This is a genomic window from Yersinia sp. IP36721, from assembly GCF_003634395.1.
GTDB classification, from domain to species: domain Bacteria; phylum Pseudomonadota; class Gammaproteobacteria; order Enterobacterales; family Enterobacteriaceae; genus Yersinia; species Yersinia entomophaga.
The window spans coordinates 1-230686 of the sequence record NZ_QCZL01000004.1 but is presented as its reverse complement, the minus strand read 5'-3'; the positions used below and the strand labels follow the sequence as shown (position 1 = coordinate 230686).

The window sequence follows — 230686 nt, the reverse complement described above, 5'->3', positions numbered from 1 at the left end:
CGTCTCAGCCCTCATTAATAAATACGGCCTAGTTTAACATTCAATAATTAAGATTATTCCGAGAATAAACGACTTATTACCAGCGCATTGAGTAAAACAGCGCCTTCATTTGTGCAATACCGGTATTATCGTAGAGAAAATCGTCAGTTGGTGCGGGAAAGTTAACCGCATAACTTAACGACCTGTTAGCGGGGTGTTTGGGTCAGTTCATCCAAAGTCAGAGAGTTAAATAAATAACCCTGCATGGCATCAATATTACTGCCCTGCAATTGCTCGGATTCGATCTGATTTTCTACGCCAACAACGATAACGCCTTCGCAGTATTTTTTGACGTTATTAATCAGAATTGGGAAGGTGTGCTTATTATGCTGCCAGAAAAAGTGCTTATCAATTTTGACATATTCGAAGATATTGGCCGTCACCGCGTTCAGACTGGAATCTCCGCGTCCAAGATCGTCTAACCATAGTGGATAGAGTTTAACCAAGTCTCGCAGCAACGGATTGTTGTTACCATCGGATAAATTGGAGAAAGTCTCCATTAATTCCAGACGCAAAAACGGCATGGTATTTAGTAACGCCTGCAATTCGCTGTCTCTGACAATAATTCCTGCCGTATCAAAATCAATATTGATGGAAAGCAGTACCTGATTATCGATAAACCACTGGCTATACTTCTGCGCTGCCAACAGCTGATCGCGGAACAGTTTTCCTTTCCCCTCGCTGTCTAACTCGTTAAAAAAATCTTCCGGATTAATCGGTAAATCCAAAGGCTTTGTCGTAAAACGGCTGAGCAATTCAGCAGCGAGTAGGCTGCCATCCTTCCTGTATATCGGCTCACATACATAAGAGCAGTTAATCTCAATATTGAGTTTCATGTGTACTTAAGCTCCCTCGACACAGTGTTTCCACTCTAGCAGAAATCCTGCAAGCAAGTATAAATAAGGGGACTCGTCATATTTATGGCTAAATTGTGCCCCAGCGTTGAAGTGATTTTGATTCAGGTAACCTATCAAAGTCACACTGAATTCTCTTATTTACTGTAGATTTGTGGACAATACGTAGATCAATTTATCTTCACTTATTCACTCTCAGTTTGTTACCTTGTTTCCATGTGCCTGAGCCTGTTTTGGTGTTAAAAAACAAATGAAGTCGTTATTTCCCCCTGTCTGATGTCGCTTTGGAGAATGTTATGATCGATCTCTATTACGCCCCAACCCCTAACGGACACAAGATCACCCTGTTTTTAGAGGAAGCTGGACTACCTTATAATCTTCACCGGATAAATATTAGCGCCGGCGATCAGTTCAAACCGGATTTTCTCGCTATATCACCGAATAATAAGATCCCGGCAATTGTCGATCATCGTCCAGACGGCGGCGGCGATCCCATCAGTATTTTTGAATCCGGCGCAATCTTGCTGTATCTGGCTGAAAAGAGTGGTAAATTTCTGAGCGCTGAGCTACGTGAACACACGGCAACCTTGCAATGGCTGTTCTGGCAGGTCGGCGGTTTTGGCCCTATGCTCGGCCAAAATCATCACTTCAGCATTTATGCTTCCGAAAAAATACCTTACGCCATTGAACGCTATCAGAAAGAAACCCAGCGCTTGTACGGTGTGTTAGATACCCAACTGCAAAAACACGCCTACCTGGCCGGTGAAAATTACAGTATTGCCGATATCGCCACTTATCCTTGGGTTGTTTCCCATAAAAATCAGAATATCGATTTGGCCGACTATCCCGCCGTCGAACGCTGGTTCCAGAGCATTGCCAGCCGCCCGGCAACGCTACGCGCCTATGAGCTAGCCAAAGCCAGCTAAGTTGCCATCAATGCCCCGCAGTGGGGCATTTATACCTCATATCAGAAAATCCCCTACACAGACACCGGCAAGCTGATGACTTCGCAGACCGCGTTGCCTGCTCTATTTCGAACTCAGGCTCGCTATTTCACCGCGCTGGCAGCTCATCGCTTTCTCGCTCATACTCATTCGCCAATACCTATAAAGTGTTATCGGCAGCGAAAGTAAAGAGATAAGTCATTAATCGAATATTTTGAGCAATCCAGTGATTTTCTCTGGAATGCCTCGTTTTATCCGTTTCCTCGCGGTTTATTAATTGAAATATCATTTGGTTACTGGCCATTTATCGCCGCAGCCTGTTAGAAATAATTCACTCAGGATGTGCTCTCTATCGTGGGATAAATGCCCCGGATCGCCTATGCTAAAAGAGCGCGAAAAAGACTTTTTACTCAGATTTTCCGCAGACAAACTGATGTGATGATTAGATCATCAGGAACTGCGCCGAGGGTGAAACTGGGCCAGAGATAAACGGAGGTTTACCATGCGTATCTTGATAACCGGCGCAACAGGGCTGATCGGCCGCAGCCTGACCCAGCGACTGCTAAGCCTCTCGCACACCGTGACCGTGCTGAGCCGCGATCCCGAGCGCGCTAAACGGGTGTTAGGTCAACAGGTTACCTGCTGGTCTACGCTAGATGACCGACAGAACCTCGATGACTTTGATGCGGTAATTAACCTCGCCGGTGAACCTATTGCAGATAAGCACTGGACGGCGCAGCAAAAAGAACGTCTGTGCCAAAGCCGCTGGCAAATAACCGAGCGTATCGCCAATCTGATTAAAGCCGGTCAGCAACCGCCTAAAGTGCTAATTTCTGGCTCTGCCGTGGGTTTTTACGGCGATCAGGGCGACTCTTTTGTCACTGAGGAAGAAACTCCTCATGATGAATTTACCCATCAGCTTTGCCAACGTTGGGAAAATCTGGCGTTGGCGGCAGAAAGCCCGCAGACGCGCGTGTGTTTGTTGCGTACCGGCGTAGTGCTGGCTGCCGACGGAGGTGCCCTGGCAAAAATGTTGCCGATTTTCCGGCTGGGCTTGGGCGGACCTATCGGAGATGGACGCCAATATCTGCCATGGATTCATCTGGATGATATGGTCAATGGCATTCATTACCTGCTAACCAGCGACGAGCTGCACGGCCCGTTCAATATGGTTGCGCCTTATCCGGTACATAATGAGCAGTTCAGCGCCACGCTGGGGGACGTATTGAATCGCCCGGCCTTTATGCGCGTCCCTGCCACCGTTATCCGGCTACTGATGGGAGAATCCGCGGTATTGGTGTTAGGCAGCCAAAGAGCATTGCCGAAACGTATAGAAGAGGCTGGTTTCGGTTTCCGTTATTTTGATTTGGAAGAGGCGCTGCGAGATGTGCTGCAAAAGCCGCTTCCTCGTCCGCACCTCTAATTATCCATTTTTTGATTATTTCAATGCGCCTGAAAGAAACTGTTTCAGGCGCGCACTTTGCGGATTACCGAACAATTCGGCCGGTGGCCCTTCTTCCTCAATAACACCTTTATGCAGAAATATCACATGGTTGGAAACGTGGCGGGCAAACTCCATTTCATGAGTCACGACCACCATGGTTTTCCCTTCTTCCGCCAGTTTTTGCATAATTCGCAGCACTTCTCCTACTAACTCAGGATCCAGCGCCGAAGTCGGTTCGTCAAATAGCAAAACATCCGGCTCCATCGCCAGCGCCCGCGCAATGGAAACCCGCTGCTGCTGGCCGCCAGACAGATGAACCGGATACTTTTGCCGCGCCCGTTCATCAATGCCAACCTTATCCAGATAGCGAATCGCTCTCTCCTTCGCCACCGATTTGCTCAGGCCGAGCACCTGAATTGGCGCTTCCATAACGTTCTCCAGCACCGTCATATGGCTCCACAGATTAAAATGCTGGAATACCATCGTCAGGCGGGTACGCAACAGTTGCAGCTGTTTTTTATCGAATACTTTCAGTTGCCCGTCTTTATCACGAACTAACTTTATGTCTTGATTATTCACGCTAATCGAACCTTCACTGGGTTTTTCCAGAAAGTTGATACAGCGTAAAAAGGTGCTTTTCCCCGATCCTGATGATCCAATAATGGAAATCACGTCACCGGCTTTCGCCGATAGCGATACGCCTTTTAATACTTCATGCTCGCCATAGTGCTTATGCAGCTCGATCACGGCTAATTTGGTTTCGGATGTTGTTATCATCATTCTCTCCGTACTTGGCGCCAGCGGGGAGCCTGCGCATCCCTGATTTAAAATGCCCCATCCCGTAGCCCCGACGGGATAAACCTTTAATGCGTCGACTGCGGCTTAATATGTGCCAACCAACGCTTTTCCGCCTGACGAAACAGGCTGATCAAACCAAATGAAATTATCAGATACAGCGCCGCCGCGATGCCAAAAGCGTAAAAAGGTTGATAGGTCGCGGCGTTGATATCCCGCGCGATTTTCAGGATATCCGGTACGGTGGCGGTAAAAGCCAGCGCCGTGGAGTGCAGCATCAAAATGACTTCGTTACTGTAAGCCGGTAAGGCGATACGCAGCGCCGAAGGTAAAATAATGCAGCGGTAGAGCTTAAATCGGGAAAAACCATAGGCATTCGCCGCTTCAATTTCCCCCTGCGGCACCGCCCGGATGGCTCCGGCAAAGATTTCCGTGGTGTAGGCACAGGTATTCAGCGTCAGCGCCAGAATGGTGCAATTCAGCCCGCTGCGGAAAAAGGCGTTTAAAAACTCGCTGCCGCGCACAATTTCTAGGCTGTACATACCGGAGTAAAACACCAAAAGCTGTACGTAGAGAGGCGTACCGCGAAAGATATAGGTGAAGAACCATACCGGCAGGCTAATCGCGCGATTTGGTGAAACCCGCGCTACAGCCAGCGGAATCGCCAGCAGCCCGCCCATCACCACCGAAGAAATCAGCAGCCACAGCGTTATCGCCACGCCGGTAAAACGGTAGCCATCGCTCCAAAGCAGTGACTGCCAGTATTGATGCAGAATATCCATCATAGCTCAGCCCTCTTCACACCTTGAGAATAACGGCGTTCCAGCCACCACAGCACACCATTGGATAACGTGGTGAAGATCAGATAAACCGCACCGGCCACCATAGCAAAGAAGAACGGCTCGTAAGTCCCTTTACCCGCCAGTTGCGTGGCTTTAACCACATCGTTTAAACCCAGAATGGAGACCAAGGCCGTTGCTTTTAGGATCACCTGCCAGTTATTACCAATGCCGGGCAAGGCGTAGCGCATCATGGCGGGAAACATAATCCTACGGAATATCTTGCTGTGGGAAAAACCGAAAGCAGTCGCCGCCTCGATTTGCCCACGGGGAACGGCCATATAGGCACCGCGGAAGGTTTCGGTAAAATACGCGCCGTAAATAAAACCCAACGTGATAATACCGGCAGATAATGGATCAATATCGATCTGACTGAATCCCAGAGATTCAGTGATGGAATTTAAGATGATCTGCAAACCGTAAAAGATGAGCAGCATTAAGACCAAATCAGGCACCCCGCGAATCAGGGTGGTGTAACACTCAAATACGCCGGACAACAAGCGATTAGCGGATAATTTCCCCCCAGCGCCCACCATGCCTATCACCAAGGCCAGCAGCACCGAGCACAACGCTAATTCCAGCGTCACCAGCGCACCATCAAATATCAGTTTGGAATATCCATCCAGCATCGGTTTTTCCTGCTATCACTGAGTGTGGGTCTGGTTGGTTGTCAGAAATTGCCTCTGCCATTGCGGCAGAGGCTGAGCAACCTGTCGGTAAAACTAGTCGTAAACGTTAAAATCGAAGTATTTCTTCGCCAGCTTGTCGTAAGTGCCGTCTTTGCGCATTTCGGCAAAGGCTTTATCCAGCGCCGCTTTCAGTTCGGTATCATCTTTACGTAAGCCCATACCAGTACCCACGCCGAAGAATTTGTCATCTTTTACCGAAGGACCGGCAAAGGCATAATCTTTGCCGCCTTTTTGCTTCAGGAAGCCTTCGCTAGCTGCCACTTCATCCTGGAAGGCCGCGTCGATACGACCAGAAGCCAGATCGGCATAAATCAGATCCTGATTCTGATAAGCCACCACATCTACCCCTTTGGGCTGCCATAAAGCATTGGCAAACGCTTCCTGGGTTGAACCTTGCAATACCCCAATGCGCTTGCCTTTCAGAGATTCCAGCGTGGGTTGAATGGTCGAGCCTTTCTGGGCAATCAGGCGAGAGTTCGCCGCGTAGAGTTTGTCAGTGAAGGCAATTTCTTTCTGTCGTTTCTCAGTAATGGACAAGGATGCGATGATGGCATCGATTTTTTTCGCTTTCAGAGAGGGGATCAGCGCATCGAAATCGCTGTCGACAAAGGTGCATTTAGTATCAATGCGATTACAGAGTTCTTTCGCTAAATCAATATCGAAACCCACCAACTCACCGCTGGCATTTTTAGACGAGAATGGCGCATAAGTAGGATCGGTGCCTACTTTCAACGTCTTAGGTATGGCAGCAAAGGCGCTGCTGGCGGTTGCCAGAGCCAGTACCATAGAAATGGCCAATATCTGCTTTTTCATACATTACCCTCAAATTGATTTTCGATGCCACGGAGTACGTTGCTATTTTGTCGTCCCTGAGCTTTCGTAAATCAATTTGCAGTAATCGTGCCAGTAATGACGAATAATGAAAGGATTTCCATCAGTCCCATTATCAGCGCGATAACCACTAAAATCGACAGTTCGAAAGACGTCAGCGCCCGCAAACAGGACAAAATGCGAAATTCGTCCAACTACGCAGGAAACTAAGCAGGATCATTGTGGTGCATAATCTGTTTAATTTTAGTGCGATGTTGCACAAATGTATCAATTTGGGGAAATATTGTTAATTTGAGCCTTGCCAACGAACAAACAGATCCTGAGGCAATTCGATATCAAACTGATCTATTACCCGATTAACGGTTTGGTCGATAATATCCTGTACGCTGGTTGGCCGATGATAGAAAGCCGGCACCGGCGGCATAATAACCGCTCCTAATTCAGCAGCTTGTGTCATCAGGCGCAGGTGGCCTAAGTGCAGCGGCGTTTCACGCACGCACAGGACTAGCGGGCGGCGTTCTTTCAGCACAACGTCGGCAGCACGCGTGAGCAGTCCGTCGGTATAGCTATGTACAATGCCGGATAGGGTTTTGATCGAGCACGGTAGAATCACCATGCCTGTGGTTTTATAGGAACCGGAGGAAATAGTGGCAGCAATGTCTCGGGCATCGTGAACCACGTCGGCCAGCGCCTGTACATCTCGCAGGCTCAGATCCGTTTCCAGCGCCAAAGTTTGCCGGGCAGCATTACTGATAATCAGGTGGGTTTCCACATCAGCGACGCTTTGCAGCACCTGTAATAGCCGAACGCCGTAAATCGCCCCGCTAGCGCCGGAAATACCGATAATAAGTCGCCTCATGAAGAACTGCCTCAAACTGGCCGCGTATTCAAAGAAAAATGCGGAAAAATAATGGAATAGGGACAAACTGTGCCGTATCACAGAAATATTAGCAAGATATGACAAAAAAAGGTGCACCGCTTTGATTAGCCGGTTGCACCTTTTTAATACCCAGAAAGCCCCTTGGCACTTAACGCTGCAACGCTACTGAACCAGCGAAATAGCGTGCGGAGAATTACCCCTCGTTATGCATCTCAAGGTTTTCTGCTTCATTTTGACTACGCAACGCCTGAGCGTCATCGCTACGTAAAGACTCCAGATATTCCAGATAGCTCTGATCGACGTCTTTAGTGACGTAAATGCCGTTAAATACCGAGCATTCGAACTGAGTAATATCCGGATTGTCTTCACCTACCGCGTCAATCAAATCGCTTAAGTCCTGGAAAATCAGGGCATCGGCGCCGATCAGCTGTTTGATTTCGTCAACCTCACGTCCGTGAGCAATCAGCTCATTGGCACTCGGCATATCAATGCCATAAACGTTAGGGAAACGAATTTCTGGCGCAGCGGAAGCAAAGTAAACTTTCTTCGCTCCGGCTTCGCGAGCCATTTCCACGATCTGTTCGGACGTAGTGCCACGCACGATGGAATCATCCACCAGCAGCACGTTTTTATCCCGGAACTCGGCGCGGTTGGCGTTCAGTTTACGGCGCACAGACTTACGGCGTTCCTGCTGCCCCGGCATGATAAAGGTACGGCCCACATAGCGGTTTTTAACAAAACCCTGGCGATACGGTTTATCCAGAATACGGGCGATTTCTAACGCGATATCGCAGGAAGTTTCCGGAATCGGAATAACAACGTCGATATCCAGATCTTCCCATTCCTTGGCAATTTTAGCCCCTAACTTCTGACCCATGCGTACACGGGCGCTGTAGACCGAGATTTTATCGATAAAGGAATCAGGGCGAGCAAAATAGACATACTCGAACAAGCAAGGATTGTACTTAGGATTTTCTGCGCACTGGCGAGTAAACAACTGGCCTTTTTCGGTGATATACACCGCTTCGCCCGGAGCCACATCACGCAGAAATTCAAAGCCTAGCGTATCCAGCGCCACACTTTCAGAGGCAACCATATACTCATTACGGCCATCAACCAGGGTGCGTTTACCAATCACCAAAGGGCGAATACCGTTCGGATCGCGGAAAGCAACCATACCGTGGCCTATGATCATCGCTACGCAGGCATAAGCACCGCGAATAAGCTGATGCATGGCGGCAACGGCAGCAAAAATATTGTCTGTTTCCAACGGATAATGTTGGAAGCGATCCAGTTCGCTGGCGAAGATATTTAGCAGAATTTCTGAATCAGAAGTGGTATTCACATGACGGCGGGAGACTTCGAACAACTGCTTTCTCAGCTGGTGAGCGTTAGTCAGATTGCCGTTGTGAGCCAGCGTAATACCAAACGGTGAGTTAACGTAGAAAGGCTGGGCCTCAGAGGCGCTGGAGCTGCCGGCGGTTGGGTAGCGGACGTGACCAATACCCATATTTCCCTGCAGCCGGAGCATATGCCGGGTTTCAAAAACATCCTTCACCAAACCGTTCGCTTTACGCAGACGGAATCCATTATTGGCATCAATGGTGACGATGCCTGCGGCATCCTGACCTCGGTGCTGAAGCACCGTTAACGCATCATAAATCGACTGGTTTACCGGTGTAAAACCGGCGATACCGACAATACCGCACATGTGTCTTTCCTCATAAGCCGCTCCGAATCGGTAATTGATTCGGCAAGAAACTCGACGTGCTCTGCAGGTAGTCAAAGAACCACCTGATGATATAACTGAACTGCGGAATCAACTGCGACTGTTTCCAGTCTTCACTTTGTGAGAAGCCGGTAAAGGTATCCAGAAAGAACAGCATGGCGGCAACGATCAACACACCTCGCAGTGCGCCGAAACAGATCCCCAACACTCTGTCCGTTCCCGATAACCCGGTACGCTCAACCAGCGAGCCAATCACGTAGTTAACAATTGCTCCGACGATCAATGTCGCAATGAACAAGATGCCGATCGCGATGCCATTGCGTACGAGTTCGTCTTCAAAACGCGTGAAGTAAACGGCAAGATAAGCATAAAAATGGCTGGCAACAAAAAACGCACATCCCCATGTCACAAGTGACAATGCTTCACGGACAAAACCCCGGATCAAGCTGACTAAAGCAGAAAACCCGATAATTCCTATAATGACGTAATCAATCCAAACCATGACTATTCCAATGATGAAATCGCCCCTACATCCTGTTCGCGGCGAATTCTAACAGAAAAAGAAAACGTTTGCGTAGGGGAATTCCTGCGCTCCGATAAATAAAGTGCGGCGATTTTAAAAACAACAATCGCCGCACAAACTTAGCTATAACCCCTTGCCAGCCGTCGTTCTACCGCGGCGGGACAAGGGTAAATCACTTTAGCGGCCGGTATTGTATGCCTTAACCTGCCCGTTCAGGCCGCTTAGGGCATTCAGTTCAGGCAACGCCGATTGCAAATTCTGCTTTGAAGCATCCGGGCCAACGAATACGCGGGTAATTTCACCCTGAACCGGCGTAGCCGGCACGGTATAGGCGCGATGACCCGATAAGCGTAACTTCGCTACGATCTCATTCACTTTGGCCGCGTTTTTCAGCGCCCCCAGTTGAACCACATAGGCCTGTCCTGTCGGCGCTTTTTCTTCCACTTTCGCCTCAGGTTTGGTTTCTATCGGCTTAACTTCAGGCTTAGGTTTCACCTCAACCGGTTTAGGCGCGGCCTGTTTCTTCTCTATTGGTTTAACTTCTATCGGTTTAACTTCTATCGGCTTAACTTCTATCGGCTTAACCTCTACCGGTTTTGGCGGTACAGGCTTAGTTTCAATAGGCTTACTGACGACCAGTGGCGGAGTTGCAACGCTACCTGCATCGTTAGCTGCCTGAGAGGCTGATTCTTCACCTTTATTGGCTCCGAGGGCTTCCGCTGCACCTTCTGGCGGCTGCGTCGGTAAAGGCTGGTTCACCGGCGGCACCACGTCGATTTCTTCCGCATCGCCGGGCTTAGGTACTAATGGAATAGCGGCAAACTCATCCTCATAATGCTTTTTCTTACCATCCAGCAAACCGGGTAATAAAATGACGCCCAGCGCCACCAAAATGACGGTACCCACTAAACGGTTCTGGAATTTACTGGCCACTCACACTCCCCGTTTTCAATGCTTCCATCACATGAGCCACGGTAAGGAAAGACCCACACACGATAACCACGTCTTCCGCTGTCGCATCCTGCATGGCCTGACGCCACGCCGTTGCCACATCGGTAAATTGCCGCGATGCTTCAAGATGCTGCGCCAAAGCTGCCGCGCTGGCTCCCCGCGGCCCTTCCAGCGGCGCACAGTACCATTCATCAACCTGCGGGCTTAAACACGCCAGCGTACCTGGGATATCTTTATCCGCCAGCATCCCCACTACCGCGCGAACTTTACCCTGAGTCGCCGGTAATTGAGACAGGCGATCGGCGAGATAACCGGCGGCATGAGGATTGTGAGCAACGTCCAGAATCAGCATAGGTCGTTCACTGACAATTTGGAAACGCCCCGGTAACTGCGCCGCGATCAGCCCCTGACGGATAGCTTCCTCAGCGATCTGGAGCGGCGAATAGTGCAATACCGCCAACGCCGTGGCTGCATTAGCCAAGGGGACGTTTGGCAACGGCAGATCCTTTAGTTCAGAGGCTCCGCACTGCCAGTTCCAGCTAGAATCCTGTTGGCTAAATTTCCAGGCTTCATCGCGGCGATACAAATGCGCGCCCAACTCTTTAGCTACAGCGGCGATGGAGTTTGGCATATCCGGCTCGCCGACCACCGCAGGCTTACCGGCGCGGAATACGCCGGCTTTCTCGCGACCGATACTTTCGCGATCTGCACCCAGCCAGTCGGTATGATCCAACGCAATACTGGTTACGCCCGCGACGTCTGAATCCACAATATTGGTTGCATCCAGACGCCCACCCAACCCAACTTCCAGAATCACCACGTCCAGTTTTGCCTGTTTAAACAGATGCAAAGCGGATAGCGTGCTGAATTCAAAATAAGTCAGGGAAATGTCGCCGCGACCGGCTTCGATATAGGCAAAAGATTGGCTATGTTCAGATTCAGGCAACTCATGGCCTTGAATGCGAACCCGCTCGGTGTATTCCAGCAAATGTGGGGAACTGTAGACGCCCACTCGTAAACCGGCGGCGAGTAAAATCGCTTCCAGCGTACAGCAAGTGGTGCCTTTACCGTTGGTACCGGCGATGGTGAAAACGATAGGCGCCGGCTTTAGCAGTTCGAGCCGCTCGGCAACCTGTTTGATACGCTCCAGACCCATATCAATGGCCTGAAAATGTAAACGCTCAAGATAGTAAAGCCACGCGGCTAAAGGCGACGTGGCTTGGGGGATTTGATGATTATTCATGAGTCCCGTCACTGGCCTTGGATTCATTCCATGGTGTTCGCCAGGCAGAACGCCTGACAGACGCCGGTTAAATTACCCTGTGGTTAATCAACCTTTAGCTCGCAATTTCTGTCAGCGATAATCGGGCATCACTCGGTAAAAGTGATGCCCGCAGGCCGAATTAGCCTTCTACTGCATCGTCGTTTTCGACTACGACAGTTTTGGCTTCAGCCACGATAGGCTGCGGCTGGTTGGTCAGTTTAGACAGAATGCTGGCCAAGGTTTCACGCATGACCGGACGGCGAACGATCATATCAATCGCGCCTTTCTCGATCAGGAATTCACTGCGTTGGAAGCCCGGTGGCAGCTTCTCGCGCACGGTCTGCTCGATAACACGCGGGCCGGCAAAGCCGATCAGCGCTTTTGGCTCGGCTATATTAATATCACCCAGCATCGCCAGGCTGGCGGAAACGCCCCCCATGGTCGGATCGGTCAGAACAGAAATGTAAGGCAAGCCGCGCTCTTGCATTTTTGCCAACGCCGCACTGGTTTTTGCCATCTGCATCAATGACATCAACGCTTCCTGCATACGGGCGCCGCCGCTGGAGGAGAAGCAGACCAAAGGGCAATTGTCTTCCAATGCCTGTTCTACCGCGCGGACAAAACGTGCGCCCACTACGGAAGCCATTGAACCGCCCATAAAAGCGAATTCAAAGGAAGCCGCAACGATAGGCATACCGTACAAAGTGCCTTTCATTGCGACCAATGCGTCTTTTTCACCGGTTTCTTTCTGCGCTGCAGAAAGGCGATCTTTATACTTTTTGGAATCCTTAAACTTCAGGATATCCTTCGGCTCCAGTTCGCTGCCCAGTTCAACTTCACTGCCTGCATCCAACAATGTATGTAAACGCTGACGCGCCGACATACGCATGTGGTGATCACACTTAGGACAAACTTCCAGATTACGCTCTAGCTCGGCGCGGTACAGAACCTGCCCACAGCTATCGCATTTTGTCCACACCCCTTCAGGTATACTCGCTTTACGGGTTTGCGTGATGTTGCTTTTGTTAAGAATTCGTTCAATCCAGCTCATCGATGACCTTTCTGTTTGAACCTGGCCGATGCCAGTCCGCTGTTCATGCTGTAACCATCTCCCTGAAAACACTGCCAACAAAAAGTGCCCAAACACCACGCCAACGAAGCGTGATTAGGCACAGGTTCTCGGAGTGTCCGCAGGAACAGACCATTAATGTTACACATTAAACCATATTGGCCCGACACTGTGGATAAAAAACTGGTCGAACCCTTGGTTACTGCAACATTTTTACTTATTTTTCTGGCGGGTAGCCGCGCGGCGATGCCGCCAAACCTCAATAACACCCGGCAAAATGGAAACAACAATAATCACTACTATCAGTAATTTCAGATTGTTCTGCACAAAAGGCACGTTTCCGAAAATATAACCAGCATAGGTGAATAATAACACCCATACCAACGCCCCTATCACGTTATACGCCGCAAAGTGACGATAGGACATTTTACCCATACCGGCGACAAACGGCGCAAATGTGCGCACGATAGGAACAAATCGAGCCAAAATAATCGCTTTCCCGCCATGTTTCTCATAAAACTGGTGAGTTTTATCCAGATAGGCGCGTCGGAATATTTTCGAATCAGGATTGCTGAACAGCTTTTCACCAAATACGCGGCCAATAGTGTAGTTAACCGCATCACCGATAATTGCGGCGATCACCATTAAAACCACCATGGTATGTACATTGAGATCGTTGGTTGGCAATGCAGCCAGCGTGCCAGCGACGAACAGCAGGGAATCCCCTGGTAGGAACGGCGTCACAACCAGACCGGTTTCACAGAATAAAATCAGAAACAGGATGCCATAAACCCAAATACCGTACTGCGCTACCAACTCTGCCAGATGGACATCAATATGCAGAATAAAATCAATAACGAACCGTATGAATTCCATAAACACTCTCAATTAGCGAGCGCACCGCCGCCCACCTGAATCAGGTAGATGAGTTGCTCTAAATATATTGACTAGTCGCCCGGACACTATTCTCAACCCAAAGTCTTTCTTAGCCAAAAGTTATTCTCAGCTAAAAACCATGCTTAGCTAAAAGCTTTTCACAGCTAAGAACTCATCGTCAGCCAAAAACAACGGCCCCATAGGTACCTGAGGTAAATCAAAATGTTCCGGATAATCTACCGCCACTAAATATAACCCTTCGGCCTTCGCCGTTGCCGCCGCTTTGGTTCGATCTTTCAGCGCCAATAGCTCCGCAATCCAGTTTTCGTCTTGATTACCGCATCCAACCTCAATCAAGCTGCCAACGATATTTCGCACCATATGATGAACAAATGCGTTGGCCTTGATATCTACCACGATATAAGCGCCCTGTCGGGAAACTTTTACATGTTTTACATTTCGCCACGGCGTGCGGGACTGGCATTGCACCGCTCTGAACGAGGTAAAATCGTTTTCCCCCAACAGCGCCTGCGCCGCGCGCGCCATTTTTTCCGCATCCAACGGCATATAGCAGTGGGTCACGCCCTGCGCCAAAATAGCCGGACGATAGCGATGGTTATAAATCACATAACGATAGCGACGCGCGGTAGCGCTGAAACGCGCGTGGAAATCTTCACTGACGGTTTTTACCCAGCGCACCGCGATATCCGGTGGCAAATGGGTATTGACGCCCATGGTCCAGGCCGCATCTTTTCGCACCGCTGAGGTGACAAAATGTACTACCTGACCGGTTGCATGCACGCCTGCGTCAGTACGACCGGCGCACTGCACGGTGATAGGCTCGTTGGCCACTCGGGTCAACGCCGCTTCCAGACAGGCCTGCACGCTGGCCACTTCTTGCTGACGCTGCCAGCCAAAGTAGCGGCTGCCGTTGTATTCAATGCCCAGCGCGATCTTCAGACCCGCCGCCTGCTCCGGCTGCGGGGATAATTCAAGCTCAGACATTAGTACAGTTGCTCCTGCAACAGGCGCTCTGCGGTTTCGATTGCCATCAGCGCGCCGCCGAAGCGAATATTGTCGGCAACGGACCAGAATTGCAGAATCTCAGGAATACCGTAATCGTTACGCACACAACCAATACTCAGATAGTTGCTGCCAGAAGCATCGCTAACCTGCGTTGGGAAATCATCTTCTTCCGTCAACTGAATATCTTCACAGCTTTCCAGTTCACTGCGAGCTTCATCAGAAGCGATAGGACGCAAGGCTTCCAAATGAACCACTTGTGCATGACCGTAGAAAACCGGCGACTGAATGCAACTGACGGAAATCGGCAGGCCTTCGTCTTGCAGCACTTTGCGCACCTGATCGACCAAGCGGCGCTCTTCACGCACGCTGCCCTCTTCGTCCGCCAGCAGTGGCAAGACGTTAAACGCCAGCTGTTTCGGGAAGATAGCAGCTTCAGCCGGAATACCGTTCAGCAATTTGGCACTTTGACCGGCTAAATCATCCACGGCGGCTTTGCCGTGAGCAGAAGCCGAAATCAGGCTGGTAACGTGTAAACGGGACAAACCGGCCTGCTCGGTCAGCGGTTTGATTGCCGTCAGTAACTGGCTAGTGAGGCTATCGGCTACCGCTACGATATTACGGTTACGATAATCGGCCAGAACCTGCGGATTGACGCTTGGCACCACCAGCGGAACGTCGGGTTCCATGGCGAACAGGCCGCTGCTATCAATCACCAGACAACCGGAGTTACCGGCGTCCTCCGCATACAGCGCAGAGGCTTCGCTGCCTGCCACAAAGAAGGCCAACTGGGCCTGCGACCAGTCAAACTCTGCCACATTTTCCACCAGCAGGCTTTTGCCATTGAAACGCACCGTGGCTCCGGCGCTACGCTCGCTGGCCAGAGGATACAATTCACCAACCGGGAACTGGCGCTCTTGTAACAGCTCCAGTAAAGCTTCACCTACTGCGCCCGTCGCTCCTAACAGAGCAATATTCCAGCCGTCAGACATGTTGGTTTTCTCCACAATAATTCGTTCAAATACAAAGAGGCGGTCAATACCGCCTTGATAATCTAAATTCAGGTCATTTGCAGCGTTTAACTCGCTGACAAACTGAAATGCCTACAAAAGCTGAGTCGTGAAGCCCAGTTTTTGCAGTAATTCTGCGCTGGCCTCATCGTCGCACTGTACGCACAACGATGACCATTCACGACGTTCTTGATAATGCTTACGCAGCCGATCAAATTCGCCTTTAATACCGGCAACCTGTCGCAACGGCGCATCATCGCGGCGCACATCATACACCAAGTGCATTAATCGCTTTAATTTGCCTTCATCCAACCCGCCATTTAACCGAATATGGCTAAATTCCGGCTGAGGTAACAATGAGGACAATTCCACCGATTGCGGCTGACCAATATGCCGGCTGAAAGCTTCAAATACCTGCGTGGTGCCGCGCGCCTTGCCTTCCAGCGTATAACCGGCGATATGTGGCGTGCCAATATCCACCCGCGCCAATAGTGGCAGCGATAGCTCTGGCTCAGGTTCCCACACGTCCAATACCACGCTGAGTTTTTTACCTTTTTCCAACGCCTTCAGCAGCGCCGCGTTATCGACGACAGCACCACGACAGGCATTGATCAGAATACGGTTATCCGGCAGTGCGGCCAGCAGCTCGGCCTCCGCCATGTGCAGGCTTTGATAAGGGCCACTTTTGTTTAACGGCGTATGGAAAGTCAGCACATCCGCTTCCCGCACCAGTTTTTCCAACGGCCAGAATTCTTCTGAATCCCCCCGATCCGCACGCGGGGGATCGCACAATAACGTCCGAACGCCTAAGGCTTGCAAGCGCGCATTAAGCCGCGCCCCCACATTACCTACACCAATAATTCCGACGGTTTTATCACGCAGATGGAATCCATCGCGCTCCGCCATCATCATCAGGGCAGAAAAAACGTATTCCACCACCGCGAGAGCATTACAGCCGGGAGCCGCCGAAAAACCGATCCCCTGCTGACGTAGCCAGACCTCATCCACATGATCCGTGCCCGCGGTAGCGGTGCCAACAAAACCGATGCCAGTGCCTTCTAACAATTCCGCGTTGACTTTAGTGACAGAGCGCACCATCAGCGCGTCCGCGTGGGTCAAAGCCTCAAGGGGAATTGGTCGCCCCGGCACCGCCTGCACTTCACCTAAACGCTGGAACAGGTCCTTGGCGTAAGGCATATTTTCATCAACCAGAATTTTCACTTTGCTCTCCGACAGCGCGCTGCCATACCGATGAAAAAGATGGGCGCTATTTTGCCACTGAATGAACTCGAACCCAACGTTATAACTGAGGCTTTCTTCGGAAAATCTATTGTCCGCGCCGATAACGCTCCGGCGTGGTGCCTGAAATTTGCTGGAACATAACAATAAAGGCCGACGCCGAGCTGTATCCCACTTCCAACGCCACGCTATTTACGGTTTTTCCTTGTTCTAATAGAGAAATAGCATGTAAAAACCTCAGTCTTTGCCGCCACTCGCTAAAAGGCATGCCTAATTCCCTCTGGCAGCGGCGAGATAACGTGCGCTCGGTGCTGTAAACCCGTTTAGCCCATTGAGATAACGACGTATTGTCTGACGGACAGCGCTCCAACGCGGATAAAATGGGTGCCAGCAGTTTATCCTGCGAGGTGGGCAAATAAGTGCGTTGTATCGGTGATATTTTCAGTTGGTCGATCAACACCTGCACCAAACGGTGATCCTGCGGCGTCTGCGGCGCAGACATCCCGCGCGTAAAGCAATCTTCCAGAATGACATTAATGATCGGGCTAAAGTTAATCAGACAGGGAGAATCCGGCAGCTCTTTGCATAAATCCAACGCAATATCTATGGCCCGATATTGGGTTGGCCGCCGATTATAGCTAGAGTGCTCCATTCCGCTAGGTATCCATAGGCTGAACTCTGGCGGAGCAAGGAAGCGCTGCCCACCGACGCTCATGGCAACGACGCCAGATTTGACGCAAATTAACTGCCCATATTGATGAGAATGCGGCAAAAACTCCGTATCAGCATTGAGTTCCTCACAACGGAGCAACAGGGTTTTAGGTGGCGCAGCCAGCGCCTTGGGTAGCAAGGAAAAAGCCATCATTGAGACACCATGGTTAATCAGATTGTTGTGGCTAAGGCGTTCGCTACCGAGCAAATGTCTTAATTGCGCTGAATCTTGTCCGATTATCAGTATATATAATAAATCAGACAGGAGTAGACTAGCGTACAAGTTAGTTTAAATGAGAATAGTTATCATGAATGTGCTTTTCCCTCTGTTCGCGGTGATCATTTGGTCGGTCAATGCCGTGGTCAGTAAAATCTCTGCCACGGCTATCGACCCAGCGGCAATCTCTTTCTATCGCTGGTTACTGGCGTTTATCACCCTTACCCCTTTTTTACTCATGGGCGTGATTCGCAACTGGCCGGCGATTAAGGTTTACTGGTGGAAACTGTTCATTCTGGGCCTACTGGGAATGGTGTTGTATCAAAGCCTGGCTTATTATGCGGCACACAGCGTTAGCGCCCTGTTTATGGGGATTCTCAGCTCGCTTATTCCGTTGTTAACCGTATTAATCAGTATTGTCGTACTGCGGGTTGCTCCCACAGTAGGCATCGCTTTAGGCAGTATTTTATCGCTGGGTGGACTGGTGTGGCTGGTGAGCGCTGGCGATCCGGCGCAGTTGCTACAGCACGGTATTGGTCAAGGTGAGGCGATGATGCTGGCGGCCTCTACCTCTTACGCTCTGTACGGCGTACTCACCAAACGCTGGAATATTCAGCTACCTAACTGGCAATCTCTGTACATGCAGATTGTGTTTGGTGTGCTGTTGTTAATCCCTAATTTCCTGCTGGCAAGCGATGTGCAGCTTACCGCGCAAAATATTCCGTTGGTGCTGTTTGCCGGTATCCCTGCGTCAATTATCGCGCCTTACCTGTGGATTCACGGCGTGATGCGTTTAGGTGCCAATACCGCATCGATTTTTATGAATCTGACTCCGGTATTCACCGCCATTATCGCCGTAAGCTTCCTGCACGAACAATTACACAGCTATCACCTGATTGGCGGGGGAATTACACTGGCCGGTGTCATTCTAGCGCAACGTCTGCGGATTCCACTACGTAAAACCCCAGCGCCAATTATTGAAATCAAGGTTGAATCAACCACCAATCAGCAAACGAATAAAAGCTAGCTGATTGAAAAACCGGTGCATGCCTTCCAGCCTGGAGCGATTTTTGTTCTGGCTGGGACGGCATATTTTCATTCGCAATACCAATAAATGAAAACTGTTCCGCATTAGCGAAATGTCAGCAAATGAAATTCTCTGCAATACTATTATTTTCACTCTCAACCCTGAACATAGACATCTAATATACTAGTTAATTATCTAATAAAATAATCACTTCTTGAAAGCGTTGTTAATAATGTTTAGCAATAATATCATCTCCACTAATAAATATGAGATGATTACTATGCCAAAAGTGACAAACTTAACGAATAGTACACAACTGGTATTAAAGCCTCTCTCCGATGAAGTGCGTAGTGGATTTGGTTCAAAGCTCCAAAAAATCAATCAAACATCTACACCTTCCTTGTTAAGTAAAACCCAAAAGAATCAAAACAAGAACAAAGACAGTATATTTATAAAATCAATCAATGTATTTAATACATCAAAGAAAAACAAGCTTGGGAATATGAGTAAGTCAATTCATAACTACCATGCATTGGCCAAAAAACACAGAATTGAACAACCATCAACTTCATCAATAGATGACGCGTTGCCAACAAGAATAAAAATAAACGAAAAACTTGATGATGCAACCATCAGTGCTATAGGAAACGACATTAGAAACTGGTTGCAAGAGTATATTGACACCCCTAAAAATCAAGAATTACATATCGGTTATCTGTTAAGCGAAATTAATAATGAAAATAAAGATATTCATAAATATATAGAGCTACCTGAGATTTCAGGGAAAAACATAGTCAGAGTAAGGCATTTACCGACAGAACCGGAAAAAATAGCCGAACTAATTCAACAAATATTAAAAGGTCACGGTAGTGGAACTCTCTCTAATAAATTAGATGATATCTTAAACCAAAATGGCGCACTGAACAGAATATTCAAAATTACCAGAATAGCTAAAGCGTTTAATAGACTTCTGGGTGGAAATATTAAAATAGAAGTACGTAAGCATCCGTTACCAATATCAACCATTGAAGAACCGCAGTTAATTATTAAAGAATTTGTGCCAACTCAAGCTGACATTGAAAAATTGAAAAGTGATATTGAGAATAGTTATAAATTATACTTAACATGTTCTCAAATCAGTAAAATCTTTAAAACCTTATTAAACATAAGGCTTAATGGCAATTACCAATCAGATATAAAAAACACCAACACAATCAACCATACATTAGCCCTTTCTAAAGCAGATATGCTTGAAGGTGATTACCAAACACTAGAAAAAAACAAAAAAACCATTGACGAGTATACTAACGCTCACTTCAGCAAATTCGATGCTGATTCAGTAGCATTGCTAGAATTAAAAAACCAGCCACCACTATTACTGAGCAGTAAAACAGGATTGCAACCAATCATCAGAGATGCAGTAAACAACTTAAAAATACATAATTCCCCTAAAAGTTTTTGGTGGAAAGTCGCAAGTTTTATTTTCCCTAACAAACACGCTGCTCAGAATGAGAAATATCAAAACATAAGAGATTCATTGATTTATGTATATGAATCAATAAATAAGCTTAAAGATATACAGAAATTTGAAAATGTGGAAAATACGACCTGGCTTCAGGATCTGGTGTGTACCCTATTGCTTCAGGCTACGCCTGAAAGATATTCCATTGGTTTCTTCAAACTCCCCTCACCAGAATATACCGCATGGAATACAAAATTGGCTGAATGGGGGGCTGTTAATTAATGGCGGTTACCAAAGTCTATTCAGGCTACGCCAGTATTGGATAAAAAACTGCACCTTACTCAGTGGATATCCAACTGAATAAGATGCAGTCCAATGTACTATCGGATTTTTACTATCTTAATTTAATCAGAAACTGGCCCACCACAACCGCAGTTTCATACCCCACAAACTGGTCCAGCCGCTGGTGCTGCTGACCATTTCTCCGCGATATAAAATTGCGATGGTCGGAGTAACCCCTATCTGCCATTGGGCCGAGAGTTGCCCCGAAGGATCGTTTACCACCGGCAAACGCTGACCTTTCTTTGCCAGCCACTTTTCTACCTGCTGGTTATCTCCGGAGCGCAGCGCTACGGTCATCACATTTTCCCCTTGAGCAGCCAGGGTGTTCACGCTAGGCGTAGTAAATTTACATACGCCACACCAGCTGGCCCAGAAATATACCAACAGCGGTTTTTCCTCACTCAGCGCTTTCAGAGACACCGGCTGCCCATCCAGAGTGACCAGTGATTCCTCCGCCCAGCTCGGCGGCGCCTGCGGGCTGCGCAGCCAATCCATAGCAACGGTCAACGCCAGCACCACCGCCAGCAGGATTAGCAGCTCACGGCTCCAACGTTTCAGTCGGCTCATTTTTCCGCCTGCGCCAGTTGCGCTTTAACAATTTCTTCTAGTTGATCATAGGATATTGCCCCTGGCACCATTTGGTCGCCGATTAACGTGGCGGGAGTCCCTTGAATACCCAGTTGATCGGCCAGACGCAGGTTAGTCCGCAATACGTTCAGGCTCTGCTCCGTGGGTTCCACCGCAACTACGCCGGTTTTTTTCTCGGCAGCAGCGATGCTCGCTGCATCATGGAAACCTTTTTTCGCCATCAAACGCTGATGAAACGGTAAAAATTGCTCCGGATGCTGTTGCCACAGCGTCAGAGCCACCTGGGCGCTGCGTACTGAACTTTCGCCTTTAAATGGCAACGGCTTGATCACTAAAGCCACCTGAGGATAGGTTTTAACGATCTTTTCCAACAGTGGATCGAAGGTTTTGCAATACGGACAGTTGTAATCGGTAAAGGAAACTAGCGTTAACTTCGGATTTTCCGCTCCCAAACGCGGGCTAGCTGGGTCCTGATACAGATCTTTTTCATTGGCTTTAATCAAGGCGCTCAGTTGCTTACCTTGCTCATCGTTAGCCTTTTGCTGCCACGCATTAACCGATTTTTCCAGAATTTCCGGATTAGAAATCAGAGTTTCTCCGATCAATTCTTTAATACGCAGCTCTTGCTCTGGAGTAAAAGGTGCCGCGAATACCGGCGCAGTTATCAGGGAAAGTACCAACAGAGTGACGATTTTCATGATTTATTTCCTTTAGCGGTGGCTAAAACGTCTAGCAGAGATTCACGGCTTAGCAGAGGGGACAGCACCACGCCCTGCGGGCTATTTGGGCCGTAGATTTGATTGAAAGGCACGGCAACGCTGCCGCGTTTACGTAAGAACGCCGTCATCTCTGGCGAAGGGCGCGTCCAGTCACCGCGTAGAGCGACTACGTCATCCTCCATCAGAGCCTTTTGCACGTCATCGCGCATCAATACGTTGATTTTATTGACTTTGCAGGTCACACACCAGTCAGCGGTCACGTCGACGAAAACCCGCTTGTTTTCCTTCAGCGCCTGCTGAATCGCAGTTTCACTGAGCGGTTGCCATGGCACACGATCGTGCAGCGGTTTACGCCACAGATCCGCGGTTAACGCGCCGACCAGCAACGCCACGCCAATCACTAACAGGCTGATTAGACTGACAATAGCGGCAATACGCACACCATAATGACGCCCAATAGCCAGCAACAAAGCCAACAGGAAAATACCGGCAATAATCCCGGTCCACAGGATGCCGATATGGCTGCTCAACAGGCTGATTAACCACAAACAGGACGCCAGCATTAACAGTCCCAATATCCCCCGCAGATGGTTCATCCAGCGGCCAGGGCGCGGCAGGCACAACGCCAACTTCGGCCAGGCGGCGATCAACAACCAAGGCAGACTCATTCCAACCCCGAGCGCAGTAAAAATGCCCCAAAGTGCCGGAAGCGGAGCGGCGAGCGCAAAAGCCACGGCCGTGCCGAGGAAAGGCGCGGAGCAAGGCGTCGCCAGCAGTGTCGCCAATGCGCCTTGCCAGAAATGCCCACCCAAGCCGTTGCCACCCTGAGTCGCAATGCGGGTCGTCGCCGAGGAAGAAAGTCGCACTTCAAACAGACCAAACAGATTAGCGCTGAATAACGCCGTCACCAGCACCATAAAGCCGATAAACCACGGGCTTTGGAACTGAATCCCCCAGCCGAGGGCGTGGTTGCCAAGACGTAGCGCGGTCATCAGCAACGCCAATAGCCAGAACGAGAAAAGAATTCCCATCGACGAGGAAATAAACTGCAATCGCACGCTACCGCGGCTTTGGTTTTCAACCTGCAAAACCGAGCCTAACTTCATCGCCAGTACCGGGAGTACGCAAGGCATCAGGTTCAGAATCAACCCGCCGGCCAACGCCATCAAAATCCACTGCCAATAGGCGGTGGCGGTATTAGGCAGCGAAACGCTATTCCCCAGTTTAACGGTGGCTTCCTGCGCCACGCCGCCGTCGCTGATCACCAGCGTTAGATTTTTCCCACGCAGATCCGGCGCGCTGTCACCCCAGCCATCGCTAGCCGGAACCCGAACCACCAGTTGCTCACCAGAAATGGCAATCACCGGTTTGCCCAAATCAGCATCATCGAGAGTGTCAAAGAACAGTTCTGGCTGCTGCCAACCCGCACGGCGCTGAGCTAAAATCTGCACTTCACCGTTACCATAACCGGCGGAAATCTCATCGACCAGACCGCTGGTTATCGGCACCTGCCCTAAGGCTTGCGCGAAATCGTAGTCAAAACGCGGATTGGAGCCGGTTTTACTCAGATCCAAACGGAAAGGATAATCCGTCAAAATACAGACGTTGCTACAGGTTGATAGGGTCAGCGTTCCCGATAGCACTGAATCCGACGTACCCGAAATCACTATCGGCAAGGAGACATGCTGTTGATAGCCTTGCGTAGAGATTCCTGATACATCAAAGCGTTGCGGCGTTGGCCAGTGCCATGTCACTTGGGCTGGCGCATGATCCCAACGTATCGACGGTGCAATACCGCCTTCGCCCGGCGAACGCCAATAGGTTTTCCAACCCTTTTCCAACGCGACCGACAGCAATAGGCGCGTATCGCCTTCGGCGGTAGGTTCAGCGCGCAGCCGTACCTTGGCATGGTCATTGAGCGGACTGATGAGCCAACCGCTATCCGCAGCCCACAGACTGGGCAGCCATAGCAGCGAAAGACAGAACAAGGCTGTCTTGAAAATATTGCGCATTACTTTTCTCCAAAAATAGATTAATCACACCAAATCAACTGGCGGAGTCGCTATTCCCGGAAAATGCAAAATCGGAGGTGCACCCTTAATCGACTGGGTGAAATGGCGCGCCGCGGCGGAAACCGCATCACGCACGGAGAGATTGGAACCAATAACAGTAACAATAATCCCAAAGCAAAATACGTCAGCTCAAACAGCACCGTTGGCGCGGCCAAGAGAGATTTAGCACTTAGCTCACAAGGTGCCTGTGACGTTTGCTCGTCGTCAACCGTCTGGCTCAGGGAAGTCAGGCCGAAATTTTGTTCTAACGCGTGCATGCTAGCCATGCGCTGAGTCATACATACTAGTACGACCAGACAAGCCAGACAGAGGAACCATTTTGCAATGCGTTGTTGATGAACCATTTAAGCCCTATTTTTCGTTGTGTACTCATCTTAGCGACATAATTAAGATTATCAATGCCCACAACATAAACATTCATCTAATAAAACCCAAGCCGGACTGTATTGATTGGACAAATTTACAGGTATTATAGCCCCAGCCTGCGCCAATCGCCGGGTAACCATGATTTTATTCCTAGCGAAGGACGGGTGAAATGCAACCTTTAAACGGCTCCGGCGCCCCTATAGCCAGCGATCGCACCACAACCGCTGTGCCGAACAAAACCAGCCCGTTGAACAGCGGTGACGATCAGGCGTTAACTCCGGCTCAGCGTACTACGCTGGAAAAGCTGATCGTACGAATTATGGCGCTCACGCCGGTAAAGTCGGCGGAAATATGGGCTACCCTACGCCACGATTTATCATTAACTAATACCGCAGAGCTGCTGGCACGACATTTTCAGCCGGCGGAACAGTTGCTGCAAACCCGTTTGGGTCAGGCGCAGGAAAATCACGCTAATCACCAGTTACGCCAACAGTTGACCGAACTACTACCTCAAGGGAATAACCGTCAGGCAGTCAGCGACTTTATTCGGCAGAACTTTGGCCATACGGTGCTCAGCCAGCTAAGCCATCAGCAATTACAGCAAGTCTTCGTACTACTGCAATCCGGTACGCTGACCATCCCGCAGCCGCAGCTTGCCGCCGTAACCGATCGCCCGCTATTACCCGCCGAGCACCAAAGCCTGCAATCGCTGGTCACCAAACTCAGCGCTGCAACCGGTGAACAGCCAGCTAAAATCTGGCAAGGGCTATTTGAGATGATTGGTATTAAGCATACCGATCCGCTTCCCGCTCGTCATTTTCAGCTTATGAGCCAGTTCTTACAGACCAAAGTCGCCCTCAGTCAGCAGGCCGCGCCAACGCTAGTAAGCCTGCAAGCCGCATTGAAACAGCCGGTAGATAGCACTGAGCAGAAACTGTTAACCGATTATGCTCAGCATCGTTTTCAGGCCAGCCCAACCACGCCGTTGACTCAGGCTCAGCTTAACGATGTCATTAACGTGCTATTTTCCAACCGCTTGGATCGCGCAATAACGATACAGCGCAGCGACGAACAAGGCCCGATTCAGCCGATTTACAATCCGTTTATCGCCGCACTGCCTGCTCCGTTGCAACCACTGCTGAAAAAGCCCTCGTTGGCCTTTATCGCTTTGATTATCGCCTTCGTCGTATTATTTATACTGTTTATCTGATGATTGGTTGGCTCAGGATTACCCCTGAGTCAGCTACAGCAACACCCAGCCCACCAGCGCTCCCCATAGTAATAACGGCAGTGAAAATGCGTGAAACTTCAGCCAGATACTAGGCTCTTTGGCCATTCTTAAGGCAATAAGATTTGCCATGGAACCAATTGCTAATCCGAAGCCGCCAATATTGACCGCATAAGCCAGCAAAGCACTGGAAGGCACGTAATTTAATAACAGGATCGTCGCGGGCACATTGCTTATGATCTGCGAAGAACCGATTCCAAGCAGATAAATACCCGATGGTGGCAATGTACTGATACCACCAAACAGGCTTTGCAGCGCCGGTAATTCCGTCAATAGTCGAATATCGATAAACATGGCCATAAACACAAAAATCAGGCTCCAGTCGATATAAAGCAATACCCGTCTGGCCAGCAGTAATAGCCCGATTGATACCGCCATTAACCCATAAAGACCCCAGCCTAAATCGACGCTAACCACAAACAAAATATACAGCACCAGACAACTCAGTAATAAACCCGATTGATACGGATATTCTGGAGTATCACGACGCTTACTGATTTGACGAGCGGGGAAAAACAGCCAAGTCAGCCCAAATAACGTCATTAACATTGCCGCAGCTAAAGGCAGCATTTGCTGCGTAAAGGTTAAAAATGACAGCTCAGATTGACTCCACAGCAGGATATTTTGTGGATTTCCAATCGGCGTCAGCAACGAACCAGCATTGACCGCAATGGCTGAAAAAATAATTAACCGACTAACCGGCAGCGATGACATTTTTTTTAAGGTCAGAATCAGCGGCACCACGATAAACAGAGCGACATCATTGGTGAGAAATGAGGAAAGCAAAGCCGCTGATAATACCAAAAACAGCGCCATATGCCGTTCAGTGTGGAGTTTATTAATTATCTTACGGCCAATAAAATCAAAATAACCGCTCACCTCTACGCCCTTGGTCAACAGCATAAGTCCCAGCAAGGTAATGATGGTGGTCCAATCGATATAATCAGGGAAAGCGTGAATTTTCTCTGGCATCCAGAGACTCAGCCCAATCCCCACCAGCAGTAAAATATGCAGCAGACGATCGCGTAAAAAAGGTTTAAATAACGTATTCAGGCCGGTACGCAGAGAAATTGATCCAGTCATAGAAAGCGTTGACCATTGAGAAGAAATTAGCCTCAGCTTAACCGAGAGAGCCGGAGCAGTAAAATACGGCAGGAGTTACTCTCCTGCCGCGAATAGCCGTTTAGATATGAGTATTTTCCTTCATTGCCTGTCGGAAATCGTCCATAGAGCAAAAACCTTGGGCATCAATTGGGCAGCCTTCAATTTCCAACGTGACGCGCTCAGGCGGCGCTTGCAAACTCAGCGGCGTTTTATTGCGAATCTGTTCGGTTGAAAGATAGATATATTCAATCTTCATCAGATCTTTATTATTTTTTGTGTCTTTCCAGCGTTCAAATACTACTTTTCCGCTGATCGGCGTTTTCTCATACTGATTAGGTAATTGATAGTCTTTGGTTTTCATGGCGGCTAGCAAAGAGGCAATATTAGAATCATGCCCTACCAGCACCGCTAATTTAGCTTGCTGCGCCAATTGCTCATTTGGCGTTTTCTCTCCCACCGGATCTAAAGCAGCATGAATAAAATTAACCAGTTTCTCGGCGGCGTTATCCGCTATTGCCGGTGAACCAAATAAGGTTTCATGATATCGATTTTTTATTTCCTGCAATTGCTTCCACTCTTCCGGCGAAGCAATTCGCCCCCAAGCCACGTCTTTTAGCGGGAAACCCTCATAGTATTGCAGCATAAAGGCGTCAGACGCGCCGGTACCCAACTTCAACGGCCCGGTCATTCCCGGTTCCTTGTTTTGCACCAGTGAAATTACGTTGGGTTGCTCGCTCCAATCACATTTTTTATCCTGCAAACAGGACGGCGAGTTTTTAAAATCCAATATCCGCGACAGTATTTGATAATTTGGCTGCAAACGCTGATTGAGTCCTGCTATACCACCGGGGCCAGCGTGCTGATTAATTGATGCTAATGCCTGAGCTTTAAATTCGGGCGTCACATCCAAGGTAATTATGGGATTAAATACCGGATCCATTTTGCCAATGTCTTTTTGGTGATGCACCGGTACATTACAGCCGGGAAAAGCCCCAAATAGGAAATGCTGAGCCGTATCTATAGTACGTGGCAAACTATTGGCGTAGGTAAATACCTTGCCGTCTCCTGGGCAACCCTGCGCTGTCAGTAATTTATTTTGCACCAGCCACTCGCGGAAGTAACCGCCGAAAATAGCCTCAACTTCCGCGCCTTTTGGCGTTAACAATCCTCCGGGCGTTTCCCATTTCGGCCATTGAAATGGCGTCGCGCTAGACAAAATATCACCATAGTTAACCAACGGCGCACGAATACCGTGGCGGCTCATTACCAATACCTGCTCCAACTGATAACCGTTTTGTTCAGACCGAACATTATTGCCCCGATCCTGCGCTAAGGCCACTTCTGCAGCAGGTAATAACAGGGCAAGCAAAGTTAACGATGCGGCGGTTTTCACTTTTATCATCCCAGGCTCCGAGGTTTAATTTATATAGTTTTGATAATGCTATTTATTTATATATAAATATTACAACGACCATCATAGTTCGGCACTTGCGGCAAAGGTGGAGCCTAATCACAGTTTTACGAATTGCTCCGCGCTATCTGTCCACCTGGTTTTATTACGCCCGACTTTATCAAAAGATAAATTCGATCTGGCTGGCAACGGCTTCACTTTTACTACTGGCAGGAAAATAGATGAAAACTCTTGGTCTGATCGGGGGAATGAGTTGGGAATCCACTATTCCTTATTACCGGATGATTAATCAATATGTTAAGCAACATCTAGGTGGTCTTCATTCGGCAAAAATCGTGCTTTATAGCGTAGATTTTCATGAAGTTGAGCAAATGCAATCATCTGGCGATTGGCAGGCAGCGGCTCGCCTGCTGGCTAATGCTGCAGTGGCTTTAAAAAAAGCCGGTGCCGAAACTATCGTGGTATGTACCAATACCATGCACAAAGTGGCAGATGAGATTGAGGCGGCCAGCGGCTTGCCGTTATTGCACATTGCCGACGCTACTGCGGCGCAGATTAAGCAACAGGGGTTGAAAAAAATTGGGTTACTGGGTACCCGCTATACGATGGAACAGGATTTTTACCGTGGGCGCTTAACCGAAAGGCATAATATCGAGGTCGTGGTGCCTGACGATGCGGATCGGGAAATCGTCAATCGGATTATTTATCAGGAACTTTGTTTAGGTGAAATCAACGAAACATCCAGAGCAGAATACCGCCGGATTATTACCAAACTGGAACAACAAGGCGCCAAGGGTATTATTTTGGGCTGTACTGAGATCACTCTGCTGGTAAACGCTGAAGATGCCTCAGTACCGGTATTTGATACCACCGCCATTCATGCTCAAACCGCCGCTAAATATGCGTTAAGCTAATAACTGGCCGCGAAGATCCCTAAAAGCAAAAGATAATAGCGATGGGGCAACTGATTGCCCCAGCTTAGTTTTACTTTATTGGTCTATCATCACGAAAATCAGTTATAAAGAGAAGAAAATCAATCCTGCGATACCACCAAATAATACCCATTTAATCAGATAGTAAACTCGTCGATTCCAGGCTTTTAATCGTTTACCCACTTTACGTATCGCGTAAATATATTTAAATAACCGATTCACCCCACCAGTACGATCTTCATCACTGTTTGGCGCGGTTGCCGCACTCATTAAATTCCGACCAAACCAATGATTAACCCGCTGCGCCCAGCGATAACGCATCGGCCGCTCTATATCACAAAATAAAATCAGCCGGTTCTTGCCGCTTTTATTCTCGGCAAAATGCAGATAGGTTTCGTCGAACAATACCCCTTCCCCATCCCGCCAGCTATAGGGTTCGCCGTCCACTTCAATAAAACAGCGGTCGTCGTTGGGCGTAATCAAACCAAGGTGATAGCGCAAAGAACCAGCATAGGGATCGCGGTGGCGAGGCAAACGGCTGCCATCAGGTAATTCCGCAAACATGGCTGCTTTCACCGAAGGTAATCCACGCAGTAGTTCCGTCGTAAACGGACACAGACTCATCGCCGAAGGATGATTATCCTCATACCATTTTAAATAAAAACGTTTCCAGCCGGTTTTAAAGAACGAGTTAAAACCGGCATCATTATATTTATCCGAAGCCTTAATCTGCTGTATCGCCATCAAGGATTCACCTTCTTCGCGAATCTTTTGCCAGTTGGCCTGTAACTGCTGTAATTCGGGAAAGGTTTCGGGTTTTAAATATGGCGTGTTCGGTACTTTAGAAAAAAGGTACATAAACACATTGAGCGGTGCCACAAAGGTGGAGTGATCAGAAAGCTGTCGCCAAAAAGGATAGCGAGCTCGTCCGCGGTAATGAATGTAAAGCACGCAAAGTATAAATATCAATAAAAACAGATATTTCATTGTAATGCACCCGTTCGTTTGAGCTCTATAAAACCTAAGCTTCTCGCTTTAAGACGAAAAACCGCGAATCGCGTTGTGATAACGAAATAAAATGAATCCCTTCAAGCGCCGCAATTTTAACCAGAGCCTGACCCAAGAAATACTGATTAGATCTTAATTCCCTTGTTGAGCATCGAGTTTCATTAGCGGCAAATCAGCGGGGGTTTTCACCGGATACATCCTTGCAGTTAAGCCTACGGCAGGAATGTGAATACGGCGCTTATCGCTAAAAAAGCCCGATAGCAACGTACAAGGTCTTGATGGCACGTTGTAACATCAGCGGCGGCTTATTCCATTATCCGTAATGCAAATAATTAGAATGAAAAGACATTCCCGATCTAAAGCCTCAATAACTATAGATATGGATTAAGAAAATAACCAAAGAGATAAAGAGATAAAAAAAATCCCGAACTGCAATCAGTTCGGGATTCAATTTTAATCATTGTAAAAATGATGGCGTAATAAGTCTCGGGACGGCTTATTTCTGGTATTTACGCATCACCAGAGTGGCGTTAGTACCACCAAAACCGAAGCTGTTGGACATAACCGTCGTCAGTTCACGTTTGGTTGGCTCAGTGATGATGTTCATCCCTTCGGCTTTCTCGTCCAGATTTTCGATGTTGATGCTCGGCGCAATAAAACCGTGCTCAACCATCAGCAAGCTAAAGATAGCCTCATGAACGCCTGCAGCCCCCAGAGAGTGACCGGTCATCGCTTTGGTAGAAGAGATTGCCGGTGTATTGTCACCGAAGACTTCACGAATTGCGCCCAGTTCTTTCACATCGCCAACTGGCGTAGAAGTACCGTGCACGTTCATATAATCAATAGGAGTATCAACGCCCTGCATCGCCATTTGCATACAACGCACCGCGCCTTCGCCTGATGGAGCAACCATGTCTGCGCCATCTGAAGTTGCGCCGTAACCGACGATTTCAGCATAGATATGTGCGCCACGGGCTAATGCATGCTCGAGTTCTTCAACTACGACCATACCGCCGCCGCCTGCGATAACGAAACCGTCACGGTCTTTATCGTAGGTACGAGACGCTTTTTCTGGCGTTTCGTTGTACTTGGTGGACAGGGCGCCCATCGCATCAAACTCACAGGCCATTTCCCAGCACAGCTCTTCGCCGCCGCCAGCAAAAACTACGTCCTGCTTGCCGAGCTGAATCAGTTCAACCGCATGACCGATACAGTGAGCAGAGGTGGCACAGGCGGAGCTGATAGAGTAGTTAACGCCCTTGATTTTGAACGGCGTAGCCAGACATGCGGAAACGCCGGATGCCATAGCTTTGGTCACCATGTACGGGCCAACGCCTTTCAGGCCGCGCGGAGTACGCATGGCATCGGAACCAGCAACCTGGTTACGTGGCGAACCACCGCCAGAACCGACTACCAAGCCGCTGCGGAAGTTAGAAACCTGCTCTTCGGTCAGACCAGAGTCTGAAATTGCTTCCTGCATAGCCAAATAAGCGTAGATCGAGGCGTCGCTCATAAAACGCAGCACCTTGCGATCGATCAGATCTTTCGGCTCAGACTGGAGTTTTACATCGCCCCAAACATGGCTGCGCATACCTGCGTCTTTAAATTCCTGAGCGAAAGTAATACCAGAACGACCTTCCTGCAGAGATGCCAGGACCTCCTGCTGATTGTTACCAATGCTGGAGACGATACCCAGGCCAGTAATCACTGCACGCTTCATTTAATACCTCTTCCACTTTTAGCTTTCGGGATTTTGCAATGCACTTTAGCGTACAGTTGTACGCCGAACAAGTCCGATCAGCGTAATATCACCAGATTATCTTCCGATTTGCACCCAAGGTAACACCTCGTTAAAATCCCTCTACCCCTTGAGATACGAGTCTTCTTACATGAATAACACCCCCATCCAAACCGCCACACTCAGCTGGAACGATCAGGGTACACCTGTTTCGGAACAGTTTGATGACGTCTACTTTTCAAATCAGGATGGGCTGGAAGAAACCCGTTTTGTTTTTCTCAAGGGAAACGGTTTTCCACAGCGTTTTATCGAGCATTCGTCCACTCGCTGCGTGGTCGCGGAAACCGGTTTTGGCACTGGCCTAAACTTTTTAACACTGTGGCAAAGTTTCGCGCAGTTTCGTCAGCAACAACCTGATGCATCGCTTCAGCACCTGCACTATATAAGCTTCGAAAAATATCCGTTAAACCTGAAAGATCTCGCCGTCGCCCACAGCCGCTGGCCTGAGCTGGCTGCTTTTTCCGAACAGCTACGCGCCCAGTGGCCAATGCCCCTGGCGGGTTGTCACCGTATTTTGTTGGATCAGGGTCGTATTACGCTGGATTTATGGTTCGGGGACGTGAATACGCTGCTGCCTCAGTTAGACGCCAGCATGGATAATCAGGTTGATGCCTGGTTCCTGGACGGCTTCGCGCCTTCCAAAAACCCGGATATGTGGAACGAATTGCTGTTCAGCGCCATGGCGCGACTCGCTCGCCCAAGGGGGACTTTCGCGACCTTTACCGCCGCAGGCTTCGTGCGTAGAGGCTTGCTGCAGGCCGGTTTTGAGGTTGCTAAAGTCAAAGGTTTTGGGCAAAAAAGGGAAATGCTGACCGGGGTTTTGCCGGAAAATCACATGAATCCACATCCTGCGCCTTGGTATGCCCGCCCGGTCGCCAGCGACATTCAGGATATCGCCATTATCGGCGGCGGCATTGTCAGCGCCCTAACCGCGCTTTCTTTGCTGCGACGCGGAGCCAACGTCAGCCTGTACTGCGCCGATGAAAAACCGGCGCAAGGAGCTTCCGGCAATCGTCAGGGGGCGATTTATCCGTTACTGAACGGAAAAGGCGATGCGTTAGAGGATTTTTACACCAGCGCCTTTACCTTTGCCCGCCGCCAGTACGATGCATTGATCGAACAAGGCATGGCCTTCGACCATCAGTGGTGCGGCGTAAGCCAGCTGGCTTACGATGAAAAAAGCCGTAGCAAAATCGATAAGATTTTAGGCACGCAATGGCCGAAAGAATTTGCTGAATCCATGAGCCATGCCCAGCTAACTGAGCGAGCGGGTGTGAACAGTGGGCATGACGGCATTCATTATCCAAACGGCGGCTGGCTTTGCCCTTCAGAACTGACCACGGCGCTGATGGCTCTGGCACAACAACAAGGCATGAACTGCCACTATCAGCATGAAGTCACCGAGCTGACGCGGGTAGAAAATCGCTGGCAGCTGACTTTTGCCAATCAGCCAGATACCCGTCATCACACGGTGATTCTGGCGGCCGGCCATCGCTTACCCCAGTGGGAACAAACTCGTTTCTTACCGCTGACGGCGGTACGTGGTCAGGTTTCCCATATTCCCACCACGCCAACCCTCAGCAAATTGAAAAACGTACTCTGCTACGACGGTTATATGACACCGGTTAATCCGAATAATCAGCAGCATTGTATCGGAGCCAGTTATCAGCGCGGTGAAACCTCCACCCTTTTCAGTGCCTCTGAGCAACAAGAAAATCGCGATCGTCTGATGCGTTGTTTACCGCAGGTGGATTGGGTACAGCAGGTGAATGTTTCAGATAATCAGGCGCGCTGTGGCGTGCGCTGCGCCATTCGCGACCATTTACCGATGGTGGGTGCAGTGCCGGACTATCAGGCCACGCTGACTCAATACCAGAGGTTACAACAGCAGATCAAAAACGGCGATCCGATCGAAGCCGCGCCGGTATATCCGGATTTGTTTATGGCTGGAGCTTTAGGGTCGCGCGGATTATGCAGTGCGCCGCTGATAGCAGAGATTCTGGCTGGTCAAATGTTCGGCGAGCCGTTGCCGCTGAATAATTCAACGCTGTCCGCATTAAACCCGAATCGTTTTTGGATTAGAAAACTGCTGAAAGGCAGACCGGTACAAAATCCACCGCGCCCTGAATGAAAGGCAGCTGCCATGATGCCTTAAAGCGTCACGGCAGCGATAAAACTAGTGAGAAATCTGCGCGTTTGCTAATAGGCGATCCCACAGACCCAACACCAAAACCTGATCCGGCGGCGATAATTCGCCAGCTTTGATAGCTTTATCCAGACTGTGCTGAACGCGAGCGTGTAACTGCTCGGCAGAATGCTCGCCGTGCTCTTCCGATTCTGCCACTGCTAATGTTAGGTGACCGCGCAGGTAGCCGCCCGCAAACAGGTCATCATCGCTGGCGTGCTCTACCATGTCATCAATCTGCGCCAAAATGCGCGATTCAAATTCTGCGATCATTACTCTTCCTCAATAAACTTTCTGGTCAGTCTGGCAATCAGTCGAAATCTTCCGGATAAGGGAAGTGTTCCGCCGCCAGTGGGGGCGTATTGTAAAACGATTGCAACGCCCGAATAAAGCCCGCAGGTCGTGGGGATATTCCCTGTTCCAAATTCCGCAGCACCTGTTCACGAACTTTACGTTGAAAAGCAAGGCGATCGGGCTCGCAGTCACCTTCCAGATTGTCGCAACTCACGTTGAAAGGGAAACCCGCAGCGACGCAAAACATCCATTCTAGCGCCTGCGGTTTGATTTCTACCGCCTCAAACTGGCTTTGGGTGAGCGCATCGCGCCCGTCCGGGCAGTACCAGTAACCAAAATCTACCCGCTTGCGCCGTTCTTCGCCGGCAATGCACCAATGAGAAATTTCATGCATACCGCTGGCATAGTAACCGTGGGCGAACACAATGCGATTGTAATCCACCTGATCATCAGCCGGCAGATAAATAGGCTCGTCATCGCCTTTCACCAGCCGCGTGTTGAATTCTTCGCTGAAACAGCGATTGAAAATATCGATAAGTTCTTGATAGTGATGAGTATGGTTTTGAGTCGATAAACTTTCTGACATGATTACGCTGTGTATACCCGGTAAGCCGCAAATTACGCCTCCGCCAAGTTGGCGTCAGAGGCAATACAGTGAGCAATAATGCCCTTATGGAAAAAGAGGGATTATCCCATTAAGCCGCGTAACAAGCGAGCATTAGCCGATGCCCTGCAATGCCAGCCACGCCTGAATTTCTGAGCCGTGATTATCATAGAGTAGCTTGCAACTCATCACCAAAGACACGACAACGATCATCGGCCGGATAAGTTTCTGACCACGAGTTAGCACCATATGTGCGCCCAAACGCGCGCCCAGCACCTGCCCAACCAGCATCACCAAGCCGATGCCCCATAACACTTTTCCACCGAGAATAAAGAAGGTTAGACCACCTAAATTCGAGGTGAAGTTCAGTACCTTGGCGTGAGCAGTAGACTTAGCCAGATTAAAACCGCATAAAGTGACAAACGCCAACGCATAGAAGGAGCCGGCGCCGGGGCCAAAGAAACCATCGTAAAAACCTATGCCACCACCGGCGATTAATGCGAAAGGCAGCGCTGACAGTCGACGTTGTCGATCCAACTCTCCCAATCTCGGCGTCAGCAGGAAATACACCCCGATGCCGATGACCAGCAGAGGGAGAATCTGTCGCAAGATATCGGCCTGCATATGCTGAACCAGAATCGCCCCTAGCATTGAACCGGCCAAAGTCAGGGTAATAGTCAGCCTTTGCTCTTTGAGATTAACCGCTCCACAGCGAATAAAATACAGGCTGGCCGAGAAAGAACCGCCCACAGACTGGAGTTTATTCGTGGCCAACGCTTGGGTCGGAGGCACGCCTACCGCCAATAGCGCCGGAATGGTTAATAGCCCGCCGCCGCCGGCGATGGAATCAATAAATCCCGCCAGCAGCGCCACTAAAAACAAGACCCCGAGAACCTCAGGGCCAAGAGTGAACCAATCCAATGACTATCTCCCTGCGAAGTGGTTATCCAGCAACGCCTGACAGGATGGCGGTAATGGTGGCGGCGTAGTTTTACCCGGTTTGGCGCTTGGCTGATGAGGCTGGAACCAGCTTTGCAGCTCGGCACCACAGCCATCACCCGCTGGCGGTGAATCCTGATCTTCGCATTCCAAACTGTCCGCCGGGCAACGCAAACGCACGTGCATATGCGCCCGATGGCCGAACCAAGGCCGGACTTTATGCAACCAATCACGATCACTTCCGGCACTGATACATAACTGCTGCTTAATCGCCGGATTGACGAAAATCCGCGTGACTTCGCTGTCTTTCGCTGCCAGTTTTATCATGCTGGCAACCTGTGGCTGCCATAAACGCGGTACTACCTGTTTGCCATCCGAGGACACCAAATCGATCGGCTGAGGTTTCAGCAACTGCTGCGAAGTCCAGCGCTGGGTTGGCAACTGTAGCCAGATATCCACATCCAGACCAGACTGGTGGCTGGCATGGCCACTGCTAAAGCGTCCACCGGCAGGCATAGCCATATCGCCGATCAACACCAAACCCAACTGTTGCCGTTTGGCCTGCTCGCTGAATCGCTGGATAAAATTCAGCAAATCCGGATGACCAAAATAACGGCGTTGATCGGGACGCATTACCTGATAATTTGCCGATTCCAGCGGCAAAGGCTGCGCGCCTATGACGCAACCATTAGCGAAACCGCCAATGGCCTGCGAGGTACCGCTAACCGGATGATCGATTTGTTGCCACGGCGTCAAAGCCATGACTGAAGAGGACGCGAACCAGGCCGCAGCCCCCAACATCCCTATTTTCTTCATTGAGTTACCAGCGCGGAACGTCAGAGTTAACATCGCCACACTGCGCGCGTTGACGCAGCAGGTGGTCCATTAAAACAATCGCCATCATGGCTTCGGCAATAGGAACCGCACGGATACCGACGCACGGATCGTGACGACCGCGAGTCACCATTTCCACGGCTTCTCCCTGACGGTTGATAGTCTGCCCCGGCACCATAATGCTGGAAGTCGGTTTCAGCGCCAGGTGGGCAACCACCGGCTGACCACTGCTGATACCGCCGAGAATCCCGCCTGCGTGGTTGCTCTGAAAACCTTCCGGAGTGATTTCGTCGCGGTTTTCGCTGCCACGCTTAGTGACTACGGCAAAACCGTCGCCTATTTCCACGCCTTTCACCGCGTTGATGCTCATCAGCGCGTGAGCCAGATCGGCATCCAGACGATCAAATACCGGCTCGCCTAAACCAACCGGCACATGTTCCGCCACGACCGTCACTTTCGCGCCGATAGAATCACCGGCCTTTTTCAATTCGCGCATTAGCGCATCCAAAGGCTCCAGCTTGCTGGCATCCGGACAGAAGAACGGGTTTTGTTCAACCAAATCCCAATCCAGCAGATCGCAGCTGATATCACCAATTTGTGCAAGATAACCGCGCACCGTCACGCCGAATTTCTGATGCAGATATTTCTTCGCTATGGCACCTGCGGCGACGCGCATTGCGGTTTCCCGCGCCGATGAACGACCGCCGCCACGATAATCACGCACGCCGTATTTTTGCTCATAGGTATAGTCGGCGTGGCCAGGGCGGAACACGTCTTTGATCGCACTGTAATCCTGCGAGCGTTGATCGGTATTTTCGATCATCAGGCCAATACTGGTCCCTGTAGTTACCCCTTCAAACACCCCGGACAGAATACGAACCTGATCCGGCTCCCGGCGCTGAGTAGTGTAACGAGAAGTCCCCGGACGACGCCGGTCGAGATCCAGCTGAATATCCGCCTCGGTGATTGGAATACCCGGCGGAACACCGTCGATTATGCATCCCAACGCGATGCCGTGAGATTCACCAAAAGTGGTGACGCGGAAAAACTGCCCAATACTATTCCCAGCCATCACGGCTCCTTACCCATGAGTCAAAATCCGTCTGCCGGTCAGAGAGCGATCTCGCCGGCAAGTATTACAGCAGGCACAAACGTGTCTGCTGCTTAGTCACGATACATGCTGAAATGGTGATGACAATCAATGAGCTGCTGTTTTGTCAGCATAAACACACCGTCACCGCCGTTGTGGAACTCCAGCCAGGTAAAGGGCACGTCAGGATACTGATCCATCAAGTGCACCATGCTGTTACCCACTTCGCAAATCAGAACGCCATCATCCTGAAGAAAATCAGGGGCGCAGGCCAGAATCCGGCGCGCCAGCGTCAATCCGTCAAAGCCTGCCGCCAAGCCCAATTCCGGTTCAAAACGGAATTCCTGCGGCAAATCGGACATATCTTCTTCATCTACATACGGCGGATTTGTCACAATCAGATCGTATTTAATCGGTGGTAAATCGCGGAAAAGATCGGAACGGATCGGCGTAACCTGATGTTCAACGCCGTGCTGCTGAATATTGTGCTCAGTCACCGCCAGTACATCCGCTGAAATATCAACGGCATCCACTTCCGCTTCCGGGAAAGCGTAGGCGCAGGCGATAGCGATACAGCCGCTACCGGTGCACATATCCAGAATATGGTTTGGCTGATGTGAAATCAGCGCTTCAAAACGGTTTTCAATCAGTTCACCAATCGGTGAACGAGGCACCAGAACGCGCTCGTCTACGTAATATTCCTGCCCGCAGAACCAGGCTTTATTGGTCAGATAAGCGACCGGAATGCGCTCGTTAACCCGGCGGATAACCCGCTCAACAATACGATGGCGCTCGCTGTATGTCAGACGGGCGTTGCGCATATCTTCAGGAATATCAATAGGAAGATAGATAGTTGGAAAGACCAGTTGAACGGCTTCGTCCCACGGATTATCCGTGCCGTGGCCGTAAAAAATATTAGCCGCGTTAAAACGGCTGACAGCCCAGCGCAACATATCCTGAATGGTGTGCAGTTCTTTCACTGCTTCATCGACGAAAATTTTGTCCAATTTATTCTCCAACAGGTATGCGTAAAATCAAGGTTTATGCGCCTAGTTTGCCATGAAGCCCGCGACAAATCAGCAGCTATACACATGTGAATGATACGCAAGCGATGAAAATATGCCAAAAGGGTGCAAAACTTTGTCGACATTTATTTAGACAGATAACATCCAGCAGGTAAACTGAGAAAATTGATTAGGTACTAAGAATAAATAATGAAAAATAAATTTCACTTGAGCAATGAGGAGCTGCAACTTTTCAGGGAATCGATCGCGGGAGCCAAAAAACTCAAACAGGACACCATCCTGCATCGTCAGGCACCACAGAAAGCGCATAAAATTACGCCGGTACGCCTGCTACAAGAGCAGGTCGATGCCAGCTATTACTTCTCTGATGAATTCCAACCGCATATCGATAACGAAGGCCCCACACGCTATGTGCGTCCCGGAGTCGATCATTTTGAAGTAAAAAAGCTGCGACGCGGCGATTACTCACCGGAAATGTTTCTCGATCTGCATGGGCTCACGCAAAAGCAGGCCAAACAAGAGCTGGGTGCCTTGCTGGCAGCCTGTAAACGCGAACACGTACACTGCGCCTGCGTTATGCACGGACACGGTAAGCACGTTCTGAAACAACAGACACCGCTGTGGTTAGCGCAGCATCCGGACGTATTGGCGTTTCATCAGGCTCCGAAAGAATGGGGTGGCACCGCCGCCTTGCTGGTTTTGATCGAATTAGCCGAATAAGTTAACCCAATAATGAATTAGCCAAAAAAATAAAGGCGCGACAGCAAAACTGTTCACGCCTTTATTAATGATGCCGGTTAATCGTGCTTTTGGCCTTTTGGGGCAGAAGGCAGAAGTTTGTATCACACCGCAGCCGCTAACCTGTTTTCAGGTCATCCTCACAAGCCGTCAGACTTTGGCCATCAGCTGAGAGGGACTCACTTGCCAATCCAACTTGCCCATTCCGCTGTTCATGTCTAAATCGACACAGGCCATCGCGGAAGTCGCAAACATCGGCGCACATTGACCCGGACACAGCTCGGCAACCAAATAGCCCACCAGCGGAAGATGCGAAATCAGCAGCACTGAAGCGCAACCTTCTTTGGCCAGAGCCTGCAAATAGCAGGCCACCATCGCAGGATCCCCACCCGGCGTCAGTTCCGGCATCACTTCCTGCCCGTCAGGCAGAGTCAGCGCTTCTCTTACCACGCCAAGGGTTTGTTCCGCACGCAGATAAGGGCTGACCAGTATCTGCTCAATATCCACCGATTGGCTATTTAACCAGGCGGCTATCTGCCGTGATTCTTCACTGCCACATTGGGTCAGAGGCCTCTGTGCATCACTGGCTGCGTCAAGAGCCGCGTCGCCATGACGCATGATTAGAACTTGCATATTGCACCGCTTTTGTTAACAAAATAACGCTATACAGAAACGCAACGCGTGCTGTACCGCCGAGAACTTTGCCCTAAGACAAAGCAACTTCATCACGATAACGCGCCGTCTCTCTATGGCGGCCGGGCATTTTGCCTGAAACTCCACGTAAATAAAACGGCTGTTTTTACACCAACAAAACGCACCGCCAACCATTACTGTTTAATAAATAGCCTACTCAACAGTTTAATCCATTATTTATTCTCTACACAATGTAGAGCTACTAACTTAAAAGCTTATTAAATCTTAGCCAGTAAATTAAGGCTAAGGTAACGCGAGCACTGGCACCTGTACAGCAGGTAAAAACAGCAGAGTTACAGGCGGTGATCCCGCTCACATTCTAACCAAAAGGCATTCTGAACGCAGAATGCCTTCGGATTTACACTCATTCTGCTGCAGTAGACTCTTCCGCTGGCACCTCAGTTTCCGGGTAGAACACCGCCTTCTGCTCTGCCATCGCCACCAGACGCTCACAGGGGGCAAAACGCTCGCCGTATTGCTGTTCCAGTAGCTTCATGGTTCTGGCTGCAGTATCCAGACCCAGACGATCCAGATAACGGAACGGCCCACCTAAGAAAGGAGGAAAACCGATGCCGAAAACAGCGCCAATATCGCCATCACGCGGATTACGAATGATGCCTTCATCCAGGCAGCGTACCGCTTCGTTCAGCATCATCATCACGCAGCGCTGGGCAATAACTTCGCGCTGTATATGCGCTTTCGGCGTGACGCCTAATAGCCCATAAACGTTCGGATCGGCCTGTTTAGCGGGGCTTTTCCTCAGCTTAAAGCCCGAAGTTTTGGCCGGATAGAGATAGAAACCACGGCCATTTTTACGCCCTTTACGGCCATCTTTTAAAATTGCGTCCAGAGAAGCCGGAGCGGCAAAGCGCGAGCCGAGCTGTTCCACTAGAATCGGCATGATTTTGGTGCCCACATCGATCCCGACTTCATCCAGTAAATTCAGCGGCCCAACCGGGAAGCCAAAATCAACCAAAGCCTTATCGATTGACTCAATCGGCTCGCCGTCCAGCAAGCAGCGCGCCCCTTCGTTAATGTAGGGAGCAAGAATGCGGTTTACATAGAATCCGGCGCGATCGCCGACCACAATTGCCGTTTTCCCCTGTTTGCGGGCGAAGGCCACCGTGGTTGCAATAGTTTCTTCGCTGGTTCCAGCGTGAGGAATCACTTCCACCAGCGGCATTTTGTCCACCGGGCTAAAGTAATGCAAACCGATAACCTGTTCTGGACGTTTAGCCTCGGCGGCTATCTGGCTGATAGGCAAAGATGAAGTATTGGAGGCAAAAATAGTATGAGGCGCTCCGTGCGCCTCAATGTCGGCCTCCATCTGCTGCTTCAGCGACAGATCCTCAAACACCGCTTCAACAACGATATCCACATTGTCGAAGCCGCTGTAATCGGTAGTGCCGGAAATCAGCATCATTTGGCGCTGCCGTTCCGTTGGTCGCAGCCGTTTACTGCGTACCCGTTTGCCCAATGCGTCCCAGGTATATTTCAGCGCCTGATTAATACCTTGCGGATTAATATCTTTAATTCGCACCGGTAAACCGGCTCGGGTCGCAGTGACATTGGCGATACCGCCGCCCATTAAACCTCCGCCCAACACGCCAACCCGACTAATTTTGCGCGGTTGTGCCGTTGAGCCACTTTCTTTTTTCAATGACGTTGTCGCGAAAAATAAGCTGCGTAACGCCGCTGATTCCGCAGACATAGCCAGCTCGCCAAATGCCCGAGCTTCCGCTTCGTAGCCGCTCGGGCCGCCGTTATCCAGCCCCTGGCGAACGACATGAATAATGCGTTCTGCCGCCGGATAATGGCCTTGGGTTTTCGCCAACGTTTTCTTCCGCACGATATTGAATAATATAGATTTTCCTAGCGGCCCATTCAGCAAACGTTCCTGCCACGGCAGACTTGGCTTATCCACCCAACCAGCTTTGGCACGGCTAACGGCCACTTCCAGCAAGATATCCTGCGGAACGGCATCGTCCACCAGCCCTATTTTCAGCGCCTGCCTAGCGCGAATCTGGCGGCCAGTCAGCATCATATCCAGCGCTTTGCTCGCGCCGATCAATCGAGGTAATCGTTGCGTGCCACCGGAACCCGGCAATAGCCCTAATTGGACCTCAGGCAGCCCCAAAACGGTTTTATCATCCAATGAGCACACGCGGCCATGACAAGCCAGAGCCAGCTCCAGACCGCCGCCCAAGCAGGCTCCGTGGATAGCCGCCACAACGGGGATCGGGAACGCGGCAATTTGCGCTAACGTTGCCTGGCCTTTTTGCGCCAGAACCCTGGCATCCTGCGCGGTGCGACAGGCGGCGATCATGGTGATATCGGCTCCGGCAATAAATGAATCCGGTTTGCCCGAAACAATCACCAGCCCCTGTAATTGCGGCGAAGACTGCGCTTGTTGCAGCACTTGGGCAATTTGCTCTGCAAATTCAGCCTTTAAGGTGTTGACCTTTTCATTGGGGACATTGATGGTGATGACCCCGATGTTATCCGGCCGAATACTGAGCTGAAACACCGACTCGGTCGAAGGCATTGTGGCGTCTCCCCTGCCCTGTTCTACGCGATTTTCCATTATTCCACCTCTACAATCATGGCTGCACCCAGACCACCGGCGGCACAGGCGGTCGTTAAGCCCAATCCACCACCGCGACGACGCAGCTCATTCAACGTTTGCGTGATCATCCGCGCTCCGGTTGCCGCAAAAGGATGACCATAGGCGATAGAACCGCCCAAGACGTTGAATTTATCCATATCAACCTCGCCTATCGCCTGACTTCTCCCCAGATATTGTTGAGCAAAACTATCGCTGGCAAACATTTTCAGGTTAGCGAGCGTTTGCGCGGCAAAGGCTTCGTGCATATCGATTAACGTCAGATCCGCCAGCGTGATACCAGCGCGATCTAATGCCAACGGCGTGGCATAAGACGGCCCTAACAACATGTCCTGCCAGACGTCGATAGCGGAAAAAGCAAAACTGCGTAAATAGCCCAGAGGTTGCAGCCCCAATTCTTTGGCTCGCCCTTCGCTCATCATAATAACTGCTGCGGCACCATCAGTCAGCGGCGTGCTGTTTGCCGCCGTTACGCTGCCGTGCTTGCGATCGAATGCCGGGCGCAGCTTAGCGTATTGCGCCATGGTGGAATCTTTGCGCACATTATTATCTTCACTGATAGCCGCACGGTATGGTGGGATATAAGCGGTCATCACCTCATCCTGTAAATAGCCTTTTTGCCAGGCTTCCGCCGCCAGCTGGTGAGAACGCAGCGCCAACGCATCCTGATCTTCCCGGCTGATACCGTAGGTTTTAGCCATTTGCTCGGCGGTATCTCCCATACGCAAACCGGTGGAATACTCCGCCACTGCAGGTGCAACCGGCAATAAATCACGGAATTTCAAACGACTGAATAGTTTTAGACGCTGTGACAAAGTTCGGGCTTTATTGACGTCAACCAGCGTACGCGCCAGCGCTTTGCTGACGCCAATAGGTAAAACGGAGGAAGAATCTGCGCCGCCGGCGATGGCTATCCCCACCGACCCCGCAATAAGACTTTCGGCCACGTTCGCCACCGCCTGAAAACTGGTGGCACAGGCTCGGGAGACGCTATAGGCGTCAGTGTGTACGCTCATGCCGGTGCCCAATACGATTTCACGAGCAATATTCGGCGCTTCCGGCATCTGAACCACCTGCCCAAATACCAGTTGATCGATCAACTCAGGTGCAATTCCACTTTTTGCCAACAGCTCGCTGACAACAATCTTACCCAAATCAACAGCGGGAACCCCATGATAGGCGGTAGCTTGTTTAGCAAACGGGGTGCGCAGGCCGTTAACAATCGCAATGCGGTCGCCCTGACGCGTCACTAACGGAAGTGGCTTACTCATAAAGGCTCCTGAGAGATAAATTGGCATTTATTAGGATGCTAGGTTAACAGGTCTGACCTGATCCGATTATTGTTAACCAAACGTTTACATTTGGCAAACCTATTGAGGCCAAAAATGCGAGCAGGAGCAACTTTCAGAATAAAAAAGAGAGATAGGGAAAGAGGAAAACGAATAGACGGGAGAAAGAATAATAAGGAAATAGATTCAGTGATTAAATAGCGCGGAGCGAAAGCTCCGCGCTAAATACGGCCAGATTAACGCAGACCCAGCTGGAAAATCAGCATTTCTGCTTCACAGGCAAAGGTAAAATCAACGCTGAGTTGAACACCTTCTGCTACCGTCTCGATTCTTGGCTCAATCAGGCAAGGGTCGGATTCGACGGAACGCGCTTTTTCGATCAAGGTGTTTAGCATTGCTTCGGCTTCGCTCTGGCTGGCGAATACCTTGCTGTAGGACGCGGTACAATCGGTGTTATCCATCACAGTACCGACATCTACGCAGCAGCAGGCTGCGGTTTCTTCTGCATTACAGCGTTTAATTGCATCTGACATCTTCAATTCTCCTCAAGGGACATTTCAAATAGGTGCAAATTGCCATTTGTGATCTGGCTCAAAAATCGATATCTGCCGCTATTTTACTCCTGCAAACCCCGCATCACTAGAACTTACTGTTTATGTGCCTATTTAGTGACGAAAATCTCAGTTAAAGCATCGCAAAAATAATAAGTCATAGATTTATTGATATGGGCATGTAAGTTTTTTGTTAAGTGGATCTATTTTTTGCAATCAATTTCAATCAATTTCAAAAACATTCTTGCAACATTCCTACAGGTCAGACCTATACTTCAGCCACTGGTCTGATTTGTCAGATTGGTAACGGACCCTACAATCCCGCGCTCTCTTGTTACGCTATGTAACATAGTTTAAATAATAAACACATTAAAATGAGGTTTTGGTCATGAACCAGAAAAACCTGTTTACCCGATCAGCTCTGGCAGCTGCAGTGGCAATTATTTCTTCGAACGTTTCTGCGGCCGGTTTTCAGCTGAATGAATATTCAGCGGCTGCATTGGGCCGTTCTTTCTCTGGTGAAGGCGCCGTCGCCGACAACGCATCCGTAGGTAGCCGCAACCCAGCAGCTATGACGATGTTTGACCGTCCTTCATTCTCCGGCGGTTTTGTCTACGTTGACCCTAACGTAGATATCAGCGGTCAATCTCCGCTGACAGGCCGCAGCACCGACGCTAAAAATATCGCGCCATCTGAGTGGATTCCTAACATCCACTTCATTATGCCGCTGAATGAACAATGGGCTATCGGCGCATCCGGTACTTCCAACTACGGTTTAGCCACCGAATTTAATGAAGACTATATCGCCGGCTCACTAGGCGGTAAAACCGATCTGAAAACCGCTAACCTGAACCTGGCGGCTGCGTATCGTCTGAACCAAAACTTCAGCTTCGGTCTGGGCTTCAACGCCGTTTATGCCGATGCGAAAATTGTGCGTCACATTGGTGAAGCGGGTGGCCGTTTAGGTCTGCCAGCGCGTACCGAAGTTGCCAATATGGAAGGTAAAGAGTGGGGCTACGGCTGGAACGCCGGCGTGCTTTATGAAATCGATAAAGAAAATCGCTACAGCTTCACTTATCGTTCTAAAGTGAAAATCGACTTTGATGGCGATTACAGCAACCAGCGACCAGTAGCCTTTGGCGGAACTGGCGGTGCAATCGTTCCTGGTGCTCTGACACTGAACCTGCCAGAAGTCTGGGAAGTGTCCGGTTATAACAAAGTGGCACCGCAGTGGGCGATTCACTATAGCCTGGCCTACACCAGCTGGAGCCAATTCCAGGAGCTGAAAGCCACAGGTAACAACGGTAAGGTACTGTTCGAGAAGCACGAAGGCTTTAGAGACGCATACCGTATCGCGCTGGGTACAACCTATTACTACGACGATAACTGGACCTTCCGTACCGGTATCGCGTTCGATGATAGCCCGGTTCCAGCTCAAAACCGCTCCATTTCGATCCCCGATCAGGACCGTTTCTGGATCAGTGCCGGTACTACCTATGCGTTCAACAAAGACGCATCTGTTGACGTGGGTATCTCCTACATGCACGGCCAGAACGTGACCATCAACGAGAAAACGCCACCAGCATTGGGCGGCACGAACTACGAGTTCAACTCCAAAGGTACGGCAATGCTGTACGGCGTGAACTTTAACTACGCGTTCTAACCCCAAATCAGCCGGATAATGCGCCGTAGGGTGGATTATCCGACTGTGCGCCCTGAATCGGGAAGTTGACGAATTCGCGGCAACAAAAAAGCGCCTGAAGGCGCTTTTTTTATCTGTCACATATCAATCCGCTTTTATATATCAACCCGTTTTGATATATCAAACTGATTAGTTGGCTGAGTCGATGCTTTCCAGATCGCCCTGAATTGCCTGAGCATTTGGATTTGCTTCCGGTTTCAACACACCGCCGCTGGCGAGGAAATCGTTACGCTGGAAGTAAGCTTCACGCACCATCAGGTACGGATCGGAGGAATTACGCAACAGACCATCGGAATCCAACAATTGCGCACGAGTTTCAATCCCTTCAATCATCCATTTGCCCGCAGACATCCAGAATGTCAGATAGCTCAGCACCGGATAGACGTTATCAGCCCAGTCGCCGCCTTCCTGACGCACGGTAAAGCTGCCATAACCCGGCAACACCACATAAGGCCCGTAAGGCACATCGTAGTAGCCTAAGGTGCTACCGAAACGATGCGGTACTTCTTTTGCCAGTTTAGGGTTAGCCATACCCGCGACGTCAATCAGACCGCCCATACCCAATAAAGTGTTGAGGAAGAAACGGTTAAAGTGCTTCATCGCTTTGTACGGGTCACCGACCAGGAAGCTGTTCACCATGCTCGCCGGTTCTTCCAGGTTACCCATAAAGTTACTCACGCCGTTACGCGCAGGCTGCGGCACATAATCACGCCAGGCTACGGCAACGGGGCGAACTACATAAGGGTCAAGAACCTCATAGTTAAAGTTGAACATCGCCCGGTTAAAACCTTCCAACGGATCGGAGCGGCCTTGTTCCATCTGATCCGGTGAAGAACTGGCGCAACCCACCAATAATACGCTCGCGAAAGCCAGCCCTGTCAGGCGAAAATTCATATGTTTCTCCATGAAATTACGTTCAGCCCCTGCGCTTAGGGGATCTGTCTATTTATCTGGACGCTAATCTGCCCGTTACCGCTGAATTCCTGTACCACGCTTTCACCAAACCAGTCACCGCGCTGAGGATTTGCCGTACCGTCCAGCGATAAACGCACCCGAACTTTTACCTGATGCAAAGCAGAAAGCAACGATTCCGGCATCATCGCATTACTGTCATCCAGCGATAACGTCAGTGGGAATCGGCTCAGCGGCAGCTGTTTAACGGCCACAGGCACCGGACTCACTCCGTCAGTGACCGAAATAATCAGAGTCCCTTGCTGCGGTAATTTTTTAGCCGCATCGGGAGACAAAGAAACCGTCACTTCCAGTTTAGCTGTTTCCTGACCGGACTGTGCTTTTGCCTGCTGAATACTGCGTTTTATTACTTCAGCACGGGAATCGCCGGCAGGCAGCAATTTTAGCATAACTTCCCACGCGCCAATGGCTTGTTTGAAATCTCCCTGCTCAAAGGCATTAAATGCTAATAGACTCAACACTCGCGGGTTACCGTGATCCTGCGCCAACATGCTACGCAGCATTTGCGTGGCTTTCTGGTTATCTTGGGGATCGTTAGAACGGGTTAACACCTCGGCATAGCCTAGTTTCACGTCCATATTATCCGGCGCGAGCTGATAGGCTTTTTCAAACGCCTGCGTCGCGGTAGTCGCATTATTCAGCGCCATACCCACTCGGCCCAGCATCATCCAGTCGTTAACATTGTTATCGTCTTGCTGCAAAGCGGTGCGCAGCCCTAAACCCAAGCGCGCCACTTCTTCCATCGTCAGCGGCTCTGCTCGTTCATTGGCAACTCTGGCACGTAACTCCGGCATTTGCGCCTGTACTTCCCGCCACGCGTGCAACTGGGTTAAACCACCGGTTTTGACATAAAATCCTATGGCAACCAATACCAAAATCACCACGCCGGGCAACAAAGCCCAACGACTGATCGGGCTGGATTGTTCCGCCGGTTGCTCGGGAATATCTGTCAGTAGATTCTGCTGTAGCTCTTTGATCAGTTCCGGTCGCTCGGTGACCACGCCCTGCGCTTCGTCTTCTGCCAGTTCGTTTAATCTATCCTGATAAAAAGCTTTATTCAGATCATCCCGCGTAGTTTTGCGGTTATTATTGCTTTGTTTCATTGCAGGAACCACTAACAGGGCACCCGCTCCGGCCAGCGCAATGATTACTATTAGCCAAAAAGCCATTATGGTTGTTTCCCGTCAGTATTTGCCACATTCCGGTTTTCCGCTTCATTCTGCGCCAGTATGGCAGCCAGACGCTGCCGTTCCTGCTCCGGTAACTCGTCTTCAGCAAGCATCTGGTTACGGCGACGCCCGCGTAAAATGACGACCGCCCCGCCGATCAGCACAAACAGCGCTGGCCCCACCCACAAAATGAGCGTAGCGGCAGTCACCGGTGGTTCATAAGTGACAAAATTGCCGTAACGCGCCACCATATAATCGATAATTTCAGGTTTGGTTTTACCCTGTTGCATCAGTTCATACACTTTATTGCGCATATCTGCGGCAATAATGGCATTAGAATCCGCAATACTGTTGTTCTGGCATTTGGGGCAACGCAGCTGCTCGGTTAATTCCCGATACTGCTGCTCCTGTTGAACCGAACTGAACTGATAAGTATCAATGGCTGCGAACGCGCCCCAGCTCAGTAACATACCGAGGGCCAGACTGATTAGCCTCATGCGCCCTCCTGATACTTTTTATATAACGGTAGAATTTCCTGCTGCCAGACGCGATCGTTAAGATCCCCCGCATGGCGGTAACGAATGATACCTTGTCCGTCGATCAGAAAGGTTTCCGGAGCGCCGTAAACGCCTAAATCCAATCCCAGCATTCCATCACCGTCATATAAGCTCAGCGCGTAAGGATTCCCTAGTGTATTCAACCAGTTCACCGCTTTGGCACGGTCATCCTTATAATTCAGCCCGACCACGCGAATTCCCTGCGCCGCCAGTTTATTCAGATATTCATGCTCGGCGCGGCAGGTCGGGCACCAGGTAGCCCACACGTTAAGTAACATAGGTTTACCATCGTGCAGTACCGCCTGATCGTAGGTTTTTCCTGCCTGACCCAGAGATTCCAGCTTAAAGGTCGGAACGGGTTTACCAATCAGCGCCGATTCTAGCATCGTAGGATCTTCCCCTCCGGCATTGCGGCTCAGTTGCACTAAAAATGCCACCACCAGCAGCAGGAACAACACCAGCGGAATAAACAATAACTTAGACTTCATTACTGTACCTCCGGTGCGATACCGCGCGTTAATTTCTTACTCATCCGATAGCGCGGGTCCAACATACACAAAATACCGCCCACCGCCATAAATACTCCGCCGTACCAAATCCAGCGGACGAAAGGCTTGTAATATAACCTCACCGCCCAGGAACCATCCTCTAGCTCTTCCCCCAACGCCGCATACAAATCACGAGTCAGGCCACCGTCGATAGCCGCTTCGGTCATCATGGAGCGAGCTGTGCTGTAATAACGTTTCTCTGCGTGCAGCGTCGCTTCGGGTTTGCCGTTGCGGGTGACGTCGATGATACCTACGCCGCCGGTGTAGTTTGGTCCTTTAATGTCGTGAACATCGCGGAAAACAAAGTGATAATCGTGGATATCAATACCATCTCCCGATTTCATTCGGACATCGCGCTCAACACTATAATTCTGACTAAAGGCAATGCCAATTACCGTAACCGCCACGCCCAGATGCCCTAATACCATGCCCCAATGACTGCGGGAAAGGTGAGTCAGGCCGCGCCAGAAACCGTGGCGATGGGTTGCTCGCTCATGCAATTCCATTAGCGTCAGAATAATGACCCAGAAAGCCATCATCAAACCCACTACCGTCATTCCGGCGATACTGTCCTGCATTAACCAAGGCACTAAAATTGACAGTAACGTGGTTGCCACCAAGGCAACGCCCAAACGACGCCACAATTTGCTCGGTTCATCCCGACGCCAGCGTACCAACGGCCCTATCCCCAGCAACAGTGCCAACGGTGCCATCAGCCAAGTAAACATGGTATTAAAGAAGGGTTCACCGATGGAAATACTCCCCAACCCCAGTTGTTTATGTACCAGCGGCAGCAAAGTCCCCAGTAGTACAACTAGCATGGCTGCGATCAGCAATACGTTGTTTCCTAACAAAAATGTCTCTCTAGAGAACACTTCATGCTGAGTACGGCTGCGTACCTGCGCCCCTTTCACCGCGTACAACAGTAAGGAACCGCCGATCACAATCACCAGATAGGCCAGAATAAACATACCTCGCGCCGGATCGGAGGCAAAAGAATGCACCGAAACCAATACGCCGGAACGCACCAAGAAGGTTCCCATTAAGCACAGGGAGAAAGCCGTGATCGCCAGCAGCACCGTCCACGCTTTGAAAGTACCGCGTTTTTCCGTCACCGCCAGAGAGTGAATCAGCGCGGTTCCGGCCAGCCACGGCATAAATGACGCATTTTCTACCGGATCCCAGAACCACCAACCGCCCCAGCCCAATTCGTAATAAGCCCACGCAGAACCCAGCACGATCCCCAGAGTGAGGAATACCCAGGCCGCCTGGGTCCAGGGCCGTGACCATCGCGCCCATGCGGTATCCAAACGCCCCGCCATCAACGATGCGATGGCAAAAGCGAACGCCACGGAAAATCCGACGTATCCCATATATAACAACGGCGGATGGAAAATCAGCCCGACATCCTGTAGCAACGGATTCAAATCCTGGCCATCTATCGGGAAATTAGGCAAAGTTCGGGTGAAAGGGTTAGAAGTCATGATGATAAACAGCAGGAAACCGCCGGTAATCATGCCTAATACGGATAAAACTCGCGCCACGGCGTCCTGCGGCATTTGACGGCTGAATAATGCCACCGCCAGCGACCAACAACTTAACAACAACACCCAAAGTAATAGCGAGCCTTCATGCGCCCCCCAGGTAGCAGCGATTCGGTAATACACCGGCAACTGGCTATTGGAGTTAGCCGCAACATAGGAAACGGTAAAATCATTCACTACAAAGGCATAGACCAGACACATAAACGATAGCGCGACGGTCACAAACATGCCGTAGGTCAATGGTCGTGCTACAGCCATCATTCGCGCGTCCTGCCGCGCCGCTCCCCACTGGGGGTAAATGCTCAGCAGCAGCGATATCGCCAGCGCCAGACATAACAGGAAATTGCCGATTTCAGGCATCATGAAGCGTTCCCCTCGTTCTGACCGTTGGTATAAGCCGCCGCCGGACGAACGTGATTTTCTTTCATCGCTTCAGCAACTTCCGGTGGCGTATATTTTTCATCATGCTTAGCCAGCACTTCTTTAGCATCCACCCGATTCCCTTCAGCAAAAACGCCCTGAGCTACCACACCCTGCCCCTCGCGGAACAGATCCGGCAAAATACCGGTGTAAGTCACGTCGATCGCACCGCGCGCGTCATACACCTTAAAAGTAACCTGTAGGCTCTGCGGGTCGCGTTTTACTGAACCGGGCATCACCATTCCACCAATACGCAGACGCTGCCCAACCTCAGGTTTTTCGTGCTTAGGCCCCTTCCCCTGTAAAATCTCGCCTGGGGTATAAAACAAGTCAATATTGGCTCGCAAGGCATAAAGCACCAGCGTGGTGGTCAAACCTATGCCGATTAATACCACTAAGGCCAGATACAGACGGCTTTTTCGACGTGGGTTCATTATTTTCTCTCCCGCTGCTGCGCCTGACGAATTCGCTGATCGCGTCTACGTTGGCGGCGAATACTCTTCAATAACCCTTGTTTCATCCACAGGGTATGCGCCCATAAACCAAGCAACGACAGCAAGGTCACGGCCACCGCCAGCCAGACATAAAAGGCGTAACCACCCATCGCGAAAAAATCCGCCCAAGAGTTGAATGCCGGTGTCATAGCGAGCGCTCCTTACCTAACAATTCCGCCACCCAAGGGCGATGACGCTCCTGATGTAAAATAAGATTACGTAAACGCATTAACGTAAGAGTGGCAAAAAAGAAGAGATAGCCGAAGATTGCCCAACGCAGCGGAGTACGCATGGTCGGATAAATGGTTTGCTGCATATCGGTAGAGCCTTGATGCAAGGTATTCCACCACACCACGGAAAAATGGATGATAGGTATATTCACCACGCCAACCAATACTAAAATACCGGCGGCTCGACCGGCCAGTTTTCGATCGTCAAATGCGTGATACAGCGCAATCACGCCGATATACAGAAACAGCAGTACCAACTCGGATGTCAGGCGCGCGTCCCACAACCACCAGGTTCCCCACATAGGTTTTCCCCAGGCAGAACCGGTAGCCAGCGCAATAAAGGTAAATACCGCCCCCACAGGAGCCATCGCCGCCACGGCCAAATCCGCCATTTTCATCTGCCAGACCAGCCCGATAAAGGCGGCTATCGCCATAGACATATAAATGCCCATCGACCAAATCGCCGCGGGCACATGCAGGTACATTATCCTAAAACTGTTACCTTGCTGATAATCAGCCGGTGCGAAGCCAAAGCCTCCCCCCCAACCGATAGCCAGACAAATGATGGCCGCTGCGCCGAACCACGGAATAAAGCGACCGCAGACTCTGTACAGCCTTTCAGGCTGGGCAAATTGATGAAACCATTTCCACATGTTGGTCATTGCTCACTATAAAAATGACAGTAATCGTCTTGGTAATTATCCTGCTAACTAAGCCGATACGGGTTGCGGTGCGCAATCTGCTCTAAATGGCGTTGGCTACCACATTCAATAAAAAATATGTTATTTCAAGCTGATGCGTCACTGCATGGTCGCCAGATATCGCCCCAATTCATCAGACAAAATCTGTAAATTTAAATAGGATTAATGAATGCTTACTCTCAACGCAGCCGCCGTGGCAAAAGGAGCCAGCGTAGCGCTACCGGCCAGCATCGCGCCAAGAATCGCCAGATATCCATCAATCGCCATCCCCATTGAGGCGGCATCAATAGCTGCGGTGGCGAAGATAAGAACCGGTATATATAAAGGTAAAACCAGCAAACTTAATAATACTCCGCCTCTGCGCAATCCCACCGTAAGCGCGACGCCGATAGCCCCGATAAAACTCAGCGTCGGCGTCCCCAGCAGCAAAGTCAGCGCTACGGCGATGCCGGTATTCACATCCAGCGAAAGCAGCATGCCCACCAGCGGCGAGAGAATTAGCAACGGCAATCCGGTCACGACCCAGTGAGCACACACTTTGCCTAACATCGTGAGCGGCAGCGGCGAAGGTAATAAAAGCAGTTGCTCCAACGACCCATCGAGAAAATCATCCCGAAACAGCCGTTCCAGCGATAATAATGAAGCCAACAAAGCAGCGACCCAGACTATGCCTGGCGCAATACGCGCCAGCAACTGCGGCTCTGGACCAACGCCCAATGGAAACAGGGTAATGACGATAAGAAAAAACCACAGTGGGTTAACAATCTCCGCACCTTTTCTGAACGCAATCTTTAATTCTCGACGTAATACGCTGACAAACATCAGTTTTTCCCCGAGTCAATCAGGCTGATTTTTCTTACCCCCTGACGCACGCCGCCAAGCTCCTGATGGGTTGTCAACAACACCATTCCCCCTGCCGCAGCCTGTTGCTCAAATAAAGCGATCAACTCACTTACGCCCTGTTTATCAATCGCCGTCAGCGGCTCGTCCAAAATCCAGAGCGGGGCTTGACTCAACCATAAGCGAGCCAGCGCTACGCGGCGCTGCTGACCGGCAGAAAGCTGGGCAACCGGCAAATCTTCATAGCCGACCAACCCCACATTTTCTAACGCCTGCCAGATGGCATTTTCGTCAAAATCACCCTGAGCCGATTGATAAAAAGCCAGGTTTTCGAAAGGCGTGAGCACCGATTTTATTCCGGGCTGATGGCCCAGAAATAATAAATCCTGATGATAACCCGCGCGATCCCGCAGGATATTCGCTCCCTGCCAGTGAACTTCACCAGCATCGGCCTGCGCCAGACCGGCCAAAATCCGCAGCAGACTGGTTTTTCCTGCTCCGTTGGGGCCTTCCACCTGCACGATATCCCCCGCTTTGATACAGAAACTCAGTCCCTTAAATAAGGTTCGTTCGTCGCGTATGCAACTCAGATTTTTCGCTTCCAACATGGGATTCGTCTTTTAACCGCAAGATTTTCAACAACTGGGAACCGGAATAATAGCATAAGGCCTAACCCTTACGTAGCATGGGCCTATCCCGAAACCTAACCTTATAGAGTTAATATTCGGCATAAGATCAATATTCTGTAGAAAAAACAGCCAAAGCTGACTTTTGCTGACTGTTTCGGTTCCTTTCTCAATAATCGCTTCTTTCCCATCTCAATATTCGCCGTAAAAAAGCCACTATCCTTAATAATGGAATCGAGGACCTCCCGTCTATCAACTTTGAAAATTTAATCCGGTTTCCTCAGGAGAAAAACATGAATGACCATAAAAACAACGATGGCGATATTCAGGTAGAAAGCAATGAGAAAAAGCAGGGAAAAGAGATTGATGTTAATGAGAAAAATCTCCCTTCACGCGCGGCCGCAATACACGAGCAAATTCGCGTCGAAGGCGAAAAAGAACTGGAGCGCGACGGCTTGGCTCTATTGCTATCGGCCATTGCTGCGGGCTTATCTATGGGAGCATCTTTAATGGCGAAAGGCATTTTTCACGCCAGATTATCCGATGCGCCCGCTAGCTTTTTTATCGAGAATATCGGTTATACCTTCGGCTTTATTATTGTCATTATGGCTCGCCAGCAGTTGTTTACTGAAAACACCGTCACTGCGGTACTGCCAATTATGCAAAAACCCAGCATTAAGAATTTCAGTATTTTATTTCGCCTTTGGGGATTAGTGTTGCTGGGAAACTTAATTGGAACCGCCTTGGCCGCGGGATCATTTATCCATATTCCCTTGTTTGATGACGCGACGCACGCCGCTTTTATCAGCATTGCTCAGGATATTATGGAAAATACGCCAGCAGAAATGTTGACTAAAGGCATTCTCTCCGGTTGGATTATCGCCACCATGGTGTGGATGCTACCCTCTGCTGGCGCGGCTAAAATCTGGGTGATTTTCTTAATGACCTATCTGGTGGCTTTATGCGATCTCACTCATATCGTCGTCGGCTCCGCAGAGATCTTCTATCTGGTATTTAGCGGCAATCTTTCATGGCAGGAATTTATTTACCCCTTCGCTATCCCGACGCTTGCCGGCAATATCATCGGTGGTTCCTTTATATTTGCTCTGATAAGCCATGCCCAAATACGCAGCGATATGACGAGAAAACCCAAAAAATCTAAAGGAAATACCCAGAAAAAAACGGATTTGTACAAAAAGTAAATCTAACCGCCGATCGGAGCCAGCATTCTCTGGCGCATTGGGAGATAAGCATTTTTAAGCGATAACTGGCGACAATTTAAACAAACAAACCGCTAACTGCTTATTTTCAGAGTGAAAATAGGTATAATGACGCCCAGCTGCTTTTATCAACAGAAAAAATCATGGCATGTCCCCGTAGTTAAACGGATATAACAAGCCCCTCCTAAGGGCTAGTTACTGGTTCGATTCCAGTCGGGGACACCACGACACCTTCCCAATACATCCCAAAAAAATTTATTCAATTTAAAACAACAAGTTAAATTAAAACCACATCCCATAACAGACCTTTCAAACCCGCTACAGCCTAACGTTATCGGGGTACTAAACAGGGTATAATCGGTTCGAACAATAATGTACCCCTTCATTGTAAGGAACACTCATGCCGTTAACCAATACGGCTATCCGAGGCGCTAAATCAAAAGACAAACCCTACAAACTTAGCGACGCACAAAGTCCATACCTCTTGGTTCATTCCAGCGGCTCTAAATATTGGCGGTTCAGACGGGTAATACCGGCAACATCCGCGGCGATATTCTCGTAATCCCAAGAGTCATCCTTGGCGAAACAGGTACTGTGCGGCTCCAGTCGCCTCCTTCATCCGCTATGACATCATATGTTCCCCCCGCAATAGAAACGGTAATACGAATACCCGGCTCCATCTGACCAGAGAAAGTCGGCCGAACGTTACCGATAATATTTCCTACAAAAATGTCGTTGGACGAATAAATCTGCAACGTCAAGTGTGGACCGATTGCATCAATCGTGACTGAACCCTGAGCTGTGGCGGAGTTCCCTGCTTTATCCGTTGCGGTAAGCATATAGTCATGCGCTTAATTGAAATCTCTGCTTCCGTAAACACCCAATGGCAACTGATCGGCGGCTTCGACTCCCAACCTGACTGGCTGCCGTTCATTCCAAAAAGTGTGTATAAAGAAGTAGGCAAAAAGAGTATAACCGCAGTTTAAATTGATTATATACCGAACATATTATGAATTAACTTCTGCTGTATTCTTAGAAATTATAATCCGCTACTATCAATAGCGCTCATAATAATCTATTCATGTCCACCGTTGCTCTTTTCCGTGTAACAAACGGAAAATTTTACTGATAAAAAAATCGGTGAACATCGTTTTTACATGTAAAGTTTAAAATTAACGTTCCGTATAGATAACTTCAATAATAAATTTAAATAGCTTTTGTTGGTCACCCTCATTAAGCCTTTCAACAACACAGTTAATCGCCGTCAGCCACCTACCTTTCTCCATATATGTATCCGAGAATCAACATCAATAATAAACCTTCATTTTCTTTATAAAATCGCTCATATTTTTATAATAAAAATTAAATATTAACTGATATGACTTGGATCACCATTTTAAGAACACCTAAAGTATAAAATATTCCGTCAATATAACAATATGAATATTCACTATGCTAAAAAAAATAAATCAGATGTTATTCTCTACTAAGTCAAATTTACAGCATGATATTACCCCCTTAAATTCAACGGAGTCGAACACGGAGAGTATCTCTCAACGCACGCCCTACGAAAGGATTATTTGCCAGCAACTTTTAACCGGGGTTTCAACTCTAGAGATGGTTCGTGACTCGCTGCTCAATTCCAGCAACGACCTCAAACGCGAACAAAATGCAATAGACGAACTCAATCAAAGAAACGACGAGGCAAAGCAAGCGCTGGAAAAACTGGTCAACTTTATTGTTCATATTGAGACGAATGCTAACCATAGTACCGATTCATTAACTGAGTTTAGAAAATCAATCGACCAAATTAAAGGTTGCGTATCCGAAATAAACAAACTATCAAACCAGACTAATCTGATCGCAATAAACTCAGCAATTGAAGCTGCTCATGTAGGGAACAAAGGTCGCGGATTTAGCGTGATAGCAAAGGAAATAAAATCATTGTCTGGCGAAGTCAAAGAAAGTACCGATGATATATTTCAGTTAACAAAATCTATTGAAGATAATACAGTCAAAGTTTGTAGCATAGTATCAGAACAAAAACCATTAATTGAGCATATTAAGAAAGATATTTCTAATATCGTAGATTCAATCAATATCGTTATTACCCGTTCTTCTCATATGCAATCAATTATTGCATTCATTACCAACCTACAGTTTCTTAACATTGTTAAAATTGATCATGTCATATGGAAATTACAAATATATAAACTATTGCTAGATAATAACGATAGTGTTCAGGTGAATTCGCACACGGAATGCCGTTTAGGCAAATGGTATGCAGCAGGTGATGGCCGTAATCTTGCCCATTACTCTGCTTATCAACTGTTAGAAAAACCTCATGCGGCAGTTCATCATTCTGGCCGTTTAGCGCTTAGTGCTTTTTTTGACAGCGATATAGATGCAATGACGTCGGCTCTTGAACATATGGAGACGGCAAGTAATGAAGTCGTAGAGCTAATAGACCGTTTGGCATCGGATATTACGCCAAACCGCTAATCAAAAACCTATCATGCCTATGATAGATGATTGCAAAGTTTTTTCCCCAGAATGGAGTACGCGGCAGTATCTGGCTACGTACTCTATAATTACAGATATATTTATCTTCTTATTAACCTAACCAATTTTGAGTTGACTGCATCGCTAATTTTCGTCATCAAATTCGTATCTGATAATAATCTGATCGAGAACCAATATCATAGCAACCAACCAAAAAATCTTATTGAATAGTTAGTTAAAGCACCCGTTAACCACTAAGCCCTAAGAATACGAATATCCCCCCTATTCTTATAAACATACCCACCTTGATTATCCTGCGATTCAGTATTTACTTAGAGAGTGGCCCCTGCGGGTATGGCTAGTTATTGAGCCAGTTTTTATCCTCACTGCGGTCATCAGTTGCTACTCTCTCCGTGAAAACAGCGACACTCGATGTTGCCTCAAAACAGGACATCATGATGAAAAGCCATCCGGCTTCTAATACTATGAAAAAATTACCGTCGATATGTTTGCTCGCCAGTTTATTACTGGTCCCTACACTAACTCATGCAATGGGAGATGATTCGAATAAAACGCCGGATTGCCCAAAGGGCCAGGTTTATGACACCAAAACCAATAGTTGTGTAGTGGAAAAAACCAGCATGGTCAGCGACAGTGATAAAACACAGTATGCATATCATTTGGCAAAAACGGGCCGCTATCAGGAAGCTTTGGATCTATTGGATACGTTAAAACAACCAAATACCCGTGAAGCATGGAATTATCGTGGTTATGCCACCCGAAAATTAGGTCGTACAGACGAAGGAATTAGTTATTATCAACGCTCAATTGCCCTTGATCCTCATTATCCTAAAGTTCGCGAATATCTCGGTGAGGCTTATATGATTAAAGGTCGCCCCGATCTGGCTAAAGCCGAATTGGCGACAATTAAAGACCTATGCGGTACTGAATGTGAAGAATATCGAGATTTAGCCGCAGCTATAGACGGACATCCAGAAGCCTGATAACTCTGTGTGAAAATATATCGGTCAATGAAGATGCCGATGAATTGGCTAACACCATTAACAACAGGGGCCACCTAAAATAAGGTGGCCCTTGAATATCATTTATTCACGTCAACTGAGATTAAATGCAGCTAACCTAAATTTTCGCGGTAGCGAGATATTTACTCATTTCCGCTGCTGGCACCATACCCCCACCGGTCGCCCAGACCAAATGGATTGCATTTTTCATTTTCTCTGGGCTAAAACCATGCTTGCTAAGATAATCTGGAGAACTTGTTACCCGAGCCGCTCCTGGCATACCTGCGAGAGCAGAAGGCTCTAGCTGGATTCCCTCATCACGAGCTAGCAATCCGAGCAGGTCATACATTTCGCTATCGCTCAGGGTATAGAAGCCATCTAATAGATGCTCCATCGCTCTTCCAACGAAACCTGAGGCGCGACCCACGGCCAGACCATCTGCAGCAGTTATATTATCAATGCCGAGATCCTGCACTGAAATATTGTCATGTAGCTGGGTATACACGCCCAGTAACATACATGGAGAATGCGTTGGTTCGGCAAAAATACAGTGTACATTATCGCCGAAAGCTAATTTCAATCCGAAAGCTACGCCGCCGGGGCCACCGCCAACACCGCATGGCAGGTAAACAAACAGCGGGTGATCCTCATCAACCAGGATATTTTGCTCGGCAAATTGCTGCTTCAGACGATTTCCAGCCACTGAATATCCGAGGAATAAAGTTTGCGAATTCTCATCATCGATAAAGAAACAATCGGGATCGGATTCTGCCTGTTTACGCCCCTGCTCTACGGCAACGCCATAGTCTTGCTCATATTCCACTACGTTAACACCATGTTCTCGTAGTTTCTTTTTCTTCCATTCCCGAGCATCGGCGGACATATGCACACTGACACTAAATCCGAGCTTGGCACTCATAATGCCAATAGACATTCCCAAATTACCGGTTGAGCCGACCGCAATCCGATAGCGGCCAAAAAACTCGCGGAAAGGCTCGGAAAACAGTTTGGCATAATCATCAGTTTCAGATAGTAAACCAGCCTGGTTAGCTAATTTTTCCGCATGTGTTAATACTTCATAAATACCGCCGCGCGCCTTAATCGAACCGGAAATAGGCAAATGGCTATCTTTCTTTAGCAATAAACGGCCCGTAATTTCACAGTTATAGCGCTGTTGCAGAGTTTTCTGCATTTCTGGAATCGCAACGATCTCCGACTCAATAATACCCTGAGTCTTTTGCGTTTCAGGAAACGCCTGGCAAAAATAAGGCGCAAAGCGCTGTAAACGGGCTTCCGCCTCAGCCACATCTTCTTGCGTCAACCCTACATAGGGCAAGCCCTGTTCCAACGTGGTGGACAAAGGATTAAACCAAGTAACCTCTTCCAGATTGATAAGATTTTTGACTAAAGGGTAGTCGGTAATTAATTTATCAATTTCTGTCTTTTTCATGGAATATCTCTTTGTTGATCAAATAAGGTAAGAAAGTAAAAAAGTCGCCGCCAAGGCAATTAACGAAGCGATAAACGTTGCCGTGGTATAATATTTAAAGGTTTCACTCAACGTTGCACCACAATATTGTTTTACCAGCCAGAATAATGAGTCGGTCACGATAGTGCAGCCTATCGCTCCGGAACCAATCGCCAACGTAATGATTTCAGGGCTGACATTGGGATACATCGGCAATATTGGCGAAACAATCGCCGTCGCGCCCATCATCGCCACGGTGGCAGAACCTACCGCCGCGTGCAATATAATCGCTACCAGCCAGGCCAGTAAAATTGGATGCATATCCATATTAGATAAGATCACGGCCAGAGTATCCGCCAAGCCACTGGCTTTTAATATTCCATTAAATGCCCCACCGGCACCGATAATTAATAAAATATTCGCGATAGATGAAAAACTGTCTTCGGTTTTTTTCAGCAGGGTAGTCATACCCATATTTTGTCTGATACCTAGAGTGTAGTAGGCCACAAAAGCTGCAATAAACATCGCCGTTATTGGGTTACCAATAAACTCTAAAAATGAATATAACGAAGAACCTTTTTCCATATTCAGTTCTGCCGCAGTTTTCATCAACATCAGAATAATAGGCAGTAATACGGTAAATAATGTGGCGCTTAGCGAAGGCAGATCTTCTTCTCTACGTACCTGAAATTCAGAGAACTCAGCGGGTACTTGTTTAAACGGTAATCGATTACCCACGAACTTCAGGAATAATGGCCCACCAATTAATGAAGCTACCAATCCTACAAATAATCCGTAAACAATGACCGTTCCTACGTCTGCGCCCAATGCATTGGTCACATAAAGAGCTGCTGGATGTGGTGGAACCACACAGTGAACGGCCATTAATGCCGTACACAAAGGAATAGCTAATTTAAACAATGAGGTATTGGTTTTTCTGGCAATAGAGAATGCCAGCGGAATCAGTAATACCACCCCAACTTCAACAAACAGGGTAATACCGCACACCAACCCGACCAGAACCATAGTGACGTCTGGTGATAACCAACGGCATCGTTGCAGAGTTATGCCAATACGTTCAGCCGCACCGGAGACCTCCATCATCTTGCCTAAGATGGTGCCTAAACCAATAACAGCTGCTAAAAATCCTAGTGTGCCGCCGATTCCGCTTTCAATGGAGTTAACCATTTCCAGTGGGTTCATACCCATTAACAGGCCGACATAAAAACTGGCTAACAATAGCGCCAGAAAAGGGTGAATCTTTAGTTTTACTATGGCGAATATAATAATGATGATACTTGTTAATAACGTCCCCACTACCCATATTTGTGAGTCCATATCCAACCTCAACCAATAGTTTTCTTGTGGCTTTATTGAATAAGAGTTGATAGGGGCTGACAAACGATAAAAAAACGCTTTCAGATGAGCCATATTGGATCAAATATGCCAAATAGGTCATATTTTACGATATAAGTACGATTTGAATCACATTAACTAACCCTTATCATGTAGTGAAAATGTAAATCGGTATAATATTTAGACAAAATAAAGTGAGCAGATCCCCTATGTACCCGGAAAACGCCTATATCCACCGCAATCAACTTCTTAATGGCTATCAGCTATCAAAACTCTATACGTTTGAAGTTGCGGCTCGGCATAAATCTTTTGCCTTAGCGGCCAATGAGTTATCAATTAGTCCCAGCGCCGTAAGCCATCGTATAAATGGCCTCGAAGATGAATTGGGGTTTAAATTATTCCAGCGGTTTCACCGGAGAATTGAGTTAACCAGTGAAGGCGAACGGGTATTTTGGGCGCTGAAATCCTCCCTTGATTACCTTAATCAGGAAGTTCTAGAAATTAAAAATCAGGAGTTATCCGGCACTCTTACAGTCTATTCTCGCCCGTCGATTGCCCAATGCTGGCTGGTGCCTAAACTCGCTGATTTTGCTCATCATTATCCGGCCATCAACCTGAATATTATGACCGGAAATGACAACGTCAATTTTCTCGGCGGTGGCATAGATCTGGCCATTTACTACGATGATAAAACGCCGGAAAAGTTGTCGTATGAACACCTGATGGATGAGTCAATGGTGCCAGTGTGTAGCCCAGAATATGCGGAAAAACATCAGCTTTATGGAAATTTGATCAATCTACGCCAATGTACGCTTCTACACGATCGACAGGCATGGAGCCGGGACTCGGATATCAGTGAATGGCAGGATTGGAGCCGACGAACCGGAGTTACGCTGGATACCACACAGCGCAGTATGGGATTTGATCGTTCTGATTTAGCCATTCTCGCAGCAATCAACCACGTGGGTATCGCCATGGGGAGAAAAAAACTGGTAGCGCGTCGTCTGGCAAATCAGGAGTTGATTATGCCCTTCCCAGGGATGGAAGTGGTATGCGAACAGCGCTATTACATTTCGACGTTATCAGAACGCCAGTGGCCAAAAATTAACGTTTTTATCCAATGGTTAAAGAAAATGGCCGATAAATCATAAAAACTGCCCGTTATCAGCCGTATTACTCTAAATCTCTGTTAATCAGCTTTTTTTACGAACTCTGATTTCAACTTCATCGGACCAAAGCCATCGATTTTACAATCAATATTATGATCGCCTTCAACTAAACGGATGCTTTTTACTTTGGTACCGATTTTCAGAGTTGAAGAGCTGCCTTTCACTTTCAAATCTTTAATGACGGTTACCGCATCGCCATCTGCCAACAAATTACCGTTGGCATCGCGCACAACCAGGCCTTCTTCATCCTCAGCCACATTGCCATTTTCAGACCATTCATGGCCGCACTCAGGGCAGTTAAGCTGCTCACCGTTCTGCCAGGTAAATTCGGAACTACACTTTGGACAATTAGGTAATGCTGTCACGATAACCCCTTAATACTAAATAGAATAAATTTTAAAATACGTTAAATTAAAGGCTATGACCTTTGTAAGCCTGTATTTTACACTTTTTATCCTATCGGAGACCAGCAAACTCACGAATAAACATGAATAAGAGTACGGATATACATATTACCTTGGAGCTAAATAGATAAAAATGGGTCGCCGAAGCGACCCACAAATAGTCAATAAAACCTTCGTCAATACGTAATGAATAGCCCAATATTCAACGTGTTAACCGATAGCAATAAGCTTAATAGCCTTGGCGCGCGCGGCCAACCGCCTCGCCTAACTGCCAAACGGCCATCGCATAATGAGTGCTATGGTTATAACGAGTAATGGTGTAGAAATTGGGTAATCCATACCAGTATTGATAGCCGGTGCCAACATCAAGGCGCAGCAGGCTGGCCTCCTGATAGCCATCGAGAGAATCCCTTGGCTGTAGCCCCGCTGCGGCTAAAGTAGCAACGGAATATCGGGTTTTAAATCCATTATCTAGCCCAGGAGCCTGCCCGATAGCCTGAACGGCAACTTTGCCACCTTTCTGCCAGCCGTGGGCTTTAAAATAGTTGGCCACGCTACCGATGGCGTCAACGGGATCCCAAAGATTGGTATGGCCATTTTCATCAAAATCAACCGCATAGCTCTTGAAAGATGACGGCATAAACTGACCGTAACCCATGGCTCCGGCGTAAGACCCTTTCAGGGAAAGCGGATCGTTACCCTCTTTACGCGCCATTAGCAGGAAGGTTTCCAGCTCGCCGCTAAAGAATTCTGCGCGGCGCGGATAACTGAATGACAACGTAGCCAAAGCATCAATAATGCGGGTTTTACCCATTACGCGACCCCAGCGGGTTTCCACCCCGATAATGCCAACAATGATCTCTGGAGGAACGCCGTAAACTTCATAAGCTCGCTGCAACGCATCTTGATATTGATTCCAGAAAGCTATGCCATTTTGTAGGTTATCCGGTGTAATAAACTGGTTGCGATAGCGATTCCAAGCACCATTAGGGCCAGACGGTGGCCGGCTGGTGGGTGCCTGTTTATCCATCAAACGAATAACCCAATCCAATTGTTGAGCTTGAGCTAATACATCATGTAATTGCTGACGGTCAAAATCATGTTCTCGCACCATTTTATCGACAAAACGGTTTGCCGCCGGGTTAGTCGCGAAATCACCACTTAGCATATGACCTGTATGCGCTGGTTCCAGAAGAAAACCTTCCTTCTGAGATGCCGTGGCTAAAGGTGTCGGTTGATTGCTACAGGCGGTCAGCAAAGTAAGCATAGGTAAAATAGCAGCCCAATAACGCATCGGTTATCCACACAGTCATATAAGAAAAAGTGATCGCTATGGTAAGACATTGTTCGCCGCGAACAAACAGGAATCATATGGGTATCAGCCAATCATGAATGAAATTATGTTATCAGCTTCAGATAAACCTGACTAAGCCACAAAATATGAACATAACTGCCAAGATGCGGGCTAACGTGAAGATCAAAATATTCCGTTGAAAGAACTAAATTCTGAGCAGCGCCCGCAGAAGCGCTCTCTATTCATTAACTATACTTGTGTTATCTCTTGCTGCGACCAAAATATTATGCTGAAACCAAGCTTTTCTCCCGAGTCATCCAAACAGGTTTGGGAAATCGTATATGGTTATCAATTAGCCCACGTGCTCAGGTTACGGCCAAACTAAATGTTGCAGAATGACTCTTTTAATATCCTAAAAGCGTTGTCGAACCGGCAAAATAACCGGAGTGAAATCAGAATATTCATATCGATGATTAAGGCTGCTGGCTGCCGGAGGCATTTTCTGGGAAGTTAACGGGAATATGATGAGCGAGAAAATTTTTTAATTTATCCCAGCGGCGGATTTAGATAAAAATACTATTGGCAACATTAAACCTTTTCTGCTGGCAATGATGGGAGAATTATCCTTTGTTTTCTCTTCGTTTCAATAAGGTATAACCGAGAGAAAAGTAACCTGGAACCACATTATCAATTAGACATATGGTAACACTACGACCTGTATCCCGAGCAGGCAGAGAAATTTAATAATGATATGGCTGACCTGACCCAACATTTCGTTCAGAAAGTAACTCCAGTCTATAATTTTAACGATTACAATAGAATTATAGATAGCGGAGACGGCAATGGAGCATTAATGTTAACCATCCTGGCAACTAACATGAATCCCGTCGGGCTTATTTTTTTATAGTCCTTCTGTAGCTGAGAAAATCGCGAAAATCATCAGACACAAAAATATGGCTTCCCAATGCACGATTGGCGCTGGAAATTTCTTTGAGTCTATTCCATCAGGCCATGGCTTCTATTTGCTGAAATATATTCTGCACGATTGGAACGGTGAAGAATGCATACAGATTCTACGCAATTGCTCTAGTGCTATGGGGAAAGGGATTAAAAATCATATTTGTAGCAGCCATTTTTCCAGTAGGAAATATCTATCATGCTGGTAAACATAGCGATATCACCACGCTATCCTGTACCCAAGGGCGCGAACGCTCCAAAGCCGTGCTCTGAGTTATATTCCCCCCGGTAGGCTTAAAAATAAATATAGAAATTGAGTTACCGATACAGAAAACCAACCTGACCGAAGGGGGAAAACAACCTGCCTTAAAAAACAAAAAAACCATAATAATCATGCAATTGCAATATATCCCCGTATCTTAGAGAGCAGCAATTTTTCGGATAGAGAACAACCTGTAAAATCGGGCCACCATTTCTTTATTTCATTCATTCAGCATCAGCCATAAAATCTCATCTCAAGCTGCCCACCACAAACAAATCCTGCTTATCACATTGATAAATATAACTTTTTAAAGGCATTAATTTCAAGATTCTAATTGTCGTGATCAGAATAACTTCAACAATGACAACTTAATTGTTGCCTAATTATTATTAATTAAAATAAAAAATTATATAAAAATATTACTATATGACTTTTTAATATATTAGTGGGCAACATGGATTATATCTTATTATCTACATTACTAATTTTAATGTTCAAATCTCAGAATTTCATCGTAACGAAAGCTATAGCACTTTCGTTATGTGTAATAATATTCGGATTCTGGTTTGTTTGTGACCGATTTACTGGCAACGGTGTAACTGACTCCGTTTATTACCATTTGCTTAGCGGTGTAAAAGGAACATCTTTAAATGATATAAAGTCAAACATTGCCTTTGCTATTTTATTTTCTTTTACTCCTATAGCCATAATTACATTTGCAATAATTTCAAAGAAAAGAAAAATAACAAGACGTAGATTATTTGATGTCGCGTTTGCTTTTGGAACATTACTCTTTATCACAAACTCTACATCTGCGAAAAATGTAATATCCTCATTAAAAAACCTTAATTATGGGGATAGTGAATTCGCTACATCATATTATAAAAAGCCCAATGCAGAATTAAGAAATAAATACAACTTTGTATTTATTTACGCTGAAAGCTTAGAACATACATTTAGAAACCTTGATGGTATTAATTATCTACCTGAGATTACAAAAATAGCCAATGAATCGCTAGATTTCACCGATATCCGGCAACATGAAGGTAGCGGCTGGACAATGGCGGGTTTAGTAAATACTCAATGTGGCATCCCATTCACACTGCCTCAAGGTAATTCTGCTTCATCAATGTCAAAGTTTCTTAGCTCAGCAAGCTGCATAGGTGAATATCTTCAAAGCAAAGGATATACTAATGAGTTTATTCGCGGGAGTGATAAGGAATTCGCAGGTGGCGATAAATTCCTGAGTCAGCATGGTTGGAACAACATATTTGATAAAGAATATTTCGTAGAGAACGGGCTTGCAGACGAAACACTCATGAATGGCTGGGGAGTTCATGACGATATACTTATTGAACATGCTTACAATGAGTTTGAAAGGCTCTCAGCCGAAAAACAGAATTTCATGTTGTCATTCTTAACAGTAAATACCCATGCTCCGTCAGGGCAATTTTTGCCTGTATGTGATGGGAAAATCTCTGAAAATATAACTGAACCCATGTTAAAAGCAGTATCTTGCTCTGATTATTTACTAAGCCAATTTATAAAAAGAGTTATGTCATCCCAGTATGCCGACAAAACTATTATTGTTTTGGTTTCAGATCATTACATGATGGCTAATGATATTAGCCATATATTGAACAGACATGATAGCGATAGAAGAAATAATTTTATTATAATTAAAAAAGATATCTCTGGAAGAAAAATCACTAACCAGGGCACATTGCTAGATGTATGGCCAACTATCCTTGCCGTGTCTGGTGAAAAAAACACTGATGTAGGTTTTGGTCGGAACCTATTAAAAAAAGAACGAAGTGAGATTAATCAATATCATGATGAGAACAATAATATAAATCCATTTCTTGCATATTCAGCAAATATGTGGGCCTATCCTAATATAGATAGTAGTATTTCCTCTGATGGAAATGTGATTAATATATCAAACAGCTCATTCAAACTGCCAATGTTGGCTAGTCTGGATAATAAAAATAACATTAAAAGTGTTTATTTTAATACATTTGCTCTCGATGTAATCGATGCGGTAAAAGAAAATAGTAAACTTATGTATGTGACTCAATGTGAGGCAGTCAATAACATTAAAAATAAAGTATGTCTGTATACCCTATCAGATAAAAATATTAAGAAGAAAATCATTAGCTATGATGGCTCCATTAAGTTAGAAGAAAAACCGCAAAAGTCCATTATATTTAATAACGAATTCATTGGTGTTTCGGTCAGCTCATCGGGAGAATCCGGTATAAAATATGAAAAATTACCTACACCTATACTTCGTGGTGTTACATTCTTTGCTTACGACAAAAATTCAAAAAAAATAGTAGAAAATATAAATTATGATACATGTGAGAACGAATCACTTGATGATCAAAGAATAAATTTATTGCAAGAAAAGTACGATACTATTATTTATTCGTCAAATGACTCTGCATTTTGCAATAGCCGTATCCCGTTAAGTAAAATATCTGACATAACGAATAATCGCGATATAGAGAACGTAGGATTTAGGCAACAATTTGGCGGGGTTATGCATAATGGTAAAGCAAATACTGTGATAGCCAAACCCGGTGAGCGATTAGACTTTTTTATTAACAAAAAAACATCTGAACTCATCTCATTATGTGAGATATTTGATGATTGTAAGATATAATTCTAAATAGCATTTTTCCCATTACCGTAAGAAAGAAGTCTTTCTACTCTATGTTAGATAGACTTCTCTCTACAGGAGTACGCGCCGTGTTCAGTTATCCAGCCAGTTACCTTTTTGATGAAACCAGCGGCGAATATCAAATTCATTTTCGCGATTTTCCTGAAGTACAGTCCGTTACCTATTCTATTGAGGATGTAGAGCTAGAAGCTCAAGATAGTCTTAAAACCGCGATTGCGGTGGAAATGGAAGAAAGACGCTCTATTCCCGCGCCATCAATGCCAGAAGACAATGAATTTTCGGTACATTTACCGATATTGGTCACATTAAAAGCCGAGTTACATAACGGAATGATCGCCAGCGGCACTCGCAAAGCCGATCTAGCGCGGAAACTTGGCCTGAATGCTGCTCAGATGGAGCGTTTGTTAGACGTGGACTACGCATCTAAAGTCGAGGCACTGGAGCAGGCTTTGTATTTGCTGGGCTACGAAGCCCATGTGGTAGTCAGAAAAATTGAATCTATAGAGTGATTGAAAAGAAAGAAGGTAACAATTTGTTATTTATCTAAAATTTAAAAAATCGTTATTTCCATCACGTTTCAGATAAATAACCTTAATAAATTGTGTAAAAATCCTATAACTGTGATCGGGTGCATAAAAATACAGTATTGATATCTCCCTAGTTATGGGATTACATTAGCGCGATCCTGCCGTAGTCAAAGTGACAGACCGGCATTTTAGATAGATCCGAGCGAGTGAGCTGTCTTGGTAACCATACGGCTTCAACTAGGCTGGGGCGATACTTATCTACTTTTCAGACTCTGCACAACAAGTTGGATCATTGCTGGCGAGGTAGCTCCAAGGGGAGTTGTTCAGTGAAATATTTCTTTATGGGTATCTCTTTCATGTTGGTGGTTTGGATTGGCACCTTCATGTTAATGGTAGAGTAACCCCGCCGCCTTTTGCGGCATATAAGGGCGCATCCGCGCCCTTTGTCATTTTATTTTCCCGGCATCATTCTACGTAGCGTGTCATCACGCCGAATATAGTGATGATATAGCGCCGCCAGCGTATGCAGTCCGATAACAAAATATCCCAGAGTAGCAATAAGCTCATGGGCCTGTTTAATTAACGATCTGGCCTGAGAATTAGGCATAACCCACTGTGGCACTTGCCAGCCCAGTAAATACCAGGTTTTGCCGCCGTAGGCCTGAGCCAGCACGCCTAATATCGGTAACGACAAAAACATCAGGTATATCAGCCAATGTAATGCATGGGCGCTAACAGCCTGCCACTTTGGTAATGACGGAGTAACAACCGGAGAAGAGTTACGTTGGCGTAGCCAAAGCCGCAATAACATCAATACCCAGACACTAAGGCCAAAATTAAAGTGCAGATTCTTTACTAGCGTCCGATCTTCATCAGGAACGACGTCGCTGAGCAATATCGCTGAATAGGTCAAAATCACCATTAATAGCGTTAGCCAGTGCAGAGTAATTTGAGACAGAGAATAGCGATTCTTCATTGTGATGCTCCACAAAAGTCTTACGTCAAAAACTATTTAGCTAAGAGTATGGCGCAATTTTGATGAAGCTAACCTTAAGAGGCTCATTCAGCTTATTGAAAAAGCTATATTTGCAGCAAGAAACACTAACCGGGTAATAAAATCAGCCCGGCTAGTGAGTGGCTAATCTTATTCGCCGTTGGCCAGTTTAGTCGGTTTAATTAAGCCATCAACGCGAAACATACTTTTAATCCCGCGTACCGCCTGCCGGATGCGATCCTGATTCTCGATTAGCGCGAAACGCACGTGGGTATCGCCATAATCACCAAAGCCAATTCCCGGAGAAACGCAGACTTTCGCTTCCGACAACAAGCGCTTGGCAAACTCAAGCGAACCTAGATGCGCATAAGGCTCAGGAATTTTCGCCCAAACGTACATTGACGCTTTCGGATTTTCTACCATCCAGCCAGCTTCATGCAGGCCTTTTACCAATGCATTACGGCGCTGACGGTACTGTTCGGCAATGTCCTTCACACACTGCTGATCCCCTTCCAGGGCAGCAATGGCAGCTACCTGCAACGGAGTAAAAGTACCGTAATCGTGGTAACTTTTGATTCGCGCCAGCGCACTGACCAATTCGGGATTTCCGACCATAAAGCCAATGCGCCAACCGGCCATGTTATAGCTTTTCGATAGGGTGAAAAATTCTACCGCAATGTCTTTTGCACCCGGTACTTGCATGATCGAAGGGGCCTTCCAGCCGTCATAAACAATATCTGCATAGGCTAAATCATGCACCACCAGCACATCATACTGTTTGGCTAACCCAACCACTCGCTCAAAAAAGTCCAGTTCGACGCACTGTGCCGTGGGATTTGATGGGAAGCCTAAAATCATCATTTTAGGCTTAGGAATGGTTTCACGAATCGCCCTTTCTAATTCACCGAAGAAATCAATACCCTCTGTCAGTGGAACTGAGCGCACCTGCGCGCCCGCAATCACTGCGCCATAAATATGAATGGGATAGCTTGGATTCGGTACCAAAACGGTATCACCGTGATCCAACGTTGCCAGCATCAAATGCGCCAACCCTTCTTTAGAACCAATGGTCACGATAGCTTCACTTTCCGGATCGATATCAACCTGATAACGATCGGCGTACCAACGAGAAATGGCGCGACGCAAACGCGGAATACCGCGCGAAGTGGAATAGCCGTGAGTATCTTCACGTTGAGCAACGCTACACATTTTTTCTACAATATGCGGCGGCGTTGGCCCATCCGGATTACCCATACTGAAATCAATAATGTCTTCGCCACGGCGGCGCGCAGCCATCTTTAGCTCAGAAGTAATATTAAAAACATAGGGTGGGAGGCGATCAATGCGGGTAAAACGACGTTTGGATGGTAATTCAGCCATAATTTCCTCGAGGATACGTTAGCGCCCGGACCGTCCGAGCGACGCAGACCATCACGGGTCTTTTAAGAACATATCGCAGCGCTGAAATACTGTCGAGAGGCTAACGAAATTATTTTACCTCAAAGTAACAACGCATTTTTTCTCGCGGCAAACTCATCGGCCAGCAATCCCAGTACCCAGTCATCGCACCATTTCCCACTGAGGCTGAAATTGTCTCTTAAGGTTCCTTCCAGTTGAAAACCACAGCGCTCCAGCAAGGCGCGGGAAGGCTGATTACCTACCGTTACCGTCGCTTTCACTTTATGAAACTGACATTGCTGAAAAGCAAATTCCAGCACCGCCACCAGCGATTCCTGACCATAACCTTTGCCGGTAAATTCAGGTAATAAGCCATAGCCGACCTCCGCTTGCTGAAAAGGCTGCCATTCCGGTAAAAATCCCGTGATACCAACAGGTTGCCCCGATGCTTTTTCGCGAATAACCAAACACAGCCAATGGTCTGAAGTCCTGTCCCAAGGCTGCACGCGAACAGCAAAACGCGTCTGAATGGTGACGAGATCCTGCGGATCGGAAATATAGCGAATCACCTCCGGGTCCTGATATAGCCGTGAAAAAAGTGGCCAATCCTGTTCTGTCATCGTGCTCAACGTTAATCGTTCGGTAGCGATATGAATCATTATTTTCTCAACTGTTTGGTCGGGATAAATCACAAAATAAAGGGGAGATTTTTTCCTAACATCATCCCTTTATTCTTCTCTATTTTGCCGAAATAATAGCCACATGAATTTAACAAATGTAGAACATCTCGGTGGCTTTATTTTTCCCAGATTTACCTATTGCCCCGTTTCCCCTGTCTCAGTACGTCGGAGAGATAAAATATGTCTTCATTACAAATAGATGATATTCCAGCGGCAATCAAGCTAGTCAAACGTCAGCTACGCCAGGATTTACCTGATTATCAGCAAGTTTTTCTCGCCGTTGAGGAAAACATTCGTCAACAGGTAAACACTATTCGTCAAAGTTTAGCTGCGGGCGAAAACCCGGTGCCGCGCTTACACGCTGACGATATCATCCATAACCGCGTGACCGAGCAACAAAAAAAACTGATAAAACAGCGGGGAACCTGCGCCATTCACGGTGTATTCCCACGAGAAAAAGCCGAGAATTGGAATCGGGAAATCGGCCAGTATTTAGAGCGAAACAACTTTGTTGAGCGTTTGAAAAACGCCGCCGAAGACAATTATTTCGGCACTTTAGCGGCCAATAAGCCGCAGATTTATGGGATCTATTGGTCCAAACCTCAGGTGGAAGCCCGACAGGATCATCGGATGCAGGCGGTTCAGGTGTTTCTCAATAACCTATGGCACAGCGAAAGTAACGGCAAACATCACTTTGATCCTGACCGCGTAGTCACTTACGCCGACCGCACCCGCCGCCGGCCGCCGCATTCATCTTCACTGGGCTTATCGCCTCACGTTGACGGCGGCTCCATTGAGCGCTGGCTGGATGAAAATTTCCGCCACGTTTACCGCCACGTATTTTCCGGCGAATGGCAAAAATATGATCCTTTCGCCGCAGAAGGCAGACCGGAAGTACGTGAGCTTCCATCGCCGGCAGTGTGCTCTATGTTCCGAACCTTTCAGGGGTGGACGGCGTTAACCCCGCAGCGAACCCATGCAGGCACGCTGAATGTCATCCCGATTGCCAACGCCATGGCCTACATTCTGCTGCGCGCGTTACAAGATGATGTCGCAGAAGATGACTTATGCGGTGCAATGCCGGGTCGAGCGCTTTCAGCATCGGAACAATGGCATCCTCTTTTACTCGAAGCCATTTCCCCTATTCCCGATCTAGAGGCTGGTGATACGGTGTTCTGGCATTGCGACGTTATTCACTCAGTGGAAAATGAACACAACGGTGAATTTGACAGTAATGTGATGTATATCGCTGCGGCTCCCTGGTGTGAGAAAAATGCCACTTATTTACCGCGTCAACTGGCCAGCTTTATCGACGGTAAATCGCCACCGGATTTCGCCGCTGATGATTTTGAAGTCGATTTCATCGGCAGAGCCACGGTTGAAGATTTGACGCCATTAGGAAAACAACAGCTCTGCTTCGAACAATAATCCTCCCGCCAGATAATGATCAGTCGGAAGACTCGTTTTTCCGACTGAATTGCTTCAGTTCTGCTGCGGTAAAAAACACGGTTAAAGTAGCGATAAAAGCCGTTTTTCCTTATAGTGAGCCGATATTCACCCGCAAACGAGCCTGTTGTGCACCAAATATTTGAAATGTTGCTGGCGGTTTTTGATCGCGCCGCGCTAATGTTGATCTGCCTGTTTTTCCTGACCCGCACCCGCCTGTTCCGTCAGCTACTACAAAAAGAGAAACACACGCCGCTGGAACTGCTCGCGGTAACCGCTATTTTCTCTCTGTTCGCCATCTTTGGTACCTACTCAGGTATTAACGTCGAAGGATCGCTAGTTAACGTTCGGGTTATTGCCGTAATGTCTGGCGGTATTCTATTTGGCCCCTGGGTCGGGATCATCACCGGTATTATTGCCGGTAGCCATCGCTATTTAATTGATATCGATGGCATTACTTCTGTTCCCTGTCTTATCACCAGTATTATTGCCGGGTTAATGTCTGGTTATATCAATTTGAAGGTGAAAAAAGAACGCCAATGGAGCATCGGTATTCTCGGCGGCATGATCTGCGAATCGCTCACTATGCTTTTGGTTGTGGTATGGGCCAAACCGACGGCGCTGGGTATCGATATTGTATCGAAAATCGCGATTCCGATGATTTTAGGCGCAGTGTGTATCGGCCTGATTGTGTTGCTGGTACAAAGCGTTGAGGATGAAAAAGAGGTGATTGCCGCTCGGCAGGCGAAACTGGCTTTGGATATCGCCAATAAAACGCTGCCCTACTTCCGAAATATCAACGGAGAATCACTGAGCACCGTGTGTGAAATTATCCGCACCGATATAAAAGCAGATGCGGTAGCCATTACCAATACTCACAATATTCTGGCCTACGTTGGCGTCGGTGCCGAGACCTATGATATTGGACACGAAATTATCAGCGATATCACTAAGGAGAGCATTCAGCGTGGCAAAATTACTATTCGTAATAACGATGAGGTTCACCGTACGCCGCAAATTCATTCGCTGATTATCATCCCTCTGTGGGAAAAAGGCGAAGTAACCGGATCGCTAAAAATTTATTACTGCCATGCTCATAAAATTACCTATTCACTGAAAGTGATGGCGGTCGGCCTATCGCAAATTATCTCTACGCAAATGGAAGTCTCACGTATTGAACAGCTGAAGGAAATGGCAAATAAAGCAGAAATGCGCGCATTGCAAAGTAAAATCAATCCTCACTTCCTGTTTAATGCGCTGAATGCTATCTCCTCCTCGATTCGGATCAATCCAGATACCGCTCGACAGTTGATCATCAATCTGTCTCGTTATTTGCGTTATAACCTCGAACTGAATGACGAACAGATAGATATTCGCAAAGAGCTACATCAGATACAGGATTATATTGCTATTGAACAGGCTCGTTTCGGCAGCAAACTGACGGTTATTTATGATATCGACGATGATATTTCACTGCGAATTCCCAGCCTGTTAATTCAACCTCTGGTGGAAAACGCCATTGTGCATGGAATTCAGCCTTGCAAAGGCAAAGGCGTAGTCGTTATTGCAGTGAAAGATCATGGAGATCAAATTAAAATTTCAGTTAAAGACACCGGTAATGGCATTAATCAGGAGACCATAGACAGGGTGGCCAATAATGAAATGCCAGGTAACAAAATAGGCCTACTGAATGTGCATCACCGTGTGCAATTGTTATACGGTGCAGGCTTACAAATTCGACGTTTAGAGCCAGGCACCGAGATTTCATTCTTTATCAGCAAAAATGGCGGAAAAGTTCATGCATAATTCAACTTCACCGCCAGTCTACCCGGAGCAATATTCATGAAAGCCATTATTGTGGAAGATGAGTTTCTTGCTCAGGAAGAACTGAGCTATCTCATTCGCCAGCACAGTGGTATCACCATAGATGCAACCTTTGATGACGGATTAGATGTATTAAAATATCTCCAAAATCATCAGGTTGATGCTATTTTTCTGGACATAAATATTCCGTCGTTGGATGGCGTGCTGCTGGCACAAAATATCAGCAAATTTACCCATAAACCGCATATTATCTTTATCACTGCCTATAAAGAGCACGCGGTGGAAGCTTTTGAAATAGAAGCATTTGATTATATTCTCAAGCCATATCACGAATCCCGAATTGTCACCATGCTGCAAAAACTGGAAGCGCTGCATAAGCGTAACCGTCAGGAAAACGAGCAACCCACCGGTCTGGCACCGCGCAGCGCTCATACCATCAATCTGATGAAAGACGAACGCATCATAGTGACGGATATCAACGATATTTATTACGCCGCAGCGCAGGAAAAAGTGACTCTGGTTTACACCCGCCGGGAAGAGTTCATCATGCCGATGAATATCACTGAATTCTTCAGCCGACTGCCAGAGGAGTACTTCTTCCGCTGCCACCGTTCTTACTGCGTTAACCTGTCCAAAATTCGCGAAATCGTGCCCTGGTTTAACAATACTTACATCCTGCGTCTCAGTGATTTGGATTTTGAAGTGCCCGTCAGCCGCAGCAAGGTAAAAGAGTTCAGGCAGTTGATGCGCCTATAGATGCATTTCATTCCGTGCTGAATGCAGCTCATTCCTCATTTGATCTTTCATGGTAAACCCGCCCGTATACTGGCTTCATTGGGCGGGCTGATAGTGACTTAACATCCAAATCCTTCGTCAACCATCAGCTCGTAATTTTATGGCAGACCGAATTATTCGGGCCAGGTTGTATTGATGTTAAGGAGTCCGGCATGAGCAGCAAACCGGTAAATCGTTGGCTAATCGTTGTAGGTACTATCATTGTCCAAATGGGTTTGGGCACTATTTATACATGGAGCCTATTCAACCAGCCGCTGGGTGAAAAATTCAGTTGGTCACTCGGCGCAGTTGCCACCACCTTTTCAATCACCAGTTTCTCTTTGGCTATTGCCACGCTATTTGCAGGTCGCTTGCAGGAACGTTTCGGCATTCGCAATCTGACTTTGATATCCGGCCTGATTCTGGGTTTGGGGCTGATAGCCAGCTCCTTCGCCACTTCCCTTGGCATGATTTATCTTCTGGCTGGTGTCGTCGTCGGTTTTGCCGATGGCACCGCATATATCACAACACTTTCTAATCTAATTAAATGGTTCCCTGAGCGTAAGGGCCTGATAGCCGGTATTTCCGTTGGCGCATTCGGTACCGGTAGCCTGCTATTCAAATACGTCAATGCCAGCCTGATTGCCAATCAGGGCGTCTCTCTGGCCTTCTTCTACTGGGGTCTTATCGTGATGGCTCTGGTCGGCGTAGGCTCCCTGTTGCTGAAAGAAAAAGTCAGCGCTCCACAACCAACCAATATGCAGCAAGCCAGCCAGAATGGCCGTGATTTCAGCGTAAAAGAAATGCTGGCAGTGAAAGAATCTTATTTCCTGTTCATCATCTTCTTCACCGCATGTATGAGTGGATTGTATCTGATTGGTATCGTGAAGGATTTGGGCGTCGAATTAGCGGGAATGGATTTAGCCACCGCGGCTAATACCGTATCTGCCATCGCTATTTTCAACACCGCTGGCCGCATTATTCTGGGCGCGCTGTCTGATAAAGTCGGGCGTATGCGAGTGATTACCTTCACTTTGTTAGTCACTACGCTGGCAGTTTGTGTTCTAAGCTTCGTTCCTTTGACTCACGCCCTCTTCTTCCTGTGCGTAGGTGCCATTGCCTTCTGTTTCGGCGGCAACATCACCGTATTCCCGGCCATTGTCGGTGACTTCTTCGGACTGAAAAACCACAGTAAAAACTATGGCATTATCTACCAAGGCTTTGGTTTAGGGGCGCTGGCGGGTTCATTTATCGCCGCCCGTCTGGGTGGATTCCACGCCACCTTTATCGTGATTGCCGTGATGTCAGTGCTTTCCCTACTGTTAACTCTCATTATCAAACCACCGAAAGGTTCGGCAAAACAGATGGAAGAGCCAAAAGAAGAACCGACGGGTATTACCGCCAGCAGCCATGCTTAATAGGTTGATAAAAATTAAGTGAGACCAAATCAATGCCTACCAATACTTGGCGAAAAGCCTAAGAGTTGGTAGGCATTTGGGTTTATCAGAATCAGAGCGTTGATCAGTGACAAGCTTAGTAAGGTAATAATCTCGCTTTTTTATTTTGCTCAACTTCGCTAAGTTTAACGTGATAAGTACCCATATTATTTTGCGTAATAGACGTCACTTTGAAATTTGCTAATGGCGAATACAATACTTCGTGCTCGTTATTCTCGAATGCTAAACCACCGGATACAAAAATGCCCCTACCACTGTTGCCCTTAACTTCAAACATCACTCTTTCACTATCCTGGCTACGGTTGGCAAAATCTTGTGCGACCTTTTTATCACCGGAGGTAGAAAAGAACTGCCCTAGTGAATAAGTAGTGGTTTGATTTTGAGTTTTATCACTATTGAATTGGCTAATTAATTTATTAATCCCTGCGCTGGTTATTCCTTGTCCACGATGCGTAATAATATTTTTGCTAGTTGGCGTATACCACGCTTTGGCTCCAGTTTTGACTAATTGAGCCAAATCCGAACAATTAAATTTGAGTGTAGTTTTAAGATTTTTGTTGCCTCGGCCGAAGATATTATCACCATGCACTCTTTCATACTCGGCAATGACTTTACTACCGCTTAGACTACCGGGCGAGCGCCCTTGGCCGAACTGGTAGCGAGCCTCAACATTTAAAGCCTTACAGCCTGCATTACTTTGATAAACCATAGAAAAGTCATTACGGATTTTTTGATTAGCTTCATCGGCTTTTCTTACCTTAGCCTCAGCCGCAACAATTTGTTGTAATTGTTGATCTACCCGATGCTTCTTATCATTGACTCCTTCAAGTTTGGCCTCCTGTAATCCTTTATTCTCTTCCAGCCCAAGCAGCGCACTTTTTATAATATTAATTTTTTGGTTAAGCTTAGAGATACCATCAGCAGCAGAGACTTCGCATCCCTCCGCGCCAAAATATTTAGCGGCTTCTTGTCGCTCAGCTTGATAACGGCTACCAGAAACAAAGTTTTTCAAAAAATTGCTACCTTGGCCGAACTTTACACTGCCGTTTTTCAAGCGCACATTCACATCATCGCCATGCTTGTTTGAAATACCCGTGAGGCTTTTTAGCAGGATATTGTTACTCCTAATCGCCCTTTTCCCCTCATTAATCTGCACTTTAATAGTAGACAACTCATTTTTAATTTTCTTCACTTCCTGACCTAACGTTTCTATCCTTTTATATAAGTTATTTTTTGTCGGGAGATTCATTAGAGGGGAGGAGCTGCTGGTATTTATGTTACTTATTGTCATGGATAAAGTTCCTGTTATTAATGCCAGCAACTAGACCGGCAGCTGCAAAAAATTTTACAGTTACCGTCATTATCCAAAATATGGCTAAACAGAACTTTAAAAAAAACGCCTTATTAACCTTTCAAATAATAGGCGTTTGTTAATGTAACTACAGTTCCATACCTAATGTCTGGCGCAAATAGGCACCGGCGCCTAGCAAGCCCGGCTGTTGATGGGTGATCATATAAACCGGTATATCGACGAGAAAATCTTTAAAGCGCCCCTTATCTTCAAACGCTCCGCGGAATCCCGACGCTTTAAAGAACTCCATAAAACGTGGAACTATGCCTCCGGCAATATAAACGCCGCCAAAGGTGCTGAGATTCAGCGCCAGATTGCCGCCAAAACGTCCCATAATCACGCAAAATAGCGACAGCGCCCGGCGACAATCGGTACAGCTATCTGCCAGCGCTCGTTCGGTGACATCCTTCGGAGCCAGATTTTCCGGCACACGATGGTCAGAAATCACGATTCCGCGATATAAATTCACCAAACCCGGCCCGGAAAGCACGCGTTCAACGGAAACATGCCCTAATTCCTTCCGCAATACCGCCAAAATGCAATCTTCTTCTTCGCTGTTTGGCGCAAAATCCACATGGCCGCCTTCTCCCGGCAGGCTCAACCAACGGCGATCGACATGAACCAAATGAGCCACACCTAAGCCTGTTCCCGCGCCGTATACCGCTACCGGTTTGCCCGGCTGCTTATCTTTGCCACCGAACTGGATAACATCCTGCGGTGAAAGCATAGGTATCGCCATTGATACCGCAGTAAAATCATTGATAATTTCCAGCTTACTCAGATCAAGATTTCTTTGCATTTCGGCAATGGAAAACGCCCAGGTATGATTTGTCATGGCCACCCAATCACCGGTAATCGGGCAAGCAATGGCAAGACAGGCGTCTTCTACCGCAACATTATGCTCCGCCAGATACTGGCGGATAACTTCTTCGAGACTGTCAAATTCAAGCCCTGAATAGGTTTTCGCCTGAGATATTTCGCCCGTTGCTACAGCGCACAGCGCCAAACGGGCATTAGTCCCGCCAACATCACCCACCAAAGCATAGGTCGTCATCAAATACTTCTCCGTTAAATGGATATTTAACTAATTGAGTTAACTGCACCTACTGTAAAATCACGGCAGAAAAACAACAATCACCACGGGCTAAACACCGCGTCTTTAGCGATACGGATCACAAAAAAACGTTTCAGCATGGAGAAACACCGCATAATTTCGCATTTGCTTCCCGCATTTTACGCCCCTTAATCCTGACCGTTACTCTGACACGCAGCCGTTTTTTCTTTTGCCTGATGACGAGAAGCAATCACTCGCGCTCTCAGCGTGTCGTAAAGCCAGTTATATGCCATGGTGTAAGGTAGGAAAAACAGGAAGAAGCCGATCTCCAGCATAAAAGCCTGTCCCCAGGAAATCCCCAGCAGCCAGGCCGCAATAGGCACGCCGATCAATACAAACCCGGCCTCAAAACCAAAAGCGTGCCAGATACGCACCGCCAGCGTCTTTGCTACGCGGCTCACAGGCCAGATTCGGTCAAAGATACTGTTATAGATGATGTTCCACAGCATGGCGACCGTCGATAGCATTACCGCTAATGTCCCGATTTGCAGAACCGAACGGTTTAATAACCAAGCGCCCAGCGGCGCACAAATGCCGACGGCGATAACTTCGAACCCCACGGCGTGAATAATACGTTCAACGAATGATTTACGATTAGCTTGCATAAAATCGACCTGTTTTTTTGATGAATTAAAAACTACCGAGTGATTATCATCGCTTTTTGGGATAGATTAAAAATAGAAGCCATCGATTAAGTAGATAGATAATGCACTATTCACCGGAAGCGTTAATTGCATTCGTCGAAGCCGCATCTCAGGGATCTTTTTCTGCTGCCGCTCGTAAACTGCGTAAAAGTCAGTCCACCATCAGCACTGCAATTGCCAATTTGGAAGCAGATTTGGGGTTAGTCTTGTTCGATCGGCAAGCACGCCAGCCGGTGCTCACGGCTCACGGGCGTCGCGTTCTGGCGCAGGTTCAGGAAATTTTGGCTGCCAGCGAGCGTTTGGATCATCTTTCTATTCGCTTGGCGGATAAAGTAGAGCCTCGTCTTAGTTTTGTACTCTCAGATATATATCAACCCACTCACCACGAAGCTCTAATGCAACGTTTTGAGCAGCGCTATCCTGATATTGAATTCGAATGCATGATTGCTGAGGCCGATGATGTTATTGGGTTACTGCAAGATGGTCGCGCTCATTTGGGTATGGTTGAAGTCCAAAAAGATTACCCGCCAGATATTGGCGTCAGCCTTCTGCCAGAACAGTCCTGTATGGCGCTGTTTGTCCAACAGAATCATCCGCTAGCTCAGTGCCAACAAATCCAACCTGAACAACTGGCCACCGTGCGGCAACTGCGTCTGAACACCTATGCGCAAACAGATAAAAATACGGCTCAAGGGCCGGTTTGGTCAGCGCCAAGCTATTTAATGCTGTTAGAAATGGCGGAGCAGGGCTTTGGCTGGGCAATCCTGCCACGTTGGATGGTGAAACAATTCAGCCGTAATCAATTGGTTGAGCTCTCTGCGGTTGGTTGGCCAAAAATGATTTCTCTGGATGCGGTATGGTCGAAAAAAAACCCGCCGGGACCAGCCGGTTTCTGGCTGTTAGAACAGCTTACGGGCAGCCAATCACCACGGATATCAAGTTGAGGCGTTTCTGTTTCGCAGAGATTCCGTAACTTTCCTCAGCAGTGGTGATATATCCATCTGCGGTAGAACAACTTCGATAAATACTAGCTGCGAGTTTTGATCAGCCAATTGCAATGCTTTATGTAATTGCTCTGGCTCACTCACTTTCAGGGATATGACTTCGCTACCCGCCCCAAACGCCTGCGGTAACTGAGTCCAATTCCATGTAGATATATCGTTATAGGGTTGATTTTCGCCGTGAATAGCTCTTTCTACGGTGTAGCCATTGTTATTCAACAAGAGAATAATGGGTTTTAACCCATCCCGCAGCATTGATCCCAGTTCCTGAATGCTTAACTGAGCGGCACCGTCCCCAATCAGTAAAATGACTCGACGCTGCGGATTGCCGGTTTGCACGCCATAGGCCGCCGGCAAGCTAAATCCGATGGAGCCCCACAGCGATTGGGTAATAAATATCGCATCCTTGGGCAATCTCAGAGCTGCGGCACCAAAGCAAGCCGTACCCTGATCGGCCAGCACAATATCAAAGGGCCGCAAAAACGTCTGAATGTGATACCAAAATGTTTGCTGATCCAGATGTTGTGCTAAAGAAGGCGGCAACGGGCAATGGTAAACATCGGGCTGTATCCATTCATGCTGTAATTCCAGGCTCAGTTTTGCCAGCGCATCAATGGCTATAGTCATCGGGATTTGGCTAAATACACGCGAACCCACTTTGGCTTCGAAAGGGCAGATATCAATGCGTCTTTCCGTACAAATTTGCTGACTAAATCCGGCGGTTATGGTGTCGACAAACCATACGCCAACGGTAATAACTACATCCGCTCCTTCAATCGTTAATCTAATCCGCTCATCACTGGGTGCTGCGCTGTAAGTACCAATAAACTCTGCGCGAGATTCATCTACAATACCTTTCCCCATCAGTAATGTCGCATAGGGTAAATGAGTTTGGCTTAGCCAATTTCTTAATTGCTGGGTAGCGCCAAAGCGATCCACTAAAAAATCTGCCAATACAGCCACATGGCGAGCTGAAGCAAGTGACTCTCTCGCCGCGTCGATAAAATCCCGCAATGACTGAGATGAGTACGGCGCTTGTTGAAACGCCAGCGAATTGGGTTTGGCGTCGATCGGCATCTCTGCCACATCGGAAGGAAGTTGTAAATAAACCGGTTTGCGTTGAGCAAGCGCAGCTGCCACTACTCTATCTATTTCGCTGGCAGCGTTGGTCAACGTGAGATTGGCCTGAGCGCAGCTAACCATTTCAGCCATAGTCGAAAAGTGGCTAAAATCACCATCACCGAGAGAGTGGTGTATCAGCTCTTTCTTTTGCTGGGAGTGCTGTGCCGGCATCCCGACGATGTGGATCACCGGCAAGAATTCGGCAAAACTCCCCGCAATGCCGTTGATAGCGCTTAATTCGCCCACGCCCATGGTGGTGAGCAACGCGGCAGCAGGCTGAGTACGCGCATAACCATCTGCAGCATAGGCCGCATTGAGTTCGTTCGCACATCCCACCCAGTCAATCTGCGGGTGAGCGATGACATGATCCAAAAACTGGAGATTGTAATCCCCCGGTACGCCAAACAGGTGTTTGATTCCAATTTGCGCCAAGCGATCCAGCAAATAATCGGCAACTTTATAAACACTACTTTTCATAGCGCGCGTGATCCTTAGGAAAAAAACCAACATATAAAAAGTTCATAAGCAAAGTATTAGCTAATAATTAAATTTATCTAATGCGTTAGAATTAATAGCAATCCTGCACTGTAAATATTTCGTGACTTTATGGGCCTTGTGATCCCGCTGGCGAACCGAATGAGTGAAAAGGCTTACACTCATTTATCTGCCCTATTCCTCTTAAGGATTGTCATGGTTTACCAAGCTAACCCTATCCGCTATCAAGACATGGAGTATCGGCGCTGTGGTCACAGCGGTTTAAAACTATCGGCTATTTCTCTCGGCTTATGGCATAACTTCGGCGATGCAACACTGTTTGAAAACAGCCGAAATCTGATTCACTGTGCCTTCGATCATGGGATTACCCATTTCGATTTGGCGAATAATTACGGGCCGCCGCCAGGTTCAGCCGAAGAGAATTTTGGCCGAATCTTGCAGCAAGATCTGCAGCCTTATCGTGATGAGCTGATTATCTCCTCTAAAGCGGGTTACACCATGTGGCCCGGCCCTTATGGCGACTGGGGTTCGAAGAAGTATCTGGTGGCCAGCCTGAATCAGAGCTTGCGGCGCATGGGATTAGACTATGTGGATATTTTCTACCACCATCGACCCGATCCGCAGACGCCTTTAGAGGAGACAATGAAAGCGCTGGATTTGCTGGTACGACAGGGTAAGGCGCTGTATATCGGGCTATCCAACTACCCCGCAGAACAGGCGCAGCAGGCTTTGACTATTCTGCAAGCCCTTGGTACGCCTTGCCTGATTCATCAGCCAAAATATTCTATGTTCGAACGCTGGATCGAGGACGGTTTGCAGGATGTCCTGACAGAATTTGGCGTCGGCTCCATCGCCTTTTCACCGCTGGCGGGCGGGCTGCTGACAGATCGCTATCTCAACGGCATTCCTCAGGATTCCCGTGCTGCCAGCGGCAGTAAATTCCTTAATCCAGCGCAAATTACCGAGGAAAAACTGGCAAAAGTACGCCAACTAAACGATCTAGCAGCGGATCGCGGGCAAAAGTTATCGCAAATGGCGGTGGCTTGGGTGCTGCGTGAGGGCAAAGTGACCTCCGCGCTGATTGGCGCCAGTAAAACGGCACAAATTGAGGATGCGGTAACTGCCCTGACTAATACTCACTTTAGTGTTGAGGAGATAGCGCGTATAGAATCCATCCTGCTGTAATCGCTTTCCCACTTTACACATCACCAGAGGGCGAATTATCCGCCCTCCTTCATCTTTATGATGAACAGGCAGATAATTCCTAAAGCATTGTTTTCCAGTTTTATCTGAACGCTAGATTCTATTTATTTTATTAATATCTTAATATTGCGTGACTCACTGTCGGCTCAGTTTTTATCACAACCGACAGATAAAGAAGGAAATTATCGTGTTAAAACCCCTATTGCTGATTGTCGTGCTGGCTACATTACCTTTGGCACAGCAGGCGCAGGCCGTCAGTATCAATCTCCTTCCTGGCGTCTCTTTACAGATCGGCGAACAGGATAGAAATGGGAACTACTGGGATGGTTATGACTGGCGCGATCGTCAATGGTGGCAAGGGCATCAGGGGCAGGATGTAGGTGAACGCAGTCGACGCGGCCATTACTGGGACGGCCATCGCTGGCGAGATAAGGACTGGTGGAAGAAAAACTACTATTACCACGATGGGCGTTATTGGAAATACGATAAGCACGCGTATAAAAAGTACAAAAAACAACAGAATAAACATCATGGTCGCCACCATCATCACGACCACGATGATTAAAAACAATACCGGCGGTATTCACTAACAATCCGCCGGTTATCCGAATTTTATTAAGCCAGACTAATGAGTAAATATAGATTTAGCCCCACCACAACCACGACGATCAGTTTCCCAATGTTCTGAACCAAACGGGAATTAACCATTTCTCCCATTAATTCCCGATTGCCAGTAAAGGACAGCAGAGGCACTAGCGCCAACGCAATGCCAAAACTCAGCAAAACCTGGCTCATCACCAATATTCGGGTTGCATCCATTCCCATCATAATCACCACAAATGATGGCAACATAGTGATACAGCGGCGTATCCAAATCGGAATATAGAAACGGACGAAGCCTTGCATCACTACCTGTCCCGCCAACGTGCCTACCACGGTAGACGACAACCCGGCGGCAACCAGACTCAGACCGAAGATTGTCGCCGCCCCGTGACCCAATAAAGGTTGCAGCGTGAGATAAGCCTGTTCAATTTCGGCGATACTGCCATAACCGTTAAAATGAAAAGCGGCTGCCGCCGTTGCCATCATGGCTAAATTCACGAAGCCTGCGATCGTCATGGCGGTGGCTACGTCTAGTTTGGTCGAGGCATAACGATCGGCTTTTGATTCCTTTCCACCGGTTTGCGTCAGGGAGGAATGAAGATAAATAACGTGTGGCATAATCGTCGCCCCCAGGACTCCAGCGGCTAAAAATACGGCATCGCCGTTTGGTAAATCGGGAATCAGCATTCCCTTCGCCAAGGCGCTAACTTCAGGTTGGGAAAAGATCAGTTCGACAATATAAGCAGCGGCGACAAACACCAGCAGGCCACCAATGACCAGCTCCAAGGGTTTTTGTCCGCGATTTTGTAGCATCAGAATGAGGAAAGTGGCAATACCGGTGAGTATGGCGCCTTCTAATAACGTCACCCCGAGCAATAATTTAAATCCTATAGCCGCCCCAATAAATTCGGCTAAATCTGTTGCCATAGCGATAATTTCTGCCTGAACCCAATAAGCCCAGACAGCAGGACGCGGAAAACGATCTCGAATATGTTCCGCCAAATTTTTACCGGTAGCAATTCCGAGTTTTGCGGAGAGGAGTTGGATCAGCATTGCCATCAGATTGGCCCACACCACGACCCAAAGCAGGGTGTAACCGAATGAGGCTCCGGCCTGAATATTGGTAGCAAAATTACCGGGATCGATGTAACCGATAGCCGCGATAAATGCTGGCCCCATCAAGGAAAGCTTCACCTTCCTTGATGTACGACCCTCTGAAGCGGTAGCGCGGCTATTCATCATATCAATTTTGCCCTTAGAGATATTATGTCTATCTCATATTATCTAAATGATAATAATTATCAAGCGCATTTGCATTGGTAAAACTTATCTCTCTGATAGCCAATCTTTCTGAATAACCACCCGCCAAGATCGCTGTTTCAATAGCCGGGTTTTACTTTCTGGAAATCTGTGCTTGTATTCACTAAACCCTGCGGCTTTTTGCGCAAGAACTCTCAACAAATTAGCACCATCACGCTACAAATAAAGAAAATTTTTAACATGCGTCGTTTTGTGACGAAACCTATTAATTTAATTGCAAATATTCAGGTGACTTTTTATATTTGCAATCAATGTCTCGTTTTTAATGTTGGCGTTACATAAAATGACCTCCGAAATCTAGCCTGCCTCAAGTTTGGAGCACACATGTCCCATATTCTGCAGTTTGCGTTGGCCTTGGTCGTCGTAGCCATTTTGGCTCTGCTAATTTGTAAAGACCGCAAGAGCATCCGCATTCGGTTTGTCATTCAGTTATTGGTTATTGAAGTGCTATTGGCATACTTCTTCCTTCATTCGGAAGTGGGCCTGGGTTTTGTGAAAGGATTCGCCGCCTTCTTCGACAAATTACTCGGATTCGCCGCGACCGGTACCGATTTTGTTTTCGGCAATATGGGTGACAAAGGTCTGGCCTTCTTCTTCCTGAGAGTGCTTTGCCCTATCGTCTTCATTTCCGCGTTGATCGGTATTTTGCAACATATCAAAGTGTTGCCTGTGGTTATTCGTCTGATCGGTACCCTGCTTTCTAAAGTGAACGGCATGGGTAAGCTGGAATCTTTCAACGCCGTCAGCTCGCTGATCCTTGGTCAATCAGAAAACTTTATCGCCTATAAAGACATTTTAGGCAAGATGTCTGAAAAACGCATGTACACCATGGCTGCCACTGCGATGTCGACGGTTTCCATGTCGATCGTTGGTGCTTATATGTCGATGCTGGATGCTAAATTTGTTGTCGCCGCGCTGGTACTCAACATGTTCAGTACCTTTATCGTGCTGTCACTGATTAACCCATACAAAGTGGGCGAAGAAGAAGAGCTACAACTGGGTACGCTGCATGAAGGCCAAAGCTTCTTTGAAATGCTGGGTGAATACATCCTGGCCGGTTTCAAGGTTGCGATTATCGTTGCCGCTATGCTGATTGGTTTTATCGCGCTGATCGCTGCAGTTAACGCCCTGTTCACCTTCGCATTTGGTATTAGCTTCCAGGGTATTCTGGGTTACGTCTTCTTCCCGTTTGCCTGGGTTATGGGCGTCCCAACTCATGAAGCGCTGCAGGTCGGTAGTATCATGGCAACCAAATTGGTTTCTAACGAATTTGTTGCCATGATGGACTTACAAAAAGTGGCTTCCGAACTGTCTCCGCGCAGCGTCGGTATCCTGTCCGTATTCCTGGTTTCTTTCGCTAACTTTTCATCCATCGGTATTGTTGCCGGTGCGATTAAAGGGCTGAATGAGCATCAGGGCAACGTGGTTTCACGCTTCGGCTTGAAACTGCTGTACGGCTCAACGCTGGTTAGCGTGCTGTCCGCCTCTATTGCGGGTCTGGTGCTTTAATCTAAGTCGGTTGATGAAAAAGGCGCTGCGGCGCCTTTTTTTATGCCCACAGTTTCTTCAATCTTTCAGTCATCAGTAACATGTCACGCCGTTTTTCCCAGCCATCTTATCAGCCGCCCAGCAGCCGTAACATCCTACGCCACAGCACTTCCCCTAAATTGAATTAAGCGCCCTTACTGCTCCCTGCGCCTTATGAGAAAGCTCGGCTTATTTCCGTACTCCTCGTTAACCTACGCTGCGTCAGCCTCTCTACTGGCTTTATACGCATGAAATAATCTATTTACCCGTATAAGCGAGGTTTTTTCAGCAAGCTATTTAGAGGATACGAAGCGCAATAAGTGAACCTAGGCAAAAGCGTTATGGCTGAAAACCGCGGTTTTAGGGAAATTTGACGGAGATAAAATGGAAATAGGAATGGTGCGTGCTTTGCTTGGCTCGAGCCTGAACGCAGGTCTCACCCACACGAATCGTGCAGTATGTTATTTTTTTTGGGAGTTTACTGATGCGAGAAGGAGATGGTGGGTCGTGCGGGATTCGAACCTGCGACCAATTGATTAAAAGTCAACTGCTCTACCAACTGAGCTAACGACCCGAAGTCTTAAGAAGTGGTGGGCGATACCAGATTCGAACTGATGACCCCCTCCGTGTAAAGGAGATGCTCTACCAACTGAGCTAATCGCCCACTTCTTACTTACAACGGTACTGCTGAACAACTCAATGAGTGATGAGTGGTGGGCGATACCAGATTCGAACTGATGACCCCCTCCGTGTAAAGGAGATGCTCTACCAACTGAGCTAATCGCCCACTTCTTACTTACAACGGTACTGCTGAACAACTCAATGAGTGATGAGTGGTGGGCGATACCAGATTCGAACTGATGACCCCCTCCGTGTAAAGGAGATGCTCTACCAACTGAGCTAATCGCCCCGCCGTGTTGTTGGAGTCGCATTATAGGGATAGTTCGAAGTGAGTCAACGCTTTTTAGAACGAAAACAATCGTTCGCCGCAATTTTAAACAGGATGCGATATTTATCACCAAGGTTGACGTTTCTTTAGCCATAAACACCACGAATACTATCAGTCTACTCCGGAACGGCGTTGAGGAATTGGGGCAGAGTGATAGAATGTGGCCTACTTTTTTCAAATTCCGAGCAATCGTCGGCCTCTGCCGACAGGCGTAGCGTAATAAGGCACTTGATCCCAATGAAAATCAAAACCCGTTTTGCACCCAGTCCTACCGGCTACCTCCACGTAGGTGGCGCACGTACCGCCTTGTATTCCTGGTTATTCACTCGTCATTTAGGTGGTGAATTTGTATTGCGTATAGAAGACACCGATCTGGAGCGCTCTACTCAGGAAGCCATTGACGCCATTATGGACGGGATGAACTGGTTGAACCTGGATTGGGATGAAGGCCCATACTTCCAGACTAAACGTTTTGACCGCTACAACGCGGTAATCGATCAAATGCTGGAAAACGGCACCGCCTACCGCTGCTACTGCTCCAGAGAGCGTCTGGACGAACTGCGTGAAACCCAAATGGCTAACGGCGAAAAACCTCGCTACGACGGCCACTGCCGCGACAGCCATTGCACCCACAGCGCCGATGAGCCATGCGTGGTGCGTTTCCGTAACCCGCAGGAAGGTTCCGTTATCTTTGATGACAAAATCCGCGGGCCAATCGAATTCAGCAACCAGGAACTGGATGATCTAATCATTCGCCGTACCGATGGTTCTCCGACCTATAACTTCTGCGTTGTTATTGATGACTGGGATATGGAAATCACCCACGTTATCCGAGGTGAAGACCATATCAACAATACACCACGCCAGATCAACATTCTGAAAGCGCTGGGCGCTCCGGTTCCAGTTTATGCTCACGTTTCCATGATTCTGGGCGACGACGGTAAAAAACTGTCCAAACGCCACGGCGCGGTGGGCGTTATGCAGTACCGCGATGATGGCTATCTGCCAGAAGCCTTGCTGAACTATCTGGTTCGCTTGGGCTGGTCTCATGGCGATCAGGAAATTTTCTCCGTTGAAGAAATGAAAGAACTCTTCACTCTGGATGCCATCAGTAAGTCCGCCAGCGCCTTCAATACGGAAAAACTACAGTGGCTGAACCATCATTACATTAATACTCTGCCGCCGGAGCAGGTGGCAGTCCATCTGGCTTGGCATATCGAACAGCAAGGTTTTGATACCCGCAACGGCCCTGAGTTGGTTGAAATCGTTAAATTGCTGGGCGAACGCTGCAAGACACTGAAAGAAATGGCCGAATCCTGCCGCTATTTCTATGAAGAGTTTGACGAGTTTGACGCAGATGCGGCTAAAAAACACCTGCGTCCAGTTGCTCGTCAGCCATTGGAAGCGGTACGCGCTAAACTGGCTGCCATTACCGATTGGACAGCTGAAAACGTTCATCATGCGATTCAGAGCACCGCAGACGACCTCGGCGTAGGTATGGGCAAAGTCGGTATGCCACTGCGTGTAGCCGTGACTGGTGCAGGTCAGTCCCCAGGCATGGACGTCACCGTTTATGCTATCGGTCAGTCACGTTCGCTATCTCGTATCGATAAAGCGCTGGCATTTATCGCTCAACGCGAAGCGCAACAGTAAGACTTTCGTTTTTTCGAGTCTCACAGCGGCCTGAATTGGCCGCTTTTTTTCATCTTTATAAAAGTGAAAGCTGTGATACGTCATCCATTATTCTGTGCTTTTTATGCTGATTTGGCGGCTTTTTCAGCGCTTAAACACAGAAATGGAATTAGCCGTTGACACTGTTTCTGCGGTTTCATATCATGCGCCCCGTTCACACGATTTATTATGTGTACATTGGGGCTATAGCTCAGCTGGGAGAGCGCTTGCATGGCATGCAAGAGGTCGACGGTTCGATCCCGTCTAGCTCCACCAAACTTCGCTTGATTGAATGCAATTAAGGTTGATTGGCGGTACAAATAATTTTCAGTATAAATTCCAGTACTACACCACATTTGTGGGGCTATAGCTCAGCTGGGAGAGCGCTTGCATGGCATGCAAGAGGTCGACGGTTCGATCCCGTCTAGCTCCACCACCATTTAAAAGACCGGCCTATGGCCGGTCTTTTGCTTTCTGCTATTCAAAAAACAACTGATCCGGTCGCTACCTATTCGCCCTTCCGGGCTGGTATGCTATTTCTCGCTTATTCATCAGATAAATCAGTTTGGATTTCTATGCCTCAGCAACAGCAAATTATTGAGTGGATACAGTCCGATAGCCAACGCATGGAAGCCCTACGTCATGCCCGTCAATTAGGATTAAGCCAATGGTGTTTGGCTGCCGGTTTTGTGCGTAATCTGGTATGGGACCGGCTGCAGGATTATGCCGACAGCACTGCGCTGAATGATATCGATCTGGTCTACTTTGACCGCGATAACATTCACCCACAGCGCGATAAAGAGTTAGAAGCGCAGCTTCTGATGCAATCTCCGCTGCCGTGGTCGGTAAAAAATCAGGCGCGTATGCACTTGCGCAGCAACCGTCCCCCTTATTTGAACACCGCGGACGCAATCAGCTATTGGGTCGAGGTCGAAACCGCTATCGGAGTGCGGCTGGAAGCGGATGATAGCCTCACTTTGATTGCGCCTCTGGGTTTACAGGCTTTGTTTACCTCAACGATTACTTTCAATGATAAAAACGGCGATCTGGCGACCTTTCATCAGCGAGTAACCGATAAAGGTTGGCTAAGCCTCTGGCCTAAACTGCGTTTGGTCTACAGCGGCCAGTCTCAAGCTATATGAATATCCGACAACTGACTAAAGAATCAGCTGATTATGCCGATAAACCTCTTAATCCCCACATGATTATTAGGAGAAAAGGATGTCCAATACTATTACTACAGCAGCCCCGTTACCGCAAATAGCCCAACATAACAAGGCGAGCACCTCAGGTACCGGTAGCGACACCCAATCTCAGATCAAAGCGCTGCACCAGCAAATACAGGATCTGACGGAGAAATTGTCCGAGCTAAAAGACTCCGGCTTATCGAAAGAGGAAATACAAAAGCAACAGCAGTTGATTTCCAACCAGATCAAAGCCCTCTATGCAGAAATTGCCAGAATTCAGGCCAAAGAGGCAGAAAAGGGTAAGGACGATCTGCTCGCCATCAAAACAACCCATGCGCAGAGTAACAAACCCGCCCTGACCGCAGTAGATAGCGTCAACAAAACCCGCGTCGGCGCTGACGATGGGCAAAATCGCGCTGGCAATCAGATTAATATCTATGTCTAAGGCTTAATTCGACTGGCTGCCGTATTAGCCCGCTTCCACCCATTTACGCGTAAACCAGCTTATGGCTGGTTTTATTGCGTTTGGACTCTGCAGCTTTATGGGATTTTCCCCGCGCTCATCTACCCGCCCTTTTGCACGTTCAATTCTCTGGTATCAAATATAACCCAATAATACCGTGTGATAAGCCAGCGTTCAGTCAGTGAAAGGATTGTGTAAAAGCCGCGTCAACCGTTAAAGACAGAAACCCTAATAAGCCTTATTCCCTATCTGTTTTGAAGAATAGAAATGTCGAATACCATCTCAGCCGCCTCTGCCATCGCCAGTTCCAGCGATAACCGCAATACCTCACAGGCAAAAGCGCCAACTTAGCTAATTCGGACGTTAACGGAAAAGCTCAGTACCATTAAAGATTCGGATCTCAGCGCCGATGAAAAGTAAAAGCAGCAACAGCTGATTCCAAATAAAATTAAGACATTGCAGGCCGAAGTCGCCCGGATTCAGGCTAAAGAAGCGGAAAACACGCAGCAATCAGACAGCCCCGACAACAGCCCAACGGCTGGAGACGATATTAATCGCCCGACGGAGCAGAGTCAGATTAACGTTTATTTCTTAATGGGTTGGATAAGATAGATGAATTAATGATGGCGAGCACTGAAGCAAAAATAGTGTCGCCATCATGGTATGTCAGTCTTTTTTAAGAGGTTTAACCAGGCCTTCTAGCCCTTCCATTTTGATCGTCATCGTGAGCTCCATCAGCATGCCCAATTTACCCTGAGGAAACTCTCCTTTACGGGCAAACCACAATAGGTATTCTTCCGGTAAATCGATCAAAACTCGCCCTTGGTATTTGCCAAAAGGCATACGGGTATTGGCTATTTCAATCAGGTTTTCTTTTTCCACACCCTACTCCACACCTCTCAGCCATTCAGGCCAAACCCACCGCGGCAACGGCGGGTTTCAGGTTTATTCTGATTCGCCCAGCAAACGGATCATCTCGGCTTCATCGATCACCTTAATACCCAATTCCTGCGCTTTTGCCAGCTTTGAGCCCGCGGCTTCACCGGCTATCACCAAATCGGTTTTCTTCGACACGCTGCCGCTAACTTTCGCGCCTAACGCGGTAAGGCGATCCTTGGCTTCATCTCTGGAAAGAATATTCAGAGAGCCGGTCAATACCACGGTTTTTCCAGCAAAAGGACTGTCGATCTCTTCCGCAATAATCCGCTGTGGCTCCGGCCAGCGCACCACGTGTTCAAGCTGAAAGATAACCTGCTGGTTATGTTCTTCCGATAGGAAATTCAGCACGTGTTTAGCGACCACTTCACCCACGTCCGGTACGGCTTTCAGCGCTTCAACATCCGCTGAACGCAGATTATCCAACGTGCGGAAGTGCGCGGCCAGATTGGCAGCAGTTGCTTCACCAACCTCACGAATCCCTAATGCATAGAGGAAGCGGGCAAAGGTAGTTTCCTTGGCTTTTTCCAAGGCGGCGACCAGATTCTGTGCCGATTTTGGCCCCATACGATCCAAACCGGTCAGTTTTCCAGCCGTCAGCGTAAACAAATCGGCTGGATTGGTGACATATTCTTTCTCCACCAATTGTTCGATAATTTTATCGCCCATACCGTCTACGTCTAACGCGCGACGAGAAACGAAGTGCTTCAGCGCTTCTTTACGCTGCGCGGCGCAGAACAAACCGCCGGTGCAACGCGCCACGGCTTCACCTTCAACGCGTTCGACATCAGAGCCACATACCGGGCAACGATCGGGGAATATCACTTCCCGCGCATTGGCTGGCCGTTCATCCAGCACCACGCCGACTACCTGCGGAATAACATCACCGGCGCGACGCACAATAACGGTATCGCCAATACGCAGACCCAGACGCTCAATTTCATCTGCATTATGCAAGGTCGCATTGCTAACAATCACCCCCGCCACCTGCACCGGCTCCAGACGAGCTACCGGCGTGATAGCACCGGTGCGGCCAACCTGAAACTCCACTTCGCGGACCTGAGTAACTTGTTCCTGCGCCGGGAATTTAAACGCGGTTGCCCAGCGTGGCGCTCTGGCAACAAAGCCCAGTTGTTCCTGTAAATCCAGCGAGTCAACCTTGATCACTACGCCATCGATATCAAACCCCAGAGTGGCACGATCTTGCTCAACCTGATGATAAAAATCAATAACCTGTTCAGCCCCGGTACAAAGTTTGACGCGATCGCTGACCGGCAAACCCCAGGCTTTAAATTGCTGCAAGCGTGAAAAATGGCTACGAGGCAGTTCGCCGCCGTCCATCAAACCGACGCCATAACAGAAAAAGGTTAATGGCCGTTTGGCCGTAATTCGCGGATCGAGCTGCCGTAAAGAGCCAGCGGCGGCGTTACGCGGATTGGCAAAAATTTTGCCACCTTTACGTCGCGCCTCTTCGTTCAGTTGTTCAAAACCCGCCTGCGGCATAAAGACTTCGCCACGGACTTCCACGCGACGCGGAATATTGTCACCGTGCAAACGCAAAGGAATCGCGCGAATAGTGCGAACGTTGGCGGTAATATTCTCACCGGTCGTACCATCACCACGGGTAGCAGCGCGGACTAACTCGCCGTCCTCATACAGCAAACTGACCGCCAGACCGTCTAATTTTAGCTCACAGCAAAAGGTCAGCGGCTCTGCGATTTTCAGCCGGTCATTAACCCGTTTATTGAAAGCCAGATAGCTTTCTTCATCAAATACGTTATCCAGAGACAGCATAGGGACTTCGTGGCGTACCTGATCAAAGGCATCCAGAGGTGCAGCACCGACACGCTGGGTAGGAGAATCTGCGGTAATCAATTCGGGGTGTTGCGCTTCCAGCTCCCGCAGTTCGCCCATCAGACGGTCATATTCTGCATCGGGAATTTCTGGCGCATCCAGCACATGATATTGATGTTCGTGATGGCGCAGTGAGGCTCGCAGTTGATTAAGTTGTTGGATTATCGATTCCATGGCCCACCATCAAAGATAAAAAACCCCCGGCATGCGGGGGTTCGGGTTAATTCGTTTCGCTATCTAAGCTTACTATTCGGCAGTCGCATCCAGAACTTCACGGATACGGGCTTTATAGGTCTCCAGCTTCTGCGGCGTCATCATGCGACGCTCATCATCCAGCACCACACCACCGACGTCATCGGCAATACGCTGAGCCGATTGCAGCATCAACTTAAAGTTTTGATTCGCATCGCCATAAGACGGCACCATCATAAACATGGAGACGCCAGGCGTTGAGAAATCAGACATGGTGTCAGGATCGAAAGATCCCGGTTTGACCATGTTCGCCAAACTGAACAGAACTGGGCCACTGCCTGCCGGGCTGAGATGACGATGGAAAATGCCCATTTCGCCAAACTGGAAACCAGCCTGCAATACGCTTTGCAATAGCACTTCGCCGCCGATAGAACCACCGTGGTGGGCAGAAACATGCAGAACCAGTACCGTTTCTTTCAGTTTCGCAACTTGCTTCACTTCCGGAGCGGATGCAGCTACAGGTTCGTGCTGCGGTTCAGCCTGCTTAGGCTCAACGTGCTGTGGTTCTGGCGCTGGTTCCGGGGCTGAATAGGATTCAGTCGCCGACCCCAACAGCGGATCACCCGATGTGGCATGCGGTGGTTGTTCAGGCGAGAATCCGCCCAGCAACGGATCGTCATACTCTGGCTGCACGGGGGCTACCGGCGCTTGACGAGACGCTACGTTTACCGAAGCCGGTTTAGGCTCAGTATGTTGAATGATAGGCACCTCATCGTTGTCATCAACGTGACTTAACGAAGGCTTATCCTGTGGATGAGAAGTCCGTACCCGCACTTCTCCAACCCCTTCATCGAAGGTCTCGATCGGGGTTTCATCACGTTCTTGTTTCGGACGTTTAACTGGGCGATCGCGAAATAGGGAAGAGCGTTCTTTACGGCTGGTCCATAAACCATGCAATAACAACGCTATTATGGCGATCGCGCCAACAACGATTAATATCAGACGCAAATCCTGCATCATTACTATCTCTGTTGTTCCAATACATTGCCACCGCGGCAAACATTCACCCTTTAACTCTATTTCTCAACGTTCACAAGTGCAAGTCCGTGCTCGATTTTCTGTTAAGAAAGATGATTATGCTAGCTATTTCGTTCGTTTATTAACCAATATGGCACTAGGCAGAGAAAATTGATAGCAATATGATAGGCTGGACGATTCAGTTACAGAGAAATGGAAGGCATGTCACTCGTGCAAAAAGACACAAAAACCACCAGCGGGTTTCACTATTTTGTGGAAGGTTGGCGGTTAATTATTCGCCCAGGTATTAGACGCTTCGTTATTTTGCCACTATTGGTCAACATTTTACTGATGGGCGGCGCTTTTTGGTGGCTGTTTAATCGAATTAACGTTTGGGTGCCACAGTTAATGAGCTACGTGCCGGACTGGCTACAATGGCTCAGCTATCTATTGTGGCCAGTGATGGTTATTTCAGTGCTCTTGGTATTCAGCTATTTGTTCAGCACGGTAGCCAACTTTATTGCTGCACCGTTCAACGGCTTACTCGCTGAGCATTTAGAGGGCGAGCTAACCGGAAAACCGCTGCCAGACACTGGAATCCTCGGCATCGTTAAAGATATTCCGCGCATTATGTCGCGAGAGTGGCGCAAGCTGATGTATTACCTGCCCCGTGCCTTAGTGCTGTTGTCGCTGTATCTGGTGCCCGGCATAGGCCAGACTGCGGCGCCGGTGCTATGGTTCCTGTTCAGCGCCTGGATGCTGTCAATCCAGTACTGTGATTATCCTTTTGATAACCATAAAGTGAGCTTTCAGCACATGCGCAGCGCCCTACGGCAAAATAAAGTCGATAATTTGCAGTTTGGCGCATTGGTCAGCGTGTTCACCATGATTCCGTTTCTGAATCTGATGATTATGCCCGTTGCCGTGTGCGGAGCCACCGCGATGTGGGTGGATCGTTACCGTCACCAGTTTGTTCAGCCTAGTCGCTAAAGCCTGTCAGGGCGCGGTTTTCGCGCCCTTTTCATTGATGGAAAAACTTATTTCCTAATCACATATAGATATACCAATTCTTTACTTCCATAGCCGACCTGTTAGCGTATGCTTTGAACGTTTCCTACATTTTCATAGAGTTAAAGGACAGGCTATGAGCAAGATATATGAAGACAATTCTTTAACAATCGGCCATACGCCGTTAGTTAGACTGAACCGTATCGGCAACGGTCGTGTTCTGGCAAAAGTCGAATCGCGTAACCCAAGTTTTAGCGTCAAATGCCGCATCGGGGCAAACATGATTTGGGACGCAGAAAAACGTGGCGTGCTGAAGCCGGGTATCGAACTCGTTGAGCCAACCAGCGGTAACACCGGCGTGGCGCTAGCTTTCGTTGCCGCCGCTCGTGGTTACAAACTGACGCTAACCATGCCTGAAACCATGAGTATTGAACGCCGTAAACTGCTGAAAGCGCTAGGTGCCAATTTGGTACTGACCGAAGGCGCGAAAGGTATGAAAGGTGCGATTGCCAAGGCTGAAGAGATTCAGGCTACCGACCCGCAGCGTTATCTGATTCTGCAACAGTTCGATAATCCCGCTAACCCTGAAATCCATGAAAAAACTACCGGCCCGGAAATCTGGGAAGATACCGACGGCGGCGTAGACGTATTTATTGCTGGCGTGGGCACCGGCGGCACTTTGACCGGCGTTAGCCGTTATATCAAAAAAACCAAAGGCAAAGCCATCACCACGGTAGCGGTAGAACCAACGGATTCCCCGGTAATTACCCAAGCGCTGGCCGGTCAGGAAATCAAACCTGGGCCACACAAAATCCAAGGCATCGGCGCCGGTTTTATTCCAGGCAACCTGGATTTATCCTTAATCGACCGTGTTGCACTGATTACCAACGATGAAGCTATCGCCATGGCGCGCAGGCTGATGGAAGAAGAAGGCATTCTGGCCGGTATTTCTTCCGGTGCAGCCGTTGCTGCCGCAGTGAAGCTATCTGAAGAAGCTGGCTTTACTGACAAGGAAATTGTGGTTATTCTTCCTTCCTCGGGTGAACGCTATTTGAGCACCGCTTTGTTCGCAGATTTGTTCACGGAACAAGAACTGCAACAGTAAGGCTTACGGTCGCACTAAATGCTAAAAAAGCACCCTCGCGGTGCTTTTTTTTGTGGTGTACGTCAAATTTTTCACTACATAACGATTGATTTTACCCTCTGGGTTTAGTATTTAACCGGTCAATTATTTTGATGCGTGAAATTAATCCCACAACGTGTGTTACTTTAGCTGAATCGATTTAATCATTTTGCTGAAAAGAGTAATATGCGACATACATAATGTGGATTGGAGACACAACGCGAAGAGAAGGTTATCCTCCTTGGCGATGACTCTGGTTTCCTGTTGCATCAGAGCTTGTCTTTTTTGTTCCATAGTCTGGCGCTAGCCAATACAGGCTAAAGTTAGGAAATTACACTAGACTTTAGCTCCACAACATAAATCCAAAATAAGTTGGGGAAACACAATGTTCCAGCAAGAAGTTACTATTACCGCACCGAATGGCCTACACACCCGTCCTGCTGCACAGTTTGTTAAAGAAGCCAAAGCTTTTGCTTCTGAAATTACCGTTACTTCCAATGGCAAAAGCGCCAGCGCTAAGAGCCTGTTCAAACTACAAACTCTGGGTCTGACCCAAGGTACTGTAGTAACCATCTCTGCTGAAGGTGATGACGAACAGAAAGCCGTTGAACACCTGGTAAAACTGATGGCAGAGCTTGAGTAAAAGAAGCCCAGTCTTTTAAGTTAAAACCAGTCAAGAGTAAGGTAGGGTTATGATTTCAGGCATTTTAGTTTCACCGGGTATTGCTTTTGGTAAAGCACTTTTACTGAAAGAAGATGAGATTGTCATCAACCGGAAAAAAATCTCTGCTGACCAGGTAGAGCAGGAAGTCGAGCGTTTCAAATCTGGCCGGGCGAAAGCATCTGAACAGTTAGAAGCGATCAAGACCAAAGCTGGCGAGAGCCTAGGCGAAGAGAAAGCTGCCATCTTCGAAGGCCACATCATGCTGTTGGAAGACGAAGAGCTTGAGCAGGAAATCATAGCCCTAATCAAAGACGAACATGCTTCAGCCGACGCTGCCGCATATACCGTCATTGAAGGCCAGGCGAAAGCGCTGGAAGAACTGGATGACGAGTACCTGAAAGAACGTGCAGCTGACGTACGTGACATCGGTAAACGCCTGCTGAAAAACATTCTCGGCCTGACCATCGTCGATTTGGGGGCAATTTCAGAGGAAGTGATTCTGGTTGCAACGGATCTGACGCCGTCTGAAACCGCGCAGTTGAACCTGGATAAAGTTCTGGGCTTCATTACTGACCTCGGTGGCCGTACTTCCCACACCTCGATTATGGCGCGCTCCCTGGAATTGCCTGCAATTGTTGGCACCAGCGACGTAACCAAACAGGTGAAGAACGACGATTATCTGATCCTCGATGCGGTGAACAACAAGATTTACGTTAACCCAACCAGCGATGTGATCGACCAATTGAAAGCGGTGAATACTCAGTACATCACCGAGAAAAACGATCTGGCTAAACTGAAAGATCTGCCGGCTATCACTTTAGATGGTCATCAGGTTGAAGTGGTTGCCAACATCGGTACCGTTCGCGATATCGCCGGTGCTGAACGTAACGGCGCTGAAGGCGTTGGTCTGTATCGTACCGAATTCCTGTTTATGGACCGCGACTCTCTTCCTACGGAAGAAGAGCAGTTCCAGGCTTATAAAGCCGTTGCGGAAGCCATGGGCTCTCAGGCAGTTATCGTCCGTACCATGGACATCGGCGGCGATAAAGACCTGCCGTACATGAACCTGCCAAAAGAAGAAAACCCGTTCTTGGGCTGGCGTGCAATCCGTATTGCCATGGATCGTAAAGAAATCCTTCATGCGCAATTACGTGCCATTCTGCGTGCTTCTGCCTTCGGTAAGCTGCGCATCATGTACCCGATGATCATTTCTGTTGAAGAAGTGCGGGCACTGAAAGCAGAACTGGAGATGCTGAAAGCTCAACTGCGTGAAGAAAATAAAGCCTTTGATGAATCTATCGAAGTGGGTGTTATGGTGGAAACGCCAGCGGCGGCAACCATCGCGCACCATTTAGCAAAAGAAGTTGACTTCTTTAGTATTGGGACAAACGATCTAACTCAGTATACTCTGGCAGTAGATCGTGGCAATGAGCTGATTTCTCATCTCTATAATCCAATGTCGCCTGCGGTATTGGGCCTGATCAAACAGGTTATTGATGCATCTCACGCTGAAGGTAAGTGGACCGGTATGTGCGGTGAACTTGCTGGCGATGAACGTGCTACACTGTTGTTATTGGGCATGGGGCTGGATGAATTCAGCATGAGTGCAATCTCGATCCCGCGCATCAAGAAAATTATCCGTAACACGAATTTCGAAGATGTGAAGGCGTTGGCTGCTGAAGCGTTATCTAAACCAACGGCGCAAGAATTGATGGACTTGGTTAACACGTTCATCGAAGAGAAAACACTCTGCTAATTCCATGAGACTGGAACGCTGTCCAATATAAATACTTAGGAGAAGATCATGGGTTTGTTCGATAAACTGAAATCATTTGTTTCAGATGATAAGAAAGACAGCGGCACTATCGAAATCGTTGCGCCGTTGTCTGGCGAAATTGTCAACATCGAAGATGTGCCAGACGTTGTTTTTGCCGAAAAAATCGTTGGTGATGGCATTGCTATTAAACCATCAGGCAGCAAAATGGTTGCTCCGGTTGACGGAACCATCGGTAAAATTTTCGAAACCAACCATGCATTCTCTATCGAATCAGACAGCGGCATCGAGCTGTTTGTCCACTTCGGTATTGATACCGTTGAACTGAAAGGCGAAGGCTTCAAACGCATCGCTGAAGAAGGTCAACGAGTGAAGAAAGGTGATGTGGTTATCGAGTTCGATCTGGCCCTGCTGGAAGAGAAAGCCAAGTCTACCCTGACTCCGGTTGTTATCTCTAACATGGACGAGATCAAAGAACTGATTAAACTTTCCGGCAGCGTGACCGTCGGTGAAACACCGATTATCCGTATCAAGAAGTAATAATATTGCGGATGAGAAAACGGCGCTTAGGCGCCGTTTTTTATTGTCGGATGCTACGCTCTTAGTATTTTACCGCTAGTGCGTAGACCACTGCGGGACACGTAAACGAATCACCAAGCCGCCCTGCTCACCATTTTTAGCCTCTACCTGCCCACCGTGCGCCAGAATCACTTTTCGGGTTATCGCTAATCCCAGGCCATAACCTTTGCCTGACATAGCCGATTTCACACGTACGAAGGGATCAAAAATGCTGGATAAGCGGCTTTCCTCCACGCCCGGCCCCTGATCGACCACTTCGATTTGATACTGTTTTTCTATCTGTGAAAGCCTGACCGTTACTTGCTGGCCCTGGGTAGAAAAACGTAGCGCATTACGCACGATATTATCGACGGCGCGCCGCATCAGCTCGGCATTGCCTTTCACCGTATATTCCCTTTCAGGCTCCGCCTGTAACACAATCTCCACGCCCGGCACCTGCGCCTCATAGCGTGCGTCATTCACCACCGCTTCTACCAATCCGTACAGATCGAAATATTCTTCGTCATGGGTTAGCGTTTGATTCTCCGCGCGAGAAAGCGCCAGTAACTCACCAATCATTTTATCCAGACGTTCAGCTTCATGTTCAATGCGTTGCAATGAAGTATTCACGTTTCCTGGGTTTTGATGAGCCAATCCAATCGCCAGTTGCAAACGCGCCAAAGGCGAGCGTAATTCGTGAGAAACATCGTGCAGCAGTTGCTCTCTGGCGCTCACTAGCGCCTGTAAACGCTCAGCCATTGAGTCAAAGTCACGTGCCACTTCGGTCAATTCATCATGGCGGCGACGCATCATCGGTAATAAGCGAACCGCAAGATCGCCCTGCGCGACTCGCTCAAAGCCATCCCGCAGCTGGCGCATGGGACGGGTTAGATTCCATGCCAAAAAAGTGCTGAAAAATAGCCCGCCCAATGCGCCCATCCAGAATAAGGGTTTAGGAATGTTCAGAATCTGATCCCTTTTCCCTTTTGGATGATAAACCGCCCGCATACCGTCAAAATCATAACTTAGCTGATATTTATCGCCCTCAGGTGTTGTAGCCCACTTAACGAGGTGTGACGGTGAATCGGTGAGTGTTTTTGCAGCAGAAACCGGCGGAACCGCAGATTCAGGTCGCACTGAAAACAAGGTTTTTTCCGGTTCCGTCCAGCCGGACATCATCGTTTCCAGCGCGGACAAACCGCCGCTGCTCAGCACCGAGGCGGCGGATTTCATCTGCTGGGCCACAATCTGTCGCATCATGCCGTTTTCCGGCGGCTCGTGTCGGTTGCCATAGAAAGAAAAAATCACCCAAAGCAGTTGGGTCATCAAAATAAAGGTAAACCAGAAACCCAATAGGATTTTCCAAAACAGGCGTCCACGCATAATCATATCCTGAAAAACCGTTATTTAATGCGATAGCCAATGCTGCGAACGGTTTCAATATTGAGGTTATTATTCGGCAACTGGCTGAGTTTTTGCCGAATATTGCTGATATGCACATCTACACTGCGATCATAGGCTTCTCTCGGTCGCCCCAGACCTTTATCCGACAGTTCGTCTTTAGTCACTACCCGATCCGGCGAACGCAGCAATAATTCCAGCAGATTGAATTCAGAGGCGGTTAAATCAAAAGCTTTACCCTGCCACTGGCTGCTGCGGGTAGCGGGATTCAACGTCAGCGCTCCCAGCGTCAGCAGGGAGTCACCGCTGCTTTGCTCTGGCCGCTCATCGAAGCGACGTAATACCGCCCGCAGCCGCGCCACCAGCTCCCTTGGGTAGCAAGGTTTCGGCATATAATCATCTGCGCCCATTTCCAAACCGATCACCCGATCGATATTGTCCCCTTTGGCGGTGAGCATGATGATCGGCAATCGACTTTTCTGGCGCACCTGTCGTAAAACGTCAATTCCACTCATATCCGGCAGCATAATGTCGAGAATCAGCGCGGTATAATTGCCGGATAATGCGCCATCAATACCGGATTTACCGGTAACGGCCAAATCAGCCTGAAAACCCTCGCCGCTCAGGTACTCCTTCAGCATTGAGCCAAGCTCAATATCATCATCGACTAATAGAATTTTCATATATTTCTCCCTTAACTGATTTCACCTATTTTCCTGCCAATTTATCGCCAGCGCAGCCAGTTTTACTGAATCCTTACATATTCCTAAAATCCGCTTTACCCCTAACGGCGGTGCTTGGCGGTAAATTATGACTCAGTATTTCTCTGTAGATTTTGTCTTAGAATGACTCAAGGAAATTTGGTCAATTATGCAACAACTCATTGGTACCAAACGACGGGCGCTATGGCTGCTCGTGGCACTACTGGCGGCAGGTTTCGTTCTCTATTTTTTATTTTTCTCTACGCCAGAAAAGCCCGCTTACATCACCGCCACCGCTCAAATCGGCAATCTGGAGCAAACCGTTCTGGCTGATGGCACCATCAAAGCGAAAAAACAGGTTAGCGTGGGTGCGCAAGTTTCTGGGCAAATCAAAGCCCTACATGTCAGTCTTGGTCAACAAGTGCAAAAAGGCCAGTTGGTGGCCGAAATTGACGATCTGACTCAACAAAACGCTTTGAAAGACGCGGAAGCCGCTTTAAAAAACGTGCAGGCGCAGCGCGCCGCCAAACAGGCTACGCTGGAAAATAACCGCCAAACCTATCAGCGCCAACAGAAAATCCTCGGAATGGGGGTGGGCACTCAAGCCGATTATGACAGCGCCAAAGCCACTCTGACTGCCACTCAATCCGAAATTGAAGCGCTGGACGCTCAAATCGCTCAAGCCAAAATCGCCGTGAGCACCGCGCAGCTCAATCTGGGTTACACCAAAATCACCTCGCCAATTGAAGGCACCGTGGTAGCTATTCCCGTGGAAGAAGGCCAAACCGTTAACGCGGTACAAAGCGCACCGACCATCATTAAAGTTGCACGTCTGGATACCATGACCATTGAAGCGCAAATTTCCGAAGCCGACGTGATCAAAGTCAAAACCGGTATGCCAGTATATTTCACTATTCTCGGTCAGCCGCAGCAACGTTTCAGCGCCACGCTACGCGCCGTAGAACCGGCTCCCGACTCAATCAACGACGACGATACCAGCACCTCATCCAGCGCCAGCAGTACATCGTCCACCAACACAGCCATTTATTACAATGGCCTGTTTGACGTGGCCAATCCCAATGGCGAACTGCGGATTTCCATGACTGCACAGGTATATATTCTGTTGGACAAAGCAGAAAACGCCATTGTCATTCCTTCTACCGCCATTGAACATCGGGGCAATAAGAATCAGGTTCAAGTGGTTGATGAAAAAGGGAATATTAGTCTGCGTGATGTCACCATTGGATTGAATAACAATGTGGACGCACAGGTGATTTCCGGACTTCAGGCCGGCGAGAAGGTGATTATCAGCCAATCCAGCGGCACTGCAATGACCAGTAAGGTTCAGCGCATGGGCCTACCGATGGGGATGCGATAATGCATAGCGCCCAATCAAAAACGATCTTGCTGCATCTGGATAATGTTTGTCGTCAATTCATCAACGGCGAACAGCACGTTCAGGTACTGAAAAACATCAATCTGACAATTCATCAGGGCGAAATGGTCGCGATTGTCGGGGCTTCCGGCTCAGGAAAATCAACGCTGATGAATATTCTTGGCTGCTTGGATAAACCCAGTTCTGGCGAATATTGGGTGGCAGGACAAGCCCCGCAACTGATGAGTAATGACGAGCTGGCGAGGCTACGTCGAGAACACTTCGGCTTTATCTTCCAACGCTATCACTTACTGGGAGATTTAACCGCCCAGGGCAACGTTGAAATTCCAGCTATCTATGCCGGTAGTCAACGGGAAATACGACGTCGGCGAGCGGCGGCTTTGCTTGGCCGTTTGGGGTTAAACGAACGGTTGGATTACTATCCCAGCCAGCTTTCCGGTGGCCAGCAGCAACGAGTTAGCATTGCCCGCGCGCTGATGAACGGCGGCGAAGTCATTCTGGCAGACGAACCCACCGGCGCGCTGGATACCCACAGTGGTAATGAGGTTTTGAGTATTCTCAAAGGCCTACATGCTCAGGGACATACGGTGGTCATTGTTACCCACGATATGCGCATCGCCGAACATGCTCAGCGAATTATTGAGCTGCGTGATGGAGAAATCATCGCTGACCGCGACTCACAAAGTAGTCTGGAACCTGATACGCTAGAAAATCTGGAGAAAAACCTGCCAGCCACGATCGAAACATCGATTCAGCCCTCTCGCTGGCTGAGGCAACGCGATCGACTGCAAGAAGCCTTTAAAATGGCGCTGTTGTCGATGGCCGCCCAACGATTGCGCACGTTTCTCACCATGCTGGGTATTATTATCGGTATCGCATCGGTGGTTTCAGTGGTTGCTCTGGGGAAAGGCTCTCAGCAACAAGTGCTGGCTAATATCAGCGCGATGGGCACCAGTACGCTGGAGATTTTCCCTGGCAAGGATTTTGGCGATAGGCGTTCGGCAGCGATTCAAACGCTGCGCGCCACCGATGCTGATGCATTAGCCCAGCAAGGTTACGTTCACAGCGTTACGCCCACGCTGTCTACCAGCGTGATTTTCCGCTACGGCAACCAATCGGTATCCGGTACCGTCAACGGCGTGGGCGAGCAATACTTCACCGTGCGCGGCTACCAAATCGATCAGGGAATGGCCTTCACCCGCACCAGCGTGGACAACCTGTTGCAAGAAGTTGTCATCGACCAGAACACGCGTAACAAACTGTTCCCAAACGGAGAAAATCCATTGGGAAAGGTGATTTTACTCGGTTCCCTCCCCTGTCGGATTATCGGCGTGGCGGCTAAAAAACAGAGCGGTTTTGGCAGTGATGAAAATCTGAACGTCTGGATTCCCTATACCACGGCGATGAAGCGTATGCTCGGTCAGTCCTACTTAAAGAGCATCACCGTTCGGGTAAACGATGATATTGACTTAGCTAACGCTGAGCAGGGCGTCATAAAACTACTTACTCAGCGTCACGGCAATCAGGATTTTTTCGTGATGAATACCGATAGTATCCGTCAAACCATCGAGAAAACCACAGCAACCATGACGCTATTGGTATCTATGATTGCGGTAATTTCGCTCATTGTCGGAGGCATTGGCGTAATGAATATCATGCTGGTTTCCGTAAGTGAACGAACCAAAGAGATTGGCGTGCGCATGGCCGTTGGCGCCCGTTCCAGCGATATCATGCAGCAATTTCTCATTGAAGCGGTATTGGTCTGTCTTTTAGGCGGTTGCCTCGGCGTGTTGTTGTCGCTGGCGATCGGCGGGTTATTCAGTCAGTTCAGCACCAGTTTTACTATGGTGTACTCCGCGACCTCCATGATTAGCGCCTTTCTCTGTTCCAGCCTGATTGGCGTGGTTTTTGGCTTTTTCCCGGCGAAACGTGCCGCCGAAATGGATCCGATCCGTGCCCTTGAGCGAGAGTAATTTCGGTAAGCGGTCACAAAAATGCGCTTTCCCATTGCGATTTTATCGACGGACTGGGTATGTTATTGATAATAGTTTAACTCCGTTTTATTTTTGATAATGGAGTTAGACATTCTAATAATACTCAAACTCTGGATAAGGGAATGGCATCATGTTCAAGGCAACTCGAGGTTTTCTTTACGCTTTGCTGGCAATAGGCTCTGTTTCCCTTAGTCAGGCAGCGGCTTTACCTGATGTTCCTTTGTCATTCAAGAACGGTACTGGCGCCATAAATGGTTCGGTCATTTACGTGGGTTTAGGTAGCGCAGGTAAGAACTGGTTTCGGATAGATATTGCTCATACATCACCAATCTGGGAAAAAATAGCTGAATTCCCCGCTCAGCCGCGAGAACAGGCGGTTTCCGTTATGCTTGATGGCAAGCTTTATGTTTTCGGTGGCGTCGGTAAAGCCACGGAAAACGAGGCCAATCCACAAGCTTTAACCGAAGTTTATCGCTACGATCCATCGGACAATCGTTGGGAAAAAGTGCCAACCCGCGCACCTCAGGGATTGGTTGGCACCGCTATTGCTTCCCTTGATGGTCAACGGGCATGGGTTATAGGTGGGGTGAATAAGCAGGTATTTGACGGCTATTTTCAGGATTTAAGCGCAGCTCAAACGGCGCAACAAAAAGATGCCGTGGCTCAGACTTATTTCAATCAGGCACCGGAGAGCTATTTCTTCAATCGGGAAATCATGATTTATAACCCGACGAATAATCAATGGCGATCCGGCGGCCAGTTGCCTCAATTTGGCCGCGCAGGCTCTGCTATCGCGACTCGGCAAAACCGAGTCATTTTGATTAACGGAGAAGTCAAACCAGGATTACGAACCGCCGAAGCGCTAGAAGGGACATGGCAACAAGATCAGATGCACTGGAAGCGGTTGCCCGATCTGATTCCAGCCAGCGATAAAATGCAACAGGAAGGGTTGGCCGGAGCTTTTGCTGGTATTAGCCATCAGGCCATATTGGTAGCGGGCGGAGCCAACTTCCCCGGTGCCAGAGCACAATTTAACGCCGGTCAGCTTTATGCTCATCAAGGACTGAAAAAAAACTGGCGTGACGAAGTCTATGGATTGGTGAACGGGGAATGGAAAATCGTCGGGAAATTACCTCAACCTTTGGGTTACGGCGTTTCTATTCAGGATGGAGATAATATCTGGCTGATTGGCGGGGAAACCGATAACGGCGCGGCAGTGGCGTCCATTAGACAATTATCTTGGGATGGCAACCGGTTACGCCAGCAGTAGCTGAAACGCATCCGAAGTGTAGCGCTAACTTCGGATGCCATATTTAACGGTGTCACTAATCAAAAACGCCGGTAGAAAGATAGCGATCGCCACGATCGCAAATAATCGCCACGATCACCGCGCCCGGACGTTCTGCCGCAACGCGCAAAGCGCCAGCCACCGCACCGCCGGAACTGACACCGCAGAAAATCCCTTCCTGCTCCGCCAGAAGACGCATGGTTTTCTCCGCGTCAGTCTGCCCAATATCCAAAACCTGATCGACCAGTTCTGGACGAAAAATCCCCGGTAAATAAGCCGGAGACCAGCGACGAATACCGGGAATACTGCTGCCTTCCGCCGGCTGCAGACCGATAATTTCCACCTGCGGATTCTGGCTTTTCAAATAGCGACTTACACCGGTGATGGTGCCGGTGGTACCCATGCTGGAAACGAAATGGGTTATTTTTCCTGCCGTTTGCTGCCAGATTTCTGGCCCAGTGCCAGTAAAATGAGCCAGAGGATTATCCTGATTATTGAATTGATCCAATACCTTGCCCTGCCCTTGCCGCTCCATCTCCAGCGCCAGATCTCTCGCGCCTTCCATTCCCTGCTCACGGCTGACCAGAATCAATTCAGCGCCGTAGGCTCGCATCGCCGCCTGACGCTCCTGGCTCATATTTTCCGGCATGAGTAACTTCATTCGGTAGCCTTTCATCGCCGCAATCATAGCCAGAGCAATGCCGGTGTTACCACTGGTCGCCTCAATTAATACATCACCATCATGAATATCACCCCGTAATTCCGCTTGCTGAATCATGGACAGCGCTGCCCGATCTTTTACCGACCCGGCAGGATTATTCCCTTCCAGTTTGACCCACACATCGGCGTTCAGCCCTTGTGTCAGACGCTGCAATTTCACCAACGGGGTATTACCGATACACTGTTCCAGGGTTGTCACATTATTAACCTATTAAGCGAATAAAAGTGCCCGATGGCATGAGTTTTACGCCACGTTCGGACAAAGCAAAAAGGCGGCCAATAGGCCACCTGATTATATGCGGTGAGCAAAAACTATCAGGCGCTTTGCGCCATAGCAATGGGTTGCAGTAATTGATCGCCAGAATAAAGTCGCGCGTTCAATCCGCCAACGTAGTAGCGATTGCCTCGCACTGGCGCAGCTACGCCACCTTCTGGTAATACCACGCTGATAGGTTCCTGATGCCAGCCTATCGGTTGCACGGTTAACTGCCAGAAGTGGCCGCGCGGGCTGACCTCCAGTACCTGAACCGGCAGCGGACAGCGAGCGCCGGCCTGAGTACTGATTTCCATTTCCCACGGGCGCAGGAACAAATCGACGCGCCCCTGATGCATAGGAGCCAGATCCAGCGGCCAGTGGTGAGCGCCAACGTAAAGCTGCGAACCGCGGATCTCACCGCTTAATCGGTTAACCTCACCGAGGAATTCCAACACAAAACGCGTGGCCGGATCGCGCCATACCTCATCCGGCGTGCCCACCTGCTCAATATTGCCCTGACTCATCACCACAATCCGATCCGCCACTTCCATCGCTTCTTCCTGATCGTGGGTCACGAAAACGCTGGTGAATTTCAGCTCTTCATGCAGCTGACGCAGCCAGCGGCGTAATTCTTTACGTACCTGCGCGTCCAGCGCGCCAAAAGGTTCATCCAGCAACAGAATCTGCGGTTCTACCGCCAACGCGCGAGCCAAAGCGACTCGCTGCTTTTGACCGCCGGAAAGCTGGGAAGGAAAACGATTCGCCAAATGACCAAGCTGTACCATTTCCAGTAGCTGTTCGACTTTGTGCTTAATGGCCGTCGCATTTGGGCGCTCGCGGCGCGGTAATACCGTGAGGCCGAACGCAATATTGTCGAACACCGTCATATGGCGGAACAGCGCATAATGCTGGAACACAAAACCCACCCGGCGCTCCCGCGCGTGTAGCCGGCTAACGTCAGTACCGTGGAAACTCAGCCGTCCGGCATTTTGGTTTTCCAGACCGGCAATAATTCGCAGCAACGTCGTTTTACCCGACCCCGAAGGCCCCAGCAGTGCCACCATCTGACCAGAAGGAATATCCAGCGCGATGTCGTTCAATACCTTGGTACGACCAAAATATTTGCTGATATTGTTAATTTCAATGCTCATGCTTTTCCTCCTGTTCGAGGCGAACAACCTGACGCGCTAAGCGCCATTGCAGACCGCTCTTCAGAAATAGGGTAACTATCGCCATCAGGGTGAGTAACGCCGCTGCAGTGAAAGCACCGGCGGTGTTGTAATCCTGATGCAGCAATTCAACTTGCAGCGGTAAGGTGTAGGTTTCACCGCGAATTGAGCCGGATACCACGGAGACTGCGCCAAATTCACCAATGGCGCGGGCGTTGGTTAATACCACACCGTACAATAGCGCCCAGCGGATATTCGGCAAGGTGACGCGACGGAACATCTGCCAACCGGAAGCACCCAGCAATACTGCAGCCTCATCTTCCTGGCTGCCCTGACTCATCATCACCGGTACCAGTTCCCGCACCACAAATGGGCAGGTGACAAATACCGTCACCAACACCATTCCCGGCCATGAAAACATCAGTTGAATATCATGGGCATCCAGCCAGCCGCCAGCCACGCCGTTGGAACCGTAAAACAGCAAATACATCAGACCCGCTACCACTGGCGAGACAGCAAAGGGAATATCAATCAGCGTCATCAATAATTGGCGACCGGGGAACTGAAAACGCGTTACCAGCCAGGCCATCACGACGCCAAACACCAGATTCACCGGAACGGTAATCAGCGCGACTAACACCGTCAGCCAAATAGCATGCAGCATGTCTGGATCGGCTAAATTCTGCCCTACCACCTCTATTCCTTTGGAGAACGCGGTGATAAAAATCCAGGCGATTGGAATCACTAACAGCAAAATGGAAAACACCGCGCCGATGGCGATTAACGTCCATTTTCCCCAGTTGAAAGGCGGGCGAACAGCACCACCGTTAAATTCTGAAATATCCGCCATCAGTGCCCCCCAATCCGCTGACCAAAGCGGCTCTGTAAGGTATTGATGCTAAACAGCAACACCAATGACACGGCCAGAATCACCGAGGCAATGGCGCTAGCCGCCGGATAATCAAACTCTTGCAGGCGGATAAAAATCATCAGCGAGGTCACTTCGGTTTTCCACGCGATATTACCGGCGATAAAAATCACGGCGCCAAACTCCCCCAAACTGCGGGTAAATGATAGCGCAGTACCGGCCAGCAGCGCCGGAGCCAGCTCCGGCATGACCACCCGACGGAAACTCTGCCAACGAGTGGCACCCAGGGTTTCTGCCGCTTCTTCGTATTCCGGCCCTAACTCTTCCAACACCGGCTGCACGGTTCGCACCACAAATGGCAAACTGGTAAAAGCCATGGCTACTGCAATCCCCAGCCAGGTAAAAGAAACTTTGATATCAAACTGTGCCAGCCAACCACCGTACCAACCGGTAGTGGAGAACAGCGTGGCCAGCGTTAAACCAGCAACCGCCGTCGGCAAGGCAAAAGGCAAATCCATCAGACCGTCAAGAATACTGCGGCCGGGGAACTGATAGCGGGTCAAAATCCACGCCATTAGCATACCGAAAACGGCGTTGAACACGCTGGCAACGCCGGCGGCCAACAGCGTGACTTTGTAAGCCGCGACCACCTGCGGATTGGAAATCACTTCCCAGTATTGCGCCAGACTCATTTGAGCCAGTTGCATCACCAGAGCGCTCAAAGGTAACAGCAGGATAAGGCAGGTATAAAGCAGGCTGCTCCCGAGGCTAAGAGTGAATCCGGGCAGAACCCGCTTGCTGGACGCCGACAACATTACTGGTGCCCTTCCGCTAACAATTTATCCAATACGCCGCCGCTGGAAAAATGGGTGCTCATCACCTGCGGCCAACTGCCGAACTGTTCTTCCACGCGGAATAATTGGGTTTCCGGGAACTGCGATTTCGCCGCAGCCATGGCGGTTTTGTCATAAACGCGATAGTTAAAGCTGGTAATAACCTGCTGCGCTTCAGGGCTGTACAAGTAGGTCAGATAAGCTTTCGCGGCTTTTTCCGTGCCGTTTTTCACGACGTTTTTATCTACCCACGCCACTGGGAACTCCGCCAGGATATCCACCGGCGGGACGATGACTTCATATTTGTCGCTGCCGTATTCTTTCCGAATATTGTTCACTTCTGATTCGAAGCTAATCAGCACATCGCCCAGCCCGCGCTCCACAAAAGTCGTAGTTGCGCCACGGCCACCGGTATCAAATACCACCACGTTTTTCAGGAAACGTTTCATCCAGTCGCGGGTTTTAGCATCGTCACCGCCGTCGGCCTGACTGGTTGCGCCCCAAGCGGCCAAATAGGTATAACGGCCATTGCCCGAGGTTTTCGGATTTGGAAACACCAGCTTGACGTCTTCACGCACCAGATCATTCCAGCTGTGAATTCCTTTCGGATTATCTTTGCGAACCAGAAACGCCATAGTGGAATAGAAAGGTGAACTGTTATTCGGCAAGCGCGCTTGCCAATCGGCTGGAATCAAATTGCCGCGATCATGCAGGATTTGTACGTCTGTAACCTGATTGTAGGTGACTACGTCGGCTTTCAGACCTTGCAAAATAGCCAATGCCTGTTTGGATGAGCCGGCATGAGACTGTTTGATGGTCAGCTTATCGCCGGGATTCTGAGCTTCCCACTGTTTCTGGAAACCCGGATTCAGCGCGGAGAACAATTCGCGGGAAACATCATAAGAGCTGTTCAGTAACTCGGTGGCAGAAACCGTGGCGCTGCCCAATACCAAAGCGCTCAACAGAGCCGCTTTTGACCATCCGGCCAGCCTGCCATTTTTCATCAAGTTCTGTTTCATTCTGCACCTTAGTCACTGAGTTCGCCGGGCTGATAACGCCTTAATGATGATCAGTGTATTTATAACTAGGCATATAGCTGTAACGCTTTTATATACCGTTTAGTGATGTGCAAGTATGAAATGCTCTAAGGCAGCAAAACCGCCTCTTCCCCGCGACTGACAAAAATAAGAAAGTCTGGCTGATATCAGCCAGACTTTGTGAAAGCGCCGTGGTTAACCTCACGCGCGAGGGATTATTTCAGCGTGACTGGCTGCGCCGTGGCATTGCCCTTGGCTCCGCTGAAAGCTTTACCATCAATGGCGTCGACCATTCTCAATCCTTTCGGACGAATCCAGCGCTGAACGCGCGATGGCATATCAAAACCAATGAGCAGAATCACCACGAAAGTCAGGCTGAAGGATAGAGATCCCAGCGCAGTTCCCAGACTCAAGTGTTGAGCAATAGACGCGCCCAGAATCGGTGCCAGTGCACCGCCGAGCGCCCCCACGTTATAAGTAAAGCCTAAACCGGCTGCGCGTTGCTCGGTATCGAAATAGCCGCCCAATAATTTCGGTAACAGTCCCGCAATGCCCTGCCCCAGCATTTGCTGTAAAAACAGCACCGCGCCAAGCAGCATAATATTCCCGCCACCCATGGCAAACAGCGGGATAATCAGCAATTGGGAAACGAGTAAACTGGCTACATAGGCTTTACGCGTCCCCAGCCAATCGCCCAGAAAACCGCCGACGCAGCAACCAACCGCCGCGCCAAAGCCACTAAAGAACAACACATTACCTACAGTATGTGGATCATAACCCAGCTCCAATTTCAGGTAAGTTGGCAACAGCGCCTGAATCGGCCAGGAATAGAGGAAGGCGCAGAACACCACCACCATCAGCATCACGCCCGTCGGCCAGCGATCGCCACTGGTTTGCACCATAAAGTAGATAAATATTGCCGCGCATAAAATTCCCAGAGCCACCACAACGGGTGCCGAAACCATACCAGTGAAGCAGAAATATAGCGCTGCGGCGGCAAACACCGTCAGAATAATGTTCAGGTAACTGAGGTTACTGCGGTACAAGATATCCACCATATTTAGCGATTTAGCGGGTTTCTGTTTAGCCGATTGATTCTGCGCCTTTTCCCAATCCTCGGCCTCTGGCAGGTTTTTTCGTAGCCACAAAGCGAAAATAATCGGCAACAACCCAATATAAAACAGCATCCGCCAGCCAAAAGCAGGAACGATATAGCTATAGGCCTGAGCGGCTAATACGGCGCCAATGGAGAAACCGGAAATCAGGAAGCCGCTGGCTTTATTCCGCATGTGTTTCGGCCAGCTTTCCATGACATAAGTCGAGCTGGAGCCATATTCTCCCGCCATACCAATACCGATAATCAGTCGGGCAATAAATAAGGTGGTATAACCCGGAGCCAGACCACATGCCAGCGTACCAAAGGAAAAGAGGACGATGCTGGTAATCATGGCTAATTTACGACCATAACGATCGCCCATAGCACCCAGCACTAATCCGCCAAACCAACGGGAAATAAATGCCGCAGAGATTAAACTGGTGGCCTGAATAAGGGATAAACCAAACTCTTGCTTTATATCGGTCAGCACCAGCGTGATCAGTACGAAGTCAAAGCCATCCAGGGCATAACCGATCCATGCGGCAATAAATGCCTTCCATTGAGCAGGCGTCAGCTGTTTATACCAGCGCTGCTGTATTGAAGTATTCATATTAAGGCGTTCTCCCCCGTCATTGATAAGCCTCTGACGGAAATCTATTATCCCGGCCACGCGTTTAACAATCAGCATCTCATTGTTTTAACGCATATTTAAAGCAGCTAATTGCGCTGATAGCTACGCTTATGTTTTTTGCAGTTAAACCCCGAAATAAAACACAAAAAGGAGTAAAACTCCACTTGAGTGTATAAGATCACTCTCTCTTTTCAATCACAATGTGTAGAAAACGTGACAAAGATGGCGAAATGTTTGTATTACCGGGAAGAACCAAATAAGCCACCGTAGATATAACGTAGAGATGGCTTATTCACGGGAGAAGTGCGTTTTGCAAAGGAGATTATATTTTTTTGCAGCTTATCCGTTCTGGCTAACGGCGAGAGTGGTTTTACGCTTCGTACTCTCCGCCTGCTCAGGATCAGCTTTCACCAATAAGGCATAAATCAGATCCAACACAAATAACTGGGCAATTTTGGTGCCGATAGAGTCACCTTGTAATTGCCCCTGACGGTTGCCATTGATTAATACATAATCGGCCAGTTCGGTAATGCGCGACCCCATATTATGAGTTAAGGCAACGGTTGTCGCTCCGGCCTGTTTTGCCAGCCGCAATGCCTCTACGGTCTCTGTAGAAGTACCTGAATGGCTAATACCAATAGCGACATCACCGGCTTTCATTAATGAAGCCTGCATATACATAAAATGATTATTGGTTGCGGCATCGACTCGCAGGCCGATACGCATTAATTTTGCCTTGGCGTCTTCGGCAGTAATACCGGAAGACCCTACGCCAAAAATACAGATTCTGTCTGCCGGACGCAGCAAGCTAACCACTTTTTCAACACATTCCAGCGACAGCAAATTCAGGGTTTCTGATAACACATTATTAATTGCCACCTGCAATTTACTACCAATAGTCAGGGTATTATCGCTATCCTGAACATCCGCGTCTAACAGGCTATTTTCATTATTTGACGCATTGCTGGTTGCAACTTCGATGGCCAAATCCATTTTGAAATCATGGAATCCCTTATAGCCCAGCGTGCGGCAGAAACGAATAATGGTGGCTTCGCCGGTTTGAGTTAATGAGGATAATTCAGCAATAGAAACCTGAGTCACTTTAGCCGGCTCCGTCAGAATATAGGCCGCAATACGCTGAGCAGAACGAGTCAGGCTATTTTGCATCGCCCCCAAGGCATCAAGAATTTTTCCAGGCTGGAAACGTGGAGTACCCGTTTTCATCACAAACACCTCAGGGTGAGTTTAAATTTGGTGGGCATGATTACATAGTTGGCAGGCTTCGTGAAGACAAATGAGGCCGGAGAGCGGCGGTAGAAACAATAAAAAACCCCGGGGGGCCGGGGAAAATGTCAAAGATAACTAAGGTTCTTATTATAGGGAAATCAGGATAATAGAGTGTCGTCCAGCAGGCGGCGATGCACCTTCACCACCAGTTTTTTAATCGTACCAGAACCGATAATTTGACAGCCCGGCTTATGAGGCTCACCCGGTAGGAATACCGCAAACATACCGGGGAGCATACGTAATTGGCTTTTATCCGGAATTTCGGCAATAAGCTGATAATCATCCTCAGCCTGATAAGGCTCCAGATGTTCTGATGGCGTTTGGGTTGAATATTCAATCCCTTCCACACCGCGAATGAGCAGCTGTACATCGGCATAGACAAGATGCATTTCTGCTTTTTTACTTTCCGCTGGCTGAGTGTCAAATTCCATCACATTCATAAAAATATCCTCGCCGTTAATATCATGACGACCGCAGGACAATTCGTTAACCGGTATTTCCGACAAATACGCCAGTATCATTTGAATACTTTCCGGATAGCCGCCAAAAAATTCGGGCTGATTTAAGTTACCGTGAATCATTTTTATGCCTTATATCCCAACGGATAATCTTAATTATTCGTCACTAGGTTGCACTATTGATTACAGCGTGGCTGTGGCCCACAGCGCTGCACCCGATAAACCGCTATCTTGGCGGTAATGAGCCGCCTGCAAAGGCGCACGATAGATGGCCGGTAACGTTTTCTGCGCCAGCCTCACTCTATCGAGATAGCCTTCGGCTAACCCCACGCTACCGCCGATCACCACCATTTCCAGATCCAGAGCCATGGTCATATCCGCCACCATTTGGGCAATGGCTGCCGCTGAATCGTCAATAATCTGTTCTGCCTGCCGCTGGCCATTTTTTGCCATGCGAAATACCTCAACGGCAGTGACCGGCTCAGCCCAGGCAGCAGTGGCTGCGCCAATGGCCGTACCGGACGCAACGCTTTCTACGCAGCCGCGTCGACCACAGCCGCACATCGGCCCGTGAGGATCGGCCAAGGTGTGACCAATATGGCCGGCCAATCCTTGATTACCGGTATGTAACTTATTATTCAGGACAATACCGCCACCCACGCCGGTTGAAACCGTCACGAACATCATATTATTCACGGCAATAGACAAAGTCTGATATTCCGCCCACGCCGCGGCCTGACCATCGTTTAGCAGCACACAAGGCACATTCGCGATGCCTTCAATACAAGCTTGCAGTGGAAAATGAGCTAAGCCACCGAGGTTGGCAGGATTTAGCGCCGTGAGATAACCATTACTAACAATCCCCGTTGAAGCCACACCAACAAAATCAACATGTTGTCGATGGGGTTCAATCAATTGTTCCAGCGTTCTTTGCAACCGTTCTGCGTCTCCTCGCGGAGTGGCAATTTGCTGCCGTTGACTCAGTTCGCCTTTGTGATTCACTCGCGCGGCGGCGATTTTAGTGCCACCAATATCCAGTACCAAGCCCTGCTTCATACCGCTGCCTCTCTGTGCCTCAGCCTCTACGCCCACCGATCACACTCCGAAAAATAAAATAAAATGGAGTTTTACTTCGAATGAAACTATCTCAACTCACTCTAATAGGCAAACAGAAAATGCGGCCAAAGGAAAAGGGACTGGCACCCTTTCCTACGGGTTCACATTTTGCTCGTTCAGTCGTTGCGCCCGTCGAATAAAAGATCTAACATGACGGAGTAAAACTTCATTTAAGATAAAATACCGGAGTTAAAAACCGTGAGCAATCCAATCCACCTCCGCCATCAGCTCCAGAACGGATTAATCGTTTCATGCCAACCGGTTCCCAACGGCGCCATGGATCGCCCCGAAATGATTGCCGCCATGGCGCAAGCCGCGCTGGACGGCGGTGCCGTAGGCCTGCGTATTGAAGGTGCCGCCAACGTGAAAGCGGTGCGTGAAGTGACCGATGCGCCCATTATTGGCATTGTTAAGCGAGATCTGCCGGGCTGCGCAGTCAGAATAACCCCATGGCTGGAAGATGTGGATGCATTGGTTGCCGCCGGAGCCGACATTATCGCTTTTGATGTAACCCACCGAGAGCGCCCCGTTTCGGTGGAAATGCTGTTTGAACGAATTAAAGCTTCTGGTCGTTTATCCATGGCCGACGCTTCTGACTATACCGACGGTATCAGCGCTCACCGCTTGGGCGTCGATTTTATCGGCACCACGTTATCCGGCTATACCTCGAAAAATACGCCGTCTGAGCCGGATTTAGCGCTGGTAAACCAACTGGCTCAGGTCGGTTGCCGGGTGATAGCCGAAGGTCGCTATAATTCACCGGCGCTCGCCGCCGCCGCGATTAAGGCGGGAGCCTATGCCGTTACCGTCGGCTCCGCCATCACCCGCATTGAACATATCTGCGGCTGGTTCACCGATGCCATCAAGCAGCGTTAGTCTTCCTGACGTGCTTAATTTTAACGGCGGAGTTATCCTCCATAAACAAACTCCCCCCCCTGCTATCTCTTCGAGTTTAAGGATAAGTATGAAAAAGTTAACCGGCCTTATCGCTGCACCGCACACTCCGTTTGATGAGCACGGTGAAGTCAATTACCCGGTCATTGACCAGATTGCAGAGCATCTGATTAATGATGGCGTAAAAGGTGTTTACGTTTGCGGCACCACGGGAGAAGGTATTCATTGCTCCGTTGAAGAACGTAAAAAAATTGCCGAGCGCTGGGTTGCTGCCGCACAGGGACAATTGAGCATTACGCTGCACACAGGCGCTCTCAGTATTAAAGATGCGGTGGATTTGTCTCGCCATGCGGAAGAACTGGATATTTTCGCGACCTCAGCCATTGGCCCCTGTTTCTTCAAGCCAGGTAATCTGGATGATTTAATTGCCTATTGTCAGACAATTGCAGCGGCGGCTCCGTCAAAAGGCTTTTACTATTATCATTCCGGGATGTCTGGCGTGAATTTGGATATGGAACAGTTCTTAATTAAAGCCGAGTCTAAAATTCCTAACCTGTCCGGCATTAAATTCAATAATGCTGATCTGTATGAATTCCAACGCTGCCTACGGGTTAGCGGTGGCAAGTTTGATATTCCGTTTGGCGTGGATGAACATCTGCCGGGCGGATTGGCTGTTGGCGCTATTAGTGCCGTTGGCAGCACTTATAATTACGCGGCTCCACTGTTCCATAAAATCATTGCGGACTTCAACGCTGGTAACCATGCTGCGGTGCAAAGAAGTATGGATCAGGTCATTGCGCTAATTCGTGTACTAGTAGAGTTGGGTGGCGTAGCCGCAGGTAAAGCTGCGATGCAATTACACGGTATTGATGCTGGTAATCCGCGGTTGCCGTTACGTGCTCTAACTAAAGAACAAAAACAAACTGTGCTGAACAGAATGCGTGACGCAGTGGCGCTGTAATCTTCCCAAGAAATATGTAGACCACTGCCATTGAGCTATAAAAAAAGCCGGTGCTAAATAGCAATCCGGCTTTTTTATACGTTTTTTTGCAGAAAATACTATAACTATAGCGACAGCAGTTTAGTCAGCGACGGCGCGAAATAATAGCTGCCGGTAACGGCCTTACTAAAACGCAGCAACTGGTCGTGCTTGCCATCCAGATCGCCGAACATGCTTAGCAATTGCTGTTCGATATTGTGTAAACGTGCGCAATAAGCGATGAAATACAGACCGTGTTTCCCACTGGCAGTACCATAAGGCAGGCTCTGACGCAGAATTTTCAGCCCCTTACCGTTTTCTTTTAAATCAACCCGGCTAACGTGCGAGGTATCAGGACGCTGATCCGGTGGCAGTTCCTGGCTATCCGACTTGGTGCGGCCAATGATTTGCTCTTGTTTTTCCTGCGGTTGGCGCTGCCAGGTGCTCAGGTTGTGCTCATAGCGCTGAACCAAAACGTAGCTACCGCCAGCGTCTTCCTCACCTTCGGCAATGACCGCGACTTGAGGCCGGTTATCACCCTGCGGGTTTTCAGTACCGTCAATAAAGCCGGTAAGGTCTCGTTCATCAACCCAACGGAAACCATGGGTTTCCTCTTCAATAGCAATAGTTTTACCGAATGCGGCCAGTGCAGCCTGAGCCAGAGAGAAGTTCACATCATGGCGCAGAGACTGAATGTGGATCAGCATGTCACGCTGGGTCGCCGGTGCCAAACCTCGTCCCAACGGCACAAAAGGCTTCAGTTCAGCAGCGCCCTGCCCGCCGGAGAGGTCATGCCATACGTCAGAACCGAAGGCAATAACCGCGCCTAAATGTGCATCAGGGTATTGTTGTTGTAACTCCACCAACGATTGGCAGAATATTTTAGAACCGCTACGGATGTCATCCAGTTCACCCTGAATTTTTGCTTCCAAAAAAATAGCAAAACGGCAATGTTCCAACAAAATACCGCTCTGAACCTGAGACATGATTTCTTCCTCAATAAAAACTGGGAGTTGGGGTTCTTCCCCCAACTTTATATTCTGTTCGACATCATACGCGACGCCTTAATTATTACATTGCGTCAGCGCAAAATAAAACAGGAATAGCCCCAATGCTAGCAGGCGGCTACCACCGTGATTTTTCCCCAGAAATAATAAAGGCTCCGACAGAGGAGCCTTTACGACGTTAAAATAATCCCATTACGGCTAAGATTAATGAGCCTGAGCACGCCAGATTATTTTACTCACTTTCCAGTTTTTCAGTGCGTCGTTTGATGGCATTAATCCTTCCGGACCATGCCAAATGCCGGTAAACAGGTAACTAACATGTTTACTTTCTGGAGCCACGCACTCTACGCTTTCGGCATCATCACCGGTAGCTTTCTGGCAGGCACCATAAGCCTGCTCAAAGATATCGCTAAATGGTGTATCCAGTTTTACGCCCCACTGGCTGGAAATATTTTTGTCCATAACGTCAATGCGTTCGACAGTGCCTTTAGGCTGGCCTGAAATAATCAGTTTAACCTGAGCGTCCTTCATCGCCTGATAAAAAGAAATTAATCTATCGCCATTGCCAGCCATGCCGCTGCGTAAGCGGTAATCGCCGTTCAGACCTTCGTTAATCGCATCCTGATTCATCGCCGTGGCGGCAGTAATACTCCCTACGCCTTCCTCGGTCACCCGCAGGCTACTACCAAACCAATTCGTGGGAGACAGGCTCGACCAAGAAAAATTTGAGAGCGCAGAACACCCCGTCAGCAATATTGGCAACCCAAGCAATAACGGGCGTAAATTCATGGTATAGCTCCTTAAAATTAACTGACAAAAACGGTGATACCGATAATCACTTGCTTTCGGCCCACAGACAAAGCCCGTTTCAGTAGAACAGCGCTCAATGATTCACTGGTTGGAGTTCAGTTTGCTAAAAAAGTGCCGTAGTCACAGCCCCTCGGTATGACAGTCGCACCAAAGAAGCTCATATTTTCGTAATCCCGCCATATTAATCGGCCACTTATCTTCACAGATGCTCTTCATTTTGCAGCCATCGGATTATTGCCAACCTATATTCCTAAACTATAATGACCGCTCAGGTCGCGATATTTAAGCATTTTTTGCGGTCTGGTTATTATCGGCGACTCAAAGGACGAGATTTCCCCGGCTATCGGACATAATCATTTATTGATTGAAGGAGCGATAACGTGAAGAAGTTCATCACAGCAGCAACATTTCTGGCTTTATGTAGCACTCCGGCATTAGCACAAACCACCACTACTCCAACTACCGGTGGCTTTGAGGGCCCGTCAACAACCCAAACTCAGCCCGCAACCCAAGGCGGTTTCCAAGGCCCAAGCGCGGCAATCACAACCGTAGATAAAGTCAAATCCATGCGTGACGACACTCGCGTCACTTTACAAGGTTATATCGAAGAGCGTTTGAGCCACGATAACTACACTTTCCGCGACAATACCGGCACGATCACCGTAGATATTGACGCCAAACGTTGGAAAGGCCAGACCATCACGCCGAAAGATAAAGTACAAATCGAAGGAAAGGTGGATAAAGACTGGAATTCAGTAGAAGTTGATGTGAGAAATATTACCAAATTGCCATAATTGAACGCCCTATCCCTCAGATCAATTCAGCGGGATAGGGTATTTTTAAGCTTCCGACTTACTCACCGCTAATACTCTTGATCGACGATCAGCCGTTTGCCAAGGCTAATACTGTCCTGAATCTCATAATCCAACTTTTCATACATACCCAGCACCGCATCATTATCGTCGCGGACCATGATATTTATTTTTGGGCAGCCGCGGGCAATGAGCTTTTTCTCAAGGCGACTGATCAGCGCATTGGCAATGCCGCGGCCACGGAAGTCCGGATGAACGCCAAGGTAATATGCGGAACCTCGATGGCCGTCATAACCCCCCATCACCGAGCCCACGACAGCGCCATTCACTTCTGCCACTAGGAATAAATCCGGATCGTGGTTCAGTTTGCGCTCAATATCCATCTCTGGGTCGTTCCACGGCCGTAATAAATCACAGCGCTCCCACAGAGTTATTACCTCTTCAAAATCATCTTGTCGAAATACGCGAATTTCCATCAGTGTTCGCCGCTGTTAATTAAAGTTGATGTTCTGATTATCGCGGGATTATCTACACGCGCAATAATAAATTGATACGGATACACATAATTAAGAGAGTTGGCTCAGGCTGACGCACCTATTATCCGAGGTCGATACCGACGATAATAACGGATTCAGGCAGAATTTTCGTAGTAGGCAACGATATTCGGTTTCCTTAGCAGTCATAAACCGAACCCACACTGACGGTACAACTATAGGCTGGAATCAGGGTATACTTAGCGGCCTAAAACACTCCCAAGCCAGTGAATATAACTCTGATGAATACACCAGACATAAACATTATCAAAACCTTTCTCTTATCACTACAGGATGACATTTGCGCCAAACTCGCGCAGGCAGACGGTCAGGCCAGTTTTACCGAACAACAGTGGGAACGAGAGGAAGGTGGCGGCGGACGCAGCCGGGTAATGGTTAATGGCACAGTATTCGAACAGGCCGGCGTGAATTTCTCTCATGTGTCTGGTGCCACCTTACCCGCCTCCGCTACCGCGCACCGCCCAGAGTTGGCGGGCCGTAGCTTTCAGGCGCTCGGTGTTTCGCTGGTCATTCATCCCCTCAATCCTTACATCCCAACCAGTCATGCCAACGTTCGCTTCTTTATTGCCGAAAAACCCGGTGAACAGCCAGTTTGGTGGTTCGGCGGCGGTTTCGATTTAACCCCCTACTACGGCTTTGAAGAAGACGCGGTGCATTGGCATCAAACGGCTAAAGCGTTATGCCAGCCTTTTGGGGAAGATCTGTACGGCAAGTATAAAAAATGGTGCGACGACTATTTCTATATCAAACATCGGAACGAAGCTCGTGGCATCGGCGGGCTGTTCTTTGATGACTTGAACACTCCAGATTTTTCGACCTGTTTTGCCTTTACTCAGGCCGTTGGCAAAGGTTTTACCGATGCTTACCTGCCGATTGTCGAACGTCGTAAAACCCTGCCTTGGGGTGAGCGTGAGCGTCAGTTCCAACTTTATCGTCGTGGTCGTTACGTCGAATTCAATCTGGTGTGGGATCGTGGCACGCTGTTTGGGCTGCAAACCGGCGGACGGACCGAATCTATTTTAATGTCGCTGCCGCCTTTGGTGCGTTGGGAATATAATTATCAACCGGAGCCTGATAGCCCGGAAGCCGTGCTTTACCGCGATTTTCTGCCGGTCAGAGAATGGGCAAATGAAACAAACGGAGAAACCTGCTGATGCAAATTTGGGTCGATGCAGATGCCTGTCCGAACGTTATCAAAGAAGTACTCTTCCGCGCGGCAGATCGCGTTGGCATGATGGTAACTTTGGTCGCAAATCAGCCGTTGAAAACACCGCCGTCAAAATTTATCCGTACCCTACAGGTTGCATCAGGATTTGACGTAGCTGATAACGAAATCGTACAACGAGTTGAAATTGGTGATTTAGTGATTACCGCCGATATTCCGTTAGCCGCAGAGGTCATTGAAAAAGGGGGAATAGCCTTAAATCCACGCGGTGAGCGTTATACGCCGGATACTATTCGTGAACGGCTAAATATGCGCGATTTTATGGATACCATGCGCGCCAGCGGTATTCAAACCGGCGGGCCTAATACTTTAAATCAACGGGATCGCCAGCAGTTTGCCAATGAACTGGATAAGTGGCTACAGCAGGCAAAGAAAAAAAACGGCTAGGCGTTTGAATAATCGCCCTGCGCTCGGTGCCAACCGCAGGGCTAATTATGTTAGAAGCGTATCTCGCCGCCAAACAAATAGGTTCTTCCTCTGGCAGTATTATTTGGGTTTTCTTCCCGTTGCTGCATCGGCATCGCGTTCAGTTTATTTAGCGAATCCGAATAGCTTTTGTTCATCAAATTCTGCACCGAAACTTTCAGCATCACATTTTTATTTAATTGATAATTGCTGTAAATATCCACAATGGTTGGAATATTCGACATTTCTTCTTTCATCAATCTTCCGTCATATTCGTCGTAATCTAACGCGGGGCTCATCCTGCGGGTCTTGCCGGTATATTTAACAATGGTGCCAACCGTTAATTTTTCATCCAAGAAGCGCAGTCCGGTATCCAGCGTCAAGAATTTATCCGGCATTTCAGCGTTGTCGCCTGCGCCGAAAACACCGCTGGCGATAGACGTCGGCTGGTCGGTATTCTCTTTGCTGAAGGACAGACGACTAAATAAGAATCCGGCGTCATAATTAGCTTCCAGCTCAAAACCGTGAGTTCTGACCGGCGTGAGTGAGTTGGTGTAGATGTAAAGATTAAAGTTACCGTCGGTTGTACTCCAATCCTCGCTAGTCATTTGATCCAACGTACAAACGCGGCCCGTCCCACACAGCATATAAGATTGGCTGGAAATATAGTTTTTAATCTTGCTGCGATAGTAAACCGCTTTAAAACGCAGCGAGTCATCTTTAAATATCAGCCCCTGGCTGGCGGAGTTAAAACCTAGCTGATAAGTTTCTGCCTCTTCACCTTTCAGGAATGGGTTCATCGAAGCCCCTCCCTCATTGGAATAAAACACTTCCTGCACGTTTGGCGCACGCATTGATTGGGTATAGCTGACAAAAGGCTGGAACCAATTCACAATATCCGCCGACAGCAGCACGCTCGGATTAAAGCCATGTTCACTTAAATTAATGTTCGCGCTGCCCTGCGGGAAACAGCGGATGCGATCGTCGCAGGCGGGTTTGAAACCTTTAAGCTTAGCTTCAGTGTAATTGAGATCAAAATTAGCCTGATAAATACCGCGATTTATTTGCAGTCCGGTATACAGACTAGAGATATCCTGTCTGCCGCCCGGTGCGAACACGTTGTTCTCCAGTATTTCTCCTGCTGTTTTATTATCCGGCTCAGTAGTTTCAATATGCTTGTAATACTCAGTATTCATCAATTTACCGCCGATTTTGACGGCAAAATCCGTATCAGCGTAGCTGAATTTGCTGACATTATTAATATCAATCGCGTCTGAACTGTTTTTAGCACTTGAGTTGGTAAATTTGTTCAATGCGTCGGAGTCATATTTTTGATTCCCGCGGCTGACGCTGGCCAATACGCTCAAATCAATCAGCTCGGAGAACGGTGTATAGTTGTATTTAATATAAAAGTCATCGCTGTTAATGTGGCGGCGGCTGATTTTATTGTTATAAGCTCGGCCAGATAGCTCGATGTCATTAAACTCATTCGGTTTGATATTCAGCTTAATTAACTGAGACTGCGGATTTTGTTTAAAGGTTTCGTCACTACCAAATTCCTGACTCATCACCCCATCGCCATTTTTATAACTGGCGTCAATACTGCTGCCGCTCACTGCTAACATCGCGCCAATACTGCCGGTATCGGTAAAAGCATCTGTTTTACCCGCAATAGCAATCATTCCGCTGCGACCAATACCGTTATTACCCAACGAGAATTTGCTTCTGATGCCAAAGGGATTACCAGAGAAAATAACGTCATCCACGCCGATAGTTCGGAAATTGGCGCTACCAGCTAGCGCATTCACGCCGTCAGCGCCGATGGCATTGCCTCTAACCACATCAACGCCCACGATAAAGTTAGGGTCGATAAGTGCACCGAATTGGGTGGTCGGGGACTGTCCATGGTTATAGGGGTTAGGCGCACTGCCATAAAAGCTCTGCGTTACACCATCCACCATCGTATTCACCCGACCAAAGCCGGTCATACCACGGATATTCACACTAACGGTTCCCTGACCGGGATCCATTTGCGTTGAGGTGCCCGGCATGCTTCTAATCACCGAATCTATTGATTGCAGGTCTTTGCTTTCTCCGCGAGAACTGAATGCGCCTGGCTTTTCCAACGCACTGTTTTCAGGCGATGTTTTTGCTCCTGACACCGTTAACGGGCTGAATACCATTCTTTCCTTGGTATTGGCCGATTCAGTTTCAGCCTGAGTTATTGCTGACAATCCGATAAAAACCAATCCGGCTCCCATTATTTTTACCACTAGATTAACTCTCATAAATCCCTCAAGAAATTAATTTAAAATTCCGTATTAAAAACTTGCTCGTGTTATAGCGTTCAAATAGCCGTGCAGCATTCATACCCAATATGAATACTCTGGATTTTATTCTTATTATTTTCTTACTTGTTTACCCCACATTTTTATGTGGAATTATTTTACTTTTTCGTCCATTGCTAAAATAAAGGCGTATTCCTGGGCACTATTTTTCAACCTACTGAGACGACCAGATTTACCACCGTGCCCGGCACTCATATCCGTGGTTAATAAAATAATATTATCTCCCCGATTAAACTCTCGTAATTTAGCCACCCATTTGGCTGGCTCCCAATATTGCACCTGCGAATCATGTAATCCGCTAGTGACTAATAAATTAGGATAATTTTTAGGAGAGATATTGTCGTAAGGGCTATAGGCTCGTATGACCTTATAATCAGATAACTTTTCAGGATTCCCCCATTCCCCGTATTCATTGGTGGTTAACGGTATCGAGGAATCTGACATAGTCGTCACAACATCAACAAAAGGCACCTGCGCCACTACTGCGTTAAATAAAGTGGGTTCCTGATTAATGACCGCCCCAACCAGCAGCCCCCCGGCGCTACCGCCCATGGCATACAACCGCTCCGGCTGGCCAAAGCCTTGCTGTACCAAACCTTGAGTAACATCGATGAAGTCATTGAAACTGTTTTCTTTTTTCGCCAGTTTACCTTGTTTATACCACCCCTGCCCCAGCTCCCCGCCGCCGCGCACATGAATCAAAGTAAAGATAAAACCGCGATCCAATAAACTCAGCCGGTTCGCGCTAAACGAAGGGTCCATACTCATGCCGTAGGCCCCATAGGCGTAAGCCAGTAGTGGATTATGGCCTTTTTTAAATAATGATTTACGGTAAACCAGCGACGCCGGAACCAACACCCCATCGCGGGCCGTAACCCAGATACGCTGGCTTTGGTATTCATCGCGATTAAAATTTTTTACTTCCTGTTGTTTCAGCAGAGTTTTCTCTCCGCTAATCATATCCCATTGATAAGTTGAGGTCGGCGTGGTCATTGAGGAATAGCGATAGCGCAGAACGTGGCTATCTGGCTCCGGGTTATAGGCCAGCCACGCCATATAAGTCGGGTCTTCTAAGGTCAACGGCTGCTGTTGCTGACTCTGCCAATTGATTTTACGAATATGAGTTAAGCCCTGCTCCCGTTCAGCGACCACCAGCCAATCGCGGAATAACACAAAATTCTCTACGTCTTTAGAATCTTCCGGTGCAATCAGCGTTGTCCAAGAGGCTTCCCCGGATACAGTCTGATACAAGCCAAAATTAGGATGCTGATGATTAGAGCGAATATAAAATTGGTCGTTAAAATGATCGATGTAGTATTCACGTCCCGTTTGGCGGGCGGAGAAAACCGTTGGTGCCTGCTGTGGCTGATTGGCATCCAGTAACCGGGTTTCCGAAGTCGCGGTGCTGCTGATATTTATCAAAATATACTGGCGAGAAGTGCTGGGCGATAAACTGAGGTAATAGCTATCGTCATTCTCCTGGTAAACCAAGACATCATTTTCTGCTGGCGTACCGTATTGATGGCGAAAAACCTGATACGGCAATAAAGTTTGCGGATGATTACGTACGTAAAACAGAGTGTTATTATCGTTTGCCCACACCATATTGCCCGAAGTGTCATGAATCACTTCATCAGACCATTGTTTGTCGGCAATCTGTTTTAAATGGATGCTGTATTGCCGACGAGACAGCGTATCTTCCGCCACAGCCATACGCTGATTATCACGGCTGACGCTCAGCCCACCCAGCTTATAGTAATCATGCCCCTGCGCACGCTGATTGGCATCTAGCAACACTTCCCATTCAGCATCAGGCACTTCCCTCTGCCGTTGGTACTGCGCATACTCTTTACCCGGTTGATAGATTTCCTGGTAACGATATCCATTAAGACTATAAGGTACCGATTGATCCTGCTGATTTACTCGCTTCAGCATTTCTTGATATAGCGTATCTTGCAAGGTAGTGGTTGTTTTAAGTATAGATTCAGCGTAGCTATTTTCAGCCTTCAGATAATCAATAACCTTTTTATTCTTGCGGTCGTCATCTCGCAGCCAATAGTAATTATCGACGCGAGTTTCTGAATGTAGAGTTAATTGATGTGGATGTTTTTCCGCAATAGGTGGCGTTGGCTCAGTCATCTCAGCCGCACCTGCAAATAAGGAGAAACTGAATAAACCGAGATAAATAATCGAAGGTATTAAGCAATTACCCGCATTAATCTTAGGTGATATAAAATATCTCATAGTCCCTCTGATATAATTAAATACTGTCTATTTTATTTACTACAAATTCTGTAGCTAACCGGGTCATCAAAAGACAAATGACCTCACCTAGGGTTATTTAACAATTAGAATCAGTGATATTACTGTTGATTAATTAAACTAAAATCAATAGGAAGCGTGACGGTAAGTCTCCCCTGATACAATATTGATTCTGGCGGTATCGGCAGTGGCTGCGCTTTTTCCAGCATTCTCATCGCCTCACGATCGAGGGATTGTGTACCAGATGAGTTTATTTTTTTGCTGCTAAGAATATTGCCACGATAATCAAGAGTAAATTCAACCAAGACGGTTCCAGTTCGGTTACGTACCTGCGCTTCGGCAGGATAACGTTTAAAACGATTAAGATGCCCTCTTACCAAACTTTCCCAGGAAATTTTGGCTTCCACTTTTGCGTTGGCATCGCTATTTATCGGCGCGGCAACGCGTTCAGAAGGCTGACTTTGTGCCACTGGGGCAGCACTGCTGGCAGCAGACGCCAACGCAGCTGGGCTGGTAATAGCCTGAGGTTTCTCCGGCTTGGGCTGTTTTTGCCGCACTCTAGGCTCAGGCTTATTTTCAGCCACGATAATTTTGGCTTTTTCAACTCTGGCCAGCTTCGGTAACTCCGGCTGCTTCTCTACGCTTTTCTGGGGTTCAGAAGCCGCCGATGAGACTGTCTGCTGCTCACCGATTGGCAAAGGTTTCGGCGTAGCTGGCGCTTCAATGTGCGCCGACCATTGCATCATCACTGCGGGAGGCGGCAAAGGTAACGGAGGCAAGGTTTCAGCAACGCCAAAGATCAACCACGACACTGCGAGATGAGCAGCGATAGCCAGAACAAAACCTTGGCCAACTTTCGGCTTTGGTAAAGGTTGATCGTATAAATACAGTGAATGCATGGAATAATTAGAATGCAAATGATTATCAATTATATTTGACAATGATAATCATTTGTAAATGAAATTAACAGTCTCTTTTCAGATTCAGTGCAAATAAATGAATAATGCGACATAAAATGTCGCATTTGTTGCGCTGGGATAAGGAAAAATTCTTGACGTGGCGATGTTTTTTCGCTCGGCGACATTCTTAGCGCGGTAAAGTCTTTACCGGTACAGACCACAGATAATCTGCATTTTCTGGCCCTACGTTAGCGCCCTCTTCAGCCAGCATTAGCACCAACGGGTGTGAAGCCGCTTTAAGATCCTGCATATGCAAAGGCACCCCAATATTTTTCGCCGCATGATAACCGCCGGCAATTAATAGTGTTGGAGTGGGCGCGGCCAGCAAACGTTCAGCCATACGGCGGTCGCGCTGCTGCTGAATGGCCACCATTGAAGCTAATTGCGAAGCATCAATTTTATTATCGTGAGACGCACGAATTAGCTTTTCCAGCGCCGCGCGCACTTCTGGCGTGGTAGAAAGTTTGCCCTCTAACGGCGGTTTTTCCTTATAGATCGCCATGATTTCATCTCGATCCAAATTCGCCGACCACACGGGATAAGGCGCACGCATCACCGTCATTGCCAGATCGCCGTACAGCGCCCAACTCCAGCCCGGCTGCCAAGCCAGCAGCTCCACAATTCGACTTTCCCTAACACGAGGCTCTTGCTGTAGCCAGGACTTAACCTTATCCACCTTGATCTGTTGGTTCGGATTCAACATTTCCAGCAATACACTGCCCTGTGGCCGTTTCTGTGCCAGATTTTCTATCAACCACCGCTCGATTTGATGGTGATAAAGATTATCGTGTTTCTCACCCACGATCACTTGAGGAGCACCCGCCAGCTCATCCACTAACTGGGAGGCCGTCAGGACTTTTCCGGTATGAAGATCGGTAATAGTTCCGAAGGCGGTAATATCGGATTTATCGCTCGGAATATTTTTAGGAGGCGTAGAAGTACAGCTAATCATTAAAAACATACTGAATAATAATAAGATTCTCATTAGCAGGCGTTATCCATTTAGCGGTTTAATCGTCCGCATAATATAGATAATGATAATCATTTACAATTTGTTGCGTACCAATAATAGAACAAGAATGTTTCATTGATGTGGAAAAATAAAATCGATAAAAAAGCCTCTGTCTCGATAGACAAAGGCTCTGATTTTCAACAACGTGATTAAGTATTACAGCAACTCAGTTTGTGCCTCGACGACCGCCAGTGCCACCATGTTCACAATACGACGTACTGACGCGATCGGCGTTAAAATATGCACCGGTTTCGCCACGCCCATCAATACCGGACCAACGGTTACGCCCTCAGATGAGGTCACGCGCAATAGGTTGTAGCTGATACGCGCTGCTTCCATATTCGGCATAATCAACACATTAGCCGCACCTTTCAACGGACTGTCCGGCATCAGGTCATGGCGAATACTTTCCACCAAAGCCGCATCGCCGTGCATTTCGCCGTCAATTTCCAACTGCGGTGCCATTTGGTTGACCAATTCCAGAGTACGACGCATTTTACGGGCTGATGGGCAATCCGCAGTACCGAAACTAGAATGAGAAACCAGCGCTACTTTTGGCTCAATACCGAAACGACGCACGGTTTCTGCCGCCATCAAAGTAATTTCAGCCAGTTCTTCCGGGGTTGGATCGTCATTAACATAGGTATCAGCGATAAAAGTATTACCGGTTGGCAACAACAAGGCGTTCATCGCGCCAGCCACGTGTACGCCATCACGGAAACCGAAGACTTTCTCCACCACCGAATAGTGCTCATGATAATTGCCGATGGTGCCGCAAATCATGGCATCGGCTTCGCCGCGGTGCAGCATAATAGAACCGATCACCGTCGTATTGCTAATCACGGCACGACGCGCCTGCTCCTGAGAAACACCCCGGCGTTTCATGATCTGGTAGTACTCTTGCCAGTATTCATTAAAGCGAGGATCGGATTCGTTATTCACCACTTCAAAGTCTTTACCCGCAACGATTTGCAGCCCCAGTTTCTTCAGTCGCATATCAATAACGCTTGGCCGACCAATCAGAATAGGGAATGCGAGCCCTTGAGAAACAAGCTCTTGAGTCGCATGCAATACTCTTTCTTCTTCCCCTTCTGTCAGGACTACTCGTTTCAGCTCTTTTCTAGCCTGAGAGAAGATCGGCTTCATAAACAGGTTGGTTTTGTAGACGAATTCTGAAAGTTTCTCGACGTAAGCATCGAAATTTTCGATTGGACGCGTGGCTACGCCAGAGTCCATGGCCGCTTTGGCTACCGCAGGGGCGATTTTGACGATCAGGCGTGGGTCAAAGGGCTTAGGAATAATGTATTCAGGGCCGAAGGACAGGTCTTGTTCGCCGTAGGCTGAAGCCACTATGTCGTTTTGTTCCGCCAGAGCCAGATCGGCAATAGCGTGAACGCAGGCCAGCTTCATCTCTTCGTTAATGGCTGTGGCACCCACATCCAGTGCGCCGCGGAAGATGAACGGGAAACACAGAACGTTATTCACCTGATTCGGATAATCCGAACGGCCGGTACAGATTATCGCATCAGGACGCACGGCTTTCGCCAGCGGCGGTAAAATTTCCGGCTCTGGATTCGCGAGCGCCATAATCAACGGATTAGGGGCCATGGTTTTGACCATGTCCTGCGTCAATACGCCGGGGCCGGAGCAGCCAAGGAAAATATCGGCGTTTGGAATGGCATCTCCCAAAGTACGCTGGCCGTTATCCGTAATGGCATACGCGGCTTTGGTCGCCTCCATATTGGGTTCGCGACCTTGATAAATAACGCCTTTTGAGTCGCAAACCGTAATATTGTGACGTTTCAGCCCCAGTGCAACCAGCAGATTCAGACAGGCAATGGATGCAGCCCCTGCCCCGGAAACCACCAGCCTAACATCAGAAATATCTTTCTCAACTACGCGCAGACCGTTCAGAACAGCTGCAGTACAAATAATCGCAGTGCCGTGCTGATCGTCGTGGAATACCGGAATGTTCATCCGTTCGCGCAGTTTTTGTTCAATATAGAAGCACTCTGGCGCTTTAATATCTTCCAGATTAATACCGCCGAAGGTCGGTTCCAGTGAGGCGATAATGTCGATCAACTTATCGGGATTATGCTCGTCAACTTCAATATCAAAAACATCAATACCTGAGAATTTTTTAAACAGAACGCCCTTGCCTTCCATAACCGGTTTTCCGGCTAAAGCGCCAATATTACCTAGCCCCAGCACCGCAGTGCCGTTAGAAATCACCGCAACCAAATTGCCGCGCGCAGTATATTTATAGGCAGCCAAAGGGTCGGCCGCAATCTCCAGACAAGGTGCCGCTACGCCAGGAGAATACGCCAGCGCCAGATCTCGTTGCGTGGCCAGCGGCTTGGTTGGCGAGACCTGGATTTTACCCGGAGTGGGATATTGGTGAAAATCCAGGGCACTTTGTTTCAACTGTTCGTCCATTATAGGATCCCTTTTGCTTTTATATGTTGAGAGGTAAAATCAGGAACAGAACCAGTATAGTGAGTCAATAGGCCTAAACCATGAAGCAGCCCAAACTCTTCGCAACATTTTACGCTTTAGTTACTTACATAAGATGAATTTGTTGAAAAGTGCCTCGGTCATTCAAACCAGCCCTTAATCTGCGCATGCTGTAGCAGCATGATGGTTTTGCCGTCTTTGATGCGACCATCGGCAATCATCGCCAGCGCTTCTTTGAAGGGAATTTCCAGAACCTCTATATCTTCGTCATCAATACCGCCACCGGCATAAATACGCTGTTCCGGCAGATATTCCGCAGCAAAGAAATGCACCAGTTCGGTGACGCCGCCGGGTGACATATACGCAGCAAATAGTTTTTCCACTTCGCCAATTTCAAAACCGGTTTCTTCTATCGCTTCCCTGCGAATACAGTCTTCCGGAGTATCCGCATCCAACAGACCAGCGCAGGCTTCTAATAACATGCCGCTTTCATTGCCGTTAACATATGTAGGCATACGAAATTGGTTGATTAATATTACGGTTCCTTTGGCGCGGTTATATAACAAGATAGTGGCACCGTTGCCTCGGTCGTAGACTTCACGCTCCTGATGGACTAACTCACCGTTTTTTCTTTTTAAGTCGTAAGAATATTTATTCAGCACATACCAATTATCAGATAATAACGTGCGTTGGATATTCTCGATTTTTGCTGACATATATTCAGTCCGTATCATGTAATTGAAGTTTTTTTTCCTGGCGCTAGCTAACGCTAGTGGAGATAACTTTGCAATAAAAAAACACCTCGTCAGCAAAAGCCAGCGAGGTGTTGAAAAATACAGCACTCAGATACGAGGAGGGAATTAAAAGCCGTTAGGAATTTCCCGCATATCCGGTAGTTTATGGGCAATACCTTTATGGCAATCTACGCAGGTTTTGCCTTCGGTAATCGCGCTATTATGCATTTTGGCCGCCACGGTTTTCTGCGCGGTGAAATCCATATTGTCGAAGTTATGACAGTTTCGACATTCTTGCGAATTATTGGCTTTCATACGCGCCCATTCACTCTGCGCCATCGTCAGCCGGTGCGCCTCAAATTTCTGCGGCGTATCAATCAAACCAAAGGTTTTCGCGTACAGTTCTTTACTGGCTTTGATTTTACGCAACATTTTCGGGCCCCATTCGTGCGGAACGTGGCAATCCGGACAAGTGGCTCTGACGCCGCTGCGGTTACTGTAGTGAATAGTGCCCAAATATTCCTGGTACACGTTGTCTTTCATTTCATGACAACTGATACAGAACTTTTCGGTGTTAGCCATTTCCATTCCGGTGTTGAAACCACCCCAGAAAATAATCCCAGCAACAAAACCGATCAGCAGTAACGTCCCTAGCGCCAATCGGCTCGGCCTGCGCCACCACTGCCATAACCGCCGGATCACACCCGGTTTTTTTTCCTCTGTCATAACTACCTCGGTTATTTACCAAAGCCCGGTGCAGGCTGGAAGGTGTTTTCTACAATGGGCGCCGCGTCCGTTTGCGGCACATGGCATTGCAGGCAGAAATATCGACGCGGCGAAACTTCGCTCGATACTTTTCCATCACGATCGATAAAGTGGGTCGGACTGACGCGCGGTGCACCGGTGGTGCGATAATGTTCCACGCCGTGACATTGTAAGCAGCGATTGGTGTTTTTGCTGACCTGATAACCCTCCACGCTGTGAGGAATCATCGGTGGTTGGTTAACATAGTTCAGCGCCATACGCTGTTGTTGTTTAGGCATTTTTACCTTGCCTTCCTGAGTTCCGGACACCTCCGGCGATTGGCTCAAATCCATTTCGACATTGCTGGCGGCATAAGCCGCTCCGCCCAAAATCAGTGCCACTAGCACCAACCAGCGGCTAAACGACTTAAACATTTTGTTGTTCATTATTTGGCTCCCGAAAGACACTTCATCTTTCCCTAAATCGGCCTGCGTGCCTTAAAACGGCTCCGACAGCAGGCTGGGTATCAGGGTTAAACCTTTTCCAATTTCACCGCGCATTTTTTAAAGTCGGTTTCTTTGGATAACGGATCGGTGGCATCCAAGGTCAGGTTATTGACCAACTGCGCCGCATCGAAGAACGGCATAAACACCAATCCTTGCGGCGGACGGTTACGGCCACGGGTTTCCACCAGAGAAATCACTTCACCACGTCGGGAAATGACTTTCACTTTGTCCCCTCGGCGTAGATCCCGCGCTCGCGCATCCAGCGGGTGAATAAACAGCACCGCTTCAGGGAAAGCACGATGCAGCTCCGGAACCCGACGCGTCATAGAACCGGTGTGCCAGTGCTCCAGCACGCGACCCGTTGACAGCCACAGGTTATATTCTTCATCAGGACTTTCTGCCGCTGGCTCATAAGGCAGCGCAAAAATCACCGCTTTGCCATCAGGTTTACCGTAGAAGCGCACGCTTTCTCCGGCTTTTACGAAAGGATCGAAACCTTCCCGGTAGCGCCACAGGGTTTCCTTGCCGTCCACCACCGGCCAGCGCAGACCTCGCTCCTGATGATAGCGATCGAAAGGTGCCAAATCGTGACCGTGGCCGCGACCAAAATCGGCATACTCTTCGAACAGCCCTTTCTGGATATAGAAACCAAAATCACGCGCTTCATCGTTCAACTGATCAGCCGGAATTTCGCTTAATGGGAATTTATTCACCACGTTGTTGGCGTACAGCACGTCAAACAGCGTTTTACCGCGATACTCCGGTTTCTGATCCAACAATTGAGCAGGCCATACTTCTTCCACTTTGAAACGTTTGGAAAACTCAACCATTTGCCACAGGTCGGATTTGGCCTCACCCGGTGATGGCACCTGCTGGCGCCAGAACTGGGTACGACGCTCAGCGTTACCGTATGCGCCCTCTTTTTCTACCCACATTGACGTCGGCAAAATCAGGTCTGCGGCCAGCGCGCTGATGGTCGGATAAGGATCGGAAACCACGATAAAGTTACGTGGATCACGCCAGCCCGGCATACGTTCTTCGTTGATATTCGGCCCGGCCTGCATATTGTTATTACACATCACCCAATACGCATTAAGAGTGCCGTCTTTCAGCGCGCGATCCTGAGCCACGGCGTGCAAACCGACTTTCTCTGGGATCGTACCGGCTGGCAGTTGCCACTTGGTTTCAGCAATTTGGCGATGTTTCTCGTTGGTCACCACCATGTCGGCCGGTAAACGGTGAGAGAAAGTGCCCACTTCACGAGCAGTGCCGCAGGCGGAAGGCTGGCCGGTGAGAGAGAACGGCCCGCAGCCCGGCTTGGAGATTTTCCCGGTTAACAGGTGCAGGTTGTAGCACATGTTATTCGCCCACACGCCACGGGTATGCTGGTTAAAGCCCATGGTCCAGTAGGAAACCACTTTCACTTTTGGACTGGCATACAGCTGCGCCAGCGCTTCCAGTTGATCTTCCGGCACGCCGCTCATTTTAGAGGTTTTTTCCAGCGTATATTCCGCCACGAAGGCTTTGAAGTCTTCAAAACTCATCGGCTCCGACGCGTCGCTGCCTGGATTTTTCGCCGCTTTTTCCAGTGGATGAGTCGGACGTAAACCGTAGCCGATATCGGTGGCACCGCGACGGAAATTAACGTGACGATCGAGGAAATCCTGATCTACCGCGTTATTTTGAATAATATAATTGGCAATGTAATTCATCATCACCAGATCGGTTTGAGGCGTGAAGACAATCGGATTGTCAGCCAGCTCAAAGCTACGATGTTCGAAGGTCGAAAGGACGGCAATTTTAACATTAGGATCGGTTAAACGACGGCTAGTCATCCGCGACCACAGAATGGGGTGCATTTCCGCCATATTCGAGCCCCACAGCACGAATGCATCGGCCTGCTCAATGTCGTCATAGCACCCCATTGGCTCATCCATACCAAAAGTACGCATAAAACCCACTACGGACGATGCCATGCAGTGACGAGCGTTAGGATCGAGGTTATTCGAGCGGAAACCGGCTTTCATTAACTTAGACGCGGCGTAGCCTTCCCAGATTGTCCACTGGCCGGAGCCGAACATTCCCACGGCGGTAGGGCCTTTTTCTTTCAGCGCATTTTTAAATTTTAGCTCCATGATATCGAAGGCTTTTTCCCAGCTTACCGGAGTAAACTCGCCTTCTTTATCGTACTGGCCATCTTTCATACGCAGCAGCGGCTGGGTCAAACGGTCTTTGCCGTACATGATTTTCGGCAGGAAATACCCTTTAATACAGTTCAGCCCACGGTTGACGGGTGAATCCGGATCGCCCTGCGACGCCACGATACGGCCATTTTGCGTCCCCACCAGTACACCGCAGCCGGTACCACAGAATCGGCAAGGTGCTTTGTCCCATTTAATCGTATCTGCACCACCCACCACGGCTTTGGCCACGGTGGGTATGGTCATCCCCGCAGCGGCGGCGGCGGCCACTGCGGCATTGGCTTTCATGAAGTCCCGACGACTGAGTTTCATGGTTGTTCCTCACCTTGCTCATCCTGCTGGTGATATACCAGCGACACAACCAGCACGCCGGTCAAATTACGCGCTGACTCAATTTGTCTCAGGAGCACGTCTGAGCGCGCTGCCTGCATAACCACCACCAGTTTTCCCTGTTGGGCGTCACTGGTGGGTATTTCTGTTCCCGGAATCGCGAGTAACTCGTCGATTAACCGGGGAATGCGTTCCGGTTTGGCTTGCACCACCAGACCGCAAACATGCCATTCTTTATCTTCCATCTTCGCTCCGGGTAAGAGTCACGGCCTGTACCGGACATCCGGGCACACAGGCTCCGCATCCGTTGCAGGCGTCGATCTCTAATTCTGGTTGGGCAATGCCGTTTAAACGCGGGCGGAATCCGATCGCCCGGCTTTCGCAGCTATCCTGACAGCTACGGCATTCGATGCCTTTAAAAGGCAGACAACTTGCCGAGAATGTGGCTTTCAACTGCCACGGTTCGCGATCCGGCGAGGTAAAAACCGGTGCCTCGCAGGCGGTTACGCAATGAGTACAAAAAGTACATTCGGCACGTTGGAAATCTATCTCGGGGAACCCCCCGCGGCCGGCAATAAGCACTCCGGTTTCGCAGGCGTGGATACAAGCGTGGCAGCGCGTGCAGCCAGCCGTGAACTCAGCTTCGGCAACCGACCAGGGCGGCCGGATAACGGAAGACGAATGGTCAGCATTGCGCCGCCAATGCCCTGAAAGCAATCGGCGTCGGGACAAATCGGCCATACTGATACCCTTGACATTGCTGGCAACACTGCTTGCCATTTATTTAAATACCTAATTGCTTCCAGATTATTATGTGGTTTAGCAAATAGGACCCGGCTGCTCTGGCCGGAAAATCAAAATGGTGATAATTATTATTATTCGTATTACCACTAAATGGTTTCCCTAGTTTGGTAACAGTAGATACCCAATTATTGGTAAAAACATAATTACCCTTTAGAGTTAATCAGAGGGAAAGATTGCGCCAGATCAATTATTTCCAGCGTTATTTGTCCTTTCCCTCCTGCTTTAACCGATTTGCGTTATTTATATTTTTACATAACGATTTAACTAACGGCTGAATCAAGATTAAGCCAAGATGAGCACGATCAGTATTTTCATGATTATTTTATTTATCAAATAGAATAATCAAGGTGATCTTATTTATTAAATAATTCGCATAACTGTATGCATATAAAATTAATCACCTAATAACCGTTTTACCGTGTTATATAGACAGAAATCATGAATTAAAGCAGAACAGGTTTATAATATTCAGGGCGGTTGCGGTACAATAAATAGCGGATCGTACCGTTTTAACGGAGCGTAATGGGTTCCAGGTTACGCAATAAAAAGAATCCACTTTAGGTTGGCTAAAGGTTTTTCGGCTATCACCACGTAATTCCACCATAATCTTGCTACCGGAATCGGCATAACCTTGCCTGTTGCGGTACGTTTTACTGGCTACAGGGAGCATTACCTATCATGACGACAAATCACACCATTATGATTGTTGACGACCATCCGTTAATGCGTCGCGGCATCAGGCAGCTGTTAGAACTGGAAACGGCATTTACCGTAGTCGCCGAAGCCAATAACGGCGAAGAAGCATTGGAATTGGCCAGTCAAACTCTACCCGACGTTATTTTGCTCGATTTGAATATGAAGGGAATGAACGGCTTAGACACGCTGAAAGCGTTACGTAACGACGGCATTGGCGCCAGAATTATCGTATTAACCGTTTCGGACGCCCGCAGCGACGTGTACGCCATGATTGACGCCGGCGCCGACGGATACCTGTTAAAAGACAGCGAGCCAGAAATTCTGCTGGAGCATTTGCGGCAGGCCGCTCAGGGAGAAAGCGTGTTCAGCGAAGAAGTGCACGAGTATCTCTCCTCTCGCCACGAACAGATTAATCCCTTTGCAGAACTAACCGAGCGTGAATTGGATGTTCTTCAGGAAGTTGCGCGCGGCATGTCCAATAAACAGGTAGCTTTCGAGCTACATATTTCCGAAGAAACGGTGAAAGTTCATATTCGTAACCTGTTACGTAAACTGAATGTGCGTTCACGGGTCGCCGCCACCATTTTGTATCTGGAAAACAAGCGCCACTGAGACTAACCCCGGTCAACCGGGGCTACTCTATGGCCGCTAAAATGACTTTATGGTGCTCCAGCACCCACTTTTTATTCAGCGGCCCCCAGCTTTCCAGGCAGTAAAAACCGTCATTATTTCTTATCCCGTCCTGAACAAAGGTTAAAGTGACGCCCAGCCCCGGCAAGGCTTTCAACACGTCCTGCAAGGTGCGCCGCGGCCAGCCGGTTAACGCCATTAATCGCGGCACATTGGGCTTATCACTTACACTAAGTAACCAGCACAGATAAAGTCGCCGGGCGAATACCGGATTGAGTTCCATAGTTATATCCTGTTTAAAGATACTATTTTGGTTCAAGGACGTTCTCAGGCGACATTGCTGTTCGACGCCAAACCGCCGGACATCAATCTGCGCGATGAGAAATAACCTCTGGATATCGCGAGTTATGAGCAATAAGGCAGCAAAAAAAAGCGACCTTGTGTTTTTTTACACTATCTCCTTTTTTTCTCCACGTTTCATCACTGATTCACACGTAAAGTAGCGACAGATTCACAAAAGTAATATTTTTCCTATTCCAGTGATAAGGTCACGCTTAACGAGGTTCCCGCTACATGGCAAATTTCTTCATCGATCGCCCCATTTTTGCATGGGTGTTAGCGATAATTCTCTGCCTGACCGGGATGTTGGCCATTTTCTCTTTACCCGTCGAACAGTATCCTAATCTGGCTCCGCCAAATGTGCGGATTTCTGCCAGTTATCCGGGTGCGTCGGCTCAAACGCTCGAAAACACCGTCACTCAGGTAATCGAACAGAGCATGACAGGCCTGGACAACCTGCTGTATATGTCCTCCCAGAGCAGTAATGCCGGGAGTGCCAGCGTCACGCTGACTTTCCAGGCCGGCACCGATCCAAATGAAGCCATGCAGCAGGTGCAGAACCAGTTACAGTCTGCGGTTAAAAAGTTACCGCAGGATGTCCAGCAACAAGGGGTTAACGTCTCTAAATCTGGTGATAATACCCTGATGATGCTCGCGTTTGTCTCTACCGACGGCAGCATGGATAAACAGGATATTGCCGATTATGTGGCCAGTAACCTGCAAGATCCAATCAGCCGTATTGAAGGCGTCGGCAGCGTGGATGCCTTTGGTTCCCAATATGCTATGCGCATTTGGCTCGATCCTTCCAAGCTGACTAACTACCGATTAACCACTCAGGATGTCGTGGATGCCATCAAATCCCAGAACAGTCAGATTGCCGTCGGGCAGCTTGGCGGTACGCCTTCGGTGGATAATCAAGCACTGAATGCCACCATGAACGCTCAATCCCAATTGCAAACCCCAGAACAGTTCCGTGAAATTACCCTACGGGTGAATCAAGACGGCTCATTGGTGACCTTAGGCGATGTCGCAAAAGTTGAGCTGGGTGCAGAGAAATATGATTATCTCAGCCGGTTTAACGGGCAGCCCGCGTCGGGAATGGGTATCAAACTGGCCTCTGGTGCCAATGAATTACAAACCGATAAGCTCGTGAAAGCGCGTATTGCCGAACTGGCTCCGTTCTTCCCCCACGGGCTGGAAGCCAAAATCGCTTACGAAACTACCCCTTTCGTACAAGCCTCAATCAAAGACGTAGTCAAAACCCTGGTTGAAGCGGTGCTATTGGTGTTTCTGGTTATGTATCTGTTTTTACAAAATTTCCGTGCTACTTTAATTCCGACCATCGCCGTTCCGGTAGTGTTATTGGGGACGTTCGCCATTTTGTCGGCTTTCGGGTTTAGCATTAACACCCTCACCCTTTTTGCCGTGGTATTAGCCATTGGGCTGTTGGTAGATGACGCCATCGTGGTGGTGGAAAACGTCGAACGCGTCATGAGCGAAGAAGGACTGCCACCAAGAGAAGCCACACGGAAATCTATGGGGCAGATACAAGGGGCGTTAGTCGGTATCGCACTGGTGCTTTCAGCGGTATTTATCCCTATGGCCTTCTTTGGCGGCACGACCGGCGCGATTTACCGTCAGTTCTCTATTACTATCGTTTCTGCCATGGTTCTGTCGGTTTTAGTCGCTCTCATCCTGACGCCAGCGCTGTGCGCCACCTTACTCAAACCGGTCGTAGCCGGGCATCATCACGGTAAACGTGGATTCTTTGGCTGGTTTAACCGTATGTTTGACCGCAATGCGAAACGCTATGAAAACGGCGTCGCTCGGGTTTTACATCATAGCCTGCGCTATATCCTGGTTTATTTACTCTTACTCGGCGGCCTGGCGTTTTTATTCCTCAAGTTACCGACTTCGTTTTTACCGCAGGAAGACCGCGGCGTATTTATGGCTCAGGTTCAGTTACCCGTCGGTTCCACTCAGCAACAAACGCTGAAAGTAGTGGAAAAAGTGGAGAATTACCTCCTGACGGAAGAAAAAAATAACGTGCTATCGGTGTTTTCTACCGTGGGTTCAGGCCCCGGCGGTAACGGGCAAAACGTTGCTCGCCTGTTTGTCCGTTTGAAAAGCTGGGATCAGCGATCCAACAGTCAGGATTCTTCTTTTGCCATTATTGAGCGGGCAACCCAGGCTTTTAAAAAAATTACTGAAGCCAAGGTTTCAGCCAGTAGTCCCTCAGCAATTTCAGGTCTGGGCAACTCCTCTGGCTTTGATCTGGAATTGCAGGACCACGGCGGTCAAGGGCACGATAAATTAATGGCCGCGCGGGATGAACTGTTACAGCTAGCGGCCAAACAGCCAGAGCTGACGCGAGTTCGTCATAACGGTCTGGACGACAGCCCGCAGCTGCAAATCGATATCGATCAACGCAAGGCTCAGGCACTGGGCGTATCGCTGGATGATATTAATAACACGCTGAAAACCGCCTGGGGCTCAACTTATGTGAATGACTTTGTCGACCGCGGACGGGTGAAGAAAGTTTACGTTCAGGCGGAAGCTACCGCTCGAATGCTGCCGGAAGACATCAATAAGTGGTATGTCCGGAATAATAGCGGCGGCATGGTGCCTTTCTCTGCCTTTGCCACTACCCGCTGGGAATTTGGCTCGCCGCGTCTCGAGCGTTACAACGGTTATTCCGCACTGGAAATTGTCGGGGAAGCCGCCCAAGGCGTCAGTACCGGCGCTGCAATGGACATCATGGAAAAGCTGGTGAGCCAGTTGCCGAATGGTTTCGGGCTGGAATGGACAGGCATGTCCTATCAGGAACGCCTGTCCGGTTCACAGGCTCCGGCGCTTTACGCTATCTCGTTATTAGTGGTGTTCCTGTGTCTGGCAGCGCTGTATGAGAGCTGGTCTATTCCGTTCTCCGTTATGCTGGTAGTGCCTTTGGGGGTGATTGGTGCCGTCGCGGCGACCTGGATGCGCGGGCTGGAAAACGATGTGTATTTCCAGGTCGGATTGTTGACTATCATCGGGCTATCGGCCAAAAACGCCATTTTAATAGTCGAGTTTGCCAATGAATTAAATAACAAAGGCAAAGATCTGGTTCAAGCCACGCTGGAGGCCTCGCGTCAACGCCTCAGACCTATTTTGATGACTTCATTGGCCTTTATCTTCGGCGTATTGCCTATGGCTATCAGTCAGGGCGCAGGCTCTGGCAGCCAGCACGCTGTGGGTACCGGCGTCATGGGCGGCATGATTTCAGCGACGGTTCTAGCCATCTTCTTCGTGCCATTATTCTTTGTTTTGGTTCGCCGTCGTTTCCCGGGAAGGCCGATTCGTGGGAGCCAGCCTAATCAGGCTGATGAGCACTAATTCTTTATTCATTCACAATGATTGCGCCAATCGTTCACTATTTCAGTGAATTGATTGGCGCCACATCTTCAGAAAAAAATAACGATATTGTATGAGTGAATGATTAATCAATATTAAATTTTCCTTAACAATCCCCTGCTAAATTATTTCCTAATAAATAGAGGAAGTAATACATTCAGCGGAGAAAACCACATTATTAATGTCGACTAAAAAGTTATTGTTATTTGATAAGTTATTCATCGGATAACGTGAATAATATTGACGACATCTAAAATAGCTTTCATATCAAACGTGCCGTGACCCAAATAAAAAAGGCAGATTCTTTGAGAACCTGCCTTTTTGCGAGCGAGTCACTCGCTCCCTGGATAAATCTAAGTCATACAAAATAGCATCAACCGCTATTACTCATTTATCGAATTATGCCTTACGCAGCATTGACTCGATAAACTCTTTCCATGTGTTTAACTCTACATCAACCATAATGTCCTCTCTAATAACCGCCGTGATTATACGATTAGTTTTCGAACAAATAAAGGCGAAATAATAGACTGATCCTTTAGGATATAATTTCGTTGGCGGAGATATTGAAATAACTCAGGTTATTACACATGCAGGCTTGCCTGTTTCAGCCCGACGGAGTAGCGTGCGGGTTATTCTCACATTAACGCGCCATATGCCATGAAACACACCATAGATTCTCTGGAAAAACTGGGCCGTTATGACGATGCCATGACTTTGGCATTCAAATTACTGGTTGAAGATCCCCATAACGGTAGCCTGCTGCATAAAATTGCCTCGTTGTACGACGTTCAGGGTTTAGAAATGCAGGCGATTCCATTTTATCTGACCGCCATTGACAACCATCTGGCCGCAGAAGAATTACAGGCAGTTTATCTGGGATTAGGCAGTACCTACCGTACTCTGGGTCTATATAAAGAATCGCTGGATGTATTCGAAAAGGCATTAACGCAATTCCCTGATGCCAAAGAGATAACGCTATTTCGCGCCATGACGTTATATAATCTGGGCGAAACCAAAGACGCTGTCGCCTCATTGCTATTGCTTCTGGCAGAAACCTCTAACCATAAAGAAATCAGCCTATATCAACGGGCAATTCGACAGTACGCAGCAGACTTGGATCGGATTGGCTGATGCAGAGAATAAATGGCTAATCTAAGAAACGCCACCCGCAACGGGGTGGCAATTGCATTATTTCTGACTCAGTTTAATTAACCGTAGAGTTGAGAATAAACGCATTTTATCATTATCATTCAAATTCATCTGATGCACGATATCCATAAAACGTGGCCGTTCGCTCTGTTCAATGGTTTGACCGGAAGCCAGTAGCGAATAAATTTCTGCGATCAATTGCTTACTTAAATTGGCGATTTCAGGCCGGATTTTATCTAGGCTGCGTAGTTCCCATCCCTTTGCCGGTTTAGATAACCACTCGGCCCGATAACGATATTGAATCGCCTTAGCCGCATCCATCGAAGCGATAAAGAAGGGTTTAATCGATTCAGGATCAATCCCCTTTCTTTCAGCCTCATCCATCACCTGCTGCAATACCCGTTTTTCCTGCGCTAAATCTTCAATGGGCAGATGATGGGCGGCCTTATAGCCCGCGACATCTTTCATATAAGATAAACGCTGATCAATCAGCGAAAATACGCCATCTGGCCCGGCAGCACTGGCTGTAAACATCGTCATACAACATCCGAAAAAAACACAAAAGCGTAATATTCCCTGCATATTAATATCCCTATCTAAACAAGCACCGAAATAAGGATCTACGTTATCAGGACATAAACTGAAATGGCAACCCTCTCCGGCTCAACCTGCGCGAAATACCCCATTGAGGGAATACGACAATAGCCGTCTGGATTCACAGGGCATTTTGCCGCATTATGTGATGTAGCCTAAATCCGAGGTTCCATACAACTTTTGGGTTTACCCGCACTCATTTGCCCATAATTTTGTAGAGGCCATTGTTATTTATGTCAGATAGCCCGGAAAATCCCCCAATTAGCCTCTATGGCATTAAAAATTGCGACACGATTAAAAAGGCCCGCCGCTGGCTGGAAGACAACGCGATTCCCTATAGGTTTCACGATTACCGCGTTGACGGATTAACCGATACGCTTTTGCAAGGTTTTATCGAACATTTAGGCTGGGAATCCCTGCTGAATACTCGCGGCACCACCTGGCGTAAACTGGATGAAGCGCAGTGCGCCGCCGTGGTCGATGCGCATACCGCCAAGGCTCTAATGCTGGAACAACCGGCAATCATTAAACGCCCGGTGCTGGAAGCGGCAAACGGCGGCATTTTGCTCGGTTTCAAACCTGAGAGCTATCAACAGTTTTTTGCAGAGGTGCGTTAAGATGAGCTGCCCCGTTATTGAACTTGCCCAACAGTTAATCCGTCGCCCCTCTCTCAGCCCAGAAGATGCCGGTTGTCAGGAGATGATGATCCAGCGCCTACAGGCGATTGGTTTTACCGTCGAACCGATGAATTTTGGCGATACGCTAAATTTCTGGGCGTGGCGCGGTGAAGGCGAAACCCTGGCTTTTGCCGGCCATACCGATGTGGTGCCCACCGGCGATGAAAGCCATTGGACTAATCCGCCGTTCGATCCGGTCATTCGGGACGGTATGCTTTATGGCCGTGGTGCTGCCGACATGAAAGGTTCACTCGCCGCAATGGTAGTGGCCGCTGAGCGTTTCGTCGCCGCTAATCCGAATCATAAAGGGCGTCTGGCCTTTATGATCACCTCCGATGAAGAAGCGAAGGCGATTAACGGCACGGTGAAAGTGGTCAACACGCTGATGGCACGTAACGAGCGGCTGGACTATTGTCTGGTTGGTGAACCATCCAGCACTGAACGCGTCGGTGACGTGGTGAAAAATGGCCGCCGCGGGTCAATCACCGCCAATCTGCGTATTCATGGCGTTCAAGGTCACGTCGCTTATCCTCATCTGGCGGATAATCCGGTGCATCGCGCGATGCCTGCATTGCAGGAACTGGTTACCACTCAATGGGATGAAGGCAACGAATTCTTCCCGGCGACCAGTATGCAAATTGCCAACGTGCAAGCGGGAACCGGCAGCAACAACGTTATCCCAGGCGAACTTTACGTTCAGTTTAACTTCCGTTTCAGCACCGAATTGACCGATGCGCTCATCCGGCAGCGTGTCGAAGCTTTGCTGGAGCGCCATCAACTCAATTACAGCATCGATTGGGTGCTTTCCGGTCAGCCGTTCCTGACCGCACGCGGAGCTTTAGTGGATGCGGTGGTGAACGCGGTAGAGTTGTATAATGAGGTGACGCCTCAACTATTGACCACCGGCGGCACCTCCGATGGGCGTTTTATCGCACTGATGGGCGCACAGGTGGTTGAACTAGGCCCGGTTAACGCCACTATTCACAAAGTAAATGAATGCGTTAACGCGGCTGATTTGCGGTTACTTAGCCGCATGTATCAACGCATTATGGAGCAATTGATCGCATGATGACCCCGGAAATGCTGACCGGCAAAACCTGTGAGCATCTGGTTCCGCTCAGTGGGAATCACCGTCTGCAACCTCAGGCCGTAAAAGCGTTTCTCGCTATGCAGCAGGCGGCTAAAGACGCTGGTCTGAATCTGCAACCCGCTAGTACCTTTCGGGATTTTGAACGACAATTAGCAATCTGGAATGGTAAATTCCGCGGTGAGCGGCCAGTATTAGATCACAACAGCCAGCCGCTGGATATTTCAGGAATGAGTGCGGGCGAACGCTGTGAGGCCATTCTGCGCTGGTCAGCATTACCGGGTGCCAGTCGTCATCACTGGGGCAGCGATTTGGATATTTACGATCCGACCCTGCTGCCCGAAGGGGAAAAACTACAGTTAGAGCCTTGGGAATATGAAGCTGGCGGATATTTTTATTCTTTAACCCAATGGCTTAGCGCCAATATGGCCAATTTTGGCTTCTATCGCCCCTTCGTTGAAGACAGCGGCGGCGTAGCGGTAGAGCCATGGCATTTAAGCTACCGACCATTGGCGGACCAGGCTGAGCATTTACTCACGCCAGAACTGCTGCTTGAAGCCTGGCAACAACAGGACGTTGCCGGTATTGAGTGGCTTGCCAGCCATTTACCACTGGTATTCTCGCGTTTCATATCCACAACCAAAGGAGTGCGCCCATGCAATGGTTAGCAGATTACTGGTGGATTGTACTGATCCTGCTGGTAGGGATTATTTTGAATGGGATCAAAGAGCTGCGTCGGCTCGACCATAAGAAGTTTTTGAGCAATAAGCCGGAGTTACCGCCACACCGAGATAATAATGCTCAATGGGACGACGACGATGACTGGCCGGATAATAAGAACAAAAAGTAGCCTGCGATCATTCTTTATATAGGATAAAACAGCTAGCGTTCTGATTATTAAGCATAAAAAAGGGCAAGCGCGATATTCTCAGACGCTTGCCCTATTTTTTTGGCAGCTTATCGGAAAGCGATGAGTTCACCGCGTTTACCGGACAAAGCCTCATCCCAATAATGCTGGGGCACATAGTAACGCAGGCGTTCCAGTGCGGAATCCATCATGCCCTGATTAATCGCATGGCCATTATCTTCCTCCAAATCTAGCGTGACATCTGCGCCTAAAGTGGCTAAACGAGTCGCCGCCGCTTTACTTTGTTCAACGTTGATAACATTGTCATCTTCGCCGTGAATCAGATGGATAACCGTATCTTTTGGCGCCTGCTCCGGCAAGGTAGCAAAACGTCCACTAAATGCCACTACTCTCCCAGCCAGTTGAGGTTCCGCTTTAACCGCTTCGAGGGACATAATTGACCCTTGAGAAAAACCGACCAGCGCCGTGGCCTGCGCGCCCAGTCCGCTTTGTTGCTGCCAGTGGCGTACCACCGCGACAAACTGCGGTAAAACTTCATCAATACGTGCCTGCCGGTTATCTTCCGTTATACCCTGCACGGAAAACCATTGGCGTCCATTAACCAGGCCGCTGGCGAAAGGTCCGCCGATACTGACCACCAGCGCCTGCGGGAATTCTTTAGCAAAATAGCTGCCGATCTGCCCCATATTGACTGGATTATCTCCTACACCGTGAAAGAGCAAAATCAGCTGCTCAGCCGGTGTCGCGGGGCTTTGTACAACGAAATGCTCGTGGTTCATAGGATACTCCTTAATTCAATAAATACTGGCTCTACGGAGCCGAAAAGGTGCCCCTGTATTCAGGTAGCGATAGAAATACTATACGCCGCTGCGACGAGATGAATATCGGGTTTTCTTGAATGAGTTATTCCATTTATTGCAATGATGGGAATGGCATGGCGCTCTGATAACGCCCGCAGGTGAATCTAGCTCTGGCTCGCCGGACTAAGATCAAAACCTACTCCCCCTTTACCCTTTCCTGCCACCGACCCGTCAACGCCACATCCCATTCACTCAATCCAAGCGCAGTTTCTTCCCGCCAACGGGCAACCAGCGCTTTTCGTCCGCTAAGTTTCAGGTTTTGGCTAATCTCCGCAGTAGACACCCCTTCCTGTAAATATTGTCGCAATGCCGGTAGCGGCAAAATACTGTGCAGTAACAATCGGTTCAACGCCGCCAGACTGGCTTCTATCGGGCGGAAACCAAAGGCAAATCCAGCCAGTTCCTGCCAGTCATTTTCATCGAGAGCCGTATCTGCGCAATCGGGGAAAGGCAACGTCAAATCTATCCAACGACGCAACCAGCGCCAGTCGCGAGCCAGTTGCTCCTTTGCCGCCAAACATAGTGCTACCGCGTCAGATGTTAACGGTAAAATTCCCATTGCTGCGTAGCAACCGCTGCTTGCCTCTTTATGGCTACCGATTCTCACCAGTTCAAAACCGCAGGACTGCCAGAATTGCCATAAATCCTCGGTAAAACCAAAACTGACGGAGAGAAAATCCACACCTTGATCTTTTGCCCGCCGAGTTTCTTCAGCGATAATTTGTCGCGCAATGCCCTCACGCCGCCGTTGCGCCAGCACTGCAACCCGACTCACCCGACGAGAACGCAGCGTCGGCGCCCACCACAGTCCTCCGTGAGCCGCCAGAGACTGCGCTACCAAGCTGCCTCGCGGCCTACGCCGTCCCGCCCAAACTTCCCAAGCTAATTCCGCCGTTAATCCACCTTCATCCACCAACCATAACGCGCCAATCACCTGCCCAGCACTCACCGCAGCGGAAAAATGCATTCCCGGCGCGTCCATCAAACGTCGTAAATCCAGCGGAGAAGTTCGGTAATGAGCGCTACATAACAAACCATAAAACTCGGCTAAAAGATCGGGATCGTTGAGCCAATCCTGCTGCTGGCAACGACGGATCGTTACCAAACCGGCTGAGTCAGTGGCGATCGGATCGGTAAACAGCAACGCGCGGTCCAAACAATTTTCTAACGGATCGTTATTTGCCCAACGAATAGGATCTTTTAAAGTGAAACCTTGCCAGTGAGGTAACGACGCGCAGAACTTCAGCAAAAATCCACGTCCAGTACCTTCATAACCCTGTACGGTACTGATCAATAATACACGTGGGAAATGAACTAACATGGCGGATAGCTGCGGCGTCGGGATCGCAGCGGCCTCATCGACAATCAGCCAGTCTGCGTCATGATTGGCTTCAGTTTCAAGGTGTTGCAATAATGCATCCGGAGCCCAGAATTGTGCTTTTCTATCGCCGCAGTGATTGAGTATTTCAGTGGCTGACCGAGTCGGCCCCGTAACCCAACAGGCACCTGGCCACTGGTTTACCAGCATTCCAGCCAGCGTCGATTTGCCACGGCCACGAGGCGCGGTCACAACCCAAATATCAGCCTCAGAACGCAACAGCGCATACAAAATCGCCCGCTGCTCTTGAGTAGGCGCGCCCGTTGCCGGTTGCCAGGTTGCACGCTTGGCAAACTGCGGCGGTTGAGCCACCTGATGTTGCCGCCACACTATGGTTTCCGCATCAGCCAACATATGCCGTTGCAAATGACGAATGAAATTCGGCGTGGCAATCGGCTGCGTAAGCTCGCTCCAGCGCAGGCTGTCTTCATCCGGCTGCATTGGCCAGTTTTCCCACTCTGGCACCAGCAAAACCAACCAGCTTCCCGCCTGCAACGTTCCAGCCAAAATCGCCAACGCATCGATATTCAACCCTTGGGTAGCATCGAAAAAGCCGTGCAGGCGTTCCTGTCCCAATAAGGTTTTTGCCGATAATGGAGCAATCATTTCAGCGGAATCCGGCCCCTGTTCAGCCAGCCAAACGCCACTGCCTAATCGCTGATACAGCGCTTTCGCCTGTTGGCGGCTCCAGTCAGCGCAACCGCTCAATACCACCAAACGGCGTATGCCCTGCTGCACCATCTGCGGCTGTAAGGCAACCAGAGTGTCAATCACGTTATTGTTTACCGATAACCAGTGACAGCAAGCCAGCGGCGATTAACGGGCCAACCGGCACACCTTTAAACAGCGCTACGCCCAATACTGTGCCGACTAATAGTCCGGCGACTACCGAAGGCTGATGCGTCATCAAAGACACCCCGCGCCCACCCAGCCAGGACACTCCGATACCGACAGCTATCGCCAGAATCGATTTCCAGTGAACAAAGGAGTTAAGTACCTCGCTGGCGCTAATTCGTCCGCTGGCGATAGGCGTCATCACACCAATAGTCAGAATCAGTATCCCTATGGTTAAACCGTATTTTTCCACTAGCGGAAAATACTGGTTCAACGGCGTAATACGGATGGCCAGCAAGGTTAAAATCGCCAGCGTTACCGTCATGTTGTGACTGATAATACCCAACGCAGCCAATCCCAGCAGGATTAGCAATGTAGGATCGAGTGTAGCCATGGTCATCCCTACCTTTTAGTCAAAGTGCAATGTAGTCAAAAAGTAAAATATTCAAAAAACAAATGCCGGTCGCTAATGCGCCGGCAAGGATCGGAGAATCATGCTGTCACGCAGCGATGAAGTATTTTAGCGGCTGGCGAAAGTGTTACAACTGTTTGGGTCACCGCTGTCAAAACCGCGCTTGAACCAAGTGTAACGTTGCTGGGATGTGCCGTGGGTAAAGCTATCCGGCACCACTCGCCCCTGACTCTTTTGCTGAAGACGATCGTCGCCGATGGCCTGCGCAGCATTGAGAGCTTCCTGTAAATCACCCTCTTCCAGTACCTGTTGCTCATCCATCGCTTTGCCCCACACGCCGGCAAAACAATCGGCCTGGAGTTCCATCTTCACGGAAAGGCGGTTAGCTTCAACCTGAGAGGCCCCCTGCTGTTGCTGGCGTACTTTGGCATCAATCCCTAACAAATGTTGAACGTGATGCCCTACTTCATGAGCAATAACATAAGCCTGAGCAAAATCACCGCCAGCACCCAGCTTATTTTTCATCTCTTCGTAGAACGATAAGTCGATATATACGGTGCTGTCCGCCGGGCAATAGAATGGCCCCATAACCGATTGCCCAGTACCGCAACCGGTACGCGTTGCGCCGCGATACATCACCAGTTTCGGATCCTGATAGGTTTTGCCCATCTTCTGGAAAATAGGTTTCCAGGTATCTTCGGTATCGGCCAGCACAACCTTGGTAAACTTGGCCATTTGCTCATCTTTCGGGCTAATTGGCGCACTGGATTGCTGGGTGGTTTGCTGCGTCGGATCGCTGCCGTTGAGCAACGGCGTGAGATCCACACCGTAATAACCGGCTACCAGCACCACAATCAGGATTACCAGCCCGCCCTTGCCTCCAATCGGTGGGCGAAAACCACCGCCGCCACCAGATGAAGCTCCCCGACGATCTTCCACATTGTCACTTTCACGACGACCTTGCCAACGCATAGCTTTACTCCAGAACAGACTTTCCACTCATCGTAGAAAATCATATGGATGAATACCATTAAAAATAGTGTCGTAAGAAAGAAATGGCAGGATTTTAATCAAAAACACAGAAATAGAGGGGAGAAACGAACGCTCTCCCCTGATTAACGAGATTGGAAAAACAACGTAATCGATTGCGCGGTTAGTCTAATTTAACGCCGATACGGTGCGCAACTTCCTCGTAGGCTTCAATCAAACCACCCAGACTTTGACGGTAACGGTCTTTGTCCATCTTATTCAGGGTTTTCTTGTCCCACAGGCGGCTGCCATCCGGAGAGAACTCGTCGCCCAACACCACTTCGCCGTTGAACAAACCGAACTCAAGTTTGAAGTCCACCAAAATCAGACCGGCGTCGTCAAAGATTTTGCTCAGTACGTCGTTCGCTTTGTAGCTCAATTCTTTCATACGAGCCAAATGCGCTTCGCTAGCCCAGCCAAAGGTTGCACAGTAAGATTCATTGACCATTGGGTCATGCATGGCATCGTTTTTCAGAAACAAATCATACAGCGGCGGGTTCAGTTCCAGACCTTCTTCAATGCCCAGACGCTTAACCAAAGAACCGGCGGCACGGTTACGAATCACGCATTCTACGGGAATCATATCCAACTTTTTCACCAACACTTCGGTATCAGAAAGCAGGCGCTCCATTTGGGTCGGGATACCGGCTTCTTGCAGTTTGGTCATAATGAAATGGTTAAACTTGTTGTTGACCATGCCTTTACGATCGAACTGCTCAATGCGCTGACCATCCAGTGCTGACGTATCGTTACGGAACTCCAGTACCAACAGGTCAGGATTTTCGGTGGTATAGACGGTCTTCGCCTTCCCACGATACAACTCAGCTAGCTTTTGCATCTTATTACTCCAATAGTGTGACAATCTTTGATAAAGAATGACTATGTTGACAAAACTGGCATTAACAAAACGAATGTTAACAAAATTAACTTTACCTACAGAGCCGCGCCGCATCGTTCCAGCACCGCCCGATATAGCTAATAAACACAAAGACAAAAGGGGCCGAAGCCCCTTTGTTTAGTTTGCGCTCGTCTGGCTGAACGCGGCCTGCAACACCGCCACCAACGCATCGTTCTGCGATTGGCTTAAGGTATGGCCCTTAGGATCAATAAACTGCAAGCTGCTGCGGTTATCAAGATCGCCGACCTGAAGTTTGTAATCGCCTTCTTTCAGCTCCGGATCTTTCGCACCCAACGCATCCCAGCTACTGCTGCTCATAGATTTGTAGGTCACGGCCACGGTACCCTGTGGACGGCTGCGGTCGCTCACTTTCATGCCCATTTTCTCCAGCGCAGCTGGTAGACGTTCCCACAGCGTGGCGTAAGGTACACGGACGATCAGGTTCGGCAAGCCGGTATCGTCACTGCCGCTTTGAACATCCAGAGAACCCACTTTGCGAGCGGCCTGATTGTTTTCAGCGTCGGTACGGACTTTATCCAGACCTTCAATAATGGTGTTCAGCATTGCGCCGTTATAACGCTGAATAGCGCTATATTCGGTGACGGGTTTCCCCCCCTGCTGCAGTTCCAGTGATTTCACCACCAGCGACAACTGATAACCCTGCTCTACGACGCTCACCTGATAGCGGCCTTCGAACTGCACGTCTTCATCGCCGCGGCTCCACTTGATCCAGTCGGTAGTCAGCGTTTGATTCGCATCCTGACGGCTGGCAACCGGCAGATTCTTATCCTGAATCACGCGGGTGACCTGGCTCCAAAGGTTACGATTCTGCGGGCTACTTTCTAACAACAGCTTGCTGGTATCGCTAGTATATTCCGTGCGCGAACCGCTCAACAGCGCCAACGGCTGCACCGGAGGACGAATGTCCAGAGCCTTGCCGACGTTGCCAGTAGAACGAACTTCACGAATATCAAAATCACCGTTTTGCAACGGCAGAATCATACCAGCAGGTGCGTTAAGCGGCTTGAGCGCCGGCGCATCGAGATAGGCTTCATCTCCGCTAACCTGACGTTTATAGCGTTGATCCGTTGTACAAGCTGCCAGCAGCATGACCAACGAAACACCCACAACCTTTGCCACCATCGACTTTTGCAATGATATTGCCATCAAATTTCCCTAAGAGTTACAGCAAACCGGCGCTTTTCAACGCTTTTTCCACTACCAGCTTGGCAGGGTCAGTCAGCGGCGTCATCGGCAGACGCAGAGTGTCATTTGCCATCAACCCCAGCGCCTTACAGGCCCATTTCACCGGAATTGGATTTGCTTCTACAAATAAATGCTGATGCAACGGCATCAAGCGTTGATTTAAACGGCGTGCTTCAGCGAAATCGCCTGCGGCCGCCAAGGCACAAAGCTGTGCCATTTCACGGGCTGCTACGTTCGCAGTCACCGAGATAACGCCTTTACCACCCAGTTGCATAAAGTCCAGCCCGCTGGCATCGTCGCCGCCTAGCAGGATGAAATCTTCATCATCAACCAGCACTTGGATCTGACTTACCCGCGATAAGTTCCCCGTGGCTTCTTTTATCGCAACAATATTCTTAATTTTAGCTAAACGTGCAACCGTTTCCGGTAACATATCGCAACCGGTACGCGAAGGCACATTATAGAGAATCTGCGGCAAATCGGTACTTTCAGCAATAGCTTTAAAATGCTGGAACAAACCTTCCTGCATCGGACGATTATAATACGGCGTAACGGTCAAACAGCCAACGACGCCCGTATTGTTAAAACGTTTAGTAAGAGAAATGGCTTCCGAGGTAGCATTTGCGCCGGTTCCTGCAATGACCGGAATACGGCCATCGGCCAGATCCAAAGTCATCATCACCACATCCGCATGCTCGTCGTGATTCAACGTTGCAGACTCACCCGTCGTGCCGACGGAGACAATAGCGGCAGTTCCACTGGCCACATGATAATCAATCAGTTTTTTAAGGCTCGCACGATCGACAGCACCTTTGTCGTCCATCGGCGTTACCAGCGCAACTATACTTCCCGTAAACATCGGCCATCTCCTCCACAAACAAGTTCCTCATGGTACTTTTGACCTCTATCCAAAAGCAAGTAAACAACTGTGTTGTAAGCGCTTGGCAGCAGGTTTTTTTTATGTTTACCATGGTAACCCCATAGAGCGACACAGGAAGAGCGACTTTGCCGCAGCTTGATGAACATTATCTGGTCATAACCGCACTGGGTGCAGACCGCCCAGGTATCGTAAACACTATCACCCGCCATGTGAGCAGTTGCGGTTGTAATATTGAAGATAGCCGCTTGGCGATGTTCGGTGAAGAGTTCACATTCATCATGTTGCTCTCCGGTAGTTGGAACGCCATCACTCTGATTGAGTCCACTTTGCCGCAGAAAGGGGCCGAGCTGGATTTACTGATTGTGATGAAACGCACTAACGCGCAGGATCAGCAAGCCATGCCTGCTACCGTCTGGGTAAAGGTTGAAGTTAAAGATTCCCCACATATTATTGAGCGATTCACTAACCTGTTCCATTGTCACAATATGAACATTGCGGAACTGGTCTCAAAAACCCAGCCGGCAGAGGGCAATAATTCGCCTTTGCTACATATTCAGATCAGCGCCCACAGCCCTGCCAGCCAAAACAGTTCTATTATTGAACAAGCTTTTCATCAGCTATGTACAGAACTCAATGCGCAGGGCAGTATTAGCGTTGTGAACTACCCACAGCATGACGACCGAATGGAGAGTTAGTAATGAGCCCATTGAAAGCCGGTGATATTGCGCCAAAATTCAGTTTGCCCGATCAAGACGGTGAGCAAATTAGTTTGGCCGACTTCCTTGGACAACGCGTATTGGTTTATTTCTACCCGAAAGCGATGACGCCGGGTTGCACCGTCCAGGCCTGTGGCCTGCGTGACAACATGGATACATTGAAAAACGCCGGTGTAGAAGTGCTAGGTATCAGTACCGATAAACCCGAGAAACTTTCTCGCTTTGCAGAAAAAGAGTTGCTGAACTTCACTTTGCTTTCTGATGAAGATCATCAGGTTGCTGAACAGTTTGGCGTGTGGGGCGAAAAGAGCTTCATGGGGAAAACCTATGACGGCATCCATCGCATCAGTTTCCTGATTGACAGCGAAGGTAAGGTCGAACACGTGTTCGATAACTTCAAAACCACCAATCACCACGATATCGTGATGGCTTACCTACAGCAAAATGCCTGATTTGTCTGCCAACAAATAGGATTCAGATAAAGTAAAAGAGCGCCCAGGCGCTCTTTTTTATGGGTAATATTGGGTATTCGCCGACATTAATCAGCGTCAGGAATAAACTCTTCTGGCCAGGCATGAATCACCGCTTTCACCAGCGTCGCTAAAGGAATCGCGAAGAATACGCCCCAAAACCCCCACATTCCGCCGAAAATAATCACGGACAGAATAATGACCAACGGATGCAGATTCACCGCTTCCGAGAACAAAATTGGCACCAGCAGGTTGCCATCCAGCCCCTGAACCACCAGATAGGCCACGATGAGCGTCCAGAAATCGGCACCGATACCCCATTGGAACAGCGCCACCAGCACCACAGGAATAGTGACAATCACCGCGCCAATATAGGGAATCAGCACCGAGAAACCCACCAAAACCGATAACAGCAGCGCGTAGCGCATATCCAGGATAAAGAACACCAGATAGGTAGCAATACCCACAATCACCATTTCCATCACTTTGCCGCGAATATAATTGGTAATCTGTTGGTTCATCTCTTTCCATACCTGCCCCGCCAGGCCACGGTTACGTGGCAATACCCGGCGCACCGCATTCAGCATCTGTTCTTTATCTTTAAGCAGGAAAAACAGCATCAGCGGCACTAAAATCAGATAGATAGCCAATGTCAGCAGGCCAACTATCGAAGCCAGCGAGAATTTAACGACCGAGTCTCCCATGCCGGAAAGCTTACCGCGCATATTTTCCGCCATCATATCCACGATGCCAGCATCCACCAGTGCCGGGTAGCGTGACGGTAGGGTCTGAGCGTACGCATTGAATTGATTCAACATTTTCGGCATATCCGAAATCAGATTAATCCCTTGCTGCCACGCGGTCGGCGCAACCACCAACACCAACAGCATGGCGATACCGCCAAACAAAATCAGCACTATACTGGCCGCCCACAGTCGCGAACAGCCGATGCGTTGCAAACGAGCCGTTGGCCACTCCAGCAAATACGCCAACACAATAGCCACCAGCAGCGGAGCTAAAATGCCGCTGAAAAAATAAAGAATGCAGAATCCGGCCAGTAAAATAACCAGCAATGCAATGACTTGTGGGTCAGTAAAACGTCGGCGATACCACTGTAATAACATCTCTAACATCAGAGATTGCTCCTTGAAAACCATGACGAACCTGCGAAATACAGGTTTCTTTTGCGGCCCTTTAAGCACAGGGGAGAGCATTAATGAGTAAAACTAAGAATATTGCTAGGCAAAAGTTCCATTGTGCTGGCGGGCTAGCTAAGATAACAGACAATCTCGACACAAAGCCAAGGACAGAGCTTTTGAGATTTCTGATCGCTTATTTGTGATCCAACACGCGTTCGTGATGATTGTACTGGAGAGCAGAGCAGGGAAGAAGAACTCTTACGCATCACAGGCGTCAAAATCGTCATTACCTCAGTAGGGGCAGTCTCGTTTATGACACGTCTGTTAAGTAAAACAGTGATCGCCACATTGCTCACTACCCTGCTCTATTCTGGGATCGCGCCCGTTTCTGCCGAAACGCCGCAGGATCTGTTACCGGATATCGGCACCACCGCCGGCGGCACTCTCAGTATTAATCAGGAGTTGGCGATGGGCGATTTTTACGTCCGCCAGATGCGTGCCAGCACGCCGCTGATCGCCGATCCACTACTGACTCAATATATCAATCAGTTGGGAAACCGACTGGTGGCCAACGCCAACTCGGTGCGCACCCCTTTTCACTTCTTTATCGTCAATAATGATCAACTGAACGCCTTTGCCTTCTTTGGCGGCAACGTGGTGCTCCACTCGGCGCTGTTTCGCTATACGGATAACGAAAGCGAACTCGCATCGGTGTTGGCCCATGAGATTTCCCATGTAACTCAACGCCATTTGGCGCGTGCGATGGAAGAACAGCAGCGAATGGCTCCGCTGACCTGGGTGGGCGTACTGGGTTCGATACTTTTGACCATGGCCAGCCCGCAGGCCGGTATGGCAGGGCTGAGCGGCACGCTGGCGGGTACCCAGCAGGGTATCATCAGCTTTACTCAGGGTAACGAACAGGAAGCTGACCGCATCGGTATCGTGGTGTTACAGCGCGCCGGCTTCGATCCGCAGGCCATGCCGAACTTTATGCAGAAACTGGCGGATCAATCACGCTATGCCTCCAAACCGCCGGAAATGCTGCTGACTCACCCCTTGCCGGATAGCCGTCTCTCCGACGCACGTAACCGCGCCAGCCAAATGAAGCCGCACCCAGTGGCCTCATCACAGGATTATCTGTTTGCCAAAGTCCGTATTCTGGGGATGTATGGTTCCACCGAGTACAGCCTTAGCTCGGATTTGCTGGACACGCTAAGCAAAGGCACCACGCGGGAACAGCTCGCGGCCAAATACGGTCAGGCAATCTTGTTCTATCAGGCTAAGAAATATGATAGCGCCCGTAATGTGCTGCAGCCATTGCTGACCCAACAGCCAAACAATATCTGGTTTATCGATTTAATGACCGACATTGATTTGGGGCAGAATAAAAACGCGCAGGCGATTGCCCGGTTAGAGAAAGCCATTGCCAGCCAAAATAACGAGCCAGTCTTACAGCTTAACCTCGCCAATGCTTACGTACAGGGCGAGCAGCCAGCGGCGGCTAGCCGAATTCTGTATCGCTACACTTTCGCCCATCCGAACGATCCCAACGGCTGGGATTTGCTGGCTCAAGCCTCTGCAGCACAAGGTTTGCGAGATGAAGAACTCTCTGCGCGGGCAGAAAGTCTGGCGCTGAGTGGCAAACTACCACAGGCGATTGGCTTACTTGGCGATGCCAGCGCACGGGTAAAATTGGGCAGTCTGAAGCAGGCGCGTTACGATGCTCGCATCGACCAATTGCGCCAATTGAACGAACGTTTTCGTAAATACCAGAAATCCTGATGCGTTTAGGATGATTTTTTCAAGGAATGTAATAATGAACAACGTCACGATTTACCATAACCCGCGCTGCTCCAAGAGCCGTGAGACTCTGACTTTGCTGGAACAACGAGGCATTACGCCACAGGTGGTGCTGTATCTGGATACGCCGCCAAGCGCTGCAACGTTGTCAGAACTGCTGCAACAGCTGGGTTTCAGCGATGCCCGACTGCTAATGCGTACCAAAGATGAGTTATATAAAACGTTAAATCTGGCCGATAGCAGCCTGTCTCAAACGCAACTGTTGCAAGCCTTGGCGAATAACCCAAAACTGATTGAACGCCCGATCGTTATTCATCAGGGTAAGGCGCGACTGGGTCGCCCGCCGGAGCAGGTGCTTGAGATTTTATAATCCATTGAGATAGGTAACGATATTCAGTACAAGAATGGGCACCTTTCGGGTCCATTCTCGTTCAGTCGCTACAGCCCGAGAATATCTTTTACGAAAGGAATCGTCAGCTTACGCTGAGCAGTGATAGAGGCACGATCCAACTGATCCAGCGTCATAAACAAAGTGCGCATTTCCCTATCCAGTCGTTTCAACAGAAAACGGCCCACGTCTTCCGGTAGTTCAAATCCACGTAGTTTTGCTCGCAGTTGCAACGCCTGGAGTTTTTCATCGTCAGAGAGCGGCTGAAGCTTATAGATTTGCCCCCAATCCAGGCGAGAAGCCAGATCCGGCAAACGCAAATTAAGCTGACGCGGTGGCCGATCGCCAGTGATCAACAAACGAGTGCGTCCGGTTTCAACAATGCGGTTATACAGATTAAACATCGCCATTTCCCACTCATCGTCACCAGCAATACATTCGATATTATCGATGCAAACCAGCGCCAACTGTTCCATGCCATCCAGCACTTCAGGGACAAAATAGGCGCGCTTATCCAGCGGCACGTAGCCGACGGCTTCCCCTTGCTGCGATAGTTCGGCGCAGGCTGCATGGAGTAAATGACTACGTCCGCCGCCTTCTCGCGACCAAAAGTAGATATAACTACCGTGAGACTGATGAACAGCAGCCTGAATCGCAGCTAATAGGGATGGGTTCTCCCCCGGATAAAAACTCGCAAAAGTTTCATCATCGGGAAGATAAAGTGGCAGTGAAAGCTGTGCCGGCGTATTCAGAAGCACCTCAACCAAAACGGGCAAGAAAACCGAGAGAGCTTACCACAAAAATCAAAAGCTTCATAAAAACCATTTAGATCCTGAAAAAAGCGCCAAAGGGATCAATCTCGCCTTTCCCTGATATCACTGGCCGGTACCGCCGAATAATCCCTCAGTGGCACCGGCACTTAGCTACTATTTCGCCGCTTGGTCTTCGGCAGATTCAATCACTTCTTCATCTTTCTGGATCAGGCTAAAGACTTTAAACAGCAGACTCAGGCCAATCCCCACCACCGTTGCTAACGCCATACCTTTTAGCTCGGTCGCGCCGATGTTTATCTTCGCGCCGCTAACGCCAATGATCAGGATCACCGAGGTCAGGATCAGGTTTTGCGCTTTGTTGTAGTCAACTTTAGATTCAATCAGTACACGAATACCGGATGCGGCAATCACGCCGTACAGCAGCAGGGAAACGCCGCCCATCACTGGAACAGGCACCGCCTGAATTGCCGCAGCCAGCTTGCCCACGCAAGAAAGCATAATTGCCAGAATTGCCGCGCCGCCGATCACCCAGGTGCTGTAAACCTTGGTAATGGCCATCACGCCGATATTCTCACCGTATGTGGTGTTTGGCGTAGAGCCGAAGAAACCGGAGATCACCGTGGAAATACCGTTGGCAAACATCGAACGATGCAGACCAGGATCGCGGATCAAATCTTTTTTAACAATATTCGCCGTCACGACCAAATGGCCGATATGCTCGGCGATCACGACCAATGCCGCCGGTAGGATCGTTAAAATGGCAAACCACTCAAAACGCGGAGTATAGAAAGTCGGTAAGGCAAACCAGTGGGCTTCCCGAATGGGCGTTAAATCCACCACACCCATGCCGAACGACAGCGCGTATCCTACCAGCACGCCAATCAGAATCGGGATAATGGCAAAAAAGCCGCGGAACAATACTGAACCGAGAATAGTCACACCCAGGGTTACCATCGAAATAATGATGGTCGTAGAATCCGCCGTCGCGCCTGCCGCTGGCAGCAATCCAGCCATACCGGCCGCAACCCCTGCCAGTTCAAGCCCGATAACCGCCACAATGGCTCCCATCGCCGCCGGTGGGAATAAGACGTTCAGCCAGCCAGTCCCCGCTTTTTTCACAATCATTGCAACCAAGCAAAATAAAACGCCGCACATAATAAATCCGCCCAGCGCCACTTCGTAGCCCAATGGCAATAACAGTAATACCGGTGAAATAAACGCAAAGCTAGAACCGAGATAGGCCGGAATTTTACCTTTACAGATAAATAAATACAGCAGCGTACCGACGCCGTTAAACAGCAATACCGTAGCCGGGTTAATTTTAAACAGAATAGGAACTAAAACGGTGGCACCAAACATGGCGAACAGGTGTTGAAAACTCAAGGGAATCGTTTGCAATAACGGCGGACGTTCGCTGACCCCTATAGTGCGACGGCTCATCTTCTCTATCCTCTGACTAGGTGATTGATATTCTTAGGCTGCGGAGCAAAAAAAAGCCGACTTCTCAGTCGGCTGGTAAAACTATTTAGTACCAAAAATCTTATCACCGGCATCACCCAAACCTGGGATGATATAACCCTGTTCATTCAATCCCTGATCGATGGAAGCGGTGTATAGCTCAACGTCCGGATGAGCGGCTTCCAGTGCAGCAATACCTTCAGGTGCAGCAACCAGAACCAATACTTTAATACTCTGGCAGCCCGCTTTTTTCAGCAGATCGATGGTTGCAATCATAGAACCACCGGTCGCCAGCATTGGATCAACCACCAGCGCCATGCGCTCGTCAATGTTCGAAACCAATTTTTGGAAATAAGGAACCGGCTTCAGGGTTTCTTCATCGCGGTACACGCCGACAACGCTGATACGCGCGCTAGGAACATTTTCCAGCACGCCTTCCATCATGCCCAGACCGGCACGCAGAATAGGCACAACGGTAATTTTTTTCCCTTTAATCTGTTCAATTTCAACCGGGCCATTCCAACCATCAATAGTGACCTTTTCGGTTTCCAGATCGGCGGTCGCCACATAGGTCAGCAAACTACCCACTTCAGAAGCCAGCTCACGGAAGCGTTTGGTGCTGATGTCATTTTCACGCATCAGGCCAAGCTTATGTTTTACCAGCGGGTGTTTCACCTCAACGATCTTCATTATTTTTCTCCTATTAAGGCGGTTGACGGCCAAAAAAATCGCGAGATTATACCGCCTTTTTTTTTGAACGCCACAACCAATAGCCTGATTCAGATCAATAGAAACTGGATCTTAATTCTAGAACATGGAAAACAACGACTCCATCACAAGCCACTCGCAAACGTTTGCCTAGACTGTTAGAATTGCCGCGTTTTCTTCCAAAGCTCAAACAGCCAACCTCCGTGGGGACCTCGCAGTGACCGACAAAACCTCTCTCAGCTATAAAGACGCAGGTGTAGATATCGATGCCGGCAACGACCTTGTTGATCGCATTAAAGGCGTAGTAAAACAGACTCGTCGTCCGGAAGTTATGGGTGGATTGGGTGGATTTGGTGCCCTGTGTGCATTACCGCAAAAATACCGTGAACCTATTCTTGTTTCAGGCACCGACGGCGTTGGCACCAAGCTGCGTCTGGCGATGGACCTGAAACGTCACGATACCATTGGTATAGATTTAGTCGCGATGTGCGTTAACGATTTGGTCGTTCAGGGCGCAGAGCCGCTGTTCTTCCTCGATTATTTCGCTACCGGAAAACTGGATGTGGATACCGCAGCCAGCGTGATTACCGGTATTGCCGAAGGCTGTAAACAGTCTGGCTGCGCGCTGGTAGGCGGCGAAACCGCTGAAATGCCGGGCATGTACCACGGCGAAGATTACGACGTTGCCGGTTTCTGCGTTGGCGTTGTCGAAAAATCCGAAATTATCGACGGCAGCAAAGTGGCTCCCGGCGACGCACTGGTTGCGTTAGGCGCCAGCGGCCCGCATTCCAACGGCTACTCTCTGGTACGTAAAATTCTGGAAGTCAGCAAAACCGATCCTGAGCAAACGCACTTGGCAGGCAAATCTCTGGCGGACCATTTGCTGGAACCAACAAAAATCTATGTAAAATCTATCCTTAGTCTGATCGAGCAACTGGAGATTCACGCCATTGCCCACCTGACCGGCGGCGGCTTCTGGGAAAACATCCCACGGGTTCTGCCAGAAGGCACGCAGGCGGTAATCGATGAATCCAGTTGGGAATGGCCAGCAGTATTCAGCTGGTTGCAGCAGGCCGGCAACGTGAGCCGCCACGAAATGTACCGCACCTTTAACTGTGGCGTGGGTATGGTTGTCGCCTTACCTGCCGAACTGGCAGATAAGGCGGTTGAACTGCTGACCGCTTCCGGCGAAAAAGCATGGAAAATCGGTACGATTGCTGCATTGCCAGAAGCAGCAGAGCAGGTTGTCATCAATCCGTAACGGATCAACAAAAAGACGGATAGCGGTAGCTTCTATGAAAAAAATCGTGGTTTTGGTTTCTGGTCAAGGCAGCAATCTGCAAGCTCTGATGGACGCACAGCAACAAGGGCGACTGGCGGGTACGATTTGTGCGGTTTTCAGTAATAATCCGCAGGCTTACGGTCTGGAGCGCGCGACGCAGGCCGCGATTCCTGCTCATGCGCTAGATGCCAAAACTTTCCCTGACCGTGTCAGCTTTGATTTAGCGCTGGCTCAGGCTATTGATGCCTATCAGCCGGATTTGCTGGTGCTAGCTGGCTATATGCGCATCCTTAGCCCGGAATTCGTACAGCATTACGCTGGTCGAATGCTGAATATCCATCCATCGCTGCTGCCTAAGTATCCGGGTTTGCACACTCACCGTCAGGCTATCGAAAACGGGGATACGGAACACGGCACTTCGGTGCATTTCGTGACCGAGGAACTGGACGGCGGGCCGGTTATCTTACAGGCAAAAGTGCCCATTTTTTCTGAAGATAGCGAAGATGATGTGATTGAGCGAGTGCAGGCGCAGGAGCACAATATCTATCCGTTGGTGGTCAGTTGGTTTACCGAAGGACGATTGGAAATGCGTGAGAACGCCGCCTGGTTGGATGGTAAAAAGCTGCCCTTACAGGGTTACGCAGCCGACGAATAAAAGCTACTGCCGGTTTTATGCTAAAAGGGCCATGTGATATGGCCCTTTTTTGATCCCAACGTTCCAATGTTGTTTTCTGGCCGCCGGTAATCAAGGGTTAGCACATATCGGGGAACAGTATTCTATCCGTCACCAGATGGCTATTTGGGCACAAAAAGATTAAATCCAGTTGCGATTCAGCCTGTAACTGATGGGCTGTTCCCGGCGGTATACAAAAGATATCCCCTTGCTTAACATCATGATTTCTTAAGTTTACCAACTTCTGGTTTTCCACATCCCCCAGGTACATTCGCCCCTCTCCAGCCAGAATGATATACCACTCCTCGCCGTGAAAATGGGCATGGCATCCCACCTTTTTACCCGCTGCGATACGCGTACCGAAACTATTCAGCGCCTTCCCTTTCGCCAACTCCGCAATACCAATACCAACCACTGGATCAACTACCGCTTTGGTTATTTCTTGAGAAAAAGCTTTAATCACCTCTGTCCCCTTAAAGATTTATCAGCTAATACTGGCTGTATTTATCCAATCATTTTCAGTTAAAAATGGATGAGCATCATTGAAAGCTTAGCAGGATCAATGGCTGATGGCAGGAAAGCGGTTTATTGCTTGATTCAAGGCAATGAGTCAGTTTAAACCATAGAACAAGGTATTCACTTATCGAATATCAACCGGAACTTGCTCCGATTACAGCTGTGAACTAATTTTGACTTTAAAGAACGTATTTGAGCTTTTCCACGACAAGATTGGTGTGGGTTGCGAAAGCTAAATCTTTCGGTTTATTCTCACTCGCCATAACGGTTCCCGAGCAAGGTTGGCGCGCAAATGGGGGTCTGAAAACGCCTCTCGTACACTCCTCGTCAAGCGAGCCGCGTTTGAGCGGGAACGAATCGCGGTACGCCGTCAGTAGAGACTCAAATCATTATTGATGATAAACCTTACCCCAACATCTAAAGGAATATCTCCTCTCCCACGCCCTATGTGGTTATAATTCCCTCGCAGCGTCCGCTGTTTTATTTATTATTTCGAGGAATCCGCATGTCTAGCACTACCAGCGTCAGGCTACGTCCGATGGAAAGGGATGACCTGCCGTTTGTTCATCAGTTAGATAATAATGCCAGCGTTATGCGCTATTGGTTTGAGGAGCCTTACGAGGCTTTTGTTGAACTGTCTGACCTGTACGATAAACATATCCATGACCAGAGCGAACGCCGGTTTATTATCGAAAGTCAGGGGACAAAAGTCGGGCTGGTGGAATTGGTGGAAATCAACCATATTCACCGTCGGGCAGAATTTCAGATCATCATTGATCCCGCCCATCAGGGCCAAGGTTATGCAGGCACCGCAGCCAAACTGGCAATGGAGTACGGTTTCTCCGTATTGAACCTGTATAAACTGTATTTGATTGTTGATAAAGAAAATGAAAAAGCCATTCACATTTACAGCAAGCTGGGCTTTAAAAGCGAAGGCGAGTTAATCGACGAGTTCTTTATCAACGGCGAATACCGCACGGTTATCCGTATGTGTATTTTCCAACCCCAATATTTGACAAAATATAAAACTCCGGCGATCAAAACGCCTTAACCGCTATACCGGAGCCATGGGCTCCGGTGTTATTTTGCGCAGATAATCCTAACCAATCGAATCTTAGCCATAACGTCCGGTAATATAATCTTCCGTCCGCCGCATGGCCGGTGAGGTAAATAATCCATCGGTATCGTTGTATTCCACTAGGCAACCTTGATGGATAAACGCAGTGTAATCCGAAACCCGCGCCGCCTGCTGCATGTTATGAGTGACCAAAACCACGGTATAGTGCTGTTTTAACGAAGTAATCAACTCTTCTATGGTCAAGGTCGAAATAGGATCCAACGCCGAAGTAGGCTCGTCCAACAGTAAAATTTCCGGTTCGATGGCAATCGCTCGAGCAATGACCAAACGCTGTTGCTGGCCGCTGGAAAGACGGAAAGCATTCTCCCGCAATCGATCTTTCACCTCGTGCCATAACGCCGCGGCGCGTAAAGCACGCTCCAGAGCTTCATCCAAAACCCGTCTGTCGCGAATTCCTTGCAAACGCAGGCCGTAAACCACGTTCTCATAAATGGATTTAGGGAAAGGATTTGGCCGTTGGAACACCATACCCACACGACGGCGCAGCGCCGCAACATCGACCTTTTTTCCGATGATATTTTCAGCACCAATTCTGATTTCGCCGTCCATTCGACAATGTTCCAACAGGTCATTCATTCGGTTAAAACAACGCAATAACGTCGATTTACCGCAACCGGAAGGCCCAATAAGCGCAGTGACCCGATTTTTAGGGATACGCAGAGAAACATCGTGCAAAACCTGTTTTTCACCATAAAACAGATTGAGATGCTCTACCGCCAGCGCGGTATTTTCATCGCTCAGGTGCCGTACATCCAGTACGGGCAAGGCGTCCGGTATCATCAGTCCCATAAGGTTTCCTGCGAGTTAAATAATGTCATTACAGCATCAGGCCACGGTATTTTTCACGTAAATGATGGCGTATTCCCATCGCGGCTAAATTCAGCCCAACCACAATAACAACCAGCAGTAACGCCGTTGCAAATACCAGCGGACGCGCGGCTTCAACGTTCGGACTTTGGAATGCCATATCGTATATCTGGAAACTCAAATGCATGAATTTTCGTTCCAGATGCAGAAAAGGGAATACACCGTCTACCGGCAATACCGGTACGGATTTCACCACGCCAACCAGCATTAGCGGCGCGGTTTCCCCCGCCGCACGAGCCACGGCCAAAATCAGGCCGGTGATCATCGCCGGAGCCGCCATCGGCAACACAATATGCCACAGCGTTTCGGCTTTGCTGGCTCCTAGCGCCAGTGACCCCTGACGCAGGCTGGCAGGTATGCGCGATAACCCTTCTTCGGTAGAAACAATCACTACCGGCAGTGTCAGTAACGCCAAGGTTAATGCCGCCCACAGTACGCCAGGCGTGCCAAAGGTCGGATTAGGCAATGCCTCCGGATAAAATAACTTATCCAGCGAACCGCCGATAAAATAGACGAAGAAGCCCAGCCCAAAGACACCGTAAACAATAGAGGGCACGCCCGCCAGATTCACAACCGCAATGCGGATTGTACGCGTTAACCAATTGCGTTTGGCATATTCATGGAGATAAACCGCGGCGATAACCCCAAACGGCATCACCATAATTGACATCAATATAACCATCAGCACCGTGCCAAAAATCGCTGGGAATACGCCGCCTTCGCTATTGGCATTGCGCGGACTATCGGTCAGAAATTTATGTCCCTGCCCCGCCATATGCCTGACTTTTTGCCAGAAAGTCATATTGTTGGGATACCAAGCTTTACTGATTTGGCTGAGGGAAATCGGGTGTATCTGACCCTGCATATCTTTGAGCAACAGCGTATAGCGGTTTTGTTCCGCGCGCAGGCCCTGCAAAGTTGTCGCCAATCCATCGTAATGACGCTGTACCTCCCCGCGTTCAGCGCGTAGGCGATCTTGCGCTCGTCCGTCCAGCTTACCGGCGGTTTGCAGATGTTTCTCCTGCAAACGCAAATTCTCAACCTGTTGGTTAAGTATGTTCATCTGGCGGAACTGAATATCATCCCCTTGCCTGACCAACGCCTGCACCTGCGGGATCCGTTTTTGCAGCTCCAGCGGAATATTATCCCCCACCAGCGGCTGCCCGTTATCCAGCATCCCGGCCATAAAACCGTAGGCTGTACCGTGATTCAAACGGCTAAGCACCAGCAAATCTTTCGGCTGGCACCGCTGTACAATATCGCTGTCAAGCAAGGTCTGAAAATCGTGCCCCTGAAACTCCCGATTACCGGTTTTAATCAGATAACGCGTCACAGAATCACGTCCGTCCGCTAGAGGAATCCCCGCCGTTGCCAGCTGTTCCCGTGTGATCTGCTGCTGCTGATAGATTTCTCCGATCAAGCTGACCAGCCCGGCACCGCTTTGTTTCAGCTCGAACTGATAAACCGGCGCAGGCCAGAAATAACGCATTCCCTGCCCTGCCAGCAACAATATGATACCCAGCAAGGCCAACAGGCTGATGCTGACCGAACCGGCCGTCAGCCAGATCCAGGGCGAGCCTGATTTAAACCAGCTTTTCATCACGCATCCCGCTCCGTTTGATAGCGTTCCCGCAGCCGAAGCCGTATCGCTTCGGCCAGGGTATTAACCACAAAAGTGAACATAAACAGCACCAGAGCGGTAAGGAATAGCACCCGATAATGGCCGCTGCCCACTACCGCCTCCGGCATTTCTATGGCGATATTCGCCGCCAGCGCGCGCAGCCCTTGGAAAACGCTGCCGTCAATAATTGGCGTATTACCGGTAGCCATTAACACGATCATGGTTTCCCCCACCGCCCGGCCAAAACCAATCATTAACGCCGAAAAAATACCGGCAAAGGCCGAAGGCAGAACCACTCTCACCACGGTTTGCCACGGCGTCGCACCCAAGGCCAGTGACCCCTGAGTCAGGGACGGCGGCACGCTAAACAGCGCGTCTTCTGCCAGAGAAAAAATAATGGGAATTAAGGCAAAGCCCATCGCTATGCCGACCACCAGCGCATTACGCTGATCGTAATTATCTCCCAGCCATTCATTGAGCGGTAAGCCGAGCGTCCACTGTGCCAAATGCGGCCCCAGCATCAAAGTCAGCCAGCCAGTGACTAAAATAACCGGCAGCAACACCACAACATCCCAACCGGCAGCTAGGCGCCATTTAATTCGCTCAGATAGTTTTGCGCTGCTCCAACCGCACAGCAGAATAGCCAGCGCCAGTAAGAACGGTAATAGGAGAATGCCCGCTAGATATTGCTCAATCACCGGCGCTAGCCAGATACCGGCAATCAAACCAATCACTACCGTAGGCAATGCTCCCATAACTTCAATCGCCGGTTTAATCACTCGCCGCAGTCCAGACTGCATAAAATACGCAGTATAAATCGCACCGGCCAATGCCAAAGGCACGGCGAATAACATGGCGTAACCCGCAGCTTTTAGCGTGCCAAAGATAATCGGGATCAGGCTGAATTTAGGCTGGTAATTATCATTCGCCGACGTAGATTGCCAAACATAGGCAGGTTCCGGGTAGTTTTCGTACCATACTTTCTGCCACAGGCTACGCCAGGTGATATCCGGATAGGCATTATCAACGCGGTAATAAGACCAGTTAGCGCCGTTTTCCAGCAATAGTGCGTTACCCCACGGGGAAAATGCGGCATGACTGATGCCTTTAGCCACTTTTTCCTGCAATAAAGGAGAGGTTTGAATGCTGGAAAATAGCGTTAACTCTCCCGCTGGAGTCACTGTGGCAAAAACCCGGCGGTGATCTTCCACGCTCAGCAGCCCCATTGCCGAAGAGAACTCGCGAATACGAGTAAGATGTGGCGGTTTATCCTGAGGCTCCCGGGTATGTGGCACGTCAAACCACTGAGACAAACGCCCCTGCGGCGATTGTACCAACAGCGATTTCCCGCCAGCTAACAGCGCTAAGTGCAGCGGCTCCTGCTGATCCAGCGCGACTATTTCCCGCAGTTTGGGGCGATGATCCAACTGGTAAAGATAAACCTGCGTCGCAGACAGTAAGTACAGCCAGTGGCCATCGGGACTTAACAACAGTTGATCTATCCGGGTCGGGGATTCCGGCAGCGGCGTGATTTTTCGTTCGGTTTCAGTGAAATTCCCGAGCAAAACCCGCCCGTCGTCAGTGCTGGCTGCCAGCTTGAATTGCTGTGATTGTGGCTCCGCTACGGCGATATGTCGCAACGGACGTCCTTTTTCATCCAGCGGTTGCGGCTGATCGCCCAAAGGGAAATGCCAGTGAGCGCCGCCGCTAAAATCCGGCCGAACCAATATCAGGCTACCGTTACTCAATCCCAACGCCTGCAATCCCGAAGCCTGTCCCAATGAAGTAGGAGGAGCGGAAAGTACCTGCGTTGCCAGTAACGTCCCTTCAGCCTGCTCACCCTCCGGCTGGAGGCGAATAAAAGCGCCGTTGCCCTGAGCATCGATGCGCCACAGCTTTTCCCCTCGGGAATCCATTCCCATACTTAAGGTGGAGGCGCTGGGGGGCACGGGAAATTGAGCGTGCAGGCTAATCGCCGCCGGTTTAAATAACGGCAGCACCGCATACAGCAGGTAGACAAAAATTAGCATCAGGGTCAGTAGCACCAGCAGGCCGCTACCGCTCACCATCCTGCCTACCACGCGGTCAATCATAGCCCGGCGGCGATCTCTGCCTGAAAGTGGTACTACTCTGCTTTGCCCCATGCCCTACACTAGATCCTATAGATGATTTATATAACTCATTCGCCCTTGCGCGCTGAGATGACCGAGCATCTTATGTCAGTTTTATGGCGTTTGCATGACAATGTTAACTAATGATATCTGTTGGACTTTCCTGTCAATCTCTCGCAATAATGTCTACGGACACTAAATACTCCCACAAAAATCTGAATGGAGTTGCAATGGGTCAGGAAAAGCTCTACACCGAGAAAGAACTCAGCTGGTTATCCTTTAACGAACGGGTATTGCAGGAAGCTGCGGATAAGAGCAACCCGCTAATAGAGCGGATGCGCTTTCTTGGCATTTACTCCAATAATCTGGATGAATTTTATAAAGTTCGTTTTGCCGACTTAAAGCGGCGAATTCTTATTAGCGAAGAGCAAGGCTCTGGCGTGTCCTCTCGCCATTTGCTAAAGAAAATTCAGGCCAAAGTGGTCAAAGCCGATCAGGAATTCGACAGCCTGTATAATGAACTTCTGTTGGAAATGGCGCGGAATCAGATTTTCCTGATCAATGAACGCCAGATTTCTGAGAACCAGCAGATTTGGCTCAAACAATATTTCAAACAGCATTTGCGTCAGCACATTACGCCGATACTGATCAATCACGACACCAATCTGGTGCAATTTCTCAAAGACGATTACACCTATCTGGCGGTTGAGATTATCCGCGGGCAGGAAATCGCCTATGCGCTGTTGGAAATTCCTTCCGATAAAGTGCCGCGCTTCGTTAATTTGCCACCAGAAGCTCCGCGCCGTCGCAAGCCAATGATCTTATTGGATAACATTCTGCGTTATTGTCTCGATGAAATCTTTAAAGGCTTCTTCGATTACGATGCGCTCAACGCTTATTCGATGAAAATGACCCGCGATGCGGAATACGATCTGGTTACGGAAATGGAGTCCAGCCTGCTGGAGTTGATGTCATCCAGTCTGAAGCAGCGTTTAACCGCCGAGCCGGTGCGTTTTGTTTATCAGCGAGATATGCCCGATGAAATGGTGGAATTACTTCGAAATAAACTCGGTATTTCCAATGATGACTCCGTCATTGCCGGTGGCCGTTATCACAATTTCAAAGACTTCATCGGCTTCCCTAACGTAGGGAAAAGCAATCTGGTGAATCGCCCGATGCCGCGCCTACGCCATATTTGGTTTGATAAATTCCGCAACGGTTTTGACGCGATCCGTGAGCAGGATGTGCTGCTGTATTATCCTTATCACACCTTTGAACACGTGCTGGAATTACTGCGTCAGGCGTCTTTCGACCCCAGCGTGCTGGCAATCAAAATCAATATTTATCGCGTCGCCAAAGACTCACGCATTATTGAATCTATGATTCACGCCGCCCATAACGGTAAAAAAGTCACGGTGGTGGTGGAGCTACAGGCGCGTTTCGATGAAGAAGCCAACATTCACTGGGCCAAAAGCCTCACCGCCGCGGGCGTACACGTTATTTTCTCTGCGCCAGGGCTGAAGATTCACGCCAAATTATTCCTGATTTCCCGCCTGGAAGGCGACCAAATCGTCCGTTATGCTCATATAGGGACGGGTAACTTTAACGAGAAAACCGCGCGTATTTATAGCGATTACTCGCTGTTAACTGCCGATGCACGCATTACCAATGAGGTTCGCCGGGTATTTAACTTTATTGAGAACCCTTATAGGCCAGTTAAATTCGACAATTTGATGGTATCACCGCAAAACTCGCGCCTGATGTTGTATCAATTGATTGATCAGGAAATCATCCATGCACAGGCGGGAGAAAGCGCCGGGATCACGCTGAAAATTAATAATTTAGTAGATAAAGGACTGGTTGATCGGTTATATAGCGCCTCCAGTGCTGGCGTGAAGATTCGTTTATTGGTACGCGGAATGTGTTCTTTGATCCCCAATATGCCGGGCATCAGTGAAAATATCCAGGTCACCAGCATCGTTGACCGCTTTCTGGAACATGACCGCGTTTACGTATTTGAGAATAAAGGCGACAAGCTGGTTTATCTCTCATCAGCGGACTGGATGACCCGAAATATTGATTATCGTATCGAAGTGGCCGTTTCCCTGCTGGATTCGAAACTGAAACAGCGAGTGTTGGATATCTTAGAGCTACTGTTCAACGACACGGTAAAAGCCCGTTATATTGATAAAGAACTGAGTAATCGTTATGTACCGCGCGGAAATCGGCGCAAAGTACGTGCACAGATTGCCATTTATGATTATTTAAAAGCGCTGGAACAACCAGAGCAATAGGCCTAAAACTATGCCGCTAACCAGTAACTCCACCACTAAACCGCAGGAAATTGCCGCCATTGACCTTGGCTCCAATAGTTTCCATATGGTGATTGCCCGCGTCGTTAACGGCGCACTTCAGGTTTTAGGTCGCTTAAAACAGCGCGTACATTTGGCTGATGGATTAGACAGTAACAATATTCTTAGCGAAGAAGCGATGGAACGCGGTCTGGCCTGTCTGGCTCTATTTGCCGAACGGCTACAAGGTTTCTCGCCGGATAACGTCTGTATCGTGGGGACGCACTCCCTGCGACAGGCCGCCAACGCCGAAGTGTTTCTGAAACGCGCCGCCGAAGTGATTCCCTACCCGATCGAGATCATTTCCGGTCAGGAAGAGGCTCGTCTGATTTTTATGGGCGTGGAACACACTCAGCCGGAGAAAGGTCGCAAACTGGTGATCGATATCGGCGGTGGCTCGACCGAACTGGTTATCGGCGAAGATTTTGAACCACTATTGGCAGAAAGCCGTCGCATGGGCTGCGTCAGCTTCGCTCAGCAATTTTTCCCGAATGGTGAAATCAGTAAGGCTAACTTTAAGCGCGCTCGTCTGGCAGCGGCGCAAAAGTTGGAAACGCTGGCATGGCAATATCGCATTCAAGGTTGGCAGTACGCTCTTGGGGCTTCGGGTACGATTAAAGCCGCCCATGAAGTGCTGGTCGAAATGGGTGAAAAAGACGGTTTGATTACGCCAGAACGTTTGGAAATGCTGGTTGAGCAGGTGTTGCAATTCAAGCAGTTTAGCGCGCTGAGCCTGCCGGGTTTATCTGAAGATCGCCAATCAGTATTTGTGCCAGGTTTAGCGATTATGTGCGGCGTATTCGATGCGTTAGCGATCAAAGATCTGCGTCTTTCCGACGGTGCGCTGCGTGAAGGCGTGCTGTACGAAATGGAAGGCCGTTTCCGCCATCAGGATATTCGTCAGCGGACGGCAAAAAGTCTGGCCGATCACTACAATATCGATCGCGAACAGGCGCGCCGGGTGCTGGAAACCACCGAGCTACTCTATACCCAGTGGATGGAGCAAAACCCGAAATTGGTGCAGCCGCAGCTCGAAGCGCTGTTGAAATGGGCCGCCATGCTGCATGAGGTCGGGCTGAGTATCAATCACAGCGGAATGCATCGCCACTCAGCCTATATTCTGCAAAACACCAATTTACCGGGCTTTAATCAGGAACAGCAATTATTACTGGCGTCACTGGTGCGATTCCATCGTAAAGCCATGAAACTGGATGAATTACCGCGTCTTAACCTGTTTAAAAAGAAATACTACCTGCCGCTGATCCAGTTGCTACGCTTGGGTGCCTTACTGAACAACCAACGCCAGTCCACCACTAAGCCAGAAAGCTTACGGCTGATCACCGATGATAATCATTGGACTCTGCGCTTCCCTTACGGCTACTTTTCACAAAACAGTCTGGTGCAGCTCGATGTTGAACGGGAACAGGCTTATTGGAATGACGTAATCGGCTGGAAGCTGATTATCGAGGAAGAAGACGCGCCAGAAGCAGAAAACGAGACGGATTAACGCCGATGCTCTCCGAATTCAGGGGTCGCAGCTGGCCCCTGATGCTTATCTCTAACGGACAACACAGTGCAAAAACGAGTATGAGAAACAAAAAATCGACGCAGTTAACCAAAATCATATTACTGGTCAGTTTTATCATTCTGTTTGGCCGTTTACTTTACGCGGCAATCGCGGCGATTCCTCATCATCAGGAACGTAATCAATCAGAACAGATTGAGCAACCGGTGGATCGGGAATACACGCCGCCTCAGCCTGATTTAACGCCTTAATAGCTGATTTGCCTCTTAAGATAGGTAAGATGTCTGCCGCAGACCTCTTACCTATCCCACAGTCTTGAGCGTGGCGAATCGCGCTACGCGGATAAAACCCATAATCATAAATAACCGTGACAAAAATTTTGGCTGCATAGCGGCCACCGTTTGCCGAACACCTCTGTCACCCTGACATGACGCGAACAAATAAAAAGCGGGGTTATCCCCCCATAATGCATTGAGTTAAGGACCACTATGTCAGCCCCTACCGTTTCCGACGTACATCAGCACCCAACGTCCGCCAAATTTGACGCTAAAAAACTGGCCGCTATTCGTCACCGTATTCTTTCGCTATTACTGAATAATAAAGCGCTGGTTGACGGTATTCTCGGTCGCCTGGACGATCGGGAAAAACTCAGCGATGAACAATTGCTGGATCAAACCGCCGAGATTAAGCATTTGCTGGCCGACTTACACGCCGCGGATCTCGCCGATTTACTGGAAGCTTTGCCGCAAGATGAACGTCTGGCGCTGTGGCGTCTGGTGGATAACAACTCTCGAGGCCATACGCTGGTTGAAGCCTCCGAAACGGTGTGGGACAGCCTGATCGAAGAAATGAGCGATAAAGACCTGCTGAAAGCCATGCGCAATCTGCACGTGGACGAGCAGGCTTATTTGGCCGAATACCTGCCGCGCAACCTGATGGGGCGCTTGCTGACGTCACTCGATCCGGCTCAACGAGCGCGAGTGCGGGAAGTGATTCAATATGGCCGAGATACCGTCGGCCAGATGATGGACTTCGAGCTGGTCACGGTACGTGCCGACATCACGCTAGGAACCGTTCAGCGCTATCTGCGCTATCGTAAGAGCATTCCCGATGCCACCGATAAAATTTTCGTGATCGATCGGAAGAATACGCTGCTGGGCGAATTGCCCCTCACCACCATTCTGCTGCACTCACCGGATACTCAGGTGTTCAAAGTGATGAACAGTGAGCCGACCACTTTCCAGCCGGAACAAAAGGCAGAAGACGCCGCCGGGGCGTTCGAACGTTATGACTTGATCAGCGCCGCCGTTGTGGACGCCAAAGGCAAGCTGATGGGACGACTGACCATCGAAGAAATCGTTGACGTGGTGAATGAAGAAAGCGACACCAATTTACGTCGTATGGGGGGGTTAAGCCCGGAAGAAGACGTGTTCTCTCCGGTAGGACGCGCGGTTCGCACCCGTTGGTCCTGGTTGGCCATTAACCTGTGCACCGCTTTTATCGCTTCACGAGTAATAGGTTTATTCGAACATACCATTTCTCAATTGGTTGCACTGGCAGCATTGATGCCCATTGTGGCCGGCATTGGCGGCAATACCGGCAATCAGACCATTACTATGATTGTCCGTGCGCTGGCGTTGCACCATATCCAATTAGGCAACAGCAACATTTCATTCCTGATGATGAGAGAACTGGGTGTCGCGCTGATCAACGGCATAGTATGGGGCGGTATTATGGGCATTGTGACCTATATCCTGTACGGCGATTTAGCCATGGGCGGCGTCATGACGCTGGCAATGATGCTTAATCTGTTGGTTGCGGCACTGATGGGCGTCGTGATTCCAATGACCATGGCGCGGCTGGGGCGAGATCCGGCGATTGGCTCAAGTGTGATGATCACCGCGATTACCGATACTGGGGGTTTCTTTATTTTCCTCGGTCTGGCAACGTTATTTTTGGTCTGATCTCACTATCATTTTTAGGAACCCATGTGAAACGAGGGCTTATTCTCGCGGCGATATCAACCATGATAACGCGCGGAACAATGGTCAGTATCGCCCTTCTGTACTAGGATTCAAAAACCAGCGGCATTTTTCCTATGCCGCTGGCAATTCGCAGGTTACACATAAGGTTCGCCATGAGAATCAGAGCGATAGCACGAAATCATTCATATCATGTTCTTCTGAACATCGCGCTTATCAGCGGCCTGATTTACCTGCTCGCGCTTTTTTGCATCCAACTGTCGGAAACTTCACGTAACCTCGCGCCGCTGTGGTTCCCTACCGCTATTTTGATGGTGGCTTTATTTCATCTGCGGTTACGTTATTGGCCGCTGCAACTGCTTGTCGCTGGCGTGGCTATTATTCTGGCGAATATCACGCTCTACGGCCCTAGCTGGTTTTCTGTCCCTTTGACACTAATCAATCTGGTGGAGTCTATCGCCGGTGCCTGGCTGCTACGCCGCCTGTTAATGCCGAAAGATCCGCTACACAGCCTGTTTAGCTGGCTTAAATTTGTTTTGACGGCAGTTCTGCTGATCCCCATACTCAGCGGCTTCGCGGCAGCATTTTATCTGGCTCCGGACCACCGCGATTTCGGCCAGCTATTCACCCTTTGGTTTATGTCTGAATCCATTGGCATATTGGCGTTGGCACCCGTTGGGTTGCTTTATCAGCAAGGCTATTTCAGATCATCCCTGCGATCGCAAACTCTGTTTGAAATGATCTGGATGCTAATTTTATCTTTAACTTGCTGTTATCTGGCGCTGACTTACCTACCCTTCCCCTTTACTTTCATCGTGATGGCGCTGATTTGGGTCGCTATTCGGCTGCCCCGATTGGAAGCATTTATCATCTTCTGTCTCACCGCGGTATTGATTGCGCTGATGATTAATTTCAATCTGTTCACCAATCAGGTGAGCGGTCAGCTATTTATTCAGGCTTTTACGTTTATTCCGCTATTACTGGTGTTAGTGCCGCCACACGCGATGTCGATGGTGATGCACGCGTTTCGCACTGAAAAAGATCATATTATCGAGAGCGAAAACCGTTTTCGGAACGCGATGGAATATTCGGCCATCGGTATGGCACTGGTGTCGCCGGAAGGTAAATGGATACAGGTCAACAAAGCCTTGTGCAATTTACTCGGCTACAGCCAAGGAGAACTGCTCAATTTAACCTTTCAGGAAATCACCTACCCGGAAGATCTCACCGCCGATCTCAAGCTATTGGAAGACCTGTTTGACGGCGTGATCCCCAGCTACACCATGGAGAAACGCTATATTCGCAGCGACGGCGAGGTGGTTTGGGCGCTATTGGTCGTCAGCGTGGTTCGAGATCACGAGCAGCGTCCGCTCTATTTTATTTCTCAGGTTGAAGATATTAATGACCTGAAAAAAACCGAAATGGTCAATCGTCGGCTGATGGAACGCATTACCCTGGCGAATGAAGCCGGTGGAGTGGGAATTTGGGAATGGAACCTGAAAGAGAACACCATCAGTTGGGATAAACGAATGTTCGAACTGTATGATCTGCCGCCGAATACGATTCCTAGCATAGAGGCATGGCGAGATCGCATCCATCCCGACGACCGTGCGCGCATTGACCGCGAATTTGCCGCGGCGCTGACTCACTGTCAGCCCTATCGATTGGAATATCGCATTGTGTCTCGCAGCGGCCAAATCAGCCATATTCGTAATCAGGCCAATATGATTTGCGATAGTCGAGGCGATATTTTGCGTTTAATCGGCACTGCGCTGGACTTAACCGAAGTGAAAAGCCTGACAGAAGCCCTGCACGAAGAGAAGGAACGCCTGCATATCACGCTGGACGCCATCGGTGAAGCGGTAATCAGTACCGATCGGGAAATGCATATTACCTTTATGAACCCGGTGGCAGAAAAAATGACCGGCTGGGCCAATACCATCGCCCTTGGCCAACCTATCGATCAAATCATTCACTTAACCGATAGCAGCACCGGTTTAAACGTGGAAAATCCGGTCTGGTACTGTCTTAACGGGGTTTCACCGCCGCAAAATAACCTTTCGCTGATTTTGCACAATCGGGACGGCGAACGTTATGACATTAAGGATTCCGTCGCGCCGCTGAAAACCTTGGAAGGGGAAACCGTCGGTGCCGTTATGGTCTTCCAGGACGTCAGCGAATCGCGCGAAATGATGCGTAAACTCAGCTACAGCGCCTCGCACGATAATTTGACCAGCTTGCCTAACCGCGCGAATTTTGAGTATCAGCTGAAAAATGCGATTCAAAAAAGCATCGAACATAATCAACAGCACGCATTAGGCTTCCTCGATCTGGATCGCTTTAAAGCGGTTAACGATACAGCCGGACATGCCGCCGGAGACGCGTTGTTAACAGAATTGAGCGCGTTGATGCGTAAGTATTTACGTACTAGCGATTGCGTTGCCCGTCTTGGCGGCGATGAATTTGGCCTGTTACTGCAAAACTGCAGCGTCACCAGAGCTAAAACCGTGGTGCAGGGAATGGTTTCGCTGATTAATGACTACCCGTTCTACTGGGAAGGTAAGCAATACCGTATCGGCGCCAGCGCCGGTATAACCCAAATCAATAGTCAAAACAGCAAGCGTAGTGAACTGATGGAGCAGGCGGACATTGCCTGCTATACCGCCAAACACAGTGGTCGTGGGCAGGTGTATCTCTACCAGCCACGGCAAAAACAGCTGTTGGCACGCCAGCATGAGCTACTGAGCAAAGATGAAATTCTGCATATTCTGGAAGAGAATCAGCTAGAGCTTTTGGCTACCGCCGCCGCTCCGCCGCTCATACCGAATAACGTGGCTTTCTACCAACTGGTCCCGTCGGTTATCCCGAATGACAAACAGGCCGTGAGCCAGGACGATTTTCTCTCGGCCTCCTTGCTTTATGGCCTGCGCCCGGAGGTAGATAAATGGATCTGCCACCAATTGTTATGTATACAGGGCGAAAATATTCAAAGTAAGGCGCTCAAGGTCGCCGTGGCTTTATCCGAAGAATCGCTACAGGAAGAAAGCTTTCGCCACTTTTTGCTGGATAGCCTGCAACAATCCGTCATTCCAGCCTCCGATCTGCATTGGTTGATACAGGAATCTACGCTGCTGCGCCATTCGTCCACTATCGATAATTTTATCACTCGCCTGCAGAGGCTGGGCGGCAAACTTATCCTGACGGATTTTTCAGCCAACATGAATGGTTTCAGTAGGTTAAATCACCTCAAGATGGATTATTTAAAACTCGACGTCGGTCTGATCGCCAATATTCATACCAATCAAATGGACGAAGTGATGGTCTCGATTATCAACGGCGCCGCTCACCAAGCCGGGGTCAAAACCCTCGCGGGGCCTGCCGATCAGTTGGCGATCCTGGATAAACTTAGTCATATTGGCGTCGATTTGGTCGACGGTGACAGTATTGCCCGCACCGCACGTCTGACCGATATTTTAGGCTGCGGTTATTTAAGCAATAAATAGCCTACGGCAGATTCAAAAATGTCATTTAGAGAAAACCTGAACCGATACCCGAATTATTCCCGCCAATGACTCTGATTTGTCGATTGCTCCTCTGCGCACTCTAAGGTAAAGTCGCCCCCCTTTATTTGGCCTGGGAGCAATTATGTTCATTGGTTTTGACTACGGCACGGCGAACTGTTCTGTGGCCATAATGCGGGACGATGCTCCCGAACTGCTGGTATTGGAAAATAACGACGTTTATTTGCCTTCCATGTTATGCGCGCCCACGCGAGAGGCGGTAAGTGAATGCCTGCATCGTCACTGGCAGGTGCCCACCGGCAGCGATGAAAACCAACAGTTGTTACGGCGGGCCATCGCTTTTAACCGTGAAGAAGATATTCCAGTCAATGCGGACAGCCTGCATTTTGGCCTGTCGGCGCTGGCTCAATACATCGAAGATCCGGAAGAAGTTTACTTCGTTAAATCCCCCAAATCCTTCCTCGGGGCGACCGGTTTAAAACCTCAGCAAATCGCCCTGTTTGAAGATCTGGTCTGCGCCATGATGTTCCACATCAAACGTCAGGCGGAATCTGCCGTACAAACCGAAATCAGCCAGACCGTCATTGGCCGTCCAGTTAACTTCCAGGGCTCTGGCGGCGAAGACGCTAACCGTCAGGCCGAAGGCATTTTACTGCGCGCCGCACAGCGTGCCGGTTTCCGCGATATCGCTTTCCAATTTGAACCGGTGGCCGCCGGTCTGGACTTTGAGGCGACGCTGACCGAAGAAAAAACCGTGCTGGTCGTCGATATCGGCGGCGGAACCACCGACTGTTCGGTGTTACTGATGGGACCAAACTGGCAGGGCATGGCGGATCGTCAGCAAAGCCTGCTGGGTCACAGCGGCTGTCGAGTTGGTGGTAACGATCTGGACATCATGCTGGCGTTTAAACAGTTAATGCCGCTGTTTGGTATGGGTAGCGAAACCGAAAAAGGCATCGCAATGCCTTCATTGCCTTACTGGAATGCGGTAGCCACCAACGATGTTCCGGCGCAGAGCGATTTCTACAGCACGGCCAACGGCCGTTTCCTGCGTGATTTGATTCGCGATGCGGCTAACCCGCAACAGGTAGAAATGCTGTTGAAAGTCTACCAACAGCGTTTGAGTTACCGTTTGGTAAGAGCGGCAGAAGAGAGCAAAATTGCGCTGTCTCAGCACGAGCAGATCGCCACGGCGCTGGACTTCGTCAAACCTGAGTTGGGGCAAATGATCAGTCAGCAGCAATTGGCCGATGCCATCACTCAGCCGTTGCAACGCATTCAGGAACAAGTCAACCTGGCGCTGTCCACCAGCAACGTCAAGCCAGACGTGATCTACCTGACCGGCGGCAGCGCCCGTTCACCACTGTTACGCAGCGCACTACAGCAACAGTTACCGGGCATTCCGCTGGTTGGGGGCAATGATTTTGGCTCCGTTACCGCTGGTCTGGCACGCTGGGCGCAAACGCTGTATCGTTAAAAATAGTGAATGTGTTGAGGCAGGATGCACCGGTTAACTAACGGTTATTTCCTGCCTCATTGACACCTATCCGCAGCCTTCTTCCTTTCCGTGACTCATTGACACAATGGCTTTTTTCCGCGCCGCCATCCTTTAAAATGCCGTATTTTTTACAAAACAGAACGTTACCCAGACAAAACTGAAAAGAATCAGCTTTCTATTCCATATTTCCTTCATTATTCTCCGTGAAAAGACAGCTAAACTAATAAAATATAAGTTATCTGGCTAACGCCTATTACGGATCGTCTCCACGTAAAATCACAAGCATAAAAGAGAATCCTTCGCCACTATGAATGCCAAACCTATACGCACTTCCCGCTCGGTAATTCTGGCAGATCTGGTGGCCGTCGTGATTATCGCCATTACCGTCTGGCGCCACTTCACACCGGCGGCCAAGCAAGCGGTACCAAAGAGCCGGGAGCCAGCCTGTTTTTAGCCGCAGCACAGGATATCCGCATTGGCGGCAGGCAATCTAACGCCAGTAACCACGACACTTTACAGGTGGGCGTTCTGAGCGCTTGGCGCATCTGGGGAGCCAAAATTCGCGCCGCATTTGCCAAACCGCCAGAGCTGGCGGACGTTAACGCCGCTCAACAACACAAAGGTGCCAAGCTGGGGCTGACTGTCGATCGTGAAAGGCTGGCGCGCTTGGGCACCCGCGTTTCCGATGCCAATACATTGCTAAATAACGCTTTTGGGCAACGACAGATCTCCACTATTTATCATTATCAGCCGTTAAATCAATACAAAGTCGTGATGGAAGTCGCCCGGCAATATACGCAGGACGTCAGTTCGCTGGATAAAATGAAAGTTACGTCCATCCACTGACAATTCTGTCCACGTTACCTTCCGCTGGCGTCGGCGCGTTGTTGGCTTTGGCGGTGCTTGACGCGCCTTTCAGTATGAAAGCCCTGATCGGTATTATGTTGCTGATTGGCATAGTGAAAAATAACGCCATCATGATGGTGGAGTTGGCTTTGGCAGCGCAGCGAAACGGCAATCTCAATGCCAGAGAGGCTATCTTTCAGGCCAGTTTGCTACGTTTCCGCCCGATTATGATGACCGTGCTGATGGCGCTATTTGGCGTCTTGCCCTTGGTTCTAGGCTGCGGCGACGACGCGAAACTGCGCCCCTCCTTGGGGATGAGCATCGTTAGCGGCCTGATTATGCGCCAACTTTTGACGCTTTATACTACACCGGCGGTTTACCTGTGTTTCGATCGCCTGTGCAGCCGTTTTAGCCGTCAGCCCCTACAGAGGATTGAGTAATATGTCCCCAGAAACGCTAACGCCGCTTCGGTCCACGTCGGTTCGCTGGCAGTTGTGGATCGTCGCCTTTGGCTTTTTCATGCAGGCGCTGGATACCACTATCGTCAACACTGCGTTGCCGTCAATGGCCGCCAGTCTGGGGGAAAACCCGCTGCGTATGCAGTCGGTGATTGTTTCTTATGTGCTGACCGTGGCAGTTATGCTCCCTGCCAGCGGCTGGCTGGCGGATCGAGTTGGCGTGAAGTGGGTGTTTTTCTCCGCGATTATCCTGTTCACCATTGGCTCACTGATGTGCGCTCGATCCGCGTCCCTGAATGAGCTAGTTTTCTCCCGCGTCATTCAAGGTATCGGCGGCGCGATGATGGTGCCAGTTGGTCGTTTAACCGTGATGAAAATCGTTCCACGCGAACAATATATGGCGGCGATGGCCTTTGTGACTCTGCCTGGACAGGTTGGCCCGCTGATGGGGCCAGCGCTCGGCGGTTTTCTGGTGGAGTACGCCAGTTGGCATTGGATTTTCCTGATTAATTTGCCGGTTGGATTGATAGGCGCCATTGCCACTCTGATGTTAATGCCTAATTACACCATGCAAACTCGCCGGTTTGATATCAGCGGTTTTTTGATGTTGGCAGTCGGTATGGCTACGTTGACACTGGCGCTCGACGGCCATAAAGGACTTGGCCTGCACCCCGCCGCCATTGTTGGATTAATTATTTGCGGGCTGCTGGCGCTGCTGGGCTATGGGTGGCACGCCAAAGGTAATCCTTCAGCCCTATTCTCGCTGCGATTGTTCAAGAATAAAGTTTACACTTTAGGGCTAATTGGCAGTATGACGGGGCGTATCGGCAGTGGAATGCTGCCTTTTATGACGCCGATTTTCCTACAGATTGGTCTGGGTTTTACTCCGTTCCACGCTGGTCTGATGATGATTCCCATGATTATTGGTAGCATGGGAATTAAACGAATTATCGTGCAAGTGGTTAACCGCTTCGGCTATCGTCAGGTATTGGTCAGCGCCACTCTGCTACTGGCGGTGGTTAGCCTGAGCTTCCCGTTAGTCGCTCTGATGGGCTGGCTATGGCTGCTGCCAGTGGTTTTATTCTTTCAGGGAATGCTCAACGCTTTGCGGTTTTCTACTATGAATACGCTAACCCTGAAAGACTTGCCCGACAGGCTGGCAAGCAGTGGAAACAGTCTGTTATCCATGGTCATGCAGTTGGCTATGAGTATGGGCGTTAGCATCGCCGGGATCGTTCTCGGTATGTTTGCCCACAATCAGGTCGTCACTAACTCACCGGCGACCCACAGCGCCTTCCTTTACAGCTATCTCTGCATGGCGATTGTCATTGCCTTACCGGCGTTAATCTTTGCCAAAGTACCGCAGGATATTCGTAAAAACCGCACTCTGGATACAACAGGCCAGAAATGAGGACAGCATGAGAATTGGCATTACCAGTAAGTTATTTATGGCGATTTTCGCCACCTGTATGTTGGTGTTAATCACCATGCATTGGGGAATGCGTGCTAGCTTTGAGCGCGGTTTTATCGATTATATCAAACACAGCAATGAGCAACGTATCGCCATGCTGGGTGACGCATTGGAAGAACAATACAAGCACTACGGCAATTGGAATTTCCTGCGTAATAACGATCGTGTGGTGTATCAAATCATGCGCTCCTTCGAGCAAAACAGCGATAATAGCCATAATCTTCCGCCACGCGGCTGGCGCACCCAGTTTTGGGTAGTAGACAGTCACTTTAAGCTGTTGGTTGGCCACACCGGAGCAGTGCCTAAAGAGGGTTCACGCCTCCCCATAAAATATGACGATCAGATCGTCGGCTGGGTGATCGCCACCCCCTCGGAAAAACTCACTCGCGATGCCGATATCAATTTTGACCTGCAACAACGCCGTACCAGTTGGATGATTGTCGCCCTCTCCACTTTGCTAGCCGCCGCCGTAACCTGGCTACTTTCGCGGGGGATGCTGGCTCCGGTAAAACGTTTGGTGGAAGGCACCCATCGACTGGCTGCCGGGGATTTCAGCACCAGAGTAGCCGTCAGTAGCCGCGATGAACTGGGAAGACTGGCACAAGATTTCAATCAGTTAGCCAGCTCGCTGGAAAAAAATGAGCAAATGCGCCGCGACTTTATGGCCGACGTCTCTCACGAATTACGGACGCCGTTGGCCGTGCTACGCGGCGAGCTGGAAGCCTTACAGGACGGCGTTCGCCAACCTACGCCGGAATCACTCAGTTCCTTGCAAGCCGAAGTGGCGATGTTAACCAAACTAGTCAACGATTTGCATCAGCTTTCCATGTCCGATCGCGGGGCACTGGCTTACCGTAAAACTCAGCTGGATTTGGTGCATTTATTGCAGGTAGCGCTCGCCAGTTTCCGAAGTCGCATCGAGGAAAAACGGCTGACGGTAACAACTCACTTACCCGGACAGGCCATGATATTCGGCGACCCGGATCGCCTCACCCAGCTATTCCATAATCTGATGGAAAACAGCCTGCTCTATACCAACAACGGTGGGCAACTGAATATCAGCATGAGTCTCGATGACAATGCCCTCACGCTGTGCTGGCAAGACAGCAAACCCGGTATCAGCGACGAACAGCTACAGCGGATCTTTGAACGCTTTTATCGCGCGGAAACCTCACGTAACCGAGCGAGTGGCGGATCGGGGCTGGGTCTGGCCATTTGTCATAATATCGTCGAAGCCCACGGCGGAAAAATCGCCGCCGAACATTCACTTTTGGGCGGCGTATTGATTAAGGTAGACTTTCCGTTGTCACATTCACCAGGAAAATAAATATCCATGAATGAAGCTATTTTCGCCCCAGGCCAACATGGCCCGGTACTGATCGTTGAAGACGAGCCTAAGCTTGGGCAACTGTTGGTGGATTATCTACAGGCCGCGGGTTACCAGACCCGATGGGTGACCAATGGTGCTGAAGTCGTCGCCTCGGTACGGCAAGCTCCGCCAGCGATTATCCTGTTGGATTTGATGCTGCCCGGCAGCGACGGTATCAGTATCTGTCGCGAAATACGTCGTTTTTCCGATGTACCTATCGTGATGGTCACAGCGAAAACTGAGGAAATCGATCGTTTACTCGGGCTGGAAATCGGCGCTGACGATTATATCTGCAAGCCGTATAGCCCGCGTGAAGTGGTGGCTCGGGTGAAAACTATTTTGCGCCGCTGCTATAGCCCGCGAGAAATGCCCAGTGACATGGCACCGCTACAAATTGATGAGTCACGCTTCCACGCCAGCTATCAGGGTCACACCCTGGATCTCACTCCAGCAGAGTTTCGTTTACTCAAGATTCTGGCAATGCAGCCGGGGCACGTATTTTCCCGTGAACAACTGCTGAATAATCTGTATGACGACTACCGGGTCGTGACCGATCGTACCATCGACAGTCATATTAAAAATCTGCGACGAAAACTGGAGTCCTTCGATGAAGAAAAGCCCTTTATCCGCGCAGTATATGGAATGGGCTACCGCTGGGAGGCTGAAATGGGTCGTTTGCTCTAATGTATTTTATGCCAAAGGTGCGTTATGTTGGCTGAGTCAGGTACGCGAATCTCCATTATGGATAGCGTTGACTACACTGATTAGGAGACTACTCAACCAACAGGAGAAACACTATGGCCATCGGCTACTATGAGCTTAAAAAAGCGAAGAACGGTCAATATTATTTCAATCTGAAAGCCGGCAATAATGAAGTTATTCTCTCCAGCGAGATGTACGCCAGTAAAGCATCCGCTGAAAATGGTATCGCATCAGTCCAAAGCAATTCTCCCCTGGAAGCTCAATACGAATTAAAGCACAACGTTAAAAATGAACCTTACTTTGTGCTGAAAGCCAAGAATCATCAAGTTATCGGCGTCAGCGAATCTTATAGTTCTGAAGCCGCAGCTAAAAATGGCATTGCCTCTGTAACGAAAAACGGCCCCACCACCACCATTAAAGACCTGACGCTGTAGATTAATTTGTACCCTACTAACGACTGCGCGGCAGTAACAGGCCGCGCTCTTCTTGGCTATTTTGATCCAGATCATTTAAACCCTACAAAAATTGTGCAAGGGCTGATTTTCCGCTTTTCTGGCGCTACAATCATCGGCTTTTGCCACTCCCCAGGGCGTGGTTCTGACTTGAACTCAGACTGAGAATCTCCCATGTTTATACCTGAATTACTGTCTCCAGCCGGTACGCTGAAGAATATGCGCTACGCTTTCGCTTACGGTGCCGATGCCGTGTATGCCGGTCAACCTCGCTACAGCCTGCGCGTTCGCAATAATGAATTTAATCATGAAAATCTGGCTTTAGGGATTCAGGAAGCCCATGCTTTAGGCAAGCGCTTCTACGTTGTGGTGAATATCGCCCCACATAACTCAAAGCTAAAAACCTTCCTACGCGACCTGAAACCAGTGATCGATATGGGGCCGGACGCGCTGATTATGTCCGATCCCGGCCTGATCATGATGGTGCGCGAAGCTTTCCCACAGATGGATATTCATCTGTCGGTGCAGGCCAACGCAGTTAACTGGGCGACGGTGAAATTCTGGCAGCAAATGGGGCTGACTCGGGTGATTTTATCCCGCGAGCTATCTCTGGAAGAAATTGCTGAAATCCGCGAACAAGTGCCAGAAATGGAGCTGGAAGTCTTCGTCCATGGCGCACTGTGCATGGCCTATTCCGGCCGTTGCCTGCTCTCCGGCTATATCAATAAGCGTGATCCGAATCAGGGCACCTGTACCAATGCGTGTCGCTGGGAATATAAAGTTGAAGAAGGCAAACAGGACGATATCGGCAATATCGTGCATATTCACCAGCCAATTCCGGTGAAAAATGTCGAACCAACGCTGGGTATCGGCGCACCGACCGATAAAGTCTTTATGATTGAGGAAGCCATGCGTCCGGGGGAATACATGACCGCCTCAGAAGATGAGCACGGCACCTATATCATGAATTCCAAAGACTTACGGGCAATCCAGCACGTAGAGCGTTTGACTCAGCTTGGCGTTCACTCGTTGAAAATTGAAGGCCGTACCAAGTCCTTCTACTATTGCGCTCGCACCGCTCAGGTTTACCGCCGCGCTATCGATGATGCAGTTGCCGGAAAACCTTTCGATCCTTCGCTGCTCACCACGCTAGAAGGCTTGGCACACCGCGGTTATACCGAAGGATTCCTGCGTCGCCACGTCCATGAAGACCAACAAACCTATGACTACGGCTACTCAGTTTCCGAGCGGCAGCAGTTTGTTGGAGAATTTACCGGCGACCGGCGGGATGGGCTGGCGGAAGTGGTGGTTAAAAATAAATTCTCCGTCGGAGATAGCGTCGAATTAATGACCCCAACCGGCAATATTCAGTTTACGCTGGAAAGCATGCTGGATAAAAAAGGCCAGGCTGCTGAGGTTGCTCCGGGAAATGGACATATCATGTATTTGCCCATTCCCGAAGAAATCGATGTGGAATATGCACTGCTAATCCGTAATCTGGATGGAACTAATACGCGTAATCCGCATGAAAAACAGTAGTATTTAGACTTAATATCTAATGCCACTCAATGAGTGGCATTTTTGACAAATATTAGAAATAGATCACATCTATTATAATGTCTGCAAGGTACTATAGCTCGAGTACAATAAAGAACTAAAATAGTTAGACAGCAAGACTAGGAACCACCTCCTTGGCTGGCCCAATCTCCCTTGGGCCGGCCTTTTCTTTTTAATTTCTTAACCAATTGAATTTTAAGTTATTTTTCACCACTAAATAATTAACCTAACGCGTTAAAATAATCGCTAATAACCCAATCAATTTCACTTAATTTATTAACCCGAATTAACGTAATAATACTCCGAATCCAGTTTAATTCTAATCCAGAATAACTCTACGCTATCCCCTATTTATAGGAATCAACCGACCCGATCTTACTTTTTATTTTCTGCGATTTTACTCAAATATTCTGATAGTCAGAGCAAAGCGTTATGGTTTACTGTTAGTGATATAACCTACCACCTCCGGAGCATGTTATGACTCAAACGCCACCCAGCCTTCTTATTCTCAACGGTAAAGAAGGCGGAAATCCAGAAGTGCGTAATGCAGTAAAAAACGTGCGAGATGAGGGATTAACCCTACATGTGCGTACCACCTGGGAACAGGGAGATGCCGCCCGTTATGTTAACGAGGCTATCGCACTGGGGGTCGATACCGTGATTGCCGGCGGTGGAGATGGCACCATCAATGAAGTCGCGGCAGCGTTAGCGGCTTTACCACCTGGCCATACGCTTCCCAGCCTGGGCATTTTGCCTCTCGGTACGGCTAACGACTTCGCCACCGCCTGTAGTATTCCTCTGCAAATCGATAATGCCTTGCAGCTGGCGATAAAAGGCCGCGCCGTTCCTATTGATATCGCTAAAGTTAATGACGACCGTTATTTTATCAATATGGCAACCGGGGGATTTGGCGCACGCATTACTACCGAAACGCCTGCGATGCTGAAATCGGCGTTGGGCGGTGCCTCATACTTTGTCCACGGTTTAATGCGTATGGACACATTAAAAGCCGATCAATGCGAGATCCGCGGCCCGGATTTTCATTGGTCTGGTGAAGCGCTGGTGATCGGAATTGGGAACGGTAAGCAGGCCGGAGGCGGGCAAGAACTTTGTCCGAACGCATTGATTAATGACGGCTTACTACAGCTGCGACTGCTTACGGCTACCGAACTTCTGCCCGCACTGCTGACCAGCCTGTTCAGCGGCGAAGAAAACAAAAATGTCATCGACGCCACGCTACCCTGGCTGGAAATCAGCGCACCCCATGACATCAGATTCAATCTGGATGGCGAACCCCTGTCTGGTAGCCAGTTCCGAATTGAAGTGATGCCTGCGGCACTCTTATGTCGTCTACCGCCAAACTGCGCATTATTAGGCTGATTCTTTCCTTATTGGATTGGGGCGAACATCTGCGCCCCAAGACTTCCCTCCCTGTATCCAGATCTGACGCTTGGTTTCTACGGTGATCAAGGCGTGATTAAAATTAATCAATTCCTAACATACAATCCGCTGAACGCTGCAAGGATCGACCAAGAGACATGGATCCTATTCCGTGCGGCCACCTCTGGCGGCACCAAGATATTTATACAGCGTAGGCTTAGAGATCCCCATCATCTGGCAAATTTGCGCCACGGTATAATTTTTCTCATCATAAAGTTTTACCGCCAAATCCTGTTTATCCTGACTCAGCGCTTTTGGTCTGCCGCCATTACGGCCCCGGGCGCGCGCAGCCCTTAATCCTGCCTGATTCCTTTCCTTGATCACATTACGTTCAAATTTAGCCAGAGCGCCAAAAAGTCGAAAAATAAGCTCCCCCGAGCTGGTCGAGGTATCAATACCATCTTCAATACTTTTTAGCGCGATGCCTTTTGTTTCCAATAATGCCATCATTCCAATCAGATCTTTAAGTGAACGACTCAGACGATCTAATCGCCACACTACGAGTGTATCGCCAGCACGAACAAAGTTTAGTGCTTGTTGTAAACCGGGCCGTTCCACTTTTGCTCCGTTGAAATGGTCTTCAAATAACCTTTCGCACCCTACCTGATTTAAAAAATCGCGTTGTAAATTCAATTTTTCATCATCCGCAGAGACACGGGCATATCCAACCAACATGGATTGGTCCTCTTTAAGTTAAATTACACGTTAAATAATTAATTTATCACCGTAGATATTTTTACCTAGTATATTAACCATATATTATTCATTTACTAATTTATCAGGATACTAATTAAGCGTAAATAAGATAAAGATTAATACGTGATATCTAACAAGTTAAAGATTGTCTCAAGTCATAAGAATAGCGATTCATTAGCATCAACAGACTTCCGCCCATTTACTTAAATGATGAACTCGACTTAAATCAAATAATGGGTGTCCACCACGCCTATTCTGAAAATAAAATCATTTAAAACATAAGGTTAGTTTCTTAAGACATAATAATTAGAGTTTGATTATCTCACTGTGACAATAAAATAAATTTGTGCTATTTATTTTCCGCATTCATTTTCAGATGAATATGACAAATTGGCATTTATCCAGTAGGGAAAAGTAAGATGGACAGCATTAAGCAGAATAACGGAAACTGTGTTTACTCCCCAGCAACATTAGGACAAAAATAAGTTTGGCTGATACAGCAATTATCGCCAGACCTACCCTTTAATATTTCCGAATATGCGGAAATTACTGGAAATTTAAACATCTCTGTTTTCGAAACAGCACTCCGTGGCATTGTTGCAGAAACCCCTGCGATGAAAAGCCGCTTCAAGGCCATCGACGGCGAGTTATATCAATATGTAGATAACACTCTTGACACAAATTTACATATAATTGATAAAACTGATAATTTGGATGAAAGCTTCGATTTGGACGCCTGGATACAGGCTGATATCACTACTTTGATTTCGCCAGAAGATGAAAACCTACTCAACTTTTCATTGATTTGTTTACCGCAAAATAAATTTATTTACTATCAGCGCTGCCACCATATCCTTATGGATGGTCGGAGTCTGGGTCTCATCTCAAAACGCATTAGCGACCGATATGATGAATTAATCTCTGGAAAAGAACCGGAGACTATTATTCCTGACGAACCAGACTTGCTGGCTAGAAAAGATATTGAATATCTACAGTCAAAACGCTTCACTCTGGATAAAGCCTATTGGGATACTTTCTTGCAGAAGGCTAGCAATGCTAACCGTCTTTCATTCCTTAGTCACAGTCCTAACGATCGGAGTATATTAAAAGAAGAACAATATATCGACGAGTCTGTTAATAAATCGATAGAGATCATTGCAGAGAAAAATAATCTAAGGCCAACGCATATTTATATTGCGGCCGTCGCTGCTCACTTCTATACCTTGACCGGAGTTAAAGAACTCAGTTTCAGTTTCCCGGTAACAGGCATTGGTAAAGAATCCAAAAACCTGATAGGAATGACATCGAATACTTTACCGCTGGAAGTTACAGTAACTCCCACAGATAATATTCTGGATATTGCCAGAAACATGAATAAGCAGCTAACAAAGATATTAAAACATCAGCGCTATCGTGGAGAAAATATATTACGAAAAAACAAGCAGGAATTCAGTTTCGGCCCAGCGATTAATCTGATGCTATTTGATCGCGGTACGCCCTTCCAACACTGCGAGACCAAATGGATAAAAGCAAAAGGCTCCCAAACCCACGGCTTTTCTGTCGTATTCGACGATAAAGGTTACGGTAAAGGGCTATCCATCAGCTTTTACGGAAGTGACAGGCTGCACAGCCTGGAAGATATATTCGACCACCACCGTCGATTCAGCGTTATCCTCGAGCAGCTGGCGGCCAATCCACAAAATTCCATTGGGCAAGTCGATCGTCAAATCATGGAAGCGCGGGCCAATTCCCCTCGCAGAACGCTGTTTGAAAACATGCGAAACCCACTGTCCGCCGCCGTTATTAACTGGCAGGTACAGGATGCACAGCAAATCGCCAATCTGGCACTGGCGTTATCAGAAAAGGCAGGTGTACCGCCCGCGATAACTAAGTTAAAAATATTAATTAACAATGAATTACTCATCGTTAATCAGGTTGAAACCTTACCAGAAAAAACATTATTCGCCCCAGGCACGCTGGTGCGTCTGGATAGCATAAATGATGGCTGGCAGGTAACGACCACCACTACGGATATCAGAATTAGCGCTTTCAGCAAGCTGGACGGCACCCCGGTTCCCGCTACGGCCTTAGCCGAACAAGGTCATCTGACCGCTGGCGATCGGCTACCGATTCTGAGCCAACAGCAATCCGAAGCGCTATCTACCGAACTGGCCACTTTGGCTACGCATGAGCCTTTCTGGCTGGAAAAACTTCAAAGATTCAACCCGGTAGATTTCCCTTATTCTCTTGATAAGACCGAAGGAGGCAGCAGATTAGCCGTTGGGGAATGGCAATATTCCGAGTTACCAAACTCCGGCGATAACTCCTGGTTGAAAATTATCGGTCTGTTTGCCGCTTACCTGCATAGCCTTTCTGGCGAACATAGTTTCCAGCTTGGCTATCACGCCTTCCGTCAGGGCGAAGATATCTGTTCTCAACTCTCTTCACCTTGGGTTCCGATGGATGTAGCTGATATCTGTGATCAATTATCCTTGGTTGATTTTACAGAAAATCTTAATAAAGAAATAAAGCGAGTCAATCAGGCTCAAAGCTATGCGACAGATATCGTACTGCGCCATGAAACCTTGAAGAGAAATACCAAACTATTACAGAACAAACCTTTATATGCATTAGCAGTGGCCATTACCGATGGCGACATTCTTATTCACTCTAGGATAAATCCCGACAGTTTCCCGCTACTAACATTACAAATCAATGCCTTAAACGGTCAATTCCGCTGGATTTATAATGCCGCCTATTTAGCTGAAAACCGAATCACTCAAATTAATAGTCATCTATTACAAGGATTAAAAAATAGCGTCGAAATTGGGAACCTTCCCTGCTCTATTGGCAATATTAATTTTATTCCTAAAGCCGAAGAATTACTGCTACTGGAGACACTGAATCACAGGGAATGCGACTTTAACAACCACAGCTGTATTCACCAGGTATTTGAACAACAGGTGCAAAAAACGCCCGATGCCATCGCAATTTGTCACGGCGAACGGCAGTTAACTTATCTGGAGTTTGATAGGCTGGCTAACCGCATTGCCCACCATTTAATTGGTTTAGGCATTCAGGCAGATATGCGTGTTGCCCTGTGCATGGAGCGTAGTTGCTTACAAATAGCGGCGCTATTCGGGATTCTGAAATCAGGCGGCTGTTACGTTCCTCTCGACCCCGCCTACCCTAGCGAACGTTTAAAAGATGTGCTTCATGACGCCGAACCCGCAGTGCTGTTGGTTGACTCATTGGGTCAGGAAATATTAGCCGGTAGCAGTGATGTCCGTACCTATGACGTGGATGCCTTACTTGCCATAGATACACCGGATACGCCACTGCAGTTACCTCAGCTTTCGGTTAATCAACTGGCCTATGTGATATTTACCTCTGGTTCCACCGGCCGACCAAAGGGCGTGATGGTCGAACACGCGCAGGTTATGAACCTGTATTACGCGTTAAACGAGGAAATTTTCCACTATTACCCTAAACAATCAAGGGTTTGCCTCAACTCCAGCATCTCCTTTGATGCTTCATTACAAAGCCTGCTCAGCCTGCTGAGTGGCCACCAGCTCCATATCGTTCCGCAAGATGTTCGCGTTGATGGAGCCCGGTTAGTGCAATTTCTTAAAGACAATGCCATTGACGTGTTCGACTGCACGCCAACCCAATTGGAAATGTTATTACTCTCCGATTTGCCTAATCAGGTGGAAAAACTGATTCTGTTAATCGGCGGGGAAGCCTTGTCTCCTCAGACCTGGAGGCGTCTGTCAGCGTTAAATCACTTTACCGCGTTCAATGTGTACGGCCCAACCGAATGCACGGTTGACGCTACCGTGGCACTGATTGACGCTTCCCATTCACTGCCAACCATTGGCCGACCTATTGCCAATTCAGCCATTTATTTGCTGAATAATCAGTTAAAACCCGTGCCTTTCGGTGCCGTGGGACAAATGTATATCAGCGGCGATGGCGTGACCCGTGGCTATCTAAATCAACCTGCGCTAACCGAAGAACGCTATAGCGCCGATCCTTTCAGTGCGAAAAATCAGCGTATGTATCGTACCGGCGATTTGGCTCGTTATTTTGCCGACGGCACTCTGGAATATTTAGGTCGTGACGATCAGCAGGTGAAAATCAACGGCTATCGTATTGAGCCTGGCGAGATCGAAGAGAAATTATTGAGCCACCCCCAGGTTAATGAAGCCGTGGTTATTGCCTATAAAAATGCATCAGGGGAAAAGCAACTCGTTAGCTATCTGGTACTGGCGGGAAATACTGAAACGGAAGAGCTGCCACGCCATCTGCGGGATTTCCTGAGCCCGTTATTGCCGGAATTCATGCTGCCTATCGCCTATGTTTCCGTTGATCATTTACCGTTGACGCCTAACGGAAAAATCGATCGCAAGCAGCTGCCTGCCCCCGATTTTAATGCCTATGTGCACGAATCCTATGAGGCTCCTCAAGGAGACACCGAGCAGGAATTACATGAAATATGGGGAGAAGTGCTCTGTCAGGAGAGAATTGGGCGCAATGACAGTTTCTTTGCTATTGGCGGGGATTCGCTGCTGGCAATGAAGCTCTTAAGTAAGATGCAATCCCGCTGGCAGAGCAAAATCACCATGGGGGCGTTTTTTGCCCAGCCAACGCTTGCTCAATTGGCGTTATTAGTTGCTCAGGCCAAGCAACAAACGGCCACACAAATTGCACGAATTGATGCTAATGCGCGGATTCCACTGTCATTCCCGCAAAACCGACTGTGGTTTATTGAGCAACTAGGGAACAACGATGAGAACTATAACGTTCCGTTATTGTTGAAAATGAATGGTAAACTTAACGCCCAACTTCTACAGCGTTGCCTTAACCACTTGCTGGATCGTCATGATGCATTGCGGTCGGTTTTCCACGCGGAAAACGGGGTCGGCTACGTTCAACTGCTGCCGGTTGGCACACAAGCGCCACTGCAAGAGTATGATTTCGCTGCGTCATCTCATGCCGATGAGGATTTCTGGCAACTGTATCAGCATGAAATCGCCCATAAATTTGATATCGCCCACGGCCCGTTGATCCGCGCCAGTCTGGCTCATACCGCCGCCAGTGAGCATTATTTGCTGTTGATTATCCACCATATCGTCACCGATGGCTGGTCAATGGAGATTTTGGCACGCGAACTGGGGGTGCTTTACTCAGCCTGGTCTCAAGGCGAAACCAACCCATTACCGGCATTACCACTGCAATATCCTGATTATGCGCAGTGGCAACAACAGTGGCTGGATAGCCCGGAGTGGCATGCCCACGGCCAATTTTGGCTGCAAAAATTGCAGGGCATACCAGAACGCATGACTTTACCGTCCGATCGCGAGCGACCGGCTCAGCAGTCTTTCCTCGGTGCGGCGGTTCCCATCGTTTTGGATCAACAGCTGTCGGACGATTTACGTCGTCTGAGCCAAAAACATCACACTACGCTATTCATGACATTAATGAGTGCATGGTCTGTCGTACTATCACGCCTTTCCGGGCAGCAAGATTTGGTGATCGGAACGCCAGTGGCAAACCGTCAGGCGGCAGAATGCGAAGCGCTGGTCGGTTTCTTCGTAAATACATTGGCGATGCGAATTAATCTTGCCGAAGCTCCTACTGTGGCAGAGCTTCTCGCACAGGTACGCGACTTCAGCCTCAGCGCGCAGGAACATCAGGAATTACCTTTTGATCAGGTCGTTGAATTACTTCAACCGCAGCGCAGCATGGATAAAACGCCGCTGTTCCAGGTGATGTTTGCTTGGGAAAACTTCGACGCCGTAGCCCCGGCGCTAACCGGTATGAATGTAGAATTGATCGATCCGCAGGTTACACGCGTAAAATTCGATCTCGAACTGAATTTAGGCACTCGCAATCGTTCGATCGTGGGTTCCCTGAACTACGCTACCGCGCTATTTGATCAGGCGACTATTGAACGCCATCAGCACTATCTGATCACCGTTCTGCGGGCGATGGTTCGTGACGATAACCTACAGGTCGATCGTATTCCGCTACTTTCCGATCGCGAATACAACCTACTGATCAATCAGTGGAATCAGACAGCGGAACCTTATCCGCTAGATGTTTGCGCCCATCAGTTATTTGAACTACAGGCACAGCGCCATCCCGAAGCGATTGCGCTCACCTATCAACAAACGTCCCTGACCTACGCCGAGCTAAATAATCTGGCTAACCATTTGGCCAATCACCTGCTTGCTCAGGGCGTTAAAGTGGAGGATAAGGTCGCAATTTGCAGCCATCGTACGCCAGAAATGATTATCGCTATGCTGGCAACACTCAAGGCCGGTGCGGCTTACCTGTCCATTCCGCCGGATACGGCACCAGAACGTCAGAATTTTATGCTAGAAGACGCCAAACCTGCGGCGATTGTGGCGCAAAGCGAGGGACAACATCGTTTCAGCGGCTGCAATATTCCACTGTGCCTGATGTCTGATATCACTCAAAACCATGGTGAAATCCCAAATCCGACGGTAGCCGTCAGTCCCGAAAATCTGGCCTATGTTATCTACACCTCCGGCTCCACCGGTAACCCGAAAGGCGTGATGGTCGAACACGGTAATCTGGTGCAATTGGTTAGCCCTTGGTGTGAACGTTGGGGTATTGGGCTGGGTGATAACGTCCTGCAATTCTGTAACCCTACCTTTGACGCCTCGGTATGCGAGATTTTCTCCGCACTGACTTCTGGTGCCAATCTGGTCTTACGCGACGATCAATGGCTGTCCGGCACCAAAACTTTCTGGCAGCTATGCGAACACTACAACATTAGTCGTATGGTTCTCCCTTACCAATTCCTGCGCCGTTTATCTGAAGAAAGTGACTATCCGTTGCCTCCATCGCTGCGAACCCTTTTCTTCGGCGGTGAGGCCGCCGCGCCGGAAATACTGCAACGCTGGCTGAGCCGTTATCCGGTTAAACCACAGTTAGTTAACAACTACGGCCCGACCGAAACTACGGTCGTTGCGACGGCTCACGTACCGACTTTAGGGGAGACGCAGCTGGATAGCATTGGTCGCCCTATTGCCAATAACCGGCTCTATGTGCTCGATCCGCACGGTGATCCGCTGCCGCAGGGAGCCATTGGCGAGCTGTATATCGGTGGGCCGGGCGTTACGCGCGGTTATTTGAATCTACCGGAAATGACCGCCGAACGTTTCCTACCCGATCCATTCAGTACGGTGAAAGGCGCACGTATGTATCGTACCGGCGATCTGGCCAGCTACCTGCCAGATGGACGCGTACAATTCCACGGGCGTAATGATCATCAGGTGAAAATCCGTGGTTTCCGTATCGAACTGGGCGAAATTGAAACCCAGCTCAATTCCCATCCGCAGGTGAAAGAAGCCGCAGTGCTGGCGCAGGACGACGGTAAAGGCAGCAAACGGCTGGTGGCCTATCTGGTAGCCGATACCGAACAGCCTCGTCCAGATATTGCAATATTGCGCAATCATTTGGCCGCGCTATTACCCGAATATATGGTTCCTGCGGCTTACGTTCTGTTGAACGAAATGCCGATTACGCCAAATGGAAAACTGGATCGCAAAGCCTTGCCTGCTCCGCAGGAAGACGCTTTTATTCATCGCGATTTTGAAGCACCACGGGCTGGCATTGAAACCACGTTAGCAGAAATTTGGCAAGGGTTGCTGGACGTAGAAAAAGTAGGACGAAACGACCATTTCTTCGAGTTAGGCGGGCATTCGCTACTGGCCGTTCGGGTCATTAGCCAGCTACAGCAATTGCTCAATATCAGCATTCCGCTGGCAGCGCTGTTCGATAACCCGCAGCTAAGCCAACTGGCAGAAGTCATCGACCGTGAAGGCCAAACAGGTGATACAACGCTGACTGCCATTATTGTTCCGGCTACGCGGGATAAACCGCTGCCACTGTCCTTCTCCCAGCAGCGCCTGTGGTTCTTGTCCCAGCTTAGCGACAGTGATTCCAACTATAACGTGCTGATGGCGTTAGCATTAAGCGGCGATGTGAATATCCCGGTATTGCAGCAAACGCTAAATATCTTATATGCACGTCATGAATCATTGCGAAGTAACTTTACTTCATCCGGACAGAATGAACCTGTGGTGATACTTCGGGATAGTCAGTCAGGTATTCCTTTCGTTGAATATGATTGGCGCGAACAGGCAAATAGCGCAGAAAAAGTAGAGGAAATATACAGCCAGGAAGAGCGGAGAATATTCGATTTAGCGAAGGACTCGCTGGTACAAGCCAGTTGGCTGCGCCTGCGAGACAACCAGAGCATCCTGCTGTTAACGCTGCACCATATTATTACCGATGGTTGGTCAATGGAAATTCTGGTGCGCGAGCTGGGAGTGACTTACTCGGCGCTGTTACAACAACGCGCTAACCCACTGCCTCCGTTGCCAATTCAATATCCAGATTATGCGGTTTGGCAGCAGCAATGGCGCAATAGCCCGGTCTGGCATGAACAGGGGAAATTCTGGCAGCAACTGCTAACCGGTGCGCCAGAACGTCTGACGCTGCCAACCGACCGGCCGCGGCCGCCTCAGCAATCCTTTATCGGCGCCAGTCTGCCTATCGTACTCAGCAGCGAGCTTTCTGATGAGCTACGCCGCCTGAGTAACCGACACGGTACTTCTTTGTTTATGACGCTGCTCAGCGCTTGGTCGATCGTGCTGTCGCGTCTGTCCGGTCAGGATGATTTGGTAATAGGGACACCAGTGGCCAACCGTAACCAGGCTGAATGCGAGGGCGTCATTGGCTTCTTCGTCAATACGCTGGCGTTACGTATCAATCTATCCACGACCTCAAACGTTGCCGATCTGCTGGCACAGGTGCGGAAAACCACCCTCGACGCGCAGGAACATCAGGCTCTGCCGTTCGAGCAAGTGGTAGAAATCCTCCAACCACCGCGCAGCATGGATAAAACTCCGCTGTTCCAGGTGATGTTTGCTCTGGAAAATATCGACGATATCGCGGTTAACATGGTGGGATTGGACGTGAAGTTGCAGGAACCACCGGTCAGTCGGGTAAAATTCGATTTAGAGCTGAGTTTAGGGGAACGCAATAAAATCATCACCGGCTCGCTGAATTACGCCAGCGCCCTGTTTGATGAAGCCACTGTTCAGCGCCACCAGCAATATTTAATCGCGGTGCTGGAAGCAATGGTGAAAAACGACGCTCAGGTCATCGGTCAGATTGATTTGATTGCCGATCGAGAAAAGCAATTACTGCTGGAACAGTGGAATCAGACGGCGCAGTCCTATCCTGCCGACCTGTGTATCCATCATTTATTTGAGCAACATGCAGAGCGCAGCCCGGACGCTATAGCTTTAGTGAATAACGCCTATTCATTGAGTTACGGCGAATTAAATAATCGAGCCAATCACCTGGCTTATCTATTGATCGAACAAGGCGTCAAAGCGGAAGATCGGGTAGCGATCTGCGCCGATCGCAGCCCGGAAATGATCGTCGGCATTTTGGCGATCCTGAAGGCCGGCGGCGCTTATCTTTCTCTGCCACATGATATTGCTCCTGAACGACTGAAATTCATGCTGGAAGATGCCAAACCGGTAGCTATTCTGGCTGAACCGGCGACACTGCCGCTGTTTAAAGACTGCGGCGTTCCTCACGAATTACTGCCAGCAGTAAGCGCTCCATTACAGGAGACAGGGGTAAATCCGCAGCCGAGCCTGGCTCCACAGAATCTGGCCTACGTGATCTATACCTCTGGCTCAACCGGTAATCCGAAAGGCGTATTGGTCGAGCACGGCAATCTGGTGCAACAAATGGTGACCTGGTGCCGCCAATGGAATCTTGGCCCACAGGATAAGGTACTGCAATTCTGCAACACCACCTTTGACGTATCAGTGTCCGAGATATTCTCCGCGTTAACCTCTGGAGCCACTTTGGTGCTGCGGGACGATCAATGGCTGGCTGGTAGCAGCGATTTCTGGCAGCTGTGTGAGCAATATGGCATTAGCTATCTGGATATTCCGTATCAGTTCTGGCGCAAACTGTGCGAAGAAAGCCGCGGGCCGTTGCCGAACGCTCTACGGCTGATATGTATCAGCGGGGAAGCCGCCGCGCCGGAAATGCTGGAGCGCTGGCTCAAACGTTACCCTGAGAAACCTGAGCTGGTGAACTGCTATGGGCCAACGGAAACCACCATTACCGCGACCACTCACTCACCTAAATTGGGTATCAGCCAGATTGATTCCATTGGCCGTCCAACGGCGAATATTCGTATTTATCTGTTGGATAACCACGGCAATCTGGTGCCGAGAGGCGTTATTGGCGAGGTGTATATCGGCGGGCCTGGCGTCACTCGCGGTTATCTGAACCTACCAGAAATGACCGCCGAGCGCTTCCTGCCCGATCCTTTCCGTTCGGTTGAAGGCGCTCGCATGTATCGCACCGGCGATCTGGCCAGCTATCTTGCAGACGGACGGCTACAGTTCCACGGCCGTAACGATCATCAGGTGAAAATTCGCGGATTCCGCATTGAATTGGGCGAAATCGAAACTAAGCTTAACGATCACCCCAATATCAGTGACGCCGCAGTGCTGGCGCTGGATGACAACAAAGGCAGCAAGCGGCTGGTCGCCTATCTGGTGGCTGATGCCAACTCGCCTGCGCCGGAGCCTATGGCTTTGCGCCACTACCTGCAAAGCCGTTTGCCGGATTACATGATTCCCGCCGCCTATGTGCTGCTGAATAGTATGCCGATCACGCCAAACGGTAAACTGGATCGCAAGGCTTTACCGGCTCCGCAGGAAAATGCCTTCCTGCATCAACCTTATGAAGCGCCGCTGGCCGGGCTGGAAACCACGATTGCCGAAATCTGGCAAAGCCTGCTGGACAGCGAAAAAGTCGGTCGCCACGATCACTTCTTTGAGCTGGGCGGGCACTCTTTACTGGCGGTTAGCGCGGTGAATCTGATCAATGCCGCTATCGATGATAAGGTCAGCGTCAGCGACATCTTTATTGCGCCAACGGTAAAACAATTGGCGAGCCGAATCACTCAGCAAGCTCGCGTCAGCGACGTGATTAACCTGCGTCAACAGGCGTTGTTACCGGAAGATATTCAGCCACAGTCGCAGTCTATCAATCAGGGAAATGCTATTTTCCTCACCGGTGCCACGGGCTTTGTGGGGCGTTTCCTGCTGCGAGAATTACTGGATAGTACCGACAGCAAAATTTACTGTCTGGTACGAGGTCATAACCAGCAGGATAGCCTGCAACGGTTGAGAAATATTCTTACCGAATGGTCGCTGTGGCGCAAAGGCGACGAGCAACGCATCATCACTATTCAAGGAGATATAAAAGCGCCGCGTTTGGGTATCGACGACCTGCTTTATCAACGCTTAGCGCAGGACGTGGGAGTTATTTTCCATTCGGCGGTAAGCATGAATCACCTTGAGTCATTTGAAATGGCGTATAAAGCCAACGTTGCAAGTCTGGTTGAACTGCTGCGTCTGACCACGCAGGGAAGTCGCAAAATTCTGAATTTCGCGTCGACTCTGAACGTATTCAGCCCGATTGGGCAGCAAGGCCATCGCGTGGTGAATGAGCAGTCATCAATTCAAGATGAGCAACACATTGCAGATCAAGGCTATGTGGCGAGTAAGTGGGTTGGCGAGGAAATCGTCAATCTGGCCGTCGCCCGTGGCATTGCCTGTAATATTTTCCGCCTGGGCCTGATTACCGCCGATTCAGAACTGGCGCGCTATGACGAGCTACAGGCATTTTACCGTCTGTTTAAGAGCAGCGTTCAGATGGGCATGGCCTTCGATGATGTCTACGGCGATATCCAGTTGACTCCGGTGGATTACACCGCGAAAGCTTTGGCGCATCTCGGTTCTAGCCATTATCCGACGGAGAATATCTTCCACCTTTCCGCCATGGAAGGAATGTCTCGACGTGAATTTATTGAGCAGTTAAATGCTCATTTGCCACAGCCGATGACCGTGGTTTCCCATCGTCAGTGGCTCCGCGAGGCGCATCGTCGCTATCAACAAGGGGAGATTTTACCTATCACCCCACTGATTCAGGACATGATGACGTCCAGCGATGAGGAATTGGATAACTTCTATCAATCTTTGCAGGAAACAACCATCGATTACGATAGCAGCCAGACGCTGAAGCGGTTAGAACGGGTTGAAATCACGCTGCCAACCGTCAATAGCGAATGGTATCGCTTATTTATCCATTCACTGCAGAAATAGTCAGTTCAATAGAGCGAAGCTAAACAAAACGGCGCTAAATGCGCCGTTTTATTTTTCCGCGTCAGAAAGGGCGTTTATTTCCAGTTGGGATCTTTCTCGAGCTGCGCCATCAATAAGTTTTTCATTCTTTCATCCGGCTGGCCTAACCATTGGTATGTGGCAAATTGACTCGGCGTTTCCAGGGCTTCTGGCTTATCTTCTACGCTAATCCGCACGCCCCAAGCCCGCTTTTTATCCTCGCTGAAAGCCACCAGCAAGAAATGGCTGGCGCAATCGTGAGGCTTACAAATATTACCAACCTGATATTTTTTACCTTCCCACTCGGCCCATTCTGGTGGCGCAGAGGTTCCGGCACCTTTACGCGCCCAGGCAGGCAAATTCTTCTGTCCTTTAATCATTTTTTGCCAGCTGCTTTTATACTGCGGCTGCTGAACTAACTCTGCCGTGGTCAACGTTTGCTGGGCAAAACTCCATGAACTCACGCTCAATAACGTCCCCAGTAAAAGACAATGGAGGGTTTTCTGTCCTTTCATTATCGCAATCCTTTTTATGTCATTTGATATTCAACAGTGGTTTCACCGCCCTGTTATTCAGTTCATAAGACCAGCGACGCAGGAAAAAGTTGATCCCCAGCACGAATTTCCACGCTAAATTCAGTTATTCAACAATCGGTATGACAACTTGAGTTAAGCTATGAACCAGATTATTGACCAAGAAGATCTGCCTCTATGCCTAGCCTCGAATTTTCTCAAAACATACCCAAATTGTATTATTCTGCGACGGATGCTCCTACGCTAAAGACAGTCACCACCGACAAGATTCTACAAATGGTGGTCGATCTGGATGTCGCCAACTCAGAGGACGAACACTACGTCACCGGCTGGATGGGACTAAACAGCGTGATGGTGGTACGTAACTATCAGAATAAACGCGGCACCGCGAACGGTTTTGTGCTGAATAAAGGCAATAGGCATCGGCTGAGCGTGCAGTCTATCGAATTCCGTATTCCTAAAATGGTGCTCTGGATGACCTTCCGCCGCCGCCCGCGGACGATGGAATTGATTACCTACGAGGCGCTGGAAGGCGAGCTTAACGGCATGCAGCAATACCGCAATATTCTGGATAAAGCCTTGATCCAGCAGTTAGAGCAAGACTGGCGCGATCTGAACGATTATCTCGGTGAAGCCTGCTGGCAGTTGGAAAATGGTCGTCCGCTGTGGCAGCGGCTTCATCAGGAAATTACGCCGAAAGCCATCGACCAGGTTGCTGATTCCGCGGTGTTCCGCAGTAAAAACCGACAGATTGACGGCGAGTTCGGCGGGTTCTGGGCCGGAGATTATTTTTTCGCTATACGGCCAAAAAGTGATAAACATCCTCACGCGGCGGTGATGATTTCATGGCGAGAAAACGAACATGACATCGGCAGCTATGTATTTGATCAGAAAAAAGATCAGCAGGGTAATATCAGCCTATTACCCTGCATTCGCCCACGTAAAGGCGCAGAGCACTTTATTCTGAATCCTTTTGACGCCGTTCACTTACAGCGGGCGCTGGCGCTGTTCGCTCTCACCCGCCCATTCCTGATCGCCGAATAAACTGAGCGCCAGTCTGGCTGGGCTACCACCAACGATAAAAGTGGTGAACCGGCCCGATTCCTTGCCCAACCTCCAGCGTATCCGCCTGCTCCAACGCGCCTTGCAGATAAGATTTAGCAGCGGAGACCGTTGCCGCCCAGTTTTCCTGTGTTGGTCGTAGCGCCGCCAACGCCGCCGACAGCGTGCAGCCAGTGCCGTGCGTGTGGCGAGTGGCAATGCGGGGTAAACAGAAACGGAACTCGCCATTAGCCGTAAACAGCCAATCGGGGCTATCCCCACCGGTCAAATGTCCGCCTTTCATCAATACGCCCTGACAGCCCATAGCCAGTAATTCCCGCCCTTGAGCGCACATTTCCCATTCATTAGTCGCAGGCTGACAATCCAACAACGCCGCCGCTTCCGGCAGGTTTGGCGTAATCAGGGAAACCAGCGGCAACAATTGCTGACGCAGCGCCGCCACCGCCGCAGGCTCTAACAGCGGGTCGCCACTTTTGGCCAGCATCACGGTATCCAATACCACGAAATCCAGTGGGTATTGCCGTAACTTTTCTGCCACTATCTGAACGATATTTTCATTGGCCAACATACCCAATTTGGCGCTATCAATACGTACATCGCTCAGGACTGAATCCAATTGAGCGGCCACAAATGCGGGGTCTATCGCATAAACCGACTGCACACCTCGCGTATTCTGCGCCACTAAAGCCGTTACCACGCTGGTTCCGTAAGCACCCAAAGCAGAAAAGGTTTTTAAATCAGCCTGAATACCCGCGCCGCCGCTAGGGTCAGTTCCGGCTATGGTTAATGCATTGAGACGTTTCATTGGCATATCTCCACGGAAAAGACGATCGATGGAGACAACAGATAAGCTGTGATAGCAGAAGCGAGTAAAACGGTAGGTCGAAGGTACATATTCCTCCCAACCGGCGGTCAAGAAGGCGGTACCCAGAGGATGCCGAGACTTCCCTACGCTGGCATAATCCAGATCAGGTAATACGGGTAAAATCTCAGCCACACAGTGAGTTAGCGCGGCACCCCGAGTCAGAACGACCATTATCAGCGGTTGATAAGATAAGATCAACTCTGGCTCAAGGGTGATAAGTCGCTACTCAGGGGGATAAAATGAACATTCGTGAATATCAGGAAGCCGATCGTCCCTTTTTACGAACGCTGTATCTGGCTTCCCGTCAGGCTGCCTTTAGCTGGATTAATCAGGAAAATTTCCGACTGGAAGACTTCGATAAAGCGGTATTGGGAGAAAAGATTTTGGTGGCGGTAGAGGACGGTAACCGGCTGGGCTTTGCTTCGGTTTTTCGGGAGGAAAACTTTCTGCATAACCTGTTTGTCGATCCGAGCAGCCAGGGTCTTGGCGTGGGAAAATTACTGCTACAGGCGGTACAGAGGGAATTGACCGCTACCGGGGTGTTAAAGTGTCTAGTCCGCAACCAGCGAGCGCTGGCGTTTTATCAGCAAAATGGCTGGCAGAAAATCGCCACCGGCAAAGGAGAAGATGGCGAATATATTTTGATGCATTGGGTAAAACCGAGCTAAAAATCATTTCGGCAATGGGTAATCGGACGCTTCGCTCCTTTCGCGTCAGATTACCCTATGCTCAGGCTAGTTTTCGCGTAATGCTTTCACATCGTCGGCTTTGATGTTCAACGTCGGCTGACCAAACTGTTGCAGCAAATAGTTACTGAGAGTCGCAACTTGTTCATCACTTAGGGTGTTGGCAAAACCCGGCATGAACACTTCACCGTCGTTAGTCTGGCGAGTCACCCCGTGCAAAATCACTTTGACCATATTATTCGGCGTCGTGGCTCCAACCACTGAGTTTCTCATCAGAGAAGGATAATAACCGTCCTTAACTCCCGCGCCGGTAAAACTGTGGCAACTAGCACAGTTCCCCAAATACAGCCGCGCGCCATCGGTGTAATCATCGGCGCTAAACGCCTTGCCGCGTAGCGAATCGACGCCGGTTGCCGGTTGCCCCCAGTCTGAGCGGCTCTTGGTTTCATCATCGAGATTCAGCGGTTTCAAAGTTCGTAAATAAACCGCCATCGCGTTAAGGTCGCTCTCTGTCAGGTGACGGGTACTGTTTTCAATCACTTCGGCCATTGGTCCGGCTGCCTGCGCTTTCCCGTCAACATGGCCGCTGCGCAGGTATTGAACCAACTGCTCCTGGCTCCAACTGCCAATCCCCGCATTAGGATCGGAAGTAATATTAAATGCCGTCCAGCCATTAATTTCAGCGCCACCGTAGGCTTTGCTGTCTTTCATTCCCATAGTGAAATTGCGCGGCGTATGGCATTCCCCGCAGTGCCCCAGCGCCTCGACAAAGTAGGCACCGCGATTCCACTCGGCGCTTTGATTATTATCAGGCTGGAAACGCTGCCCTTCAAAATTCACCCAATTCCAAAACCACAGTCCCCAACGCTGATTGAACGGGAATGGCATATCGTTTTCACGATTTGGCTGATGTACCGCAGGCAGGCTAAACAGATAGGCTTTTATCGCCCTAACGTCATCATCCGTTAGTAAAGTGTATGAAGTGTAAGGGAAAGCGGGATAGAGATTCTCACCATCTTTCCCTTTTCCCTCATGCAGCGCCCGAATAAACTCTTCGTCATTCCACTCCCCAATACCCGTCGCTTTATCCGGCGTAATATTCGGTGAATATAAGGTTCCCATCGGCGTTTTAAAGGCTAATCCTCCGGCAAAAGGCTTTCCCCCTTTGGTGGTATGGCAGGCTACGCAGTCTGCCGCCTGAGTCAGATATTCCCCTCGTTTAATCAGATCCGTACCTTCCGCTCCTTGCACCGTCGCGCTAAAGGCACCGCATAACGCCAGCCAGACCAGAGTTTGCTTTTTCATATCACACCTCGGCCTTTAACGTTTCGGCAATGCGTAAAGAGAGCGCAGCGATAGTCAGCGTACAGTTAACCGATCCCACGGTAGGCATCACGCTGCTACTGGCGATAAACAGGTTTTTATGATCGTGAGTACGGCAATCACTATCCACCACCGAGTCTTTTGGGTCGTTCCCCATAATAGTGGTGCCAGTAATGTGATTGTTGTTGGCGAAATCATTATGGAATACCACTTCGGTTCCGCCCATTAGCCGCGCCGCATCAGCATAGACCTGCTGGGTATGCAATGCACTTTTGCGCACATAGTCATCCATGGCGTAATAAAACTCGGGTTTAGGTATGCCGATGGCGTCTTTTTCCGTTAGGCTGGGAATAATGCGGTTTTCCATATGAGGCAAAATTTCGTGAAAACTGTCAAAACGCACGTAGCGAGCCGCCCGGTCGCGGATTTTTGCCTCCAACTGCGGCCCTAGCTGTAAATCCCCCTGCTTGAGCAAATTGATTGTCACTTCGTCCGTACGAGATAAATTCGATAAATGAATCTTTTTGGCCGCATACTCAGCACGGAAAGCGCCATCGCGGAACCCCACCATTGACGTCATTTCCTGCGGACCACGCCCCGGCCACAGCGCTTCATTAGCCAGGAAAGTCACGCCAATACCCGGATGGTCCATCAGATTTCGTCCCACACGGTCTGAACTATTGCCCACTCCGCGAGGATTTTTTTCACTGACGGACATCAGCATTATTTTCGGAATTTCTATGCCATTCGCAGCCAATACAAAGAATTTCCCTTCAGCCCGATGTTCCCCGCCCTGAGCGTCTTTAAACAAGGCTGCAGCAATTTCCTGCCGATCGTTCACTTCCAGCTTATAAACAACCGCCTGCGGACGAACAATTGCCCCCGCTCGTTCGGCTTTTTCAACGTGAGTAATCCCGTTATACATCGCGCCAATGGGGCAAATCGGCATACAGTTATTGTTACCGCAGCAGGTCGGCCTGCCATCATACGGACGACTATTTCGCGCCACCGGCTCGGTTACAACATAAAATCCATTCGCATTTAATACGGTTTTAATTCGCTGCTCGTTCCATGAAAGCGGCAATGGTTCCATCGGATAAGGCTGCGCGCGGGGCGATCCCAAATCTTCATTGTTCGGCCCCCAAACGCCCAGTTCCTGCTCAGCACGGAAATACCATTTTTCCAGCGCGGTATAGTCGATGGGCCAATCTAATCCCACGCCATACAGCGTTTTTAATTTGAAATCATTCGGTAAAAAACGCCAGGCCGAAGCGGCCCAGTGCCAGGTTGTCCCGCCAACAGCACGGATATATTGTACGTCGTAAGGGTGTTCCCCTTTTTGAATCAAGTAGTGATTATCAGGATTAAATTCGGGATGAGGTGCGTAAGGAGTAGAAGGATAAGCGGCCATGTTGTCTGATTTATCCGGCTGATTGCGGAAGTTCTCCACTATCTCCCAACGCGGTAAACGCGGCCCCGCTTCTAGTATCAATACCGATTTCCCCGCTAGCGCCAGCTGATGCGCGACAAGCCCTCCCGCTACGCCGGACCCGATAACAATCACGTCAGCCTGCAAAGTATCAGCCATAAAAGTATTCTCCTGAATTATATGGCCACGTCAGGCTTGGCAGCCCAATAACCGGGTTGGTTAGGACAATAGGAGCGAATGACTAAAACATCAGACACGGCCTCAAACATCAGCGCATTCTCGTAGCTAATCACCGCCGCATTCGAGCCTTCCCCTATCACGCCCACATACCACGCCTGCAAGACCTGCCGGGCAATGCCCTGCTGTGCCTGCGACCAATTTTGTGGCTCACCAGCCGGAAGCGGTTGGAGTAAAGCCAGTTGTTGATCGAGCTGCGGCAGGCGCAGAATAAGTACCTGATAGATCCGCTGGCCGATATGGGGATTAAGTTGACGCTTACCGGTCAAAGCACGCGAAACCAGCATAAATCGCTCCAGATTGAGCGGCATCGTTGAGGTTGAAGCAGCAAAAACATTCAGGGACAGCGGACTCATCAAGCTGGCGACTAACCCAACGCCGACATATCCCAATAAACGCCGACGGGATACGCCGTTAACGCGAGGTATAGATGGGGGATGTAACGACATGTTTTCTCTCCACAAAACACTAAGTACGCCCTACAGTAATCATCGATTTGATTCAGCGATGCGGGTGACTGTTTGGCTAAACCGCAGCGTATTTCTCAGCTCGCTGAGGTGAAAAGTTCTGTTGTGAAAAAATAATTATCTCGCCTGTTAGCGATGTAAATTATGGTGTTCTATAACTTAAACATTTAGTTGATAGGTAAATATTCGTCAAGGCGATAGTGTTCAACCCCAACGGGTAACATAAAGTAAAACGACAGCATTATTAATTTTAAAACAATATTGTGTGTTTAAGACAATGACATTATTTATTGACTACCAGCATATCCCTCATACTTATTAATAAGAAGTTACGAATATCTCTCGTGGTGCAAATCCCATCATGTAATAAATGATGTGGGGAGCAGCTTCCATTATTTCAGGTGCAGGTGCCGGATCGATCATCCACGGCGCTGAGGGTAAACGACGATAATTATGAGTATATGAGATTACATATGTCACCATTTACATTCATCAACACATTCCGTCATCACCTGCCTGCATCGGTACAATATATTATATGAACCCAATCCTTTTTATTCTTTTAGGTAAACCTTCAGCAATAAAACCATTTCCATCTTTATTTTCTTTATTACCATAGTAATGAAGATAGTGTTTAGCCCCTCCAACAGCATGGTTAAAATCGATTGTATTATCGGTATTATCAGTGGGTTCAGGCAACTATTCTTAGCGCTTATACGCTCCTGTAAATCGTGCAGGCTTAACTCATTTATATCCTTACGAATAACTATAGACCTTCCACCATAGTTAATATCAGAGCGCCCATTGGTATTGATGACAACCGATACTCGAATCGAATAAATTTAATTATTTCAACATCAGGAAATACTGGAAACTCGACGTAAGTAAAAATACTGAAACATTCTTTTTTATTACATGCTTTAGTTATTATTCTCATAATAACATAGCTTACCCTCATTCAAAAAAACAGCCTAGACAATATGGGGATATAAAAAACCAAGGTTAAAGACACAAGAAATACAAGAAATACAAGAAATACAAAATAGCATCCAAGCGTAGCTAACCGCTCAGAGTATAGCCAGACCTATATCAATTCAATAAACAGATTCAATATATTAAGTCCGTATCACGAGTAAATATTAATTGTGAGAAGTAGAATATAAAAACAAAATAACAATAAACATCTTATTTCATTTAACAAAATTAATTAAATGAAATAAATGAAAAACCCCCGAAATATACGGGGGTTGGATTTTTATCGAAAATTATTTATTTCGGGCTGTTATTCCCACTCAATGGTTGCCGGTGGTTTGCCGCTGATGTCATACACCACGCGAGAAATACCGTTGACTTCATTGATAATGCGGTTAGATACACGGCCAAGGAAATCATAGGGCAGATGTGCCCAATGCGCGGTCATGAAATCGATAGTTTCGACTGCACGCAGAGAAACCACCCAATCATATTTACGACCATCGCCCATGACACCTACGGAACGAACCGGCAGGAATACGGTGAACGCCTGGCTGACTTTATTGTAAAGATCGGCTTTATGCAGCTCTTCAATAAAGATCGCATCAGCGCGACGCAGCAGGTCACAATACTCTTTCTTCACTTCGCCCAGTACGCGCACGCCTAAACCTGGACCAGGGAACGGATGACGATACAGCATGTCATACGGCAGACCCAATTCCAGACCAATTTTACGCACTTCATCTTTGAACAGTTCTTTCAGCGGCTCAACCAGACCCAGCTTCATTTCTTTCGGCAAACCGCCCACGTTATGGTGTGACTTGATAACGTGCGCTTTACCGGTGGCAGAGGCCGCAGACTCAATCACATCCGGATAAATGGTGCCTTGTGCCAACCATTTGACCTGCTCTTGCTTACAAGCTTCTTCATCGAAGACTTCCACAAATACGCGGCCAATGGTTTTACGTTTGGCTTCAGGCTCATCAATACCGGCCAGTGCGCTCAGGAAACGATCTTCCGCCGCAACGTGGACAATATTCAGACCGAATTTATCACCGAACATTTCCAGCACCTGATCGGCTTCGTTCAAACGCAATAAGCCGTTATCCACGAATACACAGGTCAGACGCTTACCGATGGCACGGTGCAGCAACATAGCGGTAACGGAAGAATCTACACCGCCAGAGAGGCCCAGAATCACGTGATCTTCGCCAATTTGTTCGCGCAGACGTGCTACTGCATCTTCGATGATGGTCGCAGGCGTCCACAGCGCTTCACACTGGCAAATATCCAATACGAAGCGCTCTAACAGGCGTTGGCCTTGTTTGGTGTGGGTGACTTCCGGGTGGAACTGTACGCCATAGAAGCGTTTTTCTTCGTTGGCCATAATGGCAAACGGGCAGGTATCGGTGCTAGCAACGGTGACAAAGTCAGACGGAATTGCCGTCACTTTATCGCCGTGGCTCATCCACACATCCAGAATTGGCTCACCGGCCGCGTTCAGAGCATCTTTAATATCACGAACCAGCGCAGAATCAGTTTTGATCTCTACCTGCGCATAGCCGAACTCGCGCTCGGTAGAACCTTCAACGTGGCCCCCCAGTTGCATCGCCATGGTTTGCATACCGTAGCACACGCCCAATACCGGTACGCCTGCGTTGAACACGAAGTCTGGAGCACGCGGACTGCCGTTTTCAGTGGTGCTTTCCGGGCCGCCGGACAGGATGATGCCACTCGGATTAAACTCACGAATCTGGGCTTCAGTTACGTCCCACGCCCATAGTTCACAGTAAACGCCAATCTCACGAACGCGACGCGCCACTAGCTGAGTGTATTGCGAACCGAAATCGAGAATAAGGATGCGATGCTTATGGATATTTTTTGTCATGTGAGGCGTATTCCAGAAACAGGTCAATAAATAAAATAAAAATGAAAGACTTCAGCAACGTTAATAAACGTCCTATTCCAATCGGCGAAGCCAGAAAGTGAGTTAACGCCCGCAGCATCACATACGCAATTGACGCAAAGTCATTGAGCAATGCGAGCAGCGGACGATGACAAAACTCACCGACCGCAGCTCTTGGAATTAGCCCATGCGGTAGTTCGGTGATTCTTTCGTGATAGTCACATCGTGCACATGACTTTCCTGAATACCCGCACCACTGATGCGTACGAATTCTGCTTTGGTACGCAGATCGTCAATGGTCGGGCAACCGGTCAGACCCATACAAGAGCGCAAACCGCCCATTTGTTGGTGAACGATTTCTTTCAGCAGACCTTTGTACGCTACGCGGCCTTCGATACCTTCCGGTACCAGTTTGTCTGCGGCGTTATCAGTCTGGAAATAACGGTCGGAAGAACCTTTGGACATCGCGCCCAAAGACCCCATACCGCGATAGGATTTGAATGAACGGCCTTGATACAGTTCGATTTCACCCGGAGATTCTTCAGTACCTGCCAGCATAGAACCCACCATCACGCAGGACGCGCCCGCTGCAATCGCTTTCGCAATATCACCGGAGAAGCGAATACCGCCATCGGCGATAACCGGAATACCGGTGCCTTCCAGCGCGGCTACGGCATCAGATACCGCTGTGATTTGCGGAACACCCACGCCGGTAACGATACGGGTAGTACAGATAGAGCCGGGGCCAATCCCCACTTTTACCGCGCTAACACCGGCTTCTGCCAATGCTCTTGCGCCTGCGCCTGTAGCGACGTTACCGCCAACAATTTGCAGATCAGGATATTTAGCGCGAGTTTCGCGAATGCGTTGCAGAACGCCTTCGGAATGACCATGAGATGAGTCGATCAGCAAAACGTCAACGCCAGCGGCAACCAGTGCGTCGATACGCTCTTCGTTACCTGCTCCGGCGCCAACGGCAGCGCCAACGCGTAAACGGCCGTGTTCGTCTTTACAGGCGTTAGGCTTACGTTCTGCTTTTTGGAAGTCTTTTACGGTGATCATGCCGCGTAGATGGAAGTTATCATCAACTACCAACGCTTTTTCAACGCGTTTTTCGTGCATTTTCTGCAACACAATTTCGCGAGATTCGCCTTCTTTTACGGTAACCAGACGCTCTTTCGGCGTCATAACCGCCGTTACAGGCTGTTCCAGATCGGTGACAAAGCGTACGTCACGGCCAGTAATGATACCCACCAGTTCGTAATCTTCGGTCACAACCGGATAGCCAGCAAAGCCGTTACGGGCGGTCAGTTCTTTAACCTGACGCAAAGTGGTGGTTGGCGTAACGGTCTGTGGTTCAGTAACCACGCCGCTTTCATGTTTTTTCACGCGGCTGACTTCTTCGGCCTGACGCTCGATAGACATGTTTTTATGGATGAAGCCCAGACCGCCTTCTTGCGCCAGAGCAATGGCCAGGCGAGATTCGGTTACGGTATCCATGGCTGCGGACAGCATAGGGATATTCAGGCGGATAGTTGCGGTCAGTTGAGTACCAAGATCCGCAGTGTTAGGCAGAACTGTGGAATGGGCTGGAACCAGGAGAACGTCGTCAAAGGTTAGTGCTTCTTTCGTGATACGTAGCATGGGCAATATCTCACCAGAGTGATTTGAGAAAAGATAAAATATTGCCGTGGCATTATACAGAGCGTAATCGGTTGCCTCCAGCACTTTCTGATAAATTTTCTTGCTTACCGTTCTGAGGCAGGTAATATCGATCAATTAAGTACTTGTTTTAAAATTTGATCCAGGTCACATGCCACTAACTTCCGCCACCTCGATATTTACCGTCAGCCGCCTGAATCAGACGGTTCGACAGCTGTTGGAAATGGAAATGGGCCAGATTTGGCTCACCGCCGAGATATCCAACTTTTCCAAGCCCGCCTCCGGTCACTGGTATTTTACCTTGAAAGACGATCGGGCGCAGGTACGCTGCGCGATGTTTCGCAATAGCAATCGCCGCACCACTTTTAACCCGCAAAATGGTCAGATGGTGCTGGTCAGAGCCTCAATCACTCTGTATGAACCCCGAGGTGACTATCAGTTAATCGCTGAAAGTATGCAGCCTGCCGGCGATGGTTTGCTGCAACAGCAGTTTGAGCAATTGAAAGCACAATTGGCAGCGGAAGGATTATTTGAAGCGGCGCACAAACAGCCGCTCCCTGCCCCAGCCAAACGGGTCGGCGTGATTACTTCCGCCAGCGGAGCGGCTCTGCACGATGTGCTACAGGTGCTTCAGCGCCGCGATCCTTCGCTGCCGGTGGTGATTTATCCTACTTTGGTTCAGGGTGCCGAAGCGCCAATGCAAATCGTCCGCGCGATTGAAATGGCCAATCGGCGCGCTGAGTGTGATGTCTTGATTGTGGGGCGTGGTGGCGGTTCGCTGGAAGATTTATGGAGTTTTAACGATGAACGGGTGGCGCGAGCAATATTTGCCAGCCGGATTCCGATTGTCAGCGCCGTCGGGCATGAAACCGATGTGACTATCGCCGATTTTGTTGCCGATCTGCGAGCACCGACGCCTTCTGCTGCCGCTGAAATTGTTAGCCGCAATCAGCTGGAATTAGTGCGTCAGATTCAAGCGCAGCAACAGCGCATGGAAATGGCGATGGATTATTATCTGGCGCAGCGTAATCAACAATTTACCCGACTGCATCACCGCTTACAGCAACAGCATCCTCATTTGCGTTTGGCGCGCCAGCAAACGTTGTTGTTTAAACTGCAACGTCGGTTGGAAGAATGCGCTCAAAACCAGATTCGCCTGCAAGTTCGCCGGGTTGAGCGTTTGCAACAACGGCTGAGTCACGTCCAGCCGCAGGGACGTATCCATCGTTACAGTCAACAAGTGCAGCAGCAGGAATATCGTCTGAAACAGGCGCTAGAGCGCCAGCTAAACGCTTATCGTCAACGTTTTGGGATTGCCTGTTCTCAGTTAGAAACCGTTAGCCCACTGGCTACACTGGCACGCGGCTATAGCGTGACCCAAACCCCCAGCGGCAGTCTGCTAAAAACCACTCAGCAAGTACAGGTGGGTGATACGCTGAAAACCCGGCTGCAGGATGGTTGGGTGGAAAGTGAAATTACGCAGCTAACGCCGGTGAAAAAAGCACGTAAGCCGCGAACGGCGGCGAAATAGCTCAGTTTTTATCGTCACCGGGTACGATGCTATCCAGTGTGTCAGTAAGACAATTGACAACTCGCTGCGGCGTTAAAGATGCAGGGTATACTCGTATTTCACGCGTTTTTTCGAAATCAAACCATGCCCGTGCTGACAAAAATAATCAACTGCGCCGCAGGCCTTAAGCACCTGTAACGGCTTTTCGCAATCTGGGCAAATCGCTTGCGGCTGATAGTCGCTACTGCATGTAGCACAGTGAAAGTGACCACTTACCTCATCCATCGCTGTATGACACACCGGACATAAAGCTTCCATTATTTTCTCCTTAAATCACGCCGAATGTACGCAGGAAATAAATACCCAAGGCCGTAGTAAAGAACGATCCCACGGTAGTAATGGCGATAATATTAGCCGCTAAAGTGGCATTTCCGCCCATTGCTCGCGTCATCACATAACTGCCCGCCGCCGTTGGCGTCGCTGAAAACAGGAAGATAATTCCCAGTGCAGCACCGCGAAAACCCAGCAACCATCCGCCTAACGTCATGATTAAAGGTACAAAAATCAGTTTGGCGGAGGATGCCAAAGCCGCCACGTTAGAAGAACGAAACATCGCCTTCCAGTCCAGGCTGGCTCCGGTGCAAAGCAAGGCCAGCGGCAGTGCCAGAGCGGAAATAAAACCACCGGTTTGCTGAATAACCTGCGGCATCGGCAGGTGGGTTTGAGCATAGAGTAAGCCGCAAACCAGACCGATAATTAGCGGGTTAGTCACAATACTTTTCAATAAGGCGCTCTGGCTGATTTTTCCGTCGGTGGCCGCGTTCAGACTGCGAGTTAACGTGATCACCGACAGAACGTTGAATAATATTACCGTGACCGTCAGATACATCGCCCCCAGCGCCATTCCTTCATCACCGTAAGCGGTCATCGCGTAGGCCAACCCCACTATGGCGGTATTGGCACGAAAGCCGCCCTGCACGAATACACCGCGCTCACGAGGCTCTTTAACCAGCCAGTGAGCGGCCACTTCCAGCAGCGAAAAGGTAATCAACGTGCCGACTGCACCGTAAATCACTAATGGTAGATGATCGGCCAGACTAACGTGATTAGTGGCAACGCTAAAGAATAGCAGGCAAGGCAAAGCGAGATTGAAAACCAGACGGGTGGCACCGTCGCAGAAACTGTCGTCCATCAGACGCCAGCGTCGCAACATGACGCCAAGTAACATCATCAATAAATTCGGTACTGTTACGCTAAACGCAAAACTCCAAGTTTCCCATGACATAACGTCTTCCCAAACTCATTTCGTAAACAATACTTTTAGCCATTAGCCAGAAACACGAAGGGCGCGGAATATCCGCGCCCTGCTAGCTTACTTTATTTCTTTTTCAGATGTGACAACAAGCGTTTACGCTTCCGCATCTGGTTTGGTGTCAAGGTGTTACGCTTGCCAGCAAACGGGTTTTCACCCTCTTTAAACTGAATACGGATCGGCGTCCCCATCACTTTCAATGAACGACGGAAATAGTTCATCAGGTAGCGTTTATAGGAATCGGACAAATCAGTCACCTGATTACCGTGAATAACCACGATGGGTGGATTATAACCACCGGCGTGGGCGTATTTCAGTTTCACACGGCGACCACGTACTAGCGGCGGCTGATGATCTTCTTCAGCCATTTGCATGATACGCGTCAGCATTGAGGTACCAACACGTTTGGTAGAGCAATCGTAAGCTTCCTGAATGGATTCAAACAGATTACCTACGCCGCTGCCGTGCAGAGCAGAGATAAAGTGAATACGTGCGAAATCAACGAAGCCCAAACGCAGGTCCAGCATGTCTTTCACTTGAGCGCGAGCTTCTTCGCTCATGCCATCCCATTTATTGACGGCGATAACAAGTGAGCGCCCACTATTGAGGATGAAGCCCAACAGAGACAAATCCTGGTCGGAGATACCTTCGCGAGCATCAATCACCAGCAATACAACGTTCGAGTCTTCGATCGCTTGCAGGGTCTTGATTACCGAGAATTTCTCAACGGTTTCAGTGATTTTCCCACGTTTACGCACACCGGCGGTGTCGATCAGGATATATTCACGATCGTCGCGGGTCATTGGGATATAAATACTGTCGCGAGTGGTGCCCGGCATGTCGTACACCACCACACGCTCTTCACCGAGAATGCGGTTGGTCAGTGTAGACTTACCTACGTTAGGACGCCCAACTATGGCCAGCTTGATCGGCAAATCCAGCGGGTTGAAATCGTCTTCTTCTGGTTCTTCCCCTTCTGCCTGATCTTGATCCTGCGCTTCCAGTTCTGCCCAATAGGCGGCGTTGGCTTCTTCTTCAGTCAATTCAACTTCAGGTTCTACCGGCGCCATATACGGAGCCATGACTTCTTCAATCAGCTGAGCTACGCCACGACCGTGCGAAGCGGCAATTGGGTGAACGTCTCCCATTCCCAAAGAGTAGAAATCGGCGGCGGCCGCTTCAGGCTCCATGCCGTCGGTTTTGTTAGCAACCAGGAAAGTGGCTTTTTGGCGGCTACGCAGATGCTGGGCAATGCCCTGATCCGCAGGCATCAGGCCAGCGCGCGCATCAACCATGAATAATACGATGTCTGCTTCTTCAATCGCTAACAGCGACTGTCCAGCCATGCGTGTTTCAACGCCATCTTCGGTGCCATCAATACCGCCGGTATCGATAACAATAAACTCATGACCCTCAACTTCGGCACGACCATATTTACGGTCACGCGTCAGCCCGGGGAAATCCGCCACTAACGCATCCCGAGTGTGAGTCAAACGGTTAAATAAAGTGGATTTACCCACATTCGGGCGCCCAACCAGGGCGATGACAGGTATCATTATTGAAGCCTCATTACTTATTTTTCAATTCGTTACAACGCTATCGAACAACACGGACAGCGGAGTTTATAGAATACGAAACGGCCCCTGAACTATTCAGGAGCCGTTTAGGGACTCATATTAAGAGCCAATGTGTTCGGTAATCACACCCTTGAAAGTTTAGCTTTCGTCCAGTGTATTACCCGATAATTAGCGAGTAAACGCGTAGACCGTGCCGCCTTTGGCCTGAATCATCAGCTTATCGCTGACAACCACCGGCGCGCTAAGGAAGCCGGAGCTATCCACTTTCTGCTGCGCAACAAAACGGCCGTCTTCGGTATTCACCCAGTGCAGATAACCTTCGGCATCACCAACCACCAGATAGCCATTATACATAACTGGGGCAGTCAAGTTACGATGCAATAGATCGCTTTGGCTCCAAAGGGTAATACCACCGTCGGATTTCAGTGCCACAATGCGGTCATTTTGGTCAACCAGGAAAATGCGACCAGAATCAACGATGAAATCGTTGACCGAACCCAACTCGCGTTTCCACAGAATCTGACCAGAACGCAGATCCAATGCGGTCAGGTTACCATTGTAAGCCAGCGCATAAACCACGCCGTCTACCACGATTGGCGTCATATCAACATCGTTCAGACGGTCAATTTCGGTAGTACCGGTTACCTGAGAAATACGTTGCTGCCAAATCAGCTGGCCTTGTTCCATCATGACCGCACTAACGCGACCATTATCACCGCCAACAATAGCCGCGCCAAAGGCAACGGTCGGTGCAGATTCACCGCGCAGGGACAGAGAAGGCACATCCAGATTCAGCGTCCATTTAATCGCGCCATCGCTCTCATTCAACGCCTGCAACATACCGTTGGTAGTGTGAATCAGAACCACGCCGTCGCTGACAACCGGACGCGACATCGCTTCGCCAGCCACGCTGGTCTGCCACGCTACTTTACCATCGTCGGCATTCAGCGCGTAGACCACCGCTTTTTCGCTACCCACAAACACGTGAGAACCAGAAACAGTCAGACCGCCGGAAAGCATGGCTGATCTGTTGCTGGAGTAGAAATTGGTTTTTTCAGACAGATCGGTTTGCCAGATTTGTTTACCAGTATCGATATCCATCGCTTTCACCAGACCTTTACGATCAGCGGCGAAAACAGAAGAACCCTGCCAGGTCGGGCGCAGATGGGAGTAGTAATCACCCACACCGCTGCCAACAGAAGTGCTCCACACCTTGGTCGGAGTGAACTGATTTTCAACCGTTGGCAGTGGCGACATGGTCACCACATCTTCTTCACTGTTAAACAGTGAGCAGCCGCTCAATAGGGCGACGGAAACCAGTCCTACTAAGAGTGTTTTACGCAGTTGCATGGGAATTCCCCTTAGCTGGACAAATTGTTCAATTTCATGCGCAGCAATGCCTGCAACGCCTGAGAAGCATTAGATTCGACGCCTTTGGTGTAAGCTGCGCGTGCACCAGCAACGTCGCCCTTACTTAATAATGCATCGCCACGCACGTCTTGCGCCATTGCAGTCCAACCATCGCCTTTCACCGCATCGAGGGTTTTCAATGCATCTTCCGGCTTTTTCAATTGCAGCTGGACACGCGCCAAACGCAGGTTGATCAACGACAGCAGGTTTTCATCTTTGGTATTGCCCTGAGCCAGACTCAACTGCTGAGCAGCCTTATCAAATTGCCCTTGTGCCACAAAGTGATGCGCCAGTTCCAACCCGGCCAACACGCCATAGTTGTTGCTGTTGCTTTGTACAAATTTTTCCGCAGCGGTAACGCCTTCAGCGTTGTTGGCTGCCAATGCCGCACTGGCTTTCTGGAAGGAAGAAGATGCTTCCGTCAGCGCGGTATTCTGATGGCTCTGCCAATAACGCCAGCCCACCAAAGCACCAATTCCGAGCACCACACCCACGGCCAGCGCTTTTCCGTTTTCACTAAAGAAACGGCGCACTGCGTCAACCTGGTCATTTTCAGTGGTATAGACTTCCACGGTGTCTCTCTCCTTAACCTAACATCGAAGCCAGACGCGCAGCTACATCAGCTTGCGCCAGCGTTTCTTGTTCACCCTTGCGCAGATCTTTCACTACCACCTGCTGTGCAGACACTTCGTCTTCACCTAACACCAAGGCCACGCGCGCGCCCCATTTATCGGCACGGGCGAATTGTTTTTTAAAGTTGCCGCCGCCATAGTTGGTCATCAGCTTCAATGACGGCAAAGCGTCACGCAGAGTTTCAGCCAGCTGCATTGCTGCGCTCTGTGTCCCCTGACCGGAAGACACCAAATACACATCAACCGTTGGCGGTACGCAAAATTCAGGATTAACCGCCTGAACCAGCAAAACCAAACGCTCCAGCCCCATAGCAAAACCGACGGCTGGCGTCGCTCGGCCACCCAGTTGCTCTACCAGACCATCGTAACGGCCGCCGGCACAGACTGTCCCCTGAGAACCAAGGCTATTGGTTATCCATTCGAAAACGGTACGGTTGTAATAATCCAGGCCGCGAACCAAACGCTCGTTAACGCTATATGGGATACCGGCATGATCCAAAAGTTCACACAATCCGGCAAAATGCTGTTTGGATTCTTCATCCAGATATTCAGAAAGACGCGGCGCATCGTTCAGCAACTGCTGGACTTCTGGATTTTTTGAGTCCAAAACACGCAGCGGATTGCTATACATCCGGCGTTTGCAGTCTTCATCCAACACTTCCTGATGCTGTTCCAGGAAGGCGACCAAAGCTTCGCGGTAATCGGCACGTGCGTCCAATGAACCAATAGAGTTAAGCTCAAGACGAACGTGCTCGGAGATACCCAGCGCTTTCCACCAACGTGCGGTTAGCAAAATCAATTCGGCATCGATATCCGGCCCTTGCAGACCAAAGACTTCGGCACCCAACTGATAGAATTGGCGATAGCGGCCTTTTTGTGGGCGCTCGTAGCGGAACATCGGGCCGATGTACCACAAACGTTGTTCCTGATTGTACAGCAGACCATGTTCGATCCCGGCGCGTACACAACCCGCCGTGCCTTCCGGGCGCAGCGTCAGACTTTCGCCATTGCGATCGTCAAAGGTGTACATTTCTTTTTCCACGACGTCGGTCACTTCACCGATGGCGCGTTTAAATAACGGGGTCTGCTCTACAATCGGTAAGCGAATTTCACTGTAACCGTAGCCGCCCAGCACTTGTTTCAATGTGCCTTCAATACGCTGCCATAAAGCTGTATCAGCCGGCAGGTAGTCGTTCATACCACGGATGGCTTGAATGTTCTTTGCCACGTCTTTTCTCTATAGTTTTGATGCAAAAATAAAGCCGATTATAGGGGCTAGCCGTCCCGTGATTCAATGGGGACGCTCATCACCACTATGGGCACAATATAAAGCGGGCCAAGCCCGCTTACTCAACGCTGGACACAACCGCCGGATCAGACCGGCGCCTGATCTTCCAGCTGGTTGATATCAATCCGGTTTTTCTCATCAAGCATCGCTGCTTTGGCGCGAATTTTGGCTTCCAACTGGTCGATCATCAACTTGTTGTCAAAACGTTCCCGCTGGCGTACGCCGTCTTCGTAGAAGCCGCTTTTATTATGCGCGCCGGTCACGCCGATAGTTGAAACCAAAGCCTCTCCCGGGCCGTTCACCACACAACCAATGATAGAGACATCCATTGGCGTAATCAGATCTTCCAGCCGTTCTTCCAGCGCATTTACCGTACCGATCACGTCAAATTCCTGACGTGAGCAAGTTGGGCAAGCGATGAAATTGATACCACGGGAACGGATGCGCAGAGACTTCAGAATATCAAAGCCAACTTTAACTTCTTCCACCGGATCGGCGGCCAGAGAAATACGCAGCGTGTCACCGATGCCTTCAGATAGCAGCAAACCGAGGCCAATAGCCGATTTAACTGAACCGCTACGCGCGCCGCCGGCTTCAGTAATCCCCAGATGCAGCGGATTATTGATTTGTTTTGCCAATAAACGGTATGAGTTTACCGCCAGGAAAACATCAGAGGCTTTCACGCTGACTTTAAACTGGTCGAAGTTGAGGCGATCGAGGATATCAACGTGACGCATTGCGGATTCAAGCAGGGCTTCTGGCGTGGGTTCGCCATACTTTTCCTGAATGTCCTTTTCCAACGAGCCGCCGTTAATACCGATACGGATAGGGATGTTCTTGTCGCGCGCACAGGCAACCACTTCACGGATACGTGATTCGTTACCAATATTGCCGGGGTTGATACGCAGGCAATCCACGCCGTATTCCGCTACTTTCAGCGCAATACGGTAGTCAAAATGGATATCGGCGACCAATGGAACATTGGCGCGCTGCTTAATCAACTTGAAAGCTTCAGCCGCATCCATCGTCGGAACCGAAACACGGACGATGTCAACGCCAACACGCTCTAATGCCTGAATTTGTTTAACAGTCGCGTCAACGTCTGTGGTGCGAGTGTTGGTCATCGATTGCACAGCAATCGGCGCTCCATCACCAATCGGCACCTTTCCAACGTAAATACGCGTGGATTTACGTCGAATGATTGGGGATTCATTATGCATTACACGCTCTCCTTTGCAGTCATGTAGTCACTTATAACCACAAGATCACTCAGCGCCGACGGTCAAACGGGCAACACGGCTTGATTTAACAAACTTGCTTAAATCAACAGGGTTACCTTGATACAAAATGGTGACCGCCCCTGGCGCACCTATCGTCAGTTTATAGGGTGCTTTGCCAGATAAATTCAGGGTCGCGCCCTTCTTCTGAATACCGCTGAACAATGATTTACCCGTTGCATCAACAACCTGCAGCCAGCAATCGTCAGAGAAATTCATCACCAACCCGGCCGATTGGGCAGCGGCAGCGTTAACTGCAGCCTCTGCCGTCGGCAAAGGAATGGCAGGGTTTGACACTTCAGGCAAAGTCGCCTGACTTGGCGAAACTACCGCTGACGAGGCCGGCGTTTCACCTGTGGCTACCGGGGCATTCCCTGCCGCGGCTGGAGCTGTTACCGGAGCGGTTTCCGGTGCCGAAGGCGCAGCTGACGCATTAGCGTCAGACAACGGAACTTCGGTTTTTTCCGCGTTATCGTTTTGATCAGCCAGAGGGACTGTTTGCCCCTCATTTTGCGATAACTGGGCAGAAGACTGATCGGCCATATTGGCGATCTCTGCCTGTTGGGCCTGATGATTTTGCCACCACCAGGTACCGGTCAGACCAATCACAACAAAAACAATGAGCCAGGTGAACATCATCAACCAGCCATCACGTTTCTTGCGCTTTTTACCCAATGAAAAACTCTGCATCGGGGCGACTTTCGCCGCTCTAATCGGTGCCTGTTTTGCCAGCATAGGCAATAGCTCATCTTCAGGCAGACGAACCAGTTTGGCGTATGAGCGAATGTAACCACGCAAAAACGTCGAAGCAAGATTCGCCTGAGCGTTATCTTCCTCAATATCCCGAATAGTCGATACTTTCAGGCACAGACGTTCGGCAACATTCTGTTGGGTTAGCCCTAATGCTTCACGGGCTTGACGCAGGCGCACACCTGTCGTCTCTGGAACAGTTTGATCTTGGGAGGCTTCAGTATTCATTAGCTAGAAAGTGCTGGTACTGTTTGGATTGTGGAAAACTTCGCGCAAGCTGCTTGCCATAGCGTTGAACGCTATCCTGGCGACCTGCCAGCGCGGCGAAACGAATTTGTAACCATAAACTTTCGGCACTGGCCGGAAGAACATGTTGATAAACATCCAGTAGTAGTTGCGCCTGAGCGCGTTTCCCTTCTCCAAATTGCCTTTCGGCCTCTGCAAGCAGCGACCCACCTTTATCAGGATCATACTTCAACGCTCGGCGGAGCAACACTTTGGCCTGGTCATTTTGATTAGCCCGCAAAAAACAATAACCTGCATTTTCCAGACTATCTGCAACTTGACCGTAATCAGGTAACAAAGCCGCAGCGCTAAACTGCTGTTGAGCCGATACATACTGCCCTAAACCACACAGAAACGCACCGTAATTATTCAGTACGGTGCCATTTCCTGGAGCGAGCTGCATCGCTTGCTGATAACGCTGTTCTGCGGCGCTGTTTTCACCGACGCGCTGTTCGTATAAAGCCATGCCCAACTGAGCTTGATAATCCTGCGGAGCGGCATTCACGGCTTTTTCCAGATTCTGACGGGCAGCAGGTAAATCTCCCTGCGCCAGATAGGCTAAACCAAGCTGTAAACGCGTTTGACCTGCCGCCGGCTGGTCAACCTTATTCGGAGATGACCCCGAACATCCGGCCAAAACCACGGCCGCCAAACATGCTCCCCACAGTATATTCAGCTTCATGCTCTTCCAATTGTCCAGTTGCGTAATGGCAAGAACCTGAATAATTGACGACGCATCAGGCCCTCATATTTGCTGTATTACCTACGCGTAACACCTGACATCTTGCAGATTAAAACTTAAATAACAGTCAGTTAAACGGAGCTAAACGCCCCGTAAGGTTCAGACTGTCTTAACCGCTATAGGTTCCCCGGCCATTTTCTTTTTCAGCGTGCGCTTGGTACGGTCAATCACCTCACCCGCCAATTGGCCGCAGGCTGCATCAATGTCATCGCCGCGGGTTTTACGAACAATAGTCGTAAATCCGTATTCCATCAATACCTTGGAGAAACGATCTACCCGGCTATTGGAGCTACGGCCATAAGGCGCGCCTGGGAAGGGGTTCCATGGAATCAGGTTAATCTTACACGGCGTGTCCTTCAAACACTCTGCCAGCTGATGAGCCTGTTCGGTGCTGTCATTAATGTGATCCAGCATAACGTACTCAACCGTTACCCGCCCGCCGTTGGCGTTCGATTTCGCTAAATAGCGACGAACCGCCGCGAGGAAAGTTTCGATATTATATTTACGATTGATTGGTACGATTTCATCACGAATATCATCGGTTGGCGCATGCAGAGAAATGGCCAGCGCCACATCAATCATATCGCCCAATTTATCCAGCGCCGGAACAACACCTGAAGTAGACAGGGTTACGCGACGTTTAGACAAACCAAAACCGAAGTCATCCATCATGATGTCCATCGCCGGAACCACGTTATTCAGGTTCAGCAACGGCTCGCCCATTCCCATCATAACGACGTTGGTGATCGGGCGAGTGCCGGTTGATTTCAGCGAACCGATAATTTTGGCCGCACGCCATACCTGACCGATAATTTCGGAAACACGAAGGTTACGGTTGAAACCCTGCTGAGCGGTTGAGCAGAATTTACATTCCAGAGCACAACCAACCTGAGAAGACACGCATAAAGTGGCGCGATCGGCTTCAGGGATATACACGGTTTCAACCTGCTGGTCGCCAACTTTGATCGCCCACTTAATGGTGCCATCCGCTGAGCGTTGTTCTTCTGCCACTTCCGGCGCCCGAATTTCAGCCACGCGCTGTAATTTTGCTCTCAGCACTTTATTAATGTCGGTCATTTGCTCGAAATCATCGTAGCAATAGTGATACATCCACTTCATGACCTGATCTGCCCGGAATGGTTTTTCACCCATTTCAGCGAAAAACTCGCGCATTTGCTGACGATTCAAATCGAGCAGGTTGATTTTGGCGGTGGCCGGCGCTGCTACCTGCACTGCGCTGTCGGCAGCAGGAGAAGCATCGGGTTGAATTGTTGCAGATAACTGTTGTTCAGACATGAGTTGTCGTGGCCTCGTTGTTACACTTTGCGGCGCTGTGCTTTAAACCGGGTGGCACTTAAAGAAACGGCGATGGATAAATAATAAAAATGCCCCGGTAGAGCTGGCTCATCCGGGGCGCGGCATTGTACGAATTTTAAGGCATGGATTCTACGGTTGAAAGGGCATGGCCGCATTTTTATTGTGTCAGCCGATGAAAATTGCCCTGACCTCCCTTAAATCAACCTATTAGCTGCGTGGAAAAATTTCGTTTTCGCCGAAGAAATAAGCGATTTCACGTTGTGCAGACTCAACGGCGTCAGAACCGTGAACAGCGTTAGCAGTAAAGCTATCGGCAAAATCAGCTCGCAGAGTACCTGCCAGCGCGTTATCCGGGTTGGTTGCACCCATGATGTCACGGTTGCGCTGAACCGCATTTTCGCCTTCCAGAACCTGAACCATGATTGGGCCAGAGGTCATGAACTCAACCAAACCGTCGAAGAAAGGACGGCCTTTATGTTCTGCGTAGAAGCCTTCAGCCTGTTCTTTGGTCAGGTGCAGCATTTTTGCAGCAATAATTTTGAAGCCGGCATTTTCAAAACGCGCGTAGATAGCACCGATGTCGTTGTTAGCTACTGCGTTTGGTTTGATGATGGAAAAAGTACGTTCTACAGTCATGACAACCTCTATTTGATTTCTAATATTGACCGGACTTGGAAACCACCCTGAATTAGCGTTGCCGCTTGGCTTACAGGCAGATTCTTTCAAGTAATTTTTGCGCCGACCCTGTTAAGTGGTCGCAGATTATATGTGTGCCGAAAGCGCTTGCCTATGGGAATGACAACAATTTATTAAAAAACTGTTATCTTAATTCCTCATTTTTGTGCACAAATCACATTTCACATAAAAATCAAGTAAGCGGATAAAAAGCTCAGGGTATTAACCTGTTACCGACCCGCTCAGATCTATCATTCCTATCTTGCCAAAAATTGTCAAAGTTCCTCAATAAACCTAAAGCCAACTTTTTTCTTCACTATGGCCGAAGGCTGGCTGATCACGCTGGAAACCAATGTGCGTTTCCCTTTTTCGCTCAAATAATCGGCCAACGCTCTGATTGCAGCGGTGCCGGCTCCTCTTATTGCCCCCTCAGCCTGCGGATGCAATACGTAGGTCGGATTTGTCAGAGAACCGGCGATCCCGACGTCAAATTCATTGATATCTACCGCCATGGTAATACTGACGATCTGTCCAGACAAACGCACAATCACATAGATGTAGTCATCACGACTGGTTCTTAACCAGCTTTGTGTCACATCGCTCACCAAGCGCGATGCTTCATGCAGCAGCTCCATGTGATTGACTTGTTCAAGAGGCTCACCAATTTCCGTTGGCAGGTCAACTCTGGCAGGCAGTTTTACTTGATGATAAATCTGCCTCCATTCATCAATAATCGGGATAAGTCGCTGTCTGGCAGCCTCCGTCGCTTCAGTCGTACCACTTATCACTTCAATATCGAAATGCTGTTCGGGATGTTCTACCCAGCGTTCCCCATGCCGAATTCTGGGAATGGTTTCGACAAAATGAAAATCTTGCAGCGACAGCTCATATCGTCCAAGAGGTAGTGATTGCACTGCCTGAGGAGTTCGCACTCTATCTTCATCTTCACTATTCCCATGAAACAGATAGGCCGCATAGCTAAGCTGAGAAAACTCAAAAGCCGTTTTCAGATTAAAAATGTCCTGGCTTCCAGAAGATTGAGCACTTTCCCTGAATAACGTCTGGACTGTGTTAATCAGACGAGTTTCAGTTTCAATATCAGATACGGCATGCCCGGTATCACCATTTCGTATAATTCGGTCAATAACTTGTCCAAAATTCTCCGCATTCCAGTTATCCGTGCTGCCACCAAACAGTAAAGTAAAATCGGTGAGAATATTCAAGGTCCATTCAATACATACAGGAGACAAATCACGGCGAGAGCGTAGTTGAGGAAGTAACTGATCTTTCATTGAAACTTTGCAAGCCAGCGCCGTCGCAGGAACCGTTAAGGCCTTACCGTTCATATCGGAATGAACTTGAGTGAGAATACCTTTGGGTTCAGACTGCAAATTTATGATTTGAGGCTCCGTCTGAAAGGTTTCATTCGATTTCAGTTTAGGTAAAGGTTTTGCCGAACCCGATATTTGCAATATCTTATCGTTCGGTTTTTTAAAGAACTCATTGGCATTGCTGACAAATCTGTCAGTCTGATTACAGCTTCCCTGAATCACATAATTATAAATACTGAGCATCGGCACCGACCAGCAAGATAATAATCCCATCACGCTACGGGTTTGTCGGTTGCTTCCCTGCTCTCCTGTTAATACCAGTTTGTCAATGACAACGGGTGTTTCAAGGTTGAAATTACTAACCTTAAAATCAACGGTTTCTTTTCCAGAATTAAAGAGTGAACTAAACAACGGGGAAACATAAGCACTTCTCGTTCCTTTCGACTCAACAAACTGTATTTCAAAATAGTCACCATTGAATCTGGAGAGAAATGACAATCTATCGCTATCATCATTAACCCGAAAAATAAAACTGCTGTATTTATTATGATGCATAAAATACAGTTCTCTATCCTTTACTCGAAGAACACCACCGTCAACGAATGAAATAGAATAGTCATCATCATTATTTATTATAAAACTTATCAATACTTCTTTAGAACTCAAACGTTCATCCAACCAATAATGACCAAAAGCCTTCCCTAAGGGAATGCGCATAACGTCTTTGATTACACAGCGCTGATCGCAAGTAAAGGTATTGTTTTGAAAAACCCGCATACTGGTTATTCTATTATTAATATTTAATTTTTCTAAATCCTGATATGTAAAGTCTTCCGTCAAAACATAATATTCCCCTTGAAAACCATCGTCTTCATAAACAACCGCCTGCATATTTTGGGGAACAGTAATAGAACTTATCTGATCGTTAAGTGGATTAAGAATGTGGTAGTTTTTCCTGCTATGATAGTTATTGCTATAAAGATCGATACTTTCATTTGCCGCCAGACATACTGCACTTCCAGAAAACTCATCACTTTCATAAAAACATGCCGTACTATTTACTTCAAATGAGCTAATCTCATCGTTAAAACCTATTTTAGTTTCGTCTTTAACAAAGTCAGTATTTTGTTTAATAACTAATTTTTCGCCTGAGAAATTAATATCTTTATAAACATTAACAGACAATCCCTGAGGAATAACTACCGATGATATACGGTCATTCCATCTTTCAGGAATACTTTCCACCGAGTTATTTTTTCCAGCACAGAGAGACTCGCCTCGATAACTATCATTCATAAAGAAACAGACTTTTGGCTCATTGGACAATACGTCAAAACAGGAAAATATTGTGATAAAAATTATAATTGATAATATTTTTATATTCATCATCAAAACTCCAATATTGCTATTGATTGTTGATTGTTGATTGTTGATTGTTGATTGTTGATTGTTGATTGTTGATTGTTGATTGTTGATTGTTGATAAATAAAAATAAAAATAAAAA

General features: G+C 48.9%; 192 protein-coding genes, 7 tRNA genes, 5 pseudogenes and 1 riboswitch. Of the genes and pseudogenes, 78 read left to right on the top strand and 126 right to left on the bottom strand.

What is annotated here, in order from left to right; genetic code table 11:
* Positions 1 to 185: 185 nt before the first annotated feature.
* A complete protein-coding gene (locus tag DBA33_RS06200; RefSeq protein ID WP_064517190.1) occupies positions 186 to 875 on the bottom strand; it encodes an EAL domain-containing protein in 690 nt (229 codons plus the stop codon).
* Positions 876 to 1189: 314 nt separating this feature from the next.
* Here DBA33_RS06200 and DBA33_RS06195 point away from each other — a divergent pair, with 314 nt between their 5' ends.
* Positions 1190 to 1819: a glutathione binding-like protein gene (locus DBA33_RS06195; protein WP_064517187.1), complete on the top strand. Its 630-nt coding sequence runs from the start codon at positions 1190 to 1192 to the stop codon at positions 1817 to 1819.
* Positions 1820 to 2339: 520 nt separating this feature from the next.
* Positions 2340 to 3260: a TIGR01777 family oxidoreductase gene (locus DBA33_RS06190; protein ID WP_064517185.1), complete on the top strand. Its 921-nt coding sequence runs from the start codon at positions 2340 to 2342 to the stop codon at positions 3258 to 3260.
* Positions 3261 to 3275: 15 nt separating this feature from the next.
* Here the strand turns inward: DBA33_RS06190 and hisP are convergent, their stop codons facing one another.
* The 15 genes from hisP to DBA33_RS06110 form a co-directional block, all read right to left on the bottom strand.
* Positions 3276 to 4061, bottom strand: coding sequence for a histidine ABC transporter ATP-binding protein HisP (hisP, locus tag DBA33_RS06185; RefSeq protein ID WP_064517183.1), 786 nt, complete (start codon positions 4059 to 4061; stop codon positions 3276 to 3278).
* A gap of 83 nt (positions 4062 to 4144) precedes the next feature.
* On the bottom strand, positions 4145 to 4861 hold the full coding sequence (locus DBA33_RS06180) for an ABC transporter permease (protein WP_064517182.1): 717 nt from the start codon (positions 4859 to 4861) through the stop codon (positions 4145 to 4147).
* Entirely contained in the window at positions 4858 to 5544 is a 687-nt protein-coding gene (locus DBA33_RS06175; RefSeq protein WP_064517180.1) for a histidine ABC transporter permease HisQ, read from the bottom strand. Before DBA33_RS06175 ends, DBA33_RS06180 begins: the two co-directional genes overlap by 4 nt.
* A 93-nt stretch (positions 5545 to 5637) precedes the next feature.
* Complete coding sequence (argT, locus tag DBA33_RS06170; protein ID WP_064517179.1) at positions 5638 to 6417, bottom strand: lysine/arginine/ornithine ABC transporter substrate-binding protein ArgT; 780 nt, start codon at positions 6415 to 6417, stop codon at positions 5638 to 5640.
* Between the two features lie 304 nt (positions 6418 to 6721).
* A complete protein-coding gene (locus DBA33_RS06165) occupies positions 6722 to 7294 on the bottom strand; it encodes a UbiX family flavin prenyltransferase (RefSeq protein WP_049597006.1) in 573 nt (190 codons plus the stop codon).
* Between the two features lie 214 nt (positions 7295 to 7508).
* Positions 7509 to 9026: an amidophosphoribosyltransferase gene (gene purF / locus DBA33_RS06160; protein ID WP_064517177.1), complete on the bottom strand. Its 1518-nt coding sequence runs from the start codon at positions 9024 to 9026 to the stop codon at positions 7509 to 7511.
* 10 nt (positions 9027 to 9036) lie between these two features.
* On the bottom strand, positions 9037 to 9546 hold the full coding sequence (gene cvpA, locus DBA33_RS06155; protein ID WP_120805887.1) for a colicin V production protein: 510 nt from the start codon (positions 9544 to 9546) through the stop codon (positions 9037 to 9039).
* Between the two features lie 198 nt (positions 9547 to 9744).
* Entirely contained in the window at positions 9745 to 10500 is a 756-nt protein-coding gene (dedD, locus tag DBA33_RS06150) for a cell division protein DedD (protein WP_120805885.1), read from the bottom strand.
* A complete protein-coding gene (gene folC / locus DBA33_RS06145; protein ID WP_120805883.1) occupies positions 10490 to 11761 on the bottom strand; it encodes a bifunctional tetrahydrofolate synthase/dihydrofolate synthase in 1272 nt (423 codons plus the stop codon). Before folC ends, dedD begins: the two co-directional genes overlap by 11 nt.
* Positions 11762 to 11921: 160 nt before the next feature.
* The gene (gene accD / locus DBA33_RS06140) at positions 11922 to 12833 is read right to left on the bottom strand and encodes an acetyl-CoA carboxylase, carboxyltransferase subunit beta (protein WP_064517170.1); all 912 of its coding nucleotides are present in this window, start codon (positions 12831 to 12833) and stop codon (positions 11922 to 11924) included.
* Positions 12834 to 13064: 231 nt separating this feature from the next.
* The gene (locus DBA33_RS06130) at positions 13065 to 13727 is read right to left on the bottom strand and encodes a DedA family protein (protein ID WP_064517168.1); all 663 of its coding nucleotides are present in this window, start codon (positions 13725 to 13727) and stop codon (positions 13065 to 13067) included.
* Positions 13728 to 13874: 147 nt separating this feature from the next.
* On the bottom strand, positions 13875 to 14732 hold the full coding sequence (truA, locus tag DBA33_RS06125; protein WP_064517166.1) for a tRNA pseudouridine(38-40) synthase TruA: 858 nt from the start codon (positions 14730 to 14732) through the stop codon (positions 13875 to 13877).
* Positions 14732 to 15742, bottom strand: a complete 1011-nt coding sequence (locus tag DBA33_RS06120; protein ID WP_064517163.1) for an aspartate-semialdehyde dehydrogenase — start codon at positions 15740 to 15742, stop codon at positions 14732 to 14734. The genes truA and DBA33_RS06120 overlap by 1 nt, the downstream gene beginning before the upstream one ends.
* 111 nt (positions 15743 to 15853) lie before the next feature.
* On the bottom strand, positions 15854 to 16981 hold the full coding sequence (gene pdxB, locus DBA33_RS06115; RefSeq protein ID WP_064517161.1) for a 4-phosphoerythronate dehydrogenase PdxB: 1128 nt from the start codon (positions 16979 to 16981) through the stop codon (positions 15854 to 15856).
* 106 nt (positions 16982 to 17087) lie between these two features.
* Positions 17088 to 17861, bottom strand: a complete 774-nt coding sequence (locus DBA33_RS06110) for a helix-turn-helix transcriptional regulator (protein WP_120805932.1) — start codon at positions 17859 to 17861, stop codon at positions 17088 to 17090.
* Between the two features lie 157 nt (positions 17862 to 18018).
* On the opposite strand from DBA33_RS06110, the gene DBA33_RS06105 reads away from it, so the two are divergent.
* Both DBA33_RS06105 and DBA33_RS06100 read left to right on the top strand, forming a co-directional pair.
* The gene (locus DBA33_RS06105; protein WP_064517157.1) at positions 18019 to 18954 is read left to right on the top strand and encodes an EamA family transporter; all 936 of its coding nucleotides are present in this window, start codon (positions 18019 to 18021) and stop codon (positions 18952 to 18954) included.
* Between the two features lie 280 nt (positions 18955 to 19234).
* The gene (locus tag DBA33_RS06100; RefSeq protein ID WP_128821783.1) at positions 19235 to 20698 is read left to right on the top strand and encodes a hypothetical protein; all 1464 of its coding nucleotides are present in this window, start codon (positions 19235 to 19237) and stop codon (positions 20696 to 20698) included.
* Between the two features lie 126 nt (positions 20699 to 20824).
* On the opposite strand, the gene DBA33_RS06095 is transcribed toward DBA33_RS06100, so the two are convergent.
* The 4 genes from DBA33_RS06095 to DBA33_RS06080 are packed head-to-tail and all read right to left on the bottom strand — an operon-like array spanning position 20825 to position 24481.
* Positions 20825 to 21325, bottom strand: a complete 501-nt coding sequence (locus DBA33_RS06095; RefSeq protein ID WP_064517152.1) for a protein disulfide oxidoreductase — start codon at positions 21323 to 21325, stop codon at positions 20825 to 20827.
* Complete coding sequence (locus DBA33_RS06090; protein WP_064517150.1) at positions 21322 to 22044, bottom strand: DsbA family protein; 723 nt, start codon at positions 22042 to 22044, stop codon at positions 21322 to 21324. Before DBA33_RS06090 ends, DBA33_RS06095 begins: the two co-directional genes overlap by 4 nt.
* Positions 22041 to 24077, bottom strand: a complete 2037-nt coding sequence (locus tag DBA33_RS06085; protein ID WP_064517148.1) for a protein-disulfide reductase DsbD domain-containing protein — start codon at positions 24075 to 24077, stop codon at positions 22041 to 22043. Before DBA33_RS06085 ends, DBA33_RS06090 begins: the two co-directional genes overlap by 4 nt.
* Before the next feature lie 50 nt (positions 24078 to 24127).
* Entirely contained in the window at positions 24128 to 24481 is a 354-nt protein-coding gene (locus DBA33_RS06080) for a copper resistance protein (protein WP_071925607.1), read from the bottom strand.
* A 191-nt stretch (positions 24482 to 24672) separates the two neighbouring features.
* Between DBA33_RS06080 and flk the strand changes: the two genes are divergently transcribed.
* Positions 24673 to 25713 (top strand): flagella biosynthesis regulator Flk, encoded by a 1041-nt coding sequence (gene flk, locus DBA33_RS06075; protein WP_064517146.1) that lies wholly within the window; start codon positions 24673 to 24675, stop codon positions 25711 to 25713.
* A 33-nt stretch (positions 25714 to 25746) separates the two neighbouring features.
* Here flk and DBA33_RS06070 read toward each other — a convergent pair whose 3' ends face one another.
* Entirely contained in the window at positions 25747 to 26874 is a 1128-nt protein-coding gene (locus DBA33_RS06070; RefSeq protein WP_120805879.1) for an SLC13 family permease, read from the bottom strand.
* 100 nt (positions 26875 to 26974) lie between these two features.
* Entirely contained in the window at positions 26975 to 28297 is a 1323-nt protein-coding gene (gene agp / locus DBA33_RS06065; RefSeq protein ID WP_120805877.1) for a bifunctional glucose-1-phosphatase/inositol phosphatase, read from the bottom strand.
* Between the two features lie 230 nt (positions 28298 to 28527).
* On the opposite strand from agp, the gene DBA33_RS06060 reads away from it, so the two are divergent.
* On the top strand, positions 28528 to 29220 hold the full coding sequence (locus DBA33_RS06060) for an aspartate/glutamate racemase family protein (protein ID WP_064517140.1): 693 nt from the start codon (positions 28528 to 28530) through the stop codon (positions 29218 to 29220).
* A 102-nt stretch (positions 29221 to 29322) separates the two neighbouring features.
* Here DBA33_RS06060 and lpxO read toward each other — a convergent pair whose 3' ends face one another.
* Positions 29323 to 30225 carry a lipid A hydroxylase LpxO gene (lpxO, locus tag DBA33_RS06055; RefSeq protein ID WP_064517138.1) on the bottom strand — a complete coding sequence of 301 codons (903 nt, stop codon included), beginning with the start codon at positions 30223 to 30225 and terminating at the stop codon, positions 29323 to 29325.
* A gap of 517 nt (positions 30226 to 30742) precedes the next feature.
* Complete coding sequence (gene fabB, locus DBA33_RS06050) at positions 30743 to 31966, bottom strand: beta-ketoacyl-ACP synthase I (protein ID WP_064517136.1); 1224 nt, start codon at positions 31964 to 31966, stop codon at positions 30743 to 30745.
* 169 nt (positions 31967 to 32135) lie between these two features.
* On the opposite strand from fabB, the gene mnmC reads away from it, so the two are divergent.
* Positions 32136 to 34175, top strand: coding sequence for a bifunctional tRNA (5-methylaminomethyl-2-thiouridine)(34)-methyltransferase MnmD/FAD-dependent 5-carboxymethylaminomethyl-2-thiouridine(34) oxidoreductase MnmC (gene mnmC, locus DBA33_RS06045; RefSeq protein ID WP_064517134.1), 2040 nt, complete (start codon positions 32136 to 32138; stop codon positions 34173 to 34175).
* Positions 34176 to 34220: 45 nt separating this feature from the next.
* On the opposite strand, the gene DBA33_RS06040 is transcribed toward mnmC, so the two are convergent.
* The 6 genes from DBA33_RS06040 to prmB all read right to left on the bottom strand — a co-directional run bounded on the left by DBA33_RS06040 (position 34221) and on the right by prmB (position 38997).
* Entirely contained in the window at positions 34221 to 34502 is a 282-nt protein-coding gene (locus DBA33_RS06040) for a YfcL family protein (protein ID WP_049596983.1), read from the bottom strand.
* Between the two features lie 37 nt (positions 34503 to 34539).
* Entirely contained in the window at positions 34540 to 35109 is a 570-nt protein-coding gene (locus tag DBA33_RS06035; RefSeq protein ID WP_064517132.1) for an elongation factor P hydroxylase, read from the bottom strand.
* Positions 35110 to 35241: 132 nt separating this feature from the next.
* A complete protein-coding gene (locus tag DBA33_RS06030; protein ID WP_120805875.1) occupies positions 35242 to 36048 on the bottom strand; it encodes a sulfite exporter TauE/SafE family protein in 807 nt (268 codons plus the stop codon).
* A gap of 3 nt (positions 36049 to 36051) precedes the next feature.
* Positions 36052 to 36867, bottom strand: coding sequence for a penicillin-insensitive murein endopeptidase (gene mepA / locus DBA33_RS06025; RefSeq protein WP_120805873.1), 816 nt, complete (start codon positions 36865 to 36867; stop codon positions 36052 to 36054).
* A gap of 19 nt (positions 36868 to 36886) precedes the next feature.
* Positions 36887 to 37972, bottom strand: a complete 1086-nt coding sequence (aroC, locus tag DBA33_RS06020) for a chorismate synthase (RefSeq protein WP_049596979.1) — start codon at positions 37970 to 37972, stop codon at positions 36887 to 36889.
* Positions 37973 to 38064: 92 nt separating this feature from the next.
* The gene (gene prmB, locus DBA33_RS06015) at positions 38065 to 38997 is read right to left on the bottom strand and encodes a 50S ribosomal protein L3 N(5)-glutamine methyltransferase (RefSeq protein WP_064517126.1); all 933 of its coding nucleotides are present in this window, start codon (positions 38995 to 38997) and stop codon (positions 38065 to 38067) included.
* A gap of 207 nt (positions 38998 to 39204) precedes the next feature.
* On the opposite strand from prmB, the gene smrB reads away from it, so the two are divergent.
* Positions 39205 to 39735: an endonuclease SmrB gene (gene smrB, locus DBA33_RS06010; protein WP_064517124.1), complete on the top strand. Its 531-nt coding sequence runs from the start codon at positions 39205 to 39207 to the stop codon at positions 39733 to 39735.
* Positions 39736 to 39903: 168 nt separating this feature from the next.
* Here smrB and sixA read toward each other — a convergent pair whose 3' ends face one another.
* The 4 genes and pseudogenes from sixA to DBA33_RS05985 all read right to left on the bottom strand — a co-directional run bounded on the left by sixA (position 39904) and on the right by DBA33_RS05985 (position 44891).
* Positions 39904 to 40386, bottom strand: a complete 483-nt coding sequence (gene sixA / locus DBA33_RS06005) for a phosphohistidine phosphatase SixA (protein WP_064517122.1) — start codon at positions 40384 to 40386, stop codon at positions 39904 to 39906.
* A 424-nt stretch (positions 40387 to 40810) separates the two neighbouring features.
* Positions 40811 to 42976: pseudogene (gene fadJ / locus DBA33_RS05995) on the bottom strand (fatty acid oxidation complex subunit alpha FadJ); the annotation flags it as partial.
* 53 nt (positions 42977 to 43029) lie between these two features.
* Complete coding sequence (gene fadI / locus DBA33_RS05990) at positions 43030 to 44340, bottom strand: acetyl-CoA C-acyltransferase FadI (protein ID WP_064517119.1); 1311 nt, start codon at positions 44338 to 44340, stop codon at positions 43030 to 43032.
* 254 nt (positions 44341 to 44594) lie between these two features.
* On the bottom strand, positions 44595 to 44891 hold the full coding sequence (locus tag DBA33_RS05985) for a YfcZ/YiiS family protein (protein WP_072080590.1): 297 nt from the start codon (positions 44889 to 44891) through the stop codon (positions 44595 to 44597).
* A 406-nt stretch (positions 44892 to 45297) separates the two neighbouring features.
* Between DBA33_RS05985 and fadL the strand changes: the two genes are divergently transcribed.
* On the top strand, positions 45298 to 46572 hold the full coding sequence (gene fadL, locus DBA33_RS05980) for a long-chain fatty acid transporter FadL (RefSeq protein WP_162975169.1): 1275 nt from the start codon (positions 45298 to 45300) through the stop codon (positions 46570 to 46572).
* A gap of 168 nt (positions 46573 to 46740) precedes the next feature.
* Here the strand turns inward: fadL and mlaA are convergent, their stop codons facing one another.
* From mlaA to ccmA, 10 genes are all read right to left on the bottom strand, one after another.
* Positions 46741 to 47505, bottom strand: a complete 765-nt coding sequence (mlaA, locus tag DBA33_RS05975; protein WP_064517115.1) for a phospholipid-binding lipoprotein MlaA — start codon at positions 47503 to 47505, stop codon at positions 46741 to 46743.
* Between the two features lie 35 nt (positions 47506 to 47540).
* Positions 47541 to 48752 carry a c-type cytochrome biogenesis protein CcmI gene (ccmI, locus tag DBA33_RS05970; RefSeq protein WP_064517113.1) on the bottom strand — a complete coding sequence of 404 codons (1212 nt, stop codon included), beginning with the start codon at positions 48750 to 48752 and terminating at the stop codon, positions 47541 to 47543.
* Positions 48752 to 49249: a cytochrome c-type biogenesis protein gene (locus DBA33_RS05965; protein ID WP_064517111.1), complete on the bottom strand. Its 498-nt coding sequence runs from the start codon at positions 49247 to 49249 to the stop codon at positions 48752 to 48754. The genes ccmI and DBA33_RS05965 overlap by 1 nt, the downstream gene beginning before the upstream one ends.
* The gene (locus DBA33_RS05960; protein ID WP_064517109.1) at positions 49246 to 49797 is read right to left on the bottom strand and encodes a DsbE family thiol:disulfide interchange protein; all 552 of its coding nucleotides are present in this window, start codon (positions 49795 to 49797) and stop codon (positions 49246 to 49248) included. Before DBA33_RS05960 ends, DBA33_RS05965 begins: the two co-directional genes overlap by 4 nt.
* On the bottom strand, positions 49797 to 51764 hold the full coding sequence (locus DBA33_RS05955) for a heme lyase CcmF/NrfE family subunit (protein WP_064517107.1): 1968 nt from the start codon (positions 51762 to 51764) through the stop codon (positions 49797 to 49799). The genes DBA33_RS05960 and DBA33_RS05955 overlap by 1 nt, the downstream gene beginning before the upstream one ends.
* The gene (gene ccmE, locus DBA33_RS05950) at positions 51761 to 52255 is read right to left on the bottom strand and encodes a cytochrome c maturation protein CcmE (protein WP_064517105.1); all 495 of its coding nucleotides are present in this window, start codon (positions 52253 to 52255) and stop codon (positions 51761 to 51763) included. Before ccmE ends, DBA33_RS05955 begins: the two co-directional genes overlap by 4 nt.
* Positions 52255 to 52464 carry a heme exporter protein CcmD gene (gene ccmD, locus DBA33_RS05945; protein WP_064517103.1) on the bottom strand — a complete coding sequence of 70 codons (210 nt, stop codon included), beginning with the start codon at positions 52462 to 52464 and terminating at the stop codon, positions 52255 to 52257. The genes ccmE and ccmD overlap by 1 nt, the downstream gene beginning before the upstream one ends.
* Complete coding sequence (locus DBA33_RS05940) at positions 52461 to 53198, bottom strand: heme ABC transporter permease (RefSeq protein ID WP_064517101.1); 738 nt, start codon at positions 53196 to 53198, stop codon at positions 52461 to 52463. Before DBA33_RS05940 ends, ccmD begins: the two co-directional genes overlap by 4 nt.
* Before the next feature lie 210 nt (positions 53199 to 53408).
* Positions 53409 to 54068 carry a heme exporter protein CcmB gene (gene ccmB / locus DBA33_RS05935; RefSeq protein ID WP_064517099.1) on the bottom strand — a complete coding sequence of 220 codons (660 nt, stop codon included), beginning with the start codon at positions 54066 to 54068 and terminating at the stop codon, positions 53409 to 53411.
* On the bottom strand, positions 54068 to 54694 hold the full coding sequence (gene ccmA / locus DBA33_RS05930) for a cytochrome c biogenesis heme-transporting ATPase CcmA (RefSeq protein WP_064517097.1): 627 nt from the start codon (positions 54692 to 54694) through the stop codon (positions 54068 to 54070). Before ccmA ends, ccmB begins: the two co-directional genes overlap by 1 nt.
* 311 nt (positions 54695 to 55005) lie before the next feature.
* Here ccmA and DBA33_RS05925 point away from each other — a divergent pair, with 311 nt between their 5' ends.
* The 3 genes and pseudogenes from DBA33_RS05925 to DBA33_RS21240 all read left to right on the top strand — a co-directional run.
* Positions 55006 to 55914 carry a formate/nitrite transporter family protein gene (locus tag DBA33_RS05925; protein ID WP_064517096.1) on the top strand — a complete coding sequence of 303 codons (909 nt, stop codon included), beginning with the start codon at positions 55006 to 55008 and terminating at the stop codon, positions 55912 to 55914.
* A gap of 168 nt (positions 55915 to 56082) precedes the next feature.
* Positions 56083 to 56157, top strand: a tRNA-Arg gene (locus DBA33_RS05920).
* 175 nt (positions 56158 to 56332) lie between these two features.
* Positions 56333 to 56455, top strand: a pseudogene (locus tag DBA33_RS21240) (integrase arm-type DNA-binding domain-containing protein); the annotation flags it as partial.
* Here the strand turns inward: DBA33_RS21240 and DBA33_RS20620 are convergent.
* Positions 56451 to 56771: a hypothetical protein gene (locus DBA33_RS20620; RefSeq protein ID WP_162975168.1), complete on the bottom strand. Its 321-nt coding sequence runs from the start codon at positions 56769 to 56771 to the stop codon at positions 56451 to 56453. The pseudogene DBA33_RS21240 and the gene DBA33_RS20620 sit on opposite strands and share 5 nt — an antisense overlap.
* Positions 56772 to 56777: 6 nt before the next feature.
* Between DBA33_RS20620 and DBA33_RS05910 the strand changes: the two are divergent.
* From DBA33_RS05910 to DBA33_RS05900, 3 genes and pseudogenes are all read left to right on the top strand, one after another.
* Positions 56778 to 56897: pseudogene (locus DBA33_RS05910) on the top strand (SRPBCC family protein); the annotation flags it as partial.
* A 487-nt stretch (positions 56898 to 57384) separates the two neighbouring features.
* The gene (locus tag DBA33_RS05905) at positions 57385 to 58434 is read left to right on the top strand and encodes a methyl-accepting chemotaxis protein (protein ID WP_120805867.1); all 1050 of its coding nucleotides are present in this window, start codon (positions 57385 to 57387) and stop codon (positions 58432 to 58434) included.
* Between the two features lie 485 nt (positions 58435 to 58919).
* Positions 58920 to 59438 (top strand): tetratricopeptide repeat protein, encoded by a 519-nt coding sequence (locus DBA33_RS05900; RefSeq protein WP_120805930.1) that lies wholly within the window; start codon positions 58920 to 58922, stop codon positions 59436 to 59438.
* Positions 59439 to 59574: 136 nt separating this feature from the next.
* Here the strand turns inward: DBA33_RS05900 and DBA33_RS05895 are convergent, their stop codons facing one another.
* Together DBA33_RS05895 and dsdX are read right to left on the bottom strand one after the other, a co-directional pair.
* Entirely contained in the window at positions 59575 to 60906 is a 1332-nt protein-coding gene (locus tag DBA33_RS05895) for a D-serine ammonia-lyase (protein ID WP_120805865.1), read from the bottom strand.
* Between the two features lie 18 nt (positions 60907 to 60924).
* Entirely contained in the window at positions 60925 to 62262 is a 1338-nt protein-coding gene (dsdX, locus tag DBA33_RS05890; protein ID WP_064518503.1) for a D-serine transporter DsdX, read from the bottom strand.
* A 227-nt stretch (positions 62263 to 62489) separates the two neighbouring features.
* On the opposite strand from dsdX, the gene dsdC reads away from it, so the two are divergent.
* Complete coding sequence (dsdC, locus tag DBA33_RS05885; RefSeq protein WP_064517081.1) at positions 62490 to 63431, top strand: DNA-binding transcriptional regulator DsdC; 942 nt, start codon at positions 62490 to 62492, stop codon at positions 63429 to 63431.
* Positions 63432 to 63469: 38 nt separating this feature from the next.
* On the opposite strand, the gene DBA33_RS05880 is transcribed toward dsdC, so the two are convergent.
* Complete coding sequence (locus tag DBA33_RS05880; protein WP_064517080.1) at positions 63470 to 63814, bottom strand: zinc ribbon domain-containing protein YjdM; 345 nt, start codon at positions 63812 to 63814, stop codon at positions 63470 to 63472.
* Positions 63815 to 64082: 268 nt separating this feature from the next.
* Positions 64083 to 65147 carry a lytic murein transglycosylase B gene (mltB, locus tag DBA33_RS05875; protein ID WP_120805863.1) on the bottom strand — a complete coding sequence of 355 codons (1065 nt, stop codon included), beginning with the start codon at positions 65145 to 65147 and terminating at the stop codon, positions 64083 to 64085.
* 1673 nt (positions 65148 to 66820) lie between these two features.
* Here mltB and DBA33_RS05865 point away from each other — a divergent pair.
* From DBA33_RS05865 to ypdK, 3 genes are all read left to right on the top strand, one after another.
* On the top strand, positions 66821 to 69031 hold the full coding sequence (locus DBA33_RS05865) for a phosphoglycerol transferase I (protein ID WP_120805859.1): 2211 nt from the start codon (positions 66821 to 66823) through the stop codon (positions 69029 to 69031).
* An 86-nt stretch (positions 69032 to 69117) separates the two neighbouring features.
* The gene (locus DBA33_RS05860; RefSeq protein ID WP_064517074.1) at positions 69118 to 69558 is read left to right on the top strand and encodes an antitoxin HicB; all 441 of its coding nucleotides are present in this window, start codon (positions 69118 to 69120) and stop codon (positions 69556 to 69558) included.
* A 344-nt stretch (positions 69559 to 69902) separates the two neighbouring features.
* Positions 69903 to 69977: a membrane protein YpdK gene (ypdK, locus tag DBA33_RS05855; protein WP_120805928.1), complete on the top strand. Its 75-nt coding sequence runs from the start codon at positions 69903 to 69905 to the stop codon at positions 69975 to 69977.
* A 50-nt stretch (positions 69978 to 70027) separates the two neighbouring features.
* Here the strand turns inward: ypdK and DBA33_RS05850 are convergent, their stop codons facing one another.
* The 3 genes from DBA33_RS05850 to DBA33_RS05840 all read right to left on the bottom strand — a co-directional run bounded on the left by DBA33_RS05850 (position 70028) and on the right by DBA33_RS05840 (position 72627).
* A complete protein-coding gene (locus tag DBA33_RS05850; protein ID WP_064517072.1) occupies positions 70028 to 70552 on the bottom strand; it encodes a cytochrome b in 525 nt (174 codons plus the stop codon).
* A 168-nt stretch (positions 70553 to 70720) separates the two neighbouring features.
* On the bottom strand, positions 70721 to 71950 hold the full coding sequence (alaC, locus tag DBA33_RS05845) for an alanine transaminase (protein ID WP_120805857.1): 1230 nt from the start codon (positions 71948 to 71950) through the stop codon (positions 70721 to 70723).
* 119 nt (positions 71951 to 72069) lie between these two features.
* Positions 72070 to 72627: a GNAT family protein gene (locus DBA33_RS05840; RefSeq protein ID WP_064517070.1), complete on the bottom strand. Its 558-nt coding sequence runs from the start codon at positions 72625 to 72627 to the stop codon at positions 72070 to 72072.
* Between the two features lie 201 nt (positions 72628 to 72828).
* Here DBA33_RS05840 and DBA33_RS05835 point away from each other — a divergent pair, with 201 nt between their 5' ends.
* The 4 genes from DBA33_RS05835 to DBA33_RS05820 all read left to right on the top strand — a co-directional run bounded on the left by DBA33_RS05835 (position 72829) and on the right by DBA33_RS05820 (position 78110).
* The gene (locus DBA33_RS05835) at positions 72829 to 74076 is read left to right on the top strand and encodes a DUF1479 domain-containing protein (protein ID WP_064517068.1); all 1248 of its coding nucleotides are present in this window, start codon (positions 72829 to 72831) and stop codon (positions 74074 to 74076) included.
* 147 nt (positions 74077 to 74223) lie between these two features.
* Entirely contained in the window at positions 74224 to 75900 is a 1677-nt protein-coding gene (locus DBA33_RS05830; protein WP_120805854.1) for a sensor histidine kinase, read from the top strand.
* Between the two features lie 36 nt (positions 75901 to 75936).
* Positions 75937 to 76674: a LytTR family DNA-binding domain-containing protein gene (locus tag DBA33_RS05825; RefSeq protein ID WP_120805852.1), complete on the top strand. Its 738-nt coding sequence runs from the start codon at positions 75937 to 75939 to the stop codon at positions 76672 to 76674.
* Positions 76675 to 76865: 191 nt separating this feature from the next.
* Complete coding sequence (locus DBA33_RS05820; protein WP_064517062.1) at positions 76866 to 78110, top strand: OFA family MFS transporter; 1245 nt, start codon at positions 76866 to 76868, stop codon at positions 78108 to 78110.
* Between the two features lie 115 nt (positions 78111 to 78225).
* On the opposite strand, the gene DBA33_RS05815 is transcribed toward DBA33_RS05820, so the two are convergent.
* The 3 genes from DBA33_RS05815 to DBA33_RS05805 form a co-directional block, all read right to left on the bottom strand.
* The gene (locus DBA33_RS05815) at positions 78226 to 79440 is read right to left on the bottom strand and encodes an ADP-ribosyltransferase domain-containing protein (protein WP_162975167.1); all 1215 of its coding nucleotides are present in this window, start codon (positions 79438 to 79440) and stop codon (positions 78226 to 78228) included.
* Positions 79441 to 79588: 148 nt separating this feature from the next.
* A complete protein-coding gene (glk, locus tag DBA33_RS05810) occupies positions 79589 to 80554 on the bottom strand; it encodes a glucokinase (RefSeq protein WP_064517060.1) in 966 nt (321 codons plus the stop codon).
* Positions 80555 to 80742: 188 nt separating this feature from the next.
* Positions 80743 to 81219: a multidrug/biocide efflux PACE transporter gene (locus DBA33_RS05805; RefSeq protein ID WP_064517058.1), complete on the bottom strand. Its 477-nt coding sequence runs from the start codon at positions 81217 to 81219 to the stop codon at positions 80743 to 80745.
* 101 nt (positions 81220 to 81320) lie between these two features.
* Here DBA33_RS05805 and DBA33_RS05800 point away from each other — a divergent pair, with 101 nt between their 5' ends.
* On the top strand, positions 81321 to 82202 hold the full coding sequence (locus DBA33_RS05800; protein ID WP_064517056.1) for a LysR family transcriptional regulator: 882 nt from the start codon (positions 81321 to 81323) through the stop codon (positions 82200 to 82202).
* Here DBA33_RS05800 and DBA33_RS05795 read toward each other — a convergent pair.
* A complete protein-coding gene (locus DBA33_RS05795) occupies positions 82194 to 83858 on the bottom strand; it encodes a thiamine pyrophosphate-binding protein (RefSeq protein WP_064517054.1) in 1665 nt (554 codons plus the stop codon). The two genes, DBA33_RS05800 and DBA33_RS05795, sit on opposite strands and share 9 nt — an antisense overlap.
* Before the next feature lie 213 nt (positions 83859 to 84071).
* Here DBA33_RS05795 and mgrA point away from each other — a divergent pair, with 213 nt between their 5' ends.
* Together mgrA and DBA33_RS05785 are read left to right on the top strand one after the other, a co-directional pair.
* Positions 84072 to 85061 (top strand): L-glyceraldehyde 3-phosphate reductase, encoded by a 990-nt coding sequence (mgrA, locus tag DBA33_RS05790; RefSeq protein ID WP_064517052.1) that lies wholly within the window; start codon positions 84072 to 84074, stop codon positions 85059 to 85061.
* A 205-nt stretch (positions 85062 to 85266) separates the two neighbouring features.
* Positions 85267 to 85644: a DUF2502 domain-containing protein gene (locus DBA33_RS05785; RefSeq protein ID WP_064517050.1), complete on the top strand. Its 378-nt coding sequence runs from the start codon at positions 85267 to 85269 to the stop codon at positions 85642 to 85644.
* Positions 85645 to 85694: 50 nt separating this feature from the next.
* On the opposite strand, the gene DBA33_RS05780 is transcribed toward DBA33_RS05785, so the two are convergent.
* Positions 85695 to 86930: an Nramp family divalent metal transporter gene (locus tag DBA33_RS05780; RefSeq protein WP_276148113.1), complete on the bottom strand. Its 1236-nt coding sequence runs from the start codon at positions 86928 to 86930 to the stop codon at positions 85695 to 85697.
* Positions 86931 to 87326: 396 nt separating this feature from the next.
* Here DBA33_RS05780 and DBA33_RS05775 point away from each other — a divergent pair, with 396 nt between their 5' ends.
* Complete coding sequence (locus DBA33_RS05775; RefSeq protein ID WP_049596937.1) at positions 87327 to 88511, top strand: NupC/NupG family nucleoside CNT transporter; 1185 nt, start codon at positions 87327 to 87329, stop codon at positions 88509 to 88511.
* A gap of 516 nt (positions 88512 to 89027) precedes the next feature.
* Here DBA33_RS05775 and DBA33_RS05770 read toward each other — a convergent pair.
* The 4 genes from DBA33_RS05770 to DBA33_RS05755 all read right to left on the bottom strand — a co-directional run bounded on the left by DBA33_RS05770 (position 89028) and on the right by DBA33_RS05755 (position 89439).
* Positions 89028 to 89103: transfer RNA gene (locus tag DBA33_RS05770), tRNA-Lys, on the bottom strand.
* 14 nt (positions 89104 to 89117) lie between these two features.
* A tRNA-Val gene (locus DBA33_RS05765) sits at positions 89118 to 89193 on the bottom strand.
* 47 nt (positions 89194 to 89240) lie between these two features.
* Positions 89241 to 89316, bottom strand: a tRNA-Val gene (locus DBA33_RS05760).
* A gap of 47 nt (positions 89317 to 89363) precedes the next feature.
* Positions 89364 to 89439 (bottom strand) — tRNA-Val (locus DBA33_RS05755).
* 276 nt (positions 89440 to 89715) lie between these two features.
* Between DBA33_RS05755 and gltX the strand changes: the two genes are divergently transcribed.
* From gltX to DBA33_RS21235, 6 genes and pseudogenes are all read left to right on the top strand, one after another.
* A complete protein-coding gene (gene gltX, locus DBA33_RS05750; RefSeq protein WP_064517047.1) occupies positions 89716 to 91131 on the top strand; it encodes a glutamate--tRNA ligase in 1416 nt (471 codons plus the stop codon).
* Positions 91132 to 91349: 218 nt separating this feature from the next.
* Positions 91350 to 91425: transfer RNA gene (locus tag DBA33_RS05745), tRNA-Ala, on the top strand.
* An 84-nt stretch (positions 91426 to 91509) separates the two neighbouring features.
* Positions 91510 to 91585: transfer RNA gene (locus DBA33_RS05740), tRNA-Ala, on the top strand.
* Between the two features lie 139 nt (positions 91586 to 91724).
* Positions 91725 to 92291, top strand: a complete 567-nt coding sequence (locus DBA33_RS05735; RefSeq protein WP_064518497.1) for a nucleotidyltransferase family protein — start codon at positions 91725 to 91727, stop codon at positions 92289 to 92291.
* Positions 92292 to 92370: 79 nt separating this feature from the next.
* On the top strand, positions 92371 to 92781 hold the full coding sequence (locus tag DBA33_RS05730; RefSeq protein WP_064517045.1) for a FlxA-like family protein: 411 nt from the start codon (positions 92371 to 92373) through the stop codon (positions 92779 to 92781).
* A gap of 285 nt (positions 92782 to 93066) precedes the next feature.
* Positions 93067 to 93411 (top strand): annotated as a pseudogene (locus DBA33_RS21235) (FlxA-like family protein).
* Between the two features lie 54 nt (positions 93412 to 93465).
* Here DBA33_RS21235 and DBA33_RS05720 read toward each other — a convergent pair.
* The 3 genes from DBA33_RS05720 to zipA form a co-directional block, all read right to left on the bottom strand.
* Entirely contained in the window at positions 93466 to 93681 is a 216-nt protein-coding gene (locus tag DBA33_RS05720; RefSeq protein ID WP_064517043.1) for a DUF3820 family protein, read from the bottom strand.
* 63 nt (positions 93682 to 93744) lie between these two features.
* On the bottom strand, positions 93745 to 95763 hold the full coding sequence (gene ligA / locus DBA33_RS05715) for an NAD-dependent DNA ligase LigA (RefSeq protein WP_064517041.1): 2019 nt from the start codon (positions 95761 to 95763) through the stop codon (positions 93745 to 93747).
* A 72-nt stretch (positions 95764 to 95835) separates the two neighbouring features.
* The gene (zipA, locus tag DBA33_RS05710; protein ID WP_064517039.1) at positions 95836 to 96801 is read right to left on the bottom strand and encodes a cell division protein ZipA; all 966 of its coding nucleotides are present in this window, start codon (positions 96799 to 96801) and stop codon (positions 95836 to 95838) included.
* A 219-nt stretch (positions 96802 to 97020) separates the two neighbouring features.
* Here zipA and cysZ point away from each other — a divergent pair, with 219 nt between their 5' ends.
* The 5 genes from cysZ to crr all read left to right on the top strand — a co-directional run bounded on the left by cysZ (position 97021) and on the right by crr (position 101907).
* Positions 97021 to 97788 (top strand): sulfate transporter CysZ, encoded by a 768-nt coding sequence (gene cysZ, locus DBA33_RS05705; protein WP_120805846.1) that lies wholly within the window; start codon positions 97021 to 97023, stop codon positions 97786 to 97788.
* 154 nt (positions 97789 to 97942) lie between these two features.
* Positions 97943 to 98911 carry a cysteine synthase A gene (gene cysK, locus DBA33_RS05700; RefSeq protein WP_064517035.1) on the top strand — a complete coding sequence of 323 codons (969 nt, stop codon included), beginning with the start codon at positions 97943 to 97945 and terminating at the stop codon, positions 98909 to 98911.
* Between the two features lie 403 nt (positions 98912 to 99314).
* Positions 99315 to 99572, top strand: coding sequence for a phosphocarrier protein Hpr (gene ptsH / locus DBA33_RS05695; protein WP_049596929.1), 258 nt, complete (start codon positions 99315 to 99317; stop codon positions 99570 to 99572).
* Positions 99573 to 99621: 49 nt separating this feature from the next.
* Positions 99622 to 101349, top strand: coding sequence for a phosphoenolpyruvate-protein phosphotransferase PtsI (gene ptsI, locus DBA33_RS05690; RefSeq protein WP_049596928.1), 1728 nt, complete (start codon positions 99622 to 99624; stop codon positions 101347 to 101349).
* 48 nt (positions 101350 to 101397) lie between these two features.
* Positions 101398 to 101907, top strand: coding sequence for a PTS glucose transporter subunit IIA (crr, locus tag DBA33_RS05685; RefSeq protein WP_064517034.1), 510 nt, complete (start codon positions 101398 to 101400; stop codon positions 101905 to 101907).
* A 75-nt stretch (positions 101908 to 101982) separates the two neighbouring features.
* On the opposite strand, the gene DBA33_RS05680 is transcribed toward crr, so the two are convergent.
* Together DBA33_RS05680 and DBA33_RS05675 are read right to left on the bottom strand one after the other, a co-directional pair.
* The gene (locus DBA33_RS05680) at positions 101983 to 103308 is read right to left on the bottom strand and encodes an ATP-binding protein (RefSeq protein ID WP_064517033.1); all 1326 of its coding nucleotides are present in this window, start codon (positions 103306 to 103308) and stop codon (positions 101983 to 101985) included.
* A gap of 20 nt (positions 103309 to 103328) precedes the next feature.
* The gene (locus DBA33_RS05675; RefSeq protein WP_064517032.1) at positions 103329 to 104009 is read right to left on the bottom strand and encodes a response regulator transcription factor; all 681 of its coding nucleotides are present in this window, start codon (positions 104007 to 104009) and stop codon (positions 103329 to 103331) included.
* Positions 104010 to 104196: 187 nt separating this feature from the next.
* Between DBA33_RS05675 and DBA33_RS05670 the strand changes: the two genes are divergently transcribed.
* From DBA33_RS05670 to DBA33_RS05660, 3 genes are all read left to right on the top strand, one after another.
* Positions 104197 to 105405 carry an efflux RND transporter periplasmic adaptor subunit gene (locus DBA33_RS05670; RefSeq protein WP_120805844.1) on the top strand — a complete coding sequence of 403 codons (1209 nt, stop codon included), beginning with the start codon at positions 104197 to 104199 and terminating at the stop codon, positions 105403 to 105405.
* On the top strand, positions 105405 to 107396 hold the full coding sequence (locus tag DBA33_RS05665; protein ID WP_162975166.1) for a MacB family efflux pump subunit: 1992 nt from the start codon (positions 105405 to 105407) through the stop codon (positions 107394 to 107396). Before DBA33_RS05670 ends, DBA33_RS05665 begins: the two co-directional genes overlap by 1 nt.
* Positions 107397 to 107547: 151 nt before the next feature.
* A complete protein-coding gene (locus DBA33_RS05660) occupies positions 107548 to 108687 on the top strand; it encodes an N-acetylneuraminate epimerase (RefSeq protein ID WP_120805841.1) in 1140 nt (379 codons plus the stop codon).
* A gap of 55 nt (positions 108688 to 108742) precedes the next feature.
* Here the strand turns inward: DBA33_RS05660 and cysM are convergent, their stop codons facing one another.
* The 9 genes from cysM to DBA33_RS05615 all read right to left on the bottom strand — a co-directional run bounded on the left by cysM (position 108743) and on the right by DBA33_RS05615 (position 118116).
* Positions 108743 to 109624 carry a cysteine synthase CysM gene (cysM, locus tag DBA33_RS05655; RefSeq protein ID WP_064517024.1) on the bottom strand — a complete coding sequence of 294 codons (882 nt, stop codon included), beginning with the start codon at positions 109622 to 109624 and terminating at the stop codon, positions 108743 to 108745.
* 116 nt (positions 109625 to 109740) lie between these two features.
* Complete coding sequence (cysA, locus tag DBA33_RS05650) at positions 109741 to 110832, bottom strand: sulfate/thiosulfate ABC transporter ATP-binding protein CysA (RefSeq protein WP_064517023.1); 1092 nt, start codon at positions 110830 to 110832, stop codon at positions 109741 to 109743.
* On the bottom strand, positions 110822 to 111700 hold the full coding sequence (cysW, locus tag DBA33_RS05645; RefSeq protein ID WP_064517022.1) for a sulfate/thiosulfate ABC transporter permease CysW: 879 nt from the start codon (positions 111698 to 111700) through the stop codon (positions 110822 to 110824). Before cysW ends, cysA begins: the two co-directional genes overlap by 11 nt.
* Entirely contained in the window at positions 111700 to 112533 is an 834-nt protein-coding gene (cysT, locus tag DBA33_RS05640; RefSeq protein WP_049596920.1) for a sulfate/thiosulfate ABC transporter permease CysT, read from the bottom strand. Before cysT ends, cysW begins: the two co-directional genes overlap by 1 nt.
* A complete protein-coding gene (locus DBA33_RS05635) occupies positions 112533 to 113570 on the bottom strand; it encodes a sulfate ABC transporter substrate-binding protein (RefSeq protein ID WP_064517020.1) in 1038 nt (345 codons plus the stop codon). Before DBA33_RS05635 ends, cysT begins: the two co-directional genes overlap by 1 nt.
* A 233-nt stretch (positions 113571 to 113803) precedes the next feature.
* The gene (locus tag DBA33_RS05630) at positions 113804 to 115294 is read right to left on the bottom strand and encodes an MFS transporter (RefSeq protein WP_064517018.1); all 1491 of its coding nucleotides are present in this window, start codon (positions 115292 to 115294) and stop codon (positions 113804 to 113806) included.
* Between the two features lie 360 nt (positions 115295 to 115654).
* Entirely contained in the window at positions 115655 to 116539 is an 885-nt protein-coding gene (locus DBA33_RS05625) for a MurR/RpiR family transcriptional regulator (protein WP_064517017.1), read from the bottom strand.
* A gap of 161 nt (positions 116540 to 116700) precedes the next feature.
* Positions 116701 to 117183 carry an N-acetylneuraminate anomerase gene (gene nanQ, locus DBA33_RS05620; RefSeq protein ID WP_120805839.1) on the bottom strand — a complete coding sequence of 161 codons (483 nt, stop codon included), beginning with the start codon at positions 117181 to 117183 and terminating at the stop codon, positions 116701 to 116703.
* A 60-nt stretch (positions 117184 to 117243) separates the two neighbouring features.
* Positions 117244 to 118116, bottom strand: a complete 873-nt coding sequence (locus DBA33_RS05615; protein WP_064518494.1) for an N-acetylmannosamine kinase — start codon at positions 118114 to 118116, stop codon at positions 117244 to 117246.
* Between the two features lie 258 nt (positions 118117 to 118374).
* On the opposite strand from DBA33_RS05615, the gene DBA33_RS05610 reads away from it, so the two are divergent.
* Positions 118375 to 119052: an N-acetylmannosamine-6-phosphate 2-epimerase gene (locus DBA33_RS05610; RefSeq protein ID WP_071925603.1), complete on the top strand. Its 678-nt coding sequence runs from the start codon at positions 118375 to 118377 to the stop codon at positions 119050 to 119052.
* Between the two features lie 88 nt (positions 119053 to 119140).
* Positions 119141 to 120031, top strand: coding sequence for a dihydrodipicolinate synthase family protein (locus DBA33_RS05605; RefSeq protein WP_120805837.1), 891 nt, complete (start codon positions 119141 to 119143; stop codon positions 120029 to 120031).
* 104 nt (positions 120032 to 120135) lie between these two features.
* On the opposite strand, the gene DBA33_RS05600 is transcribed toward DBA33_RS05605, so the two are convergent.
* Together DBA33_RS05600 and DBA33_RS05595 are read right to left on the bottom strand one after the other, a co-directional pair.
* Positions 120136 to 121035 (bottom strand): Dyp-type peroxidase, encoded by a 900-nt coding sequence (locus DBA33_RS05600; protein WP_120805835.1) that lies wholly within the window; start codon positions 121033 to 121035, stop codon positions 120136 to 120138.
* 225 nt (positions 121036 to 121260) lie between these two features.
* Positions 121261 to 121845: an RpoE-regulated lipoprotein gene (locus DBA33_RS05595; protein ID WP_064517009.1), complete on the bottom strand. Its 585-nt coding sequence runs from the start codon at positions 121843 to 121845 to the stop codon at positions 121261 to 121263.
* 401 nt (positions 121846 to 122246) lie between these two features.
* Here DBA33_RS05595 and DBA33_RS05590 point away from each other — a divergent pair, with 401 nt between their 5' ends.
* Positions 122247 to 122660: a YgiW/YdeI family stress tolerance OB fold protein gene (locus tag DBA33_RS05590; protein ID WP_064517007.1), complete on the top strand. Its 414-nt coding sequence runs from the start codon at positions 122247 to 122249 to the stop codon at positions 122658 to 122660.
* 68 nt (positions 122661 to 122728) lie between these two features.
* Here the strand turns inward: DBA33_RS05590 and DBA33_RS05585 are convergent, their stop codons facing one another.
* Positions 122729 to 123154 carry a GNAT family acetyltransferase gene (locus tag DBA33_RS05585; protein WP_064517005.1) on the bottom strand — a complete coding sequence of 142 codons (426 nt, stop codon included), beginning with the start codon at positions 123152 to 123154 and terminating at the stop codon, positions 122729 to 122731.
* Between the two features lie 299 nt (positions 123155 to 123453).
* Between DBA33_RS05585 and hemF the strand changes: the two genes are divergently transcribed.
* Both hemF and DBA33_RS05575 read left to right on the top strand, forming a co-directional pair.
* Positions 123454 to 124386, top strand: coding sequence for an oxygen-dependent coproporphyrinogen oxidase (gene hemF / locus DBA33_RS05580; protein ID WP_064517002.1), 933 nt, complete (start codon positions 123454 to 123456; stop codon positions 124384 to 124386).
* Positions 124386 to 124844, top strand: coding sequence for a YaiI/YqxD family protein (locus DBA33_RS05575; RefSeq protein WP_064517000.1), 459 nt, complete (start codon positions 124386 to 124388; stop codon positions 124842 to 124844). Before hemF ends, DBA33_RS05575 begins: the two co-directional genes overlap by 1 nt.
* A 50-nt stretch (positions 124845 to 124894) precedes the next feature.
* Here DBA33_RS05575 and DBA33_RS05570 read toward each other — a convergent pair whose 3' ends face one another.
* From DBA33_RS05570 to napF, 11 genes are all read right to left on the bottom strand, one after another.
* Positions 124895 to 127150, bottom strand: a complete 2256-nt coding sequence (locus DBA33_RS05570) for a TonB-dependent receptor (protein WP_064516998.1) — start codon at positions 127148 to 127150, stop codon at positions 124895 to 124897.
* A 153-nt stretch (positions 127151 to 127303) separates the two neighbouring features.
* Positions 127304 to 129349: a S9 family peptidase gene (locus DBA33_RS05565; protein WP_162975165.1), complete on the bottom strand. Its 2046-nt coding sequence runs from the start codon at positions 129347 to 129349 to the stop codon at positions 127304 to 127306.
* A gap of 224 nt (positions 129350 to 129573) precedes the next feature.
* Positions 129574 to 130413, bottom strand: a complete 840-nt coding sequence (locus tag DBA33_RS05560) for an energy transducer TonB (protein ID WP_240442685.1) — start codon at positions 130411 to 130413, stop codon at positions 129574 to 129576.
* Positions 130414 to 130558: 145 nt separating this feature from the next.
* Positions 130559 to 131416: a ChaN family lipoprotein gene (locus DBA33_RS05555; RefSeq protein WP_120805831.1), complete on the bottom strand. Its 858-nt coding sequence runs from the start codon at positions 131414 to 131416 to the stop codon at positions 130559 to 130561.
* A 183-nt stretch (positions 131417 to 131599) separates the two neighbouring features.
* Entirely contained in the window at positions 131600 to 133879 is a 2280-nt protein-coding gene (maeB, locus tag DBA33_RS05550; RefSeq protein WP_064516990.1) for an NADP-dependent oxaloacetate-decarboxylating malate dehydrogenase, read from the bottom strand.
* Between the two features lie 158 nt (positions 133880 to 134037).
* Positions 134038 to 134613, bottom strand: a complete 576-nt coding sequence (gene nudK, locus DBA33_RS05545; RefSeq protein WP_064516988.1) for a GDP-mannose pyrophosphatase NudK — start codon at positions 134611 to 134613, stop codon at positions 134038 to 134040.
* Positions 134614 to 134757: 144 nt separating this feature from the next.
* Positions 134758 to 135357: a cytochrome c-type protein NapC gene (napC, locus tag DBA33_RS05540; protein ID WP_064516986.1), complete on the bottom strand. Its 600-nt coding sequence runs from the start codon at positions 135355 to 135357 to the stop codon at positions 134758 to 134760.
* 11 nt (positions 135358 to 135368) lie between these two features.
* A complete protein-coding gene (napB, locus tag DBA33_RS05535; RefSeq protein ID WP_120805920.1) occupies positions 135369 to 135809 on the bottom strand; it encodes a nitrate reductase cytochrome c-type subunit in 441 nt (146 codons plus the stop codon).
* A gap of 98 nt (positions 135810 to 135907) precedes the next feature.
* On the bottom strand, positions 135908 to 138394 hold the full coding sequence (napA, locus tag DBA33_RS05530; protein WP_064516982.1) for a nitrate reductase catalytic subunit NapA: 2487 nt from the start codon (positions 138392 to 138394) through the stop codon (positions 135908 to 135910).
* A complete protein-coding gene (gene napD, locus DBA33_RS05525; protein ID WP_064516979.1) occupies positions 138391 to 138657 on the bottom strand; it encodes a chaperone NapD in 267 nt (88 codons plus the stop codon). The genes napA and napD overlap by 4 nt, the downstream gene beginning before the upstream one ends.
* A complete protein-coding gene (gene napF, locus DBA33_RS05520; protein ID WP_064518489.1) occupies positions 138647 to 139153 on the bottom strand; it encodes a ferredoxin-type protein NapF in 507 nt (168 codons plus the stop codon). The genes napD and napF overlap by 11 nt, the downstream gene beginning before the upstream one ends.
* 741 nt (positions 139154 to 139894) lie before the next feature.
* Here napF and narL point away from each other — a divergent pair.
* Positions 139895 to 140524 (top strand): two-component system response regulator NarL, encoded by a 630-nt coding sequence (gene narL, locus DBA33_RS05510; RefSeq protein WP_120805829.1) that lies wholly within the window; start codon positions 139895 to 139897, stop codon positions 140522 to 140524.
* 22 nt (positions 140525 to 140546) lie between these two features.
* Here the strand turns inward: narL and DBA33_RS05505 are convergent, their stop codons facing one another.
* Entirely contained in the window at positions 140547 to 140825 is a 279-nt protein-coding gene (locus tag DBA33_RS05505) for a helix-turn-helix domain-containing protein (protein WP_064516974.1), read from the bottom strand.
* Positions 140826 to 141115: 290 nt separating this feature from the next.
* Between DBA33_RS05505 and acrD the strand changes: the two genes are divergently transcribed.
* Together acrD and DBA33_RS05495 are read left to right on the top strand one after the other, a co-directional pair.
* Complete coding sequence (gene acrD, locus DBA33_RS05500; RefSeq protein ID WP_120805827.1) at positions 141116 to 144256, top strand: multidrug efflux RND transporter permease AcrD; 3141 nt, start codon at positions 141116 to 141118, stop codon at positions 144254 to 144256.
* A gap of 678 nt (positions 144257 to 144934) precedes the next feature.
* Positions 144935 to 145408 carry a tetratricopeptide repeat protein gene (locus DBA33_RS05495; protein WP_120805825.1) on the top strand — a complete coding sequence of 158 codons (474 nt, stop codon included), beginning with the start codon at positions 144935 to 144937 and terminating at the stop codon, positions 145406 to 145408.
* Between the two features lie 57 nt (positions 145409 to 145465).
* Here DBA33_RS05495 and DBA33_RS05490 read toward each other — a convergent pair whose 3' ends face one another.
* Entirely contained in the window at positions 145466 to 146008 is a 543-nt protein-coding gene (locus DBA33_RS05490; protein WP_064516968.1) for a chorismate mutase, read from the bottom strand.
* A gap of 245 nt (positions 146009 to 146253) precedes the next feature.
* Between DBA33_RS05490 and DBA33_RS05485 the strand changes: the two genes are divergently transcribed.
* Genes DBA33_RS05485 through DBA33_RS05470 form a run of 4 tightly spaced genes read left to right on the top strand, consistent with a single transcriptional unit; the run spans position 146254 to position 148634 of the window.
* Entirely contained in the window at positions 146254 to 146637 is a 384-nt protein-coding gene (locus DBA33_RS05485; RefSeq protein ID WP_120805823.1) for an ArsC family reductase, read from the top strand.
* Between the two features lies 1 nt (position 146638).
* Positions 146639 to 147766, top strand: coding sequence for a succinyl-diaminopimelate desuccinylase (gene dapE / locus DBA33_RS05480; protein ID WP_120805821.1), 1128 nt, complete (start codon positions 146639 to 146641; stop codon positions 147764 to 147766).
* Between the two features lie 11 nt (positions 147767 to 147777).
* Complete coding sequence (locus DBA33_RS05475) at positions 147778 to 148452, top strand: M15 family metallopeptidase (RefSeq protein WP_064518487.1); 675 nt, start codon at positions 147778 to 147780, stop codon at positions 148450 to 148452.
* Positions 148440 to 148634: a YpfN family protein gene (locus tag DBA33_RS05470; RefSeq protein WP_064516962.1), complete on the top strand. Its 195-nt coding sequence runs from the start codon at positions 148440 to 148442 to the stop codon at positions 148632 to 148634. Before DBA33_RS05475 ends, DBA33_RS05470 begins: the two co-directional genes overlap by 13 nt.
* A 107-nt stretch (positions 148635 to 148741) precedes the next feature.
* Here DBA33_RS05470 and ypfH read toward each other — a convergent pair whose 3' ends face one another.
* The 7 genes from ypfH to dapA all read right to left on the bottom strand — a co-directional run bounded on the left by ypfH (position 148742) and on the right by dapA (position 156128).
* Positions 148742 to 149431: an esterase gene (ypfH, locus tag DBA33_RS05465; protein ID WP_064516960.1), complete on the bottom strand. Its 690-nt coding sequence runs from the start codon at positions 149429 to 149431 to the stop codon at positions 148742 to 148744.
* Between the two features lie 217 nt (positions 149432 to 149648).
* A complete protein-coding gene (locus tag DBA33_RS05460) occupies positions 149649 to 151664 on the bottom strand; it encodes a GNAT family N-acetyltransferase (protein WP_064516958.1) in 2016 nt (671 codons plus the stop codon).
* 1 nt (position 151665) lies between these two features.
* The gene (locus DBA33_RS05455; RefSeq protein ID WP_064518484.1) at positions 151666 to 152118 is read right to left on the bottom strand and encodes a DUF441 domain-containing protein; all 453 of its coding nucleotides are present in this window, start codon (positions 152116 to 152118) and stop codon (positions 151666 to 151668) included.
* A 126-nt stretch (positions 152119 to 152244) separates the two neighbouring features.
* Complete coding sequence (locus DBA33_RS05450; RefSeq protein WP_120805819.1) at positions 152245 to 153108, bottom strand: neutral zinc metallopeptidase; 864 nt, start codon at positions 153106 to 153108, stop codon at positions 152245 to 152247.
* 181 nt (positions 153109 to 153289) lie between these two features.
* Complete coding sequence (gene purC / locus DBA33_RS05445; protein WP_064516954.1) at positions 153290 to 154003, bottom strand: phosphoribosylaminoimidazolesuccinocarboxamide synthase; 714 nt, start codon at positions 154001 to 154003, stop codon at positions 153290 to 153292.
* A gap of 177 nt (positions 154004 to 154180) precedes the next feature.
* Positions 154181 to 155230: an outer membrane protein assembly factor BamC gene (bamC, locus tag DBA33_RS05440; RefSeq protein WP_064516952.1), complete on the bottom strand. Its 1050-nt coding sequence runs from the start codon at positions 155228 to 155230 to the stop codon at positions 154181 to 154183.
* Between the two features lie 16 nt (positions 155231 to 155246).
* Complete coding sequence (dapA, locus tag DBA33_RS05435) at positions 155247 to 156128, bottom strand: 4-hydroxy-tetrahydrodipicolinate synthase (protein WP_049596881.1); 882 nt, start codon at positions 156126 to 156128, stop codon at positions 155247 to 155249.
* Positions 156129 to 156274: 146 nt separating this feature from the next.
* On the opposite strand from dapA, the gene DBA33_RS05430 reads away from it, so the two are divergent.
* Together DBA33_RS05430 and bcp are read left to right on the top strand one after the other, a co-directional pair.
* Entirely contained in the window at positions 156275 to 156844 is a 570-nt protein-coding gene (locus DBA33_RS05430) for a glycine cleavage system transcriptional repressor (RefSeq protein ID WP_064516950.1), read from the top strand.
* Positions 156845 to 156846: 2 nt separating this feature from the next.
* Complete coding sequence (gene bcp / locus DBA33_RS05425) at positions 156847 to 157317, top strand: thioredoxin-dependent thiol peroxidase (RefSeq protein ID WP_064516948.1); 471 nt, start codon at positions 156847 to 156849, stop codon at positions 157315 to 157317.
* Positions 157318 to 157403: 86 nt separating this feature from the next.
* On the opposite strand, the gene DBA33_RS05420 is transcribed toward bcp, so the two are convergent.
* Positions 157404 to 158468 (bottom strand): AI-2E family transporter, encoded by a 1065-nt coding sequence (locus tag DBA33_RS05420; protein WP_064516946.1) that lies wholly within the window; start codon positions 158466 to 158468, stop codon positions 157404 to 157406.
* Between the two features lie 318 nt (positions 158469 to 158786).
* Between DBA33_RS05420 and DBA33_RS05415 the strand changes: the two genes are divergently transcribed.
* The gene (locus tag DBA33_RS05415; RefSeq protein ID WP_064516944.1) at positions 158787 to 160256 is read left to right on the top strand and encodes a M48 family metallopeptidase; all 1470 of its coding nucleotides are present in this window, start codon (positions 158787 to 158789) and stop codon (positions 160254 to 160256) included.
* A gap of 34 nt (positions 160257 to 160290) precedes the next feature.
* Entirely contained in the window at positions 160291 to 160644 is a 354-nt protein-coding gene (gene arsC, locus DBA33_RS05410; protein ID WP_064516942.1) for an arsenate reductase (glutaredoxin), read from the top strand.
* A gap of 68 nt (positions 160645 to 160712) precedes the next feature.
* Here the strand turns inward: arsC and hda are convergent, their stop codons facing one another.
* The 3 genes from hda to upp form a co-directional block, all read right to left on the bottom strand.
* Positions 160713 to 161420 (bottom strand): DnaA inactivator Hda, encoded by a 708-nt coding sequence (gene hda, locus DBA33_RS05405; protein ID WP_049597169.1) that lies wholly within the window; start codon positions 161418 to 161420, stop codon positions 160713 to 160715.
* Positions 161421 to 161588: 168 nt separating this feature from the next.
* Entirely contained in the window at positions 161589 to 162875 is a 1287-nt protein-coding gene (uraA, locus tag DBA33_RS05400) for a uracil permease (protein ID WP_064516940.1), read from the bottom strand.
* An 81-nt stretch (positions 162876 to 162956) separates the two neighbouring features.
* Positions 162957 to 163583, bottom strand: coding sequence for a uracil phosphoribosyltransferase (gene upp / locus DBA33_RS05395; RefSeq protein WP_120805817.1), 627 nt, complete (start codon positions 163581 to 163583; stop codon positions 162957 to 162959).
* A 235-nt stretch (positions 163584 to 163818) separates the two neighbouring features.
* On the opposite strand from upp, the gene purM reads away from it, so the two are divergent.
* Positions 163819 to 164862 (top strand): phosphoribosylformylglycinamidine cyclo-ligase, encoded by a 1044-nt coding sequence (purM, locus tag DBA33_RS05385; RefSeq protein ID WP_064516936.1) that lies wholly within the window; start codon positions 163819 to 163821, stop codon positions 164860 to 164862.
* 34 nt (positions 164863 to 164896) lie between these two features.
* Positions 164897 to 165538 (top strand): phosphoribosylglycinamide formyltransferase, encoded by a 642-nt coding sequence (gene purN, locus DBA33_RS05380; protein ID WP_064516934.1) that lies wholly within the window; start codon positions 164897 to 164899, stop codon positions 165536 to 165538.
* Between the two features lie 97 nt (positions 165539 to 165635).
* Here purN and DBA33_RS05375 read toward each other — a convergent pair whose 3' ends face one another.
* On the bottom strand, positions 165636 to 166019 hold the full coding sequence (locus DBA33_RS05375; protein WP_064516933.1) for a cupin domain-containing protein: 384 nt from the start codon (positions 166017 to 166019) through the stop codon (positions 165636 to 165638).
* Positions 166020 to 166577: 558 nt separating this feature from the next.
* On the opposite strand from DBA33_RS05375, the gene speG reads away from it, so the two are divergent.
* Positions 166578 to 167123, top strand: coding sequence for a spermidine N1-acetyltransferase (speG, locus tag DBA33_RS05370; protein ID WP_064516931.1), 546 nt, complete (start codon positions 166578 to 166580; stop codon positions 167121 to 167123).
* A gap of 63 nt (positions 167124 to 167186) precedes the next feature.
* Here the strand turns inward: speG and pstB are convergent, their stop codons facing one another.
* Genes pstB through DBA33_RS05355 form a run of 3 tightly spaced genes read right to left on the bottom strand, consistent with a single transcriptional unit; the run spans position 167187 to position 171842 of the window.
* The gene (pstB, locus tag DBA33_RS05365; RefSeq protein WP_064516929.1) at positions 167187 to 167999 is read right to left on the bottom strand and encodes a phosphate ABC transporter ATP-binding protein PstB; all 813 of its coding nucleotides are present in this window, start codon (positions 167997 to 167999) and stop codon (positions 167187 to 167189) included.
* A 28-nt stretch (positions 168000 to 168027) separates the two neighbouring features.
* Positions 168028 to 169677, bottom strand: a complete 1650-nt coding sequence (pstA, locus tag DBA33_RS05360) for a phosphate ABC transporter permease PstA (RefSeq protein WP_064516927.1) — start codon at positions 169675 to 169677, stop codon at positions 168028 to 168030.
* Positions 169677 to 171842 carry an ABC transporter permease subunit gene (locus DBA33_RS05355; RefSeq protein WP_120805813.1) on the bottom strand — a complete coding sequence of 722 codons (2166 nt, stop codon included), beginning with the start codon at positions 171840 to 171842 and terminating at the stop codon, positions 169677 to 169679. The genes pstA and DBA33_RS05355 overlap by 1 nt, the downstream gene beginning before the upstream one ends.
* A 197-nt stretch (positions 171843 to 172039) precedes the next feature.
* On the opposite strand from DBA33_RS05355, the gene ppk1 reads away from it, so the two are divergent.
* The 14 genes and pseudogenes from ppk1 to yegS all read left to right on the top strand — a co-directional run bounded on the left by ppk1 (position 172040) and on the right by yegS (position 190921).
* Positions 172040 to 174103, top strand: a complete 2064-nt coding sequence (ppk1, locus tag DBA33_RS05350) for a polyphosphate kinase 1 (protein WP_064516923.1) — start codon at positions 172040 to 172042, stop codon at positions 174101 to 174103.
* A 10-nt stretch (positions 174104 to 174113) separates the two neighbouring features.
* Positions 174114 to 175667: an exopolyphosphatase gene (gene ppx, locus DBA33_RS05345; protein ID WP_064516921.1), complete on the top strand. Its 1554-nt coding sequence runs from the start codon at positions 174114 to 174116 to the stop codon at positions 175665 to 175667.
* 80 nt (positions 175668 to 175747) lie between these two features.
* On the top strand, positions 175748 to 175936 hold the full coding sequence (locus DBA33_RS05340) for a YfgG family protein (RefSeq protein WP_064518482.1): 189 nt from the start codon (positions 175748 to 175750) through the stop codon (positions 175934 to 175936).
* 237 nt (positions 175937 to 176173) lie between these two features.
* Positions 176174 to 177649 (top strand): magnesium transporter, encoded by a 1476-nt coding sequence (gene mgtE, locus DBA33_RS05335; RefSeq protein ID WP_064516920.1) that lies wholly within the window; start codon positions 176174 to 176176, stop codon positions 177647 to 177649.
* 173 nt (positions 177650 to 177822) lie between these two features.
* The gene (locus DBA33_RS05330; protein WP_120805811.1) at positions 177823 to 181170 is read left to right on the top strand and encodes a diguanylate cyclase; all 3348 of its coding nucleotides are present in this window, start codon (positions 177823 to 177825) and stop codon (positions 181168 to 181170) included.
* Between the two features lie 142 nt (positions 181171 to 181312).
* Entirely contained in the window at positions 181313 to 182665 is a 1353-nt protein-coding gene (yegD, locus tag DBA33_RS05325) for a molecular chaperone (protein WP_064516918.1), read from the top strand.
* A 328-nt stretch (positions 182666 to 182993) separates the two neighbouring features.
* Entirely contained in the window at positions 182994 to 183140 is a 147-nt protein-coding gene (locus DBA33_RS20885) for a hypothetical protein (protein WP_235600981.1), read from the top strand.
* Positions 183113 to 183972, top strand: a pseudogene (locus tag DBA33_RS05320) (efflux RND transporter permease subunit); the annotation flags it as partial. The gene DBA33_RS20885 and the pseudogene DBA33_RS05320, both read left to right, overlap by 28 nt.
* A 1-nt stretch (position 183973) precedes the next feature.
* Positions 183974 to 185401: an MFS transporter gene (locus tag DBA33_RS05315; RefSeq protein WP_120805809.1), complete on the top strand. Its 1428-nt coding sequence runs from the start codon at positions 183974 to 183976 to the stop codon at positions 185399 to 185401.
* Positions 185402 to 185408: 7 nt separating this feature from the next.
* Positions 185409 to 186788, top strand: coding sequence for a two-component system sensor histidine kinase BaeS (gene baeS / locus DBA33_RS05310; RefSeq protein ID WP_064516910.1), 1380 nt, complete (start codon positions 185409 to 185411; stop codon positions 186786 to 186788).
* A gap of 6 nt (positions 186789 to 186794) precedes the next feature.
* Positions 186795 to 187514: a two-component system response regulator BaeR gene (gene baeR, locus DBA33_RS05305; protein WP_064516908.1), complete on the top strand. Its 720-nt coding sequence runs from the start codon at positions 186795 to 186797 to the stop codon at positions 187512 to 187514.
* A gap of 113 nt (positions 187515 to 187627) precedes the next feature.
* Positions 187628 to 187966, top strand: a complete 339-nt coding sequence (locus DBA33_RS05300) for a YegP family protein (protein ID WP_064516906.1) — start codon at positions 187628 to 187630, stop codon at positions 187964 to 187966.
* Between the two features lie 192 nt (positions 187967 to 188158).
* Entirely contained in the window at positions 188159 to 189523 is a 1365-nt protein-coding gene (yegQ, locus tag DBA33_RS05295) for a tRNA 5-hydroxyuridine modification protein YegQ (protein ID WP_064516904.1), read from the top strand.
* 495 nt (positions 189524 to 190018) lie between these two features.
* A complete protein-coding gene (yegS, locus tag DBA33_RS05290) occupies positions 190019 to 190921 on the top strand; it encodes a lipid kinase YegS (RefSeq protein ID WP_064516903.1) in 903 nt (300 codons plus the stop codon).
* 165 nt (positions 190922 to 191086) lie between these two features.
* Here the strand turns inward: yegS and DBA33_RS05285 are convergent, their stop codons facing one another.
* On the bottom strand, positions 191087 to 191656 hold the full coding sequence (locus tag DBA33_RS05285; protein WP_064516901.1) for a recombinase family protein: 570 nt from the start codon (positions 191654 to 191656) through the stop codon (positions 191087 to 191089).
* Positions 191657 to 192168: 512 nt separating this feature from the next.
* Here DBA33_RS05285 and DBA33_RS05280 point away from each other — a divergent pair.
* A complete protein-coding gene (locus tag DBA33_RS05280; RefSeq protein ID WP_346341322.1) occupies positions 192169 to 203916 on the top strand; it encodes an amino acid adenylation domain-containing protein in 11748 nt (3915 codons plus the stop codon).
* Positions 203917 to 203990: 74 nt separating this feature from the next.
* Here the strand turns inward: DBA33_RS05280 and DBA33_RS05275 are convergent, their stop codons facing one another.
* Positions 203991 to 204449: an inhibitor of vertebrate lysozyme family protein gene (locus DBA33_RS05275; protein ID WP_064516897.1), complete on the bottom strand. Its 459-nt coding sequence runs from the start codon at positions 204447 to 204449 to the stop codon at positions 203991 to 203993.
* Positions 204450 to 204644: 195 nt separating this feature from the next.
* Here DBA33_RS05275 and DBA33_RS05270 point away from each other — a divergent pair, with 195 nt between their 5' ends.
* A complete protein-coding gene (locus DBA33_RS05270) occupies positions 204645 to 205511 on the top strand; it encodes a hypothetical protein (RefSeq protein ID WP_120805805.1) in 867 nt (288 codons plus the stop codon).
* A gap of 22 nt (positions 205512 to 205533) precedes the next feature.
* On the opposite strand, the gene thiD is transcribed toward DBA33_RS05270, so the two are convergent.
* Positions 205534 to 206334 carry a bifunctional hydroxymethylpyrimidine kinase/phosphomethylpyrimidine kinase gene (gene thiD, locus DBA33_RS05265; RefSeq protein WP_120805918.1) on the bottom strand — a complete coding sequence of 267 codons (801 nt, stop codon included), beginning with the start codon at positions 206332 to 206334 and terminating at the stop codon, positions 205534 to 205536.
* Between the two features lie 123 nt (positions 206335 to 206457).
* A riboswitch (TPP riboswitch) is annotated at positions 206458 to 206560 on the bottom strand.
* Positions 206561 to 206633: 73 nt separating this feature from the next.
* Between thiD and DBA33_RS05260 the strand changes: the two genes are divergently transcribed.
* Positions 206634 to 207062: a GNAT family N-acetyltransferase gene (locus DBA33_RS05260; protein ID WP_064516893.1), complete on the top strand. Its 429-nt coding sequence runs from the start codon at positions 206634 to 206636 to the stop codon at positions 207060 to 207062.
* Between the two features lie 66 nt (positions 207063 to 207128).
* Here DBA33_RS05260 and DBA33_RS05255 read toward each other — a convergent pair whose 3' ends face one another.
* The 5 genes from DBA33_RS05255 to guaB all read right to left on the bottom strand — a co-directional run bounded on the left by DBA33_RS05255 (position 207129) and on the right by guaB (position 215058).
* Positions 207129 to 208385, bottom strand: coding sequence for a cytochrome c (locus DBA33_RS05255; protein ID WP_064516891.1), 1257 nt, complete (start codon positions 208383 to 208385; stop codon positions 207129 to 207131).
* 1 nt (position 208386) lies between these two features.
* Positions 208387 to 209991 carry a GMC family oxidoreductase gene (locus DBA33_RS05250; RefSeq protein ID WP_064516889.1) on the bottom strand — a complete coding sequence of 535 codons (1605 nt, stop codon included), beginning with the start codon at positions 209989 to 209991 and terminating at the stop codon, positions 208387 to 208389.
* Between the two features lie 17 nt (positions 209992 to 210008).
* On the bottom strand, positions 210009 to 210518 hold the full coding sequence (locus DBA33_RS05245) for a sugar dehydrogenase complex small subunit (RefSeq protein ID WP_064516887.1): 510 nt from the start codon (positions 210516 to 210518) through the stop codon (positions 210009 to 210011).
* Positions 210519 to 211818: 1300 nt separating this feature from the next.
* Positions 211819 to 213396, bottom strand: coding sequence for a glutamine-hydrolyzing GMP synthase (gene guaA / locus DBA33_RS05240; RefSeq protein WP_064516884.1), 1578 nt, complete (start codon positions 213394 to 213396; stop codon positions 211819 to 211821).
* Positions 213397 to 213594: 198 nt separating this feature from the next.
* The gene (gene guaB, locus DBA33_RS05235; protein WP_064518479.1) at positions 213595 to 215058 is read right to left on the bottom strand and encodes an IMP dehydrogenase; all 1464 of its coding nucleotides are present in this window, start codon (positions 215056 to 215058) and stop codon (positions 213595 to 213597) included.
* A gap of 169 nt (positions 215059 to 215227) precedes the next feature.
* Here guaB and xseA point away from each other — a divergent pair, with 169 nt between their 5' ends.
* Positions 215228 to 216607: an exodeoxyribonuclease VII large subunit gene (xseA, locus tag DBA33_RS05230; protein ID WP_120805803.1), complete on the top strand. Its 1380-nt coding sequence runs from the start codon at positions 215228 to 215230 to the stop codon at positions 216605 to 216607.
* 72 nt (positions 216608 to 216679) lie between these two features.
* Here xseA and DBA33_RS05225 read toward each other — a convergent pair whose 3' ends face one another.
* From DBA33_RS05225 to DBA33_RS05170, 12 genes are all read right to left on the bottom strand, one after another.
* A complete protein-coding gene (locus DBA33_RS05225; protein ID WP_120805801.1) occupies positions 216680 to 216904 on the bottom strand; it encodes a zinc ribbon domain-containing protein in 225 nt (74 codons plus the stop codon).
* A gap of 10 nt (positions 216905 to 216914) precedes the next feature.
* Positions 216915 to 217871, bottom strand: coding sequence for an AEC family transporter (locus DBA33_RS05220; protein ID WP_064516879.1), 957 nt, complete (start codon positions 217869 to 217871; stop codon positions 216915 to 216917).
* A gap of 92 nt (positions 217872 to 217963) precedes the next feature.
* Entirely contained in the window at positions 217964 to 219454 is a 1491-nt protein-coding gene (gene der, locus DBA33_RS05215) for a ribosome biogenesis GTPase Der (protein ID WP_064516878.1), read from the bottom strand.
* Positions 219455 to 219643: 189 nt separating this feature from the next.
* Positions 219644 to 220825: an outer membrane protein assembly factor BamB gene (gene bamB, locus DBA33_RS05210; protein ID WP_064516876.1), complete on the bottom strand. Its 1182-nt coding sequence runs from the start codon at positions 220823 to 220825 to the stop codon at positions 219644 to 219646.
* 11 nt (positions 220826 to 220836) lie between these two features.
* Positions 220837 to 221457 (bottom strand): YfgM family protein, encoded by a 621-nt coding sequence (locus tag DBA33_RS05205; RefSeq protein WP_064516874.1) that lies wholly within the window; start codon positions 221455 to 221457, stop codon positions 220837 to 220839.
* Between the two features lie 13 nt (positions 221458 to 221470).
* Positions 221471 to 222745: a histidine--tRNA ligase gene (hisS, locus tag DBA33_RS05200; protein ID WP_064516872.1), complete on the bottom strand. Its 1275-nt coding sequence runs from the start codon at positions 222743 to 222745 to the stop codon at positions 221471 to 221473.
* Between the two features lie 146 nt (positions 222746 to 222891).
* A complete protein-coding gene (gene ispG / locus DBA33_RS05195; protein ID WP_064516868.1) occupies positions 222892 to 224025 on the bottom strand; it encodes a flavodoxin-dependent (E)-4-hydroxy-3-methylbut-2-enyl-diphosphate synthase in 1134 nt (377 codons plus the stop codon).
* A gap of 45 nt (positions 224026 to 224070) precedes the next feature.
* The gene (gene rodZ, locus DBA33_RS05190; RefSeq protein ID WP_064516867.1) at positions 224071 to 225060 is read right to left on the bottom strand and encodes a cytoskeleton protein RodZ; all 990 of its coding nucleotides are present in this window, start codon (positions 225058 to 225060) and stop codon (positions 224071 to 224073) included.
* Positions 225050 to 225799: a type IV pilus biogenesis/stability protein PilW gene (pilW, locus tag DBA33_RS05185; RefSeq protein WP_064516866.1), complete on the bottom strand. Its 750-nt coding sequence runs from the start codon at positions 225797 to 225799 to the stop codon at positions 225050 to 225052. Before pilW ends, rodZ begins: the two co-directional genes overlap by 11 nt.
* 159 nt (positions 225800 to 225958) lie before the next feature.
* Entirely contained in the window at positions 225959 to 227155 is a 1197-nt protein-coding gene (locus DBA33_RS05180; RefSeq protein WP_064516864.1) for a bifunctional tRNA (adenosine(37)-C2)-methyltransferase TrmG/ribosomal RNA large subunit methyltransferase RlmN, read from the bottom strand.
* 228 nt (positions 227156 to 227383) lie between these two features.
* A complete protein-coding gene (gene ndk / locus DBA33_RS05175; RefSeq protein ID WP_049601718.1) occupies positions 227384 to 227812 on the bottom strand; it encodes a nucleoside-diphosphate kinase in 429 nt (142 codons plus the stop codon).
* A gap of 314 nt (positions 227813 to 228126) precedes the next feature.
* Complete coding sequence (locus tag DBA33_RS05170; RefSeq protein WP_162493045.1) at positions 228127 to 230568, bottom strand: peptidase inhibitor family I36 protein; 2442 nt, start codon at positions 230566 to 230568, stop codon at positions 228127 to 228129.
* Positions 230569 to 230686 lie beyond the last annotated feature (118 nt).

What these genes read in the sequence shown, in the direction of transcription:
- DBA33_RS06200 (WP_064517190.1), bottom strand. Translation starts at nt 875, where the DNA reads ATGAAACTCAATATTGAGATTAACTGCTCTTATGTATGTGAGCCGATA.
- DBA33_RS06195 (WP_064517187.1), top strand. Translation starts at nt 1,190, where the DNA reads ATGATCGATCTCTATTACGCCCCAACCCCTAACGGACACAAGATCACC.
- DBA33_RS06190 (WP_064517185.1), top strand. Translation starts at nt 2,340, where the DNA reads ATGCGTATCTTGATAACCGGCGCAACAGGGCTGATCGGCCGCAGCCTG.
- hisP (WP_064517183.1), bottom strand. Translation starts at nt 4,061, where the DNA reads ATGATGATAACAACATCCGAAACCAAATTAGCCGTGATCGAGCTGCAT.
- DBA33_RS06180 (WP_064517182.1), bottom strand. Translation starts at nt 4,861, where the DNA reads ATGATGGATATTCTGCATCAATACTGGCAGTCACTGCTTTGGAGCGAT.
- DBA33_RS06175 (WP_064517180.1), bottom strand. Translation starts at nt 5,544, where the DNA reads ATGCTGGATGGATATTCCAAACTGATATTTGATGGTGCGCTGGTGACG.
- argT (WP_064517179.1), bottom strand. Translation starts at nt 6,417, where the DNA reads ATGAAAAAGCAGATATTGGCCATTTCTATGGTACTGGCTCTGGCAACC.
- DBA33_RS06165 (WP_049597006.1), bottom strand. Translation starts at nt 7,294, where the DNA reads ATGAGGCGACTTATTATCGGTATTTCCGGCGCTAGCGGGGCGATTTAC.
- purF (WP_064517177.1), bottom strand. Translation starts at nt 9,026, where the DNA reads ATGTGCGGTATTGTCGGTATCGCCGGTTTTACACCGGTAAACCAGTCG.
- cvpA (WP_120805887.1), bottom strand. Translation starts at nt 9,546, where the DNA reads ATGGTTTGGATTGATTACGTCATTATAGGAATTATCGGGTTTTCTGCT.
- folC (WP_120805883.1), bottom strand. Translation starts at nt 11,761, where the DNA reads ATGAATAATCATCAAATCCCCCAAGCCACGTCGCCTTTAGCCGCGTGG.
- accD (WP_064517170.1), bottom strand. Translation starts at nt 12,833, where the DNA reads ATGAGCTGGATTGAACGAATTCTTAACAAAAGCAACATCACGCAAACC.
- DBA33_RS06130 (WP_064517168.1), bottom strand. Translation starts at nt 13,727, where the DNA reads ATGGAATTCATACGGTTCGTTATTGATTTTATTCTGCATATTGATGTC.
- truA (WP_064517166.1), bottom strand. Translation starts at nt 14,732, where the DNA reads ATGTCTGAGCTTGAATTATCCCCGCAGCCGGAGCAGGCGGCGGGTCTG.
- DBA33_RS06120 (WP_064517163.1), bottom strand. Translation starts at nt 15,742, where the DNA reads ATGTCTGACGGCTGGAATATTGCTCTGTTAGGAGCGACGGGCGCAGTA.
- DBA33_RS06110 (WP_120805932.1), bottom strand. Translation starts at nt 17,861, where the DNA reads ATGGCTTTTTCCTTGCTACCCAAGGCGCTGGCTGCGCCACCTAAAACC.
- DBA33_RS06105 (WP_064517157.1), top strand. Translation starts at nt 18,019, where the DNA reads ATGAATGTGCTTTTCCCTCTGTTCGCGGTGATCATTTGGTCGGTCAAT.
- DBA33_RS06100 (WP_128821783.1), top strand. Translation starts at nt 19,235, where the DNA reads ATGCCAAAAGTGACAAACTTAACGAATAGTACACAACTGGTATTAAAG.
- DBA33_RS06095 (WP_064517152.1), bottom strand. Translation starts at nt 21,325, where the DNA reads ATGAGCCGACTGAAACGTTGGAGCCGTGAGCTGCTAATCCTGCTGGCG.
- DBA33_RS06090 (WP_064517150.1), bottom strand. Translation starts at nt 22,044, where the DNA reads ATGAAAATCGTCACTCTGTTGGTACTTTCCCTGATAACTGCGCCGGTA.
- DBA33_RS06085 (WP_064517148.1), bottom strand. Translation starts at nt 24,077, where the DNA reads ATGCGCAATATTTTCAAGACAGCCTTGTTCTGTCTTTCGCTGCTATGG.
- DBA33_RS06080 (WP_071925607.1), bottom strand. Translation starts at nt 24,481, where the DNA reads ATGGTTCATCAACAACGCATTGCAAAATGGTTCCTCTGTCTGGCTTGT.
- flk (WP_064517146.1), top strand. Translation starts at nt 24,673, where the DNA reads ATGCAACCTTTAAACGGCTCCGGCGCCCCTATAGCCAGCGATCGCACC.
- DBA33_RS06070 (WP_120805879.1), bottom strand. Translation starts at nt 26,874, where the DNA reads ATGACTGGATCAATTTCTCTGCGTACCGGCCTGAATACGTTATTTAAA.
- agp (WP_120805877.1), bottom strand. Translation starts at nt 28,297, where the DNA reads ATGATAAAAGTGAAAACCGCCGCATCGTTAACTTTGCTTGCCCTGTTA.
- DBA33_RS06060 (WP_064517140.1), top strand. Translation starts at nt 28,528, where the DNA reads ATGAAAACTCTTGGTCTGATCGGGGGAATGAGTTGGGAATCCACTATT.
- lpxO (WP_064517138.1), bottom strand. Translation starts at nt 30,225, where the DNA reads ATGAAATATCTGTTTTTATTGATATTTATACTTTGCGTGCTTTACATT.
- fabB (WP_064517136.1), bottom strand. Translation starts at nt 31,966, where the DNA reads ATGAAGCGTGCAGTGATTACTGGCCTGGGTATCGTCTCCAGCATTGGT.
- mnmC (WP_064517134.1), top strand. Translation starts at nt 32,136, where the DNA reads ATGAATAACACCCCCATCCAAACCGCCACACTCAGCTGGAACGATCAG.
- DBA33_RS06040 (WP_049596983.1), bottom strand. Translation starts at nt 34,502, where the DNA reads ATGATCGCAGAATTTGAATCGCGCATTTTGGCGCAGATTGATGACATG.
- DBA33_RS06035 (WP_064517132.1), bottom strand. Translation starts at nt 35,109, where the DNA reads ATGTCAGAAAGTTTATCGACTCAAAACCATACTCATCACTATCAAGAA.
- mepA (WP_120805873.1), bottom strand. Translation starts at nt 36,867, where the DNA reads ATGTTGGGGGCTGCGGCCTGGTTCGCGTCCTCTTCAGTCATGGCTTTG.
- aroC (WP_049596979.1), bottom strand. Translation starts at nt 37,972, where the DNA reads ATGGCTGGGAATAGTATTGGGCAGTTTTTCCGCGTCACCACTTTTGGT.
- smrB (WP_064517124.1), top strand. Translation starts at nt 39,205, where the DNA reads ATGAAAAATAAATTTCACTTGAGCAATGAGGAGCTGCAACTTTTCAGG.
- sixA (WP_064517122.1), bottom strand. Translation starts at nt 40,386, where the DNA reads ATGCAAGTTCTAATCATGCGTCATGGCGACGCGGCTCTTGACGCAGCC.
- fadI (WP_064517119.1), bottom strand. Translation starts at nt 44,340, where the DNA reads ATGAGTAAGCCACTTCCGTTAGTGACGCGTCAGGGCGACCGCATTGCG.
- DBA33_RS05985 (WP_072080590.1), bottom strand. Translation starts at nt 44,891, where the DNA reads ATGTCAGATGCAATTAAACGCTGTAATGCAGAAGAAACCGCAGCCTGC.
- fadL (WP_162975169.1), top strand. Translation starts at nt 45,298, where the DNA reads ATGAACCAGAAAAACCTGTTTACCCGATCAGCTCTGGCAGCTGCAGTG.
- mlaA (WP_064517115.1), bottom strand. Translation starts at nt 47,505, where the DNA reads ATGAATTTTCGCCTGACAGGGCTGGCTTTCGCGAGCGTATTATTGGTG.
- ccmI (WP_064517113.1), bottom strand. Translation starts at nt 48,752, where the DNA reads ATGGCTTTTTGGCTAATAGTAATCATTGCGCTGGCCGGAGCGGGTGCC.
- DBA33_RS05965 (WP_064517111.1), bottom strand. Translation starts at nt 49,249, where the DNA reads ATGAGGCTAATCAGTCTGGCCCTCGGTATGTTACTGAGCTGGGGCGCG.
- DBA33_RS05960 (WP_064517109.1), bottom strand. Translation starts at nt 49,797, where the DNA reads ATGAAGTCTAAGTTATTGTTTATTCCGCTGGTGTTGTTCCTGCTGCTG.
- DBA33_RS05955 (WP_064517107.1), bottom strand. Translation starts at nt 51,764, where the DNA reads ATGATGCCTGAAATCGGCAATTTCCTGTTATGTCTGGCGCTGGCGATA.
- ccmE (WP_064517105.1), bottom strand. Translation starts at nt 52,255, where the DNA reads ATGAACCCACGTCGAAAAAGCCGTCTGTATCTGGCCTTAGTGGTATTA.
- ccmD (WP_064517103.1), bottom strand. Translation starts at nt 52,464, where the DNA reads ATGACACCGGCATTCAACTCTTGGGCGGATTTTTTCGCGATGGGTGGT.
- DBA33_RS05940 (WP_064517101.1), bottom strand. Translation starts at nt 53,198, where the DNA reads ATGTGGAAATGGTTTCATCAATTTGCCCAGCCTGAAAGGCTGTACAGA.
- ccmB (WP_064517099.1), bottom strand. Translation starts at nt 54,068, where the DNA reads ATGTTTGTCAGCGTATTACGTCGAGAATTAAAGATTGCGTTCAGAAAA.
- ccmA (WP_064517097.1), bottom strand. Translation starts at nt 54,694, where the DNA reads ATGTTGGAAGCGAAAAATCTGAGTTGCATACGCGACGAACGAACCTTA.
- DBA33_RS05925 (WP_064517096.1), top strand. Translation starts at nt 55,006, where the DNA reads ATGAATGACCATAAAAACAACGATGGCGATATTCAGGTAGAAAGCAAT.
- DBA33_RS20620 (WP_162975168.1), bottom strand. Translation starts at nt 56,771, where the DNA reads ATGCTTACCGCAACGGATAAAGCAGGGAACTCCGCCACAGCTCAGGGT.
- DBA33_RS05905 (WP_120805867.1), top strand. Translation starts at nt 57,385, where the DNA reads ATGCTAAAAAAAATAAATCAGATGTTATTCTCTACTAAGTCAAATTTA.
- DBA33_RS05900 (WP_120805930.1), top strand. Translation starts at nt 58,920, where the DNA reads ATGAAAAAATTACCGTCGATATGTTTGCTCGCCAGTTTATTACTGGTC.
- DBA33_RS05895 (WP_120805865.1), bottom strand. Translation starts at nt 60,906, where the DNA reads ATGAAAAAGACAGAAATTGATAAATTAATTACCGACTACCCTTTAGTC.
- dsdX (WP_064518503.1), bottom strand. Translation starts at nt 62,262, where the DNA reads ATGGACTCACAAATATGGGTAGTGGGGACGTTATTAACAAGTATCATC.
- dsdC (WP_064517081.1), top strand. Translation starts at nt 62,490, where the DNA reads ATGTACCCGGAAAACGCCTATATCCACCGCAATCAACTTCTTAATGGC.
- mltB (WP_120805863.1), bottom strand. Translation starts at nt 65,147, where the DNA reads ATGCGTTATTGGGCTGCTATTTTACCTATGCTTACTTTGCTGACCGCC.
- DBA33_RS05865 (WP_120805859.1), top strand. Translation starts at nt 66,821, where the DNA reads ATGGATTATATCTTATTATCTACATTACTAATTTTAATGTTCAAATCT.
- DBA33_RS05850 (WP_064517072.1), bottom strand. Translation starts at nt 70,552, where the DNA reads ATGAAGAATCGCTATTCTCTGTCTCAAATTACTCTGCACTGGCTAACG.
- alaC (WP_120805857.1), bottom strand. Translation starts at nt 71,950, where the DNA reads ATGGCTGAATTACCATCCAAACGTCGTTTTACCCGCATTGATCGCCTC.
- DBA33_RS05840 (WP_064517070.1), bottom strand. Translation starts at nt 72,627, where the DNA reads ATGATTCATATCGCTACCGAACGATTAACGTTGAGCACGATGACAGAA.
- DBA33_RS05835 (WP_064517068.1), top strand. Translation starts at nt 72,829, where the DNA reads ATGTCTTCATTACAAATAGATGATATTCCAGCGGCAATCAAGCTAGTC.
- DBA33_RS05825 (WP_120805852.1), top strand. Translation starts at nt 75,937, where the DNA reads ATGAAAGCCATTATTGTGGAAGATGAGTTTCTTGCTCAGGAAGAACTG.
- DBA33_RS05820 (WP_064517062.1), top strand. Translation starts at nt 76,866, where the DNA reads ATGAGCAGCAAACCGGTAAATCGTTGGCTAATCGTTGTAGGTACTATC.
- DBA33_RS05815 (WP_162975167.1), bottom strand. Translation starts at nt 79,440, where the DNA reads ATGACAATAAGTAACATAAATACCAGCAGCTCCTCCCCTCTAATGAAT.
- glk (WP_064517060.1), bottom strand. Translation starts at nt 80,554, where the DNA reads ATGACGACCTATGCTTTGGTGGGTGATGTTGGCGGGACTAATGCCCGT.
- DBA33_RS05805 (WP_064517058.1), bottom strand. Translation starts at nt 81,219, where the DNA reads ATGCAAGCTAATCGTAAATCATTCGTTGAACGTATTATTCACGCCGTG.
- DBA33_RS05800 (WP_064517056.1), top strand. Translation starts at nt 81,321, where the DNA reads ATGCACTATTCACCGGAAGCGTTAATTGCATTCGTCGAAGCCGCATCT.
- DBA33_RS05795 (WP_064517054.1), bottom strand. Translation starts at nt 83,858, where the DNA reads ATGAAAAGTAGTGTTTATAAAGTTGCCGATTATTTGCTGGATCGCTTG.
- mgrA (WP_064517052.1), top strand. Translation starts at nt 84,072, where the DNA reads ATGGTTTACCAAGCTAACCCTATCCGCTATCAAGACATGGAGTATCGG.
- DBA33_RS05775 (WP_049596937.1), top strand. Translation starts at nt 87,327, where the DNA reads ATGTCCCATATTCTGCAGTTTGCGTTGGCCTTGGTCGTCGTAGCCATT.
- gltX (WP_064517047.1), top strand. Translation starts at nt 89,716, where the DNA reads ATGAAAATCAAAACCCGTTTTGCACCCAGTCCTACCGGCTACCTCCAC.
- DBA33_RS05735 (WP_064518497.1), top strand. Translation starts at nt 91,725, where the DNA reads ATGCCTCAGCAACAGCAAATTATTGAGTGGATACAGTCCGATAGCCAA.
- DBA33_RS05730 (WP_064517045.1), top strand. Translation starts at nt 92,371, where the DNA reads ATGTCCAATACTATTACTACAGCAGCCCCGTTACCGCAAATAGCCCAA.
- ligA (WP_064517041.1), bottom strand. Translation starts at nt 95,763, where the DNA reads ATGGAATCGATAATCCAACAACTTAATCAACTGCGAGCCTCACTGCGC.
- zipA (WP_064517039.1), bottom strand. Translation starts at nt 96,801, where the DNA reads ATGATGCAGGATTTGCGTCTGATATTAATCGTTGTTGGCGCGATCGCC.
- cysZ (WP_120805846.1), top strand. Translation starts at nt 97,021, where the DNA reads ATGTCACTCGTGCAAAAAGACACAAAAACCACCAGCGGGTTTCACTAT.
- cysK (WP_064517035.1), top strand. Translation starts at nt 97,943, where the DNA reads ATGAGCAAGATATATGAAGACAATTCTTTAACAATCGGCCATACGCCG.
- ptsH (WP_049596929.1), top strand. Translation starts at nt 99,315, where the DNA reads ATGTTCCAGCAAGAAGTTACTATTACCGCACCGAATGGCCTACACACC.
- ptsI (WP_049596928.1), top strand. Translation starts at nt 99,622, where the DNA reads ATGATTTCAGGCATTTTAGTTTCACCGGGTATTGCTTTTGGTAAAGCA.
- crr (WP_064517034.1), top strand. Translation starts at nt 101,398, where the DNA reads ATGGGTTTGTTCGATAAACTGAAATCATTTGTTTCAGATGATAAGAAA.
- DBA33_RS05680 (WP_064517033.1), bottom strand. Translation starts at nt 103,308, where the DNA reads ATGCGTGGACGCCTGTTTTGGAAAATCCTATTGGGTTTCTGGTTTACC.
- DBA33_RS05675 (WP_064517032.1), bottom strand. Translation starts at nt 104,009, where the DNA reads ATGAAAATTCTATTAGTCGATGATGATATTGAGCTTGGCTCAATGCTG.
- DBA33_RS05670 (WP_120805844.1), top strand. Translation starts at nt 104,197, where the DNA reads ATGCAACAACTCATTGGTACCAAACGACGGGCGCTATGGCTGCTCGTG.
- DBA33_RS05665 (WP_162975166.1), top strand. Translation starts at nt 105,405, where the DNA reads ATGCATAGCGCCCAATCAAAAACGATCTTGCTGCATCTGGATAATGTT.
- DBA33_RS05660 (WP_120805841.1), top strand. Translation starts at nt 107,548, where the DNA reads ATGTTCAAGGCAACTCGAGGTTTTCTTTACGCTTTGCTGGCAATAGGC.
- cysA (WP_064517023.1), bottom strand. Translation starts at nt 110,832, where the DNA reads ATGAGCATTGAAATTAACAATATCAGCAAATATTTTGGTCGTACCAAG.
- cysW (WP_064517022.1), bottom strand. Translation starts at nt 111,700, where the DNA reads ATGGCGGATATTTCAGAATTTAACGGTGGTGCTGTTCGCCCGCCTTTC.
- cysT (WP_049596920.1), bottom strand. Translation starts at nt 112,533, where the DNA reads ATGTTGTCGGCGTCCAGCAAGCGGGTTCTGCCCGGATTCACTCTTAGC.
- DBA33_RS05635 (WP_064517020.1), bottom strand. Translation starts at nt 113,570, where the DNA reads ATGAAACAGAACTTGATGAAAAATGGCAGGCTGGCCGGATGGTCAAAA.
- DBA33_RS05630 (WP_064517018.1), bottom strand. Translation starts at nt 115,294, where the DNA reads ATGAATACTTCAATACAGCAGCGCTGGTATAAACAGCTGACGCCTGCT.
- DBA33_RS05625 (WP_064517017.1), bottom strand. Translation starts at nt 116,539, where the DNA reads ATGAAAACGGGTACTCCACGTTTCCAGCCTGGAAAAATTCTTGATGCC.
- nanQ (WP_120805839.1), bottom strand. Translation starts at nt 117,183, where the DNA reads ATGATTCACGGTAACTTAAATCAGCCCGAATTTTTTGGCGGCTATCCG.
- DBA33_RS05615 (WP_064518494.1), bottom strand. Translation starts at nt 118,116, where the DNA reads ATGAAGCAGGGCTTGGTACTGGATATTGGTGGCACTAAAATCGCCGCC.
- DBA33_RS05605 (WP_120805837.1), top strand. Translation starts at nt 119,141, where the DNA reads ATGAAAAAGTTAACCGGCCTTATCGCTGCACCGCACACTCCGTTTGAT.
- DBA33_RS05600 (WP_120805835.1), bottom strand. Translation starts at nt 121,035, where the DNA reads ATGTCTCAGGTTCAGAGCGGTATTTTGTTGGAACATTGCCGTTTTGCT.
- DBA33_RS05595 (WP_064517009.1), bottom strand. Translation starts at nt 121,845, where the DNA reads ATGAATTTACGCCCGTTATTGCTTGGGTTGCCAATATTGCTGACGGGG.
- DBA33_RS05585 (WP_064517005.1), bottom strand. Translation starts at nt 123,154, where the DNA reads ATGGAAATTCGCGTATTTCGACAAGATGATTTTGAAGAGGTAATAACT.
- hemF (WP_064517002.1), top strand. Translation starts at nt 123,454, where the DNA reads ATGAATACACCAGACATAAACATTATCAAAACCTTTCTCTTATCACTA.
- DBA33_RS05575 (WP_064517000.1), top strand. Translation starts at nt 124,386, where the DNA reads ATGCAAATTTGGGTCGATGCAGATGCCTGTCCGAACGTTATCAAAGAA.
- DBA33_RS05570 (WP_064516998.1), bottom strand. Translation starts at nt 127,150, where the DNA reads ATGAGAGTTAATCTAGTGGTAAAAATAATGGGAGCCGGATTGGTTTTT.
- DBA33_RS05565 (WP_162975165.1), bottom strand. Translation starts at nt 129,349, where the DNA reads ATGACTGAGCCAACGCCACCTATTGCGGAAAAACATCCACATCAATTA.
- DBA33_RS05555 (WP_120805831.1), bottom strand. Translation starts at nt 131,416, where the DNA reads ATGAGAATCTTATTATTATTCAGTATGTTTTTAATGATTAGCTGTACT.
- maeB (WP_064516990.1), bottom strand. Translation starts at nt 133,879, where the DNA reads ATGGACGAACAGTTGAAACAAAGTGCCCTGGATTTTCACCAATATCCC.
- nudK (WP_064516988.1), bottom strand. Translation starts at nt 134,613, where the DNA reads ATGTCAGCAAAAATCGAGAATATCCAACGCACGTTATTATCTGATAAT.
- napC (WP_064516986.1), bottom strand. Translation starts at nt 135,357, where the DNA reads ATGACAGAGGAAAAAAAACCGGGTGTGATCCGGCGGTTATGGCAGTGG.
- napB (WP_120805920.1), bottom strand. Translation starts at nt 135,809, where the DNA reads ATGTTTAAGTCGTTTAGCCGCTGGTTGGTGCTAGTGGCACTGATTTTG.
- napA (WP_064516982.1), bottom strand. Translation starts at nt 138,394, where the DNA reads ATGAAACTCAGTCGTCGGGACTTCATGAAAGCCAATGCCGCAGTGGCC.
- napD (WP_064516979.1), bottom strand. Translation starts at nt 138,657, where the DNA reads ATGGAAGATAAAGAATGGCATGTTTGCGGTCTGGTGGTGCAAGCCAAA.
- napF (WP_064518489.1), bottom strand. Translation starts at nt 139,153, where the DNA reads ATGGCCGATTTGTCCCGACGCCGATTGCTTTCAGGGCATTGGCGGCGC.
- narL (WP_120805829.1), top strand. Translation starts at nt 139,895, where the DNA reads ATGACGACAAATCACACCATTATGATTGTTGACGACCATCCGTTAATG.
- DBA33_RS05505 (WP_064516974.1), bottom strand. Translation starts at nt 140,825, where the DNA reads ATGGAACTCAATCCGGTATTCGCCCGGCGACTTTATCTGTGCTGGTTA.
- acrD (WP_120805827.1), top strand. Translation starts at nt 141,116, where the DNA reads ATGGCAAATTTCTTCATCGATCGCCCCATTTTTGCATGGGTGTTAGCG.
- DBA33_RS05495 (WP_120805825.1), top strand. Translation starts at nt 144,935, where the DNA reads ATGAAACACACCATAGATTCTCTGGAAAAACTGGGCCGTTATGACGAT.
- DBA33_RS05490 (WP_064516968.1), bottom strand. Translation starts at nt 146,008, where the DNA reads ATGCAGGGAATATTACGCTTTTGTGTTTTTTTCGGATGTTGTATGACG.
- DBA33_RS05485 (WP_120805823.1), top strand. Translation starts at nt 146,254, where the DNA reads ATGTCAGATAGCCCGGAAAATCCCCCAATTAGCCTCTATGGCATTAAA.
- dapE (WP_120805821.1), top strand. Translation starts at nt 146,639, where the DNA reads ATGAGCTGCCCCGTTATTGAACTTGCCCAACAGTTAATCCGTCGCCCC.
- DBA33_RS05475 (WP_064518487.1), top strand. Translation starts at nt 147,778, where the DNA reads ATGCTGACCGGCAAAACCTGTGAGCATCTGGTTCCGCTCAGTGGGAAT.
- DBA33_RS05470 (WP_064516962.1), top strand. Translation starts at nt 148,440, where the DNA reads ATGCAATGGTTAGCAGATTACTGGTGGATTGTACTGATCCTGCTGGTA.
- ypfH (WP_064516960.1), bottom strand. Translation starts at nt 149,431, where the DNA reads ATGAACCACGAGCATTTCGTTGTACAAAGCCCCGCGACACCGGCTGAG.
- DBA33_RS05455 (WP_064518484.1), bottom strand. Translation starts at nt 152,118, where the DNA reads ATGGCTACACTCGATCCTACATTGCTAATCCTGCTGGGATTGGCTGCG.
- DBA33_RS05450 (WP_120805819.1), bottom strand. Translation starts at nt 153,108, where the DNA reads ATGCGTTGGCAAGGTCGTCGTGAAAGTGACAATGTGGAAGATCGTCGG.
- purC (WP_064516954.1), bottom strand. Translation starts at nt 154,003, where the DNA reads ATGCAAAAGCTAGCTGAGTTGTATCGTGGGAAGGCGAAGACCGTCTAT.
- bamC (WP_064516952.1), bottom strand. Translation starts at nt 155,230, where the DNA reads ATGGCAATATCATTGCAAAAGTCGATGGTGGCAAAGGTTGTGGGTGTT.
- dapA (WP_049596881.1), bottom strand. Translation starts at nt 156,128, where the DNA reads ATGTTTACGGGAAGTATAGTTGCGCTGGTAACGCCGATGGACGACAAA.
- bcp (WP_064516948.1), top strand. Translation starts at nt 156,847, where the DNA reads ATGAGCCCATTGAAAGCCGGTGATATTGCGCCAAAATTCAGTTTGCCC.
- DBA33_RS05420 (WP_064516946.1), bottom strand. Translation starts at nt 158,468, where the DNA reads ATGTTAGAGATGTTATTACAGTGGTATCGCCGACGTTTTACTGACCCA.
- DBA33_RS05415 (WP_064516944.1), top strand. Translation starts at nt 158,787, where the DNA reads ATGACACGTCTGTTAAGTAAAACAGTGATCGCCACATTGCTCACTACC.
- arsC (WP_064516942.1), top strand. Translation starts at nt 160,291, where the DNA reads ATGAACAACGTCACGATTTACCATAACCCGCGCTGCTCCAAGAGCCGT.
- uraA (WP_064516940.1), bottom strand. Translation starts at nt 162,875, where the DNA reads ATGAGCCGTCGCACTATAGGGGTCAGCGAACGTCCGCCGTTATTGCAA.
- upp (WP_120805817.1), bottom strand. Translation starts at nt 163,583, where the DNA reads ATGAAGATCGTTGAGGTGAAACACCCGCTGGTAAAACATAAGCTTGGC.
- purN (WP_064516934.1), top strand. Translation starts at nt 164,897, where the DNA reads ATGAAAAAAATCGTGGTTTTGGTTTCTGGTCAAGGCAGCAATCTGCAA.
- speG (WP_064516931.1), top strand. Translation starts at nt 166,578, where the DNA reads ATGTCTAGCACTACCAGCGTCAGGCTACGTCCGATGGAAAGGGATGAC.
- pstB (WP_064516929.1), bottom strand. Translation starts at nt 167,999, where the DNA reads ATGGGACTGATGATACCGGACGCCTTGCCCGTACTGGATGTACGGCAC.
- pstA (WP_064516927.1), bottom strand. Translation starts at nt 169,677, where the DNA reads ATGAAAAGCTGGTTTAAATCAGGCTCGCCCTGGATCTGGCTGACGGCC.
- DBA33_RS05355 (WP_120805813.1), bottom strand. Translation starts at nt 171,842, where the DNA reads ATGGGGCAAAGCAGAGTAGTACCACTTTCAGGCAGAGATCGCCGCCGG.
- ppk1 (WP_064516923.1), top strand. Translation starts at nt 172,040, where the DNA reads ATGGGTCAGGAAAAGCTCTACACCGAGAAAGAACTCAGCTGGTTATCC.
- ppx (WP_064516921.1), top strand. Translation starts at nt 174,114, where the DNA reads ATGCCGCTAACCAGTAACTCCACCACTAAACCGCAGGAAATTGCCGCC.
- DBA33_RS05340 (WP_064518482.1), top strand. Translation starts at nt 175,748, where the DNA reads ATGAGAAACAAAAAATCGACGCAGTTAACCAAAATCATATTACTGGTC.
- mgtE (WP_064516920.1), top strand. Translation starts at nt 176,174, where the DNA reads ATGTCAGCCCCTACCGTTTCCGACGTACATCAGCACCCAACGTCCGCC.
- DBA33_RS05330 (WP_120805811.1), top strand. Translation starts at nt 177,823, where the DNA reads ATGAGAATCAGAGCGATAGCACGAAATCATTCATATCATGTTCTTCTG.
- yegD (WP_064516918.1), top strand. Translation starts at nt 181,313, where the DNA reads ATGTTCATTGGTTTTGACTACGGCACGGCGAACTGTTCTGTGGCCATA.
- DBA33_RS20885 (WP_235600981.1), top strand. Translation starts at nt 182,994, where the DNA reads ATGAATGCCAAACCTATACGCACTTCCCGCTCGGTAATTCTGGCAGAT.
- DBA33_RS05315 (WP_120805809.1), top strand. Translation starts at nt 183,974, where the DNA reads ATGTCCCCAGAAACGCTAACGCCGCTTCGGTCCACGTCGGTTCGCTGG.
- baeS (WP_064516910.1), top strand. Translation starts at nt 185,409, where the DNA reads ATGAGAATTGGCATTACCAGTAAGTTATTTATGGCGATTTTCGCCACC.
- baeR (WP_064516908.1), top strand. Translation starts at nt 186,795, where the DNA reads ATGAATGAAGCTATTTTCGCCCCAGGCCAACATGGCCCGGTACTGATC.
- DBA33_RS05300 (WP_064516906.1), top strand. Translation starts at nt 187,628, where the DNA reads ATGGCCATCGGCTACTATGAGCTTAAAAAAGCGAAGAACGGTCAATAT.
- yegQ (WP_064516904.1), top strand. Translation starts at nt 188,159, where the DNA reads ATGTTTATACCTGAATTACTGTCTCCAGCCGGTACGCTGAAGAATATG.
- yegS (WP_064516903.1), top strand. Translation starts at nt 190,019, where the DNA reads ATGACTCAAACGCCACCCAGCCTTCTTATTCTCAACGGTAAAGAAGGC.
- DBA33_RS05285 (WP_064516901.1), bottom strand. Translation starts at nt 191,656, where the DNA reads ATGTTGGTTGGATATGCCCGTGTCTCTGCGGATGATGAAAAATTGAAT.
- DBA33_RS05275 (WP_064516897.1), bottom strand. Translation starts at nt 204,449, where the DNA reads ATGAAAGGACAGAAAACCCTCCATTGTCTTTTACTGGGGACGTTATTG.
- DBA33_RS05270 (WP_120805805.1), top strand. Translation starts at nt 204,645, where the DNA reads ATGCCTAGCCTCGAATTTTCTCAAAACATACCCAAATTGTATTATTCT.
- thiD (WP_120805918.1), bottom strand. Translation starts at nt 206,334, where the DNA reads ATGAAACGTCTCAATGCATTAACCATAGCCGGAACTGACCCTAGCGGC.
- DBA33_RS05260 (WP_064516893.1), top strand. Translation starts at nt 206,634, where the DNA reads ATGAACATTCGTGAATATCAGGAAGCCGATCGTCCCTTTTTACGAACG.
- DBA33_RS05255 (WP_064516891.1), bottom strand. Translation starts at nt 208,385, where the DNA reads ATGAAAAAGCAAACTCTGGTCTGGCTGGCGTTATGCGGTGCCTTTAGC.
- DBA33_RS05250 (WP_064516889.1), bottom strand. Translation starts at nt 209,991, where the DNA reads ATGGCTGATACTTTGCAGGCTGACGTGATTGTTATCGGGTCCGGCGTA.
- DBA33_RS05245 (WP_064516887.1), bottom strand. Translation starts at nt 210,518, where the DNA reads ATGTCGTTACATCCCCCATCTATACCTCGCGTTAACGGCGTATCCCGT.
- guaA (WP_064516884.1), bottom strand. Translation starts at nt 213,396, where the DNA reads ATGACAAAAAATATCCATAAGCATCGCATCCTTATTCTCGATTTCGGT.
- guaB (WP_064518479.1), bottom strand. Translation starts at nt 215,058, where the DNA reads ATGCTACGTATCACGAAAGAAGCACTAACCTTTGACGACGTTCTCCTG.
- xseA (WP_120805803.1), top strand. Translation starts at nt 215,228, where the DNA reads ATGCCACTAACTTCCGCCACCTCGATATTTACCGTCAGCCGCCTGAAT.
- DBA33_RS05225 (WP_120805801.1), bottom strand. Translation starts at nt 216,904, where the DNA reads ATGGAAGCTTTATGTCCGGTGTGTCATACAGCGATGGATGAGGTAAGT.
- DBA33_RS05220 (WP_064516879.1), bottom strand. Translation starts at nt 217,871, where the DNA reads ATGTCATGGGAAACTTGGAGTTTTGCGTTTAGCGTAACAGTACCGAAT.
- der (WP_064516878.1), bottom strand. Translation starts at nt 219,454, where the DNA reads ATGATACCTGTCATCGCCCTGGTTGGGCGCCCGAATGTGGGTAAATCC.
- bamB (WP_064516876.1), bottom strand. Translation starts at nt 220,825, where the DNA reads ATGCAACTGCGTAAAACACTCTTAGTAGGACTGGTTTCCGTCGCCCTA.
- ispG (WP_064516868.1), bottom strand. Translation starts at nt 224,025, where the DNA reads ATGCATAATGAATCCCCAATCATTCGACGTAAATCCACGCGTATTTAC.
- rodZ (WP_064516867.1), bottom strand. Translation starts at nt 225,060, where the DNA reads ATGAATACTGAAGCCTCCCAAGATCAAACTGTTCCAGAGACGACAGGT.
- pilW (WP_064516866.1), bottom strand. Translation starts at nt 225,799, where the DNA reads ATGAAGCTGAATATACTGTGGGGAGCATGTTTGGCGGCCGTGGTTTTG.
- DBA33_RS05180 (WP_064516864.1), bottom strand. Translation starts at nt 227,155, where the DNA reads ATGTCTGAACAACAGTTATCTGCAACAATTCAACCCGATGCTTCTCCT.
- ndk (WP_049601718.1), bottom strand. Translation starts at nt 227,812, where the DNA reads ATGACTGTAGAACGTACTTTTTCCATCATCAAACCAAACGCAGTAGCT.
- DBA33_RS05170 (WP_162493045.1), bottom strand. Translation starts at nt 230,568, where the DNA reads ATGAATATAAAAATATTATCAATTATAATTTTTATCACAATATTTTCC.